Source organism: Cronobacter dublinensis subsp. dublinensis LMG 23823, from assembly GCF_001277235.1.
GTDB lineage: Bacteria > Pseudomonadota > Gammaproteobacteria > Enterobacterales > Enterobacteriaceae > Cronobacter > Cronobacter dublinensis.
This window is the reverse complement of sequence record NZ_CP012266.1, coordinates 1,434,056-1,664,741: the sequence shown is the minus strand read 5'-3', so window position 1 is coordinate 1,664,741 and position 230,686 is coordinate 1,434,056. Positions and strand designations below refer to the sequence as shown.

General features: G+C 58.3%; 205 protein-coding genes, 1 tRNA gene and 1 pseudogene (2 of these 207 cut by a window edge). 106 read left to right on the top strand and 101 right to left on the bottom strand.

Features of this window, described 5'->3' with window-relative positions; translation table 11 throughout:
- Nucleotides 1-89 carry the 5' portion of an HTH-type transcriptional regulator RutR gene (rutR, locus tag AFK67_RS07590; protein ID WP_007726507.1) on the bottom strand. It extends 550 nt beyond the left edge of the window, so 89 of the gene's 639 nt are visible here — the first part of the coding sequence; it begins with the start codon at nt 87-89; its stop codon lies beyond the left edge, outside the window.
- A gap of 290 nt (nt 90-379) precedes the next feature.
- On the opposite strand from rutR, the gene rutA reads away from it, so the two are divergent.
- From rutA to rutG, 7 genes are read left to right on the top strand one after another with little or no spacing between them, the layout of a single operon-like run.
- A complete protein-coding gene (rutA, locus tag AFK67_RS07585) occupies nt 380-1,468 on the top strand; it encodes a pyrimidine utilization protein A (RefSeq protein WP_007726504.1) in 1,089 nt (362 codons plus the stop codon).
- Complete coding sequence (gene rutB / locus AFK67_RS07580; protein ID WP_007726500.1) at nt 1,468-2,166, top strand: pyrimidine utilization protein B; 699 nt, start codon at nt 1,468-1,470, stop codon at nt 2,164-2,166. Before rutA ends, rutB begins: the two co-directional genes overlap by 1 nt.
- A gap of 9 nt (nt 2,167-2,175) precedes the next feature.
- On the top strand, nt 2,176-2,574 hold the full coding sequence (gene rutC, locus AFK67_RS07575) for a pyrimidine utilization protein C (protein ID WP_007726498.1): 399 nt from the start codon (nt 2,176-2,178) through the stop codon (nt 2,572-2,574).
- A complete protein-coding gene (rutD, locus tag AFK67_RS07570; RefSeq protein ID WP_038883891.1) occupies nt 2,574-3,377 on the top strand; it encodes a pyrimidine utilization protein D in 804 nt (267 codons plus the stop codon). The genes rutC and rutD overlap by 1 nt, the downstream gene beginning before the upstream one ends.
- A complete protein-coding gene (locus AFK67_RS07565; protein WP_007726494.1) occupies nt 3,374-3,964 on the top strand; it encodes a malonic semialdehyde reductase in 591 nt (196 codons plus the stop codon). Before rutD ends, AFK67_RS07565 begins: the two co-directional genes overlap by 4 nt.
- A gap of 9 nt (nt 3,965-3,973) precedes the next feature.
- Complete coding sequence (gene rutF / locus AFK67_RS07560) at nt 3,974-4,474, top strand: NADH-dependent FMN reductase RutF (RefSeq protein ID WP_007726492.1); 501 nt, start codon at nt 3,974-3,976, stop codon at nt 4,472-4,474.
- A gap of 17 nt (nt 4,475-4,491) precedes the next feature.
- Nucleotides 4,492-5,826, top strand: a complete 1,335-nt coding sequence (gene rutG, locus AFK67_RS07555) for a pyrimidine utilization transport protein G (protein ID WP_038883894.1) — start codon at nt 4,492-4,494, stop codon at nt 5,824-5,826.
- A gap of 87 nt (nt 5,827-5,913) precedes the next feature.
- On the opposite strand, the gene AFK67_RS07550 is transcribed toward rutG, so the two are convergent.
- On the bottom strand, nt 5,914-6,087 hold the full coding sequence (locus AFK67_RS07550) for a con-10 family general stress protein (protein ID WP_032981312.1): 174 nt from the start codon (nt 6,085-6,087) through the stop codon (nt 5,914-5,916).
- A gap of 401 nt (nt 6,088-6,488) precedes the next feature.
- Here AFK67_RS07550 and wrbA point away from each other — a divergent pair, with 401 nt between their 5' ends.
- Together wrbA and AFK67_RS07540 are read left to right on the top strand one after the other, a co-directional pair.
- Entirely contained in the window at nt 6,489-7,085 is a 597-nt protein-coding gene (wrbA, locus tag AFK67_RS07545; protein WP_007726490.1) for an NAD(P)H:quinone oxidoreductase, read from the top strand.
- 25 nt (nt 7,086-7,110) lie between these two features.
- The gene (locus tag AFK67_RS07540; RefSeq protein WP_007726489.1) at nt 7,111-7,338 is read left to right on the top strand and encodes a YccJ family protein; all 228 of its coding nucleotides are present in this window, start codon (nt 7,111-7,113) and stop codon (nt 7,336-7,338) included.
- A 71-nt stretch (nt 7,339-7,409) separates the two neighbouring features.
- On the opposite strand, the gene AFK67_RS07535 is transcribed toward AFK67_RS07540, so the two are convergent.
- Nucleotides 7,410-9,107: an aryl-sulfate sulfotransferase gene (locus AFK67_RS07535; protein WP_007726487.1), complete on the bottom strand. Its 1,698-nt coding sequence runs from the start codon at nt 9,105-9,107 to the stop codon at nt 7,410-7,412.
- 500 nt (nt 9,108-9,607) lie between these two features.
- Here AFK67_RS07535 and AFK67_RS07530 point away from each other — a divergent pair, with 500 nt between their 5' ends.
- The 4 genes from AFK67_RS07530 to AFK67_RS07515 all read left to right on the top strand — a co-directional run bounded on the left by AFK67_RS07530 (nt 9,608) and on the right by AFK67_RS07515 (nt 14,459).
- Nucleotides 9,608-10,363 carry an outer membrane protein OmpK gene (locus AFK67_RS07530; protein ID WP_038883896.1) on the top strand — a complete coding sequence of 252 codons (756 nt, stop codon included), beginning with the start codon at nt 9,608-9,610 and terminating at the stop codon, nt 10,361-10,363.
- A gap of 56 nt (nt 10,364-10,419) precedes the next feature.
- Nucleotides 10,420-11,892 (top strand): sulfatase family protein, encoded by a 1,473-nt coding sequence (locus AFK67_RS07525; protein WP_407639270.1) that lies wholly within the window; start codon nt 10,420-10,422, stop codon nt 11,890-11,892.
- Nucleotides 11,893-11,976: 84 nt separating this feature from the next.
- Nucleotides 11,977-13,176: an anaerobic sulfatase maturase gene (locus AFK67_RS07520; protein ID WP_162140667.1), complete on the top strand. Its 1,200-nt coding sequence runs from the start codon at nt 11,977-11,979 to the stop codon at nt 13,174-13,176.
- Nucleotides 13,161-14,459, top strand: a complete 1,299-nt coding sequence (locus AFK67_RS07515) for an IS1/IS1595 family N-terminal zinc-binding domain-containing protein (protein ID WP_007726480.1) — start codon at nt 13,161-13,163, stop codon at nt 14,457-14,459. The genes AFK67_RS07520 and AFK67_RS07515 overlap by 16 nt, the downstream gene beginning before the upstream one ends.
- Before the next feature lie 131 nt (nt 14,460-14,590).
- Here AFK67_RS07515 and AFK67_RS07510 read toward each other — a convergent pair whose 3' ends face one another.
- The 5 genes from AFK67_RS07510 to AFK67_RS07490 all read right to left on the bottom strand — a co-directional run bounded on the left by AFK67_RS07510 (nt 14,591) and on the right by AFK67_RS07490 (nt 20,190).
- A complete protein-coding gene (locus tag AFK67_RS07510) occupies nt 14,591-15,922 on the bottom strand; it encodes a VasL domain-containing protein (protein WP_038883899.1) in 1,332 nt (443 codons plus the stop codon).
- A gap of 23 nt (nt 15,923-15,945) precedes the next feature.
- On the bottom strand, nt 15,946-16,401 hold the full coding sequence (tssE, locus tag AFK67_RS07505; protein ID WP_038883900.1) for a type VI secretion system baseplate subunit TssE: 456 nt from the start codon (nt 16,399-16,401) through the stop codon (nt 15,946-15,948).
- Between the two features lie 25 nt (nt 16,402-16,426).
- Entirely contained in the window at nt 16,427-18,007 is a 1,581-nt protein-coding gene (gene tssA, locus AFK67_RS07500) for a type VI secretion system protein TssA (protein ID WP_007717867.1), read from the bottom strand.
- 312 nt (nt 18,008-18,319) lie between these two features.
- Nucleotides 18,320-18,407: transfer RNA gene (locus tag AFK67_RS07495), tRNA-Ser, on the bottom strand.
- A 157-nt stretch (nt 18,408-18,564) separates the two neighbouring features.
- Nucleotides 18,565-20,190 carry an ABC transporter substrate-binding protein gene (locus tag AFK67_RS07490; RefSeq protein ID WP_038883901.1) on the bottom strand — a complete coding sequence of 542 codons (1,626 nt, stop codon included), beginning with the start codon at nt 20,188-20,190 and terminating at the stop codon, nt 18,565-18,567.
- Between the two features lie 260 nt (nt 20,191-20,450).
- Between AFK67_RS07490 and yccA the strand changes: the two genes are divergently transcribed.
- Nucleotides 20,451-21,110 carry an FtsH protease modulator YccA gene (gene yccA, locus AFK67_RS07485; RefSeq protein WP_007664775.1) on the top strand — a complete coding sequence of 220 codons (660 nt, stop codon included), beginning with the start codon at nt 20,451-20,453 and terminating at the stop codon, nt 21,108-21,110.
- A 107-nt stretch (nt 21,111-21,217) separates the two neighbouring features.
- Nucleotides 21,218-21,547 (top strand): sulfurtransferase TusE, encoded by a 330-nt coding sequence (gene tusE / locus AFK67_RS07480; RefSeq protein WP_007717872.1) that lies wholly within the window; start codon nt 21,218-21,220, stop codon nt 21,545-21,547.
- Here tusE and yccX read toward each other — a convergent pair.
- A complete protein-coding gene (gene yccX / locus AFK67_RS07475) occupies nt 21,544-21,825 on the bottom strand; it encodes an acylphosphatase (protein WP_007717874.1) in 282 nt (93 codons plus the stop codon). The two genes, tusE and yccX, sit on opposite strands and share 4 nt — an antisense overlap.
- Before the next feature lie 88 nt (nt 21,826-21,913).
- Between yccX and rlmI the strand changes: the two genes are divergently transcribed.
- Together rlmI and hspQ are read left to right on the top strand one after the other, a co-directional pair.
- Nucleotides 21,914-23,104 carry a 23S rRNA (cytosine(1962)-C(5))-methyltransferase RlmI gene (rlmI, locus tag AFK67_RS07470; protein WP_032966909.1) on the top strand — a complete coding sequence of 397 codons (1,191 nt, stop codon included), beginning with the start codon at nt 21,914-21,916 and terminating at the stop codon, nt 23,102-23,104.
- A gap of 59 nt (nt 23,105-23,163) precedes the next feature.
- Nucleotides 23,164-23,481: a heat shock protein HspQ gene (gene hspQ, locus AFK67_RS07465; protein WP_007717877.1), complete on the top strand. Its 318-nt coding sequence runs from the start codon at nt 23,164-23,166 to the stop codon at nt 23,479-23,481.
- Nucleotides 23,482-23,508: 27 nt separating this feature from the next.
- Here the strand turns inward: hspQ and AFK67_RS07460 are convergent, their stop codons facing one another.
- Complete coding sequence (locus tag AFK67_RS07460; RefSeq protein ID WP_007717879.1) at nt 23,509-23,922, bottom strand: CoA-binding protein; 414 nt, start codon at nt 23,920-23,922, stop codon at nt 23,509-23,511.
- 174 nt (nt 23,923-24,096) lie between these two features.
- Between AFK67_RS07460 and mgsA the strand changes: the two genes are divergently transcribed.
- Nucleotides 24,097-24,555 (top strand): methylglyoxal synthase, encoded by a 459-nt coding sequence (gene mgsA / locus AFK67_RS07455; RefSeq protein ID WP_007717880.1) that lies wholly within the window; start codon nt 24,097-24,099, stop codon nt 24,553-24,555.
- 1 nt (nt 24,556) lies between these two features.
- On the opposite strand, the gene helD is transcribed toward mgsA, so the two are convergent.
- Entirely contained in the window at nt 24,557-26,611 is a 2,055-nt protein-coding gene (helD, locus tag AFK67_RS07450; RefSeq protein ID WP_007717882.1) for a DNA helicase IV, read from the bottom strand.
- Nucleotides 26,612-26,737: 126 nt separating this feature from the next.
- On the opposite strand from helD, the gene AFK67_RS07445 reads away from it, so the two are divergent.
- Both AFK67_RS07445 and yccS read left to right on the top strand, forming a co-directional pair.
- The gene (locus AFK67_RS07445) at nt 26,738-27,184 is read left to right on the top strand and encodes a YccF domain-containing protein (protein WP_007717883.1); all 447 of its coding nucleotides are present in this window, start codon (nt 26,738-26,740) and stop codon (nt 27,182-27,184) included.
- Nucleotides 27,185-27,197: 13 nt separating this feature from the next.
- The gene (gene yccS / locus AFK67_RS07440) at nt 27,198-29,333 is read left to right on the top strand and encodes a YccS family putative transporter (RefSeq protein ID WP_038883906.1); all 2,136 of its coding nucleotides are present in this window, start codon (nt 27,198-27,200) and stop codon (nt 29,331-29,333) included.
- On the opposite strand, the gene AFK67_RS07435 is transcribed toward yccS, so the two are convergent.
- Nucleotides 29,324-29,938, bottom strand: a complete 615-nt coding sequence (locus tag AFK67_RS07435) for a TfoX/Sxy family DNA transformation protein (protein ID WP_007717889.1) — start codon at nt 29,936-29,938, stop codon at nt 29,324-29,326. The two genes, yccS and AFK67_RS07435, sit on opposite strands and share 10 nt — an antisense overlap.
- Before the next feature lie 217 nt (nt 29,939-30,155).
- On the opposite strand from AFK67_RS07435, the gene sulA reads away from it, so the two are divergent.
- Nucleotides 30,156-30,662: an SOS-induced cell division inhibitor SulA gene (sulA, locus tag AFK67_RS07430; protein WP_007717893.1), complete on the top strand. Its 507-nt coding sequence runs from the start codon at nt 30,156-30,158 to the stop codon at nt 30,660-30,662.
- 358 nt (nt 30,663-31,020) lie between these two features.
- Complete coding sequence (gene ompA / locus AFK67_RS07425) at nt 31,021-32,064, top strand: porin OmpA (RefSeq protein ID WP_105654647.1); 1,044 nt, start codon at nt 31,021-31,023, stop codon at nt 32,062-32,064.
- Nucleotides 32,065-32,261: 197 nt separating this feature from the next.
- Here ompA and matP read toward each other — a convergent pair whose 3' ends face one another.
- A complete protein-coding gene (gene matP, locus AFK67_RS07420; RefSeq protein ID WP_007717899.1) occupies nt 32,262-32,717 on the bottom strand; it encodes a macrodomain Ter protein MatP in 456 nt (151 codons plus the stop codon).
- Between the two features lie 183 nt (nt 32,718-32,900).
- Here matP and AFK67_RS07415 point away from each other — a divergent pair, with 183 nt between their 5' ends.
- Nucleotides 32,901-34,658 (top strand): AAA family ATPase, encoded by a 1,758-nt coding sequence (locus tag AFK67_RS07415; protein ID WP_032966911.1) that lies wholly within the window; start codon nt 32,901-32,903, stop codon nt 34,656-34,658.
- 68 nt (nt 34,659-34,726) lie between these two features.
- On the top strand, nt 34,727-35,245 hold the full coding sequence (gene fabA / locus AFK67_RS07410; RefSeq protein ID WP_007747275.1) for a bifunctional 3-hydroxydecanoyl-ACP dehydratase/trans-2-decenoyl-ACP isomerase: 519 nt from the start codon (nt 34,727-34,729) through the stop codon (nt 35,243-35,245).
- 71 nt (nt 35,246-35,316) lie between these two features.
- On the opposite strand, the gene rmf is transcribed toward fabA, so the two are convergent.
- The 6 genes from rmf to rlmKL all read right to left on the bottom strand — a co-directional run bounded on the left by rmf (nt 35,317) and on the right by rlmKL (nt 43,244).
- On the bottom strand, nt 35,317-35,484 hold the full coding sequence (rmf, locus tag AFK67_RS21650) for a ribosome modulation factor (RefSeq protein ID WP_071601109.1): 168 nt from the start codon (nt 35,482-35,484) through the stop codon (nt 35,317-35,319).
- A gap of 256 nt (nt 35,485-35,740) precedes the next feature.
- A complete protein-coding gene (gene pqiC / locus AFK67_RS07405; protein ID WP_007717907.1) occupies nt 35,741-36,304 on the bottom strand; it encodes a membrane integrity-associated transporter subunit PqiC in 564 nt (187 codons plus the stop codon).
- A complete protein-coding gene (gene pqiB, locus AFK67_RS07400) occupies nt 36,301-37,941 on the bottom strand; it encodes an intermembrane transport protein PqiB (protein WP_007717909.1) in 1,641 nt (546 codons plus the stop codon). Before pqiB ends, pqiC begins: the two co-directional genes overlap by 4 nt.
- A complete protein-coding gene (gene pqiA / locus AFK67_RS07395) occupies nt 37,931-39,199 on the bottom strand; it encodes a membrane integrity-associated transporter subunit PqiA (RefSeq protein ID WP_007717911.1) in 1,269 nt (422 codons plus the stop codon). The genes pqiB and pqiA overlap by 11 nt, the downstream gene beginning before the upstream one ends.
- Before the next feature lie 16 nt (nt 39,200-39,215).
- Nucleotides 39,216-41,120 (bottom strand): ABC transporter ATP-binding protein, encoded by a 1,905-nt coding sequence (locus AFK67_RS07390; protein WP_007717913.1) that lies wholly within the window; start codon nt 41,118-41,120, stop codon nt 39,216-39,218.
- A gap of 6 nt (nt 41,121-41,126) precedes the next feature.
- A complete protein-coding gene (gene rlmKL, locus AFK67_RS07385; RefSeq protein ID WP_007717914.1) occupies nt 41,127-43,244 on the bottom strand; it encodes a bifunctional 23S rRNA (guanine(2069)-N(7))-methyltransferase RlmK/23S rRNA (guanine(2445)-N(2))-methyltransferase RlmL in 2,118 nt (705 codons plus the stop codon).
- A gap of 103 nt (nt 43,245-43,347) precedes the next feature.
- On the opposite strand from rlmKL, the gene AFK67_RS07380 reads away from it, so the two are divergent.
- The gene (locus AFK67_RS07380; RefSeq protein ID WP_007717916.1) at nt 43,348-44,454 is read left to right on the top strand and encodes a YcbX family protein; all 1,107 of its coding nucleotides are present in this window, start codon (nt 43,348-43,350) and stop codon (nt 44,452-44,454) included.
- Here the strand turns inward: AFK67_RS07380 and AFK67_RS07375 are convergent.
- Nucleotides 44,451-44,996 (bottom strand): cell division protein ZapC, encoded by a 546-nt coding sequence (locus AFK67_RS07375; protein WP_007717920.1) that lies wholly within the window; start codon nt 44,994-44,996, stop codon nt 44,451-44,453. The two genes, AFK67_RS07380 and AFK67_RS07375, sit on opposite strands and share 4 nt — an antisense overlap.
- Before the next feature lie 166 nt (nt 44,997-45,162).
- Entirely contained in the window at nt 45,163-46,173 is a 1,011-nt protein-coding gene (gene pyrD, locus AFK67_RS07370) for a quinone-dependent dihydroorotate dehydrogenase (RefSeq protein ID WP_007717923.1), read from the bottom strand.
- 249 nt (nt 46,174-46,422) lie between these two features.
- Here pyrD and ssuE point away from each other — a divergent pair, with 249 nt between their 5' ends.
- From ssuE to ssuB, 5 genes are read left to right on the top strand one after another with little or no spacing between them, the layout of a single operon-like run.
- Nucleotides 46,423-46,998 carry an NADPH-dependent FMN reductase gene (gene ssuE, locus AFK67_RS07365; protein WP_007717927.1) on the top strand — a complete coding sequence of 192 codons (576 nt, stop codon included), beginning with the start codon at nt 46,423-46,425 and terminating at the stop codon, nt 46,996-46,998.
- Nucleotides 46,991-47,962 carry a sulfonate ABC transporter substrate-binding protein gene (locus tag AFK67_RS07360; protein ID WP_007717929.1) on the top strand — a complete coding sequence of 324 codons (972 nt, stop codon included), beginning with the start codon at nt 46,991-46,993 and terminating at the stop codon, nt 47,960-47,962. The genes ssuE and AFK67_RS07360 overlap by 8 nt, the downstream gene beginning before the upstream one ends.
- A complete protein-coding gene (gene ssuD / locus AFK67_RS07355; protein ID WP_007717932.1) occupies nt 47,959-49,104 on the top strand; it encodes an FMNH2-dependent alkanesulfonate monooxygenase in 1,146 nt (381 codons plus the stop codon). Before AFK67_RS07360 ends, ssuD begins: the two co-directional genes overlap by 4 nt.
- A 9-nt stretch (nt 49,105-49,113) precedes the next feature.
- Nucleotides 49,114-49,905, top strand: a complete 792-nt coding sequence (gene ssuC / locus AFK67_RS07350; RefSeq protein ID WP_007717934.1) for an aliphatic sulfonate ABC transporter permease SsuC — start codon at nt 49,114-49,116, stop codon at nt 49,903-49,905.
- Complete coding sequence (gene ssuB / locus AFK67_RS07345; RefSeq protein WP_007717938.1) at nt 49,902-50,669, top strand: aliphatic sulfonates ABC transporter ATP-binding protein; 768 nt, start codon at nt 49,902-49,904, stop codon at nt 50,667-50,669. The genes ssuC and ssuB overlap by 4 nt, the downstream gene beginning before the upstream one ends.
- A gap of 127 nt (nt 50,670-50,796) precedes the next feature.
- Here the strand turns inward: ssuB and pepN are convergent, their stop codons facing one another.
- Nucleotides 50,797-53,409, bottom strand: coding sequence for an aminopeptidase N (gene pepN / locus AFK67_RS07340; protein WP_007717941.1), 2,613 nt, complete (start codon nt 53,407-53,409; stop codon nt 50,797-50,799).
- A 266-nt stretch (nt 53,410-53,675) separates the two neighbouring features.
- Between pepN and pncB the strand changes: the two genes are divergently transcribed.
- From pncB to AFK67_RS07320, 4 genes are all read left to right on the top strand, one after another.
- Complete coding sequence (gene pncB, locus AFK67_RS07335) at nt 53,676-54,878, top strand: nicotinate phosphoribosyltransferase (RefSeq protein WP_038883916.1); 1,203 nt, start codon at nt 53,676-53,678, stop codon at nt 54,876-54,878.
- 166 nt (nt 54,879-55,044) lie between these two features.
- A complete protein-coding gene (gene asnS, locus AFK67_RS07330; RefSeq protein WP_007717949.1) occupies nt 55,045-56,445 on the top strand; it encodes an asparagine--tRNA ligase in 1,401 nt (466 codons plus the stop codon).
- A gap of 533 nt (nt 56,446-56,978) precedes the next feature.
- The gene (ompF, locus tag AFK67_RS07325) at nt 56,979-58,076 is read left to right on the top strand and encodes a porin OmpF (RefSeq protein ID WP_007717952.1); all 1,098 of its coding nucleotides are present in this window, start codon (nt 56,979-56,981) and stop codon (nt 58,074-58,076) included.
- Between the two features lie 185 nt (nt 58,077-58,261).
- Nucleotides 58,262-59,452, top strand: a complete 1,191-nt coding sequence (locus tag AFK67_RS07320) for an amino acid aminotransferase (protein WP_007717955.1) — start codon at nt 58,262-58,264, stop codon at nt 59,450-59,452.
- Between the two features lie 63 nt (nt 59,453-59,515).
- On the opposite strand, the gene AFK67_RS07315 is transcribed toward AFK67_RS07320, so the two are convergent.
- The 7 genes from AFK67_RS07315 to cmoM all read right to left on the bottom strand — a co-directional run bounded on the left by AFK67_RS07315 (nt 59,516) and on the right by cmoM (nt 70,128).
- The gene (locus AFK67_RS07315) at nt 59,516-60,163 is read right to left on the bottom strand and encodes an MBL fold metallo-hydrolase (RefSeq protein ID WP_007717958.1); all 648 of its coding nucleotides are present in this window, start codon (nt 60,161-60,163) and stop codon (nt 59,516-59,518) included.
- A 38-nt stretch (nt 60,164-60,201) separates the two neighbouring features.
- Entirely contained in the window at nt 60,202-60,750 is a 549-nt protein-coding gene (locus AFK67_RS07310; RefSeq protein ID WP_007717961.1) for a peptidoglycan L,D-endopeptidase MepK, read from the bottom strand.
- Between the two features lie 180 nt (nt 60,751-60,930).
- The gene (gene ldtD / locus AFK67_RS07305; protein ID WP_007717964.1) at nt 60,931-62,736 is read right to left on the bottom strand and encodes a L,D-transpeptidase; all 1,806 of its coding nucleotides are present in this window, start codon (nt 62,734-62,736) and stop codon (nt 60,931-60,933) included.
- 154 nt (nt 62,737-62,890) lie between these two features.
- A complete protein-coding gene (gene mukB, locus AFK67_RS07300; RefSeq protein ID WP_007717966.1) occupies nt 62,891-67,339 on the bottom strand; it encodes a chromosome partition protein MukB in 4,449 nt (1,482 codons plus the stop codon).
- Nucleotides 67,332-68,042: a chromosome partition protein MukE gene (gene mukE / locus AFK67_RS07295; RefSeq protein ID WP_038883921.1), complete on the bottom strand. Its 711-nt coding sequence runs from the start codon at nt 68,040-68,042 to the stop codon at nt 67,332-67,334. Before mukE ends, mukB begins: the two co-directional genes overlap by 8 nt.
- Nucleotides 68,023-69,345, bottom strand: a complete 1,323-nt coding sequence (mukF, locus tag AFK67_RS07290; protein ID WP_007717971.1) for a chromosome partition protein MukF — start codon at nt 69,343-69,345, stop codon at nt 68,023-68,025. The genes mukE and mukF overlap by 20 nt, the downstream gene beginning before the upstream one ends.
- Nucleotides 69,346-69,348: 3 nt before the next feature.
- The gene (gene cmoM, locus AFK67_RS07285) at nt 69,349-70,128 is read right to left on the bottom strand and encodes a tRNA uridine 5-oxyacetic acid(34) methyltransferase CmoM (protein ID WP_007717975.1); all 780 of its coding nucleotides are present in this window, start codon (nt 70,126-70,128) and stop codon (nt 69,349-69,351) included.
- Between the two features lie 132 nt (nt 70,129-70,260).
- On the opposite strand from cmoM, the gene elyC reads away from it, so the two are divergent.
- Nucleotides 70,261-71,040 carry an envelope biogenesis factor ElyC gene (elyC, locus tag AFK67_RS07280; RefSeq protein WP_007717978.1) on the top strand — a complete coding sequence of 260 codons (780 nt, stop codon included), beginning with the start codon at nt 70,261-70,263 and terminating at the stop codon, nt 71,038-71,040.
- On the opposite strand, the gene AFK67_RS07275 is transcribed toward elyC, so the two are convergent.
- Together AFK67_RS07275 and AFK67_RS07270 are read right to left on the bottom strand one after the other, a co-directional pair.
- A complete protein-coding gene (locus tag AFK67_RS07275; protein ID WP_038883925.1) occupies nt 71,017-71,910 on the bottom strand; it encodes a YcbJ family phosphotransferase in 894 nt (297 codons plus the stop codon). The genes elyC and AFK67_RS07275 overlap by 24 nt on opposite strands.
- 91 nt (nt 71,911-72,001) lie before the next feature.
- Nucleotides 72,002-72,424, bottom strand: a complete 423-nt coding sequence (locus tag AFK67_RS07270; RefSeq protein ID WP_007733916.1) for a DUF2000 domain-containing protein — start codon at nt 72,422-72,424, stop codon at nt 72,002-72,004.
- 126 nt (nt 72,425-72,550) lie between these two features.
- Here AFK67_RS07270 and AFK67_RS07265 point away from each other — a divergent pair, with 126 nt between their 5' ends.
- Nucleotides 72,551-73,036, top strand: a complete 486-nt coding sequence (locus AFK67_RS07265) for an Lrp/AsnC family transcriptional regulator (RefSeq protein ID WP_007733913.1) — start codon at nt 72,551-72,553, stop codon at nt 73,034-73,036.
- Nucleotides 73,037-73,059: 23 nt separating this feature from the next.
- Here the strand turns inward: AFK67_RS07265 and kdsB are convergent, their stop codons facing one another.
- The 13 genes from kdsB to AFK67_RS07200 all read right to left on the bottom strand — a co-directional run bounded on the left by kdsB (nt 73,060) and on the right by AFK67_RS07200 (nt 87,778).
- Nucleotides 73,060-73,806 carry a 3-deoxy-manno-octulosonate cytidylyltransferase gene (gene kdsB / locus AFK67_RS07260; protein WP_032967676.1) on the bottom strand — a complete coding sequence of 249 codons (747 nt, stop codon included), beginning with the start codon at nt 73,804-73,806 and terminating at the stop codon, nt 73,060-73,062.
- Nucleotides 73,803-73,985 (bottom strand): Trm112 family protein, encoded by a 183-nt coding sequence (locus AFK67_RS07255; RefSeq protein ID WP_007733908.1) that lies wholly within the window; start codon nt 73,983-73,985, stop codon nt 73,803-73,805. Before AFK67_RS07255 ends, kdsB begins: the two co-directional genes overlap by 4 nt.
- A gap of 25 nt (nt 73,986-74,010) precedes the next feature.
- A complete protein-coding gene (locus AFK67_RS07250; RefSeq protein WP_007733906.1) occupies nt 74,011-75,270 on the bottom strand; it encodes a winged helix-turn-helix domain-containing protein in 1,260 nt (419 codons plus the stop codon).
- Between the two features lie 37 nt (nt 75,271-75,307).
- On the bottom strand, nt 75,308-76,285 hold the full coding sequence (gene lpxK, locus AFK67_RS07245) for a tetraacyldisaccharide 4'-kinase (RefSeq protein WP_007733904.1): 978 nt from the start codon (nt 76,283-76,285) through the stop codon (nt 75,308-75,310).
- Nucleotides 76,282-78,030, bottom strand: a complete 1,749-nt coding sequence (gene msbA, locus AFK67_RS07240; RefSeq protein WP_007733902.1) for a lipid A ABC transporter ATP-binding protein/permease MsbA — start codon at nt 78,028-78,030, stop codon at nt 76,282-76,284. The genes lpxK and msbA overlap by 4 nt, the downstream gene beginning before the upstream one ends.
- A gap of 36 nt (nt 78,031-78,066) precedes the next feature.
- Nucleotides 78,067-80,322 carry a ComEC family protein gene (locus tag AFK67_RS07235; protein ID WP_038884121.1) on the bottom strand — a complete coding sequence of 752 codons (2,256 nt, stop codon included), beginning with the start codon at nt 80,320-80,322 and terminating at the stop codon, nt 78,067-78,069.
- Between the two features lie 205 nt (nt 80,323-80,527).
- On the bottom strand, nt 80,528-80,812 hold the full coding sequence (gene ihfB, locus AFK67_RS07230) for an integration host factor subunit beta (protein ID WP_004387353.1): 285 nt from the start codon (nt 80,810-80,812) through the stop codon (nt 80,528-80,530).
- A 114-nt stretch (nt 80,813-80,926) separates the two neighbouring features.
- On the bottom strand, nt 80,927-82,600 hold the full coding sequence (gene rpsA, locus AFK67_RS07225) for a 30S ribosomal protein S1 (protein WP_038873078.1): 1,674 nt from the start codon (nt 82,598-82,600) through the stop codon (nt 80,927-80,929).
- 111 nt (nt 82,601-82,711) lie between these two features.
- Nucleotides 82,712-83,398, bottom strand: coding sequence for a (d)CMP kinase (gene cmk / locus AFK67_RS07220; protein ID WP_007730267.1), 687 nt, complete (start codon nt 83,396-83,398; stop codon nt 82,712-82,714).
- A gap of 174 nt (nt 83,399-83,572) precedes the next feature.
- Nucleotides 83,573-84,340, bottom strand: a complete 768-nt coding sequence (loiP, locus tag AFK67_RS07215; protein ID WP_007730265.1) for a metalloprotease LoiP — start codon at nt 84,338-84,340, stop codon at nt 83,573-83,575.
- 144 nt (nt 84,341-84,484) lie between these two features.
- Entirely contained in the window at nt 84,485-85,771 is a 1,287-nt protein-coding gene (aroA, locus tag AFK67_RS07210; RefSeq protein WP_007730259.1) for a 3-phosphoshikimate 1-carboxyvinyltransferase, read from the bottom strand.
- Between the two features lie 66 nt (nt 85,772-85,837).
- Nucleotides 85,838-86,923, bottom strand: coding sequence for a 3-phosphoserine/phosphohydroxythreonine transaminase (serC, locus tag AFK67_RS07205; RefSeq protein WP_007730258.1), 1,086 nt, complete (start codon nt 86,921-86,923; stop codon nt 85,838-85,840).
- A gap of 162 nt (nt 86,924-87,085) precedes the next feature.
- Entirely contained in the window at nt 87,086-87,778 is a 693-nt protein-coding gene (locus AFK67_RS07200) for a DUF421 domain-containing protein (protein ID WP_007730257.1), read from the bottom strand.
- Nucleotides 87,779-87,919: 141 nt separating this feature from the next.
- Between AFK67_RS07200 and ycaO the strand changes: the two genes are divergently transcribed.
- From ycaO to pflA, 4 genes are all read left to right on the top strand, one after another.
- Nucleotides 87,920-89,683, top strand: a complete 1,764-nt coding sequence (gene ycaO / locus AFK67_RS07195; RefSeq protein WP_038883932.1) for a 30S ribosomal protein S12 methylthiotransferase accessory factor YcaO — start codon at nt 87,920-87,922, stop codon at nt 89,681-89,683.
- A 404-nt stretch (nt 89,684-90,087) separates the two neighbouring features.
- Entirely contained in the window at nt 90,088-90,945 is an 858-nt protein-coding gene (gene focA / locus AFK67_RS07190; protein WP_032967584.1) for a formate transporter FocA, read from the top strand.
- Between the two features lie 51 nt (nt 90,946-90,996).
- A complete protein-coding gene (gene pflB, locus AFK67_RS07185; protein WP_007747089.1) occupies nt 90,997-93,279 on the top strand; it encodes a formate C-acetyltransferase in 2,283 nt (760 codons plus the stop codon).
- 195 nt (nt 93,280-93,474) lie between these two features.
- On the top strand, nt 93,475-94,215 hold the full coding sequence (pflA, locus tag AFK67_RS07180; protein WP_007730248.1) for a pyruvate formate lyase 1-activating protein: 741 nt from the start codon (nt 93,475-93,477) through the stop codon (nt 94,213-94,215).
- A gap of 67 nt (nt 94,216-94,282) precedes the next feature.
- Here the strand turns inward: pflA and AFK67_RS07175 are convergent, their stop codons facing one another.
- The 6 genes from AFK67_RS07175 to lrp all read right to left on the bottom strand — a co-directional run bounded on the left by AFK67_RS07175 (nt 94,283) and on the right by lrp (nt 104,032).
- Nucleotides 94,283-95,431, bottom strand: coding sequence for an MFS transporter (locus tag AFK67_RS07175; RefSeq protein WP_038883934.1), 1,149 nt, complete (start codon nt 95,429-95,431; stop codon nt 94,283-94,285).
- 294 nt (nt 95,432-95,725) lie between these two features.
- Nucleotides 95,726-97,018: a serine--tRNA ligase gene (gene serS / locus AFK67_RS07170; RefSeq protein ID WP_007730234.1), complete on the bottom strand. Its 1,293-nt coding sequence runs from the start codon at nt 97,016-97,018 to the stop codon at nt 95,726-95,728.
- A 96-nt stretch (nt 97,019-97,114) separates the two neighbouring features.
- Entirely contained in the window at nt 97,115-98,458 is a 1,344-nt protein-coding gene (gene rarA / locus AFK67_RS07165; protein ID WP_007730230.1) for a replication-associated recombination protein RarA, read from the bottom strand.
- Nucleotides 98,459-98,466: 8 nt separating this feature from the next.
- Nucleotides 98,467-99,081 carry an outer membrane lipoprotein periplasmic chaperone LolA gene (gene lolA / locus AFK67_RS07160; RefSeq protein WP_007730228.1) on the bottom strand — a complete coding sequence of 205 codons (615 nt, stop codon included), beginning with the start codon at nt 99,079-99,081 and terminating at the stop codon, nt 98,467-98,469.
- A gap of 188 nt (nt 99,082-99,269) precedes the next feature.
- Nucleotides 99,270-103,418, bottom strand: coding sequence for a DNA translocase FtsK (ftsK, locus tag AFK67_RS07155; RefSeq protein WP_007730224.1), 4,149 nt, complete (start codon nt 103,416-103,418; stop codon nt 99,270-99,272).
- 119 nt (nt 103,419-103,537) lie between these two features.
- On the bottom strand, nt 103,538-104,032 hold the full coding sequence (lrp, locus tag AFK67_RS07150; RefSeq protein ID WP_000228469.1) for a leucine-responsive transcriptional regulator Lrp: 495 nt from the start codon (nt 104,030-104,032) through the stop codon (nt 103,538-103,540).
- A 469-nt stretch (nt 104,033-104,501) separates the two neighbouring features.
- Between lrp and trxB the strand changes: the two genes are divergently transcribed.
- From trxB to infA, 5 genes are all read left to right on the top strand, one after another.
- On the top strand, nt 104,502-105,470 hold the full coding sequence (trxB, locus tag AFK67_RS07145; RefSeq protein ID WP_007730222.1) for a thioredoxin-disulfide reductase: 969 nt from the start codon (nt 104,502-104,504) through the stop codon (nt 105,468-105,470).
- A 115-nt stretch (nt 105,471-105,585) separates the two neighbouring features.
- Nucleotides 105,586-107,352, top strand: a complete 1,767-nt coding sequence (gene cydD, locus AFK67_RS07140; RefSeq protein ID WP_032967583.1) for a heme ABC transporter permease/ATP-binding protein CydD — start codon at nt 105,586-105,588, stop codon at nt 107,350-107,352.
- Nucleotides 107,353-109,086, top strand: coding sequence for a heme ABC transporter ATP-binding protein/permease CydC (gene cydC / locus AFK67_RS07135; RefSeq protein ID WP_007730218.1), 1,734 nt, complete (start codon nt 107,353-107,355; stop codon nt 109,084-109,086).
- A 37-nt stretch (nt 109,087-109,123) separates the two neighbouring features.
- Entirely contained in the window at nt 109,124-109,828 is a 705-nt protein-coding gene (gene aat / locus AFK67_RS07130) for a leucyl/phenylalanyl-tRNA--protein transferase (RefSeq protein WP_007730216.1), read from the top strand.
- A gap of 275 nt (nt 109,829-110,103) precedes the next feature.
- On the top strand, nt 110,104-110,322 hold the full coding sequence (infA, locus tag AFK67_RS07125; RefSeq protein ID WP_001040187.1) for a translation initiation factor IF-1: 219 nt from the start codon (nt 110,104-110,106) through the stop codon (nt 110,320-110,322).
- 170 nt (nt 110,323-110,492) lie between these two features.
- Here infA and clpA read toward each other — a convergent pair whose 3' ends face one another.
- Entirely contained in the window at nt 110,493-112,766 is a 2,274-nt protein-coding gene (clpA, locus tag AFK67_RS07120; protein WP_007730215.1) for an ATP-dependent Clp protease ATP-binding subunit ClpA, read from the bottom strand.
- A gap of 28 nt (nt 112,767-112,794) precedes the next feature.
- The gene (gene clpS / locus AFK67_RS07115; protein WP_004387936.1) at nt 112,795-113,115 is read right to left on the bottom strand and encodes an ATP-dependent Clp protease adapter ClpS; all 321 of its coding nucleotides are present in this window, start codon (nt 113,113-113,115) and stop codon (nt 112,795-112,797) included.
- Nucleotides 113,116-113,440: 325 nt separating this feature from the next.
- On the opposite strand from clpS, the gene cspD reads away from it, so the two are divergent.
- A complete protein-coding gene (gene cspD, locus AFK67_RS07110) occupies nt 113,441-113,671 on the top strand; it encodes a cold shock-like protein CspD (RefSeq protein WP_007664616.1) in 231 nt (76 codons plus the stop codon).
- Between the two features lie 64 nt (nt 113,672-113,735).
- Here cspD and macB read toward each other — a convergent pair whose 3' ends face one another.
- Both macB and macA read right to left on the bottom strand, forming a co-directional pair.
- Complete coding sequence (gene macB, locus AFK67_RS07105; RefSeq protein WP_007730213.1) at nt 113,736-115,679, bottom strand: macrolide ABC transporter ATP-binding protein/permease MacB; 1,944 nt, start codon at nt 115,677-115,679, stop codon at nt 113,736-113,738.
- On the bottom strand, nt 115,676-116,788 hold the full coding sequence (gene macA, locus AFK67_RS07100; RefSeq protein ID WP_007730211.1) for a macrolide transporter subunit MacA: 1,113 nt from the start codon (nt 116,786-116,788) through the stop codon (nt 115,676-115,678). The genes macB and macA overlap by 4 nt, the downstream gene beginning before the upstream one ends.
- 163 nt (nt 116,789-116,951) lie before the next feature.
- Here macA and AFK67_RS07095 point away from each other — a divergent pair, with 163 nt between their 5' ends.
- A complete protein-coding gene (locus tag AFK67_RS07095) occupies nt 116,952-117,905 on the top strand; it encodes a VirK/YbjX family protein (RefSeq protein WP_007730209.1) in 954 nt (317 codons plus the stop codon).
- A gap of 119 nt (nt 117,906-118,024) precedes the next feature.
- Here AFK67_RS07095 and AFK67_RS07090 read toward each other — a convergent pair whose 3' ends face one another.
- A complete protein-coding gene (locus AFK67_RS07090; protein WP_038883939.1) occupies nt 118,025-119,683 on the bottom strand; it encodes an ATP-dependent nuclease in 1,659 nt (552 codons plus the stop codon).
- 265 nt (nt 119,684-119,948) lie between these two features.
- Between AFK67_RS07090 and AFK67_RS07085 the strand changes: the two genes are divergently transcribed.
- From AFK67_RS07085 to hcr, 3 genes are all read left to right on the top strand, one after another.
- Nucleotides 119,949-120,848 carry a LysO family transporter gene (locus AFK67_RS07085; protein WP_007724182.1) on the top strand — a complete coding sequence of 300 codons (900 nt, stop codon included), beginning with the start codon at nt 119,949-119,951 and terminating at the stop codon, nt 120,846-120,848.
- 140 nt (nt 120,849-120,988) lie between these two features.
- Complete coding sequence (gene hcp / locus AFK67_RS07080; protein WP_038883942.1) at nt 120,989-122,641, top strand: hydroxylamine reductase; 1,653 nt, start codon at nt 120,989-120,991, stop codon at nt 122,639-122,641.
- Nucleotides 122,642-122,651: 10 nt separating this feature from the next.
- Nucleotides 122,652-123,620, top strand: a complete 969-nt coding sequence (gene hcr, locus AFK67_RS07075; RefSeq protein WP_007724187.1) for an NADH oxidoreductase — start codon at nt 122,652-122,654, stop codon at nt 123,618-123,620.
- 59 nt (nt 123,621-123,679) lie between these two features.
- On the opposite strand, the gene AFK67_RS07070 is transcribed toward hcr, so the two are convergent.
- Complete coding sequence (locus AFK67_RS07070; protein WP_007724188.1) at nt 123,680-124,114, bottom strand: DoxX family protein; 435 nt, start codon at nt 124,112-124,114, stop codon at nt 123,680-123,682.
- A gap of 153 nt (nt 124,115-124,267) precedes the next feature.
- On the opposite strand from AFK67_RS07070, the gene poxB reads away from it, so the two are divergent.
- From poxB to AFK67_RS07055, 3 genes are all read left to right on the top strand, one after another.
- A complete protein-coding gene (poxB, locus tag AFK67_RS07065) occupies nt 124,268-125,986 on the top strand; it encodes a ubiquinone-dependent pyruvate dehydrogenase (RefSeq protein ID WP_007724198.1) in 1,719 nt (572 codons plus the stop codon).
- Nucleotides 125,987-126,020: 34 nt separating this feature from the next.
- The gene (gene ltaE, locus AFK67_RS07060; RefSeq protein ID WP_007724199.1) at nt 126,021-127,028 is read left to right on the top strand and encodes a low-specificity L-threonine aldolase; all 1,008 of its coding nucleotides are present in this window, start codon (nt 126,021-126,023) and stop codon (nt 127,026-127,028) included.
- Between the two features lie 129 nt (nt 127,029-127,157).
- The gene (locus AFK67_RS07055; RefSeq protein ID WP_007724209.1) at nt 127,158-128,174 is read left to right on the top strand and encodes a 3-beta-hydroxysteroid dehydrogenase; all 1,017 of its coding nucleotides are present in this window, start codon (nt 127,158-127,160) and stop codon (nt 128,172-128,174) included.
- A gap of 38 nt (nt 128,175-128,212) precedes the next feature.
- On the opposite strand, the gene AFK67_RS07050 is transcribed toward AFK67_RS07055, so the two are convergent.
- From AFK67_RS07050 to AFK67_RS07040, 3 genes are read right to left on the bottom strand one after another with little or no spacing between them, the layout of a single operon-like run.
- On the bottom strand, nt 128,213-128,545 hold the full coding sequence (locus AFK67_RS07050) for a gamma-glutamylcyclotransferase family protein (protein ID WP_007724212.1): 333 nt from the start codon (nt 128,543-128,545) through the stop codon (nt 128,213-128,215).
- Between the two features lie 29 nt (nt 128,546-128,574).
- A complete protein-coding gene (locus AFK67_RS07045; protein ID WP_038883946.1) occupies nt 128,575-129,405 on the bottom strand; it encodes an N-acetylmuramoyl-L-alanine amidase in 831 nt (276 codons plus the stop codon).
- Nucleotides 129,402-129,725, bottom strand: coding sequence for a heavy metal-binding domain-containing protein (locus AFK67_RS07040; RefSeq protein ID WP_004386731.1), 324 nt, complete (start codon nt 129,723-129,725; stop codon nt 129,402-129,404). Before AFK67_RS07040 ends, AFK67_RS07045 begins: the two co-directional genes overlap by 4 nt.
- Nucleotides 129,726-129,852: 127 nt before the next feature.
- Here AFK67_RS07040 and AFK67_RS07035 point away from each other — a divergent pair, with 127 nt between their 5' ends.
- From AFK67_RS07035 to artJ, 6 genes are all read left to right on the top strand, one after another.
- On the top strand, nt 129,853-130,380 hold the full coding sequence (locus tag AFK67_RS07035; protein ID WP_007724215.1) for a lipoprotein: 528 nt from the start codon (nt 129,853-129,855) through the stop codon (nt 130,378-130,380).
- A 202-nt stretch (nt 130,381-130,582) separates the two neighbouring features.
- Complete coding sequence (artP, locus tag AFK67_RS07030; protein ID WP_007724216.1) at nt 130,583-131,311, top strand: arginine ABC transporter ATP-binding protein ArtP; 729 nt, start codon at nt 130,583-130,585, stop codon at nt 131,309-131,311.
- 20 nt (nt 131,312-131,331) lie between these two features.
- On the top strand, nt 131,332-132,063 hold the full coding sequence (artI, locus tag AFK67_RS07025) for an arginine ABC transporter substrate-binding protein ArtI (protein WP_007724219.1): 732 nt from the start codon (nt 131,332-131,334) through the stop codon (nt 132,061-132,063).
- Between the two features lie 8 nt (nt 132,064-132,071).
- Complete coding sequence (artQ, locus tag AFK67_RS07020) at nt 132,072-132,788, top strand: arginine ABC transporter permease ArtQ (RefSeq protein WP_032967339.1); 717 nt, start codon at nt 132,072-132,074, stop codon at nt 132,786-132,788.
- Nucleotides 132,788-133,456 (top strand): arginine ABC transporter permease ArtM, encoded by a 669-nt coding sequence (artM, locus tag AFK67_RS07015; protein WP_007747044.1) that lies wholly within the window; start codon nt 132,788-132,790, stop codon nt 133,454-133,456. The genes artQ and artM overlap by 1 nt, the downstream gene beginning before the upstream one ends.
- Nucleotides 133,457-133,711: 255 nt before the next feature.
- Entirely contained in the window at nt 133,712-134,443 is a 732-nt protein-coding gene (gene artJ, locus AFK67_RS07010) for an arginine ABC transporter substrate-binding protein ArtJ (RefSeq protein ID WP_007724223.1), read from the top strand.
- Between the two features lie 8 nt (nt 134,444-134,451).
- Here the strand turns inward: artJ and AFK67_RS07005 are convergent, their stop codons facing one another.
- Nucleotides 134,452-135,333 (bottom strand): helix-turn-helix transcriptional regulator, encoded by an 882-nt coding sequence (locus tag AFK67_RS07005; RefSeq protein WP_007724225.1) that lies wholly within the window; start codon nt 135,331-135,333, stop codon nt 134,452-134,454.
- Nucleotides 135,334-135,524: 191 nt separating this feature from the next.
- On the opposite strand from AFK67_RS07005, the gene AFK67_RS07000 reads away from it, so the two are divergent.
- The 3 genes from AFK67_RS07000 to AFK67_RS06990 are packed head-to-tail and all read left to right on the top strand — an operon-like array spanning nt 135,525 to nt 139,863.
- A complete protein-coding gene (locus tag AFK67_RS07000; protein ID WP_007724232.1) occupies nt 135,525-137,369 on the top strand; it encodes a DUF2264 domain-containing protein in 1,845 nt (614 codons plus the stop codon).
- Between the two features lie 18 nt (nt 137,370-137,387).
- Nucleotides 137,388-138,647 carry an oligosaccharide MFS transporter gene (locus AFK67_RS06995; RefSeq protein ID WP_007724235.1) on the top strand — a complete coding sequence of 420 codons (1,260 nt, stop codon included), beginning with the start codon at nt 137,388-137,390 and terminating at the stop codon, nt 138,645-138,647.
- A 28-nt stretch (nt 138,648-138,675) separates the two neighbouring features.
- Nucleotides 138,676-139,863, top strand: coding sequence for a glycoside hydrolase family protein (locus AFK67_RS06990; protein ID WP_007724237.1), 1,188 nt, complete (start codon nt 138,676-138,678; stop codon nt 139,861-139,863).
- Between the two features lie 63 nt (nt 139,864-139,926).
- Here AFK67_RS06990 and rlmC read toward each other — a convergent pair whose 3' ends face one another.
- The 10 genes from rlmC to ybjM all read right to left on the bottom strand — a co-directional run bounded on the left by rlmC (nt 139,927) and on the right by ybjM (nt 148,986).
- Nucleotides 139,927-141,054, bottom strand: a complete 1,128-nt coding sequence (gene rlmC / locus AFK67_RS06985) for a 23S rRNA (uracil(747)-C(5))-methyltransferase RlmC (protein ID WP_007724238.1) — start codon at nt 141,052-141,054, stop codon at nt 139,927-139,929.
- 52 nt (nt 141,055-141,106) lie between these two features.
- A complete protein-coding gene (locus AFK67_RS06980; RefSeq protein ID WP_050556150.1) occupies nt 141,107-141,541 on the bottom strand; it encodes a YbjO family protein in 435 nt (144 codons plus the stop codon).
- A 113-nt stretch (nt 141,542-141,654) separates the two neighbouring features.
- Entirely contained in the window at nt 141,655-142,500 is an 846-nt protein-coding gene (gene potI, locus AFK67_RS06975; protein WP_007747033.1) for a putrescine ABC transporter permease PotI, read from the bottom strand.
- Nucleotides 142,497-143,456, bottom strand: a complete 960-nt coding sequence (gene potH, locus AFK67_RS06970; RefSeq protein ID WP_007724242.1) for a putrescine ABC transporter permease PotH — start codon at nt 143,454-143,456, stop codon at nt 142,497-142,499. The genes potI and potH overlap by 4 nt, the downstream gene beginning before the upstream one ends.
- An 11-nt stretch (nt 143,457-143,467) precedes the next feature.
- Nucleotides 143,468-144,601 carry a putrescine ABC transporter ATP-binding subunit PotG gene (gene potG / locus AFK67_RS06965; protein ID WP_007724244.1) on the bottom strand — a complete coding sequence of 378 codons (1,134 nt, stop codon included), beginning with the start codon at nt 144,599-144,601 and terminating at the stop codon, nt 143,468-143,470.
- Between the two features lie 139 nt (nt 144,602-144,740).
- A complete protein-coding gene (potF, locus tag AFK67_RS06960) occupies nt 144,741-145,853 on the bottom strand; it encodes a spermidine/putrescine ABC transporter substrate-binding protein PotF (RefSeq protein ID WP_007747025.1) in 1,113 nt (370 codons plus the stop codon).
- A gap of 359 nt (nt 145,854-146,212) precedes the next feature.
- Nucleotides 146,213-146,692, bottom strand: a complete 480-nt coding sequence (locus AFK67_RS06955) for a type III secretion system chaperone family protein (RefSeq protein ID WP_007711789.1) — start codon at nt 146,690-146,692, stop codon at nt 146,213-146,215.
- Nucleotides 146,693-146,773: 81 nt separating this feature from the next.
- Nucleotides 146,774-147,676 carry a 30S ribosomal protein S6--L-glutamate ligase gene (gene rimK, locus AFK67_RS06950; protein ID WP_007711791.1) on the bottom strand — a complete coding sequence of 301 codons (903 nt, stop codon included), beginning with the start codon at nt 147,674-147,676 and terminating at the stop codon, nt 146,774-146,776.
- 77 nt (nt 147,677-147,753) lie between these two features.
- Complete coding sequence (nfsA, locus tag AFK67_RS06945) at nt 147,754-148,476, bottom strand: oxygen-insensitive NADPH nitroreductase (protein WP_007711794.1); 723 nt, start codon at nt 148,474-148,476, stop codon at nt 147,754-147,756.
- 132 nt (nt 148,477-148,608) lie between these two features.
- Nucleotides 148,609-148,986 carry an inner membrane protein YbjM gene (gene ybjM, locus AFK67_RS06940; RefSeq protein WP_007711797.1) on the bottom strand — a complete coding sequence of 126 codons (378 nt, stop codon included), beginning with the start codon at nt 148,984-148,986 and terminating at the stop codon, nt 148,609-148,611.
- A 289-nt stretch (nt 148,987-149,275) separates the two neighbouring features.
- On the opposite strand from ybjM, the gene AFK67_RS06935 reads away from it, so the two are divergent.
- Together AFK67_RS06935 and AFK67_RS06930 are read left to right on the top strand one after the other, a co-directional pair.
- Complete coding sequence (locus AFK67_RS06935; RefSeq protein ID WP_038883949.1) at nt 149,276-150,958, top strand: aspartate:alanine antiporter; 1,683 nt, start codon at nt 149,276-149,278, stop codon at nt 150,956-150,958.
- 215 nt (nt 150,959-151,173) lie between these two features.
- A pseudogene (locus AFK67_RS06930) lies at nt 151,174-151,726 on the top strand (phage portal protein); the annotation flags it as partial.
- A 54-nt stretch (nt 151,727-151,780) separates the two neighbouring features.
- Here AFK67_RS06930 and AFK67_RS06925 read toward each other — a convergent pair.
- The 3 genes from AFK67_RS06925 to AFK67_RS06915 all read right to left on the bottom strand — a co-directional run bounded on the left by AFK67_RS06925 (nt 151,781) and on the right by AFK67_RS06915 (nt 154,120).
- Nucleotides 151,781-153,145: a hypothetical protein gene (locus AFK67_RS06925; RefSeq protein WP_007711805.1), complete on the bottom strand. Its 1,365-nt coding sequence runs from the start codon at nt 153,143-153,145 to the stop codon at nt 151,781-151,783.
- 202 nt (nt 153,146-153,347) lie between these two features.
- On the bottom strand, nt 153,348-153,668 hold the full coding sequence (locus tag AFK67_RS06920) for a DUF1493 family protein (protein WP_032966381.1): 321 nt from the start codon (nt 153,666-153,668) through the stop codon (nt 153,348-153,350).
- On the bottom strand, nt 153,665-154,120 hold the full coding sequence (locus tag AFK67_RS06915) for an STM2901 family protein (protein WP_007711809.1): 456 nt from the start codon (nt 154,118-154,120) through the stop codon (nt 153,665-153,667). The genes AFK67_RS06920 and AFK67_RS06915 overlap by 4 nt, the downstream gene beginning before the upstream one ends.
- A 412-nt stretch (nt 154,121-154,532) precedes the next feature.
- Between AFK67_RS06915 and AFK67_RS06910 the strand changes: the two genes are divergently transcribed.
- Nucleotides 154,533-154,874 carry a hypothetical protein gene (locus AFK67_RS06910; RefSeq protein WP_032966383.1) on the top strand — a complete coding sequence of 114 codons (342 nt, stop codon included), beginning with the start codon at nt 154,533-154,535 and terminating at the stop codon, nt 154,872-154,874.
- Here the strand turns inward: AFK67_RS06910 and AFK67_RS06905 are convergent.
- Nucleotides 154,871-155,416, bottom strand: coding sequence for a TetR/AcrR family transcriptional regulator (locus tag AFK67_RS06905; protein WP_007711811.1), 546 nt, complete (start codon nt 155,414-155,416; stop codon nt 154,871-154,873). The genes AFK67_RS06910 and AFK67_RS06905 overlap by 4 nt on opposite strands.
- A gap of 107 nt (nt 155,417-155,523) precedes the next feature.
- Between AFK67_RS06905 and AFK67_RS06900 the strand changes: the two genes are divergently transcribed.
- Entirely contained in the window at nt 155,524-156,738 is a 1,215-nt protein-coding gene (locus AFK67_RS06900) for an MFS transporter (RefSeq protein ID WP_007711813.1), read from the top strand.
- Here AFK67_RS06900 and AFK67_RS06895 read toward each other — a convergent pair.
- Complete coding sequence (locus AFK67_RS06895) at nt 156,731-158,179, bottom strand: flagellin N-terminal helical domain-containing protein (protein WP_007711814.1); 1,449 nt, start codon at nt 158,177-158,179, stop codon at nt 156,731-156,733. The two genes, AFK67_RS06900 and AFK67_RS06895, sit on opposite strands and share 8 nt — an antisense overlap.
- 179 nt (nt 158,180-158,358) lie before the next feature.
- Here AFK67_RS06895 and AFK67_RS06890 point away from each other — a divergent pair, with 179 nt between their 5' ends.
- Nucleotides 158,359-159,171: a Cof-type HAD-IIB family hydrolase gene (locus AFK67_RS06890; protein WP_007711815.1), complete on the top strand. Its 813-nt coding sequence runs from the start codon at nt 158,359-158,361 to the stop codon at nt 159,169-159,171.
- Nucleotides 159,172-159,204: 33 nt separating this feature from the next.
- On the opposite strand, the gene AFK67_RS06885 is transcribed toward AFK67_RS06890, so the two are convergent.
- Nucleotides 159,205-160,437 (bottom strand): MFS transporter, encoded by a 1,233-nt coding sequence (locus AFK67_RS06885; protein ID WP_007711816.1) that lies wholly within the window; start codon nt 160,435-160,437, stop codon nt 159,205-159,207.
- A gap of 166 nt (nt 160,438-160,603) precedes the next feature.
- On the opposite strand from AFK67_RS06885, the gene AFK67_RS06880 reads away from it, so the two are divergent.
- The 3 genes from AFK67_RS06880 to deoR all read left to right on the top strand — a co-directional run bounded on the left by AFK67_RS06880 (nt 160,604) and on the right by deoR (nt 162,778).
- The gene (locus AFK67_RS06880; RefSeq protein ID WP_007711817.1) at nt 160,604-161,344 is read left to right on the top strand and encodes a phosphatase PAP2 family protein; all 741 of its coding nucleotides are present in this window, start codon (nt 160,604-160,606) and stop codon (nt 161,342-161,344) included.
- Entirely contained in the window at nt 161,341-161,934 is a 594-nt protein-coding gene (gene ybjG, locus AFK67_RS06875; protein WP_007711818.1) for an undecaprenyl-diphosphate phosphatase, read from the top strand. The genes AFK67_RS06880 and ybjG overlap by 4 nt, the downstream gene beginning before the upstream one ends.
- 79 nt (nt 161,935-162,013) lie before the next feature.
- Nucleotides 162,014-162,778, top strand: coding sequence for a DNA-binding transcriptional repressor DeoR (deoR, locus tag AFK67_RS06870; protein WP_007711819.1), 765 nt, complete (start codon nt 162,014-162,016; stop codon nt 162,776-162,778).
- 27 nt (nt 162,779-162,805) lie between these two features.
- On the opposite strand, the gene dacC is transcribed toward deoR, so the two are convergent.
- Nucleotides 162,806-164,017, bottom strand: a complete 1,212-nt coding sequence (gene dacC / locus AFK67_RS06865) for a serine-type D-Ala-D-Ala carboxypeptidase (RefSeq protein ID WP_050555331.1) — start codon at nt 164,015-164,017, stop codon at nt 162,806-162,808.
- Nucleotides 164,018-164,279: 262 nt separating this feature from the next.
- On the opposite strand from dacC, the gene AFK67_RS06860 reads away from it, so the two are divergent.
- On the top strand, nt 164,280-164,906 hold the full coding sequence (locus AFK67_RS06860; RefSeq protein WP_038883954.1) for a glutathione S-transferase family protein: 627 nt from the start codon (nt 164,280-164,282) through the stop codon (nt 164,904-164,906).
- Here AFK67_RS06860 and AFK67_RS06855 read toward each other — a convergent pair whose 3' ends face one another.
- On the bottom strand, nt 164,907-166,019 hold the full coding sequence (locus tag AFK67_RS06855; protein WP_007711822.1) for a PQQ-dependent sugar dehydrogenase: 1,113 nt from the start codon (nt 166,017-166,019) through the stop codon (nt 164,907-164,909).
- Between the two features lie 171 nt (nt 166,020-166,190).
- Between AFK67_RS06855 and rimO the strand changes: the two genes are divergently transcribed.
- Entirely contained in the window at nt 166,191-167,516 is a 1,326-nt protein-coding gene (rimO, locus tag AFK67_RS06850; RefSeq protein ID WP_007711823.1) for a 30S ribosomal protein S12 methylthiotransferase RimO, read from the top strand.
- Nucleotides 167,517-167,643: 127 nt separating this feature from the next.
- Here rimO and gsiD read toward each other — a convergent pair whose 3' ends face one another.
- The 4 genes from gsiD to gsiA form a co-directional block, all read right to left on the bottom strand.
- On the bottom strand, nt 167,644-168,555 hold the full coding sequence (gene gsiD / locus AFK67_RS06845) for a glutathione ABC transporter permease GsiD (protein ID WP_007711824.1): 912 nt from the start codon (nt 168,553-168,555) through the stop codon (nt 167,644-167,646).
- 2 nt (nt 168,556-168,557) lie between these two features.
- Entirely contained in the window at nt 168,558-169,478 is a 921-nt protein-coding gene (gsiC, locus tag AFK67_RS06840) for a glutathione ABC transporter permease GsiC (RefSeq protein ID WP_007711825.1), read from the bottom strand.
- Nucleotides 169,479-169,636: 158 nt separating this feature from the next.
- Nucleotides 169,637-171,175, bottom strand: a complete 1,539-nt coding sequence (gsiB, locus tag AFK67_RS06835) for a glutathione ABC transporter substrate-binding protein GsiB (protein ID WP_032966387.1) — start codon at nt 171,173-171,175, stop codon at nt 169,637-169,639.
- A gap of 30 nt (nt 171,176-171,205) precedes the next feature.
- Nucleotides 171,206-173,080, bottom strand: a complete 1,875-nt coding sequence (gsiA, locus tag AFK67_RS06830) for a glutathione ABC transporter ATP-binding protein GsiA (protein WP_038883957.1) — start codon at nt 173,078-173,080, stop codon at nt 171,206-171,208.
- Nucleotides 173,081-173,317: 237 nt separating this feature from the next.
- Here gsiA and moeA point away from each other — a divergent pair, with 237 nt between their 5' ends.
- Both moeA and moeB read left to right on the top strand, forming a co-directional pair.
- Nucleotides 173,318-174,547, top strand: coding sequence for a molybdopterin molybdotransferase MoeA (gene moeA, locus AFK67_RS06825; RefSeq protein ID WP_007711834.1), 1,230 nt, complete (start codon nt 173,318-173,320; stop codon nt 174,545-174,547).
- 1 nt (nt 174,548) lies between these two features.
- Nucleotides 174,549-175,307, top strand: a complete 759-nt coding sequence (gene moeB / locus AFK67_RS06820) for a molybdopterin-synthase adenylyltransferase MoeB (protein WP_007711836.1) — start codon at nt 174,549-174,551, stop codon at nt 175,305-175,307.
- Here moeB and AFK67_RS06815 read toward each other — a convergent pair.
- Complete coding sequence (locus AFK67_RS06815; RefSeq protein WP_032966396.1) at nt 175,304-176,374, bottom strand: LacI family DNA-binding transcriptional regulator; 1,071 nt, start codon at nt 176,372-176,374, stop codon at nt 175,304-175,306. The genes moeB and AFK67_RS06815 overlap by 4 nt on opposite strands.
- A gap of 305 nt (nt 176,375-176,679) precedes the next feature.
- On the opposite strand from AFK67_RS06815, the gene AFK67_RS06810 reads away from it, so the two are divergent.
- Nucleotides 176,680-177,990 (top strand): MFS transporter, encoded by a 1,311-nt coding sequence (locus AFK67_RS06810; protein ID WP_007711840.1) that lies wholly within the window; start codon nt 176,680-176,682, stop codon nt 177,988-177,990.
- Between the two features lie 10 nt (nt 177,991-178,000).
- Nucleotides 178,001-180,364: a glycoside hydrolase family 31 protein gene (locus AFK67_RS06805; protein ID WP_007711842.1), complete on the top strand. Its 2,364-nt coding sequence runs from the start codon at nt 178,001-178,003 to the stop codon at nt 180,362-180,364.
- A gap of 396 nt (nt 180,365-180,760) precedes the next feature.
- Here the strand turns inward: AFK67_RS06805 and AFK67_RS06800 are convergent, their stop codons facing one another.
- Entirely contained in the window at nt 180,761-182,353 is a 1,593-nt protein-coding gene (locus AFK67_RS06800; RefSeq protein WP_007711646.1) for an ABC-F family ATPase, read from the bottom strand.
- Between the two features lie 220 nt (nt 182,354-182,573).
- Between AFK67_RS06800 and ldtB the strand changes: the two genes are divergently transcribed.
- Nucleotides 182,574-183,494 carry a L,D-transpeptidase gene (gene ldtB / locus AFK67_RS06795; RefSeq protein WP_038883960.1) on the top strand — a complete coding sequence of 307 codons (921 nt, stop codon included), beginning with the start codon at nt 182,574-182,576 and terminating at the stop codon, nt 183,492-183,494.
- Nucleotides 183,495-183,566: 72 nt separating this feature from the next.
- Here the strand turns inward: ldtB and AFK67_RS06790 are convergent, their stop codons facing one another.
- The 5 genes from AFK67_RS06790 to mntR form a co-directional block, all read right to left on the bottom strand.
- Complete coding sequence (locus AFK67_RS06790) at nt 183,567-185,108, bottom strand: efflux transporter outer membrane subunit (protein ID WP_007711653.1); 1,542 nt, start codon at nt 185,106-185,108, stop codon at nt 183,567-183,569.
- Nucleotide 185,109: 1 nt separating this feature from the next.
- Nucleotides 185,110-186,681, bottom strand: a complete 1,572-nt coding sequence (locus AFK67_RS06785) for a DHA2 family efflux MFS transporter permease subunit (protein WP_007711655.1) — start codon at nt 186,679-186,681, stop codon at nt 185,110-185,112.
- The gene (locus AFK67_RS06780; protein ID WP_007711657.1) at nt 186,678-187,823 is read right to left on the bottom strand and encodes an HlyD family secretion protein; all 1,146 of its coding nucleotides are present in this window, start codon (nt 187,821-187,823) and stop codon (nt 186,678-186,680) included. The genes AFK67_RS06785 and AFK67_RS06780 overlap by 4 nt, the downstream gene beginning before the upstream one ends.
- A gap of 100 nt (nt 187,824-187,923) precedes the next feature.
- Complete coding sequence (locus AFK67_RS06775; RefSeq protein WP_007711659.1) at nt 187,924-189,042, bottom strand: anion transporter; 1,119 nt, start codon at nt 189,040-189,042, stop codon at nt 187,924-187,926.
- 2 nt (nt 189,043-189,044) lie between these two features.
- Entirely contained in the window at nt 189,045-189,512 is a 468-nt protein-coding gene (gene mntR, locus AFK67_RS06770; protein ID WP_007711661.1) for a manganese-binding transcriptional regulator MntR, read from the bottom strand.
- 180 nt (nt 189,513-189,692) lie between these two features.
- On the opposite strand from mntR, the gene mntS reads away from it, so the two are divergent.
- Entirely contained in the window at nt 189,693-189,827 is a 135-nt protein-coding gene (gene mntS / locus AFK67_RS22760) for a manganase accumulation protein MntS (RefSeq protein WP_105654402.1), read from the top strand.
- Between the two features lie 294 nt (nt 189,828-190,121).
- Nucleotides 190,122-191,705, top strand: coding sequence for a phosphoethanolamine transferase (locus AFK67_RS06765; RefSeq protein WP_007711665.1), 1,584 nt, complete (start codon nt 190,122-190,124; stop codon nt 191,703-191,705).
- Between the two features lie 57 nt (nt 191,706-191,762).
- Here the strand turns inward: AFK67_RS06765 and ompX are convergent, their stop codons facing one another.
- Entirely contained in the window at nt 191,763-192,275 is a 513-nt protein-coding gene (ompX, locus tag AFK67_RS06760; RefSeq protein WP_007711668.1) for an outer membrane protein OmpX, read from the bottom strand.
- A gap of 351 nt (nt 192,276-192,626) precedes the next feature.
- Here ompX and rhtA point away from each other — a divergent pair, with 351 nt between their 5' ends.
- The 6 genes from rhtA (at nt 192,627) to ybiO (ending at nt 199,501) form a co-directional block, all read left to right on the top strand.
- Nucleotides 192,627-193,514: a threonine/homoserine exporter RhtA gene (gene rhtA, locus AFK67_RS06755; protein ID WP_038883961.1), complete on the top strand. Its 888-nt coding sequence runs from the start codon at nt 192,627-192,629 to the stop codon at nt 193,512-193,514.
- A 316-nt stretch (nt 193,515-193,830) separates the two neighbouring features.
- On the top strand, nt 193,831-194,334 hold the full coding sequence (dps, locus tag AFK67_RS06750; RefSeq protein WP_007711676.1) for a DNA starvation/stationary phase protection protein Dps: 504 nt from the start codon (nt 193,831-193,833) through the stop codon (nt 194,332-194,334).
- Between the two features lie 375 nt (nt 194,335-194,709).
- Nucleotides 194,710-195,453, top strand: a complete 744-nt coding sequence (gene glnH / locus AFK67_RS06745) for a glutamine ABC transporter substrate-binding protein GlnH (RefSeq protein WP_007711680.1) — start codon at nt 194,710-194,712, stop codon at nt 195,451-195,453.
- Nucleotides 195,454-195,536: 83 nt separating this feature from the next.
- The gene (gene glnP, locus AFK67_RS06740; RefSeq protein ID WP_007681180.1) at nt 195,537-196,196 is read left to right on the top strand and encodes a glutamine ABC transporter permease GlnP; all 660 of its coding nucleotides are present in this window, start codon (nt 195,537-195,539) and stop codon (nt 196,194-196,196) included.
- Nucleotides 196,193-196,915, top strand: a complete 723-nt coding sequence (gene glnQ, locus AFK67_RS06735) for a glutamine ABC transporter ATP-binding protein GlnQ (RefSeq protein WP_007711684.1) — start codon at nt 196,193-196,195, stop codon at nt 196,913-196,915. Before glnP ends, glnQ begins: the two co-directional genes overlap by 4 nt.
- 327 nt (nt 196,916-197,242) lie before the next feature.
- Complete coding sequence (ybiO, locus tag AFK67_RS06730) at nt 197,243-199,501, top strand: mechanosensitive channel protein (protein WP_038883962.1); 2,259 nt, start codon at nt 197,243-197,245, stop codon at nt 199,499-199,501.
- Here ybiO and rlmF read toward each other — a convergent pair whose 3' ends face one another.
- Nucleotides 199,502-200,431, bottom strand: coding sequence for a 23S rRNA (adenine(1618)-N(6))-methyltransferase RlmF (rlmF, locus tag AFK67_RS06725; RefSeq protein WP_038883963.1), 930 nt, complete (start codon nt 200,429-200,431; stop codon nt 199,502-199,504). It lies immediately after the preceding gene.
- A gap of 112 nt (nt 200,432-200,543) precedes the next feature.
- Here rlmF and AFK67_RS06720 point away from each other — a divergent pair, with 112 nt between their 5' ends.
- The 3 genes from AFK67_RS06720 (at nt 200,544) to bhsA (ending at nt 202,039) form a co-directional block, all read left to right on the top strand.
- Nucleotides 200,544-201,161 carry a flavin reductase family protein gene (locus AFK67_RS06720; RefSeq protein ID WP_007733091.1) on the top strand — a complete coding sequence of 206 codons (618 nt, stop codon included), beginning with the start codon at nt 200,544-200,546 and terminating at the stop codon, nt 201,159-201,161.
- Nucleotides 201,162-201,256: 95 nt separating this feature from the next.
- A complete protein-coding gene (locus AFK67_RS06715) occupies nt 201,257-201,523 on the top strand; it encodes a DksA/TraR family C4-type zinc finger protein (RefSeq protein ID WP_007733087.1) in 267 nt (88 codons plus the stop codon).
- Between the two features lie 255 nt (nt 201,524-201,778).
- Nucleotides 201,779-202,039, top strand: coding sequence for a multiple stress resistance protein BhsA (gene bhsA / locus AFK67_RS06710; RefSeq protein ID WP_007733084.1), 261 nt, complete (start codon nt 201,779-201,781; stop codon nt 202,037-202,039).
- 89 nt (nt 202,040-202,128) lie between these two features.
- Here the strand turns inward: bhsA and ybiB are convergent, their stop codons facing one another.
- Nucleotides 202,129-203,097, bottom strand: coding sequence for a DNA-binding protein YbiB (ybiB, locus tag AFK67_RS06705; protein WP_007733082.1), 969 nt, complete (start codon nt 203,095-203,097; stop codon nt 202,129-202,131).
- Between the two features lie 314 nt (nt 203,098-203,411).
- Here ybiB and AFK67_RS06700 point away from each other — a divergent pair, with 314 nt between their 5' ends.
- The 5 genes from AFK67_RS06700 (at nt 203,412) to AFK67_RS06680 (ending at nt 208,814) form a co-directional block, all read left to right on the top strand.
- The gene (locus AFK67_RS06700) at nt 203,412-203,948 is read left to right on the top strand and encodes a fimbrial protein (protein WP_007733079.1); all 537 of its coding nucleotides are present in this window, start codon (nt 203,412-203,414) and stop codon (nt 203,946-203,948) included.
- A gap of 77 nt (nt 203,949-204,025) precedes the next feature.
- A complete protein-coding gene (locus tag AFK67_RS06695) occupies nt 204,026-204,691 on the top strand; it encodes a fimbrial biogenesis chaperone (protein ID WP_007733077.1) in 666 nt (221 codons plus the stop codon).
- Between the two features lie 48 nt (nt 204,692-204,739).
- Nucleotides 204,740-207,283 carry a fimbria/pilus outer membrane usher protein gene (locus AFK67_RS06690; RefSeq protein WP_038883967.1) on the top strand — a complete coding sequence of 848 codons (2,544 nt, stop codon included), beginning with the start codon at nt 204,740-204,742 and terminating at the stop codon, nt 207,281-207,283.
- Between the two features lie 21 nt (nt 207,284-207,304).
- The gene (locus AFK67_RS06685) at nt 207,305-208,294 is read left to right on the top strand and encodes a fimbrial protein (RefSeq protein WP_007733073.1); all 990 of its coding nucleotides are present in this window, start codon (nt 207,305-207,307) and stop codon (nt 208,292-208,294) included.
- Nucleotides 208,295-208,304: 10 nt separating this feature from the next.
- Complete coding sequence (locus AFK67_RS06680) at nt 208,305-208,814, top strand: fimbrial protein (RefSeq protein ID WP_007733071.1); 510 nt, start codon at nt 208,305-208,307, stop codon at nt 208,812-208,814.
- Here the strand turns inward: AFK67_RS06680 and dinG are convergent.
- On the bottom strand, nt 208,801-210,978 hold the full coding sequence (dinG, locus tag AFK67_RS06675; protein WP_007733068.1) for an ATP-dependent DNA helicase DinG: 2,178 nt from the start codon (nt 210,976-210,978) through the stop codon (nt 208,801-208,803). The genes AFK67_RS06680 and dinG overlap by 14 nt on opposite strands.
- A gap of 36 nt (nt 210,979-211,014) precedes the next feature.
- On the opposite strand from dinG, the gene AFK67_RS22755 reads away from it, so the two are divergent.
- The 5 genes from AFK67_RS22755 (at nt 211,015) to AFK67_RS06655 (ending at nt 216,965) form a co-directional block, all read left to right on the top strand.
- Nucleotides 211,015-211,281: a hypothetical protein gene (locus AFK67_RS22755; protein ID WP_134792953.1), complete on the top strand. Its 267-nt coding sequence runs from the start codon at nt 211,015-211,017 to the stop codon at nt 211,279-211,281.
- Nucleotides 211,271-212,116, top strand: coding sequence for a BglG family transcription antiterminator LicT (gene licT / locus AFK67_RS06670; protein WP_032967662.1), 846 nt, complete (start codon nt 211,271-211,273; stop codon nt 212,114-212,116). Before AFK67_RS22755 ends, licT begins: the two co-directional genes overlap by 11 nt.
- 107 nt (nt 212,117-212,223) lie before the next feature.
- A complete protein-coding gene (locus AFK67_RS06665) occupies nt 212,224-214,080 on the top strand; it encodes a beta-glucoside-specific PTS transporter subunit IIABC (protein ID WP_007733064.1) in 1,857 nt (618 codons plus the stop codon).
- An 11-nt stretch (nt 214,081-214,091) separates the two neighbouring features.
- Nucleotides 214,092-215,564 carry a glycoside hydrolase family 1 protein gene (locus AFK67_RS06660; protein ID WP_038883971.1) on the top strand — a complete coding sequence of 491 codons (1,473 nt, stop codon included), beginning with the start codon at nt 214,092-214,094 and terminating at the stop codon, nt 215,562-215,564.
- Nucleotides 215,565-215,573: 9 nt separating this feature from the next.
- Nucleotides 215,574-216,965: a glycoside hydrolase family 1 protein gene (locus AFK67_RS06655; RefSeq protein ID WP_007733057.1), complete on the top strand. Its 1,392-nt coding sequence runs from the start codon at nt 215,574-215,576 to the stop codon at nt 216,963-216,965.
- Nucleotides 216,966-217,090: 125 nt separating this feature from the next.
- Here AFK67_RS06655 and rhlE read toward each other — a convergent pair whose 3' ends face one another.
- Entirely contained in the window at nt 217,091-218,497 is a 1,407-nt protein-coding gene (gene rhlE / locus AFK67_RS06650; protein ID WP_038883973.1) for an ATP-dependent RNA helicase RhlE, read from the bottom strand.
- Between the two features lie 225 nt (nt 218,498-218,722).
- On the opposite strand from rhlE, the gene cecR reads away from it, so the two are divergent.
- The 5 genes from cecR to AFK67_RS06625 are packed head-to-tail and all read left to right on the top strand — an operon-like array spanning nt 218,723 to nt 224,366.
- Nucleotides 218,723-219,421, top strand: coding sequence for a transcriptional regulator CecR (cecR, locus tag AFK67_RS06645; protein ID WP_007733053.1), 699 nt, complete (start codon nt 218,723-218,725; stop codon nt 219,419-219,421).
- Nucleotides 219,414-220,415: a secretion protein HlyD gene (gene hlyD, locus AFK67_RS06640; RefSeq protein ID WP_007733052.1), complete on the top strand. Its 1,002-nt coding sequence runs from the start codon at nt 219,414-219,416 to the stop codon at nt 220,413-220,415. Before cecR ends, hlyD begins: the two co-directional genes overlap by 8 nt.
- Nucleotides 220,402-222,132 (top strand): ATP-binding cassette domain-containing protein, encoded by a 1,731-nt coding sequence (locus tag AFK67_RS06635; protein ID WP_007733050.1) that lies wholly within the window; start codon nt 220,402-220,404, stop codon nt 222,130-222,132. The genes hlyD and AFK67_RS06635 overlap by 14 nt, the downstream gene beginning before the upstream one ends.
- Nucleotides 222,129-223,250 (top strand): ABC transporter permease, encoded by a 1,122-nt coding sequence (locus AFK67_RS06630; RefSeq protein WP_007733048.1) that lies wholly within the window; start codon nt 222,129-222,131, stop codon nt 223,248-223,250. Before AFK67_RS06635 ends, AFK67_RS06630 begins: the two co-directional genes overlap by 4 nt.
- Nucleotides 223,251-223,259: 9 nt before the next feature.
- Nucleotides 223,260-224,366, top strand: coding sequence for an ABC transporter permease (locus AFK67_RS06625; RefSeq protein ID WP_007733046.1), 1,107 nt, complete (start codon nt 223,260-223,262; stop codon nt 224,364-224,366).
- Here AFK67_RS06625 and AFK67_RS06620 read toward each other — a convergent pair.
- Entirely contained in the window at nt 224,328-224,744 is a 417-nt protein-coding gene (locus tag AFK67_RS06620) for a YbhQ family protein (RefSeq protein ID WP_007733044.1), read from the bottom strand. The genes AFK67_RS06625 and AFK67_RS06620 overlap by 39 nt on opposite strands.
- A gap of 135 nt (nt 224,745-224,879) precedes the next feature.
- Here AFK67_RS06620 and AFK67_RS06615 point away from each other — a divergent pair, with 135 nt between their 5' ends.
- The 3 genes from AFK67_RS06615 to AFK67_RS06605 are packed head-to-tail and all read left to right on the top strand — an operon-like array spanning nt 224,880 to nt 227,907.
- The gene (locus AFK67_RS06615; RefSeq protein WP_007733042.1) at nt 224,880-225,641 is read left to right on the top strand and encodes an endonuclease/exonuclease/phosphatase family protein; all 762 of its coding nucleotides are present in this window, start codon (nt 224,880-224,882) and stop codon (nt 225,639-225,641) included.
- Complete coding sequence (clsB, locus tag AFK67_RS06610) at nt 225,638-226,879, top strand: cardiolipin synthase ClsB (protein WP_007733038.1); 1,242 nt, start codon at nt 225,638-225,640, stop codon at nt 226,877-226,879. The genes AFK67_RS06615 and clsB overlap by 4 nt, the downstream gene beginning before the upstream one ends.
- A complete protein-coding gene (locus AFK67_RS06605) occupies nt 226,879-227,907 on the top strand; it encodes a lysylphosphatidylglycerol synthase transmembrane domain-containing protein (RefSeq protein WP_007733036.1) in 1,029 nt (342 codons plus the stop codon). Before clsB ends, AFK67_RS06605 begins: the two co-directional genes overlap by 1 nt.
- A gap of 197 nt (nt 227,908-228,104) precedes the next feature.
- Here AFK67_RS06605 and AFK67_RS06600 read toward each other — a convergent pair whose 3' ends face one another.
- The 6 genes from AFK67_RS06600 to moaA form a co-directional block, all read right to left on the bottom strand.
- Entirely contained in the window at nt 228,105-228,812 is a 708-nt protein-coding gene (locus AFK67_RS06600; RefSeq protein WP_007733034.1) for a Bax inhibitor-1/YccA family protein, read from the bottom strand.
- A 104-nt stretch (nt 228,813-228,916) separates the two neighbouring features.
- Nucleotides 228,917-229,369, bottom strand: coding sequence for a molybdopterin synthase catalytic subunit MoaE (gene moaE, locus AFK67_RS06595; protein WP_007733033.1), 453 nt, complete (start codon nt 229,367-229,369; stop codon nt 228,917-228,919).
- A gap of 1 nt (nt 229,370) precedes the next feature.
- Nucleotides 229,371-229,616 (bottom strand): molybdopterin synthase sulfur carrier subunit, encoded by a 246-nt coding sequence (moaD, locus tag AFK67_RS06590; protein ID WP_007733032.1) that lies wholly within the window; start codon nt 229,614-229,616, stop codon nt 229,371-229,373.
- Entirely contained in the window at nt 229,609-230,094 is a 486-nt protein-coding gene (gene moaC / locus AFK67_RS06585) for a cyclic pyranopterin monophosphate synthase MoaC (protein WP_007733031.1), read from the bottom strand. Before moaC ends, moaD begins: the two co-directional genes overlap by 8 nt.
- A gap of 3 nt (nt 230,095-230,097) precedes the next feature.
- The gene (moaB, locus tag AFK67_RS06580; RefSeq protein WP_007733030.1) at nt 230,098-230,610 is read right to left on the bottom strand and encodes a molybdenum cofactor biosynthesis protein B; all 513 of its coding nucleotides are present in this window, start codon (nt 230,608-230,610) and stop codon (nt 230,098-230,100) included.
- Nucleotides 230,611-230,631: 21 nt separating this feature from the next.
- Nucleotides 230,632-230,686 carry the end of a GTP 3',8-cyclase MoaA gene (gene moaA / locus AFK67_RS06575; RefSeq protein ID WP_007733028.1) on the bottom strand. 935 nt of this gene lie beyond the right edge of the window, so the window shows 55 of its 990 coding nt (coding positions 936-990); its start codon lies beyond the right edge, outside the window — the gene reads right to left on this strand; its stop codon occupies nt 230,632-230,634.

Here is a 230,686-nt window from a genome sequence, read left to right as displayed (position 1 = left end):
AGCGTCAGCCCGGCGTCCAGGATGGCCTGTTTTTTCGCCGCTACCGCTTTTGAGCGTTTGCCCGTCTCTTTTTGCGCGCCTTGTGCCATGCGCTCTCTCCTTGTGTTTTGCTCAAGCATAGCAAAAGCGCGGCGGCGGCTCGACCACAGCGCGCCCTCTGCACTTTCATTGCGCAGCGTTGCCTGTTTTCTGTGCAACGTTTTTGACCACTTAGTCCGGTTTTAAATGCGCAAAATTCACACATATCGACAACACAATGATAACAAAGACAATTTCAAAACTGGCATTCGCTTTGCAATTCACTCTCTGAGCGCGGCACGGGATGTGCAGGAAGCAACGCCACGCGACGGTTCTTTTATTCGCAAAAGAGAGGTTCGTGATGAAAATTGGTGTCTTTGTGCCTATCGGCAATAACGGCTGGCTGATTTCCACCCATGCCCCGCAATACATGCCGACGTTTGAGCTGAATAAAGCCATCGTGCAGAAGGCGGAGCAGCAGCAGTTCGATTTTGCGCTCTCGATGATCAAACTGCGCGGCTTCGGCGGTAAGACCGAATTCTGGGATCATAATCTGGAGTCGTTTACGTTAATGGCGGGGCTCGCGGCCGTGACTTCGCGCATTCAGATTTACGCCACCGCCGCCACGCTTACCCTGCCGCCTGCCATTGTGGCGCGCATGGCCTCCACTATCGACTCTATCTCCGGCGGACGTTTCGGCGTCAATCTGGTGACGGGCTGGCAGAAGCCGGAATATGAGCAGATGGGGCTGTGGCCCGGCGATGATTACTTCGCCCGCCGCTATGACTACCTCACCGAATATGTCCAGGTGCTGCGCGATCTCTGGGACACCGGCCAGAGCGATTTCAAAGGCGACTACTTCACCATGAACGACTGCCGCGTCAGCCCGCAGCCGCAGCAGCCGATGAAAGTGATTTGCGCGGGCCAGAGCGACGCGGGCATGGCGTTTTCCGCGAAATATGCCGATTACAACTTCTGCTTCGGTAAAGGGGTGAATACGCCCGCCGCCTTCGCGCCCACCGCCGCACGCATGAAAGCGGCCGCGGATGAGGCCGGGCGCGATGTCGGCTCCTACGTGCTGTTTATGGTGATTGCCGACGAAACCGACGAAGCCGCGCGCGCCAAATGGGAACATTACAAAGCCGGGGCCGATGAAGACGCGCTCGCCTGGCTGACCGAGCAGAGCCAGAAAGATACCCGCTCCGGCACCGACACTAACGTGCGCCAGATGGCGGACCCGACCTCGGCGGTCAATATCAATATGGGCACGCTGGTGGGCTCATACGCGAGCGTCGCCCGGATGCTGGATGAAGTGGCCGCCGTGCCGGGCACCGAAGGCGTGCTGCTGACGTTTGACGACTTCCTGACCGGTATCGACGCCTTCGGCGAGCATATTCAGCCGCTGATGCGCTGTCGCGATCACCTGCGCGTGACGCAGGAGGTGGCCTGATGAACACGGTTAACCTGACGGCGCGCCCCGAGGCGATTACCTTCGCGCCGGAACAGAGCGCGCTGATTGTGGTGGATATGCAGAACGCCTACGCAAGCCAGGGCGGCTATCTGGATCTCGCGGGGTTTGACGTCTCGGCCACCGCCCCGGTGATTGCGAACATTAAAACCGCCGTCGCCGCCGCGCGCAAGGCGGGCATGACGATCGTCTGGTTCCAGAACGGCTGGGACAGCGACTATCTCGAAGCTGGCGGGCCCGGCTCGCCGAACTGGCACAAATCCAACGCGCTGAAAACCATGCGCCGCCGCCCGGAGCTGCAAGGCACGCTGCTGGCGAAAGGCGGCTGGGATTATCAACTGGTAGATGAACTGACCCCGCTTCCCGGCGATATCGTGCTGCCAAAACCGCGCTACAGCGGCTTTTTCAACACGCCGCTCGACAGCATGCTGCGCGCGCGCAATATCCGCCATCTGGTGTTCACCGGCATCGCCACCAACGTCTGCGTGGAGTCGACGCTGCGTGACGGCTTCTTTCTCGAATATTTCGGCGTGGTGCTGGAAGACGCGACGCACCAGGCCGGGCCGCCGTTCGCCCAGCAGGCCGCGCTGTTTAATATCGAAACCTTTTTCGGTTGGGTCAGCGACGTGCAGAGCTTCTGTCACGCGCTCTCGCCTGCCGCCCTCGCCCGCATCGCGTAAGGAATGTTTATGCCCAAACAGGTGATTATTCCGCCCGGCACCACGACCCCCATCGCGCCGTTCGTGCCCGGCACGCTGGCGGACGGCGTGGTCTATGTCTCCGGCACGCTGCCTTTTGATAAGGCCAACAATGTGGTGTACCCCGGCGACCCAAAGGCGCAAACCCGCCATGTCCTGGAGACGATACGGAACGTTATCGAAACCGCGGGCGGGACGATGGAGGACGTGACGTTCAACTCGATTTTTATTACCGACTGGAAAAACTACGCCGCGATTAATGAAATTTACGCGGAATTTTTCCCCGGCGATAAACCCGCCCGCTTCTGCATTCAGTGCGGCCTGGTGAAGCCGGAGGCGCTGGTGGAAATCGCGAGCGTGGCCCATATCGGGCCTGCGGGAGGCGCGTGATGAAACTGCGGCTCGGCGAGGCGCCCTACCCCGGCGCGCCTGTGGTGGTGATGATTGCCGGTCTCGGCGGGCTTGGCGGCTACTGGCTCGCGCAGCAGAGCGCGCTCGGCCAGGCGTACCAGACCGTGGTGTATGACCAGCGCGGCACCGGCGAAAACCCTGACGTGCTGCCCGAAGGCTATACGCTTGCCGATATGGCGCGGGAGCTTCACCAGGCGCTGGTTATCCACGGCGTGCGGCGCTACGCGGTGCTCGGCCACGCGCTTGGCGGGCTGGTCGGCATGGAGCTGGCGCTGGCGTTCCCTGAGGCGGTCAGCGCGCTGGTTACCGTCAACGGCTGGCTGTCGCTGAGCGCCTGGACCCGCCGCTGCTTCGAGACCCGCGAACGGTTGCTGCTGGACAGCGGCCCGGCGGCTTATGTTGCCGCGCAGCCGCTGTTTCTCTACCCGCCCGCGTGGGCTGAAGAAAACCAGCCGCGCCTTGAAGTCGAAGAGGCGCTGCATAACGCGCATTTTCAGGGCACCGAAAATCTGCTGCGCAGGCTCTGGGCGCTGAAAAGCGCCGATTACCGTGAGAGCGCCGCCCGTATCACTACGCCGGTACAGCTTATCTGCGCCCGCGACGACCTGCTGGTGCCGTGGACCTGCTCGCAGGCGCTGCAGGCGGCACTTCCCCACAGTCGCTTGTCGGTGATGGAGACCGGCGCCCACGCCTGCAACGTCGCGGCAGCGCCTCTTTTTAATTCCCTGCTGTTAGCCGGGCTCGCGGCGCTGATCCCCGAGCCTCACAAGGAGACCGTATGAGCGAAGCTCTGAGCGCCTGCGCGCTCGCCACGTTATTTACCGATGCCCGCACCCACAGCGCCTGGCTCGACGCGCCGGTGAGCGACGAGCAGTTGCGCGACATTTACGACATGGTGCGGCTCGGCCCGACCTCCGCCAACTGCTCGCCCGGACGGCTGCTGTTCGTCAAAACGCCGGACGCGAAAGCGCGCCTGCTACCGGCGCTTTCCAGCGGCAACGTCGAGAAAACGCTGCGCGCGCCGGTGACCGCCATCGTCGCCTGGGACCACGAATTTTACGAGGCGCTGCCGCAGCTCTTTCCCTATGCCGACGCCCGCGCCTGGTTTACCTCAAGCCCGGCGGTGGCTGAAGAGACGGCGTTTCGCAACAGCTCGCTGCAGGCGGGGTATCTGATCATGGCCTGTCGCGCGCTCGGGCTCGACACCGGCCCGATGTCCGGTTTTGACCGCGCGGCGGTGGACGCAGAATTCTTCAGCGGTACGACCTGGAAAAGCAATCTGCTTATCAATATCGGCTATGGCGACGCCGCAACGCTGCATCCGCGCCTGCCACGGCTCAGCTTTGACGACGCGTGCGCGATCGTTTAAGGAGGCGTTATGAGTGAACAACAGGCTTTTCGCGATGCGATGTCGCGACTCGGGGCGGCGGTGAATATCGTCACGACCGACGGCCCTGCGGGGATCGCGGGCTTTACCGCCTCGGCGGTGTGCAGCGTGACGGACAGCCCGCCGACGCTGCTGGTATGTCTTAACCGCAACGCCTCGGTCTGGCCGGTGTTTCAGGCCAACGGGCAGCTGTGCGTCAATACGCTCGCCGCCGGGCATGAGGCGCTCTCGGGGCTGTTCGGCGGCAAAACCCCGATGGAGGCGCGCTTCGCCGCGGCCCGCTGGCGACGAGGCGTGACGGGCTGCCCGCAGCTCGAAGGCGCGGTGGTGTCATTCGACTGCCGCGTGGAACAGGTGGTGCCGGTTTCGACCCACGATGTGCTGCTGTGCCGCGTGCTGGACATCGCACGCACCGACGATACGCACGGTCTGGTCTGGTTTGACCGCTGCTATCACTCCCTGGCGCGGCCCGTCTGCGGGCTCGCCTCTTAGCTCCACAGGAGATACACATGGCCAATTCCTGGTTTCCTCACTGGCGTAAAGCTGCCGGCCCCGCCGGCGGCGTAGTGGCTCCCGATGAAACGCTCTCTACCGGCCAGACGCTGGTAATGGGCGTGCAGCACGCGGTGGCGATGTTTGGCGCGACGGTGTTAATGCCTCTCCTGATGGGGCTTGATCCGAATCTGTCGATTCTGATGTCCGGCATCGGCACTTTGCTGTTTTTCGTGATAACCGGCGGCCGGGTGCCGAGCTACCTCGGCTCCAGCGCCGCGTTCGTCGGCGTGGTGATCGCCGCGACCGGCTTCAGCGGCCAGGGGCTGAACCCGAATATGAGCGTGGCGCTCGGCGGCATTATCGCCTGTGGCCTGCTCTACACGCTTATCGGCGTGGTGGTGATGAAATCGGGCACGCGCTGGATTGAACGGCTGATGCCGCCGGTGGTGACCGGCGCGGTGGTGATGGCGATTGGGCTTAATCTCGCGCCGATTGCGGTCAAGGGCGTCTCCGCGAGCGCTTTCGACGGCTGGATGGCGGTGATGACGGTACTGTGCATTGGTCTGGTAGCGGTATTTACGCGCGGCATGGTGCAGCGGCTGCTGATTCTGATGGGGCTGCTAGCCGCCTGGGCGTTGTATGCCCTGTTCACCAATGTACTGGGCCTCGGCACGCCGGTCGATTTCACGCCGGTGGCGCAGGCCGCGTGGTTCGGGCTGCCGCACTTCGCCGCGCCGATGTTTAACGTGCAGGCGATCATGCTGATTGCGCCGGTAGCGGTCATTCTGGTCGCGGAAAACCTCGGGCACCTGAAAGCGGTGGCGGGCATGACCGGGCGCAATATGGACCCGTATATGGGACGCGCATTTGTCGGCGACGGGCTCGCGACAATGCTCTCCGGCGCGGTGGGCGGTAGCGGCGTTACCACGTATGCCGAGAATATCGGCGTGATGGCGGTGACGAAGGTCTACTCAACGCTGGTGTTCGTGGCGGCGGCGATGATAGCGCTCCTGCTCGGCTTCTCGCCGAAATTCGGGGCGCTTATTCATACCATTCCAGGGCCGGTGATTGGCGGCGCGTCGATTGTGGTCTTCGGGCTGATTGCGGTGGCGGGCGCGCGCATCTGGGTGCAGAACCATGTGGATCTCAGCCAGAACGGCAACCTGATTATGGTCGCCGTGACGCTGGTGCTTGGCGCAGGTGATTTTGCACTGACGATCGGCGGCTTTACGCTTGGCGGCATCGGTACAGCAACCTTCGGGGCTATCGCGTTAAACGCCCTGCTAAGCCGCCGTCAGAGCGCGCCGGATGCGGCGCTCACGCCACATAAACCGCCCTCGCAGGCATAAAAAAACCGCCGGGGGCGACCGGCGGTCAGAGGGTGGTTATTAACCTGCATGTTCAGCTACGGCGGTTAATAACGGTCATGCGAGGCGCTAACTACGTCCGCCGCCATGACTGTTTTTACCCCCTTTTTTCCCAGCTTCGGAAGCGCGTTGCGGGTCATTTTTGAAGTTCCCGCCGCTCTGCTGGCCACCTTTACGACCTGCTTCTGATGCTCTGTCACGATCTTCTGCGAAATTACCTGAACCACCACGATGGTTTGCCATTTCTGACCTCCAGATTGTGCGAATCATTAGACATCATACTGCATTCAGTAAAAGAGGATTCTTTCACCTCACGGCGTCTGGCCTTAGCCGTTATCGTTGCCGCGTGATTCAAAGCTTAGCCAGGGCGGCGTGCTTTGCCACTTTCTGGAAACATTTAGCAACATCAATCTGGCGTTTCGGCGAGGAATCTGGCGAAGCGATTAATAAAGTATTCTTATGATTGAAAAATTCTGCCGCTCTGAAAATGTGACCTGATACTACAAATGGCGCTGTTACAGGTAAATTCTTATTTCTTAAGGTTTTTCGCCTCGTCATTTGCACTCTGCGTATGGACGCATATCCTTTATGAATGAGCGCAGCGATACAGGCTGTGGGCAAACACTGATACAGGAGCAAGGCTGATGGCGAAAGTTCTGGTGCTTTATTATTCCATGTACGGGCATGTCGAAACGCTGGCGCACGCGGTGGCCGAGGGCGTTGAAAAGGTTCAGGGCGCGGAAGTGACTATTAAGCGCGTTCCGGAAACCATGCAGGCGGAAGCCTTCACTAAAGCCGGCGGCAAAGCGCAGGACACCCCGGTCGCCACTCCGCAGGAGCTCGCGGATTACGACGCCATTATCGTTGGCACTCCGACCCGTTTTGGCAATATGTCCGGCCAGATGCGTACTTTCTTCGACCAGACGGGCGGCCTGTGGGCCTCCGGCGCGCTGTACGGCAAACTGGCGAGCGTCTTTAGCTCAACCGGCACCGGCGGCGGTCAGGAACACACCATTTCTTCTACATGGACTACCCTTGCTCATCATGGAATGATCATTGTGCCTATCGGTTATGGGGCGCAGGAGCTGTTTGATATTTCCACGGTACGCGGCGGCACGCCTTACGGCGCGACCACAATCGCAGGCGGCGACGGCTCGCGCCAGCCAAGCCAGGAAGAACTGGCTATCGCCCGCTATCAGGGCGAATACGTGGCGGGCCTCGCCGTCAAAATGAAAGGCTAACCCACTTACTTCACTGGAGGAAATCATGCCGACACAAGAATCGAAATCCCATCACGTGGGAGAATGGGCCAGCCTGCGTAATACGTCGCCTGAAATCGCCGAAGCGATTTTCGAAGTGGCCGACTATGACGAGGTGATGGCCGAGAAAATCTGGGAAGAAGGCAGCGATGAAGTGCTTATCCGGGCCTTTAAGAAAACCGATGCGGATTCGCTCTTCTGGGGCGAACAGACTATCGAACGTAAAAACGTCTGACCCCTCCGGCCCTCTGTTTGCGCAGAGGGCTGCGCTGTTAACGCTGCGCCAAACGCAGCGTTACATTTCGCTTAACCAAATAGCGGTAACTTGTAAGCTCTGAAACAAGTGATGTTGTAACGGAACATGGTCGGATCATCGTTCTTACTTCGTGCTAACCCTGAGCCGATCGTGATATCAAGCAGAATATTGCCTTGCTCGTCGAGCTCCCTCAGCGGTAGTTTTCCTTCGGCGCTGTCATCCCAGACACCGTAATCCACGTCGCTGTAGCCCGGATCGCATGTCATGGTAAGACCGGTACCATCGAAAGTGGCTCCGCCATAGCAAACCACCAGATTACCGTTCGGCATAATCTGCTTCGCTCCGCATAAACTACTATAACCTTCAGGCCCGGAATAATATTCGCTCAGCTTCTGCACCGTCCTGGCGTTAATATCGATACGATAATTACTTACGCGGCTCTGGTTTTTCCATGGTTCAACGCTCTTATTGTCGGTACTCGCACGGTAATTACCGTTATTGAACACTGAAATATCAATCAGGCCAGTGTTACCATTAGGGATTTCGAGAACATTATGTTGCCCCCAGTTCCAGAAAGATAAATTCGCGGCAGCCACTTGCTGCGGGTCGCTGAAATCATAGAGCGGGTTATTTTGACTATCTACCGGCGTCAGCAGGTAATTGGTAAATGCTGAGGACCAGTCTTCATGAGTCCCCATAATGAAGACCAGTTCCGCTGTATCTGCATTAACACCAAAAATAGCGCTCTGATTGCGCCCGGAAGTAACAAGAATATTATTGGTTTCATTGATATAGGACTGATTCACATGAAGCCAGTCTATAGTACCGTCGGTGGAGGGGGGATTAGAAGGGCGTGTGATACGAGCAGGATCGAGCACTTTCACCATATCGTAATAGCGAATTTCTAAGCCGGTTGTAAGGTCGATGACAGAAACACCATCCTCGATGCTTTTACCACCATCGGGTCGAGTACCGGGCGCATATTCAGATGCCCCCACCAGCAAACCATTACTCTGCTGATACAATGAATGATGCAAAGCAGTATCGAGTTTATAAACCGTATGGACTCGCCCTACCATATCAAACTCATACATTTCCAGATAGTTATTCTGGGCGATAGCGGACGACAAAAAATTACCATTTGCGATATGTAGCAAATTATTTGACGGCATATCTTTAGTAGTAAACCATCGAATATTGGCCTCATAGTCAAGGGCGATGTTATTGCGATCGAAGCAGGACACAAAATAAACGCCCTCAGCAAGGAGAGAAGGATCGGTTACCGGTGTTTTTAGAGTCACTTGCGGAAAAAGGTTGTGCCCATTGGGGTTCTGAGCATCACCAGGTGGAAGCGGCGCTGTAAGTACTGGCCAGCTTGTCGTACCCGACGTCGACGTTAAGCTAATGATGTTCACTGTATCTGCAACAAGGCCTGAAACTGGAACCAGGTTCGGACCAGTAACAATATTCTGTTGAAAAGTGAGTAAAGGAACGCTGCCACTTTCATCGGTCACTGTCATTTGCACCGAGCCCGCCTCGTTAGCCCACAGACCGACATAAAGACTCAGGGGTGCAGTACCATAAGGATTTAAGGTTAGCACGGCATTGCTCTGGGTGTTTTCTGACGTTATCTGAGCCATTAACGTCGCATAAATACTGTTATGATTTAATACAGTTGCATTTGTTGTATCAATTCCTTGATTGACAGGCGGACGAGGAAGGGGCAGAAAATTAATGTTACCAGCCATAATAAACTCCTTATTGATAATAACGCTCATGACAAAACTAACGCAGCTCACCCATTGTTATAACGGGCATGATCGTTCTCACTCATAAATAACTCACTGCGCACATAATAAGCATTCAGGAAAACTATCAGTCCAGGTATATATACGCTATTGAGATACTGCAGATGAAGGAGATTTTTATTCATTCTTGTAACTGGAACCGTTACTCTCCCCACAAAAACGAAAAGCCCCGGAAAATAAGAAAATGCATTGCTGCCAGGCAAAGCAGCAATCAAAATAATTAAGCAATGAATGGCAAGCCCGTAACCTTTTCAATGACATATCAGTTTAAAAACAACATTTCCTGACACTCTCTCGCTTATAAATCAGCCCTTACTTTCACTTGTGATTTTTATCACAAACACAATACTCGTTACTCTTTATGATTTCTTGCAGGTGCTTATCGGTAAAACAAGGACGTTTATAGAATGATATTAGGAATAATACGCAGGTTTATAGGCATGTTAGTTCCATTTACCACATTGCTTATTTTATTATATGCCAGCCATGCAAACGCATTGAACCTTGAACTCAAAAACGCTTTCGGATCCCTGAATGCAGGATATGCAGACTGGAACAGTGGGTTTGAAAATACCCACCGTGGCGAGGTATGGAAACTGACCGCTGATTTTGGCGCCATTTTTGATAAAGGCGAATTTTACTCCTTTTATGAAAATAATGTGCTTAACCACGACATTTCCGGCCAGAACTATGTGTTGTCTGCCCAGACACATATTCGGCTGTTCAGCTCCGATGTGAGTCTGATGGGAAAACTTTACGGCCAGTTTGATAATACCTGGGGCGATGATCTGGATATGATGTATGGCCTGGGCTACCTGGGCTTAAGCGGTAAATGGGGATTTTTTAAACCTTACCTCGCCTTTCATAATCAATCTTCAGATTATCACTCCCAGCGACTCGGCGGCAGAAGCGCCAGCGGGCGCAATGGCTATGTCGCAGGCTGGACGGCCGCGTATTTCTTCTCGTTGTGGGAAGAGTCGTTTGTGTTGTCGGACTGGCATGAATTTGAATTCGATCGTAACGACGCCTATGCAGAGCAGCAGCATGGCGCTAACGGCATTAATGGCGGTTTAACGCTGACATGGAAGTTTTATCCGCATCTTAAAGCGAGCGTCACCTGGCGCTATTTCCAAAACAAGCTGGGGTATGACGGTTTCGGCGATCAGATGATTTATACGCTGGGCTATGAATTTTGATTTTTAATAAGGAAAACATCATGCAAAAGCGAATGCTGACAAGCCTGGTGAGCCTGATGCTGGCCGCCAGCGCCGGAGCGCAATCTCCTGCCCCGACACCGGGCTCTGACACCACGGCTAAACGGCCTAACGTCGTTATTATTATGGCGGACGATCTTGGTTACGGTGATACCGGCATTTATGGGCATCCGATTGTTAAAACCCCCAATATCGACAGCCTGGCGCAGCAGGGTATGCGCTTTACGGAATATTACGCCCCGGCGCCGCTCTGTTCGCCTTCGCGGGCGGGTTTATTAACGGGGCGCACGCCGTTTCGTACCGGGATTCGTTCCTGGATCCCTTCCGGTGGAAAAAATGTGGCGCTGGGCCGTAATGAAAAAACGATCGCCAGCTATTTAAAAGAACAGGGCTATGACACGGCAATGATGGGCAAGCTCCATTTAAATGCGGGCGCTGATCGCACCGATCAGCCGCAGGCCAAAGATATGGGTTTTGATTATTCTCTGGTGAACGCAGCAGGCTTTGTCACAAGCGATCTCGATAAAGTAAAAACGCGCCCGCGCTATGGCGTGGTATACCCCAACGGTTTTTATCGCAACGGTCAACCCATCGGCACGGTTAAACAGATGAGCGGTGAACTGGTCAGCAGCGAGGCGATTCACTGGCTCGACAGTCGCAAAGACAATAAACCGTTTTTCTTATACGTCGCGTTTACCGAAGTTCATACACCGCTCGCCTCCCCGCAAAAATATCTCGATATGTACAAAAGCTATATGTCGGAATATGAACGCCAGCATCAGGATCTCTTTTATGCCGACTGGGCTGATAAACCCTGGCGGGGCACGGGTGAATATTACGCGAATATCAGTTATCTCGATGAACAGGTCGGCAAAGTGGTCGCCAAAATTAAGGCAATGGGCGAAGAGGATAATACCATTATCCTTTTTACCAGCGACAATGGGCCGGTCACGCGGGAAGCGCGCAAATGGTATGAGTTAAATATGGCAGGCGAAACCAGCGGATTACGGGGCCGGAAGGATAATCTTTGGGAGGGCGGTATCCGCGTACCGGCCATTATTAAATACGGGAGTCACATTAAAGCGGGCACGGTGTCCGACTCGCCCGTTACCGGGCTCGACGTGCTGCCGACGCTTGCTGACATGCTGCATTTTCCTTTGCCAACCGATCGCGTTATCGATGGCGAATCCATCAGGCCCATACTGGAAGGGAAAACGCTCACGCGTCAAAAACCGCTTATCTGGTCAATTGATATGCCTTTTCAGGATGAGCCGACGGATATGTGGGCCATCCGGGAAGGTGACTGGAAAATGATTTTCGACCGTAACGCTAAACCGAAATATCTTTATAACCTGAAAATGGATACTGGCGAGGTGAATAACCTGCTCGGCAAACAACCGGACCTTGAGAAACAACTCATTGCAGATTTTACGTGCTATAAAAACGATATCGATAACGATTCGCTGATGCGCGCCCGTGGAGAAAAACCTGAGCCGGTGGACTGGAATTAAGGTTCACTGCAGAGGTTTTACCCACCTGCTCTGCGGCGTGTTGGTTCACAAACGCCGCAGAGCTTTCCTGTGAGAGAAAATACGGTGATAAAGAAAAGCTGCCATGTCATGGTCAAGCCGGTGGGCGCGGCCTGTAATCTCAACTGTGATTACTGCTTTTATCTGGAAAAAGCGCAGATTTATCCGGAGCGCCAACAAAAATGTATGGATGACGCGACACTTGCGTTATTTGTTGAACAACATATTAACGCGCAGCAGACCGACGAAGTGATATTCGCCTGGCAAGGCGGTGAGCCAACCCTTGCCGGTCTCGATTTCTATCAGCGCGTCGTTGCTTTACAGGAAAAATATTCCTGCGGAAAACGGATAATCAATACGCTGCAAACCAACGGGCTGTTACTCAATGACGCGTGGGGCCGCTTTTTAAGCAAACATCATTTTTTGGTCGGTATTTCCATTGATGGCGATGCAGAGTTGCACGACGCATGGCGTAAAACCCGCGCCGGGAAACCGACGCACGACCGCGTGGAAAACGCAGTTCGTCTGCTTATAAAGCACCATATTGAATTCAATACCCTGACGGTCGTGAACACTATTAATGTTCACCATCCGCTGCGCGTGTATGACTATCTTCGCAGCATCGGCAGTCGCGATATGCAGTTTATTCCTCTGCTGGAGCGTCACGCTTCGGCAGGCGAAAATCGCGTTCTGGTGCCCCCTGATGACCAGGGAGACGCCGCCATTGCGCCCTGGTCAGTACCCGGTGATGCCTTCGGTGTCTTTTTAAAAACGATTTTTTACACCTGGATACGACGGGATATCGGCGACATCAGCATTCAGCTTTTTGATCAGGCGTTCGCCGCCTGGTGCGGCCTGCCTGCGCAAATTTGCGTTTTCGCAGAGCGCTGCGGCAGCGCGCTGGCGATGGAAATGAACGGTGATGTGTATCAGTGCGACCATTATGTCTGGCCCCGCTATAAACTCGGGAATATCCACTCCACCCCGCTTGCCACTATCCGTGACGGCGATGCAAACCAGGCTTTTTCACGCGCGAAAGCACACGCTATGGCGGCTGAATGCCACCGTTGCTCTTTCCAGTTTGCCTGTTACGGCGGCTGCCCGAAACACCGAATCCTGCCCTCTGCGGATGGAAAGCTAAACCGCAACTGGTTTTGTGAGGGGTATCAGGCATTTTTCAGTTACATCAACCCTTATATGCTGATGTTGAAAACGCTTTCGCAAAGCGGACGCTCCCCGGCGGATATTAAATGGCTGATCGCCTGAATGTCTCGACAAGGCAGTCTGCCGCGCTTTTTAGCACCAGCAATGTGAACGCCTGTAAGACGTTTGGCTGCCAGAATTTTGGTGTTCTGGGCAGTCCTTCTTATTTGCAGCGCGGCGAAAACATCCTCTGTCAGGCGTGTGGTTTTCCCTTTCCGGTGATTAGCGCAGCCGCGCTGAATGCATTTAAGGCCGAAGTAAACAGAAACTATCAGGGGGTGATCCGGGCCTGTCCGCACTGCGGGCGTCGCGATAGCCTAATCCGTAACGGCTATGCCGAAAATGGACGACAGCGTCTGCTTTGTACAAGCTGTCGCTCTACATTTGTCTGGTACGAAAAAGCGCACGTGGCTCCTCACCTTTTACCACTCGCGCAGTTGATTCGCACAGGCGGGCTGCTGCGCGACTTTCGCGCAGCCTGTGGGTTCAGCAATAAAACTTTCGGACGTGCGCTTCATCAACTGGCTTTTGCCGCCCGCATTGCATCTTCCTCGGCTTACGTCTGCTCCCTGGATCCGATTTTCGCGACCGCCACCTTTACGCTGGGCTTTAATCACTCGGCTAACCGCCTTTACGTAGTGGTGACTGCCGAGAAAGCGAGCCAGCAAGTTATCGCGCTGACCACCAACTATGCGCCGCCCGGCGCAGCCATCCCGGAAAATTACCGTTATCACGCTGATAAAGAAGAACGGCTTGATAACCAAAACCCTGTCGCCAGGATTTTCGTAAAAGACCGGCAGATAAAGCAGCGCGATCTTCTTTTCGATACCCGTTATGGGGCTGCGCGCTTAAAAGTTAACGATGCCGGCACTATGGTTAAGCCGGTACTTGCCGCTTACCGCCATTTTGAAGTCGTTAAATCGCTGACCGACAGTGCCGCGTTGTATACCCGCCATTATCTTGAGCATGAATGTTTCCTCTATGGCGGTTGCCTGATGGCAAATCGGGAGGAGATCCTGAGCGGTCATTGCCATATCGCCTTTGTTCACGAAGAAGGAAAACGCGTACCCCAGCGGCGGTATCGCTCTGAAGTGATTGCGTCCGATATTATCTGGAACGATATCTGCCGCACATTCTCTCAACCCGACTACCAAATGGCGGTATGCAGTCTGACCGGCGCGCAGCGTCTCAGTGAATTACGCGACGCCACGCTTCAGCCTGCGCGGCGTTTTATCGATTTTGTGTATCGCCACCCTTTTTACCCGCAGCTGGTACGCCTTTCCCCGGCGAACGTCAACGCGGCGCTGGAATGTCTGGCGGCGCAATACAACCAGACACGAGGGTAATGCCGCTCCGTGATGACGTCGTCACTGCGTCATATAGCGGCGTCTTCACGCGCTGAACAGACACAAAAAGTAAGTATTGCGCGACGGTTTTATTGCCTGCTGCGCCTTTTCCTGCACGTCCGTACCGCGTGTCAGCGCGTGTGGGTGTCTGGCGCGTCAGGCGTCAACAACACATAGCGCCAGAGTAGCTGGTTCAGACGGCTTTCAGCCTCAACGCGCAGCGCTTCAGGAACCGCGCCCTGCTGACGCTGCGCGGCCATGCGGCGCAGCAGCTCCTCGGCAGGCGGCGTCGCGTCAAAAGCCTGGCGGATAGCAAATACCATCGTTTTCAGCTCGCTGCCTGTCAGGTACCTGCCGCGCCGCTCATCCAGCGCGTTAAGCCGCGCGGCAAGCTGGTCGAGCTGCGTCATACCCTGCTGCCAGCCGTCCAGATTTTGCAGCGGCATCGCGGCCGCGCGAATCTGCTGACGCCAGAAAAGGGCGAGCGCCTGCGCCTGTGGATTTTGCGGCCACAGCGCGTCCACCTGGCGCACCAGTTCCCCCCCGTAGCGAATATTACGATCCGGCGGCAGACGCGAGAGCCAGCCGAGGCGCTGGCGCGTTAACTCAATAACGCTTTGCGCTGTCAGTTCCCGCGCGTGTTCCGGCGCGAGTGCAGCGCCGGACGCCACCTGCGGCCACGCGTCCAGCGACGCCGCGACCTGCGCCGCAAGCGGGTCGGGCCGCTCGCAGGCCTGCCAGCCGAGCAGCGCGCCGCCGCCTGCCACCAGCATGGTCAACATGCCTGCGATAAAGGGTTTCCAGCGGGCGGTTTTTACGCCGTGCCGCGATACCTCAGGCAACGCGGGCACGGTGGCAACGTAGACCCGCCGCGCATCGTCGGGAGGCGCGTCGCCCTGCGTCGTCACGGCATCCGCTGCCAGAGCGCCGCTATCCCCCGCCTTACTCTCCAGCCGCGCCGCAGCCTGCTGTAGCTGCGCCCGCAGCGCATCCAGCTGGCTCATATGCTTAAGCTCAAGGCGCGCCAGCACCGCGATAATGGCCGCAAGATGCTGCTCCGCCTGGTACAGCGCGCCGAGATCCGCATAGCGTAACGACAGGGTGCGCAGCGTCTGCTGCACACGTTGGCTGAAGTTGCTTAAAATCTCCATACGCGCATGCACCGGCTGCGGCCACAGGCTGCTCCACTGGTGCGCGAGAAGCGCCGCCAGAATCGCCAGCCCCTCGTTGAGGCCGGGCAACCCCAGCAGACGCAGGCGGGCCTGGGTATACCAGAGCGCAGTTTGCAGCTCAACGCCGTTGCGCTCAAAAAGCGAGAGCGATAACTGCTCGACCCGCCGCCAGTCGACATCCGGGCGCGCCGGATGGGTGAGTTTGCCGAGCTCTTCGCGCAGCGCGGCGTAATCCGGCAGCAGGCGCGGATCGCCGCCGGTTTTCAGATGACGTTCAGAAGGCGCGTTCATGAGATCCCTGTCGGAAAAGCCGCTCAGAGGGCGGCGCGGTTATCCATTAACTGCTGTTGTTTAAGATGGCGGATAAGTACCCGCCCTTCGGGCATAAATTCCGTGCCGTAGCGTACCAGCCCGACGCCTTTCAGCTCGGCGTCAATGGCGTAGCGCAGCTCGCCAGGCGTGGTCTGCGCCAGCAACACGACGTTCAGGCGCCTGAGCCGCGGCTCATATTTCAGCAGCACCGCAGAGAGCGCGCTGATGAGTTCATGCGCCGTGCCGGGCATCCCCTGGAGAATCTTGGCCATATCCGGCAGGCCGTAATCCGGCAGATGCTTAAGGCTACCGGCGCGGGTGTTGAGGATGCGCTGCATGTTGTCGAGCACCGACAGGATGACCTGGTTTTCCTCGCTGACGTCATGCAGCGCCAGGCCTCCCGCGAAATTGCCGTAGAGGATGTCGTAGAGTGACGGGGCGTAATGGCTTTCGGGCATCGCGTTCTCCTTCCCTGAGTGAAACTTAGCTACACAACACGGCGGCGCGCGCCGGATCGATGGCGATAAGCGTCGCCAGCAATGCTTCCATATCAGCCTGCAGGCGCGCTTTATCTGTCTCGCTACGCCCGGCCTTCATGCGTAGCAGCCGCAGCCGCCGGGCGCTCACTTCAAACAGCAGCGCGGGCTCCCACTGCGGCAGGGTCAGGACGCTTGCCGACGTTTGCAGTTCGGCCAGCAAATGCAGCGCGAGTTCATTTTTACCGTACTGCTCGGCGAGACGTGCCATCAGCAGACGCAGCAGCCAGCGCTGGCGCGCTGAGGTGAGCGCGGGCCGGGTCTGAAGCCAGCCGAGCGCGGCGTCGATGCCGTCGCTGTCGGCAAGCGAGACGGCTTCCGGTTCGAGTTGCAGTACCTCGTCGTCATCGGCGGCATGCGCGTCGGCGACGTGCGTCTCATCAGCGCCGGGCATCTCGCGTACCTGCTGCGCTATCCAGTGCTGCGTCACTTCATCGGCGAACGGCGTGCCGTCATTAAACGCCAGCGTCTCAAGGCCCGGCAGTCGGTTCAGTAAGCCGGCGAGATCGGCGCGAATAATGCCCGCCAGCGTCTCCTGGCCCGATTTCAGCAGCGCTTCGTGGATATACCACTGCACGTCGAGCCACAGATGATTCGCACCGCGTGAAAAGAGGCTATCTCCCTGCTCCAGCAGCTCCAGCCAGCTCTGCTGAAGCCAGAGGCGTTTTAAGAGCGCGCGCTGGTCAGCTTTCGGCGGTTCGATGCGCGTGCGGCCATCGCCTGCGAGCGGCGGCAAATGATGGAGCGTGTCGTGGCGCAGGCTTTTCATCAGACGGTGTGCGGCAAGCCAGCCGTCGGGCTGATTGCGCAGGTAGTCGGCAAGCAGGCGTGCCTGCTCCAGCAGATCGCGCCCGGAAGAGATGGCATTGATGACCGGCGCGGCGGGCGTGGCAGTCGCGCTGTCGCTGGTGGTTTGCGGGACCACGGCATCAACGCCGCCCGCTTTCATCAGCCGCGCCTCCAGCGCGCTATAAAGGGCGGTTAACTGCGGGCGCGCCGCAGCCTCTTCAGACGCCAGGGCCTGATCAATCAGCAGCAGCGCGCCGGCGGTGCGCCGGGCATCGTCGCGGGTGACTTCGGGGTAAAGCGACAGGCTGTCGAGCACGCGCGAGCTTGCGAGCCACTCCAGCGCCGCCTGACGGCTGCGGGCGCGCTGTGGATGGAGCATCGCGCCAAAACGTTGCAGGAGCGCGGCGAGCAACTCCAGCCCTTCGGCAAAGCCCGCCTCGCCGTCGCGGTGCAGCCGCGCCCAGGCATAACAGGTGGCCACGCGGATATCTTTGGCCGTGGTCAGAAGGATGTTTTCCGCCAGCGTGCCAATCAGCGCGGTATCCGCGCCAGAGAGCTTATTCACCTCTTCGCGGATCTGCTGGAAATCGTCGTCGTAGCCCGGATCGTCGCCGGTAGGGTTATCAACAAAAACCGGTTGCAGCCATTTATCCCAGTGCGCGAGGCGCTGTTGCGCCAGCGCTGCCAGCGCTTCTGCGCCCGACTGACAACTCTCTACAACCGCCTGTAGTGACGCCATCGTGTTCCCTCCCTGAAACCCGCCGGTGATAGCTCTGCCCCGCCGCAGGGCGACAGGAACGTTGACTGAACGGCAGATGCTACGCACAGAAGACGTATTCACAAGCGCAGGACGGCGGGCAGATGTAACAGACTTTATAGGATCGGGAGCGAGTTCGCGCGCCAGGGCGCGCTCTGCACGCGACAGACGGGTTGTCTTCAGTAACAAACCCGCCGGAAGACGTTAAGAAACACCTGATGAAAACGTGGGCCTGCGAGGAAAGCACGACATAAACGAAAAAGGGGACGCCTTTCGGCATCCCCTTAAATTGGTTGGCGGAAGCGCAGAGATTCGAACTCTGGAACCCTTTCGGGTCGCCGGTTTTCAAGACCGGTGCCTTCAACCGCTCGGCCACACTTCCGCAATGACGCGAACTATAAACATCCCCCTGCGCTGTGTAAAGCCCGAATGTGTTCGATTGCCGCAAAAACACTCAAAAGCGCGCTAATCGCCTGAAATATCGGCACAACGATCACATTTGCAGCATTTTCACAGGCCACCACAGCGCGGCGCTCCGGTTAATGTTTTTTGATGTACATATCTTTGGTGAAGTAATAGCCCAGATTATTGGAATAAAAACCGCCAACCCAGGGTTTCACCATGTGGGTGCGCACGTAGTGATACACAGGAATGGCAGGCACATCCTCTGCCAGAATCGTTTCCGCCTGCTGATAATATTTCCCGCGCGCGGCGACATCCGCCGCTTTCGACGCATTCGCCAGCGCCTCGTCATAGGCCTTGTTGGTATAGCGCGAGGTGTTCTGACTGTCGCCGGTGCGGTAGTTGTTCAGGAATGTCGAGGCGTCGTCATAGTCGGCGTTCCATGCGTAGCGCACCACGTCGAAATTACCGGTGTGTTTGTTATCAAGCATGGTTTTCCACTCCTGGTTCTGGAGCTTCACCACCACGCCGAGATTTTTCTGCCACATCGAGCTTGCCGCGATAGCGATGCGCTGGTGCGACTCGAGCGTGTTATAGAGCAGATTGAATGTCAGCGGATGCTGCGCGTTGAAGCCTGCCGCCTCCAGCAGTTTTTTCGCCTCGCTGACGCGTTTTTCAAGCGGCCAGCTCGCGTACTCCGGCGGCGTCATTTTCACGCCGCCGATTTCAGGCTGGCTGACCACCCACGCCGGGCGTTGCCCCTGCGCCAGCACTTTTTGCGCGATAACGTCTTTATCCAGCGCCATGTTCAGCGCGCGGCGCACGCGCGGATCGTTAAACGGCGCTTTGGTGGTGTTGAATTCGTAATAGTAAGTGGCCAGCAGCGGCGAGACGTCCACCTGCTCCGGCATCGTTTTTTTCAATTGCGCGAACTGGTTGAGCGCCACGGTGCTGGTGATGTCGATCTCCCCCGCCCGGTAGCGGTTCAGATCCGCCGTTTCAGCGGCAATCGGCAGGTAAGTGACTTTATTGATTACCGTCTCTTTATCGTTCCAGTAGCGTTTATTACGCTCGGCGGTGATTTTTTCATTCACCACCCAGTCGGTGACTTTATACGCGCCGCTGCAAACGAAATGCTCCGGGCGCGCCCATTTATCGCCGAAACGCTCGACGGCGGTTTTATCAATGGGCACCAGCGACGGGTGCGCCAGCATCGACAGAAACGCCGCCGTGGGCTGTGTGAGGGTCACCTGAATCGTGTTGTCATCCAGCGCTTTCACGCCCAGCGTGTCCACCGGCTTTTTACCGTTGGCGATGTCGGCGGCGTTTTCAATGTTCATGTTGCCGGGAAAGCTGGCGTAGGGAGAGACGGTTTTCGGGTCGACCAGACGCCGCCAGCTCCAGACCACATCTTCCGCCGTAATGGGCTCGCCGTCCGACCAAGTGACGCCTTTGCGCAGATGGAATGTCCAGACGGTGTTGTTTTTGTTGTCCCAGCTTTCTGCGAGCCGCGGTTCGATGGAGCCATCTTTACGCACCGCCACCAGTCCTTCAAAAACATCGCCGATGATGTTGAATTCGACATCGCTCTCGACTTTATGCGGGTCGAGCGAGGCAGGCTCGCTGCCGTTGTTGCGCACCAGTTCCTGTTTTGCCGCCAGTTCAACGCCCGCCGGCACCTGCGCCGCATACGCTGTCGCGCATACGCCGGAAATGACAGCGGCGATGAGAGAAAAAGACAGAGCTTTCTGTTTCACGTTCATTTTCCACGCCTTGTGTATTGTTGTGATGTGTCGTTAACACTGATAGACGCGTGTCGGGTTTCGCGCAACGCTTTTACGTCATATATAAGAGGGGGATCTGAAAGCGCGCCGGTGTCGACCACGTTTTTATGATAGTAATGCGCTTTCTGAGTCCTTGTTTTTAGAGAAATAAAGCAGCGTAAAGATGGGTAAAAGCCCTTTTCCCGTTGCGTGCAACCCTCTATGCTCGGAAACTAAACACCTGTAATGAGAGACTACTCATGGATCGCTTAATTACCTCTGCGCGCGACAGACAGTCGCTGCTTAGCACCCATAAGGTTCTGCGTAACACCTATTTTATGCTGAGCCTGACGCTGGCGTTTTCCGCGATCACCGCGACCGCCAGCACCGTACTGGCGCTGCCTTCGCCGGGTCTCATCCTGACGCTGGTCGGTATGTACGGCCTGATGTTCCTGACCTATCGTCTGGCCAATAAGCCGAGCGGTATTATCGCGGCGTTCGCCTTCACGGGCTTCCTGGGCTATATCCTGGGGCCGATGCTTAACGCGTATCTCTCTGCCGGGATGGGCGATCTTATCGCGCTGTCTCTCGGCGGGACCGCGCTGGTGTTCTTCTGCTGCTCCGCCTACGTGCTGACCACCCGCAAGGATATGTCCTTCCTGGGCGGTATGCTGATGGCAGGCGTGGTGGTTGTGCTGATTGGTATGGTGGCGAACATCTTCTTACAGCTGCCTGCGCTGCATCTGGCGATCAGCGCCGTGTTTATTCTGCTTTCTTCAGGCGCCATTCTGTTTGAAACCAGCAATATTATTCACGGCGGCGAAACCAACTATATTCGCGCAACCGTCAGCCTGTATGTCTCGCTCTACAATATCTTTGTGAGCCTGCTGAGCATTCTGGGCTTCGCAAGCCGCGACTGACGATTAGCCAACGCTGCGCTTAAGCCCCGCCCCGTGCGGGGCTTTGTTTTTTCTGGCACCGGGAATTTGCTACACTGCGCGCAGTCAGAATCAGGGCAAGAATCGATATGTTAACGTTTGAAGGTAAAGAGTTTGAAACAGACGCGGAAGGCTATCTGAAAGTCTTCGACGCCTGGAGCGAAGGGCTGGCGCAGGTTATCGCCGAAAAAGAAGGCATTACGCTGACGCCCGAACACTGGGAAGTGGTGCGCTTTGTGCGCGAGTTTTATATTGAATTTAATACGTCGCCGGCCATCCGCATGCTGGTGAAAGCCATGGCGACGAAATTCGGTGAAGAGAAAGGCAACAGCCGCTATCTCTATCGCCTGTTCCCGAAAGGCCCGGCGAAACAGGCCACCAAAATCGCCGGCCTGCCGAAACCGGTGAAGTGTATTTAATAGCGAATGCGAAAGTCGCGATAATCTTCTGTGGGCGAATGCGGCTGCGTCAGGACCTTTTCCACATGGGCGCTGCGCGGCCCGCCCGCTTTCAGCCAGGCGATCAGTTTTTCGACCTGCTCCGCCTCGCCGCAGGCCAGCACCTCCACGCTGCCGTCGTCCAGATTGCGCGCATAGCCAGTGACGCCAAGTCGCATCGCTTCATGCTGCGTGGTGTAGCGAAACCCGACGCCCTGTACCCGGCCGTGTACCCAGGCCAGCGTGCATTGTTCAGTCATAGCGGTTCTCCTTTGCGGTAGCGTTGCATTTCCCGGCTGAAGTCGGGAGAATGGCGCCCATTTTCTTTGATTCACAGAATAGCAAATTATGAGCGTACGTTTAGTGTTAGCCAAAGGGCGCGAGAAGTCTCTCCTGCGCCGCCATCCCTGGGTCTTCTCCGGCGCCGTCGCGCGTATGGAAGGTAAAGCCGCGCCAGGTGAAACCATCGACATCGTCGACCATCAGGGAAAATGGTTAGCACGCGCCGCCCTCTCCCCCGCCTCGCAGATCCGCGCGCGCGTCTGGACATTCGATGCGAATGAAACCATTGATATCGCCTTTTTCACCCGTCGCTTGCAACAGGCGCAACAGTGGCGCGACTGGCTGGCGCAAAAAGACGGGCTCGACAGCTACCGTCTTATCGCCGGTGAATCGGACGGCCTGCCGGGCGTGACCATTGACCGCTTCGGCAACTTCCTGGTGCTGCAACTGCTCTCCGCCGGTGCGGAATATCAGCGCCCGGCGCTGGTATCGGCGTTGCAGGCGCTTTACCCGGAGTGCGCCATTTACGATCGCTCTGACGTGGCGGTGCGTAAAAAAGAAGGTATGGAGCTCGCGCAGGGCCCGGTCAGCGGCGAACTGCCGCCGGACCTGCTCGCGATTGAAGAGCACGGCATGAAGCTGCTGGTGGATATCAAAGGCGGCCACAAAACCGGTTATTACCTCGATCAGCGCGACAGCCGCTTTGCGACGCGCCGCTATGTCGAAGACAAGCGCGTGCTGAACTGCTTCTCCTACACTGGCGGCTTTGCCGTTTCCGCGCTGATGGGCGGCTGCCGTCAGGTGATCAGCGTCGATACCTCCCAGGAAGCGCTGGACGTGGCGAAGCAGAACGTGGAGCTTAACCAGCTCGACCTGAGCAAAGCCGAATTCGTGCGCGACGACGTGTTTAAACTGCTGCGTAAATATCGCGACCAGGGCGAGAAGTTCGACGTTATCGTGATGGACCCGCCGAAGTTCGTGGAAAACAAAAGCCAGCTTCACGGCGCGTGCCGCGGCTATAAAGACATCAATATGCTTGCGATCCAGCTGCTTAACCCAGGCGGTATCCTGCTGACGTTCTCCTGCTCGGGGCTGATGACCACCGATTTATTCCAGAAAATCGTCGCCGACGCCGCAATAGATGCCGGGCGTGATGTACAATTTATAGAGCAGTTCCGTCAGGCCGCCGATCACCCCGTGATCGCGAGCTACCCGGAAGGTCTTTATCTGAAAGGGTTTGCCTGTCGCGTCATGTAACTTGAAAAGGAACGCCCTGCCCTTATATACAGGGTATGAACGTTTTCCGGGAGGTGACAATGATTGCCAGCAAATTCGGTATCGGCCAGCAGGTTCGTCATTCTCTGTTAGGGTATTTGGGTGTCGTGGTGGATATCGACCCTGAGTATTCGCTTGATGAACCTGACGTCGATGAAATGGCGGTAAACGCCGAGCTACGCGCCGCGCCGTGGTATCACGTGGTGATGGAAGATGACGACGGCCAGCCCGTGCACACTTATCTTGCCGAAGCCCAGCTAAGCGGCGAAAGGCAAGAGGAGCATCCGGAGCAACCCTCTATGGATGAGCTGGCGCGCTCGATTCGCCAGCAGCTCCAGGCGCCCCGTCTGCGCAACTAAAAAAACCCGGCCAAGCCGGGTTTTTTATTACTGAAACAGGCCGAGGCGCGGAATTTCTATCGCCGGGCAGCGGTCCATCACCACATTCAGCCCCGCGTCGCGCGCCAGCACGGCGGCCTGCTCGTTAATCACGCCAAGCTGCAGCCAGAGCGTTTTCGCGCCTATTGCAATTGCCTCCTGCGCCACACCCCATGCCGCTTCGGAATTGCGAAACACATCCACCATATCAACCTTTTCCGGCACGTCGGCCAGCGTGGCGTAGCCCTGCTGGCCGAGCAGCGTTTTCCCTGCCACTTTCGGCGATACGGGAATCACGTGATAACCCTTTTCCAGCAGATACGCCATCACGCGATAGCTCGGACGGTCCGGCTTGTCGCTGGCGCCCACCAGCGCGATGGTTTTGGTGTTTTGTAAAATCTCTGCAATATCCGCTTCTTTCATTTTCTCTCCCCCTCAACGCATTTCATAAAAGTGTATGCCAAAGTCGCCGCGCCCACCACGCGATGCCGCGTCTGTACGCAATCGATGCGACGAGGCACGGTTTTTTACCGGCTTCGCTTGCAGCCTCCAGCACTTACAGTAATCTGTAGCCACTTATTTAATCTGGAACTTACTATGGAACTGACAACCCGAACCCTGCCAGCCCAGAAAAAAATCGCACTGGTGGCGCATGACCACTGTAAATCGATGCTGATGAAATGGGTGGAGCGCCATAAGGCACTGCTGGCGAACCATACGCTTTACGCGACCGGCACCACCGGCAATCTGGTGTCGCGCGCGACCGGTCTTGAGGTTAACGCCATGCTGAGCGGCCCGATGGGCGGCGATCAGCAGGTGGGCGCGATGATCGCCGAAGGGAAAATCGACGTGCTGATTTTCTTCTGGGACCCGCTGAACGCCGTACCGCACGACCCGGACGTCAAAGCGCTGCTGCGTCTTGCGACCGTCTGGAATATCCCGGTGGCGACAAACCTCTCGACGGCCGATTTTATTATCCAGTCGCCGACATTTAGCGACACGCTGGATGTGCTGATCCCCGACTATCCGCGTTACCTCGCCGATCGCCTGAAGTAGTTCAGGGCTTGCGGGCCGTCGGCACGCCGAGGCGCGTTAGCGCGTCGACAAACACCGACGGCGCCGCTTTGTCATACAGCAGCCAGACGCGCTGCCGCGCGCGCGTCAGCGCCACATACAGCAGGCGACGCTCTTCGGCATCTGGAAAATCTTCCGTGGCAGGCAGCAGCGCCTGTTCCATAATCGACTCCCGCGCCGGCGCCGGAAACCCATCCCGCCCCACGCTCAGCCCCACAATAATGACGTAATCCGCCTGTTGCCCTTTGCTGGCGTGAATCGTCATAAATTCCAGCTGAAGTTTTGGCCAGCGCGTCGCCGCCATCTCCAGCGCCGCGGGGCGCAGGTGATGATAACGGGCCAGCACCAGCACGCGCTCGTCGGGGCGAACGTAGCCGCTCATTTTGTCGAGCAGCGCCTCCAGCTGCTCCTGCGCCAGCAGCGTAACGGCTTTGTTGTCGCCCGCGCGCAGGCTGTTGAGCGGTTTTTCCCGCTGATGCGGGTTCTGCTGGACAAAGCGGTTCGCAATATCGCCGATACGCCCGTTGAAACGATACGTGGTGTCCAGCGCGCACTGATCGCCCTCGCCGAAATGGTCTTCAAACGCAGTGGTCAGCGACAGCTGCGCGCCGCTGAAGCGGTAAATCGCCTGCCAGTCGTCGCCGACGGCAAACAGGCGGGTGGCCGAATTCTGGCGGCGCAGCGCCGCCAGCAGGGCCGCGCGCTGCGGCGAGATATCCTGAAATTCGTCCACGAGGATATGCTTCCAGGGGCTCACGAAACGCCCCTTTTCCAGCACGTTGATCGCCTGATGAATAAGCCCGGAGAAATCCACGGCCTCTTCGGCTTTCAGCGCCGCTTTCCAGGCTTTCAGTAAGGGGGCCATCAGTTTGATGCGCTTCTGGAAAACGTCACGCACGTCATCCGGCGCGGCGGCGATCATCTCCGCCTGCGAGCCGCCATGCATGCGCATCAGACCAAGCCAGCGGTCGAGACGGCTGGCGAGCCGTTTGCAAAGCGCCTCGTCCTCCCAGAACTCGCCCTCGTCGATATCCCATTGCAGTTCGTTGCTAAGCCACTCCCGCCAGCCCTTCGCCTGCGCTTTTTTCTCACGGCACTGGTCGCGCCAGGCGGTCAACAGAAGGTCATGACGCGCCGCCGTGTCGTTTTCAAGCTCGCTCACGCGCGGCGTTTTGCGACCGCCCTGCCCGATGATGTGCAGCGCCAGCGCATGAAAGGTGCGTGCGGCGATCGCATCGGTATGCAGGCGCGCCTGAAGGCGTTCCTCCATTTCTCGGGCAGCCTTACGACCAAAGGCCAGCAGCAGGATTTGTTCAGCCGTCGCCTCGCCGCGTTCGATAAGCCAGCCCGCGCGCGCCACCAGCACGGACGTTTTGCCGCTCCCCGCGCCCGCCAGCACCAGCAGCGAACGTTCGCCGTTCACCACCGCACGCGCCTGGGACGGGTTGAGCGGCGAGCTCTCAATGTTTGCGAAGAAATCGGCGTAGCGCGTGAGCATCGCGTCGGTAAACGCCTGGTTGTGCGCAAGACGTTTCGCCTCGCTGTCGGCCAGCCAGTCTTTACATTCGCGCCAGGCGTCGCGGCAGTTGTCGAACGTTTCAAGGCGCGATGTCGGCACCGGCAGCGCCTGTAACGCGCGGCGCAGCGCCTGGCATAACGCCTGGCTCTCGTCGCGCCGCAGCCATTGTTCTTGTGTTTCGCCGCTGCGGATTTTCTCCTGCCAGTCATTTAGCACGCCTGCCGCCACCTCGCTCATCTCCTGACTCCACTGTTGCCAGAGCGTCGTCAGGTGATGATAAAAGCGCTGGGTTTCGGCCCATTCAGTGCCGTGCAGACGCACCACTTTGTTATCCGCGAGCGTAAATTCCAGCTCGCCCCAGACCAGGCCGCGGCGGCACTGGATATCCAGCAACTGATTAAACGGGATCAGATATTCATGCTTATCGCCGGAGACTTTCACCCCGGCGGTGAGGATTTCCGCGCGGTCATAGGGGTGCTGCGCCAGACGTTTACCCAGAGAGGTTGCTTTCAGTTCCATGAGGCTGCCAGTAAATGGTGTTATAGCGCTAAGTTTACCCGCCTGCGATATCACGCTCCAGACCCAAAACGCGTTACAATTGTTGTGGTTATGATCCCGGCGCTCTGCCGACGCTTCTGAGGTTTTATGCGTACTGTTTTAAATATTCTGAATTTCGTGCTGGGTGGCTTCGCGACCACCCTCGCCTGGCTGCTGGCGACGCTTGTCAGCATCATTCTGGTGATCACCCTGCCGCTGACGCGCTCCTGCTGGGAGATAACCAAACTGTCGCTGCTGCCTTACGGCAATGAAGCAATGCATGTGGATGAGCTCGATCCGGCGGGGAAAAACGCCCTGCTGAACACCGGCGGCACGCTGCTGAATCTTTTCTGGCTGCTGTTTTTCGGCTGGTGGCTGTGCCTGATGCACATCGCCGCCGGTATCGCGCAGTGTCTGACCATCATCGGCATCCCGGTCGGTATCGCGAATTTTAAAATCGCCGCGATTGCGTTGTGGCCGGTTGGCCGTCGCGTCGTTTCCGTGGAAACCGCCAGGGCCGCTCGTGATGCGAACGCCCGCCGCCGTTTCCAGTAAGCCAGGGCCGCTCATGATGCTCAACCCTCTGCTTCACCGTCACGCCTGGAACAGCGCGTGGCTCACCAACGTGCGCATTTTTATCGCGCTGTGCGGCACCGCGGCGTTGCCCTGGTGGCTTGGCGAGGCGAAACTGACTATTCCGCTGACGCTCGGCGTGGTCGCCGCCGCGCTGACCGATCTCGACGACCGCCTGACGGGACGTCTGCGCAACCTGCTGATTACGCTTGTCAGCTTTTTTATCGCCTCCGCCTCGGTGGAGCTCCTGTTTCCGTGGCCGTGGCTGTTCGCCGCCGGGCTGACGGCGTCCACCATCGGCTTTATTTTACTGGGCGGGCTCGGACAGCGTTATGCAACGATCGCCTTTGGCGCGCTGCTGATAGCGATTTACACCATGCTCGGGGTTTCACTCTATGAGCACTGGTATCAGCAGCCGCTCCTGCTGTTGGCGGGCGCGGTCTGGTATAACCTGCTGACGCTCGCCGGGCATCTGATCTTCCCGGTGCGCCCGTTGCAGGAGAATCTGGCGCGCTGCTATGAACAGCTGGCGCACTATCTGGATATCAAATCCCGGCTGTTCGATCCGGATATCGAAGATGAAAGCCAGGTGCCGATGCTGGAACTGGCGATGGCCAATAGCCAGCTGGTCGCCACGCTGAATCAGGCCAAAGGCTCACTGCTCACCCGGTTGCGCGGCGATCGCGGCCAGCGCAGCACGCGGCGCACGTTGCACTACTATTTCGTCGCGCAGGATATTCACGAACGCGCCAGCTCATCGCACATTCATTACCAGACGCTGCGCGATACGTTCCGCTACAGCGACGTGATGTTCCGTTTTCAGCGGCTGCTCACTATGCAGTCACAGGCGTGCCAGCAGCTGGCGCGTTCTGTGCTGCTGCGCACGCCCTACCAGCACGATCCGCGCTTCGAGCGCGCGTTCACGCATCTGGAGGCCGCACTCGATCGCACCGCGGCATCGGGCGTCTCTGCCACGCAGATCAAAGCCGTACAGTTTCTGATGGCCAACCTTAAAGCCATCGACGCGCAGCTCGCGACCATTGAATCGGAGCAGCCGTTTACTCAGCCTGCCGCCAGCGACAGCGAACACCGTCTGGCGGATGACAGCCTGAACGGTTTTAGCGACATCTGGTTTCGCCTGAGCCGTAACTTTACGCCGCAGTCGGCGCTGTTTCGCCACGCGGTGCGGATGTCCGTCGTGCTGTGCGTGGGGTACGCCTTCATCCAGTTTACCGGGCTCAATCACGGCTACTGGATTTTGCTCACCAGCCTGTTTGTCTGCCAGCCGAACTATAACGCCACGCGCCATCGACTGACGCTGCGCATTATCGGCACGCTGGCGGGCGTCGCAGTGGGCATTCCGGTGCTCTATTTTGTACCTTCGCTGGAAGGGCAACTGGTGTTGATTGTTATCACCGGCGTGCTGTTTTTCGTTTTCCGTACCGTGCAGTACGCGCACGCCACGCTCTTTATCACGCTGCTGGTGCTATTGTGCTTTAACCTGCTGGGCGAGGGTTTTGAGGTGGCGCTGCCGCGCGTGGTAGATACGATAATCGGCTGCGCCATCGCCTGGTTTGCGGTGAGCTTTATCTGGCCCGACTGGCGATTCCGGCGGTTACCTGCGGTGCTTGAGCGCGCGCTGAATGCCAACTGCCGCTATCTCGACGCGATCCTTGAGCAGTATCATCAGGGGCGCGACAACCGGCTCGCCTATCGCATCGCCCGTCGCGACGCGCATAACAGCGATGCGGAACTGGCGTCGGTAGTGTCAAATATGTCGAGCGAGCCCAGAGTCAGCGCGCAGATGCGCGATATCGCCTTCCGGTTTCTGTGCCTCAACCACACGCTGACGAGCTACATTTCCGCACTTGGCGCGCACCGCGAAAAACTGACGCGTCAGGAGATCCTCTCCCTGCTTGACGATGCCGTCTGTTATGTTGACGACGCGCTTCATCACCAGCCTGCCGATGATGCGCGTGTCGAGAAATCGCTTGCGGAACTGGCGCAGCGCATTCAGCAGATTGAGCCGCGCCAGGAGAGTAAAGAGCCGCTGGTGCTGCAGCAGATAGGGCTGCTTGTCTCGTTGCTGCCGGAAATCAGCCGACTCCAGCGCCAGCTGGCTCAGGACTGATTCTGTACGGAGAGCTGCATAAACCACTCCAGCAGCTCTTCGCGAATTTGTGTCGGTAATGCGGCTTCATGGGTGCCGGTAATGGCACCCTGAAGCGCGTAGAGCACATGCAGGCTGAGATTTTTGCGGGCCTTGCGAAGCTTCAGCCAGCACTCCTTCGCCCCAAATGCGCACAGCGTTTCAACATCACGGATCCCCGCCTCCCACAGCGATACCTCAAGCTGCACGTTAAGGTTCGGCAGATCTTTCACGCGTCGCCCGCGGGCGCGCTCGGTTTTCTCCGCCTGCGCGCAGGCCAGCGCCGTACGCGCGTGCTCACGCAGCAACGCAGGCGACTCCCACAGCGCGTCATCCGCCAGATAATAGTTGAGGTTGATACGACGTCCGCGACGGGTGCAGACGAGCATAGGCGGATTGTGCGCCTGCTGGTAAGCGCGGCTCTGTTCGCTGGCGCGCAGATACAGACGCCCTTCTGCCAGCATGCCGAACACGGCGTCGTCGATGGCGAGGCTATAACCCCCAAAAAGCGAACGGTGAGTAACATCACCTAATGATGACAGGGTATTTTGAACTCGCACCAGAGTGTCAGTCGAAGCGTTATCCATATTTATTCCTTTTATATCAATAAGTAACGGACTAAAAATTCCATTAGCTTTTCCCTTAACAGGAACATATGAAAGTTGTGCCTGGTGAGCAATCCGAATTTTGTTTCCGGACAAACAAGATGTGAAATTTGCGAGATGCTTTCCGAAATTTAGATTGATCTTTGGCCTCACCAGCAGTACTGTATATGCATACAGTAACTAGCGAGGCTGGACCTTTATGTACTTTTCTCATCAAAATCGCGCGCATGGCTCACGTCGTCTGGCAAAAGAAACGGCTGGCGCTTTAGCTCAGGCTGAAACCAAGGGATTGATAAGTGAAGTGATGTATAACGAAGATCAGCCGTGGATGACGCAACTGGTGTTGCTGCCCCTGTTGCAGCAGCTCGGTCAGCAGTCCCGCTGGCAGCTGTGGCTCACGCCGCAACAACGCCTGAGCCGTGAATGGGTCGAATCCTCCGGTTTGCCGCTGACGAAGGTAATGCAGGTGAGCCAGATGAATCCGCAGGTCACTATCGATTCAATGATTCGCGCACTGGAGACCGGCAACTATAGCGTTGTGATCGCCTGGCTGCATGATGACTTAACGGATGACGAACATCGTCGCCTGACGGAAGCGGCAGAGAAAGGTAATGCGATGGGCTTTTTAATGCGTCCCGTCCAGCCCTCTTTGACGGGCGACAGACCACGTTCTGGCCTAAGAATTCACTCAAGAATGGTGCATTAATCCTTTTTAGGATTAATCCTGGTAAGAATTTGAACATGGACCTTCGTTAAAAGTGATTGTGGCGAATGAACGGCCAGACGGGCGATTTCGTCCGGTCCCGCACTTTACGAGTGTTTAAAATTGCCGCAAAAATGTTAAATTTTGCTTTCGCAAGTTGTTTTTTTTCATATGCCTGACGGACTTCACACTTGTAAGTTTCCAACTACGTTGTAGACTTTACCTCGCCAGGGTGCTCATCAATAAACCGACAATATCGGTAGAGTAACCATTGAGCTATAACCCCGGTGAAGGATTTAACCGTGAACTTTTCCTCCCGGAAAAGCGCATGGCCTTTTTGGATGATAACGAGGCGCAAAAAATGAAAAAGACAGCTATCGCGATTGCAGTGGCACTGGCTGGCTTCGCTACCGTAGCGCAGGCCGCACCGAAAGATAACACCTGGTATGCAGGCGGCAAACTGGGTTGGTCCCAGTTCCACGATACCGGTTTTATTCCTAACGACGGCCCGACTCACGAAAGCCAGCTGGGCGCAGGCGCGTTCGGTGGTTACCAGGTTAACCCGTACGTTGGCTTCGAAATGGGCTACGACTGGCTGGGCCGCATGCCGTATAAAGGCGACACTGTAAACGGCGCTTTCAAAGCTCAGGGCGTACAGCTGACCGCTAAACTGGGTTACCCGGTAACCAGCGACCTGGACGTTTACACCCGTCTGGGCGGCATGGTATGGCGTGCTGACTCCTCTTCTAACATCAGCGGCGACGACCACGACACCGGCGTTTCCCCGGTATTTGCTGGCGGCGTTGAGTGGGCAGTTACCCGCGATATCGCTACCCGTCTGGAATACCAGTGGGTTAACAACATCGGCGACGCGCAGACTGTTGGTACCCGTCCGGACAACGGCATGCTGAGCCTTGGCGTTTCCTACCGTTTCGGTCAGGAAGACAACGTAGCTCCGGTTGTTGCACCGGCTCCGGCTCCGGCTCCGGAAGTACAGACCAAGCACTTCACCCTGAAGTCTGACGTTCTGTTCAACTTCAACAAAGCTACCCTGAAACCGGAAGGTCAGCAGGCGCTGGATCAGCTGTACTCCCAGCTGAGCAACCTGGATCCGAAAGACGGTTCCGTCGTGGTTCTGGGCTTCACCGACCGCATCGGTTCTGACGCTTACAACCAGGGTCTGTCTGAGAAACGTGCTCAGTCTGTTGTTGACTACCTGATCTCCAAAGGTATCCCGTCCAACAAGATCTCCGCACGTGGTATGGGCGAATCCAACCCGGTCACCGGCAACACCTGTGACAACGTGAAAGCTCGTGCAGCTCTGATCGACTGCCTGGGCCCGGATCGTCGCGTAGAGATCGAAGTTAAAGGCGTTAAAGACGTTGTAACTCAGCCGCAGGCTTAAGTTAAACGTTAAGAAAAACCCCGCTAAGGCGGGGTTTTTTATTTCTGGCGCTTTCTGCCGTTAAAGGCTTTGCTGCAGAGCGTCAAATTGATAGCGCGTTTTGCCGGTTATGGAAAACACGTCTGTGTTACCATCACCGCTCAGATTGCGGCCTCTACCAAAATGCCCGTCAACCTGACGTCGCCGCCCCGCCCTGATTACTCTTTCTTACCGAGCAGCGCCTGCAAATCCTGTTTCAGCGTCGACATATGGTTCTCATACTTCTCTTTACGCTCCGCATCTTCAATCAGCTGCACGATGGTTTCTGAAAGCGTAATACCGCGCCGCTGCGCAAGCCCGGCCAGACGCTGCCAGACCATAAACTCAAGGTCGATAGACTTTTTACGGGTGTGCTGATGCTCGGCATTAAAATGCCGTTTACGACGGGCGCGAATCGTCTGTTTCAGGCGGTTTTGCAGTGCCGGGTTCATATGCTTTTCAATCCAGCCCAGCACTCTTACCGGTTCGTTTTCCATACCCAGCAAGAGATCCACCGCCTCTTTCGCCGCGCTGGCTTCGACATAGCGGGTTATCAGCTCGCCTTCGCGATGCTTTTTAACCAGATATTTCCACTTCCAGCCGCTTTCGAGGTTTTCGAGTTGTTGGTATTTCATTGCGATCTCAGGATGACCGTGTAACTCATTTCAGGATAACAGTTTTTTTTCGTTTCGCTGAGGGGAAATAACCGTCTGTGACGCGTCGGGAGAATCTGCCGGGCAATATCGGCATTTCCGGTGTGCTGGCCGCCCCATTACGCTATAATCTCGCCTTTTACATCTGACTAAAAAACCTCGACATTGACCATTAACAGACTTACATCACAAGCGCTTGTACCCGATACGGCGACCTTCGAGTCCCGGTTTGATGAAATGGACGCCGTCGCTGACGGCGCGCTTGATTTTGAGGCGTTGCAGCCTCGCCTCTATGACGGGCTGACCCAGCTCTGCGCTCCGCGCCCTCTGAATGATTTCATGCTGGTGAAGGCGGACGAAGAGACGCCTTTGCTGGAGCTGATTGCCGGCGTGGCGAAAGCGTTACTGCCGGAACAGTCTGGCCTCGCTGGCGGCCACTATCTTATTGAAGACCACCACGTTACGCTGGCGCCCCCTGATAACGCGCCGGGCGATTTCGCCGTGCGTCGCGACGTGGTCGTCGCCGCGTGGGCCGAAGCGGCCGAACTGTTTGGCTGCGTGCGCCAGTTCGCTGGCAAAATTACCTTAGAGCCGGGTCTGGTGCACAAAGCGAACGGCGGCATCCTGGTTGTGGCGCTGAAAACCCTGCTGATGCAGCCGCTGTTATGGGTGCGCCTCAAACAGATGGTCATCGCGAAACGCTTTGACTGGTTGGCGCCGGACGAATCGCGCCCGCTGCCGGTTTCCGTTCCTTCCCTCCCGCTCAGTCTGCGTGTCGTGCTGGTAGGCGATCGCGAATCGCTGGCCGATTTCCAGGAGATGGAACCGGTGCTCGCGCAACAGGCCATCTACAGTGAATATGAAGATGACCTGCAAATCGCTGACGAAGAAGATGTGACGCTCTGGTGCAGCTGGGTCTGCGCGCTCGCGCAGCAGCATCAGCTGCCTGCGCCAGCAAGCGACGCCTGGCCGCTGTTAATTCGTGAGGCCGTGCGCTATACGGGAGACCAGGAGACGCTGCCGCTGGATCCGCTCTGGATGGCGCGCCATCTTGGCGAAGTCGCCGCCCTCTGTGACGAACCCAGATTTACTGCCGCGCAGTTCGCGCAGATGCTGGCCCGTCGCGCCTGGCGTGAAGGCTATCTCGCCGAGCGTATGCAGGATGAAATCCTGCTCGGCCAGCTGCTGGTGGAAACCGAAGGCGAACGCATCGGGCAGATCAATGCGCTCTCCGTGGTGGAATTTCCGGGCCATCCCCGCGCGTTCGGCGAACCGTCTCGCATCAGCTGCGTGGTGCATATCGGTGACGGCGAGTTTACCGATATCGAGCGCAAAGCCGAACTCGGCGGAAACATTCACGCCAAAGGCATGATGATTATGCAGGCGTTCCTGATGGCCGAGCTGGATCTGGAACAGCAGATGCCCTTCTCCGCCTCGCTGACGTTCGAACAGTCCTACAGCGAAGTGGACGGCGACAGCGCCTCTATGGCGGAGCTATGCGCGCTTATCAGCGCTCTCGCCAACGCCCCGCTGAATCAGCAGATTGCTATTACCGGCTCGGTGGATCAGTTTGGCCGTGCGCAGCCGGTGGGTGGCCTTAACGAGAAAATCGAAGGCTTTTTCACCGTCTGTCAGGCGCGCGGCTTAACCGGCAAACAGGGCGTGATTATTCCTGCCGCCAACGTGCGTCATTTGTCGTTGTGTCAGGAGATTCTGGACGCTGTTGATCAAGGGCAATTTTCCATCTGGGCCATTGATGATGTCACAGATGCGCTACCCTTATTAACCACGCTCCCGTGGGATGGCGAAGGCCAGACGACGCTGCTTGGGGTAATCGGCGAGCGAATTGCTCAGGCGACACAGCAGGATATTCGTCAGCGGCCGTGGCCGTTACGCTGGATGAACTGGTTTAACCACAACTGATCGGACTTGTTCAGCGTGCACGTGTTAGCTAATCTGCGAGCTTCACTAAAATAAGGCATACAGAGAACATGGTAGACAAACGCGAATCCTATACGAAAGAAGACCTTCTTGCCTCCGGGCGCGGCGAGCTGTTTGGCGCGAAAGGCCCGCAGCTGCCGGCACCCAACATGTTAATGATGGACCGCGTGGTGAAAATGACCGAAACCGGCGGTAACTTTGACAAGGGTTACGTGGAAGCGGAACTGGATATCAATCCTGACATGTGGTTCTTTGGCTGCCATTTTATCGGCGATCCGGTGATGCCGGGCTGCCTCGGTCTTGATGCCATGTGGCAACTGGTCGGCTTCTACTTAGGCTGGCTGGGCGGCGAAGGTAAAGGCCGTGCGCTGGGCGTAGGCGAAGTGAAATTTACCGGCCAGATCCTGCCGACCGCCAAAAAAGTGACCTATCGTATTCACTTCAAACGCGTGGTAAACCGTCGTCTGGTTATGGGTATTGCTGATGGCGAAGTGTTGGTGGACGGTAAACAGATTTATACCGCGACTGACCTGAAAGTGGGCCTGTTCCAGGACACCTCCGTCTTCTGATAGCCTCTGTTTGCAGCGTTCAGAAAGGCGAAACCTCCGCAATGCGGAGGTTTCTTTTTAAAGAGACAAGCTCACGCGGTTTGCGCCCTGTCCTCCATGGCCTCTCGCCAGCCTCCCAGCCAATGCGACCTCTGATTCAGTGCCTGGTAAGGACATATTTCTTTTGAGCGTCCGGTAATACCGGCCTGATAACCACGGTGATGTGCCCGTTCCAGGCGATCTCTTTTCTGTCTCTTCATGCCTCGTTTCCCTCATTTCAGGTCTGGTGGAAAAGAAAACAGTGATTACATTTTGCGCAATCACCCTTTACGAATACCTGCTAATTTTGGGAACGTCAATGCGCAAAATTCACGCCAATGTCATATTTGTGAGCTTGTTTGGATAACTTTTATACAATAAATGTGGGCGTGGTGAGGGTATCTGACTGGCATAAAAGAGAAAGCCGCCGCCCTCTTTAAGAAGTTGACGACGGCGTTTTAACGTCATGCGAATTTTTTATGGCTGGCGCGCCAGCTCATCCGCAATGCTTTTCGCCTGCTGCTGCCAGGCCTGCGCGAGCGTTTTTACCATCGCGTCATAGCCATCCTGCTGCTGCTTAAGCCCCGTGTAGAAAGGCCGCTTAATGAGTTGCCCTTTATGTTTAAGCAGCCACTCGCCGCTGACAATCACCCGTCCGTCGTAGCGGCCATGAAAACCGGTCACATTAACGTTAAGCGTATCCTGCTCCGCACCGAGCGGCTGGGCGGAAACCACCCAGCCCGGCAGCGTAGCGCTAAGATTGGTCACCAGCGTATTGCGCAGTTGTTGGTCGAGCGGGCTCGCCCACAGATTCTGACTGGCAATCACATACTGCACGTCGGTGGTCTGATAGACCACACCGTTGCCCGCCAGATAATCGGGCACTGCCACCTGTTCAAGCCACAGCAGATGCTGACTGTTCGCAGGCGTGCTGCGCGCCACCGGCGCGGTGGACGCCGGAAGCTGATACCAGGTGGTTTCTTCGGTGCTGCTACAGGCGCTGAGCAGCATGACGGCGGCTAACGGGAGCCATTTTTTCATTCTTTTGCCCTCTTCGGCTGCGGGTCCTTTTTCTCTTTCGATTCAAATACCAGAGCGTTGCTCTTCTCATTCAGCGTGCGCAGCACCGGCTGAAGCTCGCGCAACACCTGATCCAGACGCTGCATATCCGCCACCATCTTGTTATAGGCGGCAGAGCCCGGCTGGAAGCCCTGCATACTGCGATTAAGCTCGCGCAGCGTTTTCTGCATATCCGCTGGCAACTCCTGCGCCGACTGGCTGGAGGTGAGCTGATTCAGATTATCGAGCGTCGTCTGCAGACGGCGCATGGTGCGCTGGCTTTCCGAGAGCGTATTGGTCGCCTGTTCGATCATCGGGTTCAGCGGCAGGTTATTAATTTTATCCAGCGTATCCATCAGGCGCTGCTGGATTTGCGCGAGCCCACTGCTCATGGTCGGGATCACCGGATAGCCGTTAAAGCTTTCCATATCCGTCACTGGCGGCGCTTTCGGGTAGAAATCAAGGTCGACAAAGAGCTGACCGGTCACCAGATTGCCGGTTTTGAGCGTCGCCCGCAGGCCTTTTTTCATCAGGTCATGCATATGCGAGGCGATGTCAGGATCTTCGCCAATCTGATTCGCCAGACGCTCCGGCTCGATACGCACAAGCACCGGGATACGATAATCAGTATTGACCGCCTGACGCAGGCCCGGCACAAAGAACGGCACCTGGGCGACAGTCCCGAGGCGAATACCGCGGAACTCTACCGGCGCGCCCGGTTGCAGGCCGCGAATGGTATCTTTAAAGAACATCAGGTAATCGATATGTTCGGTATAGAGCGACTCCTGAATGCTGCGCTGATCGTCATAAAGCATAAACGCGGTTTTCTCGGCGACCGGTTGCCCCAGCTCCCAGCCATCCGGCACGTCAAAGCTGACGCCGCCGCTAAACAGCGTGCTAAGCGATCCCATCTCCACCCGCATCCCGGACGAACTCAGATCCACCGCGATCCCACTATCTTTCCAGAAGCGCACGTTGCTCGTGACCAGGCGATCGTTGGGCGCGTTGATAAAAAGCTGATAACTGATAGAGCGCTTTTGCGGGTCAAACGTGCTGGTCTCCACCGAGCCGACGCGATAACCACGAAACAGCACCGGGTCGCCAGGGTTAAGCTGTCCGGCTTTGCTGCTGTCGAGGATCACGCGGATGCCTTTGGCATCCGGCGGCGCGAGCGGCGGCGCGTCCAGCAGCTTGTAAGATTCCGGCGCGCTGCCTTTGGAGCCCGGCTGCAGTTCAATATAGGAGCCGGAGAGCAGCGTATTAAGCCCGGTCACGCCCTCGCGGCCAATCTGCGGCTTCACTACCCAGAAGACCGAATCGCCATACAGCAGCTTTTCCATGCCGGGATTCATGCGCGCTTTAATTTCGACATGATGCAGGTCGTCGGTCAGTACCGCGCTCTCCACCACGCCGACATCGACGCTGCGGCTTTTAATGGTGGTTTTACCGCCTTCGATGCCTTCCGCGTTGGTGGTCATCAGCGTGACGACCGGCCCCTGGTGGCTGTAGTGATAAAACAGGATCCAGGCGCCGATAAGCGCGGTAATAATGGGGAAGATCCAGACCGGCGACCAGTTCTTCACCTTCTTAATCTTCGCTTCCCCGCGATTATTGTCCATGTTCGGGTAACTCCTCATAGCTTGAATCAGGCTCACGGTCCCAGGAGAGACGCGGGTCGAAGGTCATTGCGGCGAACATAGTGATAATCACTACCATCGCAAACATTACCGCTCCCCAGGCCGGGTAAATATTCATCAGCGCGCCCATGCGCACCAGCGCGGAGAGCACGGCAATAACAAAAACGTCAATCATCGACCAGCGGCCGACAAACTCCACCACCTCGTACATCAGATGCATACGCTCGCGCTCCTGGCGGCCATAGCCTTTGGCGTCCAGGCACAGCCAGCCGAGCGCAATCATCTTAAGCGTCGGCACCATGATACTTGCGATAAAAATCACCAGCGCCACCGGGTAGGAGCCGTCATTCCAGATGAGGATTACGCCCGCGATAATCGTCGAAGGCATTCTGTCGCCCAGCAGCTCGGTAATCATGATGGGCAGAAGGTTCGCGGGCAGATAAAGCATAATTGAGCAGACCAGCAGCGAGACGGTCCACTGAAGACTGTGTTTACGCCGGACGTGTCCGACGGTATGGCAGCGCGGGCAGCGGCCATCGGTGCCCGGCAAAATGGCGGTGCAGCACGGACATGCACGCAGCCCCTGACGGATCCCCGCCACGCCGACTTTAAGCGGCTGGGTCACCGGCGGCATCGGAGCAATATCGTCCCAAAGCCAGCGGCGATCCACACACTGAAACGCGCGCAGCTGAAGCACGCAGAACAGGCACCACGGAATAAAACTGCTGCCAACGCCGATATCGCCATAGGCAATCAGCTTTACAAAGCTCACCAGCACGCCCGCGAGGAAAATTTCAGCCATGCCCCAGCTGCGCAGCTGAAACAGCACGCGGGCCATCGCGATGTTAAGACGCGGCGGCAGCGCGATGCGATTAACCAGCAGCATGATTGTCACCAGGCAGAATGCCGGCACCAGCTGAACGAACAGCATGAACAGCGTGCCGAGACTGGCGTAATCTTCGTTAAACAGGACGCGGGGGATTTCCAGCAGCGTGACTTCGCTGCTGACGCCCGCCGCTTCCATATTGACGAACGGAAAGAGATTGGAGAGCAGCAGCATGAACAGCGCCGCCAGCGCGTAGGCCGTTGGCCGCTGACGCGGCGCTGACCATTCGACGGTCAGCGTGGTGTCGCAGCGGGGACAATGCGCTTTTTGTCCCGGCGCAAGCGCCGGGAGCTTAACCAGAAGGTCGCATTGCGGACAGAGCATATGCTGCGCCGCGTGGTGGCGTTCATGCATGCGAGTTCCTGAATAATCAGCCGTTTTTAAGTGACTCAAGGTATTCCCAGCGCTCGAACGCTTCTTCCAGCGCGGCTTCGGCGGCGCTCATCTGCGCCAGCACATCCTGCGTAACATCGTGAGGCTGGTTAAAGAATGCCGCATCGCTCACCTTCGCCTGCAACGCTACCAGCTCCGCCTCCAGCGTTTCCAGCCGGGCAGGCAACTGCTCCAGTTCGCGCTGCAAGTTATAGCTTAGTTTGTTGCTGCCTCGTTTGACAGTTTCTGCCTTCGCATCCGGTGCCGCGTCGGTTTTCTTCGCAACAGGTTGCTGCATTGCGCGGGAAGACGCCTGCTGGCCGCGGGCATCGTGATAACCACCGACATACTGACCGATGCGGCCTTCGCCTTCGAAGATCCAGCATTCGGTCACGGTATTATCGACAAACTGACGATCGTGGCTCACCAGCAGCACGGTGCCCTGATAGCCGTCGATAAGCTCCTCCAGCAGTTCGAGCGTTTCCACGTCGAGGTCGTTGGTAGGTTCATCGAGGATCAGCAGGTTGCTGGGTTTCAGAAACAGGCGCGCCAGCAGCAGGCGGTTACGCTCCCCGCCGGAGAGCGCACGCACCGGTGTCATCGCGCGTTTCGGGTGGAACAGGAAGTCCTGCAGGTAGCCCAGCACGTGTCGCGGCTTGCCGTTCACCATGACTTCCTGCTTGCCTTCGGCGAGGTTATCCATCACGGTACGCTCAGGATCCAGCTCGGCGCGGTGCTGGTCGAAATACGCCACTTCTAATTTGGTACCGCAGTGCACGCGTCCGCTGTCAGCCTTAAGCTGGCCGAGCATCAGTTTTAGCAGCGTGGTTTTGCCGCAGCCATTCGGCCCCACCAGCGCGATTTTATCGCCGCGCTGCACCTGGGCTGAGAAATCACGCACCAGCGTTTTATCGCCGAGGCGGTAATTCACATTCTCCAGCTCAAAGACGATTTTGCCGGAACGGGTCGCCTCTTCCACCTGCATTTTCGCGCTGCCCATCACTTCACGGCGCTCGCCGCGCTCGCGACGCATCGCTTTCAGCGCGCGCACGCGGCCTTCGTTACGGGTGCGGCGCGCTTTGATGCCCTGACGGATCCAGACCTCTTCCTGGGCCAGTTTGCGGTCAAACTCTGCGTTTTGCAGATCTTCCACACGCAGCGCTTCTTCTTTCGCCACCAGATATTTGTCGTAATCGCCCGGATAAGAGACCAGCTTGCCGCGATCGAGATCGACAATGCGCGTCGCCATGTTGCGGATAAATGAGCGGTCGTGCGAGATAAACACGATGCTGCCGGAGAAGGACTTCAGGAAGGTCTCCAGCCAGTCGATGGTTTCGATATCCAGGTGGTTGGTTGGCTCATCGAGCAGCAGCACGCGCGGCGCGCTCACCAGCGCGCGGCCCAGCGCCGCTTTACGCAGCCAGCCGCCGGAAAGCGACGCAAGCGGCGTATCCGCGTCCAGCTCGAGCTGCGCCAGCACTTCGGTGATGCGGTTTTCAAGCTGCCACAGGTCGTGATGCTCCAGCATCTCCTGAACGCGCGCCAGCTCTGAGAGATTTTTATCGCTCGGATCGGTCATTACCAGATGCGAAATCTGGTGGTAGCGCTTGAGGTATTCCGCTTGCTCCGCCACGCCTTCAGCGACAAAGTCATACACGCTGCCCGCCACGTTGCGAGGAGGATCCTGTTGCAGACGCGCCACGACCAGATCCTGTTCATAGATAAGACGGCCATCGTCCAGCGGCAGTTCGTGGTTGAGGATTTTCATCAGGGTCGATTTACCGGCCCCGTTGCGCCCGACCAGGCAGACGCGCTCATTTTCTTCGATATGCAGTTCGGCATTATCGAGCAGTGGCGAGTCGCTAAAAGAGAGCCAGGCGCCATGCATACTGATTAACGACATAATTCTTTAGTCCTTGGTCTGGTGGGTGACGAGCCAGCAGTTATGGATCTGGCGGTTGCGCGCGAAGTCCTGAGAGAGCGTTTTTTGTGTAATGTCTTGCGCTTTCAGGCCCAGGGCCGCAAGCCCTTCGTGATCCATCTTGAACCCACGCTTGTTATTGGAAAACATAATCGTCCCGTCGCGACGCAGCAGGCGTTTAAGATCTTTCATCAGACGCAGATGATCGCGCTGCACGTCGAACGTTTCTTCCATACGTTTGGAGTTCGAGAACGTCGGGGGATCGATAAAGATCAGATCGAACTGCTCGTCACTCTCGGCAAGCCAGCTCAGGCAGTCGGCCTGAATCAGGCGATGCGCGCGGCCGCTCAGCCCGTTGAGGCGCAAATTGCGCTCGGCCCACTCCAGGTACGTGCGCGACATATCCACCGTGGTGGTGGAACGCGCGCCGCCGAGACCCGCATGCACGCTGGCGCTGCCGGTATAAGAGAAGAGGTTCAGGAAATCTTTTCCTTTGCTCATCTGGCCGAGCATACGGCGCGCGATGCGGTGATCGAGGAACAGCCCGGTGTCGAGATAATCCGTCAGGTTCACCAGCAGGCGCGCGTTAAACTCGCTCACTTCCATAAACTCGCCCTTCTGGGCCAGTTTTTCATACTGGTTTTTGCCCTTCTGACGCTCGCGGGTTTTCAGCACCAGCTTATTAGGCGCAAGGCCCAGTACCGAGAGCGTGGCGGCGATCACGTCAAAGAGACGCTGGCGCGCTTTTTCCGGCTCAATGGTCTTCGGCGGCGCGTATTCCTGAATCACTACCCAGTCGGCGTAACGGTCCACGGCGACGTTGTAATCCGGCAGGTCGGCATCATACAGGCGATAACATTGAATGCCTTCCTGTTTCGCCCACTTCTCCAGCTTCTTCAGATTTTTGCGCAGGCGATTGGCGTAATCTTCCGCCACCTGCGCGGGCGCGGCACCCGGCTGGGTCGGTGCCAGACGATAGTTTTTCTGCACACAGTCCAGCGGGCCGTTTTTGGCTTTAAACTGGCGATCGGCGCGCAGCTGCAGGCAGCTCAGGAGTTCCGGCGAGGCGCTGAACAGCGACAGATTCCAGCCGCCGAACTGGTTTTTCATGATGCGGCCCAGCAGGCTGTGCAGCGCGATCAGCGCCGGTTCGCTCTCCAGACGCTCGCCGTACGGCGGGTTGCTGATAACGGTGCCGGTCGGGCCTTCCTGGAGCGGATTGGTCAGTTGCGCCACATCCTGCGCCGAGAAGGTGATGATGTCGGCAAGACCAGCGCGACGGGCGTTGGTGCGGGCGCGCTCAATAACGCGCGGGTCATTGTCGGAGCCGTAGAAGCGTGAGGCATACTCGCCAAGACCACGACGGGCGCGCACCTGGGCTTCGGTTTTCACCGCTTTCCACACATTGTCGTCATGCTGCGCCCAGCCGTTAAAGCCCCAGTGGGTGCGATGCAGGCCCGGCGCGCGGTCGGTGGCGATCATCGCCGCCTCAATCAGCAGCGTGCCGGAGCCGCACATCGGGTCGAGCAGCGGCGTACCCGGCTCCCAGCCGGAGCGCATGACAATCGCCGCCGCCAGGTTTTCTTTAATGGGTGCCTGGCCGGTGCGATCTCGATAGCCGCGCTGGTGCAGGCCTTCGCCGCTGAGATCGATGGCGATGCTGGCGGTGTCTTTATTCAGCCAGACGTTAATGCGCAGATCCGGCAGTTCGCGATCAACGCTCGGGCGCGGCAGGTTTTTACGGGTGAAGGCATCGACGATGGCGTCTTTGACTTTCATCGCGCCGTACTGACTGTTGCGGATAGTGTCGTTAAGGCCGCTGAAATGCACGGCAAATGTGGCGTCGGGCGCGAAAATGCTCGTCCAGTCGATAGCCTGAACGCCCAGATAGAGGTCCAGGTCGCTGTACACCGCGCATTCGCCAAGCGGCAGCAGAATACGCGACGCCAGGCGGCTCCACATCAGGCTTTGATAAACCAGAGCCGCATCGCCCTGAAAATGCACGCCTCCCTGAACGACCTGGCACTCCTGCGCGCCGAGGTTTTCCAGTTCAGTTTTTAACAGCTCTTCGAGCCCACGCGCCGTACTGGCAAACAAAGCATTCATATCGTCACTTCAGTAAAAAAGAAAATAGTGGCGCATTATAGCCAATCCGCCACGCATGTCATAAAGTTGCCCTTCTATTTATTCGGCCGGGAGGGCGCACGTCATGGTTTTATCGCAGCTTTGTATTCATCCGGTGAAATCGATGCGCGGATTGCAGGTCTCGCACGCGCTGGCGGACGTCAGCGGTCTGGCATTTGACCGCGCCTTTATGGTGACGGAAACCGATGGCACCTTTATTACCGCGCGTCAGTTTCCGCAAATGGTGCTCTTTACGCCCGCCCTGCTGCCGGACGGCCTGCACCTGACCGCGCCGGATGGCAGCAGCAGCGCGATTCGCTTCGCCGATTTCCTGCGTGCCCACGCGCCGACGGAAGTCTGGGGCAACCACTTCACCGCGCTTATCGCCCCGGAAGCCATCAACCAGTGGCTGAGCGGCTTTTTTGGCCGTGAAGTGCAGCTGCGCTGGGTTGGCCCTGCCCTCACGCGCCGCGTGAAGCGTCACCCGGAAGTGCCGCTCGGCTTTGCCGACGGGTATCCGTATCTGCTCGCGAATGAAGCGTCGCTGCGCGACCTGCAAAAGCGCTGCCCGGCGGGCGTCGCCATGAACCAGTTTCGCCCGAATCTGGTCGTCACCGGCGTCGAGGCCTGGGCGGAAGATACCTGGAAAGTCATTCGCATCGGCGAGGTGGTTTTTGACGTCGCCAAACCGTGCAGCCGCTGTATTTTTACGACCGTCAGCCCCGAGCGCGGGCGCAAGCATCCGAGCGGCGAGCCGCTGGCGACGCTGCAAAAATTCCGCACGGCGCTTGATAACGGCGACGTCGATTTCGGCCAGAACCTGATTGCCCGCAACAGCGGCGTGATCCGCGCAGGCGATCGCGTCGAGGTGCTGGCGACCGGTCCGGCACGCCCCTATGGCGCAGGCGAGGTGGAAGAGCGCGTGGCGCCGAAGACGGCTGCGGCGACGCAGGTGTCGATAGAATGGGAAGGTAAACGCTTTGACGGTAATAACCAGCAGGTGGTGCTGGAACAACTGGAACAGCAGGGAATTCGGGTGCCCTATTCCTGTCGCGCCGGGATCTGCGGCAGCTGTCGCGTCACGCTGCTGGAAGGCCAGGTGACGCCGCTTAAGCAAAGCGCGCTCGGCGATGACGGCACCTTTTTAAGCTGTAGCTGCGTGCCGGCGGGCGCGGTGAGGCTCGCCCGTTAAACGGCCTGATCGAGGCTCAGCTGCGGCGTGCACGCCAGTGGTTTGAGCCTGTCATTCATAATCTTAATCGCATCCCCCAACTGCATCGCGCGTCCTGCGAGCGTTAAGGCCGGTTGCGCCAGCAGGCAGAGCGTGGCGTTATCGCCAGGTTCCACCACCAGCAGGCTCACCGCCTCGCCGCTGTCGCTCAGCCACACACAGGCGGCATCGCCACAGCCAGGCAGCCATTCGGCCTCATCATGGGCCAGAAAGTGCCAGCTTTTCGGCATCTGGGGTTTGAGAAAGCGGATGGCGACCAGCGCGTTCAGCACCAGCTCGGCGCGCTGCTCGGCAGCGAGAGGGAGTTCACGGCATTTTTCATCGAAGGAAAACCAGAGCGCGGCGTCATCCACGCAGAATCCGGAAGGATCGAACGCGTCGGGCGTGAGCATTTTGCGTGCGAAACGCGAGCGAAACAGCATGCCGTTGGCCAGATCGAGCATCATCCGGTCGTGCTCATCATCATAATACCAGCGCCAGTTGTCGTCCGGCTTTATACGCATTGTCATCCCCCTACCGCTCTGAAACTCAAAAATATTTCCCTTATTTTGCCGCTTCGTTTATTCCCTCATTAATCTAAGACTATGACGTTTAAATTAGCAACAACCGCGGAATATAAAACAACCAGGGCTGAAAATAAAGCCCTGGCGGTCTCAGATAAGGAAATGCTTAAAGGTGGGTCACAATTTCTTTGACCAGCGGCGGGCCTTTAAAAATAAATCCGGAATAGATCTGAATAAGCGAAGCGCCTGCGGCCATTTTTTCGCGGGCGGCGATGACAGAATCAATCCCGCCGACACCGATAATCGGCAGGCGGCCTTGCAGCTCCTGGCTTAACAGGCGAATGATTTCTGTGCTTTTTAATTGCAGAGGACGCCCGCTTAATCCGCCGGTTTCATCGCAATGTTTCATGCCCTGCACGAGACTGCGATCGAGCGTGGTATTGGTGGCGATCACCCCGTCGATATTATGACGCACCAGGCTGTCGGCAACCTGGATCAATTCTTCGATGGAAAGATCCGGGGCGATCTTTACCGCAACCGGCACATATTTATGGTGCTTTTGCGAAAGCAGTTGCTGCTGATTTTTAATCGCGCCAAGCAGATCGTCCAGCGCGTCGCCATATTGCAGCGAGCGCAGCCCTGGCGTATTCGGCGAAGAGATATTAATCGCAATGTAACCAGCGTAGGGGAACACCTTTTCCATACAGATCAGATAGTCGTCTTTCCCCTGCTCTACCGGCGTGTCTTTATTTTTGCCGATATTAATGCCGAGCACGCCGTCAAAATGCGCTTTTTTGACGTTCTCCACCAGGTTATCCACGCCGAGATTATTAAAGCCCATACGGTTGATCAGCCCTTCCGCCTCAACCAGACGGAAGATACGCGGCTTGTCGTTACCCGGCTGCGGACGCGGCGTCACGGTGCCAATTTCGACCGAGCCGAAACCCAGCGCGCCGAGCACATCAATGCATTCACCGTTTTTATCCAGGCCTGCGGCAAGCCCGAGCGGGTTTTTAAAGGTCAGCCCCATGCAGGTGACCGGTTTCGCCGGGACTTTCTGGCGCATCAGCGCTTCAAGGGGCGTGCCGGTAATGCGGCGCATTTGCTGGAAGGTAAATTCGTGAGCGCGCTCGGGGTCGAGCTGAAACAGGGCTTTTCGAACGAAGGGGTAATACATGAACTCTCCTGGATTCCCGGTGTGCAAACCGGGGCGTTATTATCTGCGATCCGCTTCACAAAGGGAATTGACCTGCGGCAAAAAAGCCCTCCTCAAGGCAAACGTTTTCTTTCAGGCGGGCTGAATATGCGTTTTCCGGCAAAGCATCGCCGAAATTGTTAGTTTCTCACCCGCTTACCCTCTGCCACTATCCCTTCATATTGTTATTAATGTTATCTAAAAACTCATTTTTGGTTATAAGGAGGTGGTATGCGGGTTATTACTCTGGCGGGAAGTCCACGGTTTCCGTCGCGCTCCAGCGCTCTGCTCTCTTATCTCGCTGGCGAACTGACCCGGCTTGATGTTGAGGTCTGCCACTGGCATATCCAGAATTTCGCCGCCGACGATCTCCTGTATGCCCGATTCGACAGCCCCGCCCTGCTCGCGCTTATCGAACAGTTACAGCAGGCCGACGGTGTGATTATCGCCACCCCTATTTATAAGGCGTCATTTTCCGGCGCGCTGAAAACGCTGCTCGATCTCCTGCCCGAACGGGCGCTGGAGAAAAAAGTGGTGCTGCCCGTCGCGACAGGCGGCTCGGTCGGCCATCTGCTGGCGCTCGACTATGCGCTCAAACCGGTCCTCAACGCCCTGAAGGCGCAGGAAATTCTGCACGGCGTCTTCGCCGACGACAGCCAGGTGCTCGATTACCAGCACCAGCCGCGCTTTTCCCCGCTGTTGCAGACGCGTCTTGACGAGGCGCTGGACACTTTCTGGCAGGCGTTGACGCGCCGCCATCAGGCGAGCCCTGCGCCGCACTTCACAAGGAGAACGTTACATGCTTAATCTTTTGCGCCGTCACGCCGCGCCGCTGCTGGCAGCGGGCCTCTCGCTGTTCGCCGCAGCCGCTTACGCCAGCGCGCCAGCGCCCGAGGCGCTTCGCATCGGCTATCAGAAAGGCTCCGTAAGCATGGTCCTGGCGAAAAGCCATCAGCTGCTGGAAAAACGTTATCCGCATACCAAAATCAGCTGGGTTGAATTCCCGGCGGGCCCGCAACTGCTGGAGGCGTTAAACGTAGGCAGTATCGATCTCGGCAGCACCGGCGATATTCCCCCGATATTCGCTCAGGCAGCCGGTGCGGATCTGGTGTACATCGGCAGCGAGCCGCCAAAACCCAAAGCCGAAGTGGTGCTGGTGGCGGAAAACAGCCCGATTAAAAGTGTCGCCGATTTAAAAGGTCATAAGGTCGCCTTCCAGAAAGGCTCCAGCTCCCACAACCTGCTGCTGCGCGCGCTGCAAAAAGCCGGGCTGAGCTTTCAGGATATTCAGCCAGTTTATCTGACGCCTGCCGATGCGCGCGCCGCCTTCACGCAGGGCAACGTCGACGCCTGGGCCATCTGGGACCCGTACTACTCCGCGGCGCTTATCCAGGGCGGCGTGCGGGTGCTGACCGACGGCACCGATCTTGACCTCACCGGTTCTTTCTATCTCGCCTCGCGCCCCTACGCGCAGAAATATGGCGCGTTCCTGACCGGCGTGCTGGATAGTTTTAGCGAAGCGGACGCGCTGACCCGCAGCCAGCGCGCAGAGAGCGTGAAGCTGTTTGCGCAGAGCATCGGCCTGCCCGTGCCGGTGATTGAGCTCTACTTCGATCACCGCCCGCCGATCCGCATCACGCCCGTCAATGAAGAAACCGCCGTGCGCCAGCAGCGCACCGCAGACCTGTTTTACGACAACCATCTGGTACCGAAAAAAGTTGATATCCGCAGCCGCATCTGGACCGGCGCAACCGAAGGAGAGAAATCATGAGTCTGAATCTGTTCTGGTTTTTACCGACCCACGGCGATGGCCACTATCTTGGCAGCGACGCGGGTGCCCGCCCGGTGGATCACGGTTATCTGCAACAAATCGCGCAGGCCGCTGACCGCCTCGGTTTTACCGGCGTGCTGATCCCGACCGGCCGCTCTTGTGAGGACGCCTGGCTGGTGGCGGCATCGATGATCCCGGTGACCCAGCGGCTCAAATTTCTCGTTGCGCTGCGCCCGTCCGTCGTGTCGCCGACCGTGGCGGCGCGTCAGGCGGCAACGCTCGACCGCCTCTCCAACGGTCGCGCGCTGTTTAACCTCGTGACCGGCAGCGATCCGCAGGAGCTGGCAGGCGATGGCGTGTTCCTCGATCACACCGCCCGCTACGAGGCGTCAGCGGAATTTACCCGCGTCTGGCGCCGTCTGCTGGAGGGCGAAAAAGTCGATTTCGAGGGCAAGTATATTAAGGTGCGCGGCGCGCAACTGCTGTTCCCGCCGGTGCAGCAGCCGCGCCCGCCGCTCTATTTTGGCGGATCGTCGGACGTGGCGCAGGATCTCGCCGCCGAGCAGGTCGATCTCTATCTGACCTGGGGCGAGCCGCCGGAACTGGTGAAAGAGAAAATCGCCCAGGTACGCGCCAAAGCCGCGGCCCACGGGCGCACGGTGCGCTTTGGCATTCGCCTGCATGTGATTGTCCGTGAAACCAGTGACGAGGCGTGGCAGGCCGCCGACCGGCTGATCGCGCATCTTGACGACGAGACGATAGCCAAAGCGCAGGCGGCGTTCGCGCGTCAGGACTCGGTGGGCCAGCAGCGGATGGCCGCGCTACACGGCGGGCGGCGCGACCAGCTGGAAATTAGCCCCAACCTCTGGGCGGGCGTAGGGCTGGTGCGTGGCGGCGCCGGAACGGCGCTGGTAGGCGACGGCCCGACGGTCGCGGCGCGTATTAATGAATATGCGGCGCTCGGCATCGACAGCTTTATTCTTTCCGGTTATCCGCATCTGGAAGAGGCGTATCGGGTGGGCGAGCTGCTGTTCCCGCACCTCGATGTCGCCATTCCTGAAGTGCCGCAGCCGCGCGTGCTGGCAGCCCAGGGCGAGGCGGTGGCGAACGAATTTATTCCGCGCCGGGTGGCACAGAGTTAAGGAGGTTGCATGGCAAGCGCTTCGCAAAAATGGCTCCGCCGCGCCGCGCCGTGGGCGCTGCCCGTAGGCGTGATTGTCGTCTGGCAGCTCGCCTCGCAGGCGGGCTGGCTCTCGACGCGTATTCTGCCGTCGCCGGAAAGCGTGGTTGAGGCCTTCTGGCGGCTGACCGCCAGCGGCGAGCTCTGGCAGCATCTGGCCATCAGCAGCTGGCGCGCGCTGGTGGGCTTTTCCATCGGCGGGCTGATAGGCCTGGCGCTTGGGCTTATCAGCGGCCTGTCGCGCTGGGGCGAGCGGCTGCTCGACAGCTCCATCCAGATGCTGCGCAACGTGCCGCATCTGGCGTTGATCCCGCTGGTGATTTTGTGGTTCGGCATCGACGAGAGCGCCAAAATTTTTCTGGTGGCGCTGGGTACGCTGTTTCCGATTTACATCAATACCTGGCATGGCATCCGCAATATTGACAGCGGCCTGCTGGAGATGGCGCGCAGCTACGGGCTTTCCGGCTTCAGCCTGTTCCGGCAGGTGATTCTGCCGGGTGCCCTGCCCTCGATTATGGTTGGCGTGCGCTTCGCGCTCGGCCTGATGTGGCTGACGCTTATTGTCGCGGAAACTATTTCGGCGAACTCCGGCATTGGCTATCTCGCGATGAACGCGCGTGAATTTTTGCAAACCGACGTGGTGGTGGTGGCGATTATTCTCTACGCCCTGCTCGGCAAGCTGGCGGATCTCAGCGCCCGCGCGCTGGAACGCGTCTGGCTGCGCTGGCATCCTGCGTATCAGCTAAAGGAGGCGAACGCATGACGACCGCACGACTCAATCAGGGCACGCCGTTGTTGCTGGAAGGTGTGACCAAACGCTACGGCGCGAAAACCATCCTGAACGCGCTTGAGCTGCATATTCCCGCCGGGCAGTTCGTGGCGGTAGTCGGGCGCAGCGGCGGCGGCAAGAGCACACTGCTGCGCCTGCTCGCCGGGCTCGAAGCCCCAAACGGCGGGGCGCTGCGCGCGGGTAACGCGCCGCTTTCTGACGCCCAGGACGACACGCGAATGATGTTTCAGGATGCGCGCCTGCTGCCGTGGAAAACGGTGCTGGATAACGTCGGGCTGGGGCTGAAGGGCAACTGGCAGCCCGCGGCGCGTCGGGTGCTGGACGAAGTGGGGCTTGCCGACCGCGCAGGCGACTGGCCTGCTGCGCTGTCGGGCGGACAAAAGCAGCGCGTGGCGCTGGCGCGCGCGTTAATTCATCGCCCCGGCCTGCTGTTGCTCGACGAGCCGCTCGGCGCGCTGGACGCGCTTACGCGCCTTGAGATGCAGGACTTGATTGTATCGCTATGGCGCGAACACGGGTTTACGGTGCTCCTCGTGACGCACGACGTGAGCGAGGCGGTGGCGATGGCAGAGCGGGTGTTGTTGATCGAAGAAGGTAAAATCGGGCTTGACCTGGCGGTGGATATACCGCACCCGCGCCGCCACGGTACGCCGCGTCTCGCGGAGCTGGAGGCCGAGGTGTTGAACCGGGTGATGCGCAAAACGCCCGCGCCCGTGCGGGCAGTGAAGGCGGGTTGATTCGTTAACAATTGATTCTTTATCAATAAAAGAAAGGCGGGTGCGCTACGCTTACCCGCCCTACTCATTCATATCCAGCATAGGGAGGATAAGCGCAGCGCGCCCACCTCCCACATCCATTACCGCATTACGCCAGCGCTTTGCTGACCTTCTCGTACAGGTCGCCGGAGAGCTTCGGCAGCGCTTTCAACTCTTCCAGCGCCGCACGCATCAGCGCCTGACGTTTGACGTCATAACGCTTCAGACGGATCAGCGGCTCTATCAGACGCGACGCCACCTGCGGGTTGCGGGTGTTGAGCTCGGTCAGCATCTCCACCAGGAAGCGATAGCCGCTGCCATCTTCGGCATGGAACGCCGCCGGGTTGTTGGTGGCGAACGCGCCCACCAACGCACGCACGCGGTTCGGGTTGCCGAGGCTGAACGAGCGGTGCTCCAGCAGCGCACGCACCTTGCTGACCACTGCTTTCTCCGGACTCATCGCCTGCAGCATAAACCACTTGTCCATGACCAGACCGTCGTGGTGCCACTTGTCGTCATACTCGGCGAGCAGCGCGTCGCGGCCCGGCAGCTGTGCGGCGACCGCGGCGGCCAGGGCGGCCAGCGCGTCGGTCATGTTGTCGGCGTCGTGATACTGCGTCGCCACAAGCTTGTCAGCCAGCTGCGCGTCGCCGAACGCCAGATAATGCAGGCAAGTGTTACGCAGCGCGCGCTTGCCGATATCCGCGTGATCGATACGGTAACCGGTGAGTTTATGCGCGTTGTAAACCGCCAGCAGTTCATCGGCAAGCTCGGTGGCGAGCGTGCGGGTCAGCGCGTCGTGCACGGCGGCGATGGCCTGCGGATCGATGGTCTGGAACAGCTCGGCAATTTCATTTTGCGACGGCAGCGTCAGGATCTCCGCCGCCAGCGCCGGATCGATGGTTTCATCAAGCAGGATCGCGCGGAAGGCATCCGCCACATGCAGCGGCAAGGAGAGCGGCTGCTGCTGCTGATAACGCGCCACGTTGAGTTTGATATGTGTCGCGAGCAGGCTCTGGGCTGCGTCCCAGCGCGAGAAATCGTTACGCGCGTGACGCATCAGGAACGTTAACTGCTGATCGCTCCATTTATATTCCAGTTTCACCGGTGCGGAGAATTCACGCAGCAGCGACGGCACCGGCTGGAAGTAAACGTTATCGAAAACGAACGTCTGCTCCGCCTGCGTCAGGTTCAGCACGTGATGTACCGGATGGCCGTCTTTTTGCAGCGGGATGACGTTGCCTTCGTTGTCATACAGTTCGATGTCGAACGGAATATGCAGCGGCAGTTTTTCCGGCTGGTCCGCGGTCGGCGGCGTACGCTGGCTTAAGGTCAGCGTGTACTGCTCGGTCTGTGGATTGTAGTCATCCTGCACGGTGACAATCGGCGTACCGGACTGGCTGTACCAGCGGCGGAAGTGTGAAAGGTCGACATTCGACGCGTCTTCCATCGCCTGCACGAAATCGTCGCAGGTGGCCGCGCTGCCGTCGTGGCGCTCGAAATAGAGCTGCATGCCCTTTTGGAAATTCGCTTCGCCAAGCAGCGTATGGAGCATACGGATAACTTCTGACCCTTTCTCATACACGGTCAGGGTGTAGAAGTTGTTCATCTCAATGACCATGTCCGGGCGAATCGGATGCGCCATCGGGCTTGCGTCTTCGGCGAACTGCATTGCGCGCATGGTGCGCACGTTGCTGATGCGGTTGACCGCGCGTGAGCCGAGGTCAGAGCTGAACTCCTGGTCACGGAACACCGTCAGCCCCTCTTTCAGGCTGAGCTGGAACCAGTCGCGGCAGGTGACGCGGTTACCGGTCCAGTTGTGGAAATATTCATGGCCGATAACGCGCTCGATGTTGAGATAGTCTTTGTCGGTGGCGGTTTCGGCGCGCGCCAGCACAAATTTGGAGTTAAAGACGTTAAGCCCTTTGTTCTCCATCGCGCCCATGTTGAAGAAATCGACGGCGACAATCATATAGATGTCGAGATCGTACTCCAGCCCAAAACGCTCTTCGTCCCACTTCATGGAGTTTTTGAGCGAGGTCATCGCCCAGCTGGCGCGGTCGAGGTTGCCGCGGTCGACGTAGAGCTCCAGCGCGACGTCGCGCCCGGAACGGGTAGTGAAGGTGTCGCGCAGCACGTCAAAATCGCCCGCCACCAGCGCGAACAGGTAACACGGTTTCGGGAACGGATCTTCCCACTGCATCCAGTGGCGGCCATCGTCCAGCTCGCCCTGCGCCAGGCGGTTGCCGTTAGAAAGCAGGTACGGATAAGTCGCTTTGTCGGCGATGATTTTGGTGGTGAAGCGCGCCAGCACGTCCGGGCGATCCAGGTACCAGGTAATATGACGGAAGCCTTCGGCTTCGCACTGGGTGCAGAGCGCCACGCCGGACTGATACAGCCCTTCAAGCGCCGTGTTTGTCGCCGGATGGATATCGTTGACGATTTTAAGCGTAAAGCGCTCCGGCAGGTTTTCCAGCACCAGCGCGCCCTCTTCCAGGCGGTGATGCGGCCAGGGATTGCCATCGACATCGACCGAAATCAGGGTAAGGTCTTCGCCGTCCAGACGCAGCGGCGCGTTCTCCGCGACGCGGCGGTTGACCTGACTCACTGCCGTGACCCGCGTTCTGGCGGCGTCGAGGTCGAAGGTCAGATCAATATCGGTAATCAGGTAATCCGGCGCACGGTAGTCGTGGCGGTATTTTGCTTGTGGCTGTTGAGTCATAAAAAACCTTATCCAGGGTCCGTATGGTTACGTCTCCAGTCTATTCCTGTTGCGGTAATGTTGCCACGCAGAATCTTTCACTTTTCAGCGGCTACCGGGCAGTTTGCTACATTTAAGCAACATGCGGCACAAATTGCCCTCGACCCGCTTCGCCGGTTGTGTTGTGATCCTGCTTCAATAAACCGATAATCAGGGTATACTCCTGCGTCTTTATCTGCTTATGCCACTGATAGATACGCGCCTGTGAGAGGATGCCAGTTCGCACCATGACACAATACGCTTCCCCCCTATTGCAAACGCTGCTGGATACGGACGCCTATAAGCTGCATATGCAGCAGGCGGTTTTTCACCACTATTATGACGTGCATGTCGCAGCGGAATTTCGCTGCCGGGGTGACGATCTGCTGGGCATTTATGCCGAGGCGATCCGCGAACAGGTCGATGCCATGCAGCATCTGGCGCTTTCCGACGCGGAGTTTCAGTGGCTCTCCGGCCTGCCGTTTTTCAAAACGGACTATCTGGCGTGGCTGAAAAATTTCCGCTACGACCCCTCGCAGGTGCAAATTCGCAACGACGGCGGCAAGCTGGATATCCGCCTGAGCGGCCCGTGGCGCGAAGTCATTATGTGGGAAGTGCCGCTGCTGGCCGTGATAAGCGAACTGGTGCACCGCTACCGGTCGCCGCAAGCGAGCGTCGATCAGGCGCTGGCGCATCTCGAAGTAAAACTGCACGATTTCCGCACCATGACCGACGGGCTTGATCTCAGCGCCTTCCGCCTGATGGATTTCGGCACCCGTCGTCGCTTCTCACGCGAGGTGCAACAGGCGATTGTCGAGCGACTGCAGCAGGAGCCGTGGTTTATCGGCACCAGCAACTACGATCTCGCCCGCCGTCTCTCCCTGACCCCGATGGGCACCCAGGCGCACGAGTGGTTCCAGGCGCATCAGCAAATCAGCCCCGATCTGGCGAACAGTCAGATTGCCGCGCTACAGGCGTGGCTTGACGAATACCCGGATATGCTCGGTATCGCGCTGACTGACTGCATTACGATGGACGCGTTCCTGCGTGATTTCGGTCCTGCTTTCGCCGGGCGTTATCAGGGGCTGCGCCACGACTCCGGCGATCCGGTGCTGTGGGGCGAAAAAGCCATTGCCCATTACCAGCAGCTCGGCATCGACCCGCTCAGCAAAACGCTGATTTTTTCAGATAATCTCGATTTCGCGAAAGCCATTGACCTCTATCGCCACTTCGCTGACCGGGTGAAGCTCGGCTTTGGCATCGGCACCCGCCTGACCTGCGACATCCCGCACGTGAAGCCGCTGAATATCGTGATTAAGCTCGTGGAGTGTAATGGCCGCCCGGTCGCGAAGCTCTCCGACAGCCCCGGTAAAACCATCTGTCACGACAAGGCGTTCGTGCGCGCGCTGCGCAAAGCGTTCGACCTGCCGCAGGTGCGTAAAGCAAGCTGATGTTTTTCCTCAGGGAGCCGCGCGCTCCCTGCTTTCCCTGCCCGTTTCCGATTTCTTTTTCCCGCATCGCGAATTCTGCTTGTCTGATGGCGTATGCCAGGTAACATAGATATCCCCCCGTCCGGGTGGAAAATGTTATTTTTGACCATTAACCAGAGAGATAATTATGAGCGTTGTGCCTGTAGCCGACGTACTCCAGGGCCGCGTTGCCGTTGACAGTGAAGTCACCGTGCGCGGGTGGGTGCGTACCCGAAGAGATTCAAAAGCTGGCATCTCCTTCCTCGCCGTTTATGACGGTTCCTGCTTTGATCCGATACAGGCTGTCATTAATAATTCTCTGCCCAATTATAATGAAGAGGTGCTGCACCTCACGACGGGCTGCTCGGTTATCGTCACCGGCAAGGTGGTCGAATCCCCGGGCGAAGGCCAGAGCTTCGAGTTGCAGGCAACCCAGGTTGAAGTCACCGGCTGGGTCGACGATCCGGACACCTATCCGATGGCGGCTAAGCGCCATAGCATCGAGTATCTGCGTGAAGTGGCGCATCTGCGTCCGCGCACCAACCTTATCGGCGCGGTAGCCCGCGTGCGTCATACGCTGGCGCAGGCGCTGCACCGTTTCTTCCACGAGCAGGGCTTTTTCTGGGTCTCCACCCCGCTGATTACCGCCTCTGATACCGAAGGCGCGGGCGAAATGTTCCGCGTCTCGACGCTGGATCTGGAAAACCTGCCGCGCGATGGCCAGGGCAAAATCGATTTCGATAAAGACTTTTTCGGCAAAGAAGCATTCCTGACCGTTTCCGGCCAGTTGAACGGCGAAACCTACGCCTGCGCACTGTCGAAGATCTACACCTTCGGGCCGACGTTCCGTGCGGAAAACTCCAACACCAGCCGTCACCTGGCGGAGTTCTGGATGCTGGAGCCGGAAGTGGCGTTCGCCAATCTGAACGATGTGGCGGGTCTTGCTGAAGCCATGCTGAAATATGTCTTCAAAGCGGTGCTCGATGAACGCCTGGACGACATGAAGTTCTTCGCCGAGCGCGTGGATAAAGAAGCGATCGATCGCCTGGAGCGTTTCATTTCTGCCGACTTCGCGCAGGTGGATTACACCGATGCGGTCGCCATTCTTGAGAAGTGCGGCGAGAAGTTCGAAAACCCGGTCTACTGGGGCGTGGATCTGGCGTCCGAGCATGAGCGTTATCTCGCCGAGAAACACTTTAAGGCCCCGGTCGTGGTGAAAAACTACCCGAAAGAGATTAAAGCCTTCTATATGCGCCTTAACGAAGATGGCAAAACCGTGGCGGCGATGGACGTGCTCGCGCCGGGCATCGGTGAAATCATTGGCGGCTCCCAGCGTGAAGAGCGTCTCGACGTGCTGGACGCCCGTATGGAAGAGATGGGCCTTAATAAAGAAGACTACTGGTGGTATCGCGATCTGCGCCGTTACGGCACCGTACCGCATGCCGGCTTTGGTCTCGGCTTTGAACGTCTGATCGCCTATGTGACCGGCGTTCAGAACGTGCGTGATGTGATTCCCTTCCCGCGCACCCCGCGCAACGCGAATTTCTAATCCCGACAGGGCCAGCTTGCTGGCCCTTTTTTGTACCCGCTCACGTTTTGTCCACTTTTTATTACATTTTCGCTGACATCATTTCTGGTTAAAAAACAAGCAATCGTCTGATGGCGGATTTTTGCACCGCTTCGCTATAGCATATTTGTACACACTTTCCACAGACATCCGGACTTCCATCCATCTCATCTATTAAAAAACAATTGGCGCTTACAATTGTATAAAAATGCGCCTTATATAAATTAATGATAAGTTTTTCATATATATAAGAAAGGAATGGCCGAAATTTATTCACTTAAGTAATAAATTTGAGGTCTCTCACAAAGTTCCCTTCCATTAATAAATGCTTACACAATATTTCTTTTTGTTACCTGATTTAGACATTTGTAGCACTTTCAGGGTAGCGAAACGATTATATGAATGGAAAGATGCCAGACAGACACAGAAAGACACCAAACTCTCATCAATAGTTCCGTAATGAATTATTGACGGCAGTGGCAGGTGTTCAAAAAAACCAATGAGGGTAATAAATAATGATGAAGCGCAATATCCTGGCAGTGGTTATCCCTGCCCTGCTGGTAGCCGGTGCAGCAAACGCTGCAGAAATCTATAACAAAGACGGCAACAAACTTGATCTTTACGGTAAGGCTGTAGGCCGCCACGTATGGACCACCACGGGTGATAAGTCTTCCAATGGCGACGCTACCTACGCACAGATTGGTTTCAAAGGGGAAACTCAGATTAATAGCGATCTGACCGGTTTCGGTCAGTGGGAATACCGTACTAAAGCAGACCGTGCTGAAGGCGAGCAGCAGGGTGGTAATACGCGTCTGGCATTCGCTGGCCTGAAAATTGGTGACGCTGGTGCGATTGACTACGGCCGTAACTATGGTGTGGTTTATGACGTCGAGTCTTACACCGATATGGCTCCTTACTTCTCCGGCGAAACCTGGGGCGGCGCTTATACTGATAACTATATGACCAGCCGTGCTGGTGGTCTGCTGACTTACCGCAACACCGATTTCTTCGGTCTTGTTGACGGCCTGTCATTCGGTATCCAATACCAGGCTAAAAATGAAAGCGACCACAGCATCAATGCCCAAAACGGCGACGGCGTAGGTTACACCGCTGCTTATGAATTTGGTGAAGGTTTTGGTGTGTCTGCGGCATACAGCAACTCTGACCGTACTAACGATCAGGAAGAGCGTGATGGTAATGGTTCACGTGCTGAAGTCTGGGCTGTAGGTGCTAAATATGATGCAAACAACATCTATCTGGCAACTGTCTATTCCGAAACCCGTAATATGACTATTGTTGACAACTCCGTAACTAAAACTACTGAGATGGCTAACAAAACCCAGAACTTTGAAGTTGTAGCTCAGTACCAGTTCGACTTCGGCCTGCGTCCGGCAATTTCCTATGTGCAGAGCAAAGGTAAACATCTGAATGGCGCAGACAGCGATGCTGATCTGGCTAAATATGTTCAGGCTGGCGCGACTTATTACTTCAACAAGAACATGAACGTGTTCTTCGATTACCGCTTCAACCTGCTTGATACCAATGATTACAGCTCCTCTTACGGTATCGGTACTGACGACCAGGCTGCTGTTGGTCTGACCTATCAGTTCTAATCAGCACAACCTCGTTGTCTGATAGTGAAAAAACAGGGCTTCGGCCCTGTTTTTTTATGGGTAAAAGAAAATCCTGCCGACTTTTGCGATCCATGTAACTTTTCCGGGCAAACGGTTGGCATTTTGTAAATCTCCCGTTAACCTGATAGCGAATTTCCCTTCTGAAATCACAATGGAACCTCGTCATGTTTGAGAACATTACCGCCGCCCCAGCCGACCCGATCCTTGGTCTGGCCGATCTGTTTCGTGCCGACGACCGCCCGACCAAAATTAACTTAGGCATTGGTGTTTACAAGGATGAAACCGGTAAGACCCCGGTTCTGACCAGCGTTAAAAAAGCAGAACAATATCTGCTGGAAAATGAAACCACCAAAAACTACCTCGGCATTGACGGTATTCCCGAGTTCGGTCGCTGCACGCAGGAGCTGCTGTTCGGTAAAGCAAGCCCGGTTATCAGCGACAAACGCGCCCGCACCGCGCAAACTCCAGGCGGCACCGGCGCGCTGCGCGTCGCGGCGGATTTCCTCGCGAAAAACACCGACGTGAAGCGCGTCTGGGTCTCTAACCCGAGCTGGCCGAACCACAAAGGCGTGTTTAATTCCGCCGGTCTGGAAGTGCGTGAATATGCCTATTACGACGCAGCGAACCACACCCTCGATTTCGACGGTCTGTTAAACAGCCTGCAGGAAGCCCAGGCAGGCGATGTGGTGCTGTTCCACGGCTGCTGCCACAACCCGACCGGCATCGACCCGACGCTTGAGCAATGGGAACAGCTGGCGAAGCTGTCCGTTGAGAAAGGCTGGCTGCCGCTGTTCGACTTCGCCTATCAGGGCTTCGCCCGCGGTCTGGAAGAAGACGCCGAAGGCCTGCGCGCGTTCGTCGCCCTTCATAAAGAACTTATTGTCGCAAGTTCGTTCTCCAAGAACTTCGGCCTGTACAACGAGCGCGTGGGCGCCTGTACGCTGGTGGCGGCGGATGCCGATGCCGCAGACCGCGCGTTCAGCCAGATGAAATCCTGCATTCGCGCCAACTACTCCAACCCGCCGGCGCACGGCGCGTCCGTGGTCGCGACCATTCTCAACAATGACGCGCTGCGTACCATCTGGGAACAGGAGCTGACCGATATGCGCCAGCGCATCCAGCGTATGCGTCAGCTGTTTGTGAACACCCTGGCCGAGAAAGGCGCGGATCGCGACTTCAGCTTCATCACGAAGCAGAACGGCATGTTCTCCTTCAGCGGCCTGACCAAAGAGCAGGTGCTGCGTCTGCGTGAAGAGTTTGGCGTTTACGCCGTCGCGTCAGGCCGTGTCAACGTGGCGGGCATGACGCCGGACAACATGGCGCCGCTGTGCGAAGCTATCGTCGCCGTGCTGTAAGGGTGACGCGCAAAAGCAAAAGGGCCGCACTGAGCGGCCCTTTTTGTTGGCGGGTATAACGCGTTACCAGACCGGCATTTCATCCTGCAGGAAGGGGTTATGCAGGCGCTCATGGCCGAGTGTCGACATCGGGCCGTGGCCGGGAATAAAGGTGACGTCATCGCCGAGCGGCAATAGCTTGCGCTTAATGGCATCGATAAGCTGAGCGTGGTCGCCGCGCGGAAAATCGCTGCGCCCCACCCCACCTTTAAATATCACATCGCCGGAAACCAGCAGACGCGACTGGGCGTCGAAAAAAACGATATGGCCCGGCGTGTGGCCCGGGCAATGCAGCACGGCAAGCGAAATATTGCCAACGCTGACCGTGTCGCCTTCGTTGAGCCAGCGGTCTGGCGTGAGCGGCTGGCACTCGTCAAGCCCGAACATGCGGCTCTGAGCGGGTAAGCCCTGCAGCCAGAACTCATCTTCTTTTTCCGGGCCGATAATGGGGATGCCGTAATGCGCCGCGAGCTCCGCCGCCGCGCCGACATGGTCAAGATGACCGTGCGTTAACAGGATCTGCTGCAGCGTGACACCCTTCTGGGCGACTTCTTCCTTGATACGCTGCGCGTCGCCGCCGGGGTCCACCAGCGCTGCCTGTCGCGTCTCCTCACACCAGATTAACGAGCAGTTCTGGGCGAACGCCGTTACCGGAATAATATGATAGTTCATACCGCTCCTTTTACCCGGCGCGCTGCCGGGGTCGTTAATTACCAGTGCCTTAGCGGCCCGGTATCAATATGCACAAAGTTACTGCTGGGGTAGTATCCTACACCACCGGCGCGCAGAGATAACGCCGCTTTGCGAATATTGCTTAACGAAATTCCTTCGATATGAAAATCCATCGCCTGGCCTTTGGTGTGGTAGCTGTGCTTTGCCACGCCGCGGCTTTTGGATCGCAGTTCCGCGTTGGTATCAACGGAGCGATAGCCGGAGATCAACTGCACCGGTTTGCGAGTGCCAAGCAGGCCCTGCAGACGGTAGAGCTGGTCAAATAATCGGGGATCCATCGCTTTTACCTTATTTGCCCGGTAATCACGAAAGAAATGGTTTAGCTTTGCTAATTCATCCTGAATATAGCCCCGGCCATCGAAAAATTCGGCCTTAATCGATTCGCCAGTATTGAGGTTATTCAGCGTAAGAATACGCGGTCGCGGCGTCGACAGAGTAGCAAACGCAGGCGTTGGCAGTATTGCAGCGCCTAAAGCGGCGCCGCCAAACGCCAGCAATTTGCGGCGGTGAGCGTCTATTTTATCCATGATATTCAGGTCTACAATCAATATGAACAATAACTATGCACTTCTGGCGCACGAGAGGCACCTTAACCGCCAGCCGGAGGGGAGTCAATACAAGTCAAAGCGGGGAATAACGGGCCTTTTTTCACGTTTGGCCCGTTTTATGTTCACATTGAGTAGGTTAAGTCCGTGGAATTAAACCTGTTAGCGGATAAGTTGTTCCACTTTCGGGAGGATTTGTGCGCCCGATCGCGCGGTGTGATCATAATTGTAAATATCTGTACGATATTGCGGACGCCCATCTTCGCCAATAAATGCCGTCAGATAATAGAGGTTCACCGGAATGGTCTGCGGAATATTCACGTAGCGCGTATTCCCCTCTTTCAGCGTCTGCGAAATACGGGAATCATTCCAGCCCGCATCCTGCAACAGCAGGTTAGCAAGCTCTGACGCTTTATTCACACGCACGCAGCCGGAGCTGAGCGCCCGCGCGTCGCGCTGGAACAGATTATGGTTCGGCGTATCGTGCAGATAGATGGCATCGGAGCTCGGCATATTGAACTTGTAACGCCCCAGCGAGTTATGCACGCCCGGTGCCTGCTGGAAGCGGAACGGCAGGTTCGACGGCGTTATTGTCGCCCAGTCAACCATCCACGGATCCACCACTTCGGCATTGCTGCTCCAGCCGTTCAGCACCGTATAACCGTGGCTTTCAAGATAGCCCGGATCGTTCCAGACTTTCGGCAGAATATCTTTGCGCGCAAGCGTCGGCGGCACGTTCCACGGTGGGTTCACCACCACGTTGTTGAGCGCGCTGCTCATCAGCGGGGTTTTACGATCCGGACGGCCCACAATCACCCGCGACGCCAGCACCTGGCTACCGTTCTGGTAATAGACCAGCGAATACTCGGGAATATTGACCATAATGCCAGTGTCGAGCTTACCGGGCAGCAGACGCAGACGCTGGATATTGAGCGCCAGCAGCGCGGCGCGCTCGGCAGGCGTCACGTTCAGCCAGTCGCGGGTCGACTGGCCAATCACGCCATCCGCGCCGAGGCCCTGCCACTTCTGAAAACGTTTCACCGCGGCGACCAGGTCTTTATCGTACACGCCGCGCGTCGGTTTTTTCGCTGTCGTCGGACTCGCCGTTTGCGGCGCGGCGGACGGGCTGACGACGTCGCTGTTATCGCCAGGCAGGACGATATCCGGGCCGCCATCCAGCATACCGGTACGCTGTAAAATCTCTTTCAGGGCCGGGATGTCGTTGCTCCACTGGCCGGGGCGCAGCTTCTCTTTGCCGGTCATCTGCGGCCACGGGCGCGTGTCGGCGACCAGTTGCAGCAGCGAGGCGTGCATCGCCGCATATTGCGGGTGCGCAGGCGCCAGCGAACGGACAAACGCCGGGACCGAGCCGTTATCCAGCGAGACCTGCCACTGGTTAAGCACCGTCAGCGCGGGCAGCTCAGGTTTATACGGTTTAGCGCTGTAGAGCCAGCGGTTACCCTGGCTTGGAATGCCGGAGATAAAATGCAGATAGCCGACCATCGCGTCGCTCAGCACGATATCGCGCGCAAGCCCGGTCACAGCGGGATCCGTAAGCTGTTCCACCCAGGCGGTAAACTGCGGCTGAAAACCGGCGAGCGCCACTTCGGCAAGCTGCTGCTGGAACGCCTGCACCGCGTCGCGGTTCTCCCACATCGGTTTCAGATCGCGGGCGGCATACAGCCCCACCAGCGCGTTCATATAAACCGGCGTAAAGCCCGCTGGCAGCGCCGCCTGTAACTGCGTACGCGTGCTTGCAAGACGGCTCGCGGCGTCAGGCACCGCGTTTGCCGCGAGGAACACCATGCCCGGCGACAGCGCAATCGGCTGTGCGCTCAGCGTGGTGATGCTGTCGGTAGTGATCAGTTCCGGTTCGTCGGCATACGCATTAAACAGTGGAGCGATACTAAGAGCCAGACATAAACTCAGCGCTGACCGTCGAAAACCATGCATATTGTTAAGCACCATCCCTTGCCCCCTGTTTTTCAGAATAGTTCGGCACTCAGGCTTATTGTGAGTATATAAAGAGAAAAAACCATTTGGCTGCCCGAATGTAAAGAAGTTTAAAGATTTGCTGACCAAAAAGAAAGCGGGCCGAAGCCCGCTCTTTCTGGTGATGCGATTACGAGACTTCCGCCGCGCCCGGCAACGCTTCCGTTGGCGGTGCCGCAAAGCCGCGCAGCCCGACCACGTGAACGTGCTCGTGGTTCTGGAACACTTTACGCACCAGCTTATAGGTCGTGCCTTTTTCTGGGCTGATGTTTTCCGGCGCCGCGATAATCAACTGCATCTGCAGACGTTCGCACAGTTCGAACAGCGTGGCGATGGAACGGGCATCAAGACGCGCCGCTTCGTCGAGGAACAGCAGGCGGCATGGCGAAATATCCTTGCCGCGCAGGCGGCTCGACTCATCTTCCCAGCTCTGGACCACCATCACCAGAATAGACATCCCGGTACCGATCGCCTCACCGGTGGAGAGCGCGCCGCTTTCCGCGCGCAGCCAGCCGTCGGAGCCGCGGTTAACCTCTACTTCCATCTCCAGATAGTTGCGGTAATCGAGCAGCTCTTCACCGATGGTCTGCGCGGTGCGCTGTCCCATGTCTATCTGCGGGTTCAGGCGCTGCCAGAGTTTCGCCAGCGCCTCGGAGAAGGTCAGGCGATTGCTGTTAAACAGATCCTGATGCTGCTCGTGCTGCTCGGCAAGCACGTCCAGCAGCGTCGCGTGGCTTTCACGCACGTTGACGTTAAGCCGCACGCTGTTGACCTGGCCGAACGAGACGCTCTGCAGGCCCTGGTTGAGCATGCGAATGCGGTTCTGTTCGCGCTGGATGGTTTTGCGAATGATATTTGCCACGCTGCGGGAGCTTATCGCGAGTTTCTGCTCGCGGGAGGTAAGCTCCTCCGTCAGGCGGCCGAGCTCAATCTCCATCTGCTCAATCGCCTCGACCGGGTCATCGGTGCGGATGATATCCTGGCGGATACGCTCGCGCAGGTGCTGATACACCGCGACGAAGAACTGGATTTTACGCTCCGGACGTTTGGGATCTTCCGACAGGCGCAGCACGTCGCGCAGATGTTCGTTATCCGCGACCGCGAGGCGCAGCGCGCCCAGCGCTTTATCCGACATTGACCGCAGATCGTCGCCGGAGTGATAGGCCAGCTCCCGGCGGTGCAGCCGACGCTCGACGCCGTTGTCTTTCACCATACGCATCACGGCGCACCAGCCTGCTTTCGCGCTCACGACCTGCTCGCGCATCTCATGATAGTTACGCTCAAGGCGTTTCAGGCTGCGGGTCAGGTTATCCATTTCCGCTTCGCACAGCGTCAGCTGTTTCTCCAGCTGATTGCGACGCGAGCGGTTGTTGCTAAGACGCGTGTGCAGTTCGTCGCGACGCTGGCGCGCGCGCTCTTCGGCGCTCGCATCGGCGCGCACGCCGATATCCTGCAGTTCGCGCTGCAAATCGCCCAGCATCTCTTTCTTAGTATCAAAGGAGCTCTTCAGCGACGCCAGCACCTGATGATACTGGCTGAGTTTCGCCGCGTGGGTGCGCAACGCTTCACGGGCGCGGGTGCGCTCGGCTTCCGCCTGCTCCAGACGCTGGCGCAGTTTCTCGTTGAGATCGGTATTGCCGCTGAGCATGTGCGCCGAGTCGCTGTAGCTGAAGTGCGCGCGACGCTGCACCACTTCGCTCAGCGCAAAGGCCTGCTGACGGGCGTCGCGCTGGGTCTGGCGCGCCTGCTCGTAATCCTGCTTCAGCTGGTCAAACTGCTCCGGGTCGCTTTGCAGGACCGACGCCACCGGCTCAAGCTTCGCCAGCGCGTTGCCGTGCTGGGAGATAAAGCGCGCGGCGTCCTGGGCTTCCGCCAGACGCTCCTGAATTTCATCGACACGGTCCGCCAGGCTGTCATCGGCCAGCAGGCTCAGGCGCGGCAGCAGACGGTTAAGCTGGGCGACGCCCTCTTTCGCCTGTTCAAACTGTACGCGCTGCTGCTGGTTGTCGTTTTCGTGCTGGCTGATGGCGCGCTCGATTTCGCTGCGCCGCGTCGTGAGTTTACGGATTTCCGCTTCCGGGTCCGCCTCAAACGCCACGGCCAGATGCTGGCCGACAAACCGGCTGAACGCCTGATGCAGACGCTGAGTTTTCTGCACGTCGAAGGAGAGCGTCGCGTAACGCTCGGCAAGCGCTTCGCGTTCGGCATGCAGGCTCTCAATGCGGCTTTCACGCGCGGCGCGGCCAAACAGCGGCACCGACGGGAAGCGGGAGTAGCGCCACTGGCGCTCGGCCACCTTCACCACCACCGCTTTTTCCAGCTCTTCGACGCTGAATACGCTGTCATCGAATGACTGCGGGTCGCCTTCAATCAGATAGAGATCTTCCGGGCACTCTTCGAGGCCGTCGAGCAGCTCGCGTACGCGTGAGAGATCCGGCACCACAATCGCGTGACGCGACGGGCCATACAGTGCCGAGAAGTAAGGCGCATCTTCAAAGGAGACGTCGTCATAGATTTCAGACAGCAGCACGCCGCCAAAGCGCTCGGCCAGGGCGTTGAGACGCGCGTCTTCGGCGCCGCCCGGCTGGCTTAAGCGTTCGATCTCTTCGTCGACCGTGCGCTTGCGCGCGCCCACTTCGTCACGCTCGACGATAGCTTCGCGTTCGCGCTCCAGCAATTGCTGCAGGTATTCGGTGACCTGCTGGCCGGACTCAAACGTCTCGCCGCTCTGCTCGCTTATCTGGTTGAGGCTGTTTTGCGCCGCCAGCCAGACGGGCGCCTGGCTGGTGAGCGTCTTCACGCGGCTCTGGATCTGCTCCAGCTCCTGGCGCAGCGTCATGCGCTGTTCGCCCGCCTGAGAGACGCTGTCGGAGAGCGCCGCGATGCGCGCTTCCAGCTCTTCATTCAGCGCTTCAAGATCGTCCGGTTCGTACGCTTTGCCCTGACGCTTGCAGAACTCGGCCAGCAGACGCTCGGCGTCCTGCTGTTCGCGCAGGCGCTGTTCCAGCTCGGAAAGACGCATGCGCAGCGGCTGCACCTGTTCGGCCAGGTGGCGCTGCTGGCTGGCGTCGCGCAGTAGCTCGCGCGCGACATCCCAGGCTTCGGCGCGGCTTACCGGGCCGTTAATGGAAGCGACCAGCTGGTAGGCCTGCTCGAACTGGCTGTGCGCGGTCTGCGCGACGCTCATTTTCTGCTCAAGCGACAGCAGGCGCTCGGTGGCTTCCTGCTCTTTCGCCTGGAAGGTGTCCAGCCACTCGTCAGCGCTTTCGGCACTCAGAGCCGGCAGATGGCACAGCTCTCGGGCGCGCTCCAGCGCGGTCAGCGCCTGCTGATACTGGATCGCGCGAGTCTGCTGAACATCCAGCGCCTGTTGATAATCCGCAAGCTGGCTTTTGAGTTCGTCGACTTCCAGCTCGGCGGCTTCAGCGCGGGCTTCGTTCTCTTCCTGCTGCTCTGCCGCTTCGGCCACCACTTCGCTCTGTTCTTCCAGGCGAACCTGCAGCTCTTCAAGGTCGGCGTCGTAGCGCTCAATTTTCTCCTGCTGGCGTAACGCGGTCTGCACCAGATTCAGGTGATCGCTCGCGGCCTGATAATCGGTTTCAAGGTCGCCTTCTGCGCCGGCATGTTCGGAGAGCTCGCGCGCCATATCGACATGTTTATATTGCTCGGCGGCGAGCTGCTTGCGGCTGGTGAACAGCTCGCGGCGCAGCTCCAGCGCCTGGTCGAGATGAATGCGACGCTCGTTGGCATGGCGCATGTAATCCGCCGCCACGTAGTTGGTGGCTTCGGAGATCAGATGCTTGAACAGATCGCGGTCCGACTGGGTCACGCGGATAGCTTCCAGCGTCATACGGTTTTCACGCAGCGCCGCTTCCATATCCTGGAACGCCTTGCGCACGCCGCCATTTTCCGGCAGCAGATAGTCGCGAAGCGAGCGGGTAATGGCGCTGGAGATACCGCCGTAGAGCGAGGCTTCAATCAGGCGATAATATTTGCTGCGATCGGACGCCGAACGCAGACGACGCGCCACCACGCCCAGATCGAACATCAGCGAATGGTAGTCGGTGATGGAGTTGAACTGCTTGAGCTGCACCCCTTCCATCGTGTCGATTTTATCTTTGAGCTCGTTGAGGCTCAGCACGCGCGCCTGACGATCGTTCAGGGTCTCGGTGAGCAGCTGTGTCGGCAGTATGGCGCTCGGCAGGCCCTGAATAGCGAACGGCTTGATGTCCACTTTACGGTCGCGCCCGGCGACCTGTTGCAGACGCACGCCCACCAGCACGCGCTGATGGCGCGAGTTCACGACATCCAGCACCGAATAACAGACGCCCGCTTTGAGTTTGCCGTGCAGGCCCTTATCGCGCGAGCCGCTGGTCGCGCCCGCTTCGGTGGTGTTACGGAAATGCAGAAGCGTAAGGTCAGGGATAAGCGCCGTGACAAACGCCGCCATCGTCGTCGATTTCCCGGCGCCGTTACCGCCGGAAAGCGTGGTGACCAGCTCGTCGAGATCAAACGTGCGGGCAAAAAAGCCGTTCCAGTTGATAAGCGTTAGCGAGCGAAACTTACCGCGTTCAATCATTGTCATCCTCCGCGTTATCCTGCTGGGTGTCGTCGTTCTCATCGTTGAGCTGCAGATGGCTTTCCACCGGCATCGCTTCACCGTCGCGGATCATGCGCAGCTGCGCTTCGCGCGGATCGTCGCCGGCGCGCACGTCAGCGCCAAAGCGGAACACCGACTCGGTGATGCGAAATTTGCTGCTGTCATGGCCCATAAACCAGACCATGCCAAGACGACGCAGGCGGCTCAGGGAAGAACGTACTTTCTCCTGCAGCTTCTGACGATCAAGATCGGAGCCGGTCGAGCGGTTGTTTACAAGCTTCAGCAGTTTGGTTTCATCCGCCAGCGCTAGCAGCTCGTCGTAGAGCTCCTGCTGGGTGAAAATGCCTTCGTTCGCCAGCCGCTCCGGGCTCAGGTAGAGATAGCAGAGGATTTTGCCGACCATCATATCCAGCTCGGAAAGCACCGAGCGCGGGATAAGCGTGGTGGAGCGTGGGCGCAGATAGAAAAACCCTTCCGGCGCGCGGATAAGCTCCACGTTATAACGGCTGTAGAACTCTTCCAGTTCACCCTGGAAATCCATCAGAAAGGCGTGATTATCCAGCTCATCCAGGCCAATGTGACGCCCGGCGCGCAACTGGCTGTCGAGCGCCGGAAACAGCGGGTTCGCGAGCGCCAGCGCCAGCTTTACTGGCATCACGTGTTCAATATTTGTCGATGACATTCGCCTGTACCTTGGCTCCATAATCATTAATCGGCTGCCATTTGGCCGGCAGCCCGGTAAAGTCCGCTTCAGCGACGCCCAGACGCACCGCCTGGTCTACCACGATACGCGCCACGTCGAAATGACGGGCCCGCGGGAACTGGGCCAGGTATTCGCGCATCACGGCACTTAAGTCGAGCGGCTGCTGGCGTTCCCGGTAGACATCAAGCTGAGCTTCAATCATCGCCGCCAGCTGTTCGCGGATCTCGTTAAACTCTTCAAATTCCAGATCCGGCGGCAGTTCGCCGGTCACTTCTTCATCACGCAGCGCCATTTCTTCATCGCGCATGTCGAGAAGGCGATCGGCGCTGGCATAGGTGAGCGCCCACGGCGCGTCGAAATAGTTCTGTACCGACTGGCGCAAACGCTGGGCGAAGACGCGGTTTTTATCCATATCAATCGCGGTACGGATAAATTTATGGACGTGGCGGTCGTAGCCAATCCACAGGTCTATCGCCTGCTGACCCCAGCTAATAATGCGGTCGAGCTTGCTTTGCAGGTCATAGGTGAGACGGTCAATGAAATGCAGATCGTCACGGCCAAGCGTCGCTTCCTGGATTTGCAGCAGGTTGGCCTGCAGCTTATCGCCCGCCGCCTCCAGCGTATCCTGTAATTCGCGCAGCGTGCCGGAGGTCTCCGACAGCAGCAGCTCGCAGCTGGAAATCGCCGCGCGCCAGTCTTTATTGAGCAACTGGGCGATATCGTCTTTCACCAGCTGTTGCTGTTCATCCATGATGCGCTGGGTGAGATCGATGCTGTCGAAAATCTCCGCCACCGAATATTTGAGCGGCGCGTAAACATTGCGGTGCCAGTGGAATTCATCGCCGCCTTCCAGAGCGGCGTCCGCGGCGCGCTTGAGTTCGCTTGCCACAATCGAGAGCTGCATAGACAGGCGCAGCGTGGAGAACTCGCGCTGGCGGATGTAGTAATCAGTAATGCCAATTCCGAGCGGCGTCAGGCGATAGATAGCGTTGCCTTCCGCCTGCTCGCTGGTAAAGCGGTTAAGCAGGCGCTGGCGTACCATGTCATTAATGGCGTTGTTGGCGCGCTGGGCGACCGTCTCTGTGGATTGCTCGAAAGCGTCGCTGACGTGGCGAAACGCGTCCACCAGCTCCCCTTCGCTCATTTCACCGTCCAGCCTTTCACCGTTCAGGGTGGCGACAGCCAGCAAAAACGCCAGCCTGTCCACCGGGAGCTGGATCGAGAAATCGTTTTTCCTGGCCCAGGCAACCAGTTCAGGGACTGTCTGGGAAAAAGTACTCATAATTTATCCTTGGATCTCCGGCTTAAACGCAGTGACATGGATGTATCGGCCCAGGCTCACCCAGGGCTCCTGTCGGCAGTAACGCGTTTCAAGCTCAAGCAGCGTCTCATATTCGTCGCGCTGCTGATGTTTTTCACGCAGATAGTCATGGAAAACCCGCACGCCGGTTTTGCTGTGAATGTGCCAGCCCATCTCCTCAAGCCAGCGGTAAACCTGCTGCGGTTCGCGCGGATAATCCGGCGAAAGCGTGCGTTTTTTCTTTTTGGGCATTCCCTGTTGCACATAGGCGAAATTACCCGCCACCATGTTGTGCATCAGCAGGCCGTTGGCGTTGTAGAACATCAGCGAGAGCGCGCCGCCCGGCGCCAGGCATTGCCATAAATGGCGCAGCGCCGCCTGCGGATCGGCCACCCATTCCAGCACAGCGTGAAACAATATCAGATCAACCGGGCTTTCCAAATGCTGACCTGCTTCCTGCGCGGCGCATTGTACAAAATGCATGTTGCCGCTCACACCTTTCTCCTGGGCGGCCTGACGGGCGCGGGCTATCATTTCCGCCGAGAGATCGCACAGCAACACCTGATGGCCGCGCTCAGCAAGGCGACTGGCGGTTTGCCCCTCGCCGCCGCCTGCGTCAAGCACGCGCAGCGGACGGTCGGGCAAAACGCTTAACAACGCGTCGAGATCCTGCCAGAGGATAGCCTGACGCAACTGGCCTTTTGTTGTACCGTAAATGTTGCGCGCAAACTTTTCGGCGATGTCATCAAAATTGCGATCCCGCATGGGCACACTCTCCAGGTGATAAGCGCATCCGGCAAAACCGCTATTTTGTCACAGCCGGAGGGAGAATGAACCCATCTCGCGTAAGATAGGCGACCATTACCTGCCGTATGGTTAAAAAAGGACCCATAACCGATGCTTTTTATTCTGAAAAAATTCACCGGCACGCTGCTGTTGCCGCTGCCGTTTCTGCTGCTCATGATGGGCATCGCGCTGGCGCTGCTATGGTTCACGCGATTTAAGAAAAGCGGGAAGGTGTTAATGACCGCAAGCTGGCTGGTTTTGCTGTTGTTAAGCCTGCAACCGGTCGCGGACGGCCTGCTGAGGCCCGTGGAAGATGACTACCCTACCTGGCATGGCCAGAAGGCGAATTACATCGTGGTGTTGGGCGGCGGCTACACCTGGAACGACAAGTGGGCGCCGAGCTCAAACCTCATCAATAACAACCTGCCGCGGGTGACCGAGGGCGTGCGGCTGTGGCTGGCGAATCCCGGCGCGAAGATGGTCTTTACCGGCGCGCGCGCCACTACTAATCCGGTGAGCACGGCAGAAGCGGGTGCCCGTGTGGCGGAAAGCTTAGGCGTTCCGCGAGCCGATATCATTACGCTTGATAGCCCCAAAGATACTGAAGAAGAAGCGGCCGCCGTCGCTAAAGCGCTGGGGCAGCAGCCGTTTTTACTCGTGACATCGGCGTCGCACCTGCCGCGGGCGATGATTTTCTTCAAACGCCAGGGCTTAAACCCGATCCCGGCGCCTGCCAATCAGATGGCGATAGACTCGCCGCTCAACCCGTGGGAGCGTATCTATCCCTCCTCACTGTGGCTGATGCACAGCGAACGCGCCGGGTATGAAATTCTCGGACGCGTCCTGCAGTGGGTAAAAGGCGTGGGATCAGGCGACCCAGGGCAGAAGTGATTCCGACGCGGTGTTAAACGCCGCGCGATTCATTTTGCCGGTTTGCAACAGTTGCGCGACTTCATCCCACAACACATACAGCCAGCGCCGCCAGAGGAACGACTCCGCCACCGGCGCGCGCTGGAGATAACGCCAGAAGAGACTTTCGGCAAGCGGCGTGTCGAACAGGCGGAACAGCTCATACTCGCGCGGCGCCCAGAGCACAATGCCAGGATTGACCATCGCCAGCAGTTGATCGCTGCGCGCGTCTTTCAGCATACTGCGCAGGTTAAAATTGCCGTGGATCAGCACGCAGTTATCGTTAAACCCCGCGAACATCGACTCCAGGCATTCGCGCGTGCGAAACAGCATGCGTTTGTCCTGCATCGTCAGGCCCGTGTTTTGATACTGATTAAGCGTACTCCAGAGCACCTCGACCCGCTGGCGATACCAGAATGGCCAGAGGTTTTCCTGGGTGCTGTCGACACTCCCCACGCAGCCGTGGCTGTCGACGCGATGCCAGCTGAGCAGCGCTTCGATAATCTGATCCTGTAACTGCTCCCAGCGCTGCGGCGTGCGAGCCGGCGCCTCCACCGGCACACCGCGCAGACGCTCCATCAGCAGCACATCCGGCCCCGGATGTTCTTCATGCGTCATCACGCCGTACACGACCGGCAGCCGCACCGTACCATGACGCGCCAGTATCGACATTTTCCCGGCCTGCTGCTGCGCAAGCCCCGGCGAGGTAAAGCTTCGCGCCAGCAGCGGCAGCGGATTGCCGTGGCTGTCATACAGCGACCAGAGCGCGGTGTCCGGTTTTTCACTGATGCATTCAAGGCGACTGAGTTTTTCACCTAACAGATGACTGAGTTCCGCACGCAGTTGATCCATTTGCCGTTACCCTTATAAAAGCTACTGTTTTTATAATGGGCGTCCTTAGCGCAGATGTCATCTGTTGAGATCAATTCCTCGCCAGTTTGCGTTAACGGTAAAGCGGCAGATTACCCGTCAGACGGGCAATTTGCTTTTTCGCTCCGACCAGTCCAAGCGCCGCCAGCTCGGTTTGTTCACCGGTGGCGCCCGCGATGCGCTGCTCATATTCCTCCCAGGTTTTGCACGACTGCGCCAGCGCGCTAAAGGGCAGCACGAGGATCTGCGGATCGTTTCGTGCGGCGTTAAAAAGGCTCAGCAAAGTGTTGCCCTCGCCGAGCAGCACCGGCAACGGCGCGCGGATCACGCCCGGATAGATGACGCCATCGGCGCTTAGCATATCCGGCCCGACTAACGCGTCTACCCTTCTCCCGAGACACACGCCGAGCACGCTGGCGGCGTTCATGGCAAGGCCCGGCGTCAGCGCGCGGTCAACGATAATGGTGCATTTATGCAGGCGGGTATCGAATTGCATGTTTTTCTCCCTGTCAGATGTGATGAACAGTCTGCCCGATAATCGCGGAGAAAAATGACCTTTTATGCACTCAATGGCGCTATAAAAGGGTAAAATTACCCTTTTAAACCCTCAATGAGAAAAACTATGCCCAATGATGCGCTGACGCCCACCGACATCACCCTGTTAACTCTGCTGCAACAGGATGCACGTGCGACCAATCAGGCGCTGGCGGACGCCGTAAACCTGTCGCCCTCGCCCTGCTGGCGCAAGGTGAAAAAGCTGGAAGAAGATAAGGTCATTCTCGGCTATCACGCCGCGCTGGATCGGCGCAAAATCGGCCTCGGCGTGATGGTGTTTGTCCGCGTGAGCATCGACAGTCACAGCGAGACGCAGGCGCGGCGCTTTGAACAGGAGGTGATGGAGCTTAAAAATGTGGTGGCCTGCTACAGCATCGGCGGCGATGCCGACTTTCTGCTACAGGTGGTCTCGCGCGACCTCGACGCCTATGCGGAATTCGCCATGTCGGTGCTGCGTCGTCTCCCAGGGATCAAAGAGATGCAGAGTATGTTTGTACTAAAAGAGATAAAACCGTTTCAAACGCTGCCGGTAAGCGCCGACGGGCAGCAATAAAAAACCGGCCGGAGCCGGTTTTCTTAACGCATCTCGGCGCGCACGCGCTCAAGATCTTCAGGCGTATCCACACCGGTACCCGGCACGACTTCGGCGACGGCCACGTGGATTTTCTCGCCGTGCCACAGGACACGCAGTTGCTCCAGCATTTCAATCTGCTCAAGCGGACTGGCAGGCCAGGTGACGTAGCGGCGGATGAACCCCGCACGATAGCCATAAATGCCGATATGACGCAGGAAGCTGTCGCCGATGGTATCGCGCGACTGCGCGAAACGGTCGCGATCCCACGGAATCGTGGCGCGCGAGAAATAGAGCGCATAGCCTTGCGCGTCCATCACCACTTTCACCGCGTTCGGGTTAAACGCTTCGTGCGCGTCATGAACGGGCACGGCAAGCGTCGCCATGCCCGCCTGCGAGCCCGCCAGGTTTTCCGCCACCTGACGAATAATCGCCGGCGGGATCATCGGCTCGTCGCCCTGCACGTTGACTATAACCGTGTCATCGGCGAACCCGCATTTTTCCACCACTTCCGCTAAACGCTCGGTGCCGGACTGATGATCGGCGCGGGTCATGCACACTTCACCGCCTGCGGCTTCAATCGCGCGGGCGACATCCGGGTGATCGGTTGCCACGATGATGCGCTCAGCGCCCGATTCACGCGCGCGCTCCAGCACATGCACAATCATCGGCTTGCCGTTGATATCGACCAGCGGCTTGCCCGGCAGACGCGTGGAGGCGTAACGGGCGGGAATAATGACCACGAAACTCATGGGTTGGTCTCTTCTTCGGCAAGCGAGCGAGCTTCATTTTCCAGCAGCACCGGAATGCCGTCGCGCAGCGGAAACGCCAGATGGTCGGCTTTGCAGATAAGCTCCTGCTTTTCCTGATTGAAGTAGAGTTTGCCGGTGCAAACCGGACAGGCGATGATTTCGAGTAAACGATGATCCATGGTTCCTCCTGATGGACCGGTGGTATTAATCTTTTGAGGATATCACATGCGTCTGTGAGGCGGGGTCAATTTCCCAGCCCCCGCCCCACGCTTGCGCAAGCGGGCCGGGCAACTGGCGAAAGGCCACCCGACTGGCGCCCTGCCAGGCGGCGAAATCGTTAATGGCCTGGCGCAATCCAGCGATAACGCCTGCCGTCAGCTTCACGCCCTCCTCAACATACAGCGCGATGATCTCAAGCCACTGCTGTTGACGGTGCATTTTGGCGTCCATGCGTCCGACCAGCGCGCCTTTGTGCAGCAGCGGCAGCACGAAATAGCCATATTTGCGTTTGGGGGCCGGGGTATAGCATTCGAGGCGGTAGGAGAAATTAAAGAAATCCTCAGCGCGTCGGCGATCCCAGACAACCGGATCGAATGGCGATAGCACCGCGCTGTGGGTCGCGGTGAGTTTATCCGCCACCGCCTGCTCGAGCAGCGGCACGAGCTCATGGTGCAGCCACATCGACCCCAGCGTCTCGACCTCCACCGGCACCACAAACCCCTCTTCCTGCCACGCCTGTAGCAGCGGGCCGGTCGCGACATGGCGCAGCCGGTAGTAGTCGGCAAGCCAGGCGCTGCGGAAAATGCCGAGGCTTCGCGCGCTTCTGGCGAGCATCTGCGCCTCGGCCTGCGCTTTATCGATCAGATGCAGGCTGTCATCCCAGTCGGGCAGTACGCGGGTGGTGAGATCGTAGACGCGCTGAAAATTGCGCCGCTCGACCACCATGACCTGACCCGCGGTAAATAGCCCCTCAAGATGTTTTTTATGGGGTTTCCACTCCCACCACCCGCTGGCACCTTTACGCGGATGCTCAAAATCCGCCGAGCGAACCGGACCGTTGCGCTCGATATAGGCCATCAGTTCGCCTATCTCCTGCGCATGCTCTTCCATCCAGCCAGCACGGTATTTCCAGCCCATTTTTTCAGGGTTGAGCATCCGGTGGCGGAAAAGCGGAAAATCGCTGCGCGGCAGGAAACAGGCCTCGTGCGCCCAGTATTCCATAAGCTCGCCGCGCGCCAGCGCATCATCAAGCCAGCGCCCCGGATATGCGCCAAGACGACTGAACAGCACCAGATAGGGACTGCGCGCCACGATATTAATCGTGTCGATCTGCAGTAAAGACATGCGGGTAATGGCGGCGAGGATATCGGCGGGACGAGCACGCCGCGTCGGCTTTTTCAATAGCCCCTGCGCAGCGAGATGAAGATGGCGCGCCGCGCGTAAAGAAAGATGCACTCCAGACATATCAGCTCCCGTCCGCGAACCTGACTGGCGCACCTGCTCAACGCACCAGCGCGAGAATATCCTTCAATAATTGATCGGCCTGCGGCTGCGATAGCGCCGCTTCAACCGGTAAATACCACCAGTCGTCATGGGCGAAGGCGCGGCATTTCACCGCGTCTTTTTCGGTCATGATCAGCGTCTGCCCGTCGCTCAACAGGGCTAAAACGTCGGCTTCGCGCAGCGCCTGATGATCGGCGAGGCTCACCGTTTTGACCGGCGTCAGGCCGCATTTCTCAAGGGTGGCAAAAAAGCGCGGCGGGTGACCGATGCCAGCCATCGCCACGACGTTGTTAAGGCTTTCAACCGGCCGCTTTTCGCCGCTGCGCAGATTCACCGCCAGGCCCGGCGTGAGCTGCATGGCGATTTCGCCAGACCGGGGTTCTGCGCCGTTGGTAATAACGGCATCGACTGTTTTCAGGCGCGAGGCGCGCTCGCGCATTGGCCCGGCCGGCAACCACCAGCCGTTGCCGAAACGCCGCACACCATCAACAACGACAATTTCTTTGTCACGTGCGAGCGCGTAATGCTGCAGGCCATCATCGGTAATGATGATTTGCGGGCTTGCGCTCTGAAGAAGCGCCTGCACCGCTTGCGCGCGGTTTGCCGATACCGCGACCGGCGCGCCGGTACGCTGATAAATCAGCACCGGTTCGTCGCCCGCCTGCGCAGGCGTGGTGGCATCGTCAAGCACCAGCGGATAATGCGCCGCTTTGCCGCCGTAGCCGCGGGAGACGACGCCCGGGCGCACGCCCCGCTGCTGCAGTTGCTCCACGAGCCAGACCACCACCGGCGTTTTACCGTTTCCGCCAGCGGTCAGGTTGCCCACCACGACTACCGGCACCGGTGCGCGCCAGACTTTACGCAAGCCCAGACGATAGCTCAGGCGAATAGCGCCGCTTACCAGGCCATACAGCCAGGAGAGCGGCAGCAACAGCACCCATAAGGGCGACTGACCCGACCAGATGCGCTCAATCATTGACCAAACTGCATTTTATGCAGCTGCGCATAGACGCCGCGGTGTTCAAGCAGTTCGGCATGGTTACCGCGCTCCACGATACGTCCGTCTTCGATAACCACGATTTCATCGGCCTGTTCGATGGTCGAGAGACGGTGCGCGATAACCAGCGACGTGCGGTTTTTCTGCAGTTCGTCCAGCGCCGCCTGGATGGCGCGCTCTGATTCGGTATCCAGCGCGGAAGTGGCTTCATCAAGGATAAGGATCGGACTGTCGCGCAGCAGTGCACGGGCAATCGCGATACGCTGGCGCTGACCGCCGGAAAGCAGTACGCCGTTTTCACCGATGACGGTATCGAGGCCGTTATCCATCTTATTAATAAAGTCCATCGCATAGGCCATACGGGCCGCCTTCTCGATCTCTTCGCGGCTGTACTCTTCAGTGCGCGCGTAAGCGATATTGTTAGCGATGGTATCGTTAAACAGATGGACATTCTGGGAGACCAGCGCGACCTGATTACGCAGCGAGGAGAGCGTGTAATCGCGCAGGTCGTGACCGTCGAGGAGGATCTCGCCGCTGTCGATGTCGTAAAAACGTGTAATAAGACCGGCAAGCGTCGATTTACCAGAGCCCGAGCGTCCTACCAGCGCCACCGTTTTCCCTGCCGGGATCGCAAGGTTGATATCACGCAGCGCCGGGATTTCACGGCCCGGATAGGTAAAGGTAACATCACGGAACTCAAGGTTACCCTGCGCGCGCTCGACAACACGGGTGCCTTCATCTTTTTCCTGCTCGCTATCGAGGATGGCGAACAGGGTCTGGCAGGCGGCCATCCCACGCTGGAACTGCGCGTTGACGTTAGTCAGCGATTTCAGCGGACGCATCAGGGCAATCATTGAGGAGAAGACCACCGTGATCGTGCCCGGCGTTAAGGTTTCCATTACGCTCGGGAAACTGGCGGCATACAGCACGAAGGCCAGCGCCAGGGAGGCAATCAACTGGATAATCGGGTCGGAAATCGACGAGGCAGAGACCATTTTCATGCCCTGCAGGCGCATCTTATTGCTCACTTTCGCGAAGCGTTCGCCTTCAACCTGCTGGCCGCCGAAAATCAGTACTTCTTTATGACCTTTCAGCATCTGCTCGGCGCTGGTTGTCACCTGCCCCATCGTGTTCTGCATGTTTTTGCTGATGTTGCGAAAGCGTTTTGACACAACGCGGATAGCGATCGACACAATGGGCGCCAGCACGATCAAAATCAGTGAGAGCTGCCAGCTGTAGTAGAACATCATGATGAACAGGCCGATGATCGACGCCCCTTCACGCACCACGGTGATCAGCGCGCTCGAGGAAGACGAAGCCACCTGCTCTGAGTCGTAAGTGATACGGGAGAGCAGCGTGCCGGTAGACTGTTTATCGAAGAAGGAGACGGGCATGCCCATCATGTGATTAAACAGGCGGCGGCGCATCGTCATCACGACTTTCCCGGAAACCCAGGAGATGCAGTAGCTGGAAATGTAACTGGTGATGCCGCGCAGCACCATCAGGCCAATCACCACCAGCGGCATCCATAGCAGCACTGAGTGGTCTGTTTTACCAAAACCATCATCCAGTAATGGTTTAAGTAGCGATAACATATAGGTATCGCTGGCTGCGTTGAGTATTAACGCTACCCCAGCCACAATCAGACCTGTTTTAAAGGGCGCAATCACCGGCCAGAGTCGGCGGAAGGTCTGCCACGTGGAGAGATCTTTATCGTTATGCATTCAAAAAACCAGCTTTCGTTGAAATAGCCGCATATTCTACCTGTATTCAGCAGGTGAGCCAAACCACTGATGATACCAGCGGGGTAAAATCTGTTCCCGGAACCCCTCAATCTGCCATTGCCCTGGCGAAAAAGAGACAGAAATTTGCCCGGCGTGTGCCGTATCAGACCATTGATAGCGATGCTTTTTGTAGCGTCGCACGACGATGGTGGACGGTAAACGCCACGCGTTGTAGCGAGACACCGACGCCAGCGCCGCTTTGCCATTAACGACCGATAATAGCGTCGGCGTCGATGAGGTACGGCTGCCGTGATGAGGCACCTGAATGATGTCGACCTGTAACTCCCGCCACTGCTTTTTGAGCATAGCCAACTCTGCCGGGGCTTCAATGTCGCCGGTCAGCAAGACGCTGTGCTCGCCGTCATCGACTTTCACGACACATGAGCGATTATTGCCCTGTTCATGAAAACCCGCCGGAGGCCAGTGTACAGTGAAGTCAAGGCCCTGCCAGCGCCAGTGCACGCCTTTCACGCAGGGTAAATGGCGGGCCCAGCCAAGTGGGCTGCGGATCCACATCTTCGGCCAGGCACGTGTAAGGCTCTCCAGTCCACCCCGGTGATCGAGATGCTCGTGGCTGATGACAATGCCTTCCGGCTCAAGATGGTGCCAGCGAAGCCAGGGGATAATCGTTTGCAGGGCGCTGTCGCCGCCAGCCCAGGCATTTCCGCTGTCGTACAGCGTCGCCTTACCGTGGCGTTCGATCACCACAGCCAGTCCGTGGCCGATATCCAGCATATGCAGCCGCCAGGTATCATTCGCGGGTTTTTGCCAGAAAGGCCAGGATAGTAGCCCCAGCGCAATTGCGCATGTCGCAGGCGAGGCTCGCCACCAGCGCGTCCGCCAGACGATGACCGCAGCCCAGGGCGCAAGCGTCAGCCACTGATAGCGCTGATCAAGACCAAGCCAGCCGGGCGGAAGCTGGCGTAACAGCCAGAAGAGCGCGGCGAGCGTTCGGTCAGCCAGCAACCATATCCCCTGCTCCGCCCATGTCAGATGCGCCAGATTGAGCAGCATACCCGCCAGCGTCAGCGGCACGGCGATAAACGTCACAACGGGCACTGCCACCAGATTCGCCAGTAGCGACGTCAGGCTGACCCCATGGAACAACAACAGCTGAAGCGGCAACAGCAGCAGCGTCATCCCACACTGCAGATGAAGCAGGCTTTTCAGGTGGCGCCATTTTCCCTCGCTGCGCGGCGGCACCCACTGATACCAGAAAATCAGCGCGCCCACGGCAAAGGCCGACAGCCAGAGGCTTTCAGAGAGAATCGCCACGGGATCGTAAAAGAGAATGCCACCGACGCAGCACGGCCAGACCTGCCAGGGTGTCCATTGTCTGCCACTGAGCCGAAGCGCACACCAGACGGACATCGCCACCAGCGTTCTTACGGCGGGCGGCTGGCTACCCGAGAGCCAGGTATAGAGCGCGGCAGTCGCGAGCATGGCCAGTACAGGAAACCGGTGGCCTATCCGGCGCGCGGGCAGTAAGCGTTGCAGCAGCCGCGCCAGCGCCCACCCCAGCGTGCCGACAAAACCGATATGCAGGCCGGAGATCGCCATCAAATGTGCCGTACCGGTTTCACGCAGCAGCGTTTTGAGATCATCCGTCAGGGCGATACGCTCCCCAAACCCGAGCGCCAGGATAACCGGCCGCCAGCTAAAAGGCGCCAGCTGTTCGCTGACAGAAGCGATATAGCGCGCCCGGAAGCTGCATTTATCGCTCAGCCGCTGCGCCGTTACTACACGCCCGGTCAACGGCTGATGTTGTGAAAATGCATAACGCTGGCTGTCAAACCCGCCTTCGTTGAGTTGCCCATGTACCGGCCTTAAACGCAGCGTCATTAACCAGCGCTGCCCGGCACATGGCGGTTGCGCAAGATAACTGCCCCGTAATAGCGCGCCGGGCGCGGGAAACCAGCGTTTATCGTCGACCCGAAGTAGTTTGATTTTGTGCTCTGTCGCGCCGTCAGTACTGGTAATAACCACCTCGGCATGGTGCGTCTTTTCGATAAGCGACGCATACGGTAGCGTGGCCTGTCGCGCGGCGAGCAACCCCCAGCAGAGGAAAAGCAGAATCAACGCCGCATAACGCACCACCTGATTGCGCAGAAAAACCATGAGGGAGGCCAGCAGCGTAAGCGCGGCAATCTGAGTGACAGATGGCAGCGTGGGCAGGAACAACAGTGGCGACAGACCTGCCATTACGCACAGGCACAACGCGGGCAGCGGGATCACAAACACCTCCTTGTTGCGAAGGAGTGTGCAGCAGATAAGCGATATTGTCAGACAGCATCTGGCGACTTTACGAGACGTGCAGAAAGGAATTTAGGGCGTTACAGCGGTTGCAGAAAAAGTGTCGAGACGGCTCGCAGCGCTTTGCTACAGATACAAAAAACGGCACCCTGAGGTGCCGTTCTCTGCGAGGTTAAGCGTTAACTTAACCGTAAATATTGGCGCGGTCGCGTAGTTCTTTACCCGGTTTAAAGTGCGGAACGTATTTACCTTCCAGCTCGACTTTATCACCTGTTTTCGGGTTACGCCCGGTGCGTGGTGCGCGATAGTGTAAGGAGAAACTGCCGAAACCCCGGATTTCAATACGCTCGCCCTGGGCAAGAGTAGAGGCCATATGTTCCAGCATCTCTTTAACCGCATCTTCCACCGCTTTCGCCGGGATATGGGAGTGCTGGCTTGCAAGTCTTTCTATTAATTCTGACTTGGTCATGTTTCCTCCGGTTTCCATTCAGGAAAATTGTCTTACAGCTACCATCGAACAAGGGCGGCCAAAGCCGCCCTTAGTGTCTGATTACAGGCCGGAACCTGTAATCTGTCAAGGCAATTACTCGCCTTTAGCTGCTTTGAACGCTTCAGCCATCGCGTTAGAGAAGTTGCCTTCTTCCTGTTTGTTGTTAACAGTAGCGATTGCATCTTTCTCGTCAGCTTCGTCTTTCGCACGAACAGACAGGCTGACTACGCGGTTTTTACGATCAACGCCGGTGAACTTAGCTTCAACGTCGTCGCCAACGCTCAGTACCAGAGTCGCGTCTTCTACGCGGTCACGGGAAGCTTCAGAAGCGCGCAGGTAGCCTTCAACGCCGTCTGCTAATTCAACTGTAGCACCTTTAGCGTCAACTGCAGTTACTTTACCAGTAACGATTGCACCTTTCTTGTTCAGCGCAACGTAGTTGTTGAACGGATCTTCCGCGAGCTGTTTAACGCCCAGGGAGATACGCTCACGCTCTGCGTCAACCTGCAGTACAACGGCAGCGATTTCGTCGCCTTTTTTGTACTCGCGAACGGCTTCTTCGCCAGCCACGTTCCAGGAGATGTCAGACAGGTGAACCAGACCGTCGATGCCGCCGTCCAGGCCGATGAAGATACCGAAGTCAGTGATAGACTTGATTTTACCTTCAACGCGATCGCCTTTGTTGTGGGTCTCAGCGAACTGCTGCCACGGGTTGGCTTTGCACTGTTTCAGGCCCAGGGAGATACGACGACGTTCTTCGTCGATATCCAGAACCATCACTTCTACCACGTCGCCGACGTTAACAACTTTGGACGGGTGGATGTTTTTGTTGGTCCAGTCCATTTCGGAAACGTGTACCAGGCCTTCAACGCCTTCTTCGATTTCAACGAAGCAGCCGTAGTCGGTCAGGTTGGTTACGCGACCAGTCAGGCGGGTGCCTTCCGGGTAACGTTTAGCGATAGCAACCCACGGATCTTCGCCCAGCTGTTTCAGGCCCAGGGAGACACGGGTACGCTCGCGGTCGAACTTCAGCACTTTAACAGTGATTTCGTCGCCCACGTTCACGATTTCGCTCGGATGCTTAACGCGTTTCCAGGCCATATCAGTGATGTGCAGCAGGCCGTCTACGCCGCCCAGATCAACGAATGCACCGTAGTCAGTGAGGTTCTTAACGATACCTTTAACTTCCATGCCTTCCTGCAGGTTTTCCAGCAGCTGATCGCGCTCTGCGCTGTTCTCAGATTCGATAACGGCACGACGGGAAACGACAACGTTGTTGCGCTTCTGATCCAGCTTGATTACTTTGAATTCAAGCTCTTTGCCTTCGAGGTGCAGGGTGTCACGAACCGGACGCACGTCTACCAGGGAACCCGGCAGGAACGCACGAATACCGTTCAGCTCAACAGTGAAGCCGCCCTTGACTTTGCCATTGATAACACCAGTAACGGTAGCAGCTTCTTCGTAAGCTTTTTCCAGCATCAGCCACGCTTCGTGACGTTTAGCTTTCTCACGAGACAGCAGGGTTTCTCCGAAACCGTCTTCTACTGCATCCAGAGCAACGTCAACTTCGTCACCAACCTGGATTTCCAGTTCGCCCTGGGCGTTTTTGAACTGCTCTGCCGGAATGGCGGACTCAGATTTCAGACCGGCGTCAACCAGTACTACGTCTTTGTCGATAGCAACAACAACGCCACGAACGATAGAACCCGGGCGGGTTTCGATTTCTTTCAGGGATTCTTCAAAGAGTTGAGCAAAAGATTCAGTCATGTTTAATCTTCAGGTTTTAAATTAACGTCCACCTGGCATCATGCTGGGTGGGGTTGTTTCACATACCCGCTGTCACTCCATTGCAACGGGGGTACTGCAAATTCGGTCGCGTTACTTCGCGAGCGCCAGTTTTTCACGGGCGTATTCGAGCGCCTTTTCTATAACCTGTTCAATGCTAAGGCTGGTGGAATCCAGCACCAGAGCGTCTTGCGCAGGCACTAACGGCGCTACTGGCCGGTTACGATCGCGGTCATCGCGCTCTTTTATCTCGGCCAAAAGGCGTTCAAAGTTAACACTAAAGCCCTTTTCCTGCAACTGTAGCATGCGGCGATGAGCACGCTCTTCCGAAGAAGCGTCAAGGAAAATTTTCACTGGCGCATCAGGGAATACCACGGTTCCCATATCGCGCCCGTCGGCTATCAGGCCAGGCGCTTCGCGGAACCCGCGCTGACGACGCAGTAGCGCTTCACGCACGCGCGGAAACGCGGCGACCTGCGAGGCGGCGTTGGCCACTTCCTGCGTACGGATCTCGGCGCTGACATCCTCGCCTTCCAGAATCACTTCCAGTTCGCCCTGTTGCGCGACGAAACGTACGTCGAGATGCGCGGCCAGCGGGACAAGCGCTTCTTCAGAGGCGACATCGACATGATGATGCAGCGCCGCCAGCGCAAGTACCCGATAGATGGCGCCGGAATCCAGTAAATGCCATTGCAGGGTTTCAGCCATTGCTTTACACAGCGTGCCTTTGCCTGCGCCGCTTGGGCCATCGATTGTGATTACCGGGACGGATGCCGTCATCTTTTTCTCCTTCAATAACAAATGGCAGGCCTGCAACGTGAACGCGGCGCATTATACGCTTCATCAACGCAGACTGTTATCTTTCCGGCGAAATATCGCCGCCATTGTGGCTGAGTGTAGAAGAATTGGGCGCAGATGCCCGGACCTGCCTGATGCAGATCCGGGTAAGCAGGATTATTTCTTGTCTGCAGCGATGCGATCGCGGATGTGCTGAGCGCGTTCTGCTGAAGGCGGATGGGAATCGAACATGGATTTCTCAGAGCCGGCGTCCAGTTTCGCCAGTTTCTCGAAGCTGGTGACCAGACCTTTGGTGCTGATTTTGCGTTTTTTCAGCAGGTCGTAAGAGAAATCATCCGCTTCGGACTCCTGGCTGCGAGAGAACGCGGAGTTGATCATGCCCTGCGCCATTTCGCCCAGTTCTGAATCAGAAAGCTGCGCGCCGACCGCGCTGGAAGCGGAGACGGCATCACGCGCCGCAACGGTCGCGTAGGCAGTCTGCATCGCTTTACGGGTGTGACCTAACGCGACGTGGCCCATTTCGTGGCCCAGCACCGCTTCGACTTCGTTGTCGGTCATCATGTCCATCAGGCCGCTGTAAACGCGGATGCAGCCGTTCGCCATCGCCCAGGCGTTCACTTCCGGCGTCTGGTAAACCTTGTAGTTTACCGGGGTACCGTTGATGTTGTTGCCAAGCGCTTTCGCGATTTTATTCAGACGTTTGGTGTATTTGCTGGAAGCCGGAACGACAGGATTCTGCTTGTCCATTTCCGCGCAAGCCTGGTCGGAAAGCTTTTTCACGTCCGCATCGCTGAGCGTTGCGGCCTGATACGCAGACATGCCGGATTTCGCCAGCGCGTCGCCATTAATCCCACCCATGTTTTTACAACCGCTGACCAGCGCGGCGGCAACCAGACAGCTCAGAAGTACTTTTTTGTTTTTCATAATAAATCGTCCATGCATTCAACGTAAAAAGTTAGCGGGTTAATAAACCCGGCGGCAGATTAACATTATTGAAACAGGGACGCTTATCCGAAAAATAACGGCTACACAGCACCCCGTACTTATGATACGGGGTGCTGTGTAAGGTCAGGCGGAGTGGCTGATGCGCGCCAGCTGGGTGAAATAATCCGGGAAGGTTTTGGCGGTGCATTTTGGATCGAGAATGGTCACCGGCGTGTCGGAGAGCGCCACCAGCGAGAAGCACATCGCCATGCGGTGATCGTTATAAGTGCCGATATCGGCAAACTGCAACTGCGCAGGCGGCGTCACGGTAATGAAGTCATGCCCTTCTTCGACCGTCGCGCCTACTTTACGCAGCTCCGTCGCCATCGCCGCCAGACGGTCCGTTTCCTTCACACGCCAGTTATAGATGTTGCGAAGCGTAGTGGTGCCGTTCGCGAACAGCGCGGTCGTGGCAATCGTCATCGCCGCATCGGGGATATGGTTCATATCCATATCGATGGCATGGAGCTCGCCGCGGGTGCAGCTGATGAAATCCTCGCCCCAGGTGATGTGCGCGCCCATTTTCTCCAGGACATCGGCAAAACGGATATCGCCCTGCACGCTGTTGCGCCCGATGCCGGTGACCTTCACGGTCCCGCCGCGGATAGCGGCGGCGGCGAGGAAATAGGATGCGGACGATGCGTCGCCTTCCACCAGATAGTGGCCCGGCGACTGGTACTGCTGGCCGCCCTGGATAACGAAGCGCTGATAGTTCTGGTTCTCCACCTCGACCCCGAAGGTTTTCATCAGGTGCAGAGTAATATCAATGTAGGGCTTTGAAACCAGATCGCCTTTGATGTCGATAGCGGTGTTGCCCGGTGCCAGCGGCGCGGCCATCAGCAGCGCGGTTAAAAACTGGCTGGAAACGCTGCCGTCAACGGTGACGTTGCCGCCCGCGAAACCGCCCTTCAGGCGCAGCGGCGGATAGTTTTCCTGCTCCAGATACGTCACATCCGCGCCCCCCTGACGCAGCGCGTCCACCAGATGACCAATCGGGCGCTCTTTCATGCGCGGCTCGCCGGTTAGCACGACGTTATTGGTGCCGAGGCAAAGCGCCGCCGCCAGCGGACGCATCGCCGTGCCCGCGTTGCCTAAAAACAGCTCCAGCTCCACGAGCGTATTGAACGGCCCGCCCTGCCCCTGAATTTCACAGCGGGTGCGATCCCCGGAGAGCGAATAGTTGACGCCCAGCGCCTTGAGCGCGTTCAGCATATGGCGCACGTCATCACTGTCTAACAGGTTGGTCAGCGTGGTGGTGCCTTTCGCCAGCGCGGCCAGCAGCAGCGCGCGGTTCGACACGCTCTTGGAGCCCGGAAGGTTAATGGTGCCATCCACGCGCGCGATGGGTTGTAAGGTCAGGGATTCCTGCATGGAAAAAGTCTCAATAAAACAGAATAAAAACCCCGCGGCCAGCCGCGGGGGATCGTAACGGAAGGATTAACCGTGGCGGCGTTCGAAATCAACCATAAAATCGGTGAGGGCCTGAACCCCTTCAAGCGGCATCGCGTTATAAATAGAAGCGCGCATCCCACCGACCACGCGATGGCCTTTCAGCGCGTGCAGGCCAGCGGCGAAGGACTCCTCAAGGAAGAGTTTATCCAGATTGCTGTCGGCGAGCTGGAACGGCACGTTCATACGAGAGCGGTTCGCCGTTGCCACGTCGTTGCGATAGAAATCGCTGTTATCAATCACGCCGTAAAGCAGTTCTGCTTTTTGCTGATTGATTTTATCCATCGCCGCCACACCGCCTTTGGTTTTGAGCCATTTAAAGACCAGGCCCGACAGATACCAGGCGAAGGTCGGCGGCGTATTAAACATGGAGTCATTGTCGCTCAGTACGCGGTAATCCAGCACCGAAGGACAGGCAACATGCGCTTTGCCGAGGAGATCCTCACGCACAATCACCAGCGTCAGGCCCGCCGGGCCGATATTTTTCTGCGCGCCTGCATAAATAACGCCGTAGCGGTTGATGTCGATCGGGTGTGACAGGATGGTGGAGGAGAAGTCTGCGGTCACGATAGCGTCGCCGAAATCGGGCGTGTCGTTGATCGCGATGCCGTCAATGGTTTCATTGGGGCAGTAGTGCAGGTACGCCGCGTCCTCAGAGAGCTGCCATTCCTTCATCGGCTTGATGGCGCGCTTGCCGTCGACAGTAATTTTCGCGTCGATGACATTCGGCGTCAGGTATTTTTTGGCTTCTTTAACGGCGCTCGCCGCCCAGTAGCCGCCGTCAACGTAATCTGCCGTGGTCTTGTCACCCAGCAGATTCAGCGGAATGGCGGAAAACTGGCCGCGCCCGCCGCCGTGACAGAACAATACTTTATAATTTGAGGGGATCTGCAGCAGATCGCGAAAATCCTGTTCTGCCTGTTCCGCAACCTGAATAAACTCTTTGCTACGGTGGCTAATTTCCATGACAGAGGTGCCTAACCCCTGCCAGTCACGCAACTCTTCCTGAGCCACTCGCAACACATCCGCCGGCAGCATCGCCGGGCCAGAACTAAAATTGTAGACCTGAGCCATTTCCCCTCACCACGCTAAAAGCAATAAGTTTTTCCTGTGGCTATCGGTTTTATCATTCCGTCGCCGGGGCTGCAACGGCTAATCCTGGCACCAGAGGGAATGTGCGCTAAATCACACAACAGATTCCGCCAGCGCAGCGCGCGCTGGCGGTGGAATTTGCTGTCAGGTGACGCGGGTCGCGGTACTTGCCTTCACCCAGCTATGGTTTTCGCAGCGCGGACACGGTGGTTTTGCACCGGCTTCGAACGTCACCACTTCGCTACAGCGAATACAGGCGTAGTCGCCCGTTTCCGGGATCGTTTCAAAACGCTCGCTGCAATACTCCGGCAAAATCGAGAGCCCCGGACGCACCAGCTTATCGGGATAGTAATAGACGCTGATTTGCCCGTTAGCCTCGAGGATCGCCAGTCGCACCTGCCCCAGATGCTCAACGCCTTTGGTTCGCAATTCCATGAAGAATTCAAACTCGGTCATGTTTTCCCGGTTCAGTTTCTCCCAGGCCAGCTCGCCATCTTCAATAATAATCTTCGGCTTACCCTCAAGCAGATCTTCGAGCTTTTCGCTAAACGACATCAGCCACATCACCAGCCGGTAAAGTACGCCGAGCGTGACGAATACCACCAGCACCGGCAATAGCGGGACATCGTCGTAAAACGCCACGTCCCCCGCCGCCGACCCAAGCGTGAGGATAATGAGCACTTCAAACAGCGACATCTGACGCACGCCGCGTCGCCCGGTAATTTTCAGAAACAGAAAGACAAGGATAAAGGTATAGAGACTGCGCAGCGCGACTTCGCCCAGAAATTCAAGCGGAAACTTGTCAAGCGCCATCCGTTGCAAATCGAAAGCTTTCATATTTTTCTCACGCCATAACAGAGAGTTATCATCTCTAAGAATAGCCGTAAGATTTATTTTTGCCGCGCCGGGCGGGACGATGGCTAACAGCGGCTAAAATCCGTATCATTGCGCGCTTTGCGTACGATAAAAGTGAACCCCATGACTCAAACCTTCATCCCCGGCAAAGATGCCGCACTGGAAGACTCCATCGCTCGCTTCCAGCAGAAACTCACCGACCTGGGCTTTAACATCGAAGAAGCCTCCTGGCTGAACCCGGTGCCGAACGTCTGGTCCGTGCATATTCGCGACAAAGAGTGCGCGCTGTGTTTTACCAACGGTAAAGGTGCCACCAAAAAAGCCGCGCTGGCTTCTGCGCTGGGCGAATATTTTGAGCGTCTGTCCACCAACTATTTCTTCGCCGATTTCTGGCTGGGCGACACCATCGCCAACGGCCCGTTCGTGCATTATCCGAATGAAAAATGGTTCCCGATCCCGCAAAGCGACGCGCTGCCGGAGGGGATCCTCGACGCTCGTCTGCGCGCCTATTACGATCCGGAAAACGAGCTGACCGCGAGCATGCTGGTCGATCTGCAATCCGGTAATGAAGCGCGCGGCATCTGCGCCCTGCCGTTTACCCGTCAGTCTGATGAGCAGACCGTCTACATTCCGATGAACATCATCGGCAACCTGTATGTGTCCAACGGCATGTCCGCCGGGAACACACGCAATGAAGCGCGCGTTCAGGGGCTTTCTGAGGTGTTCGAGCGCCACATTAAAAACCGCATTATCGCAGAGAGCATCAGCCTGCCGGAGATCCCGCAGGAGGTGCTGGCGCGCTATCCGGGCGTGGTGGAAGCCATCAACACGCTCGAAGCGGAAGGTTTCCCGATTTTCGCCTACGACGGTTCGCTCGGCGGCCAGTATCCGGTTATCTGCGTCGTGCTGTTTAATCCGGCGAACGGCACATGCTTCGCGTCCTTTGGCGCACACCCTGATTTTGGCGTGGCGCTGGAGCGCACCGTGACCGAGCTGTTGCAGGGCCGCGGCCTGAAAGATCTCGACGTGTTTACCCCGCCGACCTTTGACGATGAAGAAGTCGCTGAGCACGCCAACCTTGAGACTCACTTCATCGACTCCAGCGGTTTGATTTCCTGGGATATGTTTAAGCAGGACGCGGATTACCCGTTCGTCGACTGGAGCTTCGCCGGCACCACGGAAGAAGAGTTCGCCACGCTGATGGCTATTTTCCGCGCCGAAGATCAAGAAGTGTATATCGCTGATTACGAGCATCTGGGCGTCTACGCCTGCCGTATTCTGGTGCCAGGCATGTCTGACATCTACCCGGCGGAAGATCTGTGGCTTGCGAATAACAGCATGGGCGCGCACCTGCGCGAAACCCTGCTGGCGCTGCCGGGCAGCGAGTGGGAGAAAGAAGATTATCTGAATCTCATCGCCCAGCTTGATGAAGAAGGCCATGATGACTTTACCCGCGTGCGCGAACTGCTCGGACTGGCGACGGGCAAAGATAATGGCTGGTACACGCTGCGCATCGGTGAGCTAAAAGCCATGCTGGCGCTGGCGGGCGGCGATCTGGATCAGGCGCTTATCTGGACGGAATGGACGATGGAGTTTAACGCGTCGGTGTTCAGCGCCGGGCGCGCCAACTACTACCGCTGCCTCCAGACCCTGCTGCTACTGGCGCAGGAAGAAGAGCGCGAGCCGTTACAATACCTGAACGCGTTTGTGCGCATGTACGGGGCAGATGCCGTGGAAGCCGCCAGCGCGGCAATCAGCGGCGAAGCGCCATTCTACGGCCTGCAGCCGGTCGACAGCGACCTCAACGCCTTCCCGGCGCATCAGTCGCTGCTGGCAGCGTATGAAAAACTGCAGCGCGCTAAAGCTAAGTTTTGGCAGGGAAATTGATATAACGCATATCAATAGACCTGCTTCACACTTATGTTTAGCAAATATGACGGGGCGCGTTTACGGCCCCGTTTTTATTTGTCTGGCTACAACTCAGGTTGTGAAAATTAAGTTAATTACGGGTGAATATAAATTATATCTACCCGGCTTGATTGTTACCTTTTTTAGCCAATAATTCATAATGATTAACACTTTATGGGGAGAGCCTTTTCGCTTTTTTTTCAACACATTTAATAAATTTTAAAATTTATTTTTCATTGGATAATCAGAAAGTTAAGCTGAAATTGCGTAAAAAGCAGACGCCTTTCAGTCCTGCAAACCTGGCGAGATATGATCCATATCAAATTTTACTCCATCATGCTTTGTTAGTATCAACTCGCCGAATAAATAAAGAGAGAGTTAGTGTGAAAGCTGACAACCCTTTTGATCTATTACTCCCCGCTGCGATGGCGAAAGTTGCCGAGGAAGCGGGCGTTTACAAAGCCACGAAACATCCGTTAAAGACGTTTTATCTGGCAATTACGGCTGGCGTATTTATTTCCATTGCTTTTGTGTTCTATATCACCGCCACCACCGGCACTGCCGCTATGCCTTTCGGCATGACAAAACTTATTGGCGGTATCTGTTTCTCACTCGGTTTAATTCTTTGCGTCATTTGCGGCGCCGACCTCTTTACATCAACGGTGCTGATTGTGGTCGCTAAGGCCAGCGGTCGTATCACCTGGGGTCAGCTTACGCGCAACTGGCTGAACGTCTATGTGGGCAACCTGATTGGCGCGCTGCTCTTTGTCATACTGATGTGGCTTTCCGGCGAGTATATGACCGCCAATGGCGGCTGGGGGCTCAACGTCCTGCAAACGGCGTCGCATAAAGTCGAGCATACGTTTATTGAAGCGGTCTGCCTCGGCATTCTGGCTAACCTGATGGTGTGCCTGGCCGTCTGGATGAGTTACTCAGGACGCAGCCTTGTCGATAAAGCCTTTATTATGATTCTGCCGGTTGCGATGTTTGTCGCCAGCGGTTTCGAACACAGCATCGCCAACATGTTTATGATCCCGATGGGGATAGTGATTCGTCACTTTGGTAGCCCGGAGTTCTGGAGCGCAATTCACGCTTCGCCGGACCAATTTTCTCATCTGACCGTGATGAATTTCATCATCGATAACCTGATACCGGTAACTATAGGTAATATTATCGGTGGGGGTTTACTCGTCGGATTGACATACTGGGTCATTTACCTGCGTGGCGATGACCATCGCTGATAGTTGTTCCAGGCAGTAAATAAAAAATCCACTTAAGAAGGTAGGTGTTACATGTCCGAGCTTAATGAAAAGTTAGCCACAGCCTGGGAAGGTTTCGCGAAAGGCGACTGGCAGAATGAAGTCAACGTCCGCGACTTTATCCAGAAAAACTACACGCCATACGAGGGTGATGAGTCCTTCCTGGCTGGCGCAACTCAAGCCACCACTACCCTGTGGGACAAAGTGATGGAAGGCGTCAAACTGGAAAACCGCACCCATGCGCCAGTTGATTTTGACACTTCCGTCGCGTCCACCATCACCTCGCACGACGCAGGTTACATCAACAAAACGCTGGAAAAAATTGTTGGCCTGCAGACTGAAGCCCCGCTCAAACGCGCCATTATTCCGTTTGGCGGCATCAAAATGGTTGAGGGTTCCTGCAAAGCGTACAATCGCGAACTCGATCCTCAGCTGAAAAAAATCTTCACCGAATACCGTAAAACCCATAACCAGGGCGTATTCGACGTTTACACCAAAGATATCCTGAACTGCCGTAAATCCGGCGTGCTGACCGGTCTGCCGGATGCATATGGCCGTGGCCGTATCATCGGTGATTACCGTCGCGTTGCGCTGTACGGTATCGACTACCTGATGAAAGACAAATACGCTCAGTTTGTCTCTCTGCAGCAGGATCTGGAAAACGGCGTTAACCTGGAAGCGACCATCCGCCTGCGCGAAGAGATTGCTGAACAGCACCGCGCGCTGGGTCAGATCAAAGAGATGGCAGCAAAATATGGCTGCGATATCTCCGGTCCGGCTACCAATGCTCAGGAAGCGGTACAGTGGACTTACTTCGGCTACCTGGCTGCGGTGAAATCCCAGAACGGCGCTGCAATGTCCTTCGGCCGCGTCTCTACATTCCTCGACGTTTACATTGAGCGCGACCTGAAAGCGGGCAAAATTAACGAACAGGAAGCTCAGGAACTGATTGACCATCTGGTCATGAAACTGCGTATGGTGCGCTTCCTGCGTACGCCGGAATATGATGAGCTGTTCTCTGGCGACCCGATTTGGGCGACCGAATCCGTCGGCGGTATGGGCGTTGACGGCCGTACCCTGGTAACTAAAAACAGCTTCCGCTTCCTGAACACTCTGTACACCATGGGGCCGTCTCCGGAGCCGAACATCACCATTCTGTGGTCCGAAAAACTGCCGCTGAACTTCAAAAAATTCGCGGCGAAAGTTTCCATCGATACGTCATCTCTGCAGTATGAGAACGATGACCTGATGCGTCCGGACTTCAACAATGACGACTACGCTATCGCGTGCTGCGTAAGCCCGATGGTGGTTGGTAAGCAAATGCAGTTCTTCGGCGCTCGCGCTAACCTCGCGAAAACCATGCTGTACGCTATCAACGGCGGCGTTGATGAAAAACTGAAAATGCAGGTGGGTCCGAAATCCGCACCGATCAAAGGCGATCTGCTGAACTTTGACGAAGTGATGGAACGTATGGATCACTTCATGGACTGGCTGGCGAAACAGTACGTCACCGCCCTGAACATCATCCACTACATGCATGACAAGTACAGCTACGAAGCTTCGTTGATGGCGCTGCACGATCGTGACGTTATTCGTACCATGGCGTGCGGTATCGCCGGTCTGTCGGTGGCGGCTGACTCCCTGTCCGCTATCAAATACGCGAAAGTTAAACCGATTCGCGATGAAGACGGCCTGGCTATCGACTTCGAAATCGAAGGCGAATACCCGCAGTTCGGTAACAACGACGCTCGCGTGGACGACCTGGCCGTTGACCTGGTTGAACGTTTCATGAAGAAAATTCAGAAACTGACGACCTACCGCAACGCGATCCCGACCCAGTCCGTGCTGACCATCACCTCTAACGTGGTTTATGGTAAGAAAACCGGTAACACCCCGGATGGCCGCCGCGCGGGTGCGCCGTTTGGCCCGGGTGCGAACCCGATGCACGGTCGTGACCAGAAAGGCGCTGTCGCTTCTCTGACCTCTGTTGCCAAACTGCCGTTCGCTTACGCGAAAGATGGTATCTCTTATACCTTCTCTATCGTGCCGAACGCGCTGGGTAAAGACGATGAAGTGCGTAAAACCAACCTGGCAGGCCTGATGGATGGTTACTTCCACCATGAAGCGTCTATCGAAGGCGGTCAGCACCTCAACGTGAATGTCATGAACCGCGAAATGCTGCTGGATGCGATGGAACATCCTGAGAAGTACCCGCAGCTGACCATTCGTGTGTCTGGCTACGCGGTGCGCTTCAACTCGCTGACCAAAGAGCAGCAGCAGGACGTTATCACCCGTACCTTCACTCAGACAATGTAATACCCGCTCTGACTGAAAATGCGTAAAATGAAGGCTCCACATTTGTGGGGCCTTTCTTATAACCCACCTCAGCATGAGCCTTTTCTGCAAGGTGACTGACTATAATTCAGTTATCTCGCAAAAAAGACTCGACGCGGCACAGACCGCGCTCACCTGGCCCCGCAACATCGGGCCCGAACTGGAGATAACACCGCAATGTCAGTTATTGGTCGCATTCACTCCTATGAATCCTGTGGCACCGTCGATGGCCCTGGGATCCGCTTTATCACCTTCTTTCAGGGCTGCCTGATGCGCTGCCTCTATTGCCACAACCGCGACACCTGGGATACGCACGGCGGCAAAGAAATTACCGTTGAAGAACTGATGAAAGAAGTCGTGACCTACCGGCATTTTATGAACGCATCCGGCGGCGGCGTCACCGCCTCTGGCGGCGAGGCAATATTACAGGCGGAGTTTGTCCGCGACTGGTTCCGCGCCTGCAAGAAAGAAGGCATTCATACCTGTCTTGATACCAACGGCTTTGTGCGCCGTTACGATCCGGTTATCGACGAACTGCTGGAAGTCACCGATCTGGTGATGCTCGATCTCAAGCAGATGAATGACGAAATCCATCAGAATCTGGTGGGCGTCTCGAACCACCGTACGCTGGAATTCGCCCGTTATATCGCCGCGAAAGGCATCAAAACCTGGATACGCTATGTCGTTGTGCCGGGCTGGTCTGACGATGACGACTCCGCTCACCGTCTCGGCGAGTTCACCCGCGAGATGGGCAATATCGAAAAAATCGAGCTGCTGCCCTACCACGAGCTCGGCAAACATAAGTGGGTGGCGATGGGCGAAGAATACAAGCTGGACGGCGTGAAGCCGCCGAAGAAAGAGACGATGGAGCGCGTGAAAGGCATTCTGGAACAGTACGGTCACAAAGTAATGTACTGACGCTGCGCGGTATTAAAACCAGGTGACGAGCAAAAAATAACGCCCGCATTTCGCGGGCGTTTTTTTATCAGGCATGTGCCACTGGCGTCGGATGATGACCTGCTTTGCGCATCAGCATCATCAGATACACAAACGACACGCTGGCTATCATCACGAACAGCAGGCTGTCTGAGTAGTTCTGCATCAGCATCGCCGTGAACGTCGGCCCCAACAGGCTGCCGATAGTATAGCTCAGCAGCAGCGCCTGATTCATCGCCACCAGCTGATGGTGCTCGACTTTCTCGCAGGCCCAGGCCATCGCCACCGGATAGAGCGTAAAACCCGCCGCGCCGAGAACAAACAGCGCGGGCGCCATCGCCGCCTGGGTCAGCATCGCCATACAGCCGACAATCACCACAAACACTTGCACACGCAAAACCAGAAGACGCCCGAAGCGGTCGGCAAGCTTACCAACCGGCCACTGGCCAATGATACCGGCGCTGACCATCACCGCCATCCAGAAGCCGATCCCGGAATCGCTGACGCCCTGGTGGTTAAGATAGAGCGGCATCAGGCCATACAATGAACCCAGCACAATGCCGGAGATAATACAGCCGTTAACGCCAAGGCGCGCCTGACGTAGCTTGAACATCGGCCAGACGTGCGTCTTTTCCTGATGCTCGCTGCTGCTATTCACAATGCGGGTAAAGAGCAGCGGCAGAATGGCCGCCATTATCATGCCCGTCACCCACGGTAGCACGCTCATCAGGTCAGTCGGCAGTTTGCTGATCATCAGCTGGCCTGCGACCGTCCCCATGTAATACACCATCATATAGGCAGCCAGCAGGCGGCCGCGGTTGCGCGACGTGCCGCTGCACATCAGCGCGCTTTCCACCACCACCCAAATCATGGCGCAGCCGACACCGGCGATAAAGCGCCAGACAAGCCAGCTCCAGAAGCCCAGCGTCACGCCAAGCCCGGCGCAGCCTGCGGCAAAAATCAGCGAGGCAATATAGTAGCTGCGATTAAAACCGAAGCGCTTGATCAGCGAGCCGGTAATCAGCGTACCCAGAAGGTTGCCGGTAAAATAGGACGAGCCGACCATGCCGACCTGCCACGTAGGCAAATTGTCATGGGCAAGCCACAGCGGTACCAGCGTATTTAACACCGCTATCGCGAGCGTCAGCAGAAGCAAGCCACAGAGCAAAAACAGCACTGGGCGGGTATAGGTAGGCATGAAATAAACCGTGAGGAAGGTAAGAATTCGTGCGCATCATGCCACCCGCCGCGCCAAAGTCAATCTGCCAGAAATCGCCTTTTAATGCCGGAACGGACTGTCGATGAATAGCCTTGATTTATCCGCTGCGATGCAGACCCTTTTTGTAGAGTATTGTCTTTAAAAAATAATAAGTTATTAAAATAAACCGCCACCGCCATCCATGAAAATATTTATCAATAAACAACACAAAAATAGCGGCGACAAAAATGAAAAAAGCGCCCGCAGGCGCTTTAAAAAGAAAGGGAGTTTACCTTAGCCGATAAACTCAAGGCCTTTCATATACGGACGCAGAACTTCCGGGATTTCGATGCGGCCATCAGCCTGCTGGTAGTTCTCCAGCACCGCCACCAGCGTGCGGCCGACTGCCAGACCAGAACCGTTCAGCGTGTGCACCAGACGGGTCTTTTTATCGGACTTGCTGCGGCAGCGCGCCTGCATGCGACGAGCCTGGAAATCCCAAACGTTAGAGCAGGAAGATATTTCGCGGTACGTATCCTGCGCCGGGATCCACACTTCCAGGTCGTAGGTTTTACGCGCGCCAAAGCCCATGTCGCCGGTGCACAGCAGCATCTTGCGATACGGCAGGCCAAGCAGCTGCAGCACTTTCTCCGCATGGCCGGTCATCTCTTCCAGCGCCTGCATGGAATCTTCCGGACGCACGATCTGTACCATTTCCACTTTATCGAACTGGTGCATACGGATAAGACCGCGGGTGTCACGACCATACGAGCCCGCTTCAGAGCGGAAGCACGGCGTATGCGCGGTCATTTTGATCGGCAGCGCGTCCTCGTCGATGATTTCATCACGCACGAGGTTGGTTAGCGGCACTTCCGCCGTCGGGATCAGCGCGTAGTTGCTGCTGTCCGCTTCTTCTTCCAGCGGACGGGTATGGAACAGATCGCCTGCGAACTTCGGCAGCTGGCCGGTCCCATAAAGCGTGTCGTGGTTCACCAGGTACGGCACATAGTTTTCGCTATAGCCGTGCTCTTCAGTATGCAGATCGAGCATGAACTGTGCCAGCGCGCGGTGCAGACGGGCAATCTGCCCTTTCATCACGACGAAACGGGAGCCGGTCAGCTTAACGGCGCTCGCGAAATCAAGCCCGCCATGCATTTCACCGAGGGTGACATGATCGCGCACGTCGAAATCGAACTTACGCGGCGTGCCCCAGCGGCTCACTTCCACATTATCGCTGTCATCTTTACCGTTCGGCACTTCATCGTCCGGCAGGTTAGGGATAGTCAGCGCGATATCGCGGATTTCCGCCAGCAGCGCATCGAGCTCATTTTTCGCTGCATCGAGTTCTTCGCCAAGCTTGTTCACTTCCAGACGAAGCGGCTCGATATCCTCCCCACGCGCTTTCGCCTGGCCGATGGATTTCGATCGCGAGTTACGTTCAGCCTGCAGATTCTCAGTTTTTACCTGCAGAACTTTACGACGCTCTTCAAGAGCGACCAGCTTATCTACATCCAGCTTAAAGCCCCGGCGTGCCAGTTTTTCTGCGACTGCGTCTGGCTCGGTACGCAGCAGATTGGGATCGAGCATGCTTATCCTGTGCTTATCGAAAAAAGGAAAGGGAAAGGCGACCGCTGCCTGCGGTCGCACTGATATACAACGATTTACCTTACCGCAACGATCGCATTAGCGGTAGCGTTTTGTGGGGCTTTTCTGATCCTGTTCAGCAAGCCAGGCTAGCTTTTCGCCAATCTTGCCTTCAAGACCTCTGTTGGTGGGATGATAGTAACGTGTTTGTGCCATTTCCGACGGGAAATAGTCTTCGCCAGCCGCGTAGGCGTTGGGTTCATCGTGCGCGTAACGATACTCCTGACCATAGCCCATCTCTTTCATCAGCTTCGTCGGCGCGTTGCGCAGATGTTCCGGCACGTCATAATCCGGGCGCTCGCGAGCATCTCTTAGCGCCGCTTTGAAGGCGGTGTAAACCGCATTACTTTTCGGCGCGCAGGCGAGATAGACAATGGCCTGGGCAATCGCCCTTTCGCCTTCTGCGGGCCCGACGCGCGTAAAGCAATCCCATGCGGAGATAGCGACCTGCATCGCCCGCGGGTCGGCGTTGCCGACATCTTCCGACGCGATAGCCAGGCAGCGGCGCGCGACATACAGCGGATCGCCGCCCGCGCTGATGATACGCGCATACCAGTAAAGGGCGGCGTCCGGCGCGGAGCCGCGCACCGATTTATGCAGCGCCGAAATCAGATCGTAAAAGCGGTCGCCTTTATTATCAAAGCGCGCGCTGCGCTCTCCCGCAATTTCTGTCAGTAGTTCAGGCTTCAGCACCCGCTTGCCGCTGTCGTCCGTTGGCGCCATATCCGCCATCATCTCAAGCGTATTGAGCGCACGGCGCGCGTCGCCGTTGACCAGCTCCGCGATGGCAAGCCGGGTTTCATCCGGCAGAACGATATCCTGCCCGCCGTAGCCGCGCTCACGATCGGTCATCGCCTGCGTCAGCACCTGTTCGATATCTGCAACCGTCAGCGATTTCAACAGATAGACGCGGGCGCGGGACAGCAGCGCCGAGTTCAGCTCGAACGACGGGTTTTCCGTGGTCGCGCCGATAAACGTAATCGTGCCGTCTTCGATATGCGGTAGAAAGGCGTCCTGCTGGCTTTTATTGAAGCGATGCACTTCATCGACAAACAGAATGGTGCGGCGGCCCGCGTTGCGGTTTTGCCGCGCGCGTTCAATAGCCTCACGAATTTCTTTCACGCCGGACGTCACTGCCGAGATGCGCTCTACATCAGCATTGGCGTAGCGCCCAATGACTTCTGCAAGCGTGGTTTTACCGGTGCCCGGGGGGCCCCAGAGGATCATGGAGTGGAGATGCCCGGCCTCGATGGCGCGGGGCAGCGGCTTACCGGGTGCCAGCAGATGCTGCTGCCCGATATACTGCGCCAGATTTTCTGGCCGCATACGCGCGGCCAGAGGCTGAAAGGTGTTATCGGAAAAATCGAGCGAAAGATTGCCCACCCGTACCTCTACTTATTACGCTGGTCGTCCACCGTTACGCCCTGCGGCGGCGTAAAGGTAAATTTGCTCATATCCACGGTGCCATTCTGCTGTGATTTGAGCTGATAGCTGCTGCGCTGATCGTCCTGCTCGACGGCGCTGAACTGGTTGATGGTGCCATCGCGGCTCACATTAATAGTGAACTGCTTCAGGTTGCCGCTGCTTGCTTTCGGCGTCAGCACGAAGTCGTCGCCATTCTGTTTGATGTTGTACTGCTGCCAGTCGCTGCTCTGGTTACGCGCGATCAGCATAAACGGCGTGTTACTGGTGGCATCTTTCAGCCAGGTGGCGCTCGCCTGCTCAACAAACGGATTATAAAACCACAGCGTCTTGCCGTCGGAGATCAGTACGCTCTCATCCGGCTGAGTCATGTGCCAGTTGAACAGGTTCGGGCGTTTTACCCAAAGATCGCCCTGGCCTTCCTGTACGGCAGCGCCGCTGCCATCGGTCACTTTCTGGGTGAAGCTGGCGTGGAAGCTGCTGACTTTATCAAGGCGGCTTTTCAAATCGCCTGCGGCGTCCGCCCATACGGACGAGACGGCAAACGCGGAAAGCAAAGCACAGGTAACGGCGATTTTTTTCATTGTTATCCCTCAGAATACGACCGACCCCGGTACGGGATCGCTTACTGTCCTTTACTGTAGCCACAAGGCTGCGGTTTTCGACAGAAGAAAAACCTGATTTTTTGGCAATTTACCCATCTTTTCAGAATCATGATGAGCGTGACGCCCTGCGCGTGCTGCCTCATGACGCACGCGCAGGGGAAGATCGGTTACTCGAATGGCGGCGGCGCCAGCACTTCGCGGTTGCCGTTATGGCCCTGCTCGCTGACGATACCCTGCATTTCCATCTGTTCAATAATACGCGCCGCGCGGTTATAGCCGATACGGAACTGACGCTGTACGCCGGAAATCGACGCTTTACGTTTTTCCACGACAAACGCGACCGCCTGATCGAACAGCGGATCGAGCTCTTCGCCACCGTCAAAGCCGCCACCGCCGCCCTCACTTTCGCTGTCAGAGGTAATGCCTTCGACGTATTGCGGGCGACCGCGCGCTTTCCAGTCCTGGACGACGGCATGCACCTCTTCATCACGCACAAAGGCGCCATGAACGCGAACCGGCGTGGTGGAGTTCGGCCCTGAATAGAGCATATCCCCCATTCCAAGCAGCGATTCCGCGCCGCCCTGATCGAGGATGGTACGCGAGTCGATTTTACTGGAGACCGTAAAGGCGATACGTGTCGGGATGTTGGCTTTAATCAGGCCGGTAATCACATCCACGGACGGACGCTGGGTCGCGAGCACCAGGTGGATGCCTGCCGCACGCGCTTTCTGCGCCAGACGCGCGATAAGCTCTTCGACTTTTTTACCCACCGTCATCATCAGGTCAGCGAACTCATCCACCAGCACGACAATATACGGCAGCTTTTTCAGCACCGGATGGGTAGCGTCCATGCTGTCGCCCGGTTTCCAGTACGGATCCGGGATTGGCCGCCCCATGCGTTCGGCTTCGGCGATTTTTTCGTTATAGCCCGCGAGATTACGTACGCCCAGCGCCGACATCAGCTTGTAGCGTTTTTCCATCTCGTTCACGCTCCAGCGCAGGGCGTTGGCGGCGTCTTTCATGTCGGTGACCACTTCGGTCAGAAGATGCGGAATGCCCTCATAAACCGAGAGCTCCAGCATTTTCGGGTCGATCATGATGAATTTCACGTCGTCAGGCGTCGCTTTATAGAGCATGCTCAGGATCATGGCGTTAACACCCACCGATTTACCGGAACCGGTCGTACCGGCCACCAGCAGGTGTGGCATTTTCGCAAGATCGGCCACCACCGGTTCGCCTGCGATATCTTTACCGAGCACCACGCTCAGCGGCGACGGGTTATCACGGAATTTCGCGCAGTCGAGCACTTCACGCAGGTAGACGGTCTGGCGCTTTTTGTTCGGCAGCTCAAGGCCGACATACGGCTTGCCGGGGATAACTTCCACGACACGCACCGCGACGGTGGAGAGTGAACGCGCCAGGTCGCGCGACAGGTTGGAAATTCGCGCGGCTTTGACGCCCGGCGCGAGGTTCAGCTCAAAGCGCGTGATGACCGGGCCTGGCGAATAGTTCACCACATCAGCCTTGATGCGGAAATCCGCCAGACGCGCTTCGACGAGCCGCGCCATCTGCTGAAGCGCGAAGCTGTCTACCGGTTCGACTTCCGCTGGCGGCGACGTCAGCAGATCAAGCGACGGCAGCGGCGTGGACGGTTTATGCATCGGCAGTTCATCGCCGTTGCGCATCAGCAGCGGATGGATCAGACTCTCGCGCGGCGCGGCGGCCGGTGGTTGATGCGACGGCGCGGCCTGTTGCTGAGGCTGATAACCCTGTGCAGGCATGGCTGGCTGTGCAGGCGCCTGATACGCAGCAGGCTGCGGCGCGTATTGCTGGGGCGCTTGCGGTTGCGGCGTATAACTTTGAGGCTGCGCATGACTTTGCGCAGGCGTAGCAGGCTGCGGCGGCGCGGCGTGCGTTTGCGGAGGCTGATAGTGTTGCGGCGCCTGGCGATACGGTTCGGGTTCGACAGGCTCTGGCATAAACAGCGGCTCGCTCGGGCCGTCATTGACCAGCGCTTTCATCGGTGAAAGCGCAACGTCGTCCGGCAGGAACGGCGCGGCACCTGACGGCTGCGGCGCGGCGTAGCGCTGCTGCTGCGTGGCCGCGAACTGACGCGCCAGCTCCGCATGCTCCGCGGCTTCTTCCTCTTCCGGGCTCATTTCCGCCTGGTACTCTTCACCGTAGCGTTGCTGCTGCGAAGCGGCAAACTGACGCGCCAGCTCATCCTGGTACATCGCATCGGCTTCTTCATCAGAAACGCCCTGCTGCTGTTGCGCCATACGACGCTCCGCCTCTTCGCGGGCACGCTCTTCCGCCATCCGCTGGGACGGCAGTTTAATGCCGTAAGACGCCAGTTCGCGACGGGTCGGTACGCGAACGCGATTCGGGCGCGGCAGCTGCGGGCCAATGCCCTCTTTAACCTGCGGACGCGGCGCTTCGCCAGCGACCGGCGTAAAAGCGGCTGCGGTTTGCGACGCGGCAGAAACCGTCTGCGTCGCGGCGTGAACGGCGGCGGCGGCGGCAGTCGCCTGCGCGGCGGCGTTCAGACCAGACGCGGCAGCGCCTGCGATATCAGACGCCGGTAATGACGGCGCGGCAGGCGCAGGGTGCGGCGCGCGCGCGGGCTCTTCTTTGCGAGCAAGCTCCTCCGGATCCGGGATCGGCTGATACCAGGCGGCCAGCTGTTCGCGCTCGCGAGCGCGCTGCGCTTCGACTTCTTCAAAATGATAGAGCGGCGGACGCGCGGGTTTGACGTCTTCCGGCGGCGCAACTGGCTCCGGCTCGTACACCGGCGCGGTGTCCTGCACAGGCGCATAGGGTTGCGGCGCGGCGTAAGTTTCCTGCGCCGCCTGGGCATACATTTCCGGCGCAGCGGTATAAGGTTCTGGCGCAGGCGCATACGGCGCGGTGTGCGGAGCATAAGGCTCGTGCGCCGATGGTGCCTGCTGAGACGTCAGCGGGTGCGGTTGCTGCGCCGGATACGGCTGAGCCTGCACCGGTTGCTGCGGCTGCGCAGGCTGATAAGCCGGCTGCGCTGGTTGATAAGGCTGTTGCACCGGCTGACCTGGCGACTGCGCAGACGCATGCGGCTGCGGCGCGCTCGTCTGTGCGGGCTGCCAGTAAATCTCTTCCTGCGGCGCCTGCGAGACCGGCGGCGCGTAGTAATCTGGCTCTGGCGCGATGCCCGGATGAGCGTGCGGCGCGGAAGGCGCCGCGTGCCACTCTATCTCTGGTGCAACGTCCGGTGCCTGAACGCTTACGGTATCTGATGGCATCGCGGTCTGCGCGTCGGCCCAGACCGGCGCAACCGGGGTGGCAGCCGCCGCGACGGCGGCCGGATCGGCGATAGAGTGGCCGTTCAGCAGCGGATCGTTTTCATCGTAAAACGCATCCGGCTCGGTCACTTTATGGCCCGAGAATAATACGTCGTCAGCATCCGCAGGGGTGCCGCGCACGCTGTATTGCACCTCGTCGGCGTCATCCATCCGTTTGCCCGAGAAGAGCGCGGCATCGGTTTTACGCGCAACAGGGTTGCTGAATTTATCTGCCAGCCGCTGGCGGCGGGCTAAAGCACCACGAAGAATACGCGCGCGACGAGACTCCCTTTTCGCGGGTGCCTGCTCGTATTCATCCTCTTCATCATCGTCGTGCGCTTCATCGTCTTCGTAGTCGTCTTCATCCTGCCAGGTGTCGTCCCGACGGGTACGGTTGCTGGCGAACGTTAGCACGGTCAGCACGAAACTGCCGATTTTCTCTGCGATGCTGACCCATGACCAGCCGGTGAACAGCGTGAGGCCCGCCGCCCAGACGCAGAGCAGCGCGATGGTGCCACCGCTGCTGTTAAGCATAGGCTGTAGCGCGGTGCTGAGCAGGCTGCCGATCACCCCGCCGGAGGCGAAGTACCAGATGTCGTCGGCGTTGATCGCCGCGAGTCCGCAGGAGGTGAGGATCAGCGCCAGCACGCCGATAAGGCGCAGCGCCACAGCGAAATAGTCGATGTAATCGTCATTGCCGCGCTGACGCCAGGCAAACCAGCAGCCGCCGACCATGATCACGGGAATGGTGTAAGCCATCACGCCGAAAATGAAAAACAGCGTATCCGCCAGCCACGCGCCAGGCGTACCGCCCAGGTTATGGATAGGCTCATGCCAGGCCGTTTGCGACCAGCTGGGATCAGAAGGGTTAAAGCTTAACAGGGCGGCCATCAGCCAGACGGCAAACAGCACGACGAGGATCAGCAGCGCCTCGAGCAGTCGGCGCCCGCTGCTTAATTTAGTGAGTGTGACTTCTTTGTCTTCGGTGTATTCCTGGCTCAAGACAGGCTCTCCAGGTCCATGAGGTAAAACGGACAGCAGTGGCGAGAAACCCCGCCACTGCTGCTGTATGGATTAACAGGAGTGTAATCAAACTACGCCCGGTTTGCACCTGTTCTGTGTTAGCGGGTCTTAATGACCAGACGATTACTCTGCTTGACTTCTTCCATGACGACGTAAGTACGGGTGTCGTTGACGCCCGGCAGTCGCAGCAGGGTTTCGCCCAGAAGCTTACGATAAGCGGACATATCCGGCACGCGGGTTTTCAACAGGTAGTCGAAATCACCGGAAACCAGATGGCACTCCTGAATTTCTTCCAGCTTTTGCACAGCAGCATTAAACTGCTCAAATACATCCGGTGCGCCACGATTCAGAGTAATCTCAACAAAAACCAGAAGTGAGGCATCCAGATAATGCGGGTTCAGCAGAGCCGTATAGCCCTGAATAAAACCCTGTCGTTCCAGACGACGAACGCGCTCAAGGCACGGCGTCGGGGAAAGACCCACTCTTTTTGAAAGCTCGACGTTAGAAATACGCCCATCCTTTTGCAGCTCATTAAGAATGTTACGATCGATACGGTCGAGATCTTTGCCAGGGCGCTTCTTGCTATCTACCATTATTATTGTCTCTCTGTATTCCTTCCCTACACCTGCCATTACCCATTGCACTTCACTGTTCAGGGTGTCAGTTAGAAGACCGTTGCCCGCTGGCAGCTATCGATATTACGCATGGCGTCTGTCCACGCCATGCGTGAATTTCAATAGCCCGGAATTTGGCACAAGCTTGCGCCAGAATGCGCTACAACCAAAGCCAACACTTTTTTCTTCCTCGAATGTTTTCGCAAAAGCGCAGGGGATTGTCAAAGCAAAACATCGATTTTTAGTAGAACGTGCCAGAGAGTGGTAACGACCAGCGATTATCCCTCATTTTATTGCCTTATCCGCCGCGCTTTTTAATCAGTAAAAATAATGGCGCTATTGGCTAAAGCTATTGCATGAATCGTTAACAAAATTGCCACACTCTTTTTTTACCCCGGCAAATTCCCTACAATCCAGCCCATTGTCTGCCAACAACAATGAGGATCTCATGGGCACGGCTAAACACAGTAAGCTGTTAATTCTTGGCTCCGGCCCGGCGGGATACACCGCTGCGGTCTACGCGGCACGCGCTAACCTGAAGCCGGTTCTGATTACCGGGATGGAAAAAGGCGGTCAGTTGACGACCACGACCGAAGTGGAAAACTGGCCGGGCGACCCGCACGATTTGACCGGTCCGCTGTTGATGGAACGCATGCACGAGCATGCCGCGAAGTTTGAAACAGAAATCCTGTTCGACCATATCAACAAGGTCGATCTGCAAAACCGTCCGTTCCGTCTTATTGGCGACAGCGGCGAATACACCTGCGATGCGCTGATTATCGCGACTGGCGCGTCCGCGCGTTACCTGGGCCTGCCGTCGGAAGAAGCCTACAAAGGCCGCGGCGTTTCTGCCTGCGCGACCTGCGACGGTTTCTTCTACCGCAACCAGAAAGTCGCGGTCATCGGCGGCGGCAACACCGCCGTGGAAGAAGCGCTGTATCTGGCGAACATCGCCTCTGAAGTGCATCTGATCCACCGTCGCGACACCTTCCGCGCCGAGAAGATCCTCGTCAAACGTCTGATGGATAAAGTGGAAAGCGGCAACATCGTGCTGCACACCCACCGCACGCTGGAAGAAGTCACCGGCGATCAGATGGGCGTGAGCGGTCTGCGTCTGCGCGACACGCTGAACCCGGACAACGTCGAGACGCTGGAGGTTGCGGGTCTGTTTGTCGCGATAGGCCACAGCCCGAACACCGCTATTTTTGATGGTCAGCTTGAGCTTGAGAACGGCTACATCAAAGTGCAGTCCGGCATCCACGGCAACGCTACCCAAACCAGCATCCCTGGCGTGTTCGCCGCAGGCGACGTTATGGACCATATCTACCGTCAGGCGATCACCTCCGCCGGCACCGGCTGTATGGCCGCGCTGGACGCAGAGCGTTACCTGGACGGTCTCGCTGAAAAGCACAGCTAATTCCACGATTTAAACAAGGCGACGAATCAGTCGCCTTTCTTTTATCCCCGTTGTAACATTGCCTGCTCTCTCGCCTTGCGGCGAGCACTCTGGATTTTACTGCTCAGTGCATGCAATGAATAAAACCCGTCAACAAGAACTGACCCGCTGGCTTAAACAGCAAAGCGTTATCTCCCGCCGCTGGCTCAGCCTGTCGCGCCTGCTCGGCGTAGTGAGCGGTCTGCTTATCGTCGCGCAGGCCTGGCTGCTGGCCGACCTTCTGCATGACATGATAATTAAAGCCATCCCGCGCGAGGCGCTCTTGCTGCCGTTTGTGCTGCTGATTCTGGTCTTTGTGCTGCGCGCCTGGATTGTCTGGCTGCGCGAAAAAGTCGGCTTCCACGCCGGGCAGCATATTCGCGCGCGCATTCGCCAGCAGGTGATGAACCGGTTGCAGGAGGCGGGCCCCGCCTGGATCCAGGGTAAACCCGCCGGCAGCTGGGCGACGCTTATCCTTGAGCAGATTGACGATATGCATGATTTCTATGCCCGCTACCTGCCGCAGATGGCGCTGGCGGCGAGCGTGCCGCTGCTGATCGTGCTCGCGATTTTTCCTTATAACTGGGCAGCAGCGCTGATCCTCCTTGGCACTGCCCCGCTGATCCCACTCTTTATGGCGATGGTCGGCATGGGCGCCGCCGACGCCAACCGCCGCAATTTCCAGGCGCTGGCGCGCCTTAGCGGCAACTTCCTTGACCGCCTGCGCGGCATGGAAACCCTGCGTCTTTTCCATCGCGGCGCGGCGGAGACCGACAACATCCGCGCGGCGTCGCAGGATTTCCGCCAGCGCACGATGGAAGTGCTGCGCCTCGCGTTTCTCTCCTCCGGCGTGCTGGAATTTTTCACCTCGCTGTCTATCGCGCTGGTGGCGGTCTACTTCGGCTTTTCTTATCTGGGCGAGCTGAATTTCGGCCATTACGGCACCGGCGTGACGCTCTTCGCGGGTTTCCTGGCGCTGATCCTCGCACCGGAATTCTTCCAGCCGCTGCGCGACCTCGGCACCTTTTATCACGCCAAAGCGCAGGCGATTGGCGCGGCCGACAGCCTGAAAACCTTCCTTGAAACCCCGATTCAGCACGCCGAAAAAGGTACGCTGGAGCTCTCCGGCTGCGAGCCCATCACGCTTGACGCGCAGGGGCTGACGATCCTCTCGCCGCAGGGCAAACGCCTCGCCGGGCCGCTCAACTTCACGCTGCCTGCGGGCAAACGCGTGGCGCTGGTCGGGCAAAGCGGCGCGGGCAAGAGTTCGCTACTGAATCTGCTGGCCGGTTTTCTGCCGTATGAAGGCTCTCTGCGCGTTAATGGCGTTGAGTTGCGCGAGCTGGAGCCGCAGAGCTGGCGTCGCGAGCTTTGCTGGGTGGGGCAAAACCCGCAATTACCTGCGCAAACGCTAAAAGAGAATGTGTTACTGGGCGACCCGGACGCCAGCGACGCGCAGCTGCAGGCGGCGCTCGATAAAGCCTGGGTGAGCGAATTTCTGCCGCTGCTGGCGCAGGGCGTGGATACGCCCATCGGCGATCAGTCTTCCGGGCTGTCCGTCGGTCAGGCGCAGCGCGTGGCCGTCGCCCGCGCGCTTCTCTCGCCATGCCGTCTGCTGCTGCTGGATGAGCCGTCGGCAAGCCTTGACGCGGGCAGCGAGCAGCGCGTCATGCAGGCGCTGGAAGCGGCGTCGCTTTCACAGACGACGCTCATGGTCACGCACCAGATTGATGATATCGCCGACTGGGATGAGGTCTGGGTGATGCGCGATGGCCGCATCGTGGAGCGCGGCGACGTCGCGACGCTCAGCGCCGCCGATGGCTATTTCGCCGCACTGCTGGCGCACCGTCAGGAGGAGATTTAAATGCGCGCGTTGTTACCTTATCTGGCGCTCTATAAACGCCACAAATGGCTGCTGTCGCTCGGCGTCGTGCTGGCTATCGTGACGCTGCTCGCCAGCATTGGCCTGCTGACGCTCTCGGGCTGGTTCCTGTCCGCCTCGGCGGTGGTCGGCATGGCCGGGCTTTACAGCTTCAACTATATGCTGCCGGCCGCGGGCGTGCGCGGTGCGGCGATTATTCGCACGGCCGGGCGCTACTTTGAGCGCCTGGTCAGCCACGAAGGCACGTTCCGCGTGCTGGAACATTTACGCATTCACACCTTCAGCCGCCTGCTGCCGCTCTCGCCATCCGGGCTGGCGCGTTTTCGTCAGGGCGAACTGCTGAACCGCCTGGTGGCGGATGTCGACACGCTGGATCACCTTTATCTGCGCGTGATATCGCCGCTTATCGGCGCGCTGGCCGTTATCGTGGTGGTCACGCTGGGTCTGAGCGTGCTGGATATCACGCTGGCGCTGACGCTTGGCGGGATCATGCTGGCGACGCTGTTGCTGCTCCCTCCCCTCTTCTATCGCGCCGGTCGTCCGGTGGGCGAAGCGCTGACGGTGCTTCGCGCCAGCTATCGCCAGCAATTGACGAGCTGGCTGCAGGGCCAGGCGGAACTGTCGATTTTCGGCGCCGCCGGGCGCTATCGCGATAATCTTGATGCCACCGAACAGGCCTGGCATGAGGCGCAACGTCGCCAGACTGGCCTGACGGCGCTTTCACAGGCGATGATGACGCTGATAAGCGGCATGACGGTCGTTCTCATTCTGTGGATGGCCGCCGGCGGCGTCGGCGGCAACAGCGCGCCCGGCTCGCTGATTGCGCTGTTTGTCTTCTGCGCGCTGGCGGCCTTTGAAGCGCTGGCGCCGGTCGGCGGTGCGTTCCAGCACCTGGGCCAGGTCATCGCCTCCGCCCGTCGCGTCAGCGACGTGATTGAGCAGCCGGCTGACATTACCTTCGAGCAACCGGGCGTTGATGCGCCGCGCGAGGCGTCGCTTGCGCTGCGCGACGTGAGCTTTAGCTACCCAGGCCAGCCACAGCCTGCGCTGCGTGATATCACGCTTGATGTCGCGCCGGGCGAGCATATTGTCATTCTCGGGCGCACCGGCTGCGGTAAATCGACGCTGCTGCAACTGTTAACCCGCGCCTGGGACCCAACTTCTGGCGACGTGACGCTGGGCGGCGTTGCCATCTCGTCTTATCACGAAGCGGCCCTGCGCGCGACCATGAGCGTCGTGCCGCAGCGCGTGCATCTCTTTAGCGCCACGCTTCGCGATAACCTGCGCCTCGCCGCGCCGGATGCCGATGACGCCGCCCTTAGCGCCATACTCACACGCACAGGGCTCGAAAAACTGCTGGAAGATGAAGGTCTGAACGCCTGGCTTGGCGAAGGCGGACGCCAGCTTTCCGGCGGCGAGCTGCGTCGTCTCGGCATCGCCCGCGCCTTGCTGCACGATGCGCCCATGCTGCTGCTGGATGAACCGACGGAAGGGCTGGATGCCGAAACCGAACGGCAGATCCTCGCGCTGGTCCGGGAGGTCGCCGCACATAAAACGCTGCTGATGGTCACGCACCGCCTGCAGGGCCTGACGGCGTTCGATCGCATTATTGTCATGGACAACGGACAGATTATTGAGCAAGGTAGTCACGCAGAATTACTGGCGCAACAGGGACGTTATTATCAGTTTCGTCAGCGAACAGTACACTATCATTGATTGATGTTTGACTATGTTGTCAGGGAGCGCCGTTGTGATGCGTCTGGTGCAGCTTTCTCGTCATTCGATTGCTTTCCCCTCACCTGAGGGGGCGTTACGTGAACCCAACGGCTTACTGGCATTAGGCGGCGATCTCAGCCCGGCGCGCCTGATGATGGCCTATCAACAGGGCATTTTTCCGTGGTTTTCACCGGGCGACCCGATTTTATGGTGGTCGCCGGATCCACGCGCCGTGCTCTGGCCCGGGCGGCTCCACATCAGCCGCAGCATGAAGCGCTTTCACCGCCGATCGCCCTATCGCGTTACGCTGAATCACGCCTTTAACGCCGTTATCCAGGGCTGCGCCAGCGACCGTGATGACGGCACCTGGATTACCAATGACGTCGTTATCGCCTGGCAGCGCCTGCACGAACTGGGTCATGCGCACTCGGTAGAAGTCTGGCAGGACGATCAGCTGGTCGGCGGAATGTACGGCGTGGCGCAGGGCACGCTATTTTGCGGCGAATCGATGTTCAGCCGCAGCGAGAACGCCTCGAAAACCGCGCTGGTGGTGTTTTGCAATTATTTTATGGCCCAGGGCGGCAGGCTTATCGACTGTCAGGTGCTGAATCCGCATACCGCGTCGCTCGGCGCGATTGAGATCCCGCGCCGCGATTATCTGCAACACCTGGCCGAGCTTCGCCAGCTCGCGCTTGAAGAACGGTGCTGGGTGCCGCACACCCTTTTTACACCCGCAGGATAACAGAATGTTTTCGGCACATTTTTTGTCAGGGTGTTATACTTACGCACGCAGAAAATGACTGCCATTACCCTGCCGCCGTTTTGGGACCCTCCGTTAACGCAACGCTTTGGATCTCACGCTCCCCGTTACGCTTGCGCTGCCCGCGCGGTTTTGTCGTGGGGGCAGAAAGGCGCAGCGGTACAACGGGCATTTCGCCCGCAAAACTTTACTTAATGGGTGAACTTGGGCATTATCTTGCCGGTTCAAACTATGGTAGTGATACCCCAGAGGATTAGATGGCCAAAGAAGACAATATTGAAATGCAGGGTACCGTTCTTGAAACGTTACCTAACACTATGTTCCGCGTAGAACTGGAAAACGGTCACGTGGTAACTGCCCATATCTCCGGTAAAATGCGCAAAAACTACATCCGCATTCTGACGGGCGACAAAGTGACTGTTGAGCTGACCCCGTACGACCTGAGCAAAGGCCGCATTGTCTTCCGTAGTCGCTAAGTTTGTACTGACTTCTCGTGCATGAGAAGTAAGGCCGCGCCGCCGTTTGCCGCGCCAGCCTGAGAAAAAGCGCCGCTTAATGCGGCGCTTTTTTTATGGGCAGAACCGCATAATAAAGACATAAAAAAACGCCGGATATCGCTATCCGGCGTTGTGTGCAGCGCATGTACTTAGTGCGCGGCTTCAGGCTTGTGCTTCTGCGCGCTCTGGAAGCTGTACGTCAGCTTATCGCCGTCTTTATCCAGCGCAACGGACACCTGTCCGCCATCCACCAGCGAGCCAAACAGCAGCTCGTTGGCCAGCGGTTTTTTCAGGTTATCCTGAATGACGCGGGTCATTGGACGCGCGCCCATCGCACGGTCATAGCCTTTCTCTGCCAGCCAGTCACGCGCTTCCTGGCTGACTTCCAGGGAGACGCCTTTCTGGTCAAGCTGCGCCTGCAGTTCGACGATAAACTTGTCGACCACCTGATGGATAACCTCGGCAGAGAGATGGTTAAACCAGATGATATTGTCGAGACGGTTGCGAAACTCCGGTGTGAAGATCTTTTTGATCTCCTCCATCGCATCGGTGCTGTTATCCTGACGGATAAGCCCGATAGATTTACGCTCAGTTTCACGCACGCCAGCGTTGGTCGTCATCACCAGAATCACGTTGCGGAAATCCGCTTTGCGCCCGTTGTTATCGGTCAGCGTGCCGTTATCCATCACCTGCAGCAGCAGGTTAAAGACGTCCGGGTGCGCTTTTTCAATTTCATCGAGCAGCAGCACCGCATGCGGATGCTTGATAACCGCGTCGGTCAGCAGACCGCCCTGATCGAAGCCAACATAACCCGGAGGCGCGCCAATCAGACGGCTCACGGTATGGCGCTCCATATACTCGGACATATCAAAGCGCAGCAGTTCGATGCCCAGCGCTTTGGAAAGCTGCACCGTCACCTCGGTTTTGCCGACGCCGGTCGGGCCTGCGAAGAGGAAAGAACCGACCGGTTTACGGTCATGTCCCAGCCCCGCGCGGCTCATTTTGATGGCCTCGGTTAATGCCTCAATGGCTTTATCCTGACCAAACACCAGCATTTTCAGGCGGTCGCCCAGGTTTTTCAGGGTATCGCGATCGCTTTGCGACACGCTCTTCTCCGGAATACGCGCGATACGGGCCACAACGGACTCGATATCCGCCACGTTGACAGTTTTCTTACGCTTGCTGACGGGCATCAGACGCGCACGCGCGCCCGCTTCGTCGATAACGTCGATAGCTTTGTCCGGCAGATGACGGTCGTTGATATATTTCACCGCCAGCTCAACCGCCGCGCGGACCGCTTTCGCGGTGTAACGCACGTCGTGGTGCGCTTCATACTTCGGTTTCAGGCCGTTAATTATCTGGACGGTTTCATCAACGCTCGGTTCGGTGATGTCGATTTTCTGGAAGCGACGCGCCAGCGCGCGGTCTTTTTCGAAAATGTTGCTGAACTCCTGGTACGTCGTGGAGCCCATCACCCGAATTTTACCGCTGGAAAGCAGCGGTTTGATCAGGTTCGCGGCATCCACCTGGCCACCGGAGGCCGCACCCGCGCCGATGATGGTATGGATCTCATCGATAAACAGAATGCTGTTGTTATCCTGCTCCAGCTGTTTGAGCAGCGCCTTGAAGCGTTTTTCGAAATCGCCGCGGTATTTGGTGCCCGCGAGCAGCGAGCCGATATCCAGCGCGTAGATGGTGCAGTCGGCCATGACTTCCGGCACGTCGCCCTGCACGATACGCCAGGCAAGCCCTTCGGCAATCGCGGTTTTCCCGACGCCCGATTCGCCCACCAGCAGCGGGTTGTTTTTCCGGCGACGGCAGAGCACCTGAATAGCGCGTTCCAGCTCTTTATCGCGGCCAATCAGCGGGTCGATGCCGCCAACGCGGGCAAGCTGATTGAGATTGGTGGTGAAGTTTTCCATACGCTCCTCCCCGCCTGCCTGCTCTTCGTTGACCGGATTGTCATTGCCCGGCGCCTGGCCTGGCTCGTCTTTACGGGTGCCGTGAGAGATGAAATTCACCACATCAAGGCGGCTGACTTCATGTTTACGCAACAGATACGCCGCCTGGGACTCCTGTTCGCTAAAGATGGCCACCAGAACATTGGCGCCCGTCACTTCGCTACGGCCGGAGGACTGCACGTGGAATACCGCACGCTGCAATACGCGCTGGAAGCTGAGCGTCGGCTGCGTGTCGCGCTCTTCTTCAGTCATGGGCAGTACGGGTGTGGTTTGTTCGATGAAGGCTTCGAGTTCCTGACGCAGCGCCACCAGATCCACGGAGCAGGCTTCAAGCGCCTCCCGTGCCGATGGGTTACTGAGCAAAGCCAGTAACAGATGCTCGACGGTCATAAACTCGTGTCGGTGCTCGCGCGCTCTGGCGAAAGCCATGTTTAAACTGAGTTCCAGTTCCTGGTTGAGCATAGGGCACCCCCTCAATAGTTTGCCTTAATCAGGCTTTTTCCAGCGTACACAACAACGGATGATCGTTCTCCCTCGCATATTTGTTCACCAGCGCCACTTTGGTTTCCGCCACTTCCGCGGTGAAAACGCCACAGATGGCCTTCCCCTGATAGTGAACCGTGAGCATCAATTGCGTTGCACGTTCTACATCATAAGAAAAGAACTTTTGCAGCACGTCAATGACAAATTCCATCGGCGTGTAATCATCGTTCATTAATATAACTTTATACATAGATGGCGGCTTTAGCGCTTCGCGCAGGTCATCTTCCGCCAAATGGTCAAAATCCAGCCAACTTTTGTCTTTACTCATTGCCAGTCGTCATCATGGTTAAACAGTACAGCCAGCGTGTTTTCCGGCGCTCTGGTTGAGTGTAATACGCATCCTGAATCTACCCTAATGTTCAGCACGCAACCAGCTATCACTGGTATTCGCGAACTCTGTCACATTAATGAAAATAGCGTTAACTGCTTCAAAATTTTGACTCAATCCCACCTGCCAGACCCCGCTCAACGCTTGACGCAGAGTGCGATTTCTCTAAATTGTACAAGCGTGAGTTGGCGAGGTTTTGAACAGCCCCCCTCACCCACCGGTTCAATCCATCTTACTCAATAAGACTTATGAAGGATGTCGAAGCATGGAGACGGGTACTGTTAAATGGTTCAATAACGCCAAAGGGTTTGGGTTCATCTGCCCTGAAGGCGGCGGCGAAGATATCTTCGCGCACTACTCTACAATCCAGATGGACGGCTACAGAACGCTGAAAGCCGGACAAGTCGTGAGGTTCGATGTACATCAGGGTCCCAAAGGCAACCATGCCAGCGTCATTGTCCCTCTTGAAGCAGAAGTCGCATCCGCAGTTGCGTAACTCTTCTGTTTCATTGTGTACATCCTGCTCCTGAAATGCCAGTCCCGAGGACTGGCATTTTTATTTATTCCCGCGCCAGCGCATCCACAGGATTGAGCCGCGCGGCGCTGCGGGCAGGCAACCAGCCGAATAAAACGCCCGTCGCGCTTGAACATAAAAACGCGGTCAGCAATGCCACCGGCGAAAAGCCAATCTCCCAGCCGGGCAGGATGAGTTGCAGCGCAAAGGCGATAAGCAGCGACAACCCAATGCCGAGCGCCCCACCCACCAGACAAACCAGCACCGCTTCGATGAGAAACTGCTGGAGTACGTCGCTTGCGCGCGCGCCAACCGCCATGCGGATGCCGATTTCACGGGTGCGTTCGGTGACCGACACCAGCATGATATTCATCACCCCGATCCCACCGACCACCAGCGAAATCACCGCCACCAGCGTTAAAAACAGCTGAAGAGTACGTGTGGTCTTTTCCGCCGTTTTCAATACACCATCCATGTTCCAGGTGAAAAAGTCTTTTTTGCCGTGGCGCAGCGTCAGCAGGCGGGTCAGCTGCTGCTCCGCCTCGCCGCTGTCGTAGCCCTCTTTTACGCGCACCGTGACGGAGTTCAGCCACGACTGCCCCATGATGCGCCCGGACATCGTGCTGTAAGGCATCCAGACGCGCAGAATTTTGCTGCTGCCGAACATCGACTGCTTCTCTTCCGCCACGCCGATGACCGTCGCAGGCATGTTGCCCACCAGCACCACTTCGCCGACCACGCTTGCCTTATTCGGAAAGAGCTGGCGACGCGCGTTGCTGTCGATAACCACAACTTGCGCACGACCGCGCAGCTGCTCGTCGTTGAAGGTGTTGCCCTCGCTAAAGGTCATGCCGTAGACGTTAAAATATTGCCCGCTCACGCCGTTGGCGCTGGCGGCCACATCCACATTGCCGTAGCGCAGGCGTAAATTCTGCGAGACGGCGGGCGTGGCGGAGCTTACCCACGGCTGGCGCTGGATCGCCTGCAAATCGTCATACTGCAACGCCTGCTGATATTGCGGATCGTCATCGCCGAAATCCTTACCCGGGTAGACGTCTATCGTATTCGTACCGATAGAGCGGATATCCTCAAGCACCATCTGCTTGGCGGCATCACCGACCACCACGATAGAGACCACCGACGCGATGCCGATGATAATCCCGAGCATCGTCAGCAGCGTGCGCATCTTATTGGCTGCCATCGCGAGCCACGCCATGGTGAGCGCCTCGCGAAAGCTATTGATAAACTGCCCTAATGCCGGGGCGTCGTGCGGCTGCGTATTGAGCCTTGCCCCTTCACGCGCCGCCACCGGCGGCGGGTTGCTGATGATTTCCCCGTCGCGAATTTCAATGACGCGCTCCGCCTGGGCGGCGACGTTCGGGTCGTGGGTCACGATAATCACGGTGTGTCCGCGGTCACGCAGCTGTTTGAGCGTCGCGATAACCTCTTCGCCGGAGTGGCTGTCGAGCGCGCCGGTCGGTTCGTCGGCGAGGATCACCTGGCCGCCGTTCATCAGCGCGCGGGCGATACTCACGCGCTGCTGCTGCCCGCCGGAGAGCTGCGAGGGCTGATAATCCACCCGCGCCTCAAGACCGAGCCGCGCCAGCAATTCCCGCGCCCGCGCCTGCCGCGCGGCGCGCCCGGTGCCGGCATAAATCGCCGGGACTTCGACATTCTGCGCCGCGGTCAGATGCGAGAGCAGATGGTAACGCTGGAAGATAAAGCCGAAGTGTTCGCGGCGCAGGCGGGCCAGCGCGTCGCCAGAAAGCGTCGCCACATCCACGCCCGCCACCTTATAGCTGCCGCTGCTCGGCTTATCGAGGCAGCCAAGAATATTCATCAGCGTCGATTTACCGGAACCGGAAGCCCCAACAATCGCCACCATTTCACCGGCGTGAATAGTCAGAGAGACGCCTTTCAGCACTTCAACCTCGGTGTCGCCTGACGGATAACTGCGGCGAATATCCCGCAGCTCAAGCAGCGCCGTCATTGGTCGCTCCCGACCGCGCGGCCGATCACCACTTCATCGCCTTCGTCGAGGCCTTTAACCACTTCTACCTGGGTATCGTTACGCACGCCGATGGTCACCTCGCGCTCGCGGGTTTCGCCGTTGCGCAAAAGCGTGACGTTATAGCGATTATCGCCGACCGGCTCGCCCAGCGCCGCCAGCGGAATGGTCAGCACATCGTTAACGCCGCCGAGCTGGATATGCACCTGAGCGGTCATATCAAGACGCAGCACGCCCTGCGGGTTCGGCACTTCAAAACGGGCGTAGTAAAAAATGGCGTCGTTGATTTTCTCAGGCGTCGGCAGAATATCTTTCAGCCGCCCTTCGTAACGGGTCAGCGGGTCGCCAAGCACGGTAAACCAGGCTTTCTGTCCGGGTTTGAGATGAATAACGTCCGCCTCAGAAACCTGCGCCTTCACCAGCATCGTGCTGAGATCGGCAAGCGTCAGAATATTCGGCGCCTGTTGGGCGGCGATCACCGTCTGGCCCTGAAGCGTGGTTATCTGCGTCACTTCGCCCGCAATGGGCGCGGTAATGCGGGTGTAGTCCAGATTGGTTCTGGCGGTGCTGAGCGACGCCTGGTTACGCTGGATTTGCGCGTCAATAGTGCCGATTTGCGCCTCTTTCACCGCCAGTTCCGTAGCGGCGGTATCGAGATCCTGACGTGAAATCGCCTGGGTATGTGCGAGCTGCTGCTGGCGGGAGAGCGTGACGCGGGCGAGTTTCATCTCGGCTTCGGCCTGACGCCGCTGGGCGCGCAGCTCCATTAGCGTCGCTTCGACTTCTTTGATCTGGTTTTCGGCCTGCTCCGGGTCAATCACCCCAAGCAGCTGATCCTTTTTCACTTTATCGCCGATGTTAACCGACAATGTTTTTAGCTGGCCGCTTACCTGCGCGCCGACATCGACTTTACGCAGCGCGTCGAGTTTGCCGGTGGCCAGTACGCTCTGTTGCAAATCTCCTTTGCGCACCAGCATGGTCTGATAGCGTGGCAGCGGCGCGTTCAGTGTCTTCCACAGCCAGATACCGCCAATAATGATAACCAGAGCCAGCACCACGTAGCGCTTCTTGATCCTTCCCTTAAGCTTCATATCTTTCCTGACGTTTCAGAAGAGTAAACAGAGTTGCTCTCCTATTCTAAACACAATCTCAACCAAACCCTATGCGGCCTGCAAATAAACAGGGGCGTTGATATTGCGTTGAGTGATGGTTTGTTCCCATAGCCTCAATGTTTATCCTGCATGAGACTGGGCTATGACCGCACTCGCCGAACTTTCTGTACAACCGCCAGCCCACAACGCCTGGCAACTCTTCCGCCTGCTTGCGACCGGTCAGAAAGCGCCGGGCCTCGCGTGGCAGAACCCGGCCTATCGCCGTAAATTTATGCTCCGTTCGCTGGCGACCCCTTTCGCCACCCGTCGCTGGCTCGCGGTGCTGGCGCGACAGCCGATGCTGGATGCCCTGCTGTATGCCCAGCCGGGTCTGCCGTGCCGTCTGCACCGCCCCTGGCTCTCCGTAACCCTTTCACGTGAGCAGGCGCTGGCGGCGCTGGAATATCATTACCAGCATATTACTCGCCTGCTGCCCGCCGCGCTGATGCACGGCCACCTGACGCGCCAGGGCGTTACGCTTGCCACGCTTACCGGGAAAAACGACGCGTCGTATCGTCTCGACCTCGCGGCCGTCGCGGACCTCGATAAAGAGGGCGAAACCACTGTGATTTTCCGCGATGCCGCAGGCGTCGTTCTCGCCGAGATGACATTCACCCTGTGCGACGTTGACGGAAAAAGCACGCTGTTTATTGGCGGTTTACAGGGCGCCAAAGCCTGGGTCGAACACGATCAGATCCAGCTTGCGACCAAAGCCTGCCACGGGCTGTTCCCCAAACGCCTGCTGCTGGAGGCCGTCTGCCTGCTGGCGCAGCATTTCGGCGTAAACCAGATCCTCGCCGTCAGCAACGATACGCACATCTACCGCAGCTGGCGTTACGCGAAGAAGAAAAAAGACAAACTGCATGCCGACTACGACAGCTTCTGGGCGTCGCTTGGCGGTGAGAAGGATGCGCAGGGGCTGTACCACATGCCGCTGCAGGTCGCGCGAAAATCCCTTGAGGAGATTGCCAGCAAAAAACGCGCGGAGTATCGCCGCCGTTATGAACTGCTGGACAGCATGACCGCCCAGATTGCCGCGTGGTTTAACGAAAGGTAGGTTGCGGGGCGTTGAGCTGGCGGGTGCGCGTTGCTTACCCGCCATACGTGTACCCGCACGCCTCTTTTGGCGGGTGCGCCTTGCTTACCCGTTCTACGCATAGCTGCGACACGGCAACGTTAATCCGCGCGGCCCCGGGCGAGCCACAGCACGCGGGAGAACATTTTGCGCAGCAGCGACGGCACGGCGTCGGTGCCGCGGCGCGCGGCTTCCATCGCCACTTCAATGGCCAGATCAGGCTTTGAAGAGCGATGGATAGCCTTGACGATGACCCGCCGCATATTCATATGCACGCCGTCCGGCAGCTGCGCCACCCGGTAAAACACCGCCTCAAACCCTTCGCGATACATAAAGTGCTCCATATCGAGCGCAGGGAGCTCGGTTAAATGCTGGCGCACCTGTTCGCCGTCGTTATTGACCAGGCCCTTCACCGTCGCGGCATATTTGCGTCCAGCGTCGTCGCCATCCACCAGCACATGCCATTCGATGCCCATGCGGCGGGCGAATTTAATCAGCGGCTTTAAGCCTGACTGGGCAAACTCAATGACCTTTATACCTTCGGCTTCGAAATGGTAGCCGCACTGGCGCGCCAGTTCGTTCATCATCCAGACTTCGGTCTCGCCTTCCACCAGCAGCCAGCAGCGCGCGAACAGCGACGAGGGGCGATTAAAACGGATATGAAACGCAATACGGCGGCTGTCTTCGGCGTTCATACCGCCGGGGCCAAGCCGCCAGGCCGCCACTTTGCCGGAGGCGCGCACCAGGCGGCACACCTCTTCCACGGGCGTCATCGACAGTAGTTCGCCCGAGTTGGTGGTGGTCAGTTTTTGCAGCGGCAGCAGGTTCAATAATTGCCAGGCCACCGACAGCATAATGGGGTGCAGACGCGTTTCGGGGTCTTCCACCAGCAGGAGCGGACGGGCGTATTTATCGAGCCGCACGTTGCCTTTCGCCTGTAACAGCGTGGAGAAAAGCCCGAGCAGGATCACCCGATAGGCCCGCCCGCCGGGTTTATCAATCATGCGATTGATAATGTCGAGATAGCGCCAGCTGCGCTGTTCATCATGCGAATGGCGGCGCATCAGGCGGTAACGCGGGCCCGCGGTCCCTTGTTCGGAAAAGTAGTGCTCCAGCAATTGCACCATCGCCGAGAGCCCCTGGCGAATTTGTTCATCCGTGAGGTTCTGCGGGCGGGCAACCAGCTCGCGCGTCAGGTAATCGAGCTCGCGGGCGGTGACCTCCACCTGCGGCGTATGGGCGATGGCGCTGTCATGCAGGCGGCGCATAAAGCGCGCGTCGCGCAGGCGCAGCACCGGGCTTAGCCGGATGAGCTGGCGCGCCAGGGTGTCGATATCGTCAAGCGCCAGCGCCTCGCCCTGCGCGTTGAGAAAGCTGCGCAGCGTCAGCACGCTGTCGTCGTCGTTAAGCTCGCCCTCCAGCCGGTAGAAAATGCGCTGATAATTATCGTCGCCTGGCGTCCAGAGCGAGCGCAGGCCGCGATAGCGATGCCGCTGAAAATCGCCCGGCTGCGCCTCACGGAAGATAAGGATCAGGTGCAGATGACGCTCGCGCCCGTGAATATCGCCAGGCGGAAACCAGAAATCGTGGCGGGTGAAGGAATAGAGCGCGTCGCCGGGGTTCAGCAGCAGCGTGAGCGCATCCAGCAGGCTCGATTTCCCCCACGCGTTTTCGCCAATCAGGACATTATTATGCTCAAGCGTTAACGACAGACGATTAATTCCACGGAACCCGGCGATCTCCACGCGCTCAAGAAACATTTTTCCTCCGGCTGCATCAGGCATAACGGCATGTGGGCAGTATAGCTATTCAATCAGAGGCTTAACAGGCGCGGTGCCTTGCAATACGCAGCGCTGCGAGGCGTCTCGTAATAATAAAAAATGAAACGATGAAGGGCAGTATTAATGGCTTTCATAATGCGCTAACGCAATGAAACTTGGTCGGTAATGGCGGCTTTACTCGCTCTGGCGAATTCGGTAGGGTGTGGCAGCACTTTACTGTCAGGTCTCCAGGATCCCGCGCCGCATGTTTTCAGGACTGTTAATCATCGTAGTACCGCTTATTCTCGGCTACCTTATTCCCCTGCACAAAGCAGGCGCGCTGCGGTTTATTAATCAACTGTTAAGCTGGCTGGTCTATATCATCCTGTTTTTTATGGGGATAAGCCTGGCGTTTCTTGACGATCTTTCGGCCAATCTGCTGGCGATTTTTCACTATTCCGCCGTCAGCATTACGGTCATCATGCTGTGCAATATCGCCGCACTGCTGTGGCTGGAGCGCACGCTCCCGTGGCGGCATCAGCATCATCAGGAGAAACTGCCGTCGCGCCTCGCGATGGCGCTGGAATCGCTGAAGCTGTGCGGCGTGGTGGTGCTTGGTTTTGTGCTGGGGCTGACCGGCCTCGCGTTTCTTAAGCACGCTACAGCAGCGAGCGAATACACCTTAATTTTCCTGCTGTTCCTGATAGGTATTCAGCTTCGCAACAACGGCATGACGCTCAGGCAGATTGTGCTCAACCGGCGCGGCATGATGGTGGCGGTCGTGGTGCTGGGCAGTTCGCTTATCGCAGGCGTGGTGAACGCGCTGCTGCTGGGGCTGCCGCTGCGCGCGGGGCTTGCGATGGCGTCGGGTTTCGGCTGGTATTCGCTCTCCGGCATTCTGATGACGGAAGCGTACGGGCCGGTTATCGGCAGCGCCGCGTTTTTTAACGATCTGGGCCGCGAGCTTATCGCCATCATGCTGATCCCGACCCTGGTGCGCCGAAGCCGTTCGACCGCGCTCGGTATCTGCGGGGCGACGTCAATGGACTTCACGCTGCCGGTGTTACAGCGCAGCGGCGGGCTAGAGCTGGTGCCTGCCGCCATCGTTCACGGTTTTATCCTGAGCCTGCTGGTGCCGTTGCTGATGGCGCTGTTTGCCGCCTGATACCTCTTTGGCGGTAGCAGGCTGCCGCCAAAATTGCGCTACATCAATCTCCCTTCAACTTCCTTAAAAAACGCTTTTCTCCCCCTGCGCCTGAGCCTAACCTTAAACATGCATATCAAATATAACTTTAAGGTGTCATCATGTTTTGCGTGCAATGTGAACAAACGATTCGTACTCCGGCGGGCAACGGCTGCGCGTATGCGCAGGGGATGTGCGGAAAAACCGCCGAAACCTCCGACCTACAGGATCTGCTGATTGCGGCTTTACAGGGGCTTTCCGCCTGGGCGGTCAAAGCACGTGAGCTTGGCATCATCGACCACCATGTAGACAGCTTTGCGCCGCGCGCCTTCTTCTCTACCCTTACCAACGTCAACTTCGATTCTCCGCGCATTGTGGGTTATGCCCGCGAGGCGCTCGCCCTGCGTGACGCGCTGAAAACGCAGTGCCAGGCTATCGACGCCAGCGCACAGGTCGATAACCCGATGGCAGCCCTGACGCTTGCAGGCGATGACCTCGGCGATTTACAGCGCCAGGCCGCCGCCTTCGCGCCGAATATTGATAAAGCGGTGATTGGCGAGAATATTCTCGGCCTGCGCCTGCTCTGCCTCTATGGTCTGAAAGGTGCTGCCGCCTATATGGAGCACGCGCATGTGCTCGGGAAGTCAGACAACGACATTTACGCCCAGTACCATAAAATCATGGCCTGGCTCGGCACCTGGCCTGCGGACATGAACGCGCTGCTGGAATGCGCGATGGAAATCGGCCAGATGAACTTCAAAGTGATGAGCATTCTGGACGCGGGCGAAACCAGTAAATATGGCCACCCGACCCCGACGCAGGTGAATGTCAAAGCGGTCGCAGGCAAATGTATTCTGATTTCCGGTCACGATCTGAAAGATCTCTATAATCTGTTGGAGCAGACCGAAGGCACCGGCGTTAACGTTTACACCCACGGCGAAATGCTGCCCGCGCACGGCTATCCGGAGCTGCGCAAATTTAAACATCTGGTCGGTAACTACGGCAGCGGCTGGCAGAATCAGCAGGTGGAATTCGCCCGCTTCCCGGGGCCGATTGTGATGACCTCCAACTGCATCATCGACCCGACCATTGGCAGCTACGACGACCGCATCTGGACGCGCAGCATCGTCGGCTGGCCGGGCGTCAGCCATCTTGAAGGCGACGATTTCGGGCCGGTTATCGCCCAGGCGCAACAGATGGCGGGCTTCCCGTATTCTGAGATTGAGCACCTCATCACCGTCGGTTTTGGCCGTCAGACGCTGCTCGGCGCTGCCGATACGCTGATTGATCTGGTCAGTCGCGAAAAACTGCGCCACATCTTCCTGGTGGGCGGCTGTGACGGCGCGCGCGGCGAACGCAGCTACTTCACCGATTTCGCCACACAAGTGCCGCAGGATTGCCTGATCCTGACGCTCGCCTGCGGCAAATACCGCTTCAACAAGCTTGATTTCGGCAATATCGAAGGGCTGCCGCGTCTTGTCGATGCCGGTCAGTGCAACGACGCCTATTCCGCCATTATTCTCGCGGTGACGCTCGCAGAAAAACTCGGCTGCGGTGTCAATGACCTGCCGCTGTCGCTGGTGCTCTCGTGGTTTGAACAGAAAGCGATTGTGATCCTGCTGACGCTGCTGTCGCTCGGCGTGACGAATATCGTCACCGGCCCGACGGCGCCAGGCTTCCTGACGCCGGATCTGCTGGCGGTGCTGAATGAGAAATTCGGCCTGCGCCAGGTGACCACCGTAGAGCAGGATATGCGCGAGCTGCTGGGCGCGTAAGGAGGAAATCATGACGATGCCAACCCCACAATGCCCGTGGCGTATGCAGGTTCACCACATCCGGCAGGAGACGCCGGATGTCTGGACGCTGTCGCTTCTGTGCCACGATTTCTATCCCTATCAGGCCGGGCAGTACGCGCTGGTAAGCATTCGCAACCGTGCTGATACGCTGCGCGCTTATACCATTTCCTCAACGCCTGGCGTCAGCCCGCTGCTGACGCTGACGGTGCGCCGGATAGACGACGGCGAAGGCTCGGGCTGGCTGACGCGCGAAGTAAAACGCGGCGATTATCTCTGGCTCTCCGACGCGCAAGGGGATTTTACCTGTGCGGATAAACCAGAAGAGCGCTTTCTGCTGCTTGCGGGCGGCTGCGGCGTAACACCGATCATGTCGATGCGCCGGTGGCTGGCGACGTACCGTCCGCAGGCGGACGTACAGGTGATTTATAACGTCCGCACGCCGCAGGATGTGATTTTCGCCGAGGAATGGCGCAATTATCCGGTGACGCTGGTGGCGGAAAACGGTGACGCGCCGGGCTTCGCGCGCGGTCGCCTCACCCGCGAAATGTTACAGGCGGTGCCGGATCTCGCGAGCCGTACCGTGATGGTCTGCGGCCCCGCGCCCTATATGGATTTCGTGGAGCAGGAAGTGAAAGCGCTTGGCGTCACGCGCTTTTTTAAAGAGCAATTCTTCACGCCGGTTGCCGAAGCCGCCACCAGCGGATTGAAATTCACCACGCTGACGCCCGCACGCGAGTTTTACGGCGCGGTCGGCACCACGCTGCTGGAAGCGCTGGAGAGTAATAAAGTGCCGGTGAACGCCGCGTGTCGCGCAGGCGTCTGCGGCTGTTGTAAAACGCGCGTCGTCTCTGGCGATTACAGCGTGACGAGCACCATGACATTGACCGAGCAGGAGATAGCCGACGGCTATGTGCTGGCGTGTTCGTGTCATCCGGCAAGCGACATAGTGCTGGCCTGACCGACGTCTGCACGTTGTACAAATGCATCATGAAAAAGGCGCCTTCAGGCGCCTTTTACTTACTGCCACGCCGGGCGGCTCGCAACCGCATACCGCCCTGCGCCGCAAAACGCCACCGCCAGCGCGCCGGTGAAGAAATAGACGATATTCTCAATGGCCCACGCGCCGGTTTTATCGAGCATCCACGTCTTATCCATGCCCACCATCAGCCACGCGACGACCATCGTAAAGGCGATCACCAGCGCCGCCGGGCGCGTCAGAATACCCAGTATCACCAGCACCGGTGCGATGACCTCGCCTGCGAGCGTACCGTAAGCGATAAATTCCGGCAGACCACGCGCTGCCAGCATCGCCGCTATACCGTCTACGCCATCCAGCAGTTTGTGCATCCCATGAAACAGCATCAGCCCGCCTACCGTCAGGCGCAGCAGTAATTTACCCAGAGACTCTCTGTCCAGCGCCCGGTTAAAGGCGACAAGTGTTGTCGTTAGCATTTTTTTATTCCGTCTGAATCGCTGTCCTGGCGACGCGCTGCGGCGCAGTCACCCCATAAAACCTTATGAACTTAAAGGGTAAATCCCCCGCCTGCAAACCAATTTGAACTAAGCTTGTAACCGGTATCACAGACAACGCATTCAGGAGGAAAAATGAAACAGACCGTGGCGTCCTATATCGCAAAAACCCTGGAGCAGGCGGGCGTAAAACGCATCTGGGGCGTAACCGGCGACTCGCTCAATGGCCTTAGCGACAGCTTAAACCGGATGGGCACCATCGACTGGATGTCGACGCGCCATGAAGAGGTCGCCGCCTTTGCAGCCGGCGCGGAAGCGCAGTTAACCGGCGAACTGGCCGTGTGCGCGGGTTCCTGCGGGCCGGGCAACCTGCATCTCATCAACGGCCTGTTTGACTGCCATCGCAACAATGTGCCGGTGCTCGCGATCGCGGCTCATATTCCCTCAAGCGAAATCGGCAGCGGCTACTTTCAGGAGACGCACCCGCAGGAGCTGTTCCGCGAATGCAGCCACTACTGTGAGCTGGTATCAACGCCGGAGCAGATCCCGCAGGTGCTGGCCATCGCGCTGCGCAAAGCCGTGCTCGAGCGTGGCGTCTCGGTGATTGTGCTGCCGGGCGACGTGGCGCTTAAACCCGCGCCGGAAGACGTTAATCCCGCCTGGTATCACGCGCCGCAGCCGGTTATCGTGCCGCCGCAGGACGAACTTAAAAAGCTCGCCCAGCTGCTGCGCTACTCCGACAACATCGCGCTGATGTGCGGCAGCGGCTGCGCGGGCGCGCATCAGGAACTCACTGAATTCGCACGGACGCTGAAAGCGCCCATCGTCCACGCGCTGCGCGGTAAAGAGCATGTTGAGTACGACAACCCGTATGACGTGGGCATGACCGGGCTTATCGGCTTCTCGTCCGGCTACCACACCATGATGAACGCCGACACGCTGATCCTTCTCGGCACCCGTTTCCCCTACCGCGCGTTCTATCCGACCCACGCCAAAATCATTCAGATAGATATCAACCCGGGCAGCATCGGCGCGCACAGTAAAGTGGATATGGCGCTGGTGGGCGATGTGAAAGCGACACTCGCCGCTCTGCTGCCGCTGCTGGAAGAGAAAACCGACCGGCACTTCCTGGATAAAGCGCTGGAGGATTACCGCGACGCGCGCAAAGGGCTTGATGACCTGGCGCAGCCGAGCGATAAAGCGCTGCACCCGCAATATCTCGCCCGCCAGATAAGCCACTTCGCCGCGCCGGACGCCATTTTCACCTGCGATGTCGGCACCCCAACCGTGTGGGCGGCGCGCTATCTGGAAATGAACGGTAAACGCCGCCTGATTGGCTCGTTCAACCACGGCTCGATGGCCAACGCCATGCCGCAGGCGATCGGCGCCCAGGCGAGCGCGCCGGGGCGTCAGGTGGTGGCGATGTGCGGCGACGGCGGTTTCAGCATGCTGATGGGCGATCTGCTCTCGCTGGTGCAGCTCAACCTGCCGGTCAAAGTCATCGTCTTTAACAACAGCGTGCTGGGTTTTGTGGCGATGGAGATGAAAGCAGGCGGTTATCTGACCGATGGCACCGATCTGCACGCCACCAATTACGCCCGTATCGCCGAGGCCTGCGGCATCCCTGGCATTCGCGTCGAGAAAGCGAGCGAACTGTATGACGCGCTCTCACGCGCCTTCAGCATGGACGGCCCGGTGGTCGTGGATGTGACCGTCGCCAAAGAAGAGCTGGCGATGCCGCCGCAGATCAAGATGGAGCAGGCCAAAGGCTTCAGCCTCTATATGCTGCGCGCCATCATCAACGGCCGCGGGGATGAAGTTATCGATCTGGCGAAAACCAACTGGTTCCGGTAAAAGAAACGTTTCTGTTCACCGAAAAGGACATACCGTGATCGATTTACGCAGTGATACCGTCACGCGCCCTGGCAACGCCATGCTGGAGCGGATGATGGCGGCCCCCACCGGGGATGATGTGTATGGCGATGACCCAACCGTTAACGCGCTGCAGGAGTACGCGGCGCGCTTAAGCGGCAAAGAGGGGGCGCTGTTTTTGCCGACAGGCACCCAGGCCAACCTGGTGGCGCTGCTGAGTCATTGCGAGCGCGGCGAGGAGTATATTGTCGGACAGCTCGCTCATAATTATCTCTATGAAGCGGGCGGCGCGGCGGTGCTCGGGAGTATTCAGCCGCAGCCGATTGACGCCAACGGCGACGGCACGCTGCCGCTTGATAAAGTGGCGGCGAAAATCAAACCCGACGATGTCCACTTCGCCCGCACCCGCCTGTTAAGCCTTGAGAACACCCATAACGGCAAAGTGCTGCCGCGCGATTATCTTCATCAGGCGTGGGAATTTACCCGCGAGCGCGGGCTGGCACTGCACGTGGACGGCGCGCGCATCTTTAACGCGGTAGTGGCGTATGGCTGCGAGCTGAAAGACATCGCGCAGTATTGCGATACGTTCACGATTTGCCTCTCCAAAGGGTTGGGCGCGCCGGTGGGCTCGCTGCTGCTCGGCAGCCATGATTACCTGCAGCGCGCGAAACGCTGGCGCAAGATGACCGGCGGCGGCATGCGCCAGGCGGGCATTCTCGCGGCAGCCGGGCTGTATGCGCTGGAGCATAACGTCGCCCGTCTGAAAGAGGACCACGACAACGCCGCCTGGCTTGCCGGTGCGCTGCGCGACGCGGGCGCGGATGTCCGTCGCCACGACACCAATATGCTGTTCATCAGCGTGCCGCAGGCGCAGGTCGCCGCGCTCGGCGCGTTTATGAAATCGCGCGACGTGCTGATAAGCGCCGCCCCGGTGACGCGTCTGGTCACGCACCTTGATGTCAACCGCGCGCAGCTTGAAACCGTCGTCGCTTACTGGCGGGAATTTTTACAGCAGGCGGCATAACGCGTTTACAGCGCTGCGGCAGAGGGCATATTCAGCTGCGCTTACGCGCATTGTTACGTTGTACCCATTGCATCAGCGCTGATTTCACGGAAGAATGCGCGGCTACACGTTACAGCACAGTGGATCGATATGAAGGTACTGGTCACGGGCGCCACCAGCGGTTTAGGCCGAAACGCGGTCGAATATTTACGTCATCAGGGTGTCCAGGTCAGAGCCACCGGGCGCAACGAAGCGATGGGCAAGCTGCTGGAAAAAATGGGCGCGGAGTTTATTCCTGCCGATTTAACCGAGCTGGTCTCCTCGCAGGCGAAAGCGATGCTGGCCGGTATCGACACCCTCTGGCACTGTTCCAGCTTCACCTCGCCCTGGGGCCCGCAGGAGGCGTTCGATCTCGCCAACGTGCGCGCTACCCGCCGTCTCGGCGAATGGGCTGTCGCCTGGGGCGTGCGCAATTTCGTGCATATCTCCTCGCCCGCGCTCTATTTCGACTATCACCACCATCGTGATATCCGCGAAGATTTCCGGCCTCACCGGATGGCGAACGCGTTTGCGCGCAGCAAAGCCGCCAGCGAAGAGGTTATCCAGCTGCTGGCGCAGGCTAACCCGCAGACGCGCTTTACCATTCTGCGTCCGCAAAGCCTATTCGGGCCGCACGATGTTGTCTTCTTCCCGCGTCTGGTGCAGATGATGCGCCATTACGGCAGCGTGCTGTTGCCGCGCGGCGGCGAAGCGCTGGTGGATATGACTTACCATGAAAACGCGGTCCACGCGATGTGGCTTGCAAGCAGCAGCGCCTGCGACGCGCTGCCGTCGGGACGCGCCTATAACATCACCAACGGCGAAGCGCGCCCGCTGAAAAGTATCGTGCAGAAGCTGATTGATGAACTGGGAATTTCATGCCGTATCCGCTCGGTGCCCTACCCGATGCTGGATATGATGGCGAGAAGCCTTGAGCGGCTCAGCAAACACTCCCATAAGGAGCCGGCGTTAACCCATTACGGCGTTTCCAAGCTTAATTTTGATTTCACGCTGGATATCAGCCGCGCCGAAAGTGAACTGGGCTATACGCCGGTGGTGTCGCTGGATGAGGGCATCGAGCGCACGGCCTGGTGGCTGCGCGACCACGGCACGCTGCACCGCGGTTAAAGGTCTTGCGGGCAGCGGTATTCTGCCCGCCTCTGGCGTTACGCCTCGTTTTTGAGTTGATACACCGACGCGCTAACGCACTCACCGTTTTTGGTCATGACGTTAACCGGTACGCGCTCATAGCCTTCGCCCTCAAACTCATCCAGTGCCGCCCAGTGATCGGCAAGGTGTTCGGAAGCAAACACAAAACCCTCGACGCGGTTATCGCTGCCATCAAGCACAATGCCCGGAAAGCCCATCTGTGCGCCCCAGCCTTTATTCATCAGCGTGCCGTTGACGAAGCCGGCTTCCCAGTCGCCGCCGATACGCTCAAGTACATGCGCGTTCGGACGACCGGGTCCTAAGGTGCCATAGACAAATAAACGTTCCACACACTCTCCTTTTACTGTCATCACGCAGGTCAGCCCTGCCCATATTTTTCCAACAACGCCTCGGCTATCGCCTGGCTCTGTGCATCCGGCAGACCGTCATAACGGGCGGGCCGGAAATGCATCTGGAACGCCTGGATCACGCGCTTGCGCTGCACCTCGCTCATCTGCGGCGTCACGTCATAGCCGTAACGCGCCAGCAGATCCAGCAGATCGTTTTCCCCGACCGGCGCGTAAGGGTTGCGCCCGGCGAGATAAAACGCCACGCGCTGAGCATCCGGCCACGCGCCTATCCCCTGCGCCGCCAGCGCCTGCCATGGGAACAGCGGCCCCGGATCGTCTTTGCGCTGCGGCGCGATATCCGCATGCGCCACGACGTTCTGCGGCGCAATCTGGTAACGGTGAATGATGTCGCGCGCAAGCTTGCTGAGTACGGCTATCTGCGGCGGGCTGAACGGGAAGAACCGCTTCTGCCCGTCGATTTTCCGGTAGCCGTAGTTTTCCAGTTCAATGCCGACCGAGGTGTCGTTTAACCGCGTGGCGCCGCGCCAGAAGCTCGCGCCCGCATGCCACGCCAGCTCGCGCTCCGGCACCAGTTGCCAGATTACCGGCTTGCCGCCTTTTTCAGGCGGGTTCGCCGGGATCAGATAGTGCGAGCTGACGTGCCGGTCGGTCAGCGTGGCGAGCGACGTGTCGAAATCATCGGCGGTGTAGTGGATGACCAGCACTTTAATGCGCGGATATGCCGCCTGCGCGGCGCGGCGCGTGTCCACTTTATAATCGCCGCGATCGACAATGCCCTTTTCGCCCGCGCACCCGGCGAGCAGCACCGCCAGCAGCAGCGGCCAGAAACGCGCTTTCATCGACGGGTTTTCACCGCCGTGCCGCTGACACTCACCATTAGCATGCTGCCGTCTTTACCGACAGTTTCATAATCGATATCAATGCCGACGACGGCATCAGCGCCGAGCGACGCGGCCTGGTCGCCGAGCTCGCGAAACGCGATTTCGCGCGCCTTACGCAGCTCTTTTTCATACGCGCCGGAACGGCCGCCCACAATGTCGCGGATGCCCGCGAAAAAGTCGCGAAAGATATTGGCGCCGAGAATTGCCTCGCCGGTGACGACGCCGCAATATTCAACGATAACTTGCCCTTCCAGGGTTGGCGTGGTGGAAAACTGCATGGTTCTCTCCTTTTGGCTATCAATGCGTTAGCAGACGATACCAGACGCAATTCGGTAACGATACGCTATGCTAAAAAAGTCCTGTGACAAGAAACGTAGTCCTGCTTACCGGAATAAGGAAATAAAAATGCGCCATACCGTTCTGACTCTGGTTCTTCCGTGCGCGCTGATGCTGAGCGCCTGTACCACCGTGACGCCCGCCTTTAAGGATATCGGCTCGCGCAGCGGCCCGTGCGTGGAAGGCGGCCCTGATGCCGTGGCGGAACAGTTCTACCAGCATCGCATCGAACAGCGCAGCCAGGGGCTGACGCGCCTGACCGACCTGCGCCCCTATTTAAGCGATTCGCTCTACCAGCTTCTGGATAAATCGAACCGTGAAAACCACGCCGATAACGGCTTCTTACGCACCGACCCGTTCTCCAGCCGCACTGATGCGCCTGAGAGCGTGCGCGTCGCCAGCGCCTCGCGCATTCCGAACACCGACGCGCGCAATATTCCGCTGCGCGTGGAGCAGCAGCGCGGCGAGACAAAATGGCTGGATGAAGTACTGATGGTGCGCGAAGGCCAGTGCTGGGCGGTCGATGACGTGCGCTATCTGGGCGGCAACGGGCACGCGCCTGCGGGCACGCTGCGCCAGTCGCTGGAGCGCCGTTAAGCGCGGCGGGGCGTGGGTGCGATAAACCGTCTGGCTTAGCGCCATCTGACCGACATTTATTCTTGCCCCACCCCCACCCCGCTATATCGTGCTGGTTTTGTGCCGAAAATGTGGAGAATATTAAGTTTTAACGCACTAATATTGCATAACTATTCTGCCAACGGTACTATTCGCGGTCTCAATTGCTATTCAACTGCTACGCATGAGTATTCAACTAAACGGCATAAACTGCTTCTACGGCGCGCATCAGGCGCTGTTTGACATCACGCTCAGCTGCCCCGAGGGCGAAACGCTGGTGTTGCTTGGCCCAAGCGGCGCGGGAAAAAGCTCGCTGCTGCGGGTACTCAATTTGCTGGAGATGCCGCGTTCCGGCCAGCTCAGCATTGCGGGCAACCAGTTCGACTTCTCGAAGGCGCCGGGCGATAAAGCGATCCGCGAGCTGCGCCGCAATGTCGGCATGGTCTTCCAGCAGTACAATCTGTGGCCGCACCTGACGGTGCTGGATAATCTTATCGAAGCGCCGTGCCGGGTGCTGGGACTCAGCAAAGAGGACGCGCGCAAGCGCGCCGATAAACTGCTGGAGCGCCTGCGCCTGACGCCTTACGCCGATCGTTATCCGCTCCATCTTTCTGGCGGTCAGCAGCAGCGTGTGGCGATTGCGCGCGCGCTGATGATGGAGCCGCAGGTGCTGCTGTTTGACGAGCCGACCGCCGCGCTCGACCCGGAAATCACTGCCCAGATCGTGAGCATTATCCGCGAGCTGTCGCAGACCGGGATCACGCAGGTTATTGTGACGCACGAAGTGGAAGTGGCGCGTAAAACCGCCAGCCGGGTGGTCTATATGGAAAATGGACATATTATCGAACAGGGTGACGCGAGCTGCTTTAGCGCCCCTGCGACCGACGCGTTCAAAAACTATCTTTCCCACTGAAGATGACCGGAATAATGACAATGAAAAACGTATTGATTGCCGCGCTTCTCGCAAGCGTTAGCCTTTCCGCTGCCGCAGCACAAACTATCCGTTTCGCAACCGAAGCCTCTTACCCTCCGTTTGAGTCCATGGATGCGAGCAATAAAATCGTCGGTTTCGACGTCGATCTGGCCAATGCCCTGTGTAAAGAGATTGACGCGACCTGCACATTCACCAATCAGGCGTTCGACAGCCTCATTCCGGCGCTGAAATTCAAGCGTGTGGACGCCGTGATGGCGGGCATGGACATCACCCCTGAGCGTGAAAAACAGGTGCTGTTCACCGCGCCGTATTACGACAATTCCGCGCTGTTCGTCGGCCTGCAGGGTAAAAACAGCAGCATCGACCAGCTGAAAGGCAAACGCGTAGGCGTGCAGAACGGCACCACGCACCAGAAATTCATTACCGACAAACACCCGGAAATCACCACCGTGCCTTATGACAGCTACCAGACCGCGCGCCTGGATCTGCAAAATGGCCGCATCGACGCCGTATTTGGCGACACTGCCGTGGTAACCGAATGGCTGAAGACCAACCCGAAACTGGCCGCTGTTGGCGATAAAGTGACTGACAAAGACTATTTCGGCACCGGCCTTGGTATTGCGGTCCGTCAGGGCAACACCGAGCTTCAGCAGAAATTCAACACCGCGCTGGAGAAGGTGAAAAAAGACGGCACGTACAAAGCCATCTACGACAAATGGTTCCAGAAGTAATCGCCTGAATGAACGATATGTTTCCCTTAGCAAGCGCCGCCGGGATGACCGTCGGCCTTGCCGTCTGCGCCCTTTGCCTGGGCCTGGTGCTGGCGATGCTGTTCGCCGTCCTGGAATCGGCGAAGTGGCGGCCTGTCGCGTGGCTCGCCACCGCGCTGGTGACGCTGCTGCGCGGCCTGCCGGAAATTCTGGTGGTGCTGTTTATCTATTTCGGCTCGTCGCAGCTGCTGCTGACGCTCTCGGACGGGTTTACCATCCCTCTGGGGTTCGCCACCCTTCCGGTACAGGTGCAGATCGATAACTTCGATGTGAGCCCGTTCCTGTGCGGCGTGATTGCGCTCGCCCTGCTCTATTCCGCCTACGCCTCCCAGACGCTGCGCGGCGCGCTGAAAGCCGTTCCGCACGGTCAGTGGGAATCGGGCCAGGCGCTGGGGCTGTCGAAATCCGCCATTTTCTTCCGCCTGGTGATGCCGCAGATGTGGCGCCACGCCCTGCCGGGGCTCGGCAACCAGTGGCTGGTGCTGCTGAAAGACACCGCGCTGGTGTCGCTGATTAGCGTGAACGATTTGATGCTGCAAACCAAAAGCATCGCCACCCGCACCCAGGAGCCGTTTACCTGGTACATTGTCGCGGCGGCGATTTATCTGGTGATCACCCTGATAAGCCAGTACGTCCTCAAGCGCATCGACCTGCGCGCCACGCGTTTTGAGCGGAGGCCTGGCTAATGCTCGATTACCTGCCGGAGCTTCTCAAAGGGCTGCACACCAGCCTGACGCTTACCGTGGCGTCCATCGCCGTGGCGCTGGTGCTGTCGGTTATCTTCACGATAATCCTGACGCTGAAAACGCCGGTGCTGGTCTGGCTGGTGCGCGGCTACATTACGCTGTTCACCGGGACGCCGCTGCTGGTGCAGATCTTCCTGATTTACTACGGGCCGGGACAGTTTCCGTCGCTGCAGAACTATCCGTGGCTGTGGCATGTGCTTTCCGAGCCGTGGTTGTGCGCGCTGGTGGCGCTGTCGCTGAACTCGGCGGCGTATACCACGCAGCTCTTTTACGGCGCTATCCGGGCTATCCCGGAGGGCCAGTGGCAGTCCTGCGGCGCGCTCGGCATGAGCCGCAAAGATACGCTCGCTATCCTGCTGCCGTATGCGTTTAAGCGCGCGCTCTCGTCGTATTCCAACGAAGTGGTGCTGGTGTTTAAGAGTACGTCCCTCGCCTATACGATCACGCTGATGGAAGTGATGGGGCACGGGCAACTGCTGTATGGCCGCACCTATGACGTGATGGTGTTTGGCGCGGCGGGCGTGATTTATCTTATCGTCAACGGTCTGTTGACGCTGCTGATGCGCCTGATTGAGCGTCGCGCGCTGGCGTTTGAGCGCCGTAGTTAGTTCCCCTCACCGTGCCCTCTTCCCGCTGGGAAGAGGGCTGTATGGTTGGATGGCGGGTGCGCTGACGCTTACCCGCCTACCTGAATGAGACCCTCTTTTGTAGAGCGCGTAAGCGCAGCGCACCCGCCGCCCCCCAGCCCCGCCAGATATAATACTTATACATTTTTATTGAATATAAATTCACATAATGGCATGGTGTCATCACGCCGGGTAAACGGTGATATACAACAAGATTGACAGACGGGAGCTTCACGCATGAAAAAAATTATTCTGGCCGCCATGCTGGCGGGTGCCGCATTCCACGCCGCTGCCGCGGATAAAATCAGCTTCGGTTCCTCTGCGACTTACCCGCCGTTCGAATCGCTTGACGCCAGCAATCAGATCGTCGGTTTCGACATCGATCTCGCGAAAGCGTTATGCAAACAAATGCAGGCGGAGTGCACATTCACCAACCATGCGTTCGACAGCCTGATCCCGGCGCTGAAATTTAAAAAATATGACGCCGTCATCTCCGGTATGGACATCACGCCCGAGCGCCAGAAACAGGTCGCGTTCACCACGCCTTACTATGCCAACTCCGCCGTGGTGATTGCCAAAAAAGGCGCGTACAAATCCTTCGATGAGCTGAAAGGCAAGCGTATCGGCATGGAAAACGGCACCACGCACCAGAAATACCTCCAGGATAAACACCCGGAAGTGAAAACCGTGGCGTATGACAGCTACCAGAACGCGATTATCGACCTGAAAAATGGCCGTCTCGATGGCGTCTTCGGCGATACCGCCGTGGTGAACGAATGGCTGAAGAACAACCCGCAGCTCGGCACCGCCACGGAAAAAGTGACCGACCCGCAATATTTCGGCACCGGTCTTGGCATCGCGGTACGCCCGGAAAACGTCGCGCTGCTGAAAAAGCTCAACGACGCGCTGGCAGCTATCAAAGCCGACGGCACTTACCAGAAAATCAGCGATCAGTGGTTCCCGCAGTAAGCGTCGCGTCACACCTTCCAGGGCCCGCCATACGGGCCTTTATTTTTTCGCGATTTACGGTACTGCAACGGCGTTTCGCCAAGCCGCTTGCGAAAGCAACGGATGAAATACGTGGTATCGGAAAAACCGGTCATCTGCGCGATATCCGCCACGCTGTACGCGTGATGGCGTAACAACTCGCACGCCTTGCGCAGCCGGAACGTCGTCAGATAGTCGTGGATTGCCTCCCCCGTCTCCTGCTGAAAGCGACGCGAAAGATAGCTGCGCGAACGGTTAAGCTGAAGCGCCAGCGCGCTGAGGCTGAATTTCTGCGCATAGTGTTCTTCCACCCAGTACATCACCTGCGTTGAGAGCATATTGCTGGCGCGCGGCAGCGGCGCGGGCGTTTGCGGTAACAGGCTCAGCAGATGGATTAAAAAGCTCGCCACCTCTTCATGCTCGCTACGGCCTTTCGCGAGCCGCGGCGCGTAAAGCGTGAAAAGATGGTCAAGATGCGCGTGAATGTCGGCGAAATCTACCACGGTTGCCCGCGCGCCGCGCTGGCAGAGCTGCTCCAGCCGGGCGTGGCGCTGCGCGAACGGCGTCAGCAGCCGCAGCGCGGCGTGATTATCCAGATGGATAACCGTGCGCCGGTAGCGCTCACGCTCGCGCTCTTCCACCATCACTTTATGCAGCGTCATCGGCGGAAAGATAAACAGCCGCCCGGGACGCATCGTGTATTGCTGGTTATCCACCATCACCACGCCGTAGCCCTCCTCCACGTACAGCAGCTCCAGACATTGATGCCAGTGATGATAGCGAATCGAATTGGCGTACAGGCGGCTGAACGAGACGATGTCGTCATCGAGCGAGATAAGCTCCAGCAGCGATTTTTCGCAGGCGGTATCCACAGGGCAACAGATTTCAATTTTTGGCCAGGTGACAGAAGTTATAAACCATAGTTTTAAATTTTCTCAAACAGTGTCTTAGGTAATGCGTCACCCTGTGACACAGCTAACATTTAGCCCTCGCCCGGCTTACCTATGCTTGCACCCATCACGCAGGAGCGCAGCGCGATACAAGCGCATTGATGAGGTGAATAATGGCAGGCGAGAAAAACAGAGAAAATCCGCTTTCTTCCCGCAGCGATGTAACGGCGCTGCTGATGCGGCTGTTGCGCGGGCTGGACGCGCAGTTTGTGGCAGGCGACACCGGCATTACGCTCGGGACAACCGGCGCGCACTACGGGCCGGACATTGCACGCATGGAAGGGCTGTCGCGCGCGTTGTGGGGCCTGTTTCCGCTAATGGCGGGCGGCGACGCGCCGCCGGAGTGTGAAAAATACCTGACGGCCATCCGCCACGGCACCGACCCGCAGCATCCGGGCTACTGGGGAGATACCGGCCCCTACGATCAGCGGCTGGTGGAAATGGCGGCCTATGGTCTCGGGCTTGCGCTGTTGCAGGAGACACTCACCGCACGGTTCAGCGCCCGCGAACTCGATAATCTCTATCGCTGGCTGCGCCAGATTGCTGACGCCGACATGCCGGACAGCAACTGGAACTACTTCGCGATCCTCGTGGAACTGGGCTTCAGGCGCGCCGGGCTGCCGTGGCGGCGCGATGTGCTGGAAGCGCGCTTCGCCCGCATGGAGGCGTATTACCTCGGCAACGGCTGGTACGCCGATGGTCCAGGCCGTCCGAGGGATTATTACATCTCGATGGCGTTTCACTTCTACGGGCTGGTCTACGCCACGCTGATGGCGCAGGACGACGCCGAACGCGCCGCCACGCTTCGCGACCGCGCGCGCCGGTTCGCCGCCGATTTCATCTGGTTTTCCGCAGCCAGCGGGGCCGCGATTCCGTTTGGCCGCAGTCTGACTTACCGCTTCGCGATGGTCGCATTCTGGAGCGCCGTCGCGTTCTCCGGTCTGGACGTCTTTACGCCGGGCGTGGTGAAAGGCATCGTGCTGCGCCACCTGCGCTGGTGGATGGCGCAGCCGATTCTCGATCGCGACGACATCCTCACGCTCGGCTACGCCTGCCCCAATCTCGCGATGTGCGAAGACTATAACTCTCCCGGCTCTCCGTACTGGGCGCTGAAGGTGTTTCTGGTGCTGGCGCTCCCGCAAACGCATCCGTTCTGGCAGGCGCAGGAAGCGCCGCTGCCGCTTGCCGACGGGCATCACGCGATTCCCGAAGCTTCGCAGTTGCTTGTTCACAGCGAAGCGTCGCGCCACGCCTGGCTGCTGACCGCAGGCCAGCTGGAGTTGAATAACTATGTGAATACCGAGGCCAAATACACCAAATTCGCCTACTCCAGCCACTTCGGGTTCACCATTGAGCGGGGCCGCTACGGCATTAAACATGCCGCCTGCGATTCGATGCTGCTGCTTTGCGAGCACGACGGCTACTACCGCGGCCGCCGCGAGTGCGAGGACGTCGTAACGGCCGACGACCATATTTTCTCGCGCTGGTCGCCGTGGCATGACGTACAGGTCGCGACCTGGCTTATCCCCTGCGGCATGTGGCAGTTGCGTGTGCACCATATTCGTAGCGCCCGCGAACTCCACAGCGTCGAGGGCGCCTTCGCCACACGCTGGCAGCCGCAGGCGACACGCGTTGAAACCCCATCAGGCCGCTGCGTTATTCATGCCCCGTACGGCGCCAGCGCCATCGTTGAGCTTTCCGCCGCCAACCCACGACAGCCGGAACCGATCATTACCCCGCCCAACAGCAGCGTGATGTTTGCCGAATGCGCCGCTATTGCGGCGCTGAGCGGCGCGATAGCCCCAGGCGAGACCTGGCTGTGCTGCGCGGCGGCTGGCGTTATCGGCGCACCGGACGCGCTGCCGCCCGCGCCAACGCTTTCGATTGACGCCGATGGCCTGCGACTGCACGCGCCAGACGGCGAGGTTTACCTCTACCCGCTCTACAACAATAAATAACGCCCCTGAGAGGATTGTATGAAAAACATCACTGCTGCGAATAAAGCGGAATACGTGAAGATCAGTAGTTTTATCTTTCTCTACTTCTTTACCTGGTCTGCCAGCATCGGTCTGCTGGCTATCTGGCTCGGCCAGAAAACCCATCTGAGCGGTTCGGTCATCGGAACCGTGTTTGCGGTCAACGGGATTTTCTCGGTAATCCTCAAGCCCGTGTATGGCTACATTCTCGATAAAATCGGCATGAGCAAGCACCTGCTCTATTTTGTCGTCGGCATGTCCGCACTAATGGCGCCGTTTTTTATCTATGTTTATCAACCGCTACTCATCTCGAATACGCTGCTCGGGATTATCGTCGGCGCGGTTTATTTAAGCTTCGCCTGGTATGCAGGCGTCGCCGCCTGTGAATCCTACACCGACCGCTACAGCCGCCTGAACGGCATGGAGTTTGGGCAGATCCGCATGTGGGGCTCGCTCGGCTGGGCGGTCGCCTCGTCGTTCTCCGGGCTGCTGTTTAACCTCTCCCCGGCCTATAACTTTGTGCTTGGCAGCGTCGCGTCGCTGGTCATGCTCGGCGTATTGCTGAGCCTGAAAGTGAACACCGCCACCGCGCACGCCAGCGAGGTGATAGCGAAACAAAAAATCGCCATGAGTGACGTGTATGAACTGCTGCGCAGCCGCAAGTTCTGGGCGTTCTGCCTTTACGTGGCGGGCGTCGCCTGGATGATGTTTATCGCCGAGCAGCAGTTTTCGCGCTATTTCGTCACTTTCTTTGACGACGTGCAGCAGGGCAACGCGGTATTCGGTTACCTCGGCACTGTCCAGTCCGGTATGGAATTTTTGATGTACATGGTGATCCCGGTGTTCGTCAATTACGTGGGAGCCAAAAAAGGCCTGCTGATTGTCGGCCTGGTGGTGGGCGCGCGGCTGATTATCTCCGGGATGTGTGATTCGCACTTGCTTATCTCGGTACTGAAACCGCTTTACGGACTCGAAATCTGCCTGTTGCTGGTGTCGGTGTTCAAATATATCGCCGAGCATTTCGACAAACGCGTCAACGCCACCATGTATCTGCTGGGCTACCAGGCGATGCTCTACGTTGGCAACGTGGTGGTGTCATCGCCCGCAGGCTACCTCTATGACCGCATCGGTTTCGAGCAGACCTACATCCTGATGGGCGCTATCGCCCTCACCTTTACGTTCATTTCCGCCTTTACCCTTTCCGCCTGTCAGAGCAAGCGCGCCGGCTCGCCTCACACCGCGGCGGCGGTGAAACACTGACTGTCAGACATACTTTTAAGGAGCTGTTATGTTGCAATCCATCGCCAGTGAACCGTTTATCTCCCCGCCGCAGACGCCCTGCCTGGCCGCCCTGCGCGAGACGCTGAGCCAAACCCGCGAAGCCGTGCTGGCGCGTCTGCGCCAGAATCTGGCCGCGTTTGGCGACCGTTTCCCCGCTGAAACCTGCGTGAAGGGGTATTACCCGCTGACGGAAAACGTCGAGTGGACGACCAGCTTCTGGACCGGGCAGCTGTGGCTTGCCTGGGAGCTGTCTGGGGATGAGGCGTTTCGCGCCGCCGCGCAGCGCCAGGTGCGCTCGTTTGGCGAACGTATCGCCGGGCGTCACGACACCAACACGCACGATCTGGGCTTTCTTTATACGCTCTCCTGCGTGGCCGACTGGCGGCTCAACGCCAGCCGCGAGGCGCGCGGCTTCGCGCTGCTGGCGGCTGAGGCGCTGCTTGAGCGTTATCACCCCAGGGCGCAAATTATTCAGGCCTGGGGCAATCTGGACGATCCGGAGCAGGCCGGGCGGATGATTATCGACTGCAACATGAACCTGCCGCTGCTCTGGTGGGCGAGCGAGCAGACCGGCGACGGGCGTTTCGCGGCGGCGGCGCAGGCGCACGTGAACCAGGCGGCGCGTTATCTGGTGCGCCCGGATGCCTCGTCATGGCACACCTATTATATGGATCCGGTTACGGGCGATCCGCGTTTCGGCAACACCCAACAGGGTTACGCCGATGATTCATGCTGGTCGCGCGGCCAGGCATGGGGGATTTACGGATTTCTGCTGAGTTACCGCTATACCGGCGATAAACGGATGGTGGGGCTATCGAAGAAGCTCGCGAGTTATTTCTTAAACCGCCTGCCGGAAGACGGCGTATGTCACTGGGATCTCGCGCTGCAGGGCACTGACGCGCTGCGTGATTCCTCTGCCGCCGCGATTACCGTGTGCGGACTGCTTGAGCTTATCAAACATCTGCCCGCCACCGACCCCCACCGCGCCGTCTGCGAGCAGTGGGCGCTGCATATTTTCACGTCCCTGACGCAAGACTATCTGGCGAAGCCCGAAGACGCCTGCAATGGTCTGCTGAAGCATTCGGTTTACCATCTGGCGAGTAACAAGGGCGTGGACGAATGTTGCAGCTGGGGCGACTATTTCTATATGGAAGCGCTGACACGGCTGTCGCAAAGCTGGAAGCTTTACTGGTAAGGGGAACGGTGCGGGTGGCGGGGCCTGTGGCGGGCGCGCTCCGCTTACCCGCCCTTCCGGGATTTACTGCCGCACCAGCAGCGTCAGCACCTCATAATGCGCGGTATGCGGGAACATATCGAACAACTGCACGCGAGCGATACGGTAACCCGGCAGACGCGCAATATCTTTTGCCATCGTCTGCGCGTTACAGCTGGAATAAATGATGTAGCCTGGCGCCATATGGCTCAGATAATCGCACAGCGCCTCCCCAATGCCGCGACGCGGTGGGTTGACGAGCACCAGGTCCGGCACCGCCTGCTGGCCTGTCGCGAAATCGGTGGAATCGAGCGCCTGAAAATGCACGTTACGCAGCCCAAGCTGCTGCGCCGAGGCGCTGGCGCTGGCGATAGCTTCCGGCGCGATTTCAATGCCGGTCAGCGTCATGTAGGGCGTCGCGCAGTGCAGGCCAAAACCGCCCACGCCGCAGAAGAGATCCCACATATGGTTTACCGGCAGCGCGCGCACCCAGTCGCGGGCCGCGGCGTAAAGCGCGCTCGCCACCGTCGGGTTGGTCTGGAAAAAGCTCTGCGGGCGGATCCACAGCGGCACGCCGTTGAAATTCTCGGCCAGCGCCTGTTGCTCTGTAAGCCAGATTTCCTCGTCGCCTTCCATAATCGCCATATGCACCGGCTGAATATTGGCGGTCACCACCCTTAACTGCGGCAGTTGTGCCAGCAGCGCAGGCAGCGCGGCGCGCAGCGCCTCGAGTTTGGTCGTCGAGCGCAGCACAAAGCGCAGCATCAGCCCGCCGTCGAGCGTGCTCTCGGTCAGCAGCAGGTATTTCAGCTCGCCGCGCTTGCGGGCGACGTTATACGGCGTCAGCCCCGCGCGGGCGATAAACGGTTTTAAGGCCGCAAAGACTGCGTAAAACGACGCCGGGTAAAGCGGGCATTCGGTCAGATCTACCGGCGTGCCGTCGCGGTGCAACATCCCGAGCAGCGGTTTTTCCACGCTCCCGCTCACCACCATTTTGGCCTTGTTGCGAAACGCCTGCTCCGGCCCGCTGACCGGCGCGCACCAGTCGCCCACCGGCAGTTCAGCCAGCAGCGCTCGCAGATCGGTCATTTTGTCGGCAAGTTGCGTGTCGAGGGGCTGTTCAATCCACTGACAGGAGCGGCAGCGCCCGGCGTCATAGAGTGCGCAGTGCATAGCTAAAAACCTTAAGAAAAACGCGGACCGGCGATTCTATCACGCCGCAGGATTACTGTAGTCGGAAAAAACGTCGGCTGCGGGCGGGAATAAATAACAGGGAAAGCACCAGCAGATCGGGCAGTTTTTGCATCACCAGCGAATGGAATATCTCGCGGCGCGAGCCGCCCGCGATGCTGAAAAGCTCAGGGTAGCCCCAGCCGAGCGACGCCGCCCAGAGATAGCCCGTGGCGATAATCTGAGTGAGCAAAAAGACCCAACGGCCCCAGGCGCGCCCCTGCAGAATGACGAACGCACAGCGGAATTCGATGCATAGCAGCACAAGGCTTGCGAAGAAAATCAGCGTCAGGCTCCAGGTCTGGACGCTGCGGTGGATAAAGTCCATCACGCCGCGCACGCCCAGCAGATTGAAGATCATCAGCAGATCCAGGCAGCGCGTAGAAATAATGCCTATCGCCGCCACCTGTACCAGCGTAGGAGCGTTCATTCGGGCGTGTGATTGTCGCGCTTTGCTGAAAATGTCCAAATCTCGCCTTCCCTGTGAAGCAGCGCCGCGTCATACGCGGCGCTGGGGGCACATGATTGCAGATTTTAGGCGGTTCAGCTATGCCTTGCACGCTGGATGTCGCGCAGTCGCTGCTTTTCTGCCCGCGCCATGAAAAACCAGGCGATCAGACCGATAACGCCGACCACGGCGAGGATGATGGACGCCAGGGCGTTGATCTCCGGGTTGACGCCCATTCGCACGCTGGAGAAGACCAGCATCGGCAGCGTCGTGGCCCCCGGCCCCGAGACAAAGCTTGCGATAACGAGATCATCAAGCGAGAGCGTAAAGGCGAGCAGCCAGCCGGAAACTACCGCAGGCATGATCATCGGCAGGGTGATGACGAAGAACACTTTCAGCGGCGCGGCGCCGAGATCCATCGCCGCCTCTTCAATCGAGCGGTCGAGCTCGCGCAGGCGCGAGCTGATGACCACCGACACATAGGCGGTACAGAACGTGACGTGCGCGAGCCAGATGGTCAGCATTCCACGGTCCGACGGCCAGCCGATAGCGTGGCCAAGCGCCACGAACAACAGCAGCAGCGACAGCCCGGTGATGACATCCGGCATAACCAGCGGCGCGGTGAGCATAAAGGCGAAGCCGTTCGAGCCGCGAAAACGCCCGAACCGCACCATCACCACCGCCGCGATCGTGCCCAGCACTACCGCCATCGTGGCGGCGCAGGCGGCAATCGTCAGGCTCAGTCCTACCGCGCTTATCATCGCCGAATCGCGGAACAGCTCGCCATACCAGCGTGTGGACCAGCCCGCCCACACCGTCACCAGTTTCGAGCTGTTAAACGAGTAGACCACCAGCATCAGCATCGGCGCGTAGAGAAACGCGAAGCCGACCACCAGGATCAGAATGCGCCACGGCGAGCGCACCACGGGCAGATTGTTCATGCATGGTCTCCCATCGTTTTGTTCTGATACTTGTGGAACCACATGATGGGCACGATAAGCACCACCAGCATGGTGATCGCCACCGCCGAGGCCACCGGCCAGTCGCGGTTGTTAAAGAACTCCTGCCACAGCACGCGGCCAATCATGATGCTGTCCGGCCCGCCGAGCAGTTCCGGGATAACGAACTCCCCAACCGCCGGGATAAACACCAGCATCGAGCCCGCGATAATCCCGCTTTTGGTGAGCGGCACGATAATGCTGAAGAAGGTTTTGACCGGGCGCGCGCCCAGATCGAGCGAGGCTTCCACCAGCGAATAGTCGATGCGGGTCAGCGCGGTGTAAATCGGCAGCACCATGAACGGCAGATAGGCGTAGACGATCCCGATATAGACCGCGAGATTGGTGTGCAGAATCGCGAGCGGCTGATCGATAACGCCGAGCCACAGCAGCACGTTGTTCAGCACCCCGTTCTCTTTGAGAATGCCCATCCAGGCGTAGACGCGAATAAGAAACGACGTCCACGACGGCAGGATAACCAGCAGCAGCAGGATATTACGCGTCGAGGGCTTGCTGTGCGCGACCGCCCAGGCGAGCGGATAGCCGAGCAGCAGACAGAACAGCGTCGAAATCGCCGCCACCTGCAATGACTGCAAATACGCCTCGAAATAGAGCGGATCGTCGGTCAGTTGCAGGAAGTTGCCGATGTTCAGCGTCACCGACAGCTGATCGTCCGCCCAGCTCACCAGATCGGTATACGGCGGAATAGCCCGCGCCATTTCCGCCAGGCTGATTTTAAAGACAATCAGGAACGGCAGCATAAACAGCAGGATCAGCCACACGTAGGGCAGCGCGATAACCAGCTTGCGGCCATGCGCCATTTGCAGGCGCGCGAGCCATAACCGGAACCCGCCGGGTGCGGCGGACGGCGGCTCGCTTTGACGTTCAAGGGAACTCATGTTTCGCCTCCTTACACCGTCAGCACAACGCAGCTGTCCGCATCCCAGCACAGGCGGACTTCATCGCCCCAGGTGGGCGCGCCTTTGCGGTAGCGGTGCGCGTTCTGCAACTGGGCGCTGATCATCTGCCCGCTGTGCAGCCGCACATGGTAGATAGAAAGGTCGCCGAGATAGGCGATGTGCACGACCTCGCCGACGCCAAAGTTAAAGCCATCGGCGGGCGGTTCGTCGCAGAGCATGACTTTTTCCGGGCGCAGCGCCACGTGTACCGGCACGCCGTCTACCACCGAGGCGTCCGGGTCAACCTTCAGCGGATGCACCAGCCCCGGCGCGTCGATGATTAACCCGTCGTCGCGGCGCTCGCGCAGCAGGCCGTCAAACACATTGACCGAGCCGATAAACTCGGCGCTGTAGCGCGTCGTCGGGTGTTCGTAGATCTCTTCCGGCTCGCCTATCTGCACAAACTTGCCGCGGTTCATAATGGCGATTCGACCCGCCATCGTCATCGCCTCTTCCTGATCGTGCGTCACCATCACACATGTCACGCCGACGCGCTCAAGAATATCCACTACTTCGAGCTGCATACGGTCGCGCAGTTTTTTATCAAGCGCGCCCATCGGCTCGTCGAGCAGCAGCAGTTTCGGGCGTTTGGCGAGACTGCGGGCGAGCGCCACGCGCTGACGCTGGCCACCGGACAGCTGGTGCGGCTTACGTTTGGCGAACTCCTGCATATGTACCAGCCCGAGCATCTCTTCGACGCGGCTTGCGATCTCCGCCTTCGGCAGTTTGTCCTGCTTCAGGCCAAAGGCGATGTTCTGCTCGACCGTCATATGCGGGAAGAGCGCGTAAGACTGGAACATCATATTGATCGGGCGCTGGTAAGGCGGCACGTGGGAGAGATCCACGCCGTCCAGCACGATCTGCCCGGCGGTCGGCGTTTCAAAGCCCGCGAGCATGCGCAGCAGCGTCGATTTTCCGCACCCGGAGGCGCCGAGCAGCGCGAAAATTTCGCCTTTATAGATAGTCAGGCTGACGTCGTCCACGGCGTGCTGGCCGTCAAACGATTTGGTCAGGTTACGGATTTCCAGCAGCGGGGTCAGCGCCTTGCGGGGTTTCGCCTGTGGGCGGGGAATAGCGTCATTCACTACATTGCTCTCCGGCAAAAAGCAAAAGTACCTGTGCGGCCCGGTCGCCGCACAAATGGCAGAACAGAGGCACATGTCCTCTGTCCTGTTGTGGGGCAGTTGCACCGCCCCGATGCAGACCGCTTACGGTAAGGCAGCCTTATTTACCGCTTTTCACTTTGGTCCAGGCGCGGGTTCTCACGCGATCCAGCTTCGGCTCCTGCACCTTAAGGGTAAAGAGCTTGGCCATCACGTCCGCCGGTGGGTAGATGCCTGGGTTATCACGCACTTCTTTGCTCACCAGCGGCGTGGATGCTTTGTTACCGCTCGCGTAGTAGACGTGATCGCTGATGTGCGCCATAACATCCGGGCGCATCAGGTAGTTGAGGAACTCATACGCTTCTTCTTTGTTTTTGGCGTCTGCCGGCATCGCGAAGACGTCAAAGAACGCCAGCGCGCCCTCTTTCGGAATGGAGTAGGAGATGTTGACGCCGTTCTTCGCTTCTTTCGCGCGGTTCGCCGCCTGCCAGACATCGCCCGCCCAGCCGATGGCCACGCAGGTGTCGCCGTTCGCCAGATCGTTAATGTACTGCGAGGAGTGGAAGTAGCGAATGTTCGGGCGCAGCTTCAGCAGCAGGTCGGTCGCCGCGCCGCTGTAGTCGTCCGCTTTGCTGCTGTTCGGATCTTTGCCGAGGTAGTTCAGCACGGTGGCGAAGATCTCTTCAGGAGCATCCAGGAACGAGACGCCGCAGCTTTTCAGTTTTTCGAGGTTTTCCGGCTTTAGCACCAGATCCCAGCTGTTCACCGGGGCGTCTTTACCAAGCGCGGCTTTGACTTTGTCCACGTTATAGCCGATACCGGTGGTCGCCCAGAGATACGGCATGGCGTATTTGTTATCCGGATCGTGCTTCGCCACCAGCTTGAGGATTTCCGGGTCGAGGTTTTTCCAGTTCGGCAGTTTGCTCTTGTCGAGCGGCTGGAAAACGCCTGCCGTGAGCTGGCGCTCAAGGAAGCTTGCGGAAGGCACCACCAGATCGAAGCCGGTGCTGCCCGCCATCAGTTTGCCTTCCAGGACCTCGTTGGAATCGAACACGTCATAGACGACTTTAATGCCGGTCTCTTTGGTGAAGTTCGCAATGGTGTCCGGGGCGATATAATCTGACCAGTTATACACATGCAGCGTTTTCTGTTCAGCCGCTGAGGTCGTCGCACATACGGCCATCAACGCACCGGCAACTACACCCGATAACCATTTTTTACTCTGGGTGGACATATCTGTTTTCCTTCTGAATAAAGGGTAAAAGTCCGCGCGGGCGCGAACTAAATTTACGCAATTAAACATATGCAAGATTCATGCATAGATGGTCATTCTGCGCAGAAAAAAGGAGAGCGACTCTCCAGCAGATGTTGCACGCTGTATGCAGCCTCGCAAGGATAACTGTAGCCTGACCCGGAGGCTATAGCCCGGAATAAAAAACGCCTTTTAACAATTTTTTAGTCAGATTTGGTCTATGTGATAAGCCAAAACGGGACGGTGAGCGGTGATTTATGCTATCGCAACAGTTTCAATGCAGAATAAAAAATCGAAATACGCAGTCGCCCTGGTGGCGACTGCGCTAAAAGCAGGCGGGATCAGTGAAGAAAATGGTTATTCACTACGGGTTCGCCTTTTTCGTCCTCTTCAGGCGCGTAAATCAGCTGCTGCGCACGCGCTTCCATAATGACCATCGAGGTTTGCTGTTCGCTCTGGCGATAAAACGCCTCGAACTGCTCCACCGTCACGCCGACCTCAGTCAGCAGCGTCTGGCACACTACCAGCTTCGGCAGATTGTCATCCTGAATGTCGAGAAACGCTTTTAACGTCAACGAACCGGCATTGATAGCCGAGAGATCGGAGGCGACCGTAAGCAGTGCCGAGGGCTTGATTTCCGCCATCGCGGAAAAAAGCACCACGTTATCCACCAGATCTATCTTGGCGTCGAACACGCCGTCGAAATTCTGCATGTGCGGAAGATGGAGCGCCTGGCAGGTATCACACTCGAAAAAGCTCACGCCGAGGTTATCGAGCCAGCGGCGCAGGGTGTCCAGCGTGGGGACGACGAGTGAATCCATAAACCTGTAGCCTCATTTTAGTAAACAAACATGTCAATCGGATAGCTTACGCAAAAAACGGACGTTATACCATGACGCGCGTCAGCCGCCGGTTTTGAGGCAGTAGCCGGGCCGCGCGTGACGCTCAATCCAGGCAATCATCTGGCCGGCGATATCAAGCCCCGTGGTTTTTTCAATGCCTTCCAGCCCCGGCGAGGCGTTCACCTCCATCACCAGCGGGCCGCGTTCGGCGCGAAGAATATCGACGCCCGCCACATCGAGCCCCAGCGTCGCGGCGGCTTTAATGGCGATTTCCCGCTCGCGTTCGCTTATCTCAGCAATGCGCGCCACGCCGCCGCGATGCAGGTTCGAGCGAAAATCACCCTCTTTCGCCTGCCGCTCGATGGCCGCGACGACGCGGTCGCCCACCACCAGACAGCGAATATCGCGCCCTTTGGCCTCTTTAATATATTCCTGCACCAGTATGTGCGCGTTGAGCCCGCGAAAGGCGTCAATCACGCTTTCGGCCGCCTGGCGGGTTTCCGCCAGCACCACACCGATGCCCTGCGTGCCCTCCACCAGCTTCACCACCAGCGGCGCGCCGCCCACCATGTCGATAAGATCGCTGGTGTCGTCCGGCGAATGGGCGATGCCGGTGACTGGCAGATCAATGCCCTGGCGCGCCAGCAGCTGCAGCGAACGCAGCTTGTCGCGCGCGCGCGTGATGGCCACCGATTCATTGAGCGGGTAACTGCCGAGCATCTCGAACTGGCGCAGCGCGGCGGTGCCGTAAAAGGTGATGGCGGAGCCGATACGCGGGATAACCGCGTCGAAATGCGGCAGCTGACGGCCCTTGTAATGCACACAGGACGCCGTCGGGTTGATGGTCATATAGCAGGAAAGCGGATCGAGGATTTCCACCTGATGGCCGCGTCGCGTGGCGGCTTCGCGCAGGCGTTTACAAGAATAGAGCGTACCGTCCCGGGACAAAATGGCGATTTTCACCCTGCACCTCTCTGAACACGTCGTGAAAACCGGCCTATCATACACGCCCCCGCGCGGGCGGGGGAATGTAAAACGGCTTAGCGCGTCGCCCAGCCCTGCTTATGCAGATAGTCGAGAATAAACGGACGGTTCTCTTTGATGATGGTGCGGCGGATCTGGTCGCTCCAGGTGTCGCGGCGGGCGTTGCTGTCGCGGTGCATATAATAGTCGGCTATCTGTTCGTCATACTCAGCGAGCAGTTCGCGGTCAACCGGCTGATAGCGGTTTTCATGCACCATCAGCCCGGCGGGCATACGCGGCTTCACCTGCGGATCGTCCGCCGGCCAGCCGAGGCACAGGCCAAAGAGCGGCAGCACATGCTGCGGCAGGCCCAGCAGTTCGGTCACCGCTTCAATACTGTTACGAATGCCGCCGATGTAAACGCCGCCGAGGCCGAGCGATTCCGCCGCGACCAGCGCGTTCTGACCGAGCATCGCGGTGTCCACCACGCCGAGCAGCAGCTGTTCGGCAAGGCCCAGCTGCGCCTCAGGGCAGATTTGCAGAAGGCGGTTGAAATCGGCGCAGAACACCCAGAACTCGGCCGCCTTCGCGACGTGCGGCTGGCCGCCGGTAAGCGTCACCAACTGCTCGCGCATGGCGCGGTCGGTAATGCGAATAATCGAGCTGCATTGCAGGAAGCTGGAACTTGAGGCCGACTGCGCCGCGTGAATAATCGCTTCGCGCTGGGCGTCGCTGATGGGCTCATCGGTGTAGTGGCGGATAGAACGGTGCGAGCAGAGCAGCTCAATCGTTGGCGTCATTACGTTTTCCTTATTCCTGGTGGTGTTAAAAAAGCCCGCTAAAGGCTGGCTTCAAAACTCATCAGTATAATCGTAATGCGCCGGATGGCGGTTAACGGAACGTTGCGTTTAGGAAGAAGATGAAACCGGCTGTTACAGCCGGTTTATGCCATTACGACGACGCAGCAGCGTCAGCAGGAACAGCCAGCAGAGCGAGCCGAAAGAACACCAGAACAGCGCGCTGAAAATCCACGCCAGCTCCTGCCAGAATGACCGCCCCGCGCCGCCCCACAGATGCAGGAGCACCAGACACACCGGCGCGGCCACCAGCGCGCCGAGCAGCGGCTTAAGCTCGCGTCCGCGACGGGCGAACACACCCGCCAGCGCCCCCGGCAGCATAAAAAATAAGATGCCTAAATCCATTGAACCTGTCAGCGGCGTGAACGAGTACAGCACCCTTTTCTGCGCAATGAACACCGCCAGAAACAGAATAAAACAGCAGGCGGTCGCAGCCCGGCTATGACGTCGCATCAACAGATATCCCCCTGATAGTGCCTGTATCAACCTGATCTCCTCTCCGCCACTGCGGATGTTTAGTCAGATAAAGCATGGCGGCAATCCGTGCCTCATAATTAACTGCGGGTATTAGAATATTCTTGCTGGCCGATACTATACATAACGATTAAACTAGCGGCGGCTAAACGCTTATGCAGACGAAATAACTGCGCCGGCAAACGCACCTCCGGCAAACATAAGCAAAATCCTAGCCCAGAAGTCTCTCCCTTTCAACAACTTACTGGTAAACAAGAAGTTAGCCTCCGTGAATATAAACGTCGCAGATTTGTTAAACGGGAATTACATCCTGTTATTATTTGTGGTGCTGGCGCTCGGCCTGTGTCTTGGTAAATTACGCCTGGGTTCTGTGCAACTGGGTAATTCCATTGGCGTTTTAGTGGTTTCATTATTATTAGGCCAGCAGCATTTTTCGATTAACACCGACGCGCTTAACCTCGGCTTTATGCTGTTTATTTTTTGCGTCGGCGTGGAAGCCGGGCCCAACTTTTTTTCCATTTTCTTTCGCGACGGCAAAAATTACCTGATGCTCGCGCTGGTGATGGTGGCAAGCGCCCTGCTTATCGCGCTCGGCCTTGGCAAGGCGTTCGGCTGGGATATCGGCCTGACCGCCGGGATGCTGGCGGGCTCGATGACCTCAACACCGGTGCTGGTGGGCGCGGGCGACACGCTGCGTCACGCGGGCATGGAAGGCGCGCAGCTCGCCCAGGCGCTGGATCACCTGAGCCTCGGCTATGCGCTGACTTATCTTATCGGTCTGGTCAGCCTGATTTTCGGTGCGCGCTATCTGCCAAAGCTTCAGCATCAGGACCTGCAAACCAGCGCCCAGCAGATTGCACGCGAGCGCGGTCTCGACACTGACGCCAACCGCAAAGTCTATCTGCCGGTTATTCGCGCCTATCGTGTGGGGCCGGAGCTGGTCGCCTGGGCTGATGGCAAAAACCTGCGCGAGCTCGGCATTTATCGTCAGACCGGCTGCTACATCGAGCGTATCCGCCGCAACGGCATTCTCGCGAACCCGGACGGCGACGCGGTGTTGCAGATGGGCGATGAAATCGCGCTGGTGGGCTACCCGGACGCGCACGCGCGCCTCGACCCGAGCTTTCGTAACGGTAAAGAGGTGTTCGACCGCGACCTGCTGGACATGCGCATCGTCACCGAAGAGATCGTGGTGAAAAACCACAACGTGGTGGGTCGCCGCCTCGGCCAGGTGAAGCTCACCGATCACGGCTGCTTCTTAAACCGCGTCATCCGCAGCCAGATTGAGATGCCGATTGATGACAATATCGTGCTTAACAAGGGCGACGTCCTGCAGGTGAGCGGCGACGCGCGACGCGTGAAAACCATCGCCGACCGCATCGGGTTTATCTCCATTCACAGCCAGGTGACCGACCTCCTCGCCTTCTGCGCTTTCTTTATTGTCGGCCTGATGATTGGGATGATCACGTTCCAGTTCAGCTCGTTCAGCTTCGGCATCGGTAACGCGGCGGGGCTGCTGTTCGCGGGCATCATGCTCGGCTTCCTGCGCGCCAACCACCCGACGTTTGGTTATATCCCGCAGGGCGCGCTGATGATGGTTAAAGAGTTCGGCCTGATGGTGTTTATGGCGGGTGTTGGCCTGAGCGCGGGCAGCGGCATCGGCCACGGGCTCGGCGTTGTGGGCGGCCAGATGCTCTTCGCGGGTCTCATTGTAAGCCTTATGCCGGTTGTGATCTGCTTCCTGTTTGGCGCGTATGTGCTGCGCATGAACCGCGCGCTGCTCTTCGGCGCGATGATGGGCGCGCGTACCTGTGCGCCTGCGATGGAGATCATCAGCGACACCGCGCGCAGCAATATCCCGGCGCTCGGCTATGCGGGCACGTATGCGATTGCCAACGTTCTGCTGACCCTCGCCGGTACGCTTATCGTCATCATCTGGCCCGGCACATAAAAAAACGAGAAATTTTGCCTAAGGCGCGAACTTTTCGAAAAAGCGCCAGTCTCAATTAGTGCCACTGCTTTTCTTTGATGTCCCCATTTTTGTGGAGCCCATCAACCCCGCCATCTTGGTTCAAGGTTGATGGGTTTTTTGTTGTTTGGGGTTTATGTTTGTAACATTTAAGGGGTTACCAGACCGCTTTTGAACGGATGGCGGCAAAACTGCGGCAGCGCTATGCATTCACACCGGGAAGCATTTTCCATCTTCTTGGACCTGATGTTAACCAGGAAATCTACGCGCTACCCGGCTACCTTTCAGCCATTCCCTCCGTCCTGCTCAACGAGTCCGCCACGCTGTTCCGTCGCAATATTACATCAACGGCAGCCATGCGCGCTTAACATGTATATGGCCAACGCTGCCCAGAACCAGGAGGACGTAAACAACATCTACCAGACCATGAAAAGCGCCAAAGGGCCGGGCAACTTCCGCAACTTGTTTATGTACTCACCAACAGCAAAAAAGATGGAATTCAGAGCATCCCGCTGTCAGAGGTGGCGGCGAAGAATGAATTTCTTAATATCAGGAATATTAGCCGGGACGACATGATGGTGGCACACCGCATTCTGCCATCAGATGATGGGGATAATGCCTGGTAATGTCGATAAAAAAAGATGTAGAAAAACAAGTAAAGTGTTTGTTCGAAATGAACTTTATCCACAACAAAAAAGATTAAATGAGCCTAATCCATGGATTGGAGAAGACGTTATTAACCTTAAATAAAATACTTTATAATAAAAAGGCCGCAGAGAGCGGCCTTTTTATTACCCGAAAGCACTACTCATCTTCATCATTTATCTCTTTTTTGTCGGGAACATTTTCATTTATCTTATTAATTCTTGTCAGGCCCGCTTTTCCTAGAATAACATCCATTTTGTCACCACCTTTTTCTACTAAATTTCTGAACCCATCAGATGATAACATTTCCATTATTGGGGATGAATGCGCTGTTTCTTCAACGAATCTCAATGGTGGCTCTTCAAGTCGAGTAAGCGCATTGCCAAAAAGACGCTGTGAGAAGTCAGAATCTAACTGCAGCGCTTCTCTACGATAACCCTCATAAGCCTTAGAAACGCTGGCTTTAAATTCATAGTCTTCAGCCAATCTGAATCGTTGACCAATTTGCTTAGTGGCTAACCAAGCAAACCAAAGTGGAGCACCTACACTGAGCATTGATAAGATCAACTGTATGGTTAGTTTGATGCCTGAAGCATTAGGATTCGATAAATATGCTTCAAGGGCATGCAATCGAGTGTAACCAACAACTGCCCCCGCCCCTAGGGCTGTGATTAAGCCTGCAACCCATAGCCTGATACTGGCGTTAAGTTTTTTTGCTTTGTCTTCAAAAGCTCCAGCTAAGCCTTTAGATGTCGTTGTCCTAAAGGCCTCCTCACACTTATCGATATATCCTTGAGCTTTAATTTTGAGTTCATTCAAATAATCGCCAGCTTCTTTCGCAACATTATTATGCAATTGTGTAACAGCAGTTTTTATTTCATTTATTTCTTTGCTTTCATACTTAGCTTGCTCTAATATTCCGCCGATTGAATTTGCATTTTTCTCTGAAGATTCATTTAATTGATTAATCTCTTCATTTGTCTCCCTAAGAGATTTTAAGGTTGTAGGTAGACTCTCTGCAGCATCATAAGCTTCATTGATAGTATCTATCTTCCCTTCGAGGTCTCCCATCTTCTCCCCAATAACCTGAAGATTAGATTGATACAAACCTAGCCTATTTATTATTTTTTTCGGAAGAAGCTCCTTGTTGTTCAAAATCTCGAAAGAAAACAACTCATTTAATTCCGCGCTTATATAAAGCATGGAAACCAAATACGATGCAATTGCAGGCCCTGATATATTAGTACTGCTGTGATTCAAATGGTTTAAATTAAGCTGTGCTTTATCTAAAGAGTAAATAATAGAATCTATAATTTCAACATCATTTTCAGAAGGTTCAAACTTAGTCATCCTACCTATCTTTTCAGATAGCATTTTCGGGAAGTATACTAAATCTTCTGAATGTAGGAAGGGGTATTGATAATTATTAACATCAATGAAATCTTGCTGCGGAAAATTTATTGAACTGATAGCGGTGTGTAAATTATTCAGTTTTTCTTTTAAATCATTCAATTTTTCATTCATGACGTCACCTTTAATCACTATATGTAACAGATGGACTTCCTTACAATATTACACCCAATACAATTATCAAAAGGATTAGCGCGCGTTCGCACCCTTACCACGCCTGCCCGCTTTATAGCGTGGTTTTCATGCAAGTGCATGACGCAAGCAAAAGCTTGCCACTTCTGGCAGGCCAAAAATGATCTTTACACGATCATGCGGATTATCCATACAACCACCTCCCCGCCTTCACCGACTCCACAAACATCCTGATTGTCAAAGGCGCTTTATCCTGTATCACGGGCTTGCGTGAAAACAGTCCTGGCGTTTTCCACGGAAAGTAAGTGGTGAGATCGAAGTAGCTGTGTTCTGTCCCGAAATGGCTGAAAAGGGTCTGAGCCATTTCTGCGATATCTTCGACTTCAAACATTTCCTGCAAAGGGTTGTCAAGATCAGGCTCTTGCTTCTTAAGTGTGAAAGAAGTCACTAGCGGTAGTTCTTTTAAGATCATAGTCTGAATGTCTTCATCAGATACCGTATTCACCAGATCCTGTCCTCTTTACGTACCAGTTTATTGTAATGGTTTACCGTATTGTAACTGATAAGGGCAACATCTTTCGCAAGTATAATCCAGCCCAGCACAGGTACTGCACGACCGACGAAAGCGCCCAAATTATTGACCCAGAAGATTTTAAGCCCGCGCATGGAGAAAGATTTTTTGGTCAATGTTGGAAGAATACGCTTTTTGAATTTATAGCTTAGGTGCTGCCTGAAGAATAAAGAGGCGTGAGACGTCCCTTTTGTAGCGGTAGACATTTTACCCGGCACTTCAATACTATTCGTACCTAACAACAAGAATGCAGCGCCTATGATATCCTCGACGCCAAGCTGTTTTTGGATTTCATCAATCATGACCCAGAAGAGTAATTCATGTGCGCTCAAATCAAAAAGGCCTTTGTAAAAATATCCCCCATTAAGGCTTTCTACGGTATCCATACTCCCTCCCTATAAACACATACCTGTTAGATGATTGGCTGAACCCTGCCCACGAGTTAGTACTCTTTTATTGAGAAACGCGCTTTAATCCAGCCTGTTATAAAATAATCAAGCATTAAATAAATTTAACACCTCTTATCTGTTTATTTAGCAACTGAAGATTACCAAAAGGACATCATCTCGCCAGCAAGCTAAACGTTTTTTCAGATAATATTAAGGATTGAGAATTAGACAACGTAGCGATTTACATAATAAAATTTGCAACAATCATATTTCATAATAAAATGCATGAAAATTATTTCATTTACTTCACATGAAGTGATATATGAACCATCAGTACACGTTATATATGATGTCCATTACCATTCAATTAAAGAATCATTAATTAGCGCAAACAAAAAGACCAGGCAATATGAATAAAACCATCATTGAAATTATTAATATTCTTTTTTGTGGCTGGGTTCTCACTACCTGCTTAATTGTATTGGCTGAACTCGCCTCCTGGCAGGAAAAAACTGTGGGAGTCGCACTCATACTTGCAGGAGCGCGACTCATCGCGTTGATACTGAACCGGTTCCTTTCCCAAAAAATTGGGATGTTAAACAGTATATTTGAACTCTTAACAGGCCCGCTACTGATTACGGGCACGCTTCTCTGCTTCGAGCTTCCTGCTCCCTGGCCATTAAAAATAGTGGGAATGGTGTTATGGGTCATCGTACTGCTTTATTTACCTTCTCTGATAAATCAACGCTAACCCTCCCCCACCATCCTCCCCACCGTCGCGCGGATCGTCTCGCGGCTGAGCGGCTCGCGGTCGATGACGTAATGCAGCGTCATCCCTTCGACAAACGCGTCGAGCGCGCGGGCGGTCGCCGGGTCGAACCAGGTTTCGAGCGTCTGCTGGCTGCGCCGCATCCAGTCCTGCATGATGATTTTCAGCTGCGGCTGGCGGCCCGCGTAGGCGTAAAGCTGGTACATCAATTCCATGTTTTCAGGCGTCGTCACCTGCGCGCCGCAAATCAGCGCCGTCACCGCCTCGCAGGCCTCTTCGCGGCTTTTCGCCTGCGACATCAGCGCCTGATACTGGCAGGACATCGTCTCGGCGAAACGCGTGAACGCCTCTTCAAGCAGGGTTTCCAGCGTTTTGAAATAGTACGTGACGGAGCCCAGCGGCACGTCCGCCTGCTGGGCGATTTTGCGGTGCGTAATATGATGAAAACCATGCTCGGCGATGCAGGCAAGCGTCGCTTCCAGGATACGCTCGCGGCGCTGCGGATCGTTTTGTCGTGTCGCCATAGGGTGTCGAACTCTCAACCGGGAAATAGCCTTTTTAGCATGTGTACAAATGTACACAACCTTGCTACGTTTTAAAGGTTTCTTTTTTCACTCCAGGCGAATGGGCTATGTCATCCGACGTGAATCACTCTTCCGCGCTGCGTCACAGGACGTGGGCGCTGTTTCTGTTTTTCTTTCTGCCGGGCCTGCTGATGGCCTCCTGGGCGACCCGCACGCCGTCTATCCGCGACGTGCTGGAAGTCTCTACCGCCGGGATGGGCATCGTGCTGTTCGGTCTTTCGGTGGGCTCGATGAGCGGTATTCTGTGCTCCGGCTGGCTGGTGAAGCGGCTCGGCACGCGTCCGGTTATCCGCAACGGCATGACGCTTGGGGTTGTCGGGATGCTGCTGATGGCGCTTGCGCTGGGGCTCGCCTCGCCGCTGCTGTTCGCCTGCGGTCTGGCGGTGCTGGGCGCGGGCATGGGCTCCGCCGAGGTGGCGCTGAATGTCGAAGGCGCGACCGTTGAACAGTTACAGAACAAAACCATTCTGCCGATGATGCATGGTTTTTTCAGCCTCGGCACGCTGATTGGCGCGGGCATTGGGCTTAGCCTGACGGCGTTGAATTTCCGCGCCGATCTGCACCTCACCATCGCCACGCTCATCACCGTGATCCCGATTATCGTCGGGCTGCGTGCCATTCCGCACGGCGTTGGTAAAGAGGCGAAAGAAGCACGCCAGCAGCGCCCCGCCGGGCATATTCCGTTCTGGAGAGACAGCCAGCTGCTGCTCATCGGGCTGATTGTGCTGGCGATGGCGTTTGCCGAAGGCTCCGCCAACGACTGGCTGCCGCTCCTCATGGTAGATGGTCACGGCTTCAGCCCCACTTCCGGCTCGCTGATCTACGCAGGCTTTACGCTCGGCATGACGCTTGGGCGTTTCTGCGGCGGCTGGTTTATCGACCGCTACAGCCGCGTTAACGTGGTGCGCGCCAGCGCCATGATGGGCGCGCTCGGCATCGGGCTGATTATCTTTGTCGATAATCCGCTTATCGCCAGCGTCTCTGTGCTGCTGTGGGGATTAGGCGCGTCGCTCGGCTTCCCGCTGACGATTTCGGCGGCGAGCGATACCGGGCCGGATGCGCCGGTGCGCGTGAGTGTGGTGGCCACGGCGGGCTATGTCGCCTTCCTGGTGGGCCCGCCGCTGCTCGGTTTCCTGGGGGAATATTACGGACTGCGCAGCGCGATGCTGGTGGTGTTGTCGCTGGTGGTGCTGGCGGCGCTGGTCGCCCGCGCGGTGGCCAAACCTGCAACGCCTGGCGAGCCTGAGCGTGAGGTTATTTAAGCAGCGACAGCACGCTTTCCGCCTGCTGGTTCGCCTGCGCCAGCACGGCGTTCCCGGCCTGTTGCAGGATCTGCGTCCGGCTGAGGTTACTGGTCTCTTGGGCGAAGTCCGCATCCTCGATGCGGCTGCGCGCGGCGGTGGTGGCGACGGTTTTCTGCGCCAGCCCCGCTTTCGCCGAATCAAACGTATTCACGAGGCTGCCATAGGTGCCGCGATAGCTGCTCACGGTATCCAGCGCGTGATCGATGGTGTCTATCGCCTGCGACGCTCCCTGCTGATTATCCAGCCGCGCGGCGTCCAGGCCGAGCGTTTTGGTGTCCGAGGGTGTCGCCGGGATCGTTTTATACTTCACCGCCTCGCCGTAGTCGGCGCTCATCACGATGTCGGTGTCGGTACTGACTGGCCCGTCGGGCTTATCGGTCGGCAGCGGCAGTTTGGACCAGGTCATCTGGCCGAAAAACGACCCGTTACCGACGACCATGATGATCACATCTTCTGTCACCTTATCGATGGAGAGACGCTCCAGATAGTTGCCCGCCGACACAGTGCCGTTATTGGCCCAGCCGGTCGCGGGCGTCTCGTAGCGGTCGCCGTCGCCGCTGTAGGTGATGGTCATGCCGTTGTAATTCTTCACCGCGCCGCCGCTCACGTTATAGGTGGCCGGGCCCTGCGTCAGGTTCGTATCGCTGTAGCTGGCGCCAGGCAGAAAGCCGTTATCGGTGGAGATGACTTTGGTATTGGCCGTTGCGGTACTGTTCACCCCGTTATTCGTCCAGGTGAAATCGCGGGTGGGGCCGTTCAGCGGCGTGCCGACCAGATGGCTGCCGTCGCGGCTGAACAGCTGGATATCGTCATCCATCCAGCCGGAGTTAATGGTCAGCGTAATGTCGGTCGCACCCGCCGGAATATAGGCCAGCGGCACCAGCCCGGAACTGAACGTGTATTGCTGACCAGGCACCGGGAAGCGTTGGTTAATGGACGGAATATTGCCGAGCTGCGGCGCGGGTGGCTTCGGGGGTGCCGCGGGTGCCAGCGGATATTTGCCGAAAATCGTCGTCCCTGTGGCAATGGCGTCAATCTGCGCTTTAATCTGGCCAAACTCGGTCGAGATAGCCGCACGGTCAGTCGAATCGAGTGTACCGGTAGCTGCCTGCACAGCCAGCTCTTTAGCGCGAATCAGCAGCGCGCTGACTTCCGAAAGCGCGCCTTCCGCGGTCTGGGAAAGGCTAATACCGTCGTTCATGCTACGCGTCGCCACATCGTTAGCGTTGAGCGTCGCGGACATACGGTTGGCAATAGCCTGCCCGGCAGCGTCATCCTTCGCGCTGTTAATGCGCATGCCGGATGAGAGCCGCTCAATAGACTGGCTTAAGCTAGCGGCCGTTTTTTTCTGCTGCGTCAGGACGTTACCTGACATCAGATTATTAAATATAGTCGCCATAGGGTTGCCGTTTCGCACGTCGGAGAGTCGTTAACAAGGCTACTATCGGCCCCCAGGCAATTTAGCTTTAGGTTTAAATTTGAATTAAGTGGAAATTCTTTTAATAACCACAGCTTATGTTAACAGGCATAAATCCGCACTTTTAAGGCGCGGCGCCTGAAAATCCTTAAGGAGTGTTTATGGCAGTGAAGTTAATCGCCGTGGATATGGACGGCACCTTTTTAAGCGATGCCAAGACTTACAATCGCGCGCGTTTTCTGTCGCAGTACGCCGAGCTGAAAGCGCGCGGCATCCGTTTTGTGGTGGCGAGCGGCAACCAGTATTACCAACTGACGTCGTTCTTCCCGGAGATAGCCGACGAGATAGCCTTTGTTGCCGAAAACGGCGCGTGGGTGGTGTGTGAGGGCAACGATCTGTTTAACGGCGAGCTGACTGAAGAGGAGTATCGCCACGTCATCACTCACCTGCTGACGCTGGAAGACATAGAGATCATCGCCTGCGGCAAGCGCAGCGGCTATACGCTTAACCGTTACGACACGCGTTTCAAGGAGATGGCGTCGCGCTACTATCACCGGCTGGAGTTTGTCGACGACCTGTTCGCGGCCAGGGACATTTTCTTTAAGTTCGCGCTCAACCTGCCGGACAGCCAGCTGCTGAAAACAATGGACGACCTGACCGAAGCGTTTGACGGTATCGTCGTGCCGGTCTCAAGTGGTCACGGCTCTATCGATCTCATCATTCCGGGCCTGCATAAAGCGAACGGCATTCAGATGCTGCAACGACGCTGGGGCATCGCGGACCAGGAGGTGGTGGCATTCGGCGATGGCGGCAATGATGTCGAGATGCTGCGCCATGCCGGGTTTGGGTTTGCAATGGAAAACGCGCCGCAGGCGATTCACGAGGTGGCGCGCTACCGGGCACCGGCCAATAACCAGGAGGGCGTGCTTGAGGTGATTGATAAGATCCTGAACGGCGAAGCGCCGTTTGCGTGAAACGGCGGCCCGTGTAGGCCGCCTCGCGTCACATCAGCCTTCCCGGCTGGCGCCAACGGTTTTGTCTTTGAGGAAAATAACCGTCAGGCCCAGCCACAGCAGGCCGCTTGCGAAGTTAAACAGGTTGAAGAGCCCGTTGCCGCCGCCCGTCCAGGCGTGTTTGCTCACCTCGATGCCGACGGTAAAAATGGTCATCTGCAACATTCCCATCGCCGCGGAAACGGTGCCTTTGGAGATGTCGCTTGCAAACAGCGTCAGGCGCACCAGGCCCGCGTTGGCGATGCCGATACCGAAGGCGTAAATGCTGAGCCCCGCCGTCATCCAGAGATACGCGTGGGATGAGATAACCGTGGCGAAGGCCGCCAGCGCCAGGCCGGCCATAATCGGCCAGCCGCCCATCACAATCAGCGAACGCACGCTGCGCCGCGCGGTAAGTTTCGCCAGCACCAGGTTGCCGATAATCAGCGCGCCGAAAATCGGCACCTGCAACAGCCCATATTCATAGGTGCTCATCTGCTCGCCGCTGATGATAATCACCGGCGACTGGGCAATCCACGCCAGCAGCGGCAGGCTGACGAAACCGATCGCCAGCGCGCCGGACACAAAGCGCAGGTTTTTCAGCACTTTTTTATAGTCGCGGCCCAGTTCGCGCAGCGACAGCTTTTCGCCAAGCCGCGTCGCGGTTTCCGGCATCGCGCGCCACAGGCCGAAGAACGAGATGGCCGCCAGCGCGGCGAACAACACAAACATCATCTCCCACGGCGCGGCATGTACCCAGGCCGCGCCCACCAGCGGGCCAAGCAGCGGGGCAATCAGCGCGACATTCGCCATCAGCGCGGTGATTTTGATGCACACCGCCTCTTCAAACGACTCCTGGATAGCCGCATAGCCCACCGCGCCGATAAAGCACAGGCTGATGCCCTGCAGGAAGCGCAGCACGGTGAACTGTTCAATATTCTGGGCCAGCAGCGTGGCGAGGCAGGTCACGATAAACCACACCACGCCCGCCAGCATCACCGGCCGACGGCCGATGCGATCCGAGAGCGGGCCGAGCAACCACTGTAAAAACATGCCGCCCGCGAGATAGGCGGTCATCGAGGTCGGCACCCATTCCACGCCCGCCTGATACTGCTCGACGACCGCGAGCATTCCCGGCTGGATCATGTCGTTGCCGATATAGGTAGAGAATTCGTAGAGCACCAGGCAGAGCGGGAACAGCAGCGCCTGGCGTCCGAGACGTCCGGTTCGGTTTGCGTGAGTTTGCATGAGTCATCCATCTGTAAAATCGCGCTGAGTGTAATGAATTGACGCGCCGCGCGATAGTGAATTATGTGCGACAACCCGGCAGCGCGCGCCTTTCGCCGGGGTGTTTAAGGTTTTCTTAAGTTAGCCGTTCTATGCTGGCCGTTTTCAGCTCGCAGAGGGCGCCGTTATGCGCACGTTATCTCCGCTCCTGTTGCCCGCCAGGCCCCGGATAAATAAGACAATCTCCCTTTATTCTCTGCCCCTGCGCTTTTATGTTGGTCAGCTTGCGCTGTTAACGGCGCTGGGCGTGCTGTTTACCTGGCTTTCGCGTAACGAGGCGCTGGACCGCTGGCTGACGCAGATGTGGTTTGATGCCGCCGCGCAGCGGTTCCCCTGGCAGAACAACCCCTGGCTTGATCTGTTCAACCACCGGCTCGCCAAATATGGCGCGATTGCGATGGCGGTCGCAAGCCTGCTGTACGGTCTCGTGCGCCGCCACCCGCGCTGGATAATGGTGGCGCTGCTGATGGGGCTTGGCACCGCCGTGGTCGGCGTGCTGAAGGCCACCAGCCACCACAGCTGCCCGTGGGATCTGGTCGAGTATGGCGGAAAAGCACTCTCCTATCCGCTCTTCGGCGCGGTGCCAGACGCCAGCGGCCCCGGACGCTGTTTCCCCGGCGGCCATGCCTCCAGCGGCTTTATGGTGATGGGGCTCTGGTTCGGGCTGCGGCGCGAACACCCGCGCCTCGCCCGGCTGGCGCTGGCGGCAGGCATGATGCTCGGGCTCGCGATGGGCTTCGGCCAGGTGATGCGCGGCGCGCATTTCTTCACCCATAACCTGTGGGCAGGCTGGTGGGTGTGGCTCACTCAGGTGGTGACGTGGGGCGTGACCACCACATTGATGAATAAGGAACCCGCAACCCTATGATGGAAGCGCTGAATCACTTTCTCTTTTTGCAAATCAACGCCACGCCAGACTCCGCGAGCTGGCTTATCGCACTCGCGACCTTTATCGCCCGCGATCTTATCTCCATCGTACCGCTGCTGCCCGTCGTGCTCTGGCTGTGGCGCCCCACCGAGCGTCGGCTGGTGGTGAAATTCGCGCTGGCGCTGCTTATCAGCCTCGCCGTCTCCTGGATTGCCGGTCATCTGTTTCCACACCCGAGACCGTTTGTGGTGGGCCTCGGCCATCAGTTCCTGCCGCACGCGCCGGACGACTCCTACCCAAGCGATCACGGCACCGTGATTTTCACCTTCGCGCTGGCGTTTCTCTTCTGGCACCGCGTCTGGTCGGGGCTGGTGCTGATGGCGGTCGCCTGCGCCATCGCCTGGTCACGCATCTATCTGGGCGTCCACTGGCCGCTCGATATGGCGGGCGGTCTGCTGGTGGGGCTGCTCGCCTGCCTGAGCGCGCAGATCCTCTGGGCGCCGCTCGGCGAGCCGCTCTACCGGGCGCTGCGCCAACTTTATCGTCTGTGCTTCGCACTGCCTATCCGTAAAGGCTGGGTGCGTGACTAACCGCAGGGCCGCAGGTAAGATTGCACGACTTTTCAGGCGCCGCGCGACGGGCGTGGCGCCGGGTTGAGCAAGAGGCTTTATGGAAACGCGGCGTGACGAGCGAATAGCGCAACTGCTACAGGCGCTAAAGCGGCAGGATAAAATTCATCTTAAAGAGGCGGCGGCGCTGCTTGGCGTCTCTGAGATGACGATTCGCCGCGATCTCCAGGGCCACGACGCGCCGGTCACGCTGCTCGGCGGGTATATCGTGCTGGAGCCGCGCGGGGTCACCGTCAGCCGTTATCTGCTGAGCGACGAAAAAACCCGCCTGGTGGAAGAAAAACGTCACGCGGCGCGGATTGCTGCGGCGCTCGCGCGCCCGCACCAGACGCTGTTTTTCGACTGCGGCACCACCACGCCGTGGATTATCGAGGCGCTGGACGACGCGCTGCCCTTTACCGGCATCTGCTACTCGCTGAACACCTTTCTGGCGCTGCAGGAGAAACCCCAGTGCCGCGTTATTCTGTGCGGCGGCGAGTTCCACGCCAGCAACGCCATTTTCAAACCGCTCAACTTTCAGGAGACGCTGCGCAACCTCTGCCCGGATATTGCTTTCTTTTCGGCGGCCGGCGTCCATCCGCAGTATGGCGCGACCTGTTTTAATCTCGATGAATTGCCGGTGAAGCACTGGGCGCTGGAGATGGCCCAGCGTCACGTGATCGTGGCCGATCACAGTAAGTTTGGGCAGGTGCGGCCCGCCTGCATGGGGCCGCTTGAGGCGTTCAAAACGATCGCAACCGACCGCATGCCCGACGAGGCGTTTATCGCCTGGGCGCAGTCGGCGAAGGTCGAGGTGCTGTGGTAAGCGCTCCCGCCGGGCGGGAGCGTGTTTTTACGAGAACCAGCCGCCGAACCACTGATGGAATTTCATCAGAACAAAATCCCACATCCGGCTGAAGACGCCGCCTTCATTCACCGCCTCCATCACCACCAGCGGTCGCTGTTCGATGCTTTTACCGTTGAGCTGGAAATCAATCGTGCCGACCACCTGACCCGCCTTCAGCGGCGCGGTCAGCTGCGGCGAGCTCAGCGTATAGGTCGCCTTGAGGTTTTTCAGCTGCCCTTTCGGGATGGTGACCGAGCCCGCCTCACCCGCGCCGAGCTTCACCTCGCTGCTGTCGCCGAACCAGACGCGCTCGCTGACAAACGTGGCGTCAGGCTTGATGGGCGTGACGGTTTCGAAGAAGCGGAACCCCCAGGTCAGCAGCTTTTCCGACTCGCGAAAGCGCACGCCGTCGGTTTTCGCGCCGAGCACCACTGAGATCAGGCGCATGTCGCCCTGCGTCGCCGAGGCGACCAGGTTATAGCCCGCGCCCGCCGTGGTGCCGGTTTTCATGCCGTCGACGTTCATGCTGGTGCTCCACAACAGGCGGTTGCGGTTCGGCTGGCGAATTTTATTAAACGTAAACTCTTTCTCTTTATGCACCGCGTATTCGTCCGGCACGTCGTGGATCAGCGCTTTGCCGAGCAGCGCCATGTCGCGCGCGGTACTGAACTGGCCCGGCGCATCGAGGCCGTGCACCGTTTTAAAGGTGGTATTGGTCAGCCCCAGGCGCTTCGCGTAGCCGTTCATCAGGCCGACGAACGCGTCCTGACTGCCCGCCACGTAATCGGCGATGGCGATGCTGGCGTCATTGCCGGACTGAATAATCACGCCTTTATTAAGATCGGCCACCGACACCTGATCGCCGGGCTTTAAGAACATCAGCGACGAGCCGCGCAGCGCCGGGTTGCCGGTCGCCCAGGCGTCTTTGCCGACGGTCACTTTATCGTCAAGATGAATTTTTCCCGCCTTGAGCGCCTGGCCGACCACATAGCTGGTCATCAGCTTGGTCAGGCTCGCCGGGTCGAGCTTTTCATCGGCGTTCCCTTCCGCCAGCACCTTGCCGCTGTGATAGTCCATGAGGATCCAGGCGCGGGCCTCGACCGCAGGCGAGGCGGGCGCGATGGGGTCGGCCGCGTGGGCGGCGGAAAGCGAGATAAGAAGAAACGCGCCTGAGAGAGCACGCGCGCAGGAAGCGCCGGAGCGTGAGAGTGAGGTCATAAAAGCCACCTGAATATCCATTCCAGAAACTACTACAAATCAACCGTATCGGTTAAAAGGTGAGTAATAACGCACAAACGCCCTCAAGGAAACAGCGCGCGGGTAAAGTTTTTAAAGTTTCACTTTCCGGTCACAAACCGGCGCGCTGCCAGCGCCTTTTCAGGCGGTTGCTAAAGCGCGGGGATTATTCCACCATGGGCGTTCACTCGTGGCGCGCAGCGTCCGCCGTCGCGGCATCGTTCATCTGCAAAAGGAGCAAGTCATGATAACCGTATGGGGTCGAGAGAATTCCACTAACGTGAAAAAGGTGCTGTGGTGTCTGGAGGAGCTGGAGCTGCCGTATCACCGCATCCCGGCGGGCGGCAAATATGGCATTAACCACGACCCGGACTATCTGGCGATGAACCCTAACGGGCTGGTGCCGTGCCTGCGCGACGATGAAACCAGTCTGGTGCTGTGGGAATCGAACACCATCGTGCGCTATCTCGCGGCCCAATATGGCCAGGGCCGCCTGTGGCAGGAGAGCCCCGTGGCGCGCGCCCGTGGTGAAAAATGGATGGACTGGGCCATCAGCGTGCTGCCTGCGCCGCATCGCGGCGTCGTCTTCAGCCTGGTGCGCACGCCGCCCGAACAGCGCGACCCGGCGCTGATTGAAGAGAGCAAAAAGCAGTGCGAGGCGCTCTTCGCCATGCTGGACGCCGAGCTTGCGAAAACCCCGTGGCTCTCCGGCGACGCGTTCGGCATCGCCGATATGGCCCCTGCCCCGCACATCTATAACCTGTTTAACGTCGGCATTGAATGGACGCCGCGCCCGCATCTTGAGCGCTGGTATCAGCAGCTCACCGAGCGTCCGGCGTTTCGCAATATCGTCATGATCCCGGTGAGCTAATCACGACGCCGGGCTGACTTTCAGCAGCTGGCCGTCGGTTTCGTCGGTCAGCACATATAAGAAACCATCCGGCCCGACGCGCACGTCGCGGATCCGCTGGTTCTCTTTCTCCAGCAGCCGCCCGTCTTCCGTTACTTTATTGCCGTTGACCGAGAGCTGGATCAGGTTCTGCTCTTTGAGCGCGCCAATAAACAATTTGTTTTTCCACTGCGGAAATTTATCGGCGTTGTAAAACGCCATCCCGCTCACCGCGGGCGACACTTTCCAGTAAAACAGCGGCTGTTCGGTACCCGGTGCTTCGCCGCCTTTGGCTTCCGGAATAGGCTCGCCGCTGTAGTTAATGCCCCAGGTGGCGAGCGGCCAGCCGTAGTTTTTGCCCGCTTCGGGAATATTGATTTCATCGCCGCCTTTCGGGCCGTGCTCGTTAAGCCACATCGTCTGGCTCCACGGGTTCAGCGCCAGTCCTTGCGGGTTACGGATGCCGTAGGACCAGATCTCCGGGCGCGCGCCCGGCTTGCCGACGAACGGGTTGTCTTTTGGCACCTCGCCATTTTCGGTGAGGCGCACCACTTTACCCTGTAGCTTGTCGAGATCCTGCGCCGTCGGGCGCTGGTTATTCTCGCCAAGCGCGATGAAGAGATACCCTTTGCCGTCAAACGCCATACGTCCGCCAAAATGATTGCCGGTGGAGAGCTTCGGCTGCTGGCGGAAGACGACCTTAAAATCCTCCAGGCGCTGCATATCCTCGCTGAGCCGCCCGTAGCCCACCGCGGTGCCGGCTTTGCCGTCGCTGCCGCCTTCGGCATAGCTCAGCCAGACCCGGCGGCTCTCGTTAAAATCGGGGGCCAGCACCACATCCAGCAGCCCGCCCTGCCCCTGATGCCACACCTCAGGCACGCCCGCAATCGCGCCAGAGAGCCCTTTGCCCGGCTGCCAGCGTTTCAGCTCGCCGCCGCGAAGCGTGATTAACATGCCCTGGTTATCCGGCAGGAACGCCAGCGACCACGGGTTGTGGAGATTATCCTGTAACACTTCGACCTTCGCAGGCAGCGCGGCGGCGGTGGCGCTGACTAACAGCAGCAGCGCGAATAAACAGGGCGAGCGTGGCGGCATGGCGTTCTCCTTATGACTGTTGCGATTAAGGGTAGCCAGCGGTCGCGGTGGCGGTCTGACTTTTACAAAAACTTTAACAAACCGGCAGGCAGAAGATACCAGTACAAATTTCCCGCCAACCTCTGTAAAATCCCCGCCCTGATAACTCCATAAATGATGAATTTTTGACCTATGAGCAATGTAATGCAGCAGCCTAAGATAGGCTTCGTTTCGCTGGGCTGCCCGAAAAACCTGGTGGACTCCGAGCGCATCCTGACCGAGCTTCGCACCGAGGGCTATGACGTGGTGCCACGCTATGACGATGCCGATATGGTTATCGTCAACACCTGCGGTTTTATCGACAGCGCGGTGCAGGAGTCGCTGGAGGCGATCGGCGAGGCGCTGAATGAAAACGGCAAGGTGATCGTCACCGGCTGTCTCGGCGCGAAAGAAGATCAGATCCGCGAAGTGCACCCGAAGGTGCTGGAGATCACCGGGCCGCACAGCTACGAGCAGGTGCTGCAACATGTTCATCATTATGTGCCAAAACCGAAGCACAACCCGTTCCTGAGCCTGGTGCCGGAACAGGGCGTGAAGCTGACGCCGCGTCACTACGCCTACCTGAAAATTTCCGAAGGCTGTAACCATCGCTGTACCTTCTGCATCATCCCGTCGATGCGCGGCGATCTCGACAGCCGTCCGATTGGCGACGTGCTGGCCGAGGCGAAGCGCCTCGTGGAAGCGGGCGTCAAAGAGCTGCTGGTTATCTCCCAGGACACCTCCGCCTATGGCGTTGACGTGAAACACCGCACCGGTTTCTGGAACGGCTCGCCGGTGAAAACCAGCATGGTGAGCCTGTGCGAACAGCTTGCCAAACTCGGCGTCTGGGTGCGTCTGCACTACGTTTACCCGTACCCGCACGTGGATGACGTTATCCCGCTGATGGCGGAAGGGAAAATCCTGCCGTATCTCGATATCCCGCTGCAGCACGCGAGCCCGCGTATTCTGAAGCTGATGAAGCGTCCGGGCTCGGTCGACCGTCAGCTGGCGCGCATTAAGCAGTGGCGCGAGATTTGCCCGGAGCTGACCCTGCGCTCTACCTTTATTGTCGGCTTCCCTGGCGAAACCGAAGAAGATTTCCAGATGCTGCTGGATTTCCTGAAAGAAGCGCGTCTGGACCGCGTCGGCTGCTTTAAATACAGCCCGGTCGAAGGCGCCACCGCCAACGAGCTGGCGGATCAGGTGCCGGAAGAGGTGAAAGAAGAGCGCTGGAACCGCTTTATGGCGTTGCAGCAGCAGATCTCCGCCGAGCGTCTGCAGGAGAAAGTGGGTCGCGAGATCCTGGTGATTGTCGATGAAGTGGACGACGAAGGCGCGATTGGCCGCAGCATGGCCGACGCCCCGGAAATCGACGGCGCGGTTTACCTCAACGGTGAAACGACGCTGAAGCCGGGCGACGTGGTGCGCGTGAAGGTAGAAAACGCCGACGAATATGACTTGTGGGGCAGCCTGGTTTAAGGTGCTCTGCATCAAAAAAGGCTGCCGATGGCAGCCTTTTTTATTGGCGTTTTACCGGCGGGTAAGCGTAGCGCGCCCGTCATCCCTCCATCCCTCCATCCCGCAAACGTCCCCGCTATGCCTGACCCTACCCTTTAATCTTCGGATCCAGCGCATCGCGCAGCCCGTCGCCTAACAGATTAAATGCCAGCACCGTCATAAAAATCGCGAGGCTCGGGAAAATCGCCACGTGCGGCGCCATCACCATATCCGCGCGGGCCTCGTTTAACATCGCGCCCCACTCCGGCGTCGGCGGCTGCGCGCCGAGGCCGAGAAACGACAGGCTGGCGGCGGAAATAATCGACGTGCCGATGCGCATGGTGAAATAGACCACAATCGATGACACCGTGCCCGGCAGGATATGGCGAAACAGAATGGTGAAATCCGACGCGCCGATACTGCGCGCCGATTCGATAAAGGTCTGATGTTTCAGCACCAGCGTGTTGCCGCGCACCAGACGGGCAAAGGCCGGGATGCTGAATATCGCCACCGCGATAATCACGTTCGCCATGCCGCTGCCCATCACCGCCACCACGGCAATCGCGAGCAAAATGCCCGGAAATGCGAACAGCACGTCGCAGATGCGCATGATAACCCGGTCCCACCAGCCTTCATAAAACCCGGCCAGCAGCCCCAGCACGGTGCCAATCAACGCGCCCGTCAGTACGGCGAACACCCCGGCGGCGAGCGAAATCCGCGCGCCGACAATGACGCGGCTGAAAATATCGCGGCCCAGCGAATCCACGCCAAACCAGTGGACCATCGACGGCCCTTCGTTCAGGCGGTCGTAATCGAAATAGTTTTCCGCATCGAACGGCGCTATCCACGGCGCGCACAGCGCCAGGGCTATCAACAGCAGCACGAAGCCGCCCGCGACCAGCGCCACCGGCTGGCGCTTCAGACGATGCCAGAATTCATGCCACGGCGTGCGGCTCTGCTGAGGGCGCACGGTAGGCATGCCGTTTAAAAGCGCCTGTCGGCGCCAGTTGAAAAGTCGCATCCTTACTTATACCTGATAGCCGGGTTAATGGCGGCGTAGAGCACATCCACCACTAAGTTGATAAGAATAAATTCGAGTGAGAACAGCAGCACTTCGGCCTGAATAACCGGGTAGTCGCGCATCTCCACCGAATCCACCAGCAGACGCCCAAGCCCCGGCCAGTTAAACACTTTCTCCACCACGATAGAGCCGCCCAGCAGGAAACCGAACTGCAGGCCCATCATGGTGACGACCGGGATCATGGCGTTGCGCAGGCCATGTTTCAGGATAACCCATTTTTCGCTGACGCCTTTGGCGCGCGCGGTGCGCATATAGTCTTCGCCGAGCACGTCCACGAACGAGGCGCGGGTGAAGCGCGCCATCACGGCAGCCACGGCGGCGCCCAGCGTTACCGACGGCAGAATATAGTGCCGCCAGCTGTCGGCCCCGACGGTCGGCAGCCAGCCGAGCTGCACCGAGAAGATGTGCATCAGGAGCATGCCGAGCGCGAAAGCCGGGAACGAGATGCCGGAGACCGCGAGCGTCATGCTCAGGCGATCCGGCCAGCGGTTGCGCCATACTGCAGCGACAATCCCGGCGGCGAGTCCGAAGAGCATCGCCCAGCTCATGCTGGCGAGCGTCAGCCAGAAGGTTGGCATAAACCGGCTGGCAATCTCTTCAGAGACCGGACGGCGCGACACCAGAGAAATGCCGAAATCGCCCCGCACCACGTTGCTGATGTAATGCCAGAACTGCTGCCAGAGTGGCTGATCGAGCCCGAGCTGATGGCGCACAAGGTTAATCACCTCTGCATCGGCCTCCGGCCCGGCCACCAGACGCGCCGGGTCGCCCGGCAGCAGGTGAACGAATAAAAACACCAGCACCGCCACGATAAGCAGCGTCGGGATGAGGCCCAGCAGGCGTTTTATGATGTAGCTAAACATGCGAAACCTTGTCTTCCTTCATGAGATCGTCACTGGTTATCGGTTAAGGCCATTTTCACGGGCAGCGTAAACTTTCGGAATGGCGGGTGCGTTAGCTTACCCGCCCTACGCTTACTGGGTTTACGCTCCCACCCTTCTGACTTGTCGGGCGGCCACGCTTATTTCAGGTCCGCATCCTCAAAACTAAAGCCGGTATCCGGCATCATGTAAAACCCGGTCAGCGATTTGCTGTGCGCCGATACTAATTTCTCCACCACCAGCGGCACCCAGGGCGACTCCTTCCACAGGGTGTCCTGCGCGTCTTTGTACAACGCGGCTTTACGGGCTTTATCGGTCGTTTTCAGCGCGTCGGCAAGCGCGGCGTCTACCGTCGGGTTGCTGTAAAACGCCGTGTTGAAGAGCGTCGGCGGCCAGTTCTGGGAGGCGAAAAGCGGCGACAGCGCCCAGTCGGCCTCGCCGGTCGACGCCGACCAGCCGGTGTAGAACATCCGCACGCCGCTCTCTTTCTGCCCTTTGCCTTCCACCTCGGAAGCGCGCTGTCCGGCGTCCATCGCCGTCACTTTGGCTTTAATCCCCACCTGCGCGAGCTGCTGCTGGGTGAACTGCAACACCTTTTGCGCGGTGCTGTGATTGTGCGACGACCAGAGCGTGGTGCTAAAGCCATTCGGGTAGCCCGCCTCTTTTAAGAGCTCGCGCGCTTTGGCCGGGTTATACGGCCACGGCTGATACTGCTGCGCGAATTCAATAGTCGGCGGCACCACGCCGGTCGCGGGCGTTGCGTATCCCGCGAACGCCACTTTCACCAGCGCCTGGCGGTTGATCGCGTAGTTAATCGCCTCGCGCACTTTCGGGTTATCGAACGGTTTTTGGGTCACGTTCATGCTGATGTAGCGCTGCATAATCGAGGGCGACGCCACGAGATCCAGCTTGCTGTTTTTCTCAAGCAGCGCGGCCTGTTCGTAGGGGATCGGGAAGGCGAACTGCGCCTCGCCGGTTTGTAGCATCGAGGCGCGGGTATTGTTATCCACAACCGGTCGCCAGGTGATGGCGTCAAGCTTCGGCAGCCCTGGCTGCCAGTAGTGGGTGTTCTTCTTTACCTTCACAAAATCGGTCGGGTTCCAGGTCACCAGTTCATAAGGGCCGGTGCCGACCGGGTGAAACCCAATCTCCTTGCCATATTTTTTCAGCGCCTCGGGCGAAATCATCGCCGTGGCCGGGTGCGCCAGGATGTTGATAAACGCCGAGAATGGCTGTTTCAGCGTGATTTTCACCGTGGTCGGGTCGACCGCCTCGGTACTGGCGATATTTTTATACAGGTTATAGCGCTTGAGATGGTTATCCGGGTTACTGGCGCGATCGAGGTTCACTTTCACCGCATCGGCGTTGAAATCGGTGCCATCCTGAAATTTCACGCCGCTGCGAAGCTTCACGGTATACACCCGCCCGTCATCCGACACGCTGTAGCTTTCCGCCAGCACGTTCTGGACTTTCATGGTTTTATCGAGGCCGAACAGCCCCTGATAGAACGACTTGGCGACCTGCTGGGAAAGCGTGTCGTTAGCATCGTAAGGATCGAGCGTGGTAAAGCTTGAGCCCACCGCCACGACAATCTCTTTATCAGCCCAGGCGGGCGCGGCGGCCAGCGCAGAAGCCAGCCCTGCCGCGGCGAACCAGCGGCGTGCGATTCGTTGTGTCATCGTCTTCTCCTGAAAGCCTTGCCTGAAAAATTAAAAATGATGATCCGTCGCCCCAACGGGATGACGCGCCACGTAATGGCCCTGCCCCACCTGCACCAGCGGCGCGACAAACGGCTCGTCGCCTTTCGGGCGCGTGGCGCTCGGGATCTCATCGGAAATGAGCACTGGCTGACGGCGCGGATGACCAGGATCGGCCACCGGCACCGCCGCCATGAGCTTGCGGGTGTACGGATGCTGGGGATTTTCAAACACCGCGCGCCGTGGACCTATCTCGACAATTTGTCCAAGATACATCACCGCCACGCGATGGCTGATGCGCTCCACCACCGCCATATCGTGCGAAATAAACAGAAACGAAATGCCGAAATCGCGCTGCAAATCGAGCAGCAGGTTAATGATTTGCGCGCGGATCGACACATCCAGCGCGGATACCGACTCATCGGCGATCACCACTTTCGGGTTGAGCGCCAGCGCGCGTGCGATGCAAATGCGCTGGCGCTGGCCGCCGGAGAACTCATGCGGATAACGCCAGGCGTGTTCGGGCTTAAGCCCGACGCGTTCCAGCAGCCACGCCACCCGCTTGCGCGCCGCGTCGCCGTCAAGCAAACGGTGCACCAGCAGCGGTTCCATAATGGAGTAGCCCACCGTCAGGCGCGGATCGAGCGAGGCATAGGGATCCTGAAAAATAAACTGCATATCGCGACGCACCGCCTGCATGGCGCTGTCGGAGAGCGTGTCGATGCGCTTGCCGCTGAAGGTAATCGAGCCGCCCTGGGTCTCCACGAGGCGTAGCAGCGAGCGCCCGGTGGTGGACTTCCCGCAGCCCGATTCGCCCACCAGCGACAGCGTCTCGCCCGGCCACAGGTCAAAACTCACCTTTTCAACCGCATGCACTTCACGCTTTACGCGGTTGAGGATCCCGCTGCGCACCGGAAAGCGCGTGACCAGGTCGCGCACCTGCAAAATCGGTTCGCTGTCCGGCACGACCGTATCCTGCTCGGCTTCCGGCAGGTCGATGTCGCAGCGCGGGGCGTGATGCAGCGGAAATTTACGCGGCAGATCGGTGCCGTTCATCGCGCCGAGGCGCGGCACCGCGGCCAGCAGCGTGCGGGTATACGGGTGCGCCGGACGACGAAAAACCTCCTCGACGGTGCCGGTTTCAACCGCCTCGCCCTGGTACATCACCAGCACCCGGTCGGCCATATTGGCGACCACGCCCATGTCGTGGGTGATAAAAATCACGCCCATCGACATCTCCTGCTGGAGCACGCGGATGAGTTGCAGGATCTGCGCCTGAATGGTGACATCCAGCGCCGTGGTCGGCTCATCGGCGATCAGCACCGCCGGACGGCACGAGAGCGCCATCGCAATCATCACGCGCTGGCGCATCCCGCCGGAGAGCTGGTGCGGAAAGCGCGTCAGCATCGCCTCGGACTCCGGGATGCGCACCAGGTCGAGCATCCGTTTAGCTTCGCGCATCGCCTTGTCGCGCCCGAAGCCCTGATGCAGGCGAATCGACTCGGCTATCTGCTCGCCCACCGGAAACACCGGGTTTAGGGAGGTCATCGGCTCCTGAAAAATCATCGCCATATCGGCGCCGCGCACGTCGCGCATCTGTTTTTGGGAAAGCGTTCGCAGGTCGATAACCTGCTGGTTGCGGCGGCGCAGCAGCAGCGGGCCGCTCTCCATCACGCCGCCCGCCTGTTCAATCAGGCGCATCAGCGAGAGCGCGGTGACCGATTTGCCGGAGCCCGATTCGCCGACAATCGCCAGCGTTTCGCCGCGTTTCAGGCTGAATGAGAGCCCGCGCACCGCGGCGGTACGCTCTCCTTCTTCCATAAAGCAGACGTTCAGGCCAGAGACCGACAACACCTCTTCTTCAGGCAATACATCATGGTTGGGCACTACGGTTCCTCACAGGTGTTGGTTCGGCAGGCAGACTGTCACGCCGCAATTTTGCTGGGGCGGCTGCGTTTTTTCTATAAATATCATTATCGTTGCCGCTGCTTCAGACGAATTTTGAATATAGAAAGAGGTAAAAGTGATGTAAAGCCCGGCGGGCGACGCAGGCGGCGAAACATGCATACCCGCTGCCCTTTCTGTCATAATAGGCGCTTTGTGACTGTCGCGCTGGAGTGAAAGATGGAACCGACCGCTGGACTGATGTCCCTGGAAACCGCCCTTGAAGAAATGCTCTCCCGCATTCTTCCCCTGAGTGAGACGCAAACGCTGCCGCTGCTAAAGAGCATGGGCCGGGTGACGGCGCGCGCGGTCACCTCACCGCTGGACGTGCCGGGATTTGATAACGCGGCGATGGACGGCTACGCCGTGCGCTTAGCGGATCTCGCGTCGGGCGCGTGGCTGCCGGTGGCGGGCAAAGCGTTCGCGGGGCAGCCGTTTAGCGGCGAATGGCCTGCGGGCAGCGTTGTCCGCATCATGACCGGCGCGCCGGTGCCGCCGGGCTGCGAGGCCGTCATCATGCAGGAAGAGGCGCAAACCAGCGACGCGGGCGTGCGCTTCACGGCCGCCGCGCGCGTGGGCCAGCACATTCGCCGTCGCGGCGAAGATATCCGCCAGGGCGCGGTAGTGATGGAGGCGGGCCAGAAGCTGAGCGCCGCCGAACTGCCGCTGCTCGCCTCGCTCGGCATTCCTGAAGTGGACGTCGTGCGCAAGCCGCGCGTCGCGATCTTCTCGACCGGCGATGAACTCCAGCTCCCCGGCCAGCCGCTCGCGGAAGGCCAGATTTACGACACCAACCGCCTCGCGGTGCATCTGATGCTCGAAGCGCTCGGCTGCGACGTGATTAACCTCGGCATTATTCGTGACGACCCGGACGCCCTGCGCGCCGCGTTTCTGGAAGCCGACCGCGAGGCCGATGTGGTGCTAAGCTCTGGCGGCGTGTCGGTGGGCGAAGCCGACTACACCAAAACGCTGCTGGAAGAACTCGGCGAAATCGGCTTCTGGAAGCTCGCTATCAAGCCTGGCAAACCGTTCGCCTTTGGCCGGCTGGCGAACAGCTGGTTCTGCGGCCTGCCGGGCAACCCGGTTTCCGCCGCCGTCACGTTCTACCAGCTGGTGCAGCCGCTGCTGGCGAAGCTGAGCGGCCAGCAGGTCGTTCGCGCGCCGCGCCTGCGGGTGCGCGCGGCGGAGCGCCTGAAAAAATCCCCCGGACGGCTCGATTTCCAGCGCGGCGTGCTGCGCACCGGCGCTGACGGCCAGCCGGAAGTCATCAGCACTGGTCACCAGGGCTCGCATATTTTCAGCTCGTTCACCCAGGGCAACTGTTTTATCGTGCTGGAGCGCGAGCGCGGCCACGTCGAGCCGGGCGAATGGGTTGAGGTCGAGCCGTTTAATCACCTGTTCGGAGGCTGAGATGAGCGAGGCGCTAAGCGATGCGGAGATGCTGCGCTATAACCGGCAAATCATCCTGCGCGATTTTGATTTCGACGGCCAGGAGCGACTGAAAGCCGCGTCGGTGCTGGTGGTGGGCCTCGGCGGGCTCGGCTGCGCCGCCGCGCCGTATCTGGCGGCAGCGGGCGTCGGCAGCCTGACGCTGCTCGATTTCGACACGGTCGCGCTCTCCAACCTGCAACGCCAGGTGCTGCATCGCGACGCCGCCATCGGCCAGCCGAAAGTGGCCTCGGCGCAGGAGTCGCTGCGCGCCATTAATCCGCACTGCCACATCGATACGGTTAACGCGCAGCTCGACGACGCGGCGCTCGCCGCGCTCATCGCCCGTCACGCGCTGGTGCTCGACTGCACCGATAACGTGGCGACGCGCAATCAGCTTAACGCGCTCTGTTTTCGTCATCAGGTGCCGCTGGTGTCCGGCGCGGCTATTCGCATGGAAGGCCAGATCAGCGTCTTTACCTGGCAACCCAACGAGCCGTGCTATCGCTGCCTGAGCCGCCTGTTTGGCGAGAACGCGCTGACCTGCGTGGAGGCGGGCGTCATGGCCCCGCTGGTGGGCGTGATTGGCTCGCTGCAGGCGATGGAAGCCATCAAGGTGCTGGCGCGCTACGGCGAGCCGTGCGCCGGAAAGCTGATTATCTATGATGCCCTGCGCACGCAGTTTCGCGAGATGAAACTGGCGCGCAACCCGCATTGCGAGGTGTGCGGCGACGGGCGTTAGTCGTACAGGCCGTCGCGCTGCACGCTGGTTCTGCCCCGCCCCGGCCTGACGCGACGCACCGATTCGCGTACGTCCAGCGTGCCATTGAGCAACAGCGTGCCCGTGGCCGCCTGCGGGCGGATCAGCCGCTGTTGCAGCATCAACACCGCCTCCTCGCCTAACGCGTCGCGCGGCACATGCACCGCCGTGAGCGGCACATCCTCAATCGCCGCCAGGTTAAAGGCGTCGATGCTCATCACCGAGATATCCTGCGGCACGCGAAGCCCGGCGTTCTGTAACGCTTTCACCGCGCCCGCCGCCATAAAATCGCCGCCCACCAGCAGCGCGCCGGGCACGGCGTCGGCGGGTGTGTCGGCCAGAAAGCGGGCCACCAGCGCCTCGCAGCCTCTGGCGCTGAAATCGGGGGCCGTCAGCAAATGGCGCTTCTCGTCAAACGCCAGATTCTGCGCCTCCCAGGCGTCGCGAATGCCCGCCAGGCGCAGCTCCATCGTATAACGACGCAGGCACAGCACATTCACCACGTCGCGATGGCCCATTTCAAAAAGGTAGCGCGCCGCGTTCTCGCCGATGGCGCGGTGATCGGGCGCGACCGTGGGCAGACGCATGTTACGGTCGCGACAGTTGATGAGCACGCATGGCTTGCCGACATCCACCGCCAGATCGTGAATGTGCGGATCGTCGATGCCGAGCAGCAGCGCCGCCTCGGTCTGCGGCTCGTTCATTCTGGCGAGAAACAGGTTGGCGTCGGCGTCGTTCTCCTCCAGCGCGCAGTAGCGCAACCGCACCTCGTGCGGCTCCAGCGCTTTGTTAATACTCTGAATCACGCGGTAGTAGAAGATGTCGGACCGCTCATCAAACGCCCGGCGCGGCGCAAACACCACCAGACTGTTGAGCAGCAACCGGCCCGCCGCCATATCCTCCAGCACGCCCAGCGCTTTCGCGCACTCCCGCACCTTGCGGCGCGCCTTGTCGCTGGTGTTCGCTTTGCCCGCCAGTACGCGCGACACGGTACTCAGTGAAAGGCCGGTTTGTTCGGCGATCCGGGCGACCTGGAGCTTTTTACTCATTTTGTGATCCATCTCCGATTGTGAAATGAAAAAATTTTCACGGATGTTTTTACGATATATCCCTTCCGTTACGGCTTCTTTTAACACACTCACGTCGTTTCATGAAAATTCTTGCATAAAAGAGGCTACTACCATTCCAGTTGCTGCTCTACCCTCAGGTTGTCGTACAGCTTTTGCTGCTGAGGCTTACGACAAACCCTACAAATACTGAGTTAATTCAAATAAATATCGGTCTCTGCTGTGGTTTCCGGCGCGTCCGGAATGCGAGTTGTTATACCCGTCAGGCTAACCGTGGAGAAGAAGAAATGAGTCAGAGCATTAACCAGGATGTCGGCGCGGTGAAAACCCGTACCCGCCGGGCTATCCGTCATCTGCGCTGGTGGGTGCTGGTGCTGTTTTTGATGGGCGTGACCGTCAACTACATCACCCGCAACTCGCTTGGCATTCTCGCGCCGGAGCTCAAAGAGAGCCTGGGCATCACCACCGAACAGTACTCTTATATCGTGGGCGCGTTTCAGCTCGCCTACACCCTCTTTCAGCCGCTGTGCGGCTGGCTGATAGACGTGATTGGCCTCAAACTCGGCTTTCTGATTTGCGCCTCGCTATGGGCGCTGATGTGTATTTTCCATGCGGGCGCCGGCAGCTGGCTGCATCTCGCTATCCTGCGGTTCTTCATGGGCGCGGCGGAAGCGGCGGCGACGCCCGCGAACGCCAAAACGCTCGGCGAATGGTTTCCGAAAAAAGAGCGTCCGGTTGCCGCAGGCTGGGCGGGCGTTGGGTTCTCCATTGGCGCGATGCTGGCCCCGCCGATTATATACTTCGCGCATATCTCCTTCGGCTGGCAGGGCGCGTTTCTGTTTACCGGCGTGCTGGCGCTCGGCTGGGTCGTGCTGTGGTGGCTGTTTTATCACAACCCGGAAAGCCACCCGCGCCTGAGCGATGAAGAACTCGCTTTTATTCGCCAGGATAACGAGCCGACGCCGGTGCGCCTGCCCTTTTTCACCGCGCTGAAAACCGTCTCGAAGAACAAACGCTTTTACGGTATCGCCATTCCGGCGTTTATGGCCGAGCCCGCCTGGGCGGTGATGAGCTTCTGGGTGCCGCTCTACCTCGCCAAAGAGCACGGCATGGATCTCAAACAGATAGCCATGTTCGCCTGGCTGCCGTTCCTCGCCGCCGACTTAGGCTCGGTCGCAAGCGGCTATCTGACCAAATTGTATGTGCGTCTTTTCGGCTGCACGCGGGTCAATTCCGTGGTGGCAAGCTCGGTGACCGGCGCGTTTCTGATGGTGTCGCTCGCGATTGTGACCCTGACGCGCGACCCGTACATCACCATCATTCTTATCTCCATCGGCGGATTCGGGCATCAGATTATCTCCTGCATGCTGAGCGCGCTGGTGGTGGAATCGTTTGACCGCGGCCAGATGGCCACCGTGAACGGGATGCGCGGCTCCTGCGCCTGGATTGCCAGCTTCCTGTTCTCACTGATTATCGGGGTGACCGCCGACAAAATCGGCTTCAACCCGCTGTTTGTCGCCATGGGCTTTTTTGACCTGATTGGCGCGATGTTCCTGGTTGCCTTTATTGCCGTGCGCCGCAGCACGCGCGCTTCATAGGGAGATGCGAATGAAAACCCTCAAACACTGGAGATTTACCCACTCAGATGACCACCATGTTGAACTGACGGTGGATGACGCCCACACGCTGTGCCTGTGGGTGCTGGAGCCGGGCTTGTTCCGCGTGGCGGTAAAACGCCGCGGGGCGTATGCGCTCAAACGTACCTGGAGTATCGCGCCGGAAAACGATGTGCCCTGGGAGGGCCGCGCACGCGACAGCCTCGCGGGGTTCAGCCTGCCGGGCTTTACGCTTGAGGAGACGCCGGAGCGGCTGACTATCAGCAGCGAACGGCTGCGCGTCACCGTGCATCAGCCGCTGTGGCTGGAGTGGCACTACCGCGACGACGAAGGCCGCTGGCAGTTTCTGACAAGCGATCGCCCCACCAGCGCGTACCTGCTGAACGCGCATGGCGATGGCGTGGCGCACTACCAGCGCCGCGAGAAAGACGATCGCTACTATGGGCTTGGCGAAAAGGCGGGCGATCTGGAGCGTACCGGCCGCCGCTTCGAGATGCGTAACCTCGACGCGATGGGCTATAACGCCGCCAGCACCGACCCGCTGTATAAACATATTCCGTTTACCATCACCCGACGCGAGCAGGTCAGCTTCGGGCTGTTTTACGACAACCTGAGCAGCTGCTGGCTCGATCTGGGCAACGAGATAGATAACTACCATCAGCCCTACCGCCGCTGGCAGGCCGAGGCGGGCGATATCGACTACTACCTGTTTGTCGGCCCGCGCGTGCTGGATGTCACCAAAGCCTTTGTGCGGCTCACCGGCAAGACGCTGTTCGGCCCGAAATGGAGCCTCGGCTACAGCGGCTCCACGATGCACTACACCGACGCGCCGGACGCGCAGGATCAGCTGATGAACTTTATCCGCCTGTGCGACGAGCAGGCGATCCCGTGCGACTCCTTCCAGCTGTCGTCGGGCTATACCTCCATTAACAACAAGCGCTACGTCTTCAACTGGAACTACGACAAAGTGCCGCAGCCCACAGCGATGAGCGCCGCGTTCCACGACGCCGGGCTGAAGCTTGCCGCGAATATCAAACCCTGCCTGTTGCAGGATCACCCGCGCTATCAGGAAGTAGCGCAGCAGGGGCTGTTTATCCGCGATTCCGAAACGGACGCGCCGGAGCGTTCCAGTTTCTGGGATGACGAAGGGTCGCATCTCGATTTCACCAACCCGGCCACGGTCGCGTGGTGGCAGAACGGCGTCACCACGCAGCTGCTGGAGATGGGTATTGATTCCACCTGGAATGACAATAACGAGTATGAAGTCTGGGACGGCGAGGCGCGCTGCCACGGTTTCGGCGAGCCGGTGGCGATTAAGCACATCCGCCCGGTGATGCCGCTCTTAATGATGCGCGCGTCGATGGAGGCACAGCAGCGTTTTGCACCGGAAAAACGCCCGTATCTGATCTCGCGCTCCGGCTGCGCCGGGATGCAGCGCTACGTCCAGACCTGGAGCGGCGATAACCGCACCAGCTGGCAGACGCTGCGCTATAACATTCGCATGGGCCTCGGGATGAGCCTGTCCGGGCTGTATAACGTGGGCCACGACGTCGGCGGCTTTTCGGGCGACAAACCGGACGCCGAGCTGTTCGTGCGCTGGGTGCAGAACGGCGTGATGCATCCGCGCTTTACCATTCACTCGTGGAATGACGATCACACCGTCAACGAGCCGTGGATGTACCCGGCGGCGACGCCTGCGATCCGCAGCGCGATTGCGCTGCGCTATCGCCTGCTGCCTTACCTTTACACGCTGTTATGGCAGGCGCATGCCGACGACGAACCGATGCTGCGCCCGACGTTTCTTGACCACGAGCATGACGCGCAGACCTTCCGCGAGTGCGACGAGTTTATGTTAGGGCGCGATCTGCTGGTGGCGAGCGTCGTGGAGCCCGGCGCGCGTACCCGCACGCTCTGGCTGCCGGCCAACGACCACGGCTGGTACGATTTCCATACCGGCAGCTGGTACGCGGGTGGCCAGCAGGTGACGCTGGACGCGCCGCTGGAGCGGCTGCCGCTGCTGGTGCGGGCGGGCGCGGGGCTGCCGCTCAGCGAGCGTATCCGGCATGTGGACGCGCAGCGCGACGACACGCGCGAGCTGAAACTGTTCCCGGTGCCGGGCAACGGGCAGGCTTCTGGCCTGGTGTTTGAAGATGACGGCGAATCCTGGGGTTATCAAGACGGTAACGCGCTGTGGGTGAACTGGCAGATGCGTTGCACCGCCGAGGCCATTCATCTGACGTTTGCCACGACCGGCGATTACCGTCCGGCGTGGGCGTCGATGTCGGTAACCTTGCCGCCCGGCGAAACCCGCCGTCTGGTGATTAACGGCGATGACACCGACCGCTGGGTGCGGTAAAAGGAGCGCAAAAGAAAAAGGCGAGCCAGCGGCTCGCCTTTTTTTGTCGGTATTGGGATAGCGTTTTTGGCTTTGGGATGGAGCGCAGGAGGTGATGGCATTTTTGAGCTGGGATGGCGGGTGCGCTTCGCTTACCCGCCCTACAACACATCAAAAACGACAAAACACCCGTTCCCCACAGGGCGGGTAAGCGCAGCGCACCCGCCTTTGAACAACACCGCTGCGGCGCGAAAGACGACGGGAACGTTATTCGATGCCGCTCTCAACCTCTTTCCCTATGGAGTTCGCGTTGCAGCAAGGCGGCAAGCCTGCAAATCCCCGGGAGCTTACATCAGTAAGTGACCGGGGTGCGCAGGCGCAGCCAACACCGCTGCGGCGCGAAAGACGACGGGAACGTTATTCGATGCCTTTGCTGCGCAGATAATCTTCGTACCCACCGGAGAAATCCACCACGCGTTCCGGGGTGATTTCAATCACGCGGGTCGCGAGTGAGCTCACGAATTCGCGGTCGTGGGAAACGAAAATCAGCGTGCCCTGGTACATCTCCAGCGCGGCGTTGAGCGATTCGATCGATTCCATATCCAGGTGGTTGGTCGGTTCGTCCATCACCAGGATGTTCGGTTTTTCCATCATTAGCTTGCCGAACAGCATACGGCCCTTTTCACCGCCGGAGAGCACTTTGGCGGGCTTTTTGATGTCGTCCTGGCTAAACAGCAGGCGGCCCAGGATGCTGCGCACGGCCTGTTCGTCGTCGCCTTCCTGCTTCCACTGGCTCATCCATTCGAACACGGTCAGATCGTTGTCGAACTCATATTCGTGATCCTGCGCGTAATAGCCGATCTGCGCGTTCTCGGACCATTTCACGGTACCGTTATCCGGTTGCATTTCGCCAACCAGCGTTTTCAGCATGGTGGATTTACCCACGCCGTTAGCGCCGAGGATAGCGAGCTTCTCACCCACTTCGAGCAGCAGGCCGACGTTTTTAAACAGCGGGCCGTTGTCGAAGCCTTTGGTCATGGCTTCCACTTCCAGCGCGTTACGGAACAGCTTTTTATCCTGCTCGAAGCGGATAAACGGGTTCTGGCGGCTGGAGGCTTTCACCTCTTCCAGCTTGATTTTGTCAATCTGACGGGCGCGGGAGGTCGCCTGGCGAGATTTCGAGGCGTTGGCGCTAAAGCGGCTGACGAAGGATTGCAGGTCGGCAATCTGGGCCTTTTTCTTGGCGTTATCCGCCAGCAGACGCTCGCGCGCCTGGGTCGCGGCGGTCATGTATTCGTCGTAGTTGCCCGGATACACGCGCAGCTCGCCGTAATCCAGATCCGCCATATGGGTGCAGACCATGTTCAGGAAGTGACGGTCGTGCGAAATAATAATCATGGTGCTGTCGCGATCGTTGAGCGTCTGCTCCAGCCAGCGGATGGTGTCGATGTCCAGGTTGTTGGTCGGTTCGTCGAGCAGCAGGATGTCCGGGTTAGAGAACAGCGCCTGCGCCAGCAGAACACGCAGCTTCCAGCCGGGCGCGACTTCGCTCATCGGGCCGTAGTGCTGCTCCAGCGGAATACCCACGCCCAGCAGCAGTTCGCCCGCGCGGGATTCAGCGCTGTAGCCGTCCATTTCGCCATATTTGACTTCGAGGTCGGCCACTTTATAGCCGTCTTCTTCGCTCATCTCCGGCAGCGCATAGATGCGATCGCGCTCCTGCTTCACTTCCCACAGCTCGCCATGACCCATGATCACGGTGTCCAGCACGGTGTATTGTTCGAAAGCGAACTGATCCTGGCGCAGCTTACCGATGCGCTCGTTAGGATCGAGCGACACGTTGCCTGCGCTCGGCTGTAAATCGCCGCCGAGGATCTTCATAAAAGTGGATTTCCCGCTTCCGTTGGCGCCAATCAGACCGTAACGGTTGCCGCCGCCAAACTTGACGGAAATGTTTTCAAACAGCGGCTTACTGCCGAACTGCATGGTGACGTTGCTGGTAACTAACACGCGTGATTCCTGGATAAGATGTGTGATAAACGCAGCATTATGCCATAACTCCGAATTTATTTCCCCCGTCAATGGGCTGACTACACTCACTGCAGAATGGGAAAAAAATGTGAATTAGTACACATCTCAATTCCCTGCCACGGAGAATGCACATATAATGCGCTCCCTGTATTGTTTCGTTTCACTCTAACGGCCGGTCCGGCAACGATATTTGCATAACATGAAGATGAAATTACGCACGCTTTTAGTGGCAGCTTTCGCAGTCGTCGGGTTTTGTAACACCGCGTCTGCTGTGACATATCCTTTGCCGACCGACGGTAGCCGTCTGGTGGGTGAAAACCAGGTCGTGACGATCCCGGAAGGTAATAACCTGCCGCTGGAAGATTTCGCCGCGCAGTATCAGATGGGGCTGTCCAACATGCTGGAAGCCAACCCGGGCGTCGACCCGTACCTGCCGAAAGGCGGCACCATCCTGAATATTCCGCAGCAGCTGATCCTGCCTGACACCCCGCATGAAGGCATTGTGATCAACAGCGCCGAGATGCGCCTTTACTACTACCCGAAAGGCACCAACACGGTGATCGTGCTGCCGATCGGTATCGGCCAGCTCGGTAAAGACACGCCGATCAACTGGGTGACCAAGGTAGAACGTAAAAAAGCGGGCCCGACCTGGACGCCGACAGCCAAAATGCACGCGGAGTACGCCGCCGCAGGCGAGCCGCTGCCGCCTGTCGTACCGGCAGGCCCGGATAACCCGATGGGCCTGTACGCACTTTACATCGGTCGTCTTTACGCCATTCACGGCACCAACGCCAACTTCGGTATCGGCCTGCGCGTAAGCCACGGCTGCGTGCGTCTGCGTAACGAGGACATTAAGTTCCTGTTCCAGAACGTCCCGGTCGGCACCCGCGTGCAATTCGTCAGCGAGCCGGTGAAAGCGACTACCGAGCCCGATGGCAGCCGCTACATCGAGGTGCATAACCCGCTCTCGACCAGCGAAGACCAGATTAACAACAACGAAATCGTGCCGATCGCGCTGACCAAAGCGGTGACCGCAGTGACCAGCCAGAGCGACGTCGATCAGAACGTCGTGGAGCAGGCGGTGCAGAACCGTTCCGGTATGCCGGTGCGTCTGAACTAATCTGCCACAAGACGTAAAAAAACCCCGCGCGCATCGCTGCTCGCGGGGTTTTTTATTGCCGGTGATCTGGCTCTAGCCGCGCGGCGCGGGCCCGAAGACGTCGTAATCCGGCAGCCGCACGTTCTGATACGGCTCCCAGCCGCCGCCCAGCGCTTTGTAGAGCGCGACGAGATCGAGGCTGCTCTGCACCCGCGCCTGCGCGCGCTGCTGCTCGGCCTGCGCCAGCTGGCGCTGGGCGTCGAGCACATCGATGAAGGTGGCGATGCCTTTACGATAGCTGTCGCTTGCCAGATCGAACGAGGTTTGCAGCGCATCGAGGGTTTTCTCAAGCCCCGCCTCGCGCTGCTGGTCGGTGCGATAGCTCACCAGCGCGTTTTCCACATCGCTTAACGCCGTCAGCACCGTCTGGCGATACTGCAACGCCGCCGCGCCCTGCTCCGCCCGCGCGAGCTTCACGCTGGAGACCAGCCGCCCGCCCTGGAAGATGGGAATAGAGACCTGCGGGCCGAAGCTGTAAAAGTGGCTGCTCCAGTCGGTGAGGTAGTCGGTTTCGCTGTTGCGCATGCCAAACTGACCGGAGAGCGACAGGCTCGGGAAGAGCTGCGCCACCGACACGCCAATTTGCGCGGTCGCCGCATGCAGTCTGGCCTCCGCTTCGCGCACGTCCGGGCGACGACGCGCGAGCGTCGACGGAATACCGACCGGCACAATCTCCGGCAGGTTTGGCAGCGGTTGCGCCGCGCGCAGTTCGGCATCGAGCGCGCCGGGCGGTTTGCCGAGCAGCACTGCCAGCCCGTTCATCGCCTGGCGCTCCTGCGCCTGATACTGCGGCAGCTGCGCCTGCAACGTGCCGAGCTGCGCGCGGGCGTTTTCCACATCCAGCTGCGGCGACAGCCCGCTGCGCTGGCGGCTTTCGGTCAGCTCCAGCGTCTGCTGCGCCGAGGCTATCTGTTCATTCATTGTCGCGAGAATGCTCTGCGCGCCGCGCAGTTGTAGCCAGGCGCGCGCCACTTCAGCCTCCAGCGAGACCAGCGCGTCGTTGCGCTGCTCAATCGCCGCCTTCTGCTGCGCGTCCGCCGCCTCGACCTGACGGCGCACTTTGCCCCACAGGTCGATTTCCCACTGCGCGTCAAAACTGCCCTGGTAAAGGTTAATCGGCTGCGTCAGCGGGCCGAGCGCGGAGCTGATTTGCGGGTCGACCGCGTCAAGCTGGCCATAAACGTCATGCGATTTCAGCTCGCCTTCCAGTCCGAGCTGCTGGCGCGTGGCGCGCACGTTGCCGTTCACCGCCGGGAAAAACGCGCCGCCCGCCTGGTTTATCTGCTCGCGAGCGCCGGCGATACGCAGCACGGTTTGCTGGAGCGATAAGTTACCAGCGATCGCGCGCTCAATCAGGCTGTCGAGCTGCGGCGAGTTAAACGTGCGCCACCAGCGCGGGTCGGGCGCGGTGCTGCGCGCTTTTGAGGCGACATCCGGCGCATTCTGCCGGGCGGTTTCGCCGAAAGCGCCCGGCGTCACGGGCTCGGGCGCGCGGTAATCCGGGCCGACCGCGCAGCCAGCCAGCAGCAGCGCCAGCGCCGTCAGACTCAGGGGGAAGGTCACTCTTCCGTACATATCAATGTGCTCCTGCGGAGCCTTCGCTCTTGATCGGCGAAAGCAGTAAACAAAACGGAATCAGTAAAATCGCCACCACGCTCAGCATCGTGAACACATCGACGTAAGCGAGGATGCGCGACTGGGCAATCATCGTTTTATAAAGCTGCCCGGTGGCGATGCCGGTCGGGTCGCCAAGCTGCGCCGTGAAGTTGCGCACCGCCTCGGCGCCGCTGCGTACCGCCTGCTGGAACTGTTCGTCAAACGGCGTCATATGCGTGCTGAGATGGGCGCTCTGCACCTGCGCGCGCTCGGTGATGGCGGCGGTGGAGAGCGAAATGCCTATCGACCCGGCCACGTTGCGGAACATGGTAAAGAGCGCCGCCGCGTCGGCGTTCAGCCGCTGGGGAATGGTGATAAACGCAATGGTCGTGAGCGGCACAAACAGAAAGCCGAGCCCGATCGACTGCGCGCTGCGCATCAGCACCAGCGTTTCAAAATCGACGTTCGGCACCAGGTTGCGCGACCAGAAAAACGAGACGCCGAGGCACAAAAAGCCGAACGCAATTATCCAGCGCGTCTGCACCAGCGGCATCAGCTTCAGGACTATCGGGATAGTAAAGACGATCAGCACCGCGCCGGGCGAGAGAATAAGCCCCGACCAGGTGGCGGTATAGCCGAGATCCTGCTGCGCGAGCTGCGGGATAACCACCGAGCTGCCGTAGAGGATGAGCGCCATGCCCGCCATTAACACGCTGGAAACCGCAAAGTTTTTATCGCGCACGCAGTGCAGATCCACCACCGGGCGGCGGGTGTAGATAAGCCAGTAAATCGCGCCGATGATGCCGATAAACGTTAACACCGCGAAGGTGCGGATGAAATCAGAAGCGAACCAGTCCTCGTCTTCGCCGCGGTCGAGCATCACCTGCAAACAGCCGAGCCCGAGCGCGATAAGCCCGATACCGGTCCAGTCCACGGGGATTTTCTCTTCCGATTTTTTCTCCCATGGCGGATCTTCCAGCAGCTGGTAAACCGCCAGCACGCAGACGATCCCGACCGGGATATTGATGAAGAAAACCCAGCGCCAGGAGTAGTTATCGGTTATCCAGCCGCCGAGCGTCGGGCCGAGCACCGGCGCGACGATAATCGCTATCGACGAGAGCCCGAATGCCTTGCCGCGATCTTCCGGCTTGAAGTAATCGAGCAGTACCGACTGCTGCGTCGGCTGGAGGCCGCCGCCGAAAAAGCCCTGCAGGATACGAAACAGGATGATTTGCCACAGCTCTGTGGCGATACCGCAGAGGAACGAGCAGACGGTAAACATCACGATGCAAATCAGGAAAAACTGCTTGCGCCCGAACAGGCGGCTGAAAAACGCCGACAGCGGCAGCACGATGCCGTTCGCTACCAGATAAGACGTCAGGACCCACGTCGATTCGGAATAGCTCGACGACAGCGAACCGGCGATGTGCGGCAGCGCCACGTTAACAATCGTGGTGTCGAGAATTTCCATAAACACCGCGATAGTAACGACTATCGCGACGGACCAGGGGTTGCTGGCCGGGCGCCAGCCGCTGTGGGCCTGCTCGCTCATTCCACCGTCACCTCAGGCTCGACCGACAGCCCGAGCGGCAGCGGCTGGTCCCAATGCTCAAGTCCTTTATCGATGACGATTTTCACCGGCACGCGCTGGACGATTTTCACAAAGTTGCCGGTGGCGTTTTCCGCCGGAAACGCCGAGAAGCGCGAACCGCTGCCCTGCTGAATGCTCTCCACATGGCCTTCGAGTTCGAGATCCGGGAAGGCGTCTACGGAAACCGCGACTTTATCGCCAGGGCGCATACGCTCAAGCTGCGACTCTTTGAAGTTCGCCACCACCCAAATCTCGGGCGACACCAGCGAGAAGAGCGCGCTGCCCGCCTGCACCAGCGTGCCGTTCTGGACGTTGCGTTTGGTGACGAAGCCGTCAAACGGCGCGCGGACTTCGGTATAGGAAAGGTTCAGCTCGGCCGTCTGTAACTGCGCGCGCGCCTGGGCCACCTGGCTTTCGCGGGCCTCGACGTTGGTTTCCTGCTGACGGATTTGCAGCTGCACCTGTTCGGCGACTTCCAGCTGCGCTTTCGCATTGGCAAGCCCCGCCTCGGCGCTGCGCAGCTGGGCGCTGGCGGCGTCGATGTTTTGTTTTGAGGTGGCGCGAGGGTCAACGCCGCGCTGGCGCTGATATTCGGCGCGCGCGTTGGCAAGCTCCGCCTCGGCGCGCAGCACCTGCGCTTTCGCCTGATCGCGCTGGGCCGGATACTGCACTCTGGCAAGCGCCAGCTGCGCCTGCGCCTGATGCAATTGCGACTGCGCGAGTGACAGCTGCGCGCGGGCCTGGTCGCGCTGGGCGGTGGCGTCACGCGGGTCGATAACCACCAGCAGGTCGCCTTTTTTCACCCGCTGGTTATCTTTAACGCGCAGTTCGGTAACGTAGCCTGCCACTTTCGGCGCGACGGTGACGGCATCGCCTTCAATAAAGGCATCGTCGGTGGTTTCAAGATTGCGGGTCATCAGCCACCAGATAAGGGCGCCAATTACCATAATAATGACCACGACGCCGAGAATAATCAGCGGTTTCTTGCCGGGGCGCTTGCGCGTTTCACCTTGCGCCTTGCCGTTATCCTTGCCTTTGCTGGTATCGTCGCCCTGCTCCTGACGTTTCTCTTCGTCAGCGTTGTTATTGTGATTTTCCGCCATAGTTCAGCAACAGTCCTGTAAGTTAAAAACATCACAAAATACCGTTTACTAAACTTAGGAGCAGTCTATACATTTGCCAGGAAAAACTGACAAATTAGCATTATCTGAGAAAGAGCCCCCACAACAGCGCATAACCCACCACTGCCGACCAGATTAGCAGCGGCAACGAGTAGAGATGAAAGCGCCACCAGATGCGGCGATCGGCAGCCATCCGCAGCGCGATGAGATTGGCAAGCGAACCGGGCAGCAGCCCGAATCCGCCGATGTTAACCGCCCAGGCAAGCAGCGTGGTCGGCGGCACATAGTTAAGCAGCAAAATGGTCGCGGGCACGTTGCTGATAAACTGCGACAGCCCAATGCCGAGCGCGTAAAGCCCCGCCGGCGGCAGCTGCGCGACGTGATGCAGGCTGGCGGTGAGCGCGGGCAGTTGCGTTAGCAGATGCACATCAATAAACATCGCCACGAAGACCAGCAGCAGGCTCCAGTCGATGCTAATCAGCACCCGGCGCGCCAGCAGTAAAAACCCGGCGGCCACAAGCGCCAGTCCCCACAGCGCAAACTCCAGCTCCAGCGCGGTTAAGAACACGATATAGAGCGCGAGACAGCACCAGACCAGGCGCGGCTGCCAGTCGTGCGCTTTATCGTGCGACTGGTAATGCAGCGCTTTCGCCGGGAAGCAAAACCAGCAGAGCACCAGCAGGCTCGCCATCAGCGCCAGCGCGAGCGGCGCCATATGCACAATGAATTCCCCGAACGCGAGACCGGAGCGGCCCCACAGCAAGATATTTTGCGGGTTGCCGATGGGCGTGAGCAGCGAACCGGCGTTCACCGCCAGCGCTTCAAAGATAATGAGGCGGTTAACCGGAATGGCGCAGAGTTTTTTAAGCGTCAGCGTCAGCGGCACCACGATAAAAAGCGCCACGTCGTTGGTTAAAAAGGTCGAGAGAAGCGCGGCGGCGCAGACCAGAAACAGGGCCAGGCTGCGCTCTGTGGTGAAGCGGCGCACAAGGCGGCGGCCCAGCACGTCAAAATAGCCGCTGAGTTCCACGCCTTTCGTCAGCATCATCAGCCCGGCAAGGGTAATAATGGTGCGCCAGTCCACGGCCTGCGGCCACTCGCGCGGCGCGAAAGGCACAAAAAAGCAGAGTATCGCGCCGGTTATCAGTAACAGCTGGAAAAACCGGTCGTGAAGAAAAGGACGCGCGAGGCGACGTAACATGATTATTCAAACCCGTTTTGCTGGCTGAAACGACGAAAGACGGCAAGCGTCTCTTCGCTGACGTGGTGCTCCATCCCTTCAGCATCGCGACGGGCGGTATCGGGGTTAACGCCCAGCGCCAGCAGAAAATTTTCGACAATCTGGTGACGCTCGCGGCTCTGCTGCGCGAGCTTTTCGCCTTCCGGCGTTAAAAATACGCCGCGCCAGGGGATCTGCTCAATCAGGCCGACGGTCGCGAGACGCTTGAGCATTTTAGCGACGGTGGGCTGCGACACGCCAAGACGCGCGGCCATATCCACCTGACGCGCTTCGCCCACCTCGCGAATGAGATCGGAAATCAGCTCGACGTAGTCGTCGATAAGCTCGCGCCGGTGGGCTTCACGCACCTGGCGAAACCCTTCAACATGCTCTTCGACATTGACCAGCTGCGTCACTTTCATGCTGCTCTGCTTACCTGCCTGACGGCTCATTTTGCTTCCTCATTACAGTGGCGCGATACGGTTAACGCTGTTTTCGGGCCATTGTAAACCACAGCGGTGCGAGCACAAAAAATTAACGTGTTAGCCATAGCTATACAACATAGCCTGTGCTATATCTGTATGTAATGCGAACAGCCATGCGGTTTTCGGGCTAAGACGCGGAGGTGTGTTATGAACGAAGTAATGAGGTGTATGCGCGTGTTTACTCACTCCCCTTTCCAGGTGCGGCTGCGGCTGCTGAATATGCTGTGCGATATGTTTAACCCGAAACCCCAGCCGGGGCAGGATGAGCACGGGCAGAAATAACCGGCCTGCTGCCCCCGGCGTTTGTCATTTTTTCTTCATTATTCTGCGTTATTCTGAGCCCTGGCGCTCCTCACGTTGGCTTTACCGCTTCTTTTAGCAATATTTGCAGCCTTTCTCGCAAACTAGTTGATATCCCCCCGTTGCTATTATTGCCGCGCGGCTCTATCTTCTTGCAGCCCTGCCCTTACGACGACCCCGAATGCGGATCCCTCTCCCTTCTGGTCCAGCACTCGTCTGGCGGGCGAATACCTTTGACGCCAGGGTTTGCGCATGGCGTTTCGTTGAATCCGTACTATGAATCTAACGCTCAAAAATACTCTTGCTGCACGCGGCATCGCTCTCGATCCGTGGATTGGCTTCTATTTTCTGCAATCGTTATTAATTAATGTCGCTCTGGGTTATGAATTCAGCCTGCTGTACGCCGTCGCGTTTTGCTGCGTGCTGCTGCTGCTGTGGAAAAGCGCGCCGCGCGTACAAAAAGTCCTGCTGGCGGTCTGCACCCTGGTGGCCGGTCTCTATTTCCCGTTCGGCCAGACCTACGGCGCGCCGAACTTCAACACGCTGCTGGCGCTGCACGCCACCAATATGGAAGAGTCGACGGAGCTGCTGACCATTTTCCCCTGGTACAGCTATCTGGTGTCGCTGTTTATTTTTACGCTCGGCATTATCGCGCTGCGCCGCACGCCCGCTGCAGCCCGCCGCTGGCAGCCGTTCGACAGCCTTTGCCTTGCCATAAGCATCGTGAGCTTTTTCGTCACACCGGTGCAGAACCAGCTTTACGGCGGCGTGTTTGCGCTGAAAGACAGCGGCTACCCGGTGTTTCGTTTCGTGAAAGATGTGGTGGTGAATAACCATGAGGTGCTGGATGAACAGCAACGCATGGAGGCGCTATCGAAAATTAAAGATTCGTGGAATGTGCTCGCGGTCGCGCCGAAATATCACACCTATGTGGTGGTGATCGGCGAAAGCGTGCGCCGCGACGCGGTGGGCGCCTTCGGCGGTCACTGGGATAACAGCCCGTTCGCCAGCCGCGTTAACGGCTATCTCTTTACCGATTACATCGCCGCCAGCGGCTCGACGCAAAAATCGCTCGGCCTGACGCTCAACCGGGTGGTGGATAATCAGCCGCAGTATCAGGATAACTTCGTCACGCTCGCCAACCGCGCCGGTTTCCAGACCTGGTGGTTCTCCAATCAGGGGCAGATTGGCGAATATGACACGGCGATTGCGAGTATCGCCCGACGCGCCGATGAAGTGCAGTTCTTAAAAAGCGGCGATTTCGAGGCGGATAAAAATACCCGCGACGAGGCCCTGCTGAAGATGACCGCCCAGGTGCTGGCGACGCAGCGCCCTCAGCCGCAGCTTATCGTGCTGCATCTGATGGGCTCGCATCCGCAGGCGTGCGATCGCACGCAGGGCAAGTATGAAACCTTCGTGCAGTCGAAAGAGACGTCATGCTACCTCTACAGCATTCGTCAGACCGATGACCTGTTAAGTCAGCTCTACCAGCAGCTGCAAAACAGCGGTCAGAGCTTCTCGCTGGTCTATTTCTCCGACCACGGCCTCGCTTTTAAAGAGCGTGGTAAGGCAGTGCAGTACCTGGCGCATGACGATAAATTCCAGCAAAATTTCCAGGTGCCGTTTATGGTGTTGTCGAGTGACGATAAATCGCACCGCGTGATTAAAGCGCGCCGCTCAGCCAATGATTTCCTGAGCTTTTTTGCGCAGTGGACGGGCATTAAAGTCAAAGAGATAGCGCCGAAATATAAATTTGTATCCGGGCAAAAGGCGGGGCCGGTTTACGTAACCAACTTTAAACTCAATAAGGTGAGCTATGATCACCTGGGTTCCGATCTTTTCGAGACGCGCACGCGCTGAGGCGATACGCAGATAAAAAAAATCCGCCCGTGGGCGGATTTTTTATCACCGGAGTGATTAGAAGCGGTAACCCACGCCTGCGATCCAGGTGCCAACGTCGGTGTTACGGATGCGGCTCTGCTCGTAGGAGAAGTCCAGGGCAACGTCCTGAACCGGGTTGAACTGCAGGCCTGCACCGTAGGAGAAGCCGTAATCGCTGGTATCAGCTTTGTCGCCGTCAGCGGTAGCCTGAGCTTTACCGTAGCCAACACCCACTACGCCGTAGATGCTCGCCCAGTCGTTCAGACGGTAAGCCGGACCTGCGGTGATGCCGTAGTACTGGCCTTTGTTGTAGATGCCGTCTTCGGTGCGATCTTTTTCGGTGTAAGTAAAGGAGCTGATCACGCCCAGCGGGTTGGTGTCGTCGAACTCATAGCGGTATTTCAGGTTGAAACCGTTCATTTTGTTCATCACGCCCTGCGCGTCGCTCTGAGCGTAGCCACCGGTAACGGTAGCGGTGCCAGCAACAGCAGAACCTGCGGAAACGGCCAGAACACAAGCCAGTGCTGAAAGACATGCAATTTTTTTCATAACCACCTCAAATGTGCTTCAAGTAAGTCCTAAGATTTAAATATATCAAAACCCAGCAGGAAACTCTTTGTTGTTCACGTTGTCTAACCCAGTCTTTCCTGTAACAGAACGTTTCCGCCTGCGTCTATCCTGCTAAAAACACTGGATTTTAACGGGCGGCAAAGATTATGGCCTCTGCCAGCGCGCACCTGCATCCGGATAATTCCTAAACGCGACTGCGCGTTTTTTGCGCTAACCCTCGTATGATAACCGCAATTCCCGGTGCGTTTTTCAATGATTGCTCAACCACCCGGCAGGTAAATACAGTAAGCTATCGCGTTTACTTATCGTTAACTTTTGCAGGTGCGCAGGATGCCGACGTTATCCCGTAAAACTCCCCTCTGGCTGCCCGTGGTGGTGCTGATCATCGCCATGACCTCTATTCAAAGCGGCGCGTCGCTCGCCAAATCCCTCTTCCCGCTGGTGGGCGCGCCCGGCGTGACCGCGCTACGTCTGGCGCTCGGCACGCTTATTCTGGCCGTGGTATTTAAGCCCTGGCGGCTGCGCTTTACCCGCAGCCAGCGGATGCCGCTGCTGGTTTACGGGCTGGCGCTTGGCGCGATGAACTATCTCTTTTATTTGTCGATTCGCACCGTGCCGCTCGGCATCGCCGTCGCGCTGGAGTTTACCGGCCCGCTCGCGGTGGCGCTGTTCGGCTCGCGCCGTCCGGTGGATTTCCTCTGGGTCATCCTCGCCGTGCTGGGGTTGTGGTTCCTGCTGCCGCTCGGCCAGGACGTTACGCATGTCGATCCGTTCGGCGCCGCCTGCGCGCTGGGCGCGGGTGCCTGCTGGGCGGTCTATATTATCGCCGGACAAAAAGCGGGGGCGGAGCACGGCCCGGCAACCGTCGCGCTCGGCTCGTTCATTGCCGCGATAGTTTTTGTGCCCATCGGCGCGATTGCTGCGGGCGAGGCGCTCTGGCACTGGTCGGTATTGCCGCTCGGTCTTGGCATCGCCGTGCTTTCTACCGCGTTGCCCTATTCGCTGGAGATGACCGCGCTTACGCGTCTGCCCACCCGAACATTCGGCACGCTAATGAGTATGGAGCCTGCGCTTGCCGCCTTTTCCGGCATGCTGTTTCTTGGCGAAACGCTGTCGCTCGTGCAGTGGCTGGCATTGCTGTCGATTATCATCGCCTCCATCGGCTCGACGCTGACGCTCAGACGTGAAACGCAGTTAAAAAGCCTCGACATTGATTAAGCCTTATTACTATTTCCCGGCACGGTTGATACCGTGCCAGAATATTTATTCCCTGCCAGTTTCAGATATTTCCGCGTTGCGACGCATTCTCTTTTAAAATAACCGCGCGGGCCGTTCTTCCTGACAAAAGTGTTAATTTACGCGCTATAAAAATACTTACAAAATTAGCCATACCCTTGTTCATAAAGACTTTTATGATGCAACTCACCCTTCGCTATTAATCTGATAGGCACAGCCCCGGCAGCAAACTTCAGACCCGGTGCTATACTTAATTCCGTAATTTCCTGGGACACAATCATCAAGAGGATATGAAATTATGGGTACCGCTAAACTGGTTAAAACAAAGGCTTCCGACCTGCTCTACACCCGCAACGATGTAGCAGACAGCGACAAAAAGGCCACCATCGAGCTGCTGAACCGCCAGGTGGTTAATTTCATTGACTTGTCGCTGATTACTAAACAGGCGCACTGGAACATGCGCGGCGCGAACTTCATTGGCGTGCATGAAATGCTGGACGGTTTCCGTACCGCACTCACCGGCCACATGGACACCATCGCTGAACGTGCCGTACAGCTTGGCGGCGTAGCGCTTGGCACCACGCAGGTGATCAACAGCAAAACGCCGCTGAAAAGCTACCCGCTCGATATCCACAGCGTTCAGGAGCATCTGAAAGCGCTGGCGGATCGCTACGCTGTCGTGGCTAACGATGTGCGTAAAGCTATCAGTGAAACCACCGACGAAGACACTGCGGATATCTTCACCGCCGCGTCCCGCGACCTGGATAAATTCCTGTGGTTTATCGAGTCGAACATCGAATAAGCGGCTTACGTACCAGACGCTTTACTTATCAGGCCCTCTCCTCCCCGGAGGGGGCTTTGCACTAAAACAGGGCACCTCATCCCTCTTTCTCCCCGCAAACGTTATCTCTTTGTAATAATTCCCTCACACAATCGTTAATGAAAGATTGTTTTATCACCGGTTTTCAGGCTAAAAAGGCTATTCACCCGACTGCTGAGCGTAACGCACTGTTTTGGTGCTCCATGGTGGTGCATTACTGTGGAAAAAGCGCGCAAATTGTGCAAACGGACTTTTGTCTTGCCTTTGAAAACAGCGGGTTGTAAAACTGGCATGATTTTTTCATGCAGCGCTACGTTCTTATCGGGGATCGCCCCGCGGATAAATAAAGGAAATGCTATGAAGTCTGTTTTTAAAGTTTCCCTGGCAGCCCTGACTCTGGCCTTTGCGGTCTCTTCTCAGGCGGCGGATAAGCTGGTTGTAGCAACCGACACCGCGTTTGTTCCCTTCGAATTTAAACAAGGCGATAAGTATGTCGGCTTCGACGTCGACCTGTGGGCCGCTATCGCGAAAGAGCTGAAGCTCGACTACACCTTAAAACCGATGGATTTCAGCGGCATTATTCCGGCGCTGCAAACCAAAAACGTTGATCTGGCGCTGGCTGGCATCACCATCACTGATGAACGTAAAAAAGCCATCGATTTCTCCGACGGCTACTACAACAGCGGCCTGCTGGTGATGGTAAAAGCGAACAACAACGACGTGAAAAGCGTGAAGGATCTCGACGGTAAAGTCGTCGCGGTGAAGAGCGGCACCGGCTCGGTGGATTACGCAAAAGCGAACATCAAAACTAAAGATCTGCGCCAGTTCCCGAACATCGACAACGCGTACATGGAGCTTGGCACCAACCGTGCTGACGCTGTGCTGCACGACACGCCGAACATCCTGTACTTCATCAAAACCGCAGGCAACGGCCAGTTCAAAGCGGTAGGCGACTCTCTGGCGGGCCAGCAGTACGGTATCGCGTTCCCGAAAGGCAGCGACGACCTGCGCACGAAAGTGAACGGCGCGCTGAAAACCCTGAAAGAGAACGGCACCTATAACGAAATCTACAAAAAATGGTTCGGCACTGAGCCAAAATAATAATTCTTATTAAGCAGTTAACACCTGTCAGGGGCGGCCTTCGCCCCTGCTATTTTTGAACCACGGTAACACAGGAAATCATCATGCAGTTTGACTGGAGCGCCATCTGGCCTGCCATTCCCCTCTTGCTTGAAGGCGCCAAAATGACCTTGTGGATTTCGGTCCTCGGTCTGGTCGGCGGTCTGATAATCGGTCTGGTGGCCGGTTTCGCCCGCTCGTTTGGCGGCTGGATTGCCAATCACATCGCGCTGGTTTTTATCGAAATCATCCGCGGCACCCCGATTGTGGTGCAGGTGATGTTTATCTACTTCGCCCTGCCGATGGCGTTTAACGATTTACGCATCGACCCGTTCACCGCGGCGGTGGTCACCATCATGATCAACTCCGGCGCGTATATCGCGGAAATCACCCGCGGCGCGGTGCTCTCTATCCACAAAGGCTTTCGCGAAGCGGGCCTGGCGCTGGGGCTGTCGACCCGTGAAACCATCCGCCACGTGATCCTGCCGCTGGCGCTGCGTCGTATGCTGCCACCGCTCGGCAACCAGTGGATCATCAGCATTAAAGACACCTCGCTGTTTATCGTTATCGGCGTCGCCGAGCTGACCCGTCAGGGCCAGGAGATCATCGCGGGCAACTTCCGCGCGCTTGAGATCTGGAGCGCCGTTGCGGTGATTTATCTGATCATTACTCTCGTTCTGAGCTTTGTTCTGCGTCGTCTGGAAAAAAGGATGAAAATCCTGTGATTGAATTTAAAAACGTCTCCAAGCATTTTGGTCAAACCCAGGTGCTGCACAATATCGATTTAAAGATTAACCAGGGCGAAGTCGTCGTGATTATCGGGCCGTCCGGCTCCGGGAAATCGACGCTGCTGCGCTGCATCAACAAGCTGGAAGACATCACCAGCGGCGATCTGATTGTCGATGGCCTGAAAGTGAACGATCCGAAAGTCGATGAGCGCCTGATCCGCCAGGAAGCGGGCATGGTGTTCCAGCAGTTTTACCTCTTCCCGCACCTGACGGCGCTGGAAAACGTGATGTTCGGGCCGATTCGCGTACGCGGTGCCAGCAAAGCAGAAGCGGAAAAGCTGGCGAAGGAGCTGCTGGCGAAAGTGGGGCTTGCCGAGCGCGGCCATCACTATCCGTCCGAGCTTTCCGGCGGCCAGCAGCAGCGCGTGGCGATTGCCCGCGCGCTGGCGGTGAAGCCGAAGATGATGCTGTTTGATGAGCCGACCTCCGCGCTTGACCCGGAGCTGCGTCACGAGGTGTTAAAAGTGATGCAGGATCTGGCGGAGGAAGGCATGACGATGGTTATCGTGACCCATGAAATCGGCTTTGCCGAGAAAGTGGCCTCGCGCCTGATCTTTATCGACAAAGGCCGCATCGCCGAAGATGGCAACCCGCAGGCGCTGATCGAGAACCCGCCAAGCCCGCGCTTGCAGGAGTTTTTGCAGCACGTCTCGTAAGGCTCAGCCCTGTGCAAACCCTCTCCCCGGAGAGGGTTTTTTATTGGCGTCGCGGTGGGGTTATCGCCTTTCAGGCGGGTGCGCTAACGCTTACCCGTCCTCGCAGTGGTAGGGCCGGTAAGCGAAGCGCCCCCTACCATTTTCCCGCATCCATGCCCCCGCCACCCTTTTCCCGCCCCATGCCCTGCGCCGCGTTGATGGTGAACCCGTGGGCTCTGAATCCAACGGTTACATTAAACCCACTCAGGAATACTCCCCTTTTCCGGGCTTCGCTTATCCGGGCACTATACTTACCTCTTTGTGTCACTTTCTCATCTGGAGGAGACCGTGCCGTGGATTTTGCTACTGCTCGTCAGCCTGTTTAGCGTTCCAACCCAGGCGGTGAGCCTGCCCGCCGCGGCGGTTGCCGCCTCGACCACACAAAAAAGCGAGGCGCCACCCGCAGAGCCTGACGCGCAGACAAAGAAAGCGGCTTACGCGGCGCTCGCGGACGTGCTGGAAAACGACGCTTCCCGCAAAGCCCTCATCGAGCAACTGCGGCAGGCCGCCGCCACGCCCGCAGACCAGCCCACGCCCGTCATTAAACCGCCGGTCGCCGAGGAAGAAGATAAAACCGTACTGGAGAACGTCACCGAAGTGACGCGCCACTACGGCGGCGAACTTGCCGGACGTTTCGCGCAGCTGCACCGCAACATTACCAGCGCGCCGCATAAAGTCTTTAATGAGAAAACCTTCTTCAACGCGCTGACGCACTTCACCCTGCTCGCGGTCTCGGTGTTCCTGTTTTACTTCGCGGTGCGCGCCTGCGCCATTCCGCTGTATCGCAAAATGGGCCAGTGGGGACGGCGTAAAAACATCAACCGCGCAAGCTGGGTACAGTTGCCGCTGATGATCATTCTCGCGTTTATTATCGACCTCGCGCTGCTGGCCCTGACGCTGTTTGTCGGCCAGATGACCATTGAGATGATGAGCGCGGGCAGCCGCACCATTGCCCGCCAGCAGGGGCTGTTCCTCAACGCCTTCGCGCTTATCGAGTTCTTTAAGGCCATTCTGCGGCTTATCTTCTCCCCGCGCTTCCCGTCGCTGCGCCCCTTTGTCATCAGCGACGCGAGCGCGCGTTACTGGCATCTGCGCTTAAGCGGGCTCAGCAGCCTGATAGGCTATGGCCTGCTGGTGGCGGTGCCGATTATCTCCGCCCAGGTCAACGTGCAGGTTGGCGCGCTGGCGAACGTCATTATTATGCTGACCATGACCGGCTGGGCGCTGTATCTGATTTACCACAACAAGCGCACCATCACCGCCGGGCTGACGCGCCTTGCGGACCGTTCGCTCGCCTTCTTCAGCCTGTTTATCCGCGCCTTTGCGCTGGTCTGGCACTGGCTCGCGAGCGCCTACTTCATCGTGCTGTTTTTCTTCTCGCTCTTTGATCCGGGCAACAGTCTGAAGTTTATGATGGGCGCGTCGTTAAAAACGCTCGCCATCGTCAGCGTCGCGGCGTTTATCTGCGGCGTCTTCACCCGCTGGCTGAGTAAAACCATCACGCTCTCCCCGCCGGTGCAGCGCAACTACCCGGAGCTGCAAAAGCGCCTCAATGGCTGGATTTCGGTGTCGCTGAAACTGGCGCGCATTCTTACGGTGTGCGTGTCGGTCATGTTGCTGATGAACGCCTGGGGGCTGTTTGATTTCTGGGCCTGGCTCACCGTGGGCGCGGGCGAGAAAACCGTGGATATCCTGATTCGCATCTCGCTTATCCTGTTCTTCTCCGCCGTCGGCTGGACGGTGCTGGCAAGCCTGATTGAGAGCCGCCTCGCGTCTGATATCCACGGCCGCCCGATGCCGAGCGCGCGCACCCGTACGCTGCTGACGCTGTTTCGCAACGCGTTGGCGGTCATTATCAGCACCATCACGGTGATGATTGTGCTCTCGGAGATAGGCGTGAATATCGCGCCGCTGCTGGCGGGCGCTGGCGCGCTGGGCCTTGCGGTGTCGTTCGGCTCACAAACACTGGTGAAAGACATCATCACCGGCATTTTTATTCAGTTTGAAAATGGTATGAACACCGGCGATCTGGTGACGATAGGCCCCCTGACCGGCACCGTGGAGCGCATGTCGATCCGCTCGGTGGGCGTGCGTCAGGATACCGGCGCGTACCACATCATTCCGTGGTCATCGATAACGACCTTCGCCAACTTCGTGCGCGGCATCGGCTCTTTTGTGGCGAACTATGACGTCGACCGCTTTGAGGATACCGATAAAGCCAACCGCGCGCTGCGTGCCGCCGTGGACGAACTGATGGAGCAGGAAGATATCCGGATGCTGGTGATAGGCGAGCCGAACGTGGTGGGGATTGTGGGGCTGACCAATACCGCCTTTACAATCCGCGTTACCTTCACCACCCAGCCGCTGAAGCAATGGACGGTGCGTTTCGCGCTCGACGGCATGGTGAAAAAACACTTCGATCTGGCAGGCATTCGCCCGCCGGTGCAGACGGTGCAGGTGATGCAGCCGGTGCCGGATGTCGCGGCCGCCGCCGAGGCGCAGGTGGCCGCAGGCGGCGCGCTGCCGCCCGCCAACCCTACGGTGTGATCACCGCGGGCGGTTCTGGGCCCAGCGTTCGCGCTGGGCCGTATCCATAAAGCTCCAGGCGATAAACCGGCTCTGCTTCTGGCCCTGGGCCATCTCTTTTTTGACCACTTTCACCGCGCCCGCCTGTTCAAGCGCCCGGTAAAGCTGCGGCAGGTTATCGCCCTTCGACACCAGCGTGGTAAACCACAGCACCTGGCGGGCGAACAACTTGCTCTCGTCAATCATTCGGGTGATAAAGCCGACTTCGCCGCCCTCGCACCACAGCTCCTGCTGCTGGCCGCCGAAATTGAGCCCGCTGTCAGCCGCAAGCCCTAGATTGCGGCGTTTGCGCGCGTTACCGGCGCTGGCAGCGTCGGCCGAATCGTGGAACGGCGGGTTGCAGAGCGTGGCGTCGTAGCGCTCATTCTTATGAATAACGCCGTTGAAAATCGCGTCAGGGGTTTTCTGGCGGCGCAGGCGGACGGCACGATTCAGACCTGGGTTGGCGTCGATAATCGCGCTCGCGCTGCGGATAGCCTCTTCGCTGGTGTCGGTGCCGGTAAACCGCCAGCCGTACTCATGCTGGCCTATCAGCGGATAAATGCAGTTGGCCCCGACGCCGATATCCAGCACGCTCGCCTGCGCAGGCACCGCGCCGCCGTTGCCCTCGGCCAGCAGATCCGCCAGATGATGCACGTAGTCCGCGCGGCCCGGCACCGGCGGGCAGAGGAAGCCGTCAGGAATATCCCACTGCTGCACGCCGTAAAAGTGCGCCAGCAGCGCCTGGTTGAGGGTTTTCACCGCCAGCGGATCGGCGAAATCGATGGTCGGCTCGCCGGCAGGCGAGAGACGAACATAGGCGCCAAGCGCCGGACAGCGCTGGGTCAGCGCGTCGAAATCATAGCGGCTGTGGTGGCGGTTACGTGGGTGCAGGCCCGGTTTGCGGTTCATCGGCTTCCTCCTGTGTGGGCGCGTACAATACCCGCTGACCCGCCCACGGTAAATAAGCGCGGCAAAATTTACCGCGACGGCTATGATAGTTTTTTTGCCCAGGGAGACCGCCATGCACTACTACTATGAACCGGCTCGCGGCCACGGTTTGCCGCACGATCCGCTGAACGCCATCATCGGCCCGCGCCCTATCGGCTGGATAGCCTCGCAGGACGCAGAAGGCCGCCGCAATCTCGCGCCCTACAGCTTTTTTAACTGCTTTAACTATCGCCCGCCGATTATCGGTTTTTCCAGCAACGGCTGGAAAGACAGCGTGAGCAATATCGCCGACACCAAAGAATTCGTCTGGAACCTCGCCACGCGCGGTCTGGCGGTGGCGATGAATGAAACCTCCGCCTCCCTGCCCCACGGCGAAGATGAGTTTATGCGCGCGGGCCTGACCGCCGCGCCATCGCGGGTGGTGAGCGCGCCGCGCGTCGCCGAAAGCCCGGTTAACTTTGAGTGCCGCCTCACGCAATGTATTCAGCTAACGGCCGCCAGCGGCGCGCTGATTGACACCTGGCTGGTGTTAGGCGAAGTGGTGGCCGTGCATATTGACGAGTCGCTGCTGGAAGACGGCATCTACCAGACCGCGAAAGCGCAGCCCATCCTGCGCGCGGGCGGGCCAAGCGCCTACTACGGCATCGATGAATCGCAACGTTTTGATCTGATTCGCCCGGACGCCCGTTAACGTCTCATTATGCCCGCCACGGCGGGCTCTCTCCCGGCAGGCCGCCCCCTTTTTTGCTATAATTACCCCTGTGTTTAACCATTCAGGAGGTCCCTATGGCTTCAGGTTGGGCAAACGACGGCGCGGTTCAGGATCAGATTGACAGCACCGTTGAAGACGCCGTGGCGCGGGCGCGACGCGACCTGCCGACAGGCGAAAGTCTGGAATTCTGCGAGATGTGCGATGAGCCTATCCCCGAGGCGCGCCGCAAGGCGATTCCTGGCGTGCGCCTGTGCGTGAACTGCCAGCAGAAAGAGGATGAGCACCGCCAGCGTTACTCTCTCTATAACCGCCGCGGCTCCAAAGACAGCCAGCTACGCTAGCACGCTTCCCCCCATACACGCTTTTACCGTTTCGATGTGTCGTTTTGTGCCCTTAAAAAACGGGACGGTAAGGGCCTGTAAAGAAGCGTGGGCCGAAGCTTTTATCTCATTTAAATTCAAACGCTTATATTACATTCAAATTTTTAGAATAAGGCTGTCAATTCTCTTCGGTTTTATATTCTGCCGCTGAATGTGACAATCATCACATCAACGGAACAAACCGTATTTAACAGAACAAACTGCGAGAGAATCACTATGAAAGCCATCAAATATGCTGTAGCCGCCCTTACTCTTTCCGCCTTCTCCTTTGCCGCCGGTGCGGCAGAGCAGGTCAGCCCGGCGCAGGCGCAGGGCCTGAACAAAATCGGCGTCGTATCCGTGCAGGGCGCACGTACCCTTGACGAGCTGAACGACAGCCTGGCGGCCAAAGCCGACGCGGCAGGGGCGAAGGCATACAGCATCACCTCGGCACGCACCAGCGATCTGGCAAGCGGCACCGCGGTTATCTATAACTGATTGCCCTGCGCCACTCACGACCCTCATTACCCTTAATTGACCCTTTGTTACCCTTTTTGCCCGCGGCGGATGCTGCGGGCTTTTTTATGTCAAAACGTCTGCGCAATGCGGTCCAGCGCCGCCGGAATATCCGCTGCTTCGCCGCTTGCGACCAGCACGCACGCCATCTGGGTTTTCAGCGATTCCGGCACCGGTTCAAGCCCGGAGAGGCAGCGCTCAGTCCAGCGGGCGGTCACTTCCGGATCCTTCGCCTCCGGCAGTGCTATCGGCACAGACGCTGCCTCACTCTGGCGCTCCACCAGAATACGCATCGTCTGATCTTCAATCAGCGCGATTTGCGGACACCGTTGCGGGTTCGCGTACACCTCGCCTTCTGTACCGTGCATCAACAACCCGCGCCCGCCGATATCCATAAAAAACTGCCCCACCCGGGTGACATATTCCGGGTGCGAGACGCTGGAAAGCCGCAGCGCCTCGGCTTCGCCAAACGGCGTCGCCAGCTTGGCAAGCGTATGGGCACTATTGCGCACCCCAAGCCGCCAGCGCATCGCCAGCTGGTTTTCGAGCGGCGGACAGAGCGCGCCGACGGGAACATACACCGGGTCGCGCCCGTCCAGCTTCGCCTGCGCCTGGCCCGCGAGCCGCGTCGGCGTAATGCCCATCAGCGTGAAGATGGTTTCGGTCAGCACGCGGGTAGGATCGTCGCTCACGCCGTGAACCAGCACCGGAAAGCCGAGGCGGCTTAGCAGCAGCGCCAGCAGCGGTGTCAGGTTGGCCTGCTTGCGCGCGCCGTTGTAACTGGGGATAACAATCGGCAGCGGTTTCGCGACGGGCGGCGTCAGACGCACGGTGTGCTGCTGCATCGCGTCGTAAAAACCGCGCAGCTCCTCTTCGCTTTCGCCTTTGATTCGCAGCGCTATCAGAATCGCCCCCATCTCCAGCTCCGGCACGTTGCCGTCCAGCATCTGGTTATAGAGCGCCCTGGCCGTTTCGCGGTCCAGAGAGCGGGCGTGATTTTTGCCCCGACCAATCTCTTTGATAATGTTGCGGTAATCCATGCGTAATTCCTCTGTGAGCCTTCATTCACTATAGCCCTGATGAATATTCATCAGAAATGGTTTTTTGTGATGATAGGGTCCCCGCCTCTCACTTTTCCGGCCCGCTTGACCCGAGATGCCCTTAAATCCACAGACGTAACTTATTCAATGCCTGAACAAAACACGGTTTATCAGGAAATACCTTTATTTCATTAAATAAAGCTTTAAGTGTTCATAAATGGATAGACGTATTCATCAAGAGCATATTTCACGTGAATTAATTAGCCCGTGGAATCATCACGGGCCTCACTTTCACTCTGTTATAAGGATCTATGATGAAAAATGTCCTGTTGAGCACGCTGCTCACCGGCATGGCGTGCTGCGCTGGCAGCGCGTTTGCCGCCAGCAACGGCGAGGGTCAGATTAACTTTACCGGCGAGATCCTCGATTCCGCCTGCGAAGTGGTGAACTCGGCCGCAAGCCCGCTTTCCGTCACGCTCGGTAAGGTATCGAAAAGCAGCTTCAGTACCGTCGGCGCCACCTCCGCTCCGACCACCTTTGATATTGAGCTGAAAAACTGCCCGGAGAGCATCACCTCTACCTCGATTACGTTCGGTGGCACAGCGGATGCTAATAATAACGACGTGCTGGCGCTGAAAGCGGAAACGGGTGCTGCCACCGGTATCGGCGTTCAGTTGCTGGATTCCTCGTCACAGCCGCTGAGTCTCTACACCGCCTCGGCGGACTATGCCCTGGCCTCTGGCGCGACCACCAATAAGCTGACCTTTGGCGCGCGTTATATCGCCACCGCCGCGACGGTCACCGCAGGCCTCGCGAATGCGGTCTCCACCTTTACCGTGGTTTATAACTAAATGCTCTGGCGTGAAGATATTACTCATGCTGCACGGGTAATATCTTCGCCTTTCACTTCACCTTCGTGGAAAAAGCAATGCGTAAATATCTACTTATTAGCACGTTATTATTCGCAGCCAGCGCCGCACAGGCGGGCGTGGTTATTGGCGGCACTCGTCTTATTTATCCTGGCGATAAAAAAGAGGCGGCGCTGACAATTACTAATGGCGATGACAATAATTATTTGGTGCAGTCATGGGTCGAAACCGAAAACGGCAGTAAAGCACCTTTTATGATAACTCCGCCGCTGTTTCGTCTCGATGCAAAACAAACGAATACGCTACGGGTCGTTAAATTAAGCGGGACGCTGGCGCAGGATCGTGAATCACTGTTCTGGCTGAACGTGAAATCCATTCCGTCAACCTCTCGTCAGACGCAGGCCAACACGCTGCAAATCGCGGTAAAAACCCGTATCAAGCTCCTTTACCGCCCGGCCACGCTTACCGGAACCCCGGAAGAGACCACCGACAAACTGGTCTGGCGCAAACAGGCCGACACGCTGAGTGTGAGGAACCCGACGCCGTTTTATATGAATTTCCAGAGCATTACCGTCGGCGGGAAAAATATCGACCGCGCCGCTTATGTGGCTCCCGGCGAGACCGCCCGTTTTCACCTGCCTGCCGGTTCAGGCGCTTCATCAGTCGACTGGAAGCTGATTAACGACTACGGCGCGACAGGGGCGGCGCATCATCAGGATCTGTAATTTCATCATCTTTTTCAGATAAATTATTTTTATCCTCCTGGAACCACTATGTCTGCTAATAACATGGGGCGGCAGCCCCGGTTTCGCACGCGTTATCTCGCGTTAATTATTGCCCTGCATTGCATAATGCCGGGAATAATTTGCGGGCAGGCGTGGGCCGAGGATTATTTTAACCCTGCGCTGCTGGAGGTGGATAATCCCGGTATGGAAAAAGCGGATTTATCGTTTTATGAAAAAGGCCCGGGTTTGTCGCCCGGGAAATATTCAGTCGATATTTATATTAATAATGAAAAAAAAGAGACGCAGGAAATTCGTTTTATCGCTGCGACCGACAAAGATGGCGCGCCTGCGCTTCGCCCATGCCTGAGCCTTGCGCGGTTAAAGAGCCTTGGCGTGAAGGTCGAGTCCTACCCGGCGCTTAACGACACCGGGGACTGCGTCAATCTTGAGGCGATCCCCTCCGCTGCGGCCACGCTGGATCTTAATCATCAGGCGTTAATGCTGACACTGCCGCAAACGGCGCTCGTCCAGCGCCCACGCGGCTATGTCGCGCCGGAAGAATTTGATGAGGGCATCACGGCGTTTTTACTCAACTACAGCCTGAGCGGCCAGCAGGATCGCACCGTCTCCTCTGCCGGTCATGACCGGCGCAGCGACTACCTGAGCCTGCGCCCGGGTCTCAACGTGGGTCCCTGGCGGCTGCGCCACTACGCCACGCTGAACCGGGAGCATGACGTAACGGGCGACTCGCAGGAGTTCAACACTGTCTACAGCTACCTTTCGCGCGATCTGGTCGCGCTTAAAAGCCAGTTGATGCTTGGTCAGAGCACATCGCCCGCAGGCGTTTTCGACAGCATCCCTTTTACCGGTGCGCAGCTTGCGTCTGAAGAAGAAATGCTGCCGGACAGCCAGCAGGGTTACGCGCCCGTCGTGCGCGGTATCGCCCACAGTAATGCGCAGGTCGTGGTGCGCCAGCACGGCTATATCATCAGCCAGGTAAGCGTGGCGCCCGGTGCCTTTGCGCTGACCGATCTCTATGCGGCAGGCAATGGCGATCTCGACGTCACGATAAAAGAGTCCGACGGCAGCGAGCAACACACTGTGGTGCCCTATACCTCAGTGCCATTACTACAACGCCAGGGACACCTTAAATACAGCCTGACCGGCGGCAGATACCGCTCCTATGACGACGCCGTCACACCGTCGCCGTTTGTACAGGGCAGCGCTATTTACGGCCTGGCGCACGAACTGACGCTTTACGGTGGCGTGCAATACAGCCCGGTCTACCGCGCGCTGACAGTGGGTGCCGGGAAAAACCTGGGTGAGGTCGGCGCGCTGTCGCTGGATGTCACATCAGCCGCGGCGCGCCTGCCTGATGGCGCGTCTCGCGACGGCCGCGCCTTGCGCGTGCGCTACGGCAAAACGCTCACGGCGACCGGCACGTCGGTTTCTGTCGCTGGTTACCGTTATAACAGCGCCGGGTTTTATTCGATGCAGGACACATTTGATGCCTGGCGGCGTGACGACGTGCCACAGCCGGTCAGCCACCGCCGTAGCCGCGAGGAGGTAAGCGTAAATCAGAACATCGGCGATAACTTCGGGTCGCTGAACCTGAGCCTTGTACGCGAGCGCTACTGGGAGGGTCGTGCGCCGGGCCGTTCGCTGAATCTCGGTTACAACAACAACTGGCAGGGGATCACGTACAGCCTGAATTACAGCGTGGGTGACACTGACCACGGCTCGCAGGCGCGCACCACGCGTGAACGCAGCCTGGCGCTGACCGTTTCCATCCCGCTTGAGCGCTGGCTGCCCAACACCTGGGCGAGCTACAGCCTCAATCACAACCGCGACGGCGTGACCCAGACGCTGGCCCTGAACGGTTCGGCACTGGCGCAAAACAACCTCAACTGGTCCGTTCAGCAAAGCAGAGACGCGAGCGGCGCAGACAGCCGCAGCCTGAACGTCAACTACCGTGGTGCAAAAGGTTCGCTTGGCGGCAGCTACTCGCGCGATCGCTGGCAGCAGACGACGAGCTATAGCCTTCAGGGCGGCGTCGTTATGCATGCGGATGGTGTGACATTCAGCCAGCCGCTTGGCGAAACCGTAGCGCTGGTGAAAGCCCCCGGTGCGAGCGGTACGCGTATCAATAACCAGACCGGCGTAAAAACCGACGGGCGCGGCTACACGGTTGTGCCTTACGTCAGCCCTTATCGCCACAACACGATTGGGCTTAATACCGAAACGCTGCCGGACAATGCCGATATCACCCAGGCGTCGCAGACCGTCACGCCAACGCGCGGCGCGGTGGTGCGGGCAACGTTTGCAACGGAGGTGGGCGCACGGGCGCTCATCCGGCTAAAACGCCCTGATGGCAAACCGGTGCCCTTTGGCGCGACCGTCGTAAAAGCGGGCGAAGACGAGGAATTTATCGTAGGCGAGGACGGCGAGGTCTGGCTGACCGGCCTTTCGCCACAGGGCACGCTGAACGTCAGCTGGGGGGCGCTCGCCACCACGCAGTGCACCGCGGCCTTCCACCTGCCAGCCACTGCGCCTGCGGACACTATTTTAACCCTTTCCGCCCGCTGTCAGTGACGGCGAGACTCAGGAGACCCTATGAAAATGCTACGTTTATTCTGCCTTCTCGCCGCCCTCGTGGGCGGGTGGAGCGTGATTCCTGCGGCGCAGGCCAACTGCAGCACGCCGGATTTACCTCACACCAGTTACTCAAGCGGCGTCGCCGTGAGCGACAATCTGGAAACCGGTGCGGTGATCCCAGGCTCCGAACACCCCGTTGCAATTGATATCAACTGCTACGGGGAATACGACAACGCAATGGTAATCGCCTGTTACACCGGCGGAAAAACCGAAGTGCCTGGCATGCCGGGCGTTTATCAAACCAACATTCCCGGCGTTGGCCTGACGCTTATCAATAAACAGGGGCAGCGGGTGACAGGCACGGGCAGCGATTGCGATTCATCCGGCATGCCGCTTGCGACAATAAAAGCGGTGGGGAATGCCAATATCGCCCAGGCGATAGTGACGCAGGCGCTGGTTAAAATCGCACCCACCATGGGCAGCGGCACGCTGGATAACAACAGTACGCGCTACAGCGTGCTGGTTAAAAGCGCCGCTGAAGGCACAGAGCCGCTGGGTGGGCAGTATCTTTACTATCGCGGCAGTTTTAACAGCCGCTCCATCACCTGTTCTCTCAACACGACGACGCTGACGTTTAACATGGGCGATATCTCTACGTCTCTCTTTTCCGGCCAGTATTCGACCACACCGCCACAGCATCAAGACTTCACGCTGGTATGTGATGATTACGCCTACGTCAATGTGCTGGTGCAGGGCGCAAATGGCAACCTGCGTAATAACGCCGGCGTTATCAGGTTACTGGACGAAGACGGCGCCGCGCTGGGGGTGGGTGTGCAAATGAGGATCAATGACAATATCGCGCCGACCGATGATTACACCATGATGGGCAGCATTGCGCCGGGGGCGTCAGATACCTTTTCCGTCAGCGTGCAATACATGCAGACCGAAGAAATCGTTGTCCCTGGCAAGGCCAACGCGGCGGCAACCATCAGCATTTCCTATAACTGAGGTGGCGGCCATGAAACCCTTCATTTTGCTTTGTATGCTCTGCGCGATGGGCTCCGCTGGCGTGCGGGCAGACCAGGTAACGCTACAGGTCACCGGCACTATCCGCGGGGCGGGATGCGAAGTAGACAGTGCGTCGAAAAATCTCCAAATCGCGCTTGGCGACGCCCCCGCAGGCAGCTTCCAGCAGGCGGGTAAGACGGGCGACTGGATCAATTTCAGCCTCTCTGTCATCAACTGCCCGGCCACGACGACCACGGTCACCGCCACATTCACCGGCGCGAGCGCGCCGACCGACACGCGTTATTACGCCAATACCGGTACCGGCGCAGGTCTGGCGCTGGAGCTCAGTACCGGCGATCACAGCACCACGCTCAGGCCCGGCGCGACCCTTATCAAGCCCGTTAATCCCGATGATCACAGCGCGCCGTTTCCGCTCGCCGCACGTTATGTGGCAACGGGTGAGAAACTCGTGGCTGGCACATTTCAAAGTGCTATTCAGGTGACGTTTACTTACCAGTAGCGCGGCGGCGCGCCGGGGATTTCCGGGGGGAGACGGCTTTCTTCGCCGCGCGCGGCAGGCTTTTGACTTCCGGCGCCTCGGGCTGTTCAATCGCGAACACCGGCAGCGCGTCCAGCAGCCGCTTGCCGTAGGATTTGGTCAGCAGGCGACGGTCGTAAATCACCACCTCGCCCCAGCAGCTGTGGCTGCGGATAAGTCGCCCCACCTGCTGGATAAGGTTGAACGAGGCCGCGGGCAGGCTTTGCACTTCAAACGGATAGCGCTTAAGGCTTTTCAGCCACTCGCCTTCCGTCACGACGACCGGGCTGTCTACGGGCGGAAACGCGATTTTATGGATATGCACCTGACTTAATAATTCGCCTTTGAGATCAAGCCCTTCGGCGAACGACTGTAGCCCTACCAGCACGCTCGCTTCGCCCTGCTCCACCTTTTTACGGTGCAACTCCACCAGCCGGTAGCGCGGCTGATCGCCCTGCACCAGCAGGCCGAGACGCAGATCGGGCACAAAAGACAAAAAGGTCTGCATCGCGCGGTTGCTGGCGAACAGCACCAGCATCCCTTTATGCTCGCCTTTTTTATATTCCTCGCGGAAATAGGCCGCCATCTCGGCGAGGTGCGCCTCTTCATGTTCCATCAGCGGCTCGTGCTTCAGGCGCGGAATGACGATTTTCCCCTGCGCGACATGGTTAAACGGCGAGTCGAGCGCCACGAAGCGGTCGCCCGCTTTGTCGCGCAGGCCGCTCATCTCCTGCAAGCGCGCGAAGCTGTTAAGCGAGCGCAGCGTGGCGGAGGTCACAACGACGTGCGGCACCTGGCGCCAGATAAGCTTTTCGAGCTGATCGCTCACGCGGATCCCGACGCAGTGGAAGTAAATATGCGGCTGCCCTTCGCGGGTTTCGCGCGTCACCCATTTGGACACCGGCGCGCCGGAGGCGTGCGCCAGCGACGCCAGCCGCCAGAGCTTGCTCTGGGCTTCAAAGTGGCCGAGCGCGCGGTTCATCTGCAACAGCGCGCGGTGCAGACGCACAATATCGTGACTGCCGGTTTTCTCGCTGAGATCGTTTAAAAAGAGCTCCGCCAGCCCGCGCAGGTTTTCGGTCAGCTTCGCCAGCCGCTCGCAGATCTCCATCACCTCCTGCGGCAATTCGCCCATCGGGAAGCGGAACTCGCTCTCTTCGCCCGGCGGCAGCAGCAGCCCCACGATGCGGTTCATGGCGGCAATCAGCTCATAGACCTCTTCGCAATGGTTGTTCAGCCGCTCCGGTGTGGCGAGCGGCGGCACGGTTTTCGGGCGGAACTGCTCAAGGCAGGTGGCGACCAGCTTGCAGAAGAGATCGAGCTGCAACCGCGTCCAGGAGGCGCTGATATCGGCGCTCATCTCCAGCGCGTCGCGCGCGACATCCGGCAGGTGATGGCCTTCATCCAGCACCAGCAGCAGGTGTTTCGGCTCCGGCAGCACCGACTCGCTCTCCAGCGCCGCCATCACCAGCGCATGGTTGGCGACCACCACTTCCGCCTCCTGAATCTCACGGCGCGCCACAAAGAACGGGCATTCGCGGTAGTAGTGGCAGTTGCGGTTAAGGCAGCTCGCTTTATCAGTGCTGAGCCGCGCCCAGAGCTTATCGTCAATCGCCTGGTCGGTATGGTCGCGCAGGCCGTCCCATTTGTAGCTGTCGAGATCCGCTTTGAGTTTCGCGCAGCGCTGCTGCTCTTCTTTGCTGTTGGGCGTCAGTTCGTCATCAAGAAACGCCAGCAAATCGCCCTGCGAGGCGCTGTCGGTCGAGAGCGCCGCGAGGTTGCGCGGGCAAACATAGCGCCCGCGGCCAAAGGCGGCGGTAAAACGCAGCTCAGGAATAATTTTGCGCAGCAGCGGCAAATCTTTACTGAAGATCTGATCCTGCAGCGCCACGTTGGCGGTGCTCACCACCAGGGTTTTCTGCTCTTCGCGGGCGATGGCGATGCCGGGAATCAGATAAGAGAGCGTTTTGCCGACACCGGTCGGCGCCTCGATAGCCAGATGCCGTCCGTCATCGCCGCCGAGGGTTTTCGCCACCTCGGCAATCATCTGCCGCTGCGGGGCGCGGGGAATGAAGTCCGGTATCTGCTGCTGGAGCGCCTTATACCAGACGGCGATTTGCGATTTCTGCGCGGCGGTTAATGCCATCGGAAGCCCTGAAACACTGTATAAACAGCCACTATTGTGGCACTTTTCAGGGGGCAGCTGAACCTTTTTTTGCCGGGGCAGCGCGCGGCAAAGCGCCAGGCAGATCACAAATCGTCGTCAGGCAGGAATGAAATCACCGCCGCTTCATTGACCGAATACCAGGCGGGTGTTAGGTTTTTTGATATTGCATTGCGCTTGTTACCGTTCGGCGGGCAAAACCTGAATGCAGCACCAGGACATTCCCTGGTGCCTGTATTTATGTTTTGCCCGTTTTTGCTTTCAGGAGTCGGCGATGATCATTAAGCAAATCCTTAATAATAATGTCGTCAGCGCCGTCGACGAACGCGGCCAGGAAGTCATCGTCACCGGCAGGGGGCTCGGTTTTAATGCCCACGTCGGTGAAGCGGTGGCAATAAGCCAGGTCGAGAAAACCTTTCGTCTGCATGACGACACGGTTTCCGCGCGATTTAAAGTGCTGCTTGATGAAGTACCGGTGGAAATAGTGCAACTCACCGACGATATTGTGGCGCTGGCACGCCAGACGCCGGGCATGAAATTAAGTGAAGGCATCTATGTGACGCTTGCCGATCACCTTTTTTACGCCATTGAGCGTAGCCAGAAAGGCCTTGAGATCGCTAATCCGTTGCAATGGGAAGTGCGTCATTTTTATCAGGACGAATACGCCATCGGGCGGCAGGCGCTGGCGCTGATTGCCGCGCGCACCGGCGTGCTGATGCCGGACAGCGAGGCGTGCAGCATCGCGCTGCATATCGTCAACGCCGGGCTTAACGATCCGAAAGGCAAAATTAACGATATCACCCGGCTGATTTATCAGATCCAGAATATTGTGAAGTACTGGTTCGCCGTCGGCCCGGATGAACAGTCGCTGAATTACCAGCGCTTTATTACCCACGTGAAGTTTTTCGCCCAGCGGGTAATAGAGGGCCAGCGGCTGGAAAACGACGACAGTGAATTATTCGCGATGGTCCAGAAACGGTATAAAAATACTGTCGCATGCGTGGAAGCCATTAGTGACTTTGTGGAAAAAAATTATCGCCACGCCATGACGCATTCTGAAAAACTCTATTTAACGGTGCATATCGACAACGTTATTCATCGTTTAGCGCATTCCCTTTAGGCTTGTTACTGTTCAATCAGGCAAACCCCAGAGGCAGCAACCTGCCGGTGTTTTCACCGGCGACGGTTTAATGAAACCGCAGGGTTTCATTCTGGAGAGGAATAGCCATGAACTACCCGCATACCGCCCGCCAGATAATTGACCATCTCGGCGGCGAGGCGAATATTCTTTCGCTTTACCACTGCATTACCCGCCTGCGTTTCGCGCTGGTGGATCTTAATAAAGTCAACCGCACGGCCCTGGAGAACCTCGACGGCGTGATGGGCGTGAACCTCTCCGGCGATCAGTTTCAGGTGATCATCGGCAACGAGGTCGCCCCGCTCTGCCAGGCCATCCTTGCGCAGTTGCCCAACCTTGATGCGAAAAAAGCGGCCTCACCGCCTAAACGGCGCAACCCGGTTTCCATGGTGCTGGAGGGGCTCGCCGGGATCTTCTCGCCCATTATTCCGGCCATCGCCGGGGCCGGTATCCTCAAGGGCGTCCTGTCGCTCTGCCTCGCGCTCGGCTGGGCGGCGGCCAGTAACCCGACGTACCAAATCCTGATGGCGATAAGCGACGGCGTCTTTTTCTTTATGCCGCTGGTGCTCGCCTTCAGCGCCGGGAACAAGTTCGGCGCTAACCCTTATGTGGCTGTCGCCCTCGCCGCCACGCTGTTTCACCCTACCCTCACCACGCTCCTGAAATCGGGCGCGCCGGTCGCGTTTCTCGGCGTGCCGGTCGCCAGCGTCTCGTACGCCTCGTCGGTGATCCCGATTCTGCTGGCGGTGCTGCTGTTAAGTTACGTTGAGCGCTTTATCGACCGTGTGATGCCTGCCGCGCTGAAAACCATGTTCGTGCCGCTGCTGAGCCTTGTTATCGTCGCGCCGGTGACACTTATCGCCATCGGTCCGGCGGGGATTTTCTTTGGCAACGCGCTCTCCGGCGGGATTATCTGGCTGGTGGCGAACATGGGCTGGCTTGCGGGCGTGATCGTCGGCGGCACGCTGTCGCTGATGATCATTACCGGCATGCACTACGTGCTGGTGCCGATCGTGATTAACAACATCAGCCGGCTCGGCTACGACCCGTTCAAAATTCTCTTTTACGTCGCCAACATGGGCCAGGCGGGCGCGGCGTTCGGCGTGTTCCTGCGCGCCCGCAATAAGAAAATCAAGACGCTGGCGCTCTCCACCAGCTTCAGCGCGGCGATGGGCATCACCGAGCCCGCGATGTACGGCATCAATATTCGCTTTAAGCGCCCGTTCGCCGCGGCGCTGATTGGCGGCGCCTGCGGCGGCGCGTTCGCAATGGCGCTCGGCGTAAAAACCTACGCCTTCGCCTTAAGCGGTCTGCCCGGCGTTCCGGCGCTGGTCGGCCCCACGTTCCTCTGGGCGCTGGCGAGCCTCGCCATCGCTTTTTGTACGGCGGCGCTGGTCACGGTCCTCCTGGGCTTTGAAGAGCCCGCAGCCCCCCCCGCGCTGTCGGAGGTCGTGGCGGGGCTAAGCCCCGTGGCGCTCGCCCGCGAGGAGCAACTCTTCGCGCCGGTGAGCGGCCGCCTGACGCCGCTTGCCGCCCTCAGCGACCCGGTCTTCGCCGACGAAATCTTCGGCAAAGGCATCGCCATTATGCCCGAGAGCGGCGAGCTGCTCTCGCCGGTCAACGGGCGCATTGAATCCGTATTCGACAGCAATCACGCCCTGACGCTCAGGAGCGACAACGGCGCCGAGGTGCTGATCCATATCGGCATCGACACCGTAAAGCTCGGCGGCCAGCACTTTACCCGCCACGTGGAGAACGGCCAGTTCGTCGAGGTCGGACAACCGCTGATTAGCTTCGATCTCAGTGCGCTCGCCGCGCTTAACATCGACCCGAGCGTTATCGTCATCGTCACCAATACCGATTGCTACGGCGAGATCAGCCCGCTGAAACAGGGCGACGTGGCAACCCGTGAAGCCTTTCTGAAACTGACCGCTGCGGCGGCTTAAGGGAGAACGCTATGGCCTTTTCAAAACCATTTCCTGAGGATTTCCTGTGGGGCGGCGCGACCGCCGCGAACCAGCTCGAAGGCGCGTGGAACGTCGACGGCAAAGGGTTGTCGGTCTCTGACGTCTACACCTTTGACGTCAGCACGCCGAAAGAACGCTGGCTCGATCAGTGGCTCGGCATGACCCATCGTCAGGTGGCCGAGGCGCAGGATCCGGCCAGCACGAAGTATTACCCCAAGCGCAAGGGCAACGATTTCTATCACCGCTATGAAGAGGATATCGCGCTGTTCGCCGAGATGGGTTTCAAATGCTTTCGCATGTCCATCGCCTGGACGCGCATCTTCCCGCGCGGCGACGAGACCGAACCGAACGAAGCGGGCCTCGCCTTCTACGACCGCGTCTTCGACACGCTTCGAAAACACAACATTGAGCCAATTGTGTCGCTCTCGCACTACGAGATGCCGCTCGCGCTGGTGACCGACTACGGCGGCTGGCCCAATCGCCAGCTGGTGGATTTCTACGTCCGCTTCGCCACCGCCGTTTTCACCCGCTATCGCAAGAAGGTCAAATACTGGATGACCTTCAACGAGATCAACTGCGTGAAGCACCATCCGTACGTTAGCGTCGGCGTGATTGAAGAAAACCATCCGCATCTGGAGCAGGCGAAATATCAGGGCGCGCACCATCAGTTTGTGGCGAGCGCGCTCGCGACCAAAGCGTGCCACGAGATAATCCCCGGCTCGCAGGTGGGCTGCATGATAAGTTACCAGATGCTCTACCCGCACACCTGCCACCCGGACGACTTACAGGCCTGCGAAGAAGAACAGCGCGTCTCGCTGTTTTTCAGCGATGTCCAGGCGCGCGGCTATTACCCGGCCTGGACCGAACGGATGTTCGCCGGGAAGAACGTCCGGCTCGAAAAAGCCGTCGGCGACGACGAGATTTTGCGCCTCTACCCGGTCGATTACGTGTCGTTCAGCTACTACATGTCGAGTACCGTCAGCGCGCACCCGGAGCAGCTGGAAGGCGTCACTGGCAATCTGATTACCGGCGGCATCCGCAACCCGTATCTGCCGCAGAGCGACTGGGGCTGGCAGATTGACCCGCAAGGGCTGCGCCTGGCCTTAAACCAGCTTTACGACCGCTACCAGAAGCCGCTGTTTATCGCCGAAAACGGCCTCGGCGCGCTGGATACCCCCGCGCCGGACGGCTCGATCAACGACGACTACCGCATTGAGTATCTGCGCCAGCATATCGGGCAGATGCAGGAGGCGATTGCCGACGGCGTGAAGCTCTTTGGGTACACCTGGTGGGGGCCGATTGATGTGGTGAGCGCCGGCACCGCGCAGATCTCCAAACGCTACGGTTTTATTTATGTCGACCAGGACGACATGGGCAACGGCACGCAGGCGCGCTCGCGCAAGAAGAGTTTCCACTGGTACAAAAAAGTCATCGCCTCGAACGGCGCGGATCTCAGCGAGTAAGGAGCAGATATGGCAGCATTTCCGGAACACTTTTTATGGGGCGGCGCGATTGCCGCGAATCAGGCCGAAGGGGCGTGGAATGAAGACGGCAAAGGGCCGTCCATCGCTGACGTGGTGCGCGGCGGCATTATCTCCGGCAGGCACGACGCGGCGGTCGATCCGTCACTTTATTACGCAAGCCACGAGGCCATCGATTTTTATCATCGCTATAAAGAAGACGTGGCGCTGTTCGCCGAAATGGGCTTTCAGTGTTTTCGCACCTCGATTGCCTGGTCGCGTATTTTCCCGCGCGGCGATGAGACAGAGCCGAACGAGGCGGGGCTCGCGTTCTATGACGCGCTGTTTGACGAGCTGCTGAAATATGGCATTGAGCCGGTGATTACGCTCTCCCACTACGAAACGCCGCTGGCGCTGTTTGAGGAGTACGGCGGCTGGAAGAACCGCGCGCTTATCGCGTTCTTTACCCGCTACTGCGAGACGGTGTTTCGCCGCTATCAGCATAAGGTCAAATACTGGATGACCTTTAACGAGCTGAACAACATGAACCGCATCCCCTTCGCGACCGGCGCAGTAGCCCCGGACGCGTCGGCGCAGGAGATTTACCAGGCGAACCATCACCAGTTTGTCGCCAATGCGCTTGCCAATAAGCTGTGCCACGAGATTATCCCGCAGGCGAAAATCGGCTGTATGCTGTCGCTCAGCACCGTCTACCCGGCGACCTGCCACCCGGACGACGTGTTCGGGACGTACCAGCTGCGCCGCCGCTCGCTGTTTTATGCCGACGTGATGATGCGCGGCCACTACCCGGCGTACGCCAGGCGGCTGTTTCGCGATAACGGAATTGCGCTGGATATTCACCCCGGCGATACCGAACTGCTGGCGCAATACCCGTCGGATTATCTCGGCTTTAGCTATTATCGCAGCGTACTGCACCGCGCGGGCGCGCAGCTGCGCGTCGATACCGGCGGCGCGATGGGCGATGATAATCCGTATCTGGAGAAGACCGCGTGGGGCTGGCCGATTGACCCGGTCGGGCTGCGGCTGGTGTGCAACGAGCTTAGCGACCGTTACGAGAAGCCGCTGTTTATCGTGGAGAATGGCTACGGCGGCGAGGATATTGCCGATGAACACGGTGAGTTTAACGACGAGGCGCGTATCGCCTATGGCCGCGCGCACATCCAGCAGATGGCCGAAGCGGTGGCGGATGGCTGCGACATCATGGGTTACACCTGGTGGGGGCCTATTGATATCGTCAGCGCCGGCACGGGCGAGATGAAAAAGCGCTACGGGTTTGTTTATGTCGATAAAGACAATGACGGCAACGGCACCCTGGCGCGGCGTAAAAAGCGCAGTTTCGCGTGGTACCAGCAGGTGATCGCAAGCCACGGCGAGCAGCTTTAACACGCCAGGCAGAGATGTAGGGCGGATAAGCGCAGCGCACCCGCCATCTCGTCATCTCTGCGCCATAAAAAAAGGGTGGATAAGCTTACGCTTACCCACCCTGATACGCTGGCGACGTCGGTGAATTACTCCCCGGACGCCTTACGCGGCGCGCGACGGGTGCGCGGCTTCGCGCCTGCCGGACGGTTGCTCTCGCCGCCCGGACGACGCGGACGGTCGCCTGACGGACGATTGCCTTCACCGCCCTGACGACGCGAACGCTCACCTGACGGACGATTACCTTCGCCATCCTGACGACGCGGCTGGCCCTGACTACGACCACCGCCGCCCTGACCACCACGTCCGCCACGACCGCCCTGCCGACCGTTAACGATAGGCTCCGCCGGGATAGACGGGTCTGGCTCGTAGCCCGGGATAGCCATACGCGGAATTTCGCGCTTCAGCACACGTTCGATATCGCGCAGCAGTTTGTGCTCGTCGACGCACACCAGCGAGAGCGCCTCGCCGGTCGCGGCAGCACGCCCGGTACGGCCGATACGGTGAACGTAATCTTCCGGCACGTTCGGCAGCTCATAGTTCACTACGTGCGGCAGCTCTTCGATATCAATACCGCGCGCGGCGATATCGGTCGCCACCAGCACGCGAATGCCGCCGGTTTTGAAGTCCGCCAGCGCGCGGGTACGGGCGCCCTGGCTCTTGTTGCCGTGGATAGCCGCGGCGGTGATGCCGTCTTTGTTCAGCTGCTCGGCAAGATGGTTAGCGCCATGTTTGGTACGGGTAAATACCAGCACCTGCTGCCAGTTGCCATCGCCAATCAGGTAAGAAAGCAGTTCCCGCTTGCGTTTTTTATCAACGAAATGCACATGCTGCGTCACCTGCCCGGAGGCGGTGTTGCGGCGTGCCACGGCCACTTCTTCCGGGTTGCGCAGCAGTTTTTCCGCCAGCGCTTTGATGTCGTCGGAGAAGGTCGCGGAGAACAGCAGGTTCTGACGCTTCGCCGGCAGCTTCGCCAGCACGCGGCGAATGTCGTGAATAAAGCCCATGTCGAGCATGCGGTCGGCTTCGTCGAGCACCAGCACTTCGACCTGGTCGAGTTTCACCGCGTTCTGGTGTTCAAGATCCAGCAGACGGCCAGGGGTGGCGATAAGCACATCCACGCCGCCGCGCAGTTTCATCATCTGCGGGTTGATGCTCACGCCGCCAAATACCACCAGCGAGCGGATATCGAGATATTTGCTGTATTCGCGCACGTTCTCGCCTACCTGGGCTGCCAGTTCGCGCGTCGGGGTCAGGATCAGCGCGCGCACCGGGCGACGGCCCTGCGGGTGCGGCTGACTGGTGGTCAGGCGCTGCAGCAGCGGCAGCGTGAAGCCTGCGGTTTTGCCGGTGCCGGTCTGGGCACTGGCCATCAAATCTTTGCCTGAAAGCACAACCGGAATGGCCTGGCGTTGGATCGGAGTCGGTTCATTGTAACCCTGCTCGGCAATGGCGCGCAGGATCTCAGGGCTTAAGCCCAGTGAATCAAAAGACATAATTATTCCTGACTCGTCCCGACCGCAAAGGGTGTAGTTTCAGGGAGTCTAATGGCCGTCTGGCCGGAGAGGGGACACAAACCACAATGTCGCTAAGAGGCGCAGTGTAACAGTTTTTGTGAGCTACCGCATAAATTCTCGCGTCAGGGCCATGATTGGGGGTTTCATGGCCTCGACAGGCTCACTTTTTAGCCATAAAGTTAATCAATCGATTGATTAATTTTTATGGACCGCATCGATATGTCGCTCGCCACCACGCCGCCCACTTCGCGCGGCGAACAGGCCAAAGAGAAGCTCATCAGCGCCGCCATCAATCAGTTCGGCGAATATGGTCTGCACGCCACCACGCGGGATATTGCCGCCGCCGCCGGGCAGAACATCGCCGCGATCCCTTACTATTTCGGCTCGAAAGAAGATCTCTACATGGCCTCTGCGCAGTGGATAGCCGACTTTATCCATGCGCATTTTGCGCCGCACGCCGCCGCCGCCGAAGCGCTGTTGAACCAGCCGCAGCCCGAAGCGCGCGCGATGCGGGCGCTGATAGACGACGCCTGTCGCCAGATGATCCAACTGATGACCGCCGACGAGACGCTGAGCCTGAGCAAATTTATCTCCCGCGAGCAGCTCTCCCCTTCGCCTGCGTATCAGTTGATCCACGATCAGGTGATAGCGCCGCTGCATCACCACTTTACCCGGCTCATCGCCCGCCTGACCGGCGCGGATCCGCAGGCCACCGACACCGTGCTGCATACCCATGCGCTGATAGGCGAGATCCTCGCGTTTCGTCTCGGGCGCGAGACCATCCTGCTGCGCGCAGGCTGGCAGCAGTTTGACGACGACAAAGCGGCGCAAATCTACCGGGTCGTGTCGCTGCATATCGACTGGATCCTCGCGGGTCTTTCAGGGAGCTTATGTGATGAATAAAAAACGCCTCGTGCTGCTGATACTGCTGGCGGCGGCGATGGTCGCCGGTGTCGCCGGGTGGCGCTGGTATGCGGCCCGCCATACGCCGCTGACGCTTTACGGCAACGTGGATATTCGCACCGTCAATCTCAGTTTCCGCGTGGGCGGCCGTCTGGCGTCGCTTGCTGTAGATGAGGGCGACGCCGTGCGCGCCGGGCAGCCGCTTGGCGAGCTCGACCCGGCCCCGCTGCAAAACGCGCTGCGTCAGGCCGGGGCGAACGTGGCCGCCGCGCGGGCGAAGTATGAGCTCACGGTGGCGGGCTTTCGCGATGAAGAGATTGCGCAGGCCGCCGCCGCGGTGCGTCAGGCGCAGGCCGCTTATGACTACGCGCAGAACTTCTACCAGCGCCAGCAGGGGCTGTGGCGCACTAAAGTGGTCTCCGCCAACGATCTGGAGAACGCCCGCTCCGCGCGCGATCAGGCGCAGGCGCAGCTGAAATCCGCCCAGGATAAGCTCAGCCAGTACCGCGCGGGCAACCGTCCGCAGGAAATCGCCCAGGCCCAGGCGAGCCTTGAACAGGCGCAGGCCCAGCTCGCGCAGGCGCAGCTTGACGCTGAAGACGCGCGCCTCGTCTCGCCCGCCGACGGCACCGTGCTGACGCGCGCCGTCGAGCCGGGCGCGATGCTGAACGCGGGCAGCACCGTTTTTACCCTCTCGCTGACCCGCCCGGTCTGGGTGCGCGCCTATATTGACGAAGCAAACCTCGGCCGCGCCACGCCGGGGCGCGAGCTGCTGCTCTACACCGACAGCCGCCCCGATAAGCCATACCACGGCAAAATCGGCTTTGTGTCGCCGACCGCCGAGTTCACGCCTAAAAGCGTCGAAACCGAAGATCTGCGCACCGATCTGGTCTACCGCCTGCGCATTATCGTCACCGACGCCGACAACGCGCTGCGCCAGGGGATGCCGGTGACGCTACGTTTTCACGACGAGGCCGCGGATGGCAGCCGCTAACGACAGCATCGTGCTTGATGGCCTGGTCAAACGCTTTGCGGGCCTCGCAAAGCCCGCCGTCGCGCCGCTCAGCGTGACGGTTCAGGCTGGCAGCGTTACCGGGCTGGTGGGCCCGGACGGCGCGGGTAAAACCACGCTGATGCGTATTCTCGCGGGGCTAATGCGCCCTGATGAGGGCCGCGTGCGGGTACTGGGGCTTGATCCGATAACCCAGGAAAACGCCCTGCACGCGGTGCTCGGGTACATGCCGCAAAAGTTTGGGCTGTATGAAGATCTCACCGTGCAGGAGAACCTGAACCTGTATGCCGATTTGCGCAGCGTCACCGGGCCTGCGCGCCAGGAGACCTTCGCGCGGCTGCTGGAATTCACCGCGCTCGGCCCGTTTACCGGGCGGCTCGCGGGTAAGCTCTCCGGCGGCATGAAGCAAAAGCTGGGACTCGCCTGTACGCTGGTGGGCCAGCCGAAAGTGCTGCTGCTTGATGAACCGGGCGTCGGGGTCGACCCGATTTCGCGCCGTGAGCTGTGGCAGATGGTGCACGCGCTGGCAGGCGACGGGATGCTTATCCTCTGGAGCACCTCTTATCTCGACGAAGCCGAACAGTGCCGCGAGGTGCTGCTGCTGAACGAAGGCGAACTGTTGTATCAGGGCGCGCCGCAGGCGCTGACCGAAAAAATGGCGGGCCGCAGCCTGCTGCTGCGTCGCAGTGGCGGCGACAACCGCGCCCTGCTGCGCGAGGTGATGCAACTGCCGGGCGTGGGCGACGCCACCATTCAGGGCGCGGCGGTAAGGGTGATAGTAAAAGAAGGCGCTGACGCAGGCCCACTTCATGCCCTGCCCGACACCACGCTGCGCGACACCGCGCCGCGCTTCGAGGATGCGTTTATCGATCTGGCGGGCGGCGCTGCGCTGCGCGAATCACCGCTCGGCGCCATCCTGCATGATATCCCCGGCAGCCGCGACGATGTGGTTATTGAGGCGCGCGAACTCACCAAAACCTTCGGCGATTTTACGGCGACCGATCGGGTGAATTTCACCGTGCGGCGCGGCGAGATTTTTGGCCTGCTGGGGCCGAACGGCGCGGGTAAATCTACCACGTTCAAGATGATGTGCGGCCTGCTGAAGCCGAGCGACGGCCAGGCGCTGGTGCTGGGGCTCGATTTAAAAACCGACTCCGGGAAGGCGCGCCAGCGGCTTGGCTATATGGCGCAGAAATTCTCGCTCTACGGCAACCTGACCGTTGAGCAGAACTTACGCTTTTTCTCCGGCGTCTACGGGCTGCGTGGCCGGGCGCAGCAGGAGAAAATGGCGCGCATGAGCGAGGCGTTCGGGCTTAACAGCATCGCCAGCCAGCCGACGGACGCGCTGCCGCTCGGCTTTAAGCAGCGTCTGGCGCTGGCCTGCGCGCTGATGCACGAGCCGGACATTCTGTTTCTCGACGAACCGACCTCCGGCGTCGATCCGCTGACCCGCCGCGAGTTCTGGCGACATATCAACAGCATGCCGGAAAAAGGGGTGACGGTGATGGTCACCACGCACTTTATGGATGAGGCGGAGTACTGCGACCGCATCGGGCTGGTTTACCACGGCAAGCTTATCGCCAGCGGCACGCCGGATGATTTAAAGCGCCAGGCGGCGCGTGAGCGTGACGACGAACCGACGATGGAAGACGCGTTTATCCGCCTGATTGAAGCATGGGATAAGGAGCATCGACAATGATGAACCTGCGGCGCGCGCGCGCGCTGTGCGTGAAAGAGACGCGCCAGATCTTGCGCGACCCGAGCAGTTGGCTTATTGCGTTCGTCATTCCCCTGCTGCTGCTGTTTATCTTCGGCTATGGCATTAACCTTGACTCCAGCCGCCTGCACGTCGGCGTATTGCTGGAGGAGCGCAGCGAAGAAGCGCTCGATTTCACCCACGCCATTACCGCCTCGCCATTTATCGCGCCTACCATCAGCGACAACCGCCCGCAGCTGATTAGCCTGATGCAGGCCGGGAAAATCCGCGGGCTGGTGGTTATCCCGGTGGATTTCGCCGCGCAAATGGCGCGGCCAGGCGGGCGCGCGCCGATCCAGGTGATCACCGACGGCAGCGAGCCGAACACGGCGAATTTCGTGCGCGGCTATATGGAGGGTATCTGGCAGCTGTGGCAGACCCAGCGCGCGGCGGATCGCGGCGAGACGTTCGAACCGCTGATTGACGTTCAGCTCCGCTACTGGTTTAACCCGGCGGCCATCAGCCAGCACTTTATCATTCCCGGCGCGGTAACCATTATCATGACGGTGATTGGGGCTATCCTCACCTCGCTGGTGGTGGCGCGCGAGTGGGAGCGCGGCACGATGGAGGCGCTGCTCTCAACCGAGGTGACGCGCGGCGAGCTGCTGCTGTGCAAGCTTATCCCCTACTATTTTCTCGGCATGCTGGCGATGTTGCTCTGTATGCTGGTGTCGGTGTTTGTTCTCGGCGTGCCGTACCGCGGCTCGCTGCTGGCGCTGTTTTTTATCTCCAGCCTGTTTCTGCTCAGCACGCTCGGCATGGGGCTTTTGATCTCGACGCTCACCCGCAACCAGTTTAACGCCGCCCAGGTGGCGCTGAACGCGGCGTTTCTGCCCTCGGTGATGCTCTCCGGATTTATCTTCCAGATAGACAGTATGCCCGCCGCGATCCGCGCGGTGACGTATGTCATTCCGGCGCGCTATTTCGTCAGTACGCTGCAAAGCCTGTTTCTCGCAGGCACCCTGCCCGGCGTCCTGCTGGTCAACGTGCTGTTTCTGCTGGTATCCGCCGTGATGTTTATCGGTCTGACGTGGCTTAACACTAAACGTCGGCTCGATTAAGGAGACGCTATGTGGCACCGCTTATGGACGCTTATGCGCAAAGAGTTGCAGTCGTTGCTGCGCGAGCCGCAGACCCGCGCCATTCTGATCCTGCCGGTGGTGTTACAGGTTATCCTGTTTCCGTTCGCCGCGACGCTGGAAGTCACCAACGCCACTATCGCGATTTACAACCAGGATAACGGCGCGCACGCGGTGGAGCTGACCCAGCGTTTCGCCCGCGCCAGCGCTTTCAGCCACGTGAAGGTGCTGAACAGTGAACAGGCGATCACGCCGACGCTTGAGGCCCGGCAGGCGCTGCTGGCTATCCACTTTCCGGCGGATTTCTCCCGCAGGCTGGCCCGCGGCGAACCCGCGACGCTGCAAATCCTGCTCGACGGGCGCAACTCCAACAGCGCCCAGATTGCAGCAAACTACCTGCAACAGATTGTAAAAGATTATCAGGAGGAGCTGCTGGCGGGCCGGGCGAAACCGAACAACAGCGAGCTGGTGGTGCGCAACTGGTATAACCCGAATCTCGACTACAAATGGTTCGTGGTGCCGTCGCTGATTGCGATGATAACGACTATCGGGGTGATGATTGTCACGTCATTATCGGTGGCGCGCGAACGCGAACAGGGCACGCTCGATCAGCTGCTGGTGTCGCCGCTCGCCACCTGGCAGATTTTTGTCGGCAAAGCGGTGCCCGCGCTGATTGTCGCCACGTTCCAGGCGACCATCGTGCTCGGCATCGGGATCTGGGGGTATCAGATCCCCTTCGCCGGATCGCTGGCGCTTTTTTACTTCACCATGGTGATTTACGGGTTATCGCTGGTGGGGTTTGGGCTGCTGATCTCGGCGCTCTGCGCGACGCAGCAGCAGGCGTTTATCGGCGTGTTCGTCTTTATGATGCCTGCGATTTTGCTCTCGGGATATGTGTCGCCAGTGGAGAATATGCCGGTCTGGCTGCAAAACCTGACGTGGATTAACCCGATCCGGCACTTTACCGACATTACCAAAGCGATTTATCTCAAGGACGCCAGCCTGGAGATTATCTGGCGCAGCGTGTGGCCGCTGCTGGTTATCGCGGCCACGACAGGGTTAGCGGCGTATGCCATGTTTCGACGAAAAGTGGGCTGAGTCGCGCTTGCGCTCTTTGACCAGCAGCGAGAGCAGCGCCGGCCCTGCGAAGATCACGACGCCCGCCAGCGCCAGCAGCAGGTTGTTGTGCAGCACGCGGGAGAGCAGCCAGAGCGCAATCAGCGCTGTGCCGAAATACCAGGTGGTGGTGAGCTCTTCTAAAAAGTCGCCCACCTCGCGCCAGAGGCCGTCATGGTGGCGCTGAAACGCCAGCATCAGCAGCACGGTCAGCGCATACAGCGCGCATAACAGCAGGCCGATTTTCACCAGCGTCCCGCTCATCCAGCCCACCACCAGCAGCGCCACGACCACCAGATGCAGCATAATCTGCCAGCAGCTTAAGCCTGTCGCCACGCGAATATATTGTTGCCACTTCATGGCCGCACTCCTGTGGGATTTTTCACTCATTCTTCAGAGTACCCTGGTTTACGGAAAATTCCGTATCCCCGGCGCTTTTTGTGACTGGGACTACACTTTAATGACATCAGGAGAATAAGAAGTGGCTGGGGAAACATGGCAGAAACGACACAGCGATTTTCATTGAAGGTTTTGACTATTAACACCCATAAGGGTTTTACCGCTTTTAACCGACGCTTTATTTTACCGGAGCTGCGCGACGCGGTTCGTACGGTGTCGGCAGATATTGTCTGTCTTCAGGAAGTCATGGGCGCGCATGAAGTTCACCCGCTGCACGTGGAAAACTGGCCGGACACCACCCACTATGAATTTCTTGCCGATACGATGTGGAGCGATTACGCCTACGGCCGTAACGCCGTCTACCCGGAAGGGCATCACGGCAACGCCGTCCTGTCGCGCTACCCGATTGAACATTACGAAAACCGCGACGTCTCGGTGCCCGGCACCGAAAAGCGCGGCGTGCTGCACTGCCGTATTACCCCGCCCGGCTTTCCGAAAGCCATTCATGTGATTTGCGTTCATCTGGGGCTGAAAGAGGTGCACCGCCAGGCCCAGCTCTCGCTACTGGCCGATATGGTTAACAGCCTGCCGGAGGGCGAGCCGGTGGTGGTCGCGGGCGATTTTAACGACTGGCGCCAGCAGGCGAACCGTATTTTGCGCGCCCAGGCGGGGCTTGACGAGGTGTTTACCCGCGCCCACGGAAGACCGGCGCGGACCTTCCCGGTGAGCTTCCCGCTGCTGCGTCTCGACCGGATCTATGTGAAAAACGCCTCTGCGAGCGCGCCGACCGCGCTGCCGCTGCGTAACTGGCGCCATCTTTCCGATCATGCCCCGCTGGCAGTGGAGATCCATCTATGAAAACAAACTGGCGTGACGGCAACCGTATTGAACTGTTAGAGAACGGCGATGAATTTTATCCCGCCGTGTTTGACGCGATAGACAATGCGCGCAGCAAAATCATTCTCGAAACCTTTATCTGGTTCGACGACAACGTCGGGCGTCAGCTGCACGAGGTTATCCTGCGCGCCGCGCAGCGCGGCGTCAGCGTCGAGGTGCTGCTGGACGGCTACGGCTCGCCGGATCTCAGCGATGAGTTCGTCGGCACCCTCACCTCGGCGGGCGTGAAGTTTCGCTATTACGATCCGCGCCCGCGCACGCTGGGCATGCGCACCAATGTGTTCCGCCGTATGCACCGCAAAATCGTGGTGATCGACGGCGAAGTGGCGTTCGTCGGCGGCATTAACTACTCCGCCGAGCATATGAGCGACTACGGACCGGAGGCGAAGCAGGATTATGCGGTGCGCGTCGAAGGCCCGGTGGTGCAGGATATTTATCAGTTCGTCCTGCGCAACCTTGGTGAAGAACAGGTGAGCCGCTGGTGGCAGCGCCACTATCAGCAGGCGGTGGACAACACCATGCCCGGCGAGGCGCAGGCGCTGTTTATCTGGCGCGATAATAACGATCATCGCGACGATATCGAGCGCCATTACCTGAAGATGCTGGCGAACGCCAAAAAAGAGGTGATCATCGCCAACGCCTATTTCTTCCCTGGCTACCGTCTGCTGCACGCCATGCGCAACGCCGCCCGCCGCGGCGTGAAAGTGAAGCTCATCGTGCAGGGTGAGCCGGATATGCCTATCGTTAAGGTAGGCGCCCGCCTGCTCTATAACTATCTGGTGAAGGGCGGCGTTGAGGTCTACGAATATCTGCGCCGTCCGCTGCACGGCAAAGTGGCGCTGATGGACGATCACTGGGCGACGGTGGGCTCCAGCAACCTCGACCCGCTGAGTCTGTCGCTTAATCTGGAGGCGAATCTGATCATTCACGATACGCAGTTCAACCAGACGCTTCGCGACAACCTGACGCGACTCATCCGCGAAGACTGTAAACAGGTGGATGAGAGCATGATGCCAAAGCGCACCTGGTGGAACCTCGCCAAGAGCGTCATCGTGTTCCACTTCCTGCGCCACTTCCCGGCGATGGTGGGCTGGCTGCCCGCCCATACGCCGAAGCTCGCGCAGGTGCCGCCGCCGGTACAACCTGAAATCGAAACCCAGGATCGGGTGGAAACTGAAAATCCAGGAGTGAAGCCCTGATGGCGAAATCGCATCCGAAGTGGCGTCTGACGAAGAAGATCCTGACGTGGCTGTTTTTTATCGCCGTCGTCGTGCTGATTGTGATGTACGCGCAGAGAGTCGACTGGGAAGAGGTGTGGAAGGTTATTAAAAACTATAACCGCACCGCCCTGCTTATCTCGGTGGCGCTGGTTATCGTCAGTTATCTGCTTTACGGCTGTTATGACCTGCTGGGCCGCGCCTACTGCGGGCATAAGCTTGCTAAGCGACAGGTGATGCTGGTGTCGTTCGTTTGTTACGCGTTCAACCTGACGCTCAGCACCTGGGTCGGCGGCGTCGGGATGCGCTACCGGCTTTACTCGCGCCTGGGGCTGCCGGGCAGCACTATCACACGCATTTTCTCGCTGAGTATCACCACCAACTGGCTCGGTTATATCCTGCTGGGCGGCGTGATTTTCACCTTCGGCGTGGTGAAACTGCCTGAGCACTGGTATATCAGCGAGATGACGCTGCGCATTATCGGCATGGTGCTGCTCGCCGTGATTGCGGTTTATATGTGGTTTTGCGCGTTCGCCAAACGCCGCCATGTGACCATCAAAGGCCAGAAGCTGGTGCTGCCGTCGTGGAAATTCGCCATCGCGCAGATGGTGATTTCCAGCGCCAACTGGATGGCGATGGGCGCGATTATCTGGCTGCTGCTGGGCCAGGAGATTAACTATTTCTTCGTGCTGGGCGTGCTGCTGGTGAGCAGTATCGCCGGGGTGATTATCCATATCCCGGCGGGCATCGGCGTGCTGGAGGCGGTGTTTATCGCGCTGCTTGGCGGCGAGCATATCAGCCACGGCGCGATTATCGCCGCGCTGCTTGCCTATCGCATGCTCTATTTCTTCGCCCCGCTGCTGCTGGCTATCGTGTTCTATCTGGTGCTGGAGAGCCGGGCGAAGAAACTCCGCGCCAAAAACGAGAAGCAACTCGCGAAGGCGCAAGGATCCGGCGAGGCGCCAGCGGAGAGCGGCGATTCATCGCTGAAGCTTGCGAAAGAGAAGTGATGGGTGTGCGGGTGACTGGTGGATTTGGGGGGTACTGGTAGGGTTTTGAGTCATGGTGGGTGCGGTGCGCTTACCCACCCTACCCTAATCAACATTAACCTCATCATCACAGGGCGGGTAAGCGCACGCGCACCCGCCATCCTATAGCGCCCATAAAAAACCCTCCGCAGAGGGTTTTTGTTTGATGTAAAGCGCCGTTAGCGGCGGTTGCCGAAAATACGCAACAGCATCAGGAACAGGTTGATAAAATCGAGGTACAGCGTCAGCGCGCCGAGAATCGAATATTTCCGCAGGTTCCCGTGATCACTGACGTCTATCTGCTCGCCCAGGCTTTTCAGCTTCTGGGTGTCATATGCGGTCAGGCCCACAAACACGATAACGCCGATATAGGTCACCGCCCACATCAGGGCCGGGCTTTTAAGCCAGAAGTTCACCAGCGAGGCGATAATCAGCCCGATAAGCGCCATAAACAGAATGTTGCCCCAGCCGCTTAAATCGCGTTTGGTGGTGTAGCCATACAGACTCATCACGCCAAACATTCCCGCCGTCACCACAAACGTGCTGGCGATAGAGGCGTAGGTATACACCAGGAATATCGATGACAGCGTTAAGCCAGTGAGCGCCGAATAGAGCATAAACAGCGCGGTGGCGACCGCCGGGCTGAGCTTGTGCACCAGGCCTGAAAGAATAAATACCAGCGCGAGCTGGGCAATAACCAGCCCGAAGAACACAAACCGGCTGGAGAAAATGTACATCATCAGGTTTTCGTTATTGGCGGAATACCAGGCGACAAACGCGGTCAGTAACAGACCGCAGGTCATCCAGCCATAGACCTGCGCCATAAATGTTTGCAGTCCGGCGCGCGGCTGCACAATGCTTTGACTTGAGCGTGGGAATCGATCCATGACGCTGCCTCACTTATACAGTTAGTTTCGGTTAAACCGTGTAGAGACGCACGGCTCGCGCGTCTCGCCTTCATTAAGCCTGGAACAAATCTCCGGCGATGTCATTACCAGCGCTGCGCCGCCTGCTGATCGCTGTCGCGCGCCTCGACCCAACGGTCGCCGTCCGGCGTGGCTTCGCGCTTCCAGAACGGCGCACGCGTTTTCAGATAATCCATAATAAACTGCGCCGCCTCAAAGGCCTGGCTGCGGTGCGCGCCGGTCACGCCGACAAACACGATTTCATCGCCCGGCCACAGTTCGCCGACGCGGTGAATCACCGACACGCGCTGCAACGGCCAGCGCGCCCGCGCCTCCTCGACTATCTCCGCCAGCGCTTTCTCGGTCATCCCCGGATAGTGCTCCAGCGTCAGCGCACGCACGCTGTCGCCAAGATTATGGTTACGCACTTTGCCGGTAAACGTCACGACCGCGCCATCTTCATCGCACTGCGCGAGCCACTCATATTCCTCACCGACACTGAAATTGTCATGGCCGACGCGGATGCGGGTATCGCTCATCTTAACCTCCGGTCACCGGCGGGAAAAACGCCACCTCGTCGCCGTCGGCGAGCGGGTGATCAAACGGCACCAGCGTCTGGTTGACCGCCGCCAGCAGCTTGCCGGATTCCAGCGCCAGCGCAAAGCGTCCGCCGCGCGCTGCGAGATGCTCTCGCAGCGCCTCGACGGTGGCGAATTCCGCCGCCACACGCTCGGCGTCCACGCCGGTCAGCTCGCGCACCTGCGCGAAAAAGAGCACGTTAATCATGGGCATCCACCTGAAAATCGCCCGACTTGCCGCCGCTTTTTGCCAGCAGCCGCACGGGGCCAATCACCATATCTTTCTGCACCGCTTTACACATGTCATAGATGGTCAGCGCCGCCACCGAGGCTGCCGTCAGCGCCTCCATTTCAACGCCGGTTTTGCCGGTAAGACGACACAGCGACTCAATGCGCACGCGGCTGTGCGCTTCGTCCGCGAACAGCTGCACTTCAACTTTGCTCAGCAGCAGCGGATGGCAGAGCGGGATCAGCTCCCAGGTGCGTTTCGCGGCCTGAATACCCGCAATGCGCGCGGTGGCGAACACGTCGCCTTTGTGATGGCTGCCGTTGACGATCATGGCCAGCGTCTCCGGGCGCATATCGACAAACGCTTCGGCGCGCGCTTCGCGCACCGTTTCCGCCTTGCCGGAGACGTCAACCATATGGGCTTCACCGGCGGCGTTGATGTGGGTCAGTTGCGACATAACTTACTTCTTCAGATGAGGGTGAAAATTACACGGGCGCGTGCGGGCGTCGAGCTGCGGCGCGATGATGTTTTCCCAGGCCGTGCGGCAGGCGCGCGTCGAGCCCGGCATCGCGAAAATCAGGGTGTCGTTGGCGATACCCGCTACCGCGCGTGACTGCATCATGGCGGTGCCTATCTCTTCAAACGAGAGCATACGGAACATTTCGCCGAAGCCTGCAATCTCCCGGTCAAACAGCGGCTGTAGCGCCTCCGGCACCTGATCGCCTGCGGTGAAGCCCGTACCGCCGTTAATCAACACAACCTGTACGTCATCGCTGGCTATCCAGCGCGACACCTCGGCGCGAATGGCGTAGCGGTTCTCTTTGACGATGGCTTTATCGACCACCTGATGCCCGGCCTCAATCGCCGCGTCACGTAAAAAATGTCCGGAGGTGTCGTCTTCTTCGCCACGACGGCTGGAAACGGTAAGGATGGCGACGCGCGCCGGCAGAAACTCTGCGCTGACCTGACTCATAGTGACTCCTTGTACGCGGCGTCAGCCGCCGATGTAGGACAGATTCTGGGTGATGCCGGTATTGCCCTGATGCAGG

Bases quoted from the DNA above. Each gene is read 5' to 3' on its own strand.
- rutA (WP_007726504.1), top strand. From the start codon at position 380: ATGAAAATTGGTGTCTTTGTGCCTATCGGCAATAACGGCTGGCTGATT.
- rutB (WP_007726500.1), top strand. From the start codon at position 1,468: ATGAACACGGTTAACCTGACGGCGCGCCCCGAGGCGATTACCTTCGCG.
- rutC (WP_007726498.1), top strand. From the start codon at position 2,176: ATGCCCAAACAGGTGATTATTCCGCCCGGCACCACGACCCCCATCGCG.
- rutD (WP_038883891.1), top strand. From the start codon at position 2,574: ATGAAACTGCGGCTCGGCGAGGCGCCCTACCCCGGCGCGCCTGTGGTG.
- AFK67_RS07565 (WP_007726494.1), top strand. From the start codon at position 3,374: ATGAGCGAAGCTCTGAGCGCCTGCGCGCTCGCCACGTTATTTACCGAT.
- rutF (WP_007726492.1), top strand. From the start codon at position 3,974: ATGAGTGAACAACAGGCTTTTCGCGATGCGATGTCGCGACTCGGGGCG.
- rutG (WP_038883894.1), top strand. From the start codon at position 4,492: ATGGCCAATTCCTGGTTTCCTCACTGGCGTAAAGCTGCCGGCCCCGCC.
- AFK67_RS07550 (WP_032981312.1), bottom strand. From the start codon at position 6,087: ATGGCAAACCATCGTGGTGGTTCAGGTAATTTCGCAGAAGATCGTGAC.
- wrbA (WP_007726490.1), top strand. From the start codon at position 6,489: ATGGCGAAAGTTCTGGTGCTTTATTATTCCATGTACGGGCATGTCGAA.
- AFK67_RS07540 (WP_007726489.1), top strand. From the start codon at position 7,111: ATGCCGACACAAGAATCGAAATCCCATCACGTGGGAGAATGGGCCAGC.
- AFK67_RS07535 (WP_007726487.1), bottom strand. From the start codon at position 9,107: ATGGCTGGTAACATTAATTTTCTGCCCCTTCCTCGTCCGCCTGTCAAT.
- AFK67_RS07530 (WP_038883896.1), top strand. From the start codon at position 9,608: ATGTTAGTTCCATTTACCACATTGCTTATTTTATTATATGCCAGCCAT.
- AFK67_RS07525 (WP_407639270.1), top strand. From the start codon at position 10,420: ATGCTGGCCGCCAGCGCCGGAGCGCAATCTCCTGCCCCGACACCGGGC.
- AFK67_RS07515 (WP_007726480.1), top strand. From the start codon at position 13,161: ATGGCTGATCGCCTGAATGTCTCGACAAGGCAGTCTGCCGCGCTTTTT.
- AFK67_RS07510 (WP_038883899.1), bottom strand. From the start codon at position 15,922: ATGAACGCGCCTTCTGAACGTCATCTGAAAACCGGCGGCGATCCGCGC.
- tssE (WP_038883900.1), bottom strand. From the start codon at position 16,401: ATGCCCGAAAGCCATTACGCCCCGTCACTCTACGACATCCTCTACGGC.
- tssA (WP_007717867.1), bottom strand. From the start codon at position 18,007: ATGGCGTCACTACAGGCGGTTGTAGAGAGTTGTCAGTCGGGCGCAGAA.
- AFK67_RS07490 (WP_038883901.1), bottom strand. From the start codon at position 20,190: ATGAACGTGAAACAGAAAGCTCTGTCTTTTTCTCTCATCGCCGCTGTC.
- yccA (WP_007664775.1), top strand. From the start codon at position 20,451: ATGGATCGCTTAATTACCTCTGCGCGCGACAGACAGTCGCTGCTTAGC.
- tusE (WP_007717872.1), top strand. From the start codon at position 21,218: ATGTTAACGTTTGAAGGTAAAGAGTTTGAAACAGACGCGGAAGGCTAT.
- yccX (WP_007717874.1), bottom strand. From the start codon at position 21,825: ATGACTGAACAATGCACGCTGGCCTGGGTACACGGCCGGGTACAGGGC.
- rlmI (WP_032966909.1), top strand. From the start codon at position 21,914: ATGAGCGTACGTTTAGTGTTAGCCAAAGGGCGCGAGAAGTCTCTCCTG.
- hspQ (WP_007717877.1), top strand. From the start codon at position 23,164: ATGATTGCCAGCAAATTCGGTATCGGCCAGCAGGTTCGTCATTCTCTG.
- AFK67_RS07460 (WP_007717879.1), bottom strand. From the start codon at position 23,922: ATGAAAGAAGCGGATATTGCAGAGATTTTACAAAACACCAAAACCATC.
- mgsA (WP_007717880.1), top strand. From the start codon at position 24,097: ATGGAACTGACAACCCGAACCCTGCCAGCCCAGAAAAAAATCGCACTG.
- helD (WP_007717882.1), bottom strand. From the start codon at position 26,611: ATGGAACTGAAAGCAACCTCTCTGGGTAAACGTCTGGCGCAGCACCCC.
- AFK67_RS07445 (WP_007717883.1), top strand. From the start codon at position 26,738: ATGCGTACTGTTTTAAATATTCTGAATTTCGTGCTGGGTGGCTTCGCG.
- yccS (WP_038883906.1), top strand. From the start codon at position 27,198: ATGATGCTCAACCCTCTGCTTCACCGTCACGCCTGGAACAGCGCGTGG.
- AFK67_RS07435 (WP_007717889.1), bottom strand. From the start codon at position 29,938: ATGGATAACGCTTCGACTGACACTCTGGTGCGAGTTCAAAATACCCTG.
- sulA (WP_007717893.1), top strand. From the start codon at position 30,156: ATGTACTTTTCTCATCAAAATCGCGCGCATGGCTCACGTCGTCTGGCA.
- ompA (WP_105654647.1), top strand. From the start codon at position 31,021: ATGAAAAAGACAGCTATCGCGATTGCAGTGGCACTGGCTGGCTTCGCT.
- matP (WP_007717899.1), bottom strand. From the start codon at position 32,717: ATGAAATACCAACAACTCGAAAACCTCGAAAGCGGCTGGAAGTGGAAA.
- fabA (WP_007747275.1), top strand. From the start codon at position 34,727: ATGGTAGACAAACGCGAATCCTATACGAAAGAAGACCTTCTTGCCTCC.
- rmf (WP_071601109.1), bottom strand. From the start codon at position 35,484: ATGAAGAGACAGAAAAGAGATCGCCTGGAACGGGCACATCACCGTGGT.
- pqiC (WP_007717907.1), bottom strand. From the start codon at position 36,304: ATGAAAAAATGGCTCCCGTTAGCCGCCGTCATGCTGCTCAGCGCCTGT.
- pqiB (WP_007717909.1), bottom strand. From the start codon at position 37,941: ATGGACAATAATCGCGGGGAAGCGAAGATTAAGAAGGTGAAGAACTGG.
- pqiA (WP_007717911.1), bottom strand. From the start codon at position 39,199: ATGCATGAACGCCACCACGCGGCGCAGCATATGCTCTGTCCGCAATGC.
- AFK67_RS07390 (WP_007717913.1), bottom strand. From the start codon at position 41,120: ATGTCGTTAATCAGTATGCATGGCGCCTGGCTCTCTTTTAGCGACTCG.
- rlmKL (WP_007717914.1), bottom strand. From the start codon at position 43,244: ATGAATGCTTTGTTTGCCAGTACGGCGCGTGGGCTCGAAGAGCTGTTA.
- AFK67_RS07380 (WP_007717916.1), top strand. From the start codon at position 43,348: ATGGTTTTATCGCAGCTTTGTATTCATCCGGTGAAATCGATGCGCGGA.
- AFK67_RS07375 (WP_007717920.1), bottom strand. From the start codon at position 44,996: ATGCGTATAAAGCCGGACGACAACTGGCGCTGGTATTATGATGATGAG.
- pyrD (WP_007717923.1), bottom strand. From the start codon at position 46,173: ATGTATTACCCCTTCGTTCGAAAAGCCCTGTTTCAGCTCGACCCCGAG.
- ssuE (WP_007717927.1), top strand. From the start codon at position 46,423: ATGCGGGTTATTACTCTGGCGGGAAGTCCACGGTTTCCGTCGCGCTCC.
- AFK67_RS07360 (WP_007717929.1), top strand. From the start codon at position 46,991: ATGCTTAATCTTTTGCGCCGTCACGCCGCGCCGCTGCTGGCAGCGGGC.
- ssuD (WP_007717932.1), top strand. From the start codon at position 47,959: ATGAGTCTGAATCTGTTCTGGTTTTTACCGACCCACGGCGATGGCCAC.
- ssuC (WP_007717934.1), top strand. From the start codon at position 49,114: ATGGCAAGCGCTTCGCAAAAATGGCTCCGCCGCGCCGCGCCGTGGGCG.
- ssuB (WP_007717938.1), top strand. From the start codon at position 49,902: ATGACGACCGCACGACTCAATCAGGGCACGCCGTTGTTGCTGGAAGGT.
- pepN (WP_007717941.1), bottom strand. From the start codon at position 53,409: ATGACTCAACAGCCACAAGCAAAATACCGCCACGACTACCGTGCGCCG.
- pncB (WP_038883916.1), top strand. From the start codon at position 53,676: ATGACACAATACGCTTCCCCCCTATTGCAAACGCTGCTGGATACGGAC.
- asnS (WP_007717949.1), top strand. From the start codon at position 55,045: ATGAGCGTTGTGCCTGTAGCCGACGTACTCCAGGGCCGCGTTGCCGTT.
- ompF (WP_007717952.1), top strand. From the start codon at position 56,979: ATGATGAAGCGCAATATCCTGGCAGTGGTTATCCCTGCCCTGCTGGTA.
- AFK67_RS07320 (WP_007717955.1), top strand. From the start codon at position 58,262: ATGTTTGAGAACATTACCGCCGCCCCAGCCGACCCGATCCTTGGTCTG.
- AFK67_RS07315 (WP_007717958.1), bottom strand. From the start codon at position 60,163: ATGAACTATCATATTATTCCGGTAACGGCGTTCGCCCAGAACTGCTCG.
- AFK67_RS07310 (WP_007717961.1), bottom strand. From the start codon at position 60,750: ATGGATAAAATAGACGCTCACCGCCGCAAATTGCTGGCGTTTGGCGGC.
- ldtD (WP_007717964.1), bottom strand. From the start codon at position 62,736: ATGGTGCTTAACAATATGCATGGTTTTCGACGGTCAGCGCTGAGTTTA.
- mukB (WP_007717966.1), bottom strand. From the start codon at position 67,339: ATGATTGAACGCGGTAAGTTTCGCTCGCTAACGCTTATCAACTGGAAC.
- mukE (WP_038883921.1), bottom strand. From the start codon at position 68,042: ATGTCATCGACAAATATTGAACACGTGATGCCAGTAAAGCTGGCGCTG.
- mukF (WP_007717971.1), bottom strand. From the start codon at position 69,345: ATGAGTACTTTTTCCCAGACAGTCCCTGAACTGGTTGCCTGGGCCAGG.
- cmoM (WP_007717975.1), bottom strand. From the start codon at position 70,128: ATGCGGGATCGCAATTTTGATGACATCGCCGAAAAGTTTGCGCGCAAC.
- elyC (WP_007717978.1), top strand. From the start codon at position 70,261: ATGCTTTTTATTCTGAAAAAATTCACCGGCACGCTGCTGTTGCCGCTG.
- AFK67_RS07275 (WP_038883925.1), bottom strand. From the start codon at position 71,910: ATGGATCAACTGCGTGCGGAACTCAGTCATCTGTTAGGTGAAAAACTC.
- AFK67_RS07270 (WP_007733916.1), bottom strand. From the start codon at position 72,424: ATGCAATTCGATACCCGCCTGCATAAATGCACCATTATCGTTGACCGC.
- AFK67_RS07265 (WP_007733913.1), top strand. From the start codon at position 72,551: ATGCCCAATGATGCGCTGACGCCCACCGACATCACCCTGTTAACTCTG.
- kdsB (WP_032967676.1), bottom strand. From the start codon at position 73,806: ATGAGTTTCGTGGTCATTATTCCCGCCCGTTACGCCTCCACGCGTCTG.
- AFK67_RS07255 (WP_007733908.1), bottom strand. From the start codon at position 73,985: ATGGATCATCGTTTACTCGAAATCATCGCCTGTCCGGTTTGCACCGGC.
- AFK67_RS07250 (WP_007733906.1), bottom strand. From the start codon at position 75,270: ATGTCTGGAGTGCATCTTTCTTTACGCGCGGCGCGCCATCTTCATCTC.
- lpxK (WP_007733904.1), bottom strand. From the start codon at position 76,285: ATGATTGAGCGCATCTGGTCGGGTCAGTCGCCCTTATGGGTGCTGTTG.
- msbA (WP_007733902.1), bottom strand. From the start codon at position 78,030: ATGCATAACGATAAAGATCTCTCCACGTGGCAGACCTTCCGCCGACTC.
- ihfB (WP_004387353.1), bottom strand. From the start codon at position 80,812: ATGACCAAGTCAGAATTAATAGAAAGACTTGCAAGCCAGCACTCCCAT.
- rpsA (WP_038873078.1), bottom strand. From the start codon at position 82,600: ATGACTGAATCTTTTGCTCAACTCTTTGAAGAATCCCTGAAAGAAATC.
- cmk (WP_007730267.1), bottom strand. From the start codon at position 83,398: ATGACGGCATCCGTCCCGGTAATCACAATCGATGGCCCAAGCGGCGCA.
- loiP (WP_007730265.1), bottom strand. From the start codon at position 84,340: ATGAAAAACAAAAAAGTACTTCTGAGCTGTCTGGTTGCCGCCGCGCTG.
- aroA (WP_007730259.1), bottom strand. From the start codon at position 85,771: ATGCAGGAATCCCTGACCTTACAACCCATCGCGCGCGTGGATGGCACC.
- serC (WP_007730258.1), bottom strand. From the start codon at position 86,923: ATGGCTCAGGTCTACAATTTTAGTTCTGGCCCGGCGATGCTGCCGGCG.
- AFK67_RS07200 (WP_007730257.1), bottom strand. From the start codon at position 87,778: ATGAAAGCTTTCGATTTGCAACGGATGGCGCTTGACAAGTTTCCGCTT.
- ycaO (WP_038883932.1), top strand. From the start codon at position 87,920: ATGACTCAAACCTTCATCCCCGGCAAAGATGCCGCACTGGAAGACTCC.
- pflB (WP_007747089.1), top strand. From the start codon at position 90,997: ATGTCCGAGCTTAATGAAAAGTTAGCCACAGCCTGGGAAGGTTTCGCG.
- pflA (WP_007730248.1), top strand. From the start codon at position 93,475: ATGTCAGTTATTGGTCGCATTCACTCCTATGAATCCTGTGGCACCGTC.
- AFK67_RS07175 (WP_038883934.1), bottom strand. From the start codon at position 95,431: ATGCCTACCTATACCCGCCCAGTGCTGTTTTTGCTCTGTGGCTTGCTT.
- serS (WP_007730234.1), bottom strand. From the start codon at position 97,018: ATGCTCGATCCCAATCTGCTGCGTACCGAGCCAGACGCAGTCGCAGAA.
- lolA (WP_007730228.1), bottom strand. From the start codon at position 99,081: ATGAAAAAAATCGCCGTTACCTGTGCTTTGCTTTCCGCGTTTGCCGTC.
- lrp (WP_000228469.1), bottom strand. From the start codon at position 104,032: ATGGTAGATAGCAAGAAGCGCCCTGGCAAAGATCTCGACCGTATCGAT.
- trxB (WP_007730222.1), top strand. From the start codon at position 104,502: ATGGGCACGGCTAAACACAGTAAGCTGTTAATTCTTGGCTCCGGCCCG.
- cydD (WP_032967583.1), top strand. From the start codon at position 105,586: ATGAATAAAACCCGTCAACAAGAACTGACCCGCTGGCTTAAACAGCAA.
- cydC (WP_007730218.1), top strand. From the start codon at position 107,353: ATGCGCGCGTTGTTACCTTATCTGGCGCTCTATAAACGCCACAAATGG.
- aat (WP_007730216.1), top strand. From the start codon at position 109,124: ATGCGTCTGGTGCAGCTTTCTCGTCATTCGATTGCTTTCCCCTCACCT.
- infA (WP_001040187.1), top strand. From the start codon at position 110,104: ATGGCCAAAGAAGACAATATTGAAATGCAGGGTACCGTTCTTGAAACG.
- clpA (WP_007730215.1), bottom strand. From the start codon at position 112,766: ATGCTCAACCAGGAACTGGAACTCAGTTTAAACATGGCTTTCGCCAGA.
- clpS (WP_004387936.1), bottom strand. From the start codon at position 113,115: ATGAGTAAAGACAAAAGTTGGCTGGATTTTGACCATTTGGCGGAAGAT.
- cspD (WP_007664616.1), top strand. From the start codon at position 113,441: ATGGAGACGGGTACTGTTAAATGGTTCAATAACGCCAAAGGGTTTGGG.
- macB (WP_007730213.1), bottom strand. From the start codon at position 115,679: ATGACGGCGCTGCTTGAGCTGCGGGATATTCGCCGCAGTTATCCGTCA.
- macA (WP_007730211.1), bottom strand. From the start codon at position 116,788: ATGAAGCTTAAGGGAAGGATCAAGAAGCGCTACGTGGTGCTGGCTCTG.
- AFK67_RS07095 (WP_007730209.1), top strand. From the start codon at position 116,952: ATGACCGCACTCGCCGAACTTTCTGTACAACCGCCAGCCCACAACGCC.
- AFK67_RS07090 (WP_038883939.1), bottom strand. From the start codon at position 119,683: ATGTTTCTTGAGCGCGTGGAGATCGCCGGGTTCCGTGGAATTAATCGT.
- AFK67_RS07085 (WP_007724182.1), top strand. From the start codon at position 119,949: ATGTTTTCAGGACTGTTAATCATCGTAGTACCGCTTATTCTCGGCTAC.
- hcp (WP_038883942.1), top strand. From the start codon at position 120,989: ATGTTTTGCGTGCAATGTGAACAAACGATTCGTACTCCGGCGGGCAAC.
- hcr (WP_007724187.1), top strand. From the start codon at position 122,652: ATGACGATGCCAACCCCACAATGCCCGTGGCGTATGCAGGTTCACCAC.
- AFK67_RS07070 (WP_007724188.1), bottom strand. From the start codon at position 124,114: ATGCTAACGACAACACTTGTCGCCTTTAACCGGGCGCTGGACAGAGAG.
- poxB (WP_007724198.1), top strand. From the start codon at position 124,268: ATGAAACAGACCGTGGCGTCCTATATCGCAAAAACCCTGGAGCAGGCG.
- AFK67_RS07055 (WP_007724209.1), top strand. From the start codon at position 127,158: ATGAAGGTACTGGTCACGGGCGCCACCAGCGGTTTAGGCCGAAACGCG.
- AFK67_RS07045 (WP_038883946.1), bottom strand. From the start codon at position 129,405: ATGAAAGCGCGTTTCTGGCCGCTGCTGCTGGCGGTGCTGCTCGCCGGG.
- AFK67_RS07040 (WP_004386731.1), bottom strand. From the start codon at position 129,725: ATGCAGTTTTCCACCACGCCAACCCTGGAAGGGCAAGTTATCGTTGAA.
- AFK67_RS07035 (WP_007724215.1), top strand. From the start codon at position 129,853: ATGCGCCATACCGTTCTGACTCTGGTTCTTCCGTGCGCGCTGATGCTG.
- artP (WP_007724216.1), top strand. From the start codon at position 130,583: ATGAGTATTCAACTAAACGGCATAAACTGCTTCTACGGCGCGCATCAG.
- artI (WP_007724219.1), top strand. From the start codon at position 131,332: ATGAAAAACGTATTGATTGCCGCGCTTCTCGCAAGCGTTAGCCTTTCC.
- artQ (WP_032967339.1), top strand. From the start codon at position 132,072: ATGAACGATATGTTTCCCTTAGCAAGCGCCGCCGGGATGACCGTCGGC.
- artM (WP_007747044.1), top strand. From the start codon at position 132,788: ATGCTCGATTACCTGCCGGAGCTTCTCAAAGGGCTGCACACCAGCCTG.
- artJ (WP_007724223.1), top strand. From the start codon at position 133,712: ATGAAAAAAATTATTCTGGCCGCCATGCTGGCGGGTGCCGCATTCCAC.
- AFK67_RS07000 (WP_007724232.1), top strand. From the start codon at position 135,525: ATGGCAGGCGAGAAAAACAGAGAAAATCCGCTTTCTTCCCGCAGCGAT.
- AFK67_RS06995 (WP_007724235.1), top strand. From the start codon at position 137,388: ATGAAAAACATCACTGCTGCGAATAAAGCGGAATACGTGAAGATCAGT.
- AFK67_RS06990 (WP_007724237.1), top strand. From the start codon at position 138,676: ATGTTGCAATCCATCGCCAGTGAACCGTTTATCTCCCCGCCGCAGACG.
- rlmC (WP_007724238.1), bottom strand. From the start codon at position 141,054: ATGCACTGCGCACTCTATGACGCCGGGCGCTGCCGCTCCTGTCAGTGG.
- AFK67_RS06980 (WP_050556150.1), bottom strand. From the start codon at position 141,541: ATGAACGCTCCTACGCTGGTACAGGTGGCGGCGATAGGCATTATTTCT.
- potI (WP_007747033.1), bottom strand. From the start codon at position 142,500: ATGAACAATCTGCCCGTGGTGCGCTCGCCGTGGCGCATTCTGATCCTG.
- potH (WP_007724242.1), bottom strand. From the start codon at position 143,456: ATGAGTTCCCTTGAACGTCAAAGCGAGCCGCCGTCCGCCGCACCCGGC.
- potF (WP_007747025.1), bottom strand. From the start codon at position 145,853: ATGTCCACCCAGAGTAAAAAATGGTTATCGGGTGTAGTTGCCGGTGCG.
- AFK67_RS06955 (WP_007711789.1), bottom strand. From the start codon at position 146,692: ATGGATTCACTCGTCGTCCCCACGCTGGACACCCTGCGCCGCTGGCTC.
- nfsA (WP_007711794.1), bottom strand. From the start codon at position 148,476: ATGACGCCAACGATTGAGCTGCTCTGCTCGCACCGTTCTATCCGCCAC.
- ybjM (WP_007711797.1), bottom strand. From the start codon at position 148,986: ATGCGACGTCATAGCCGGGCTGCGACCGCCTGCTGTTTTATTCTGTTT.
- AFK67_RS06925 (WP_007711805.1), bottom strand. From the start codon at position 153,145: ATGAATGAAAAATTGAATGATTTAAAAGAAAAACTGAATAATTTACAC.
- AFK67_RS06915 (WP_007711809.1), bottom strand. From the start codon at position 154,120: ATGGATACCGTAGAAAGCCTTAATGGGGGATATTTTTACAAAGGCCTT.
- AFK67_RS06910 (WP_032966383.1), top strand. From the start codon at position 154,533: ATGAATAAAACCATCATTGAAATTATTAATATTCTTTTTTGTGGCTGG.
- AFK67_RS06905 (WP_007711811.1), bottom strand. From the start codon at position 155,416: ATGGCGACACGACAAAACGATCCGCAGCGCCGCGAGCGTATCCTGGAA.
- AFK67_RS06900 (WP_007711813.1), top strand. From the start codon at position 155,524: ATGTCATCCGACGTGAATCACTCTTCCGCGCTGCGTCACAGGACGTGG.
- AFK67_RS06895 (WP_007711814.1), bottom strand. From the start codon at position 158,179: ATGGCGACTATATTTAATAATCTGATGTCAGGTAACGTCCTGACGCAG.
- AFK67_RS06890 (WP_007711815.1), top strand. From the start codon at position 158,359: ATGGCAGTGAAGTTAATCGCCGTGGATATGGACGGCACCTTTTTAAGC.
- AFK67_RS06885 (WP_007711816.1), bottom strand. From the start codon at position 160,437: ATGCAAACTCACGCAAACCGAACCGGACGTCTCGGACGCCAGGCGCTG.
- AFK67_RS06880 (WP_007711817.1), top strand. From the start codon at position 160,604: ATGCGCACGTTATCTCCGCTCCTGTTGCCCGCCAGGCCCCGGATAAAT.
- ybjG (WP_007711818.1), top strand. From the start codon at position 161,341: ATGATGGAAGCGCTGAATCACTTTCTCTTTTTGCAAATCAACGCCACG.
- deoR (WP_007711819.1), top strand. From the start codon at position 162,014: ATGGAAACGCGGCGTGACGAGCGAATAGCGCAACTGCTACAGGCGCTA.
- dacC (WP_050555331.1), bottom strand. From the start codon at position 164,017: ATGACCTCACTCTCACGCTCCGGCGCTTCCTGCGCGCGTGCTCTCTCA.
- AFK67_RS06860 (WP_038883954.1), top strand. From the start codon at position 164,280: ATGATAACCGTATGGGGTCGAGAGAATTCCACTAACGTGAAAAAGGTG.
- AFK67_RS06855 (WP_007711822.1), bottom strand. From the start codon at position 166,019: ATGCCGCCACGCTCGCCCTGTTTATTCGCGCTGCTGCTGTTAGTCAGC.
- rimO (WP_007711823.1), top strand. From the start codon at position 166,191: ATGAGCAATGTAATGCAGCAGCCTAAGATAGGCTTCGTTTCGCTGGGC.
- gsiD (WP_007711824.1), bottom strand. From the start codon at position 168,555: ATGCGACTTTTCAACTGGCGCCGACAGGCGCTTTTAAACGGCATGCCT.
- gsiC (WP_007711825.1), bottom strand. From the start codon at position 169,478: ATGTTTAGCTACATCATAAAACGCCTGCTGGGCCTCATCCCGACGCTG.
- gsiB (WP_032966387.1), bottom strand. From the start codon at position 171,175: ATGACACAACGAATCGCACGCCGCTGGTTCGCCGCGGCAGGGCTGGCT.
- moeA (WP_007711834.1), top strand. From the start codon at position 173,318: ATGGAACCGACCGCTGGACTGATGTCCCTGGAAACCGCCCTTGAAGAA.
- moeB (WP_007711836.1), top strand. From the start codon at position 174,549: ATGAGCGAGGCGCTAAGCGATGCGGAGATGCTGCGCTATAACCGGCAA.
- AFK67_RS06815 (WP_032966396.1), bottom strand. From the start codon at position 176,374: ATGAGTAAAAAGCTCCAGGTCGCCCGGATCGCCGAACAAACCGGCCTT.
- AFK67_RS06810 (WP_007711840.1), top strand. From the start codon at position 176,680: ATGAGTCAGAGCATTAACCAGGATGTCGGCGCGGTGAAAACCCGTACC.
- AFK67_RS06805 (WP_007711842.1), top strand. From the start codon at position 178,001: ATGAAAACCCTCAAACACTGGAGATTTACCCACTCAGATGACCACCAT.
- ldtB (WP_038883960.1), top strand. From the start codon at position 182,574: ATGAAGATGAAATTACGCACGCTTTTAGTGGCAGCTTTCGCAGTCGTC.
- AFK67_RS06790 (WP_007711653.1), bottom strand. From the start codon at position 185,108: ATGTACGGAAGAGTGACCTTCCCCCTGAGTCTGACGGCGCTGGCGCTG.
- AFK67_RS06785 (WP_007711655.1), bottom strand. From the start codon at position 186,681: ATGAGCGAGCAGGCCCACAGCGGCTGGCGCCCGGCCAGCAACCCCTGG.
- AFK67_RS06780 (WP_007711657.1), bottom strand. From the start codon at position 187,823: ATGGCGGAAAATCACAATAACAACGCTGACGAAGAGAAACGTCAGGAG.
- AFK67_RS06775 (WP_007711659.1), bottom strand. From the start codon at position 189,042: ATGTTACGTCGCCTCGCGCGTCCTTTTCTTCACGACCGGTTTTTCCAG.
- mntR (WP_007711661.1), bottom strand. From the start codon at position 189,512: ATGAGCCGTCAGGCAGGTAAGCAGAGCAGCATGAAAGTGACGCAGCTG.
- mntS (WP_105654402.1), top strand. From the start codon at position 189,693: ATGAACGAAGTAATGAGGTGTATGCGCGTGTTTACTCACTCCCCTTTC.
- AFK67_RS06765 (WP_007711665.1), top strand. From the start codon at position 190,122: ATGAATCTAACGCTCAAAAATACTCTTGCTGCACGCGGCATCGCTCTC.
- ompX (WP_007711668.1), bottom strand. From the start codon at position 192,275: ATGAAAAAAATTGCATGTCTTTCAGCACTGGCTTGTGTTCTGGCCGTT.
- rhtA (WP_038883961.1), top strand. From the start codon at position 192,627: ATGCCGACGTTATCCCGTAAAACTCCCCTCTGGCTGCCCGTGGTGGTG.
- dps (WP_007711676.1), top strand. From the start codon at position 193,831: ATGGGTACCGCTAAACTGGTTAAAACAAAGGCTTCCGACCTGCTCTAC.
- glnH (WP_007711680.1), top strand. From the start codon at position 194,710: ATGAAGTCTGTTTTTAAAGTTTCCCTGGCAGCCCTGACTCTGGCCTTT.
- glnP (WP_007681180.1), top strand. From the start codon at position 195,537: ATGCAGTTTGACTGGAGCGCCATCTGGCCTGCCATTCCCCTCTTGCTT.
- rlmF (WP_038883963.1), bottom strand. From the start codon at position 200,431: ATGAACCGCAAACCGGGCCTGCACCCACGTAACCGCCACCACAGCCGC.
- AFK67_RS06720 (WP_007733091.1), top strand. From the start codon at position 200,544: ATGCACTACTACTATGAACCGGCTCGCGGCCACGGTTTGCCGCACGAT.
- AFK67_RS06715 (WP_007733087.1), top strand. From the start codon at position 201,257: ATGGCTTCAGGTTGGGCAAACGACGGCGCGGTTCAGGATCAGATTGAC.
- bhsA (WP_007733084.1), top strand. From the start codon at position 201,779: ATGAAAGCCATCAAATATGCTGTAGCCGCCCTTACTCTTTCCGCCTTC.
- ybiB (WP_007733082.1), bottom strand. From the start codon at position 203,097: ATGGATTACCGCAACATTATCAAAGAGATTGGTCGGGGCAAAAATCAC.
- AFK67_RS06700 (WP_007733079.1), top strand. From the start codon at position 203,412: ATGAAAAATGTCCTGTTGAGCACGCTGCTCACCGGCATGGCGTGCTGC.
- AFK67_RS06695 (WP_007733077.1), top strand. From the start codon at position 204,026: ATGCGTAAATATCTACTTATTAGCACGTTATTATTCGCAGCCAGCGCC.
- AFK67_RS06690 (WP_038883967.1), top strand. From the start codon at position 204,740: ATGTCTGCTAATAACATGGGGCGGCAGCCCCGGTTTCGCACGCGTTAT.
- AFK67_RS06685 (WP_007733073.1), top strand. From the start codon at position 207,305: ATGAAAATGCTACGTTTATTCTGCCTTCTCGCCGCCCTCGTGGGCGGG.
- AFK67_RS06680 (WP_007733071.1), top strand. From the start codon at position 208,305: ATGAAACCCTTCATTTTGCTTTGTATGCTCTGCGCGATGGGCTCCGCT.
- dinG (WP_007733068.1), bottom strand. From the start codon at position 210,978: ATGGCATTAACCGCCGCGCAGAAATCGCAAATCGCCGTCTGGTATAAG.
- licT (WP_032967662.1), top strand. From the start codon at position 211,271: ATGATCATTAAGCAAATCCTTAATAATAATGTCGTCAGCGCCGTCGAC.
- AFK67_RS06665 (WP_007733064.1), top strand. From the start codon at position 212,224: ATGAACTACCCGCATACCGCCCGCCAGATAATTGACCATCTCGGCGGC.
- AFK67_RS06660 (WP_038883971.1), top strand. From the start codon at position 214,092: ATGGCCTTTTCAAAACCATTTCCTGAGGATTTCCTGTGGGGCGGCGCG.
- AFK67_RS06655 (WP_007733057.1), top strand. From the start codon at position 215,574: ATGGCAGCATTTCCGGAACACTTTTTATGGGGCGGCGCGATTGCCGCG.
- rhlE (WP_038883973.1), bottom strand. From the start codon at position 218,497: ATGTCTTTTGATTCACTGGGCTTAAGCCCTGAGATCCTGCGCGCCATT.
- cecR (WP_007733053.1), top strand. From the start codon at position 218,723: ATGGACCGCATCGATATGTCGCTCGCCACCACGCCGCCCACTTCGCGC.
- hlyD (WP_007733052.1), top strand. From the start codon at position 219,414: ATGAATAAAAAACGCCTCGTGCTGCTGATACTGCTGGCGGCGGCGATG.
- AFK67_RS06635 (WP_007733050.1), top strand. From the start codon at position 220,402: ATGGCAGCCGCTAACGACAGCATCGTGCTTGATGGCCTGGTCAAACGC.
- AFK67_RS06630 (WP_007733048.1), top strand. From the start codon at position 222,129: ATGATGAACCTGCGGCGCGCGCGCGCGCTGTGCGTGAAAGAGACGCGC.
- AFK67_RS06625 (WP_007733046.1), top strand. From the start codon at position 223,260: ATGTGGCACCGCTTATGGACGCTTATGCGCAAAGAGTTGCAGTCGTTG.
- AFK67_RS06620 (WP_007733044.1), bottom strand. From the start codon at position 224,744: ATGAAGTGGCAACAATATATTCGCGTGGCGACAGGCTTAAGCTGCTGG.
- AFK67_RS06615 (WP_007733042.1), top strand. From the start codon at position 224,880: ATGGCAGAAACGACACAGCGATTTTCATTGAAGGTTTTGACTATTAAC.
- clsB (WP_007733038.1), top strand. From the start codon at position 225,638: ATGAAAACAAACTGGCGTGACGGCAACCGTATTGAACTGTTAGAGAAC.
- AFK67_RS06605 (WP_007733036.1), top strand. From the start codon at position 226,879: ATGGCGAAATCGCATCCGAAGTGGCGTCTGACGAAGAAGATCCTGACG.
- AFK67_RS06600 (WP_007733034.1), bottom strand. From the start codon at position 228,812: ATGGATCGATTCCCACGCTCAAGTCAAAGCATTGTGCAGCCGCGCGCC.
- moaE (WP_007733033.1), bottom strand. From the start codon at position 229,369: ATGAGCGATACCCGCATCCGCGTCGGCCATGACAATTTCAGTGTCGGT.
- moaD (WP_007733032.1), bottom strand. From the start codon at position 229,616: ATGATTAACGTGCTCTTTTTCGCGCAGGTGCGCGAGCTGACCGGCGTG.
- moaC (WP_007733031.1), bottom strand. From the start codon at position 230,094: ATGTCGCAACTGACCCACATCAACGCCGCCGGTGAAGCCCATATGGTT.
- moaB (WP_007733030.1), bottom strand. From the start codon at position 230,610: ATGAGTCAGGTCAGCGCAGAGTTTCTGCCGGCGCGCGTCGCCATCCTT.